The organism is Nocardia sp. bgisy134, assembly GCF_057708325.1.
This window is the reverse complement of record NZ_JBYIRW010000014.1, coordinates 1-225,669: the sequence shown is the minus strand read 5'-3', so window position 1 is coordinate 225,669 and position 225,669 is coordinate 1. Positions and strand designations below refer to the sequence as shown.

Here is a 225,669-nt window from a genome sequence, read left to right as displayed (position 1 = left end):
GGGGCGCTGTCGGGCCGATTTCGTCGACAGCTCGTCGCGCGGCCGGAGCGGACGCGGAGGTACGCCCGAGGGGCATCGGATCTTTTCCGGTTCCGCGGTCCCGCCCCCGCGTGAATCCTGGCTATTTGCTTGTGGTTTGCCCTGGTTCGAGCCTTGCACACTGAAGAATTTCCGTTCGGGCCGCGCGGTATGAATTCTGCTGGTTTCCTTGTCGAGTCAGGATCGACAGTCCGCGAGCGGGGCGAGCTGGAAGCCGGGGACGGCCGTGCATCGAATACCGATACGGCAGCGTAATTTTCGGATGGGCTGGGTGTGGTCGGTCGTCGGCACGGTGATCGCGGTGGTCGGCGTCGCGGTGTGGGCGACGCGGCCCGAAGCGGTCACGTGCGAGCCGGCAACGGATGGCGGCGTGCAGACCCTCCCGACGTGGTCGCCTGCGACCGGAGGCAGTTCCGGTGTGCCCGCGCGACATTGGCCGCCGCTGCCGCCGATGCCGGGTGAAGCGCGGTACTACTCGTCCAAGTCGACAGTCGCGTGCTCGTTCGAGGACCTCCCCGCCGACGGACTCTACGCCGGGCTGTCCACCGCGGAGTTCGGCCGGGCCGACCTGTGCGGCGGCCACCTCGACGTCCGCGGTCCGCACGGAGCGGTACGCGTGCTCGTCGCCGATCGTTGCCCGGGATGCGCTCCGGGGCAGCTGGATCTGAGCATCGCCGCGTTCGACCGGATCGCCGACCGCGCCGACGGCGTCGCGCAGATCAGCTATCGGCTGGTGCGGGATCCCGAGCCCGCCCCCGAACTCGGCTACGCGGTGAAACCGGATTCGACGAGAGGGTGGCTGTCCCTGCTGATCACCGGCACCGGCAACCCGATCCGCCAGGTCGCGCTGCGCGACGAGGCGGGCGAGCAGTGGCGCGAGCTGACGCGCGGCATGGACAACTACTGGACTCTCGTCGGGGCCGGAACGGGACCGTTCATCGCGCGGATCACCGACGCGTACGGGCACGAAGCCGAGATCATCGGGGTGACAATCGATTCCGGCGAACGTCAGACCGGCGTGCGGCTCTACTCGGCCGCCGCCGACCCCGCGCCGATCGTCGTGCCCGTCACCTCGCCGATGCGCGCCCAGAATTCGATCGCCGCCCCGTCGCTCTGCGTTCGCTAGCACGAAGCCCCGCGAACGCCACATCGCCGCGGAATTGTCCGGCCGTTGGCCTGGCCGGGTGAGAGCGAGTGAACTTCGCCGCGATCGCGGCATCGTCTGGGAGATCGGACGTCCAGCCGGTGCCGAGCCGCTCGTTTCTGGCTCGGTGCGACGATGGACGCGCGACGTGGCCGGTCCGGCCGGGGGAGTAGCCGGGAGTGCGCCCGCCGCGGCGAGATCGTGTCAGACTGGTCCGAGCCCCGTCACATCGCGAAGAGGTGATTCGGAGTGAACCGATGATCGCGTGGCGTGTCCGCCGCCCCGGCCCGATCGACGACGGGCCGATCGATCTGGTGCGCGAACCCGCGCCCGAGCCGGGCGCGGGAGAACTGCTGGTGCGCGTGCTCGCCTGCGGGGTGTGTCGCACGGATCTGCATGTGGCCGAGGCCGACCTCCCGGTGCATCGGGTCGGTGTGACGCCCGGCCACGAAGTGGTGGGTGAAGTCGTCGCGCTGGGTCCCGAGGTGACGGCGTCGGCCGGGCGGGCGTTCGCGCCGGGCGACCGGGTCGGCATCGCCTGGCTGCGCCACACCTGCGGAACCTGCCGCTACTGCCTGCGCGGCGCCGAGAACCTCTGCCCGGAGTCGCGCTACACCGGCTGGGACGCCGACGGCGGTTACGCCGAGTTCGCCACCGTCCCCGCCGATTTCGCGCACCACTTGCCCTCCGGGTACCACGACGCCGAGACCGCGCCGCTGCTGTGCGCGGGCATCATCGGCTACCGCGCGCTGCAACGCGCCTCCCTTCCCGAGGGCGGGCGGCTCGGCATCTACGGCTTCGGCGGCAGCGCGCACATCGCGGCACAGGTCGCACTGGCTCGCGGCGCCGAAGTGCACGTCATGACCCGCGATCCGGCCGCTCGCGAGCTGGCCCGCGAGCTCGGCGCCGCCTCGGTGCAGGGCGCCGCGGAACCGCCACCGGCGCCGTTGGATTCGGCGATTCTGTTCGCGCCCGTCGGCGAGCTGGTACTGCCCGCGCTGGAGGCGCTGGACCGCGGCGGCGTGCTCGCGATCGCCGGGATCCACCTGAGCGACATCCCGGCCTTGAACTATCAGCGACACCTGTTCCAGGAGCGGGAAATTCGCTCGGTCACGGCGAACACTCGCGCCGATGCGCGGGAGTTCCTGGCCCTGGCCGAAAAACACCGGATAACCGTGACGACGCAGGGGTACTCCCTGGACAGGGCGGATCGGGCGCTCGCCGACCTGGCGCACGGGCGGTTCACGGGCGCAGCGGTTCTCGTCCCGTAGCGTCCTCGCCGCGCCGGGCAACCCACTCGCACAACGATTGTGCGATGACTCGGTCTCGCTTGGATCGAGTTGCTTGACGCAACTCACTGCCGTTCTTACCTTCGCGGATATAGCCGAGTGATTGTCACTGACAACCGTCACTCGGTGTTCTCACAACGGCGTGAGTGGGTGATCATCATGGCGAACCGGAAGGTAAATCTGTTCCGAAAGAGGCCTCTGGCAAGGGCATTCGCAGTGCTATTGCTCGTAGCGGGGGTCGGAGCGGCGACAAGTCTCGGCACACCGGCGTCAGCCGACGCGTGTGCTGCAGTGGACGTGGTCGTGGCCCGAGGTACCGGGGAACCGGGGTGGTTGGGGAGTGTGGTCGGCGATCCGCTGTACGGCACACTGCTCCAAACGCTTCCGGTCGACTCCACCGCGTATGCGGTGAACTACCCGGCGGACCTGCTCGTTCCATCCTCGGTGAGCGATGGCACGCGGGACATGACCGCGCACATCATGGCCCAGGCGGCGATGTGCCCGGATCAGCGGTTCATTCTGGTCGGTTACTCGCAGGGCGCGGTCGTCACGCACGGCGTGCTCGGCACAGGCATCGTGACCGTGCTGCCCGGCATGTACGTCCTGCCGTACGAGCTGGAATCGAGGATCGCCGCGGTGCTGCTGTTCGGTGATCCGGTCCGCCTGATCGGATGGAACGTGCCGGGGCTGTACGCCTGGCGCACCGCCAACTACTGCACCGGCGGCGACCCGGTGTGCGGCGGCGGTTTCGATCCGGCGGCGCACGGCAACTACGGTTGGGCGATGTGGCCCGCCGCGGACTTCGCGGCCGCCCACGTCTGAGCACCGGCCGGGAAATCCGGGACGTCGGGGCCGGCGGCAACGTCGGCCCCGACACTTGTGTGCACGCTCGCCGCAGTGAATGTTGCTGTCCACGAACCGAATTCGGGTCATTCGGTGACGAAGTCGGCCATCATCGCCATGTCCTCGTGCTCGAGATTGTGGCAGTGCAGCATGAACGGGCCGGGATAGTCGGTGAAGCGCACCGCGACCTCGACCGCCTCCGCGGGACGCAGGTCGACGGTGTCCTTCCAGCCCGCGTCGAATCGGCCGGGTGCGCGGTTGTTGCGCCCGATCACCTGGAACGGATCGAGGTGGACGTGCACCGGGTGGTGGAAATCGGTGAGAAAACGCCAGATCTCGACCGAGCCGAGCTTCGGCCTGGCCAGCGGCTCGCCCGGTGCGTAGAGCCTGCCGTTGACGGCCCAGCCGTGTTCGCGCAGCTGAAAATGGAAGGTGCGCACCGCGACCGCCGCGCTCGGGTCCAGCGCGGCGATCCGGCTCAGCCGCTCGGGGACGGTGCTGTCGTCGCGCCGCGATGACCCGGTGAGGTCGAAGCACATGACCTCGGCGGTGCGTCCGGTCCCGAACTCGTTGCGCATCAGCACCCGCGTTCCCGGACGGTAGAGCGCGAAATCCACGACGAGGTCGACCCGTTCGCCGGGAGAGAGGTCGATCGTGTCGTGGGCGACGGGCCGTTCGAGAAGCCCGCCGTCGCTGCCGATCTGGACGAACCCGCCACCACCCGGCGGTGGCGGATCCAGCGCCAGACGATAGCGGCGGGCGTTGGAACCGTTCAACAGCCGGAACCGATAGCGCAGCGGATCGACCTCGAGGCGCGGCCACGGCGCGCCGTTGACCAGCACGACGTCGCCGAGCACACCGTTCATGTACGCATCGGTGACGCCGGGGGTGTGCAGCGCCGGATCGGCTTGCGGATAGGCGAAGGAACCGTCCTCGGCGAACGAGCGATCGGCGATCATCAGTGGAATGTCGCGGTCGCCGGTGGGCAGCCCGAGCGCGGCCTCCTCGTCGTCGGTGATCAGGTGGAACCCGGCGAGTCCGCGCCAGACCGCCGGACCGGTGAAGCCGTGCCGGTGGTCGTGATACCAGAGTGTCGCCGCGCGTTGGTCGTTCGGATAGTGATAGTCGCGCTCGCCGTGGGAGTTCGTGTACCCGGCCGCAGGTGCGCCGTGGTCGCCGTGGTGCACGCTCGTGGCCGCGGTCGCACCGTGCGGGAGGATGACGTCCATCGGGTAGCCGTCGCTGTCGGCCGGGGTGTGCCCGCCGTGCAGGTGCACGACCACCGGGTGCGGTAATTCGTTGCGGTGGCGCACCACCGACCGACGGCCGGATCGCGCCAGGATGGTCGGACCGGGAAAGCTTCCGCCGTAGGTCCAGGCCGGTGTCCGCAGACCGGGCAGGATCTCCAGATCCGTTTCGCGCTGGACGATTTCGTAGTAGTCCGCTTCCGCGTCGCTGCGCACCGGTGCGAGGACGGCGGGGACGGGCAGCGGCGCCTGGAAGGCCGGTGGCAGGGGCGCCGCGCTCGGCAGCACGCGGCCGGGTTGTCCTGGCGTGAGCAGCAGGCCGCCCCGGACGCCCGCCGCACCCAAGGTCGCCGCGACGCCGAGGCCCGCCCCGGCCGCCAGGAATCCGCGTCGGCTCATCCGGTTCACGCGCGCCACCGCCACGCCCAAGTTGTCAGCAGTGCGGTGCCGATCGACAGCCCCACGGCGAGCGGCACGTGCACGGCGAGGATCCGCTGTTCACCCAGCGGGATGAGCGCACCCGCGATGACCGTCTGCACGACACCGGTCCGGACCGGCCACGACGGGCCGGAACCCAAGCGCCACAACAGGATCGCGGCGACGGTTTGGAGCACCATGCACACCGCCACGACGCCGCCGTTGCGGCCGTGTGCCGCCAGCGCCTCGAAGTGCCCGGACAAGAACTCGCCCGCCAGCAGCGCCTGGCTCAGCACGAGCAGCGCCGCGACGGCGGTGCAGGCTCGAAACAGCGCCAGTGGCCAGAAGCGGGGCGGAGCAAGGGATTCGGTCACGAATTCTCCTACCGGAAGGATGAAGCGGGATCAGCGGGCCTGGCGCACGCCGCGCCGCCAGACCTCCGCGAGCGCGGTTGTCGCCGTGATGTCGGTGGTGGGATCTCCGTCGACCAGCAGCAGGTCGGCGCGCAGCCCCGGCGCGATCCGGCCGCGGTCGGCGAGCCCGAAATGCCGGGCGGGCAGGCTGGTCGCCGCGGCGAGGGCCTGCTCCGGCGTGAGTCCCGCCTCGGTGAGCATGCGCAGTTCGGTGTGCAGGTCGACGCCGTGCGCGGGGACGAACGGCGTGGCGTCGGTACCGGCCAGCAGCGGAACGCCCGCGCGGTGCAGTGCGCGCGCGACCCGGGTGGCGCCGTCGAGTGTTCCGGTCCGTGCGCAGTCCGGTGTCTGCGCCGACGGATCGCCGATCGCGGCGAAGTACACCAGCGTGGAGACGACGAAGACACCCTGCGCGGCGACGCGGTCGACGAGCGCGGTGTCCTCGTCCGTCCACACGTGCGCGAGCCCGTCGACTCCCGCGTCCAGTGCGATGCGCACCTCGGCGGCGGTGACGGCGTGCGCGAGGACGCGCAACCCTGCCGCGTGCGCCGCGGTGACCAGCGCCGCCGCGGTGTCCGCGCCGAGCACGGGAAGCCGCGTGCCGTGCACCGCCCCGTCGTCGACGACGATCTTCAGGTAGTCCACGCCCTCGGCGATGCGGGCGCGCACGAAATCCTCGGCCTGATCCGGGCGCTCGATGGTGTCGAACGGCGCGACATCGAGCGCGTCCATCCCGGGCGCTGTGAGCAGCTGGCTCGGATGTCCGCCTGGCGCGGTCGCGAGGGTGCCCGCGCTGCGGAAGTCGGCGACGTCGTCCCGCTCGGCGGCCAGCGCCCGCTGGGCGGGGAGGTGATTCGGCAGGCAGAACATGTCCAGTTCGGTCGTGACGCCGTGGCGCAGCGCCTCGGCCAGGTCGTCGCCGAACACGTGGGTGTGCGCGTCGATCAATCCCGGCAGCAAGGTCTTTCCCGCGCCGTCGATCTCGACGTCGGCGGTGCCGCCGTCGTAGCCGGCGATGCGGTCGTCGACGATCAGCACGGTGGCGTCGGTGCTGGTCTTCTCCCCGTCGAACAGTCGGACGTCGCGAATTACGGTGCGCATCGGTGCTCTCCTTCGTTCTCGGCGGCAGGGCGCCGCGTACGGACCTCAGGAGTCGCGGGAGAGGCGCGAGTGTGACGTTCGAGTGAGATGGATCACTCGATGGCCGCGCCGCGTCACACCCCGATGCGGCGCGGCCCTCTCATGCTCGAGACGAGCGAGCGTAGACAGGGAGATGTGATGGAACACCGGCCCGCGGGCGCCAGCGCCATGGATACCGATGCCGCGACAGAAGTGTTCGTGCGACACCGCGAGCTGCTGTTCTCGGTGGTCTACACGATGCTCGGCAGCGTCGCCGACACCGAGGACGTGCTACAGGAGACCTGGCTGTCGCTGGCGCCGCGCAATACGGCGCTGTCGGCCGAGGAGATCGCCAACCCGCGCGCCTACCTGGTGCGGGTGGCCGTGAATCAGGCGCTCGCGCGGCGCAACGCGATGATCCGGAGACGGGAAACCTATGTCGGACAATGGCTTCCGGAGCCCGTGGTGCGCGAGACCGAACCCGAGCCCGACGCCGCCGACCGCGTGGTGCGCACCGAGGCGTTCTCGATGGCGCTGCTGGTGCTCCTCGAATCGCTGACCCCGCTGGAGCGCGCGGTGTTCGTGCTGCACGAGGTGTTCGGGTACCCGCACACCGAGATCGCCGAGATCCTCGGGCGCACACCGGCGGCGGTGCGCCAGATCGCGCACCGCGCCCGCGGTCACGCGCAAGCCCGTCGTCCGCGCGGGCACGCCGATCCGAAGGCGCGGCGCCGGGTGACCGAACGGTTCGTCGAAGCGGCGATGGGCGGCGACCTCGAGGACCTGCTCGCCGTCCTCGCCCCCGACGTCACCCTGTGGACCGACGGCGGCGAGCGCGGCCCCGCGACCAGCCTGCGCCCGGTGCACGGAGCGGGCGCGGTGGCGCGGTTGTTCGCCGACGTGGCGCGCGGGCTGCGGCCCGGCTACCGGGTTCGGTACCGGGCCGTCAGCACCGATCCGTGCGCGGTGCTCTTCGACGGCGACGCCCCGCTGGCCGTCGTCGTGCTGGACGTGACCGCCGAGGACACCGTGCGCGGCATCTACTCGGTCACCAATCCGGACAAGCTGACGCACATCCGCTGAGCCGCGGCCCGGTCTACCACTGCAGGCCGGGCACCACCCGCGCGACCTTGGCCGCCGGGTTCGGCAGTGCCATCAGCGGCAGCAGCACCGGCGCGAGAAGGGTGAGCGGGCCGCGCCCCGAGCTGTCCTCCGCGGCACCGGGGGAAACCGGGACCTCGGTCGAGACGCCCTGTGCCGCATGCGATTCGCCGAACATGCGGAAGCCCTGATGCATGATCGTGCGCTTCACCGAAGGCATCAGCAGATCGACCGCCTGGGCGAAGGTGCCGACCGGGGTGTCGATGCGGTGCGGCCGGTCCTCCAGCGCCCGCACCACGATGGCCGCGGCCCGGTCGGGATCCGGCACCGGCAGCGAGCGGTACAGGTCGGTCGGCGCGATCATCGGGGTGCGCACGAGCGGCATCCGCACCGAGGTGAAGGTGATGCCCGCGTCCCGGTTCTCGACGGCGGCGATCTCGCTGAAGTTGTCCAGCGCCGACTTGCTGGCCACGTAGGCGGCGAAGCGCGGGACCTTGGTCTGCACCGCGATGGAGGAGATGTTGACGATGTGACCGAAACGCCGCGCCCGCATCGACGGCAGCAGGCCGAGGATGAGCCGCACCGCGCCGAAGTAGTTCACCGCCATGGTCCGCTCGAAATCGTGCATCCGGTCGGTGGAGTTCGCCACCGCACGGCGGATCGAGCGGCCCGCGTTGTTCACCAGGTAGTCGACGTGGCCGTGGTCGGCGAGCACCGCGCTCACCAGGCCGTCGACGGCCTCGGGGTCGGTGATGTCGCACGGATAGGTATGCGCCGCCCCGCCTTCCGCGCGCACCGACTCGGCCGCGGCGAGCAGGTCGGCGCGGCCGCGCGCCACCATGAGCACGGTGGCGCCGCGCCGTGCCACGGCGTGCGCGGTGGCCAGGCCGATGCCGGAGGAGGCTCCGGTGATGAGCACGATCCGTCCGGACAGCGGGTCGCCGCTGTCGGCCGGGCGGTCCCGGTTCGGATCCAGGTTCGCGCGCCAGTACTGCCACAGCCGCGCGGCGTAGCTCTCGAACGACGGCACCGACAAGCCGCTGCCGCGCAACTGGGCCTGCGTGGAGTCCGAGACGAACTCCGAGGAGAAGGACGTGTGCGGCGCGACCTCCGGGGGAATTCCCAACTGCGCCAACAGGAAATCGCGGACCGCGGGCACGCCGGGCAGCTGCGCGAGACCGTGCAGCGCCAGCCCGCTGCCCGGCACGGGGCCGATGCCTGCGGGTGCGCCCGCCGCCGCGGCGAGTGCGCCGTACACGGCGTCGAACGGCTGCGGCCGCGGGTTCACCAGGTGGAAGGTGCGGCCGTCGAGGCCGGACTTGCGCACCAGCTCCACCATGGCCGCCGCGACGTAGTCGACCGGGACGATGTTGGTGGCGCCCAGGTCGGGCAGCGGCATCGGCAGGTCGGACGGCAGGGCCGCGAGCTTGGCGATGGCGGAGAAGAAGTAGTACGGGCCGTCGATCTTGTCCATCTCGCCGGTGCGGGAGTCGCCGACCACGATCGCCGGTCGATACACCCGCCAGCGCACCCCGCGCGACTCGCGAACCAGCTGTTCAGCGACGAATTTGGTGCGGTGGTACGGGGAGGTCAGGTTCTGGCCGAGGTCGAAATCCTCCTCGAAGAACTTGCCCTTGTGGTCGCCGGCGACCGCGACCGAGGACACGTGGTGCAGCACCGCGTCGAGCTCTCGAGCCAGCGCGATCACCGAGCGGGTGCCCGCCACGTTGGCGGCGTGCGCGGTGTGTTCGTCGGCGGTCATGTCGTAGACCGCGCCCAGATGGATCACGTGATCGGCCTTCGGCGCCTGATCACGCAGGCCGAGCCGCTCGGCGGTGAGATCGCCGACCAGGGCGAAGACGCGTTCGCCGCCGTGCCAGCCCTCGGCCAATTCCGTGAACTTGGCTAACGATTCGGCGCGGACGAGCACGTGGATGATCGCTTCGGGATCGGTATCCAGCAGCCCTTGCACGACCCGTCGACCCAGAAATCCGGTTCCGCCCGTCACGATGTACGAGACCATCGTCCCTCCTGCTGTTCACTCGAACCTGTTGTCGCGCACCATTGATCCGGCATGCGGCGGTGAATGCGGAGTCAACGAATCGGCCCCCGGTGACAGCGGTCGGGCCGAAAGTAGGAACACCTTCGTCCTGACTTATAGGAAACTGTAATCGGTTCAGCGTCGGCGGGGCAAGCTGATCGGCGTCGACCGCCGTGTGGGAATGCTCACCGTCACCCCAGGTCAAACGGTATGTGTTACAGGTCTTTCTAGTTACCCGGTGTGGCGGTTCCTTTCGGGCAACCGTCCGGCTCACTTGGTCAATTGACCAGAATGCTCGCGACGGCGTCGGCTATCCGAGCGCGGAACGCCGCCGGGGCGAATGTGGTGGCGTGCGCGCGAATTTCGGCGGGATCGTAGGCGGCCGGGTCGAAATCCGTCATGGCCGCGGCGAGGGCGGCGGTCACCGCGCCGTCGGGACCCGGTTCGACGTAGCCGCCCGTGACGCCGGGCCGGACGGTGTCCAGCGCGCCGCCGAGTCCGACGGCGAGCACGGGCGCGCCGCAGGCCATCGCCTCGACCGGGATGATGCCGAAATCCTCGATGCCGGGCATGAGCAGCGCGCGGCAACGCCGGTACATGTCCTGCAAGACCTCGTCCGAGACCGGGCCGAGGAAGGTGGTCTCGGGCCCCGCGAGCGTGTCGAGGTGTGCGCGGAAGCGTCCGCCGCCGACGATCACCAGGCGGCAGCCCGCCCGCCGTGCGGCGCGGATCGCCAGGTCGGGCCGCTTGTACGGCACGAGCCTGCCCGCGAAGAGGAAGAAGTCCTCGCGCGCCACCGCGGGATCGGGGGTGAAGCGGTGGATGTCCACCGGCGGATTGATCACCGTGGCGGGCCGCCCCCACCACTCGCGGACGCGGTCGGCGACGGCATGCGAGTTGGCGATGACGTGCGTCAGGCGCGGCGCGGCGCGCGTCTCACACCGGCGGGCCAGCGCGCCGAGAGCCGTGAGAGCGAACCGGCCCGCGGGCCCGCCCGCCTCCTGGGCGCGGAAGCCGGGCTCCCAGGCCCAGCGAGCCGGGCTGTGCACATAGGCGATGGTCGGCGCCTCGGTCGCGAACGCGGCCTGGGTGGCGAAGGCGTGGTGGCTGATGACGACGGCGTCGAACCGTCCGTCGAGCGGCAGGCCGCGCAGTGCGCGCGGCGCCAGCGGCAACAGCGGGGCGTGCGAGCGCCGCCCGGTGGCCGCGTGGACGCGGCTGAGCCAGGTGTCGTGCACGCGGCTCAGCGGCGGACGGATGCCCTCCGGATCGACGATCGGGGCGAAAACCTCGGAGCCGGGCCAGGTTTCGTGCAGCTCGGCGACCACCGCCTCGGAGCCGCCGTATTCGGTGAAGCGTTCGTGGACGATCGCGATGCGCGGTGCGGTGACGGTTCGCGGCGCGGGAGGCTCGGTCACGCGCCCGCCTGCCCGGTGTCGATCCGGCGCGGTTCGGCGTGTTTGCGCAGTGCGGGGGCGACGGGCCTGCCGTGCAGCAGTCCGTCGACGCTGCCCTGCTCGATCGCCTTGCGATAGACGATCGCCGCCTCACGGCAGGCCGAGATCGTCTGCGCCACCTCGTCTTCGGTGTGCGCCGCGGAGGTGACGAAGGACTGGCCCAGTACACCGCGCTCGAGCAGTTCCTGGAGGAACAGCGTGCGGAAGGCCTGCGACGGCTCGCCGTCGGCGTCGCGGGTGGCGAAGATCAGGCACGAGGGCCTGCCGAGCACCTCGAGGTGTTCGGCGATGCCGAGTTCGGCGGCGACGGCGTTCACCCCGTCGGCGAGCAGCCGCCCCGCGTGTTCCATACGGGCGACGGGATCGCCGGTCGCGTACTCGCGCACCACCGCGCGGAAGGCCGCCAGCGACGACGATTCCGGGCCGTGCGTGGTGGAGAGCAGGAACACCCGCTCCCGGTCGGTGCGCAGGCCGCCCAGCTCCATCAGCTCGCGCCTGCCCGCCAGTGCGGAGATGGGAAAACCGTTGCCCATGGCCTTGCCCCAGCAGGACAGGTCGGGCCGCACGCCGTACACCGCCTGCGCGCCGCCCGCCGACCAGCGGAATCCGGTGATCATCTCGTCGAAGACGAGCAGGGTGCGGTGCCGGTCGCAGAGTTCGCGCACGCCTTCCAGGAAGCCGGGGTCCGGTTCGGCGAGGGCGGTGGCCGCCTCCATCACCACCGCGGCGACGGCCTCGGTCTCCAGGACCGCGGCGAGCGAGGGGAGATCGTTGTAGCGGAACCGCATCGTCTCGGCCACCGCGGCGGCGGGAATGCCGCTGGCCATCGGCGTGGTGCCGATGAACCAGTCGTCCACCGAGAAGAACGGCTGGTCGCAGACCGCGATCACGGTGCGCCCCGTGACGGCGCGAGCCAGCCGGACGGCCGCGGTGGTGGCATCGGAGCCGTTCTTGGCGAACTTCACCATGTCGGCGCCCGGGACCAGATCCAGGAAGTCCTGTGCGGCAAGCAGTTCCAGCTCGGTGGGACGGCTGAAGCTGACGCCGTCGGCGATCGCGGCCGCCACCGCGTCCAGCACCGGACGGTAGCCGTGGCCGAGGGTGACCGAGCGCAGGCCCATGCCGTATTCGATGTAGCAGTTGCCGTCGGCGTCCCAGACCCGGCAGCCGCTGCCGCGCACCAGGATCGGCGCCATGGACTCCGGGTACTGGTCGGGGCCGCGTGCGTAGGTGTGCGCGCCGCCCGGCACCAGGTCGTGCAGGCGCGCCTGGAGTTCGTTGCTGCGCGTGAACCCGCGATGTCGCGGGGCCGGTTCCTCAGCCGTGCGGTGCTCCATACCGATCTCCTGGCTTCCCCGTGCGATCGCGCGCACAGTGAAAGTGGTTGCGCGCGAAGGATTCTGCGCACAACTCTACGTCCGGGGCGACGCCGTGTCGTCCGGAACCGTGACCGCCCACAGATCGTGGTCGGCGCGGCGGCCGGTGGCCCCGACGAACCGGCTCATCCTGCCCTCCCGCACCATGCCGATCCGGGCGGCGACGGCCGCTGCGTCGCGGTCCTGCGGTTCGATCGCGGTGGCGATGCGGCACAGCCCCAGCGCGTCGAAGGCGTAGGCGACGAGCAGCCGAGTGGCGGCGGTGCGCACCCGGTCCGTGTCGCCGCCGAGCGCGGGATCGGTCCAGACGAACATGCGCGCGTTGCGATCGAACATGTCCAGATCGAACAGGCGGCACTCGCCCGCGTAGGCGCCGTCCACTTCGATGGCGAGCACCAGGCCCGCCGTCGAACGCAGCCCGGGTCTGGACCGCAGCACCTCGCGGAGCCAGTGCCCCCGGGTGTGCGCGTCCGCCCACGTCGAATGCGGCGCTTCGGCATTCGGGTCCAGTGCCGCCCTGGCCCGCAGCCGGGCCGCACGCCACTGCCGGCCGTCCGCGAGCCGCCGCTTGCGCAGGACGACGCGCGGCTGGTCCCGGTCGCTGAGCGGCGGCACGCGCGGGGCGCGCAGCGGATCCATCAGGTGCAGCACGCGTCCCGCGTAATGCCGTGCCGCGGCGGCGATCACGGTGCCCGTGTCGATGGGTGGGCCGGTGCGCTCGGCGGTCGGCGGCAGGGGCCTCGGCGCCGAACGGTCGGCGCGGTGCCCGCGCACCCAGGCGGCGGCGAAGCCACCCGGCGGGACCATGGCGGCGGTGAGCGCCCACAGTTCGTGATCGCGCCGGGCGCCCCCTGCGTCGAAGTAGCGGGTCATCATGGCCTCGCGCTGGAACCCGAGCCGGACGGCTCCGCTCGCGGTCGCGACGTTGGCGGGTGAGATCGGTGCGGTGATGCGCTGCAATCCGACCGGCCCGAAACCGAAGTCGAGCACCATCGCCACCGCCAGACCGCCGATGCCGTGCCGGGCCACCTCCGAGTCCACCCAGACGCCGAGTTCCGCACTGCCCGTTCCGGTGTCGATCGAGATCAGCTCGACCTGTCCGGCGAAACGGCCGTCCACCTCGATCACCATCGCCACCCGCCGCCCGGCGCGCGACTCCTCGCGTACCGCCAGGCATTCGCGCACCCACAGTCTCGCGGTGTGCCGTTCGTGCCACTCCAGCGGGGAGCTCGACCAGAACGGTTCGATCTGGCTCCGATCGCGCAACCGGATCCGGCGCCACTGCCCGTGATCGGCGATCCGGGGCGGGCGGAGCACCACTGTGGCGCCGTGCAGGACCACCGGACCGAGCCGGATGCGCGACAGCGATGGCTGCTTGTCGGACACGGGATCACTCCTTGGGTCGCTGGCGGCCGAGGGACTTCGTCCGTAGCGCGCCGTCGGTGGCCACCGACAATCGCCAATAGCCGCCCGCGGCGTCCTTGAGCACGACGCCCGCGTCGGGATGGTCGGACAGCCACGCGCCGTTGGAGAGCACCGCCGAGCGGACGGTCCCGTCACTGGTCTGCGCCTGGAAGATGTCGGCGTCGCTGCGGCCTGCCCGGCCGACGAGGGTGCCGTCGAATCGGGGCGTGTGCAGGCTGTCGCGGCTGATCACGGTCCAGCCGTCCGGGAAAAGCCCAGGCTCGAGATCGTCGGAGGCGCTGGAGATCAGGTTCACCGCGGTGCCTTCGGGACAGCCGGTGCGATCCACCCGCACCTCGATGGGATGCCTGTCGAGATCCTTGTCGAACTGCACGTTGGCCAGGTAGGGCTGGCGGCAGTAGGCCAGCTCGAGACAGACCTCACGCGCCGCGACCTTGCAGTTGACCATGCCGAACTGCGCGGGCCCGCCGCGCTCACGCCGCCCGATCGCCAGCGCGGTGGCGGCGCCCTCGAACCAGACATTGGTCAGCCACCAGTCGTTGGCCGCGCCGTCGACATCGATGTGCCGCGCGGTGGTGCGCGGATCGCTGTCGGAGACGAATTCGACGTTGCTGAGCGCGAGTCCGGCGTTGTGATCGTTGCCGGTGCCGAGCACACTCACGTAGTTGCTGGTCAGCTTGGAGGAGGTGACGTAGTTCTGGATGCACGACGTGACGATGCCGAAACCGAAATTGTTGATGTCGCAGTTGACGAAGGAGGTGCCGCCGGTGTTGTCCTCGAGCACCACGCCGCGCTGCTCGAGAAAACGCGGGTGGTTGCCGCTGAGATGGTTGCCGCGGATCACCACCGAGTCGAACGAGCAGCGAAAGCACTCGGACAGCTCGACGGCGGTCGCGCGCGGCCCGGAGACGTAGATGCCCAGCCGCGCGAACCGGACCCGATTGCGTTGGCGCAGCGAGATCAGCGTGGTGTCGGTCTCGCACACGATCAGCGAGACGTCGCCGCCGTCGCCGAGGACGGTGGCGTAGTCCGCCATCGGCGGCCAGGCCGTCACCCGGTAGCGGCCCGCGGGCAGATAGAGGACCAGCGGCATGCCTTGCACCGCGGCCGCGGCGGCGATGGCCGCGGTGTCGTCGGCCACCCCGTCGCCGATCGCGCCGAAATCGCGCACGTTGCGCGCCGCGGGCGCGTCGGTGACGTGCGGGGAACGGAATCCGATGCCGGGCGTCTCAGGATCGGCGCAGGCCGCGACGAGCGGCACCGACACCGCGGCGCCCAGCGACGCGGCAAGTAATCGTCGTCGGCCGAGGCCGTCGTCGGTCATCTCCGCAGCCTTCCCACGAGCCGCTGCAAGCGGTTGCCCGGCCTGCTGTACGCTACCGCGCCGGTGAGCCGCTCGGAGCCGAATGTGGCGAGCGCGCCACGCAATTGGGGTGCCGTGGTCGCGCCGAGTTCGACCACGCCGAGCGTCCGCTCGCACAGCGGCGCCACCGTGATGGCGTCCGCGGCCGCGGCGACCGGGGCGGTCTGCACGACGACGTGCTCGAAATCCGCGCGCAGCTCGGCCAGCACGCCCGCGAACCGTTCGGACGCGAGCAGATCCGCTGTTTGCAGGTCGGTGTCGCCGAGGGGGAGCACGGTGAGGCCCGTCTCCGGCCATCCGGTCAGCGCCTCGGCGGCGGGCGCGCCCCGCAGCACAGCGGCCAGCCCCTGCCCATGTCCGGTCGCGAATCGCTCCGATCCGCCACGGCCGGAGGTGTCGGCGTCGACGAGCACCACCGAGCGTCCGGTGTCGGCGAACGATTTCGCCAGTGCCAGTGCGACTTCCGGTTCGGAACGGGGGGAAAGGCTGGTCACTTGGATGGCGTGCGTGTGCCCTTCGCGCAGCAGCCGGGTGCGCATCCTGCGCGTCTCGTCGGCCGCGCCGGGCCTGCCCTCGTCGATGATGCCGAAGATCGGCACCGGCAGCAGCGCCTCGAGATCGTTGGACGTGCGCAGCGTGCGGTCGGTGCGATCGCGCAGGAACGCGGCGAGCGCGCCGAGCGCGAGCCCGGCCAGCAGACCCAGCGCCAGAACGCGCCCGGACTGCGGTCCGGAGGGTGACGTGGGCAGCTCCGCCCGGTCCACCACCGCGACGCGGGCGGCGGGCGCGGCGTCGCGTTCGATGGTCTCCAATTCGTCGATGAGCCTGCGGAAGTGCGCGACGACGGTGTTGGTGAGATCGCGCGCCCGCTGGGCGTTGCCGTCGCTGACCGAGATGACGATGAGGGTGGTGGCGGGCGGCGAGGTGGCGGTGATCTTGCCGCGCAGTTCGTCGGCGGACATGTCGATGCTCAGATCGTCGATGACCCGTTCCGCCACCGTGACGCTGGTCGCCAGGTCCAGGTACGACCGCACCCGCTGCTGAGCCGCCAACCCGCCCTGATAGGAGTCGTTCACCGAGGTGCCGGTCGCCATCGACACGTACATGCTGCTGGAGGCCGAATAGGTGGTCGGCTGGCCGCGCAGATAGACCGCCGACGCCGCGAGGCACACCAGTGCCACCCCGGCGATGACGAGCCAGCGTCGGCGCGCGATCCGCCAGTATTCGGTCAATCCCATTGCCAGGAACCTCTTTTCCCTACGCTACGACGGGTGAAACGACGACCTGCGGTGGCGCGTGCCGGGTGCGGCGCCGCACCTCGGTGACCACCGCGTGGATGAACCAGGCCAGCACGGCGGCCTGCAGAAACTTGCCGAGGTTCTCCATGCTGCCGAGGATTCCGCGTTCGAACAGCGCGGAGGAGCCGGTGATCGCGAGGCCGAGCACCACGACGGGAAACAGCCGCGAGGACAGCGCCCGCGCCCAGGCGAGCAGCAGCGCGAAGGTGAACAGCGCGCAGACGAGTACGCCCGTGTAGCCGCCGAGCACATAGCCCTCGTTGAGATTTCCCTCGGCCAGCGAGACCGAGACCTTGCTCATGTCGACCGAGGCGCCGCGCACGTCCTGCGCCCACGCGGTGCCGGACTGGAACTTCTGGGTGCCGAGCAGTTGGGCGGGCACGAGACTGAGGACCGCGTTGTTCAGTACCTCGCCCGGCGTCAGCCAGTAGCCGGGACCGTGCAGGTAGGCGTCGGTGGCGGCCTCGAGCAGGTCGAACCGGCGCAGGATGCTCAGAAAGGGACGCATGCCCGTCGGGTAGTCCGAATCGATCAGCGCCGCTTCGGCTTTGGCGAGCTCGGTGGTCTTGAACGATTGCAGCCAGCCGAACCCGCCGATGCCGAGCACACCGATCCCGGCGACGCCGAACGCCTTGGCCCGCGTCCACCCGGAGAGGGCGAAGCGGATCGCGACGGCCATCGCCGCGCCCATGATCGGCGTCTTCGATTCCACCACCGCGGTCCAGGCCAGCTCCCCGGCCAGCAGCGCGCCGACGACGAGGGCGGCGGTCTCGGGTCGCGCCGGGCGCGCGAAGACGATGAGACCGAGCGACGCCACCGTGGCGAGGATCGAGACGAAACTCAGGATCGGGTTGGCGCTGGTGACATCGCCTGCGTTGCCGACCGCGCCGGTGGCCACCGCGGCGGCGCGACCGAGCAGGCCGAGCGCGTACATGGTGACCAGCGTGGGTATCAGATCCGGGTCGCCTGCCAAGGCGGGCGCGGCAGGCGGACGGTTGCGGGCCCACACCGCGTAGGCCACCACCAGCGCGGCGTACACCCACAGTCCGAACACGACGTGGTCGAGAACGAGAGCGATGCCGCGGTCGTAGCCGAGCTCGGCCAGTCGCGGGTCGGGCACGTTGTCGCCGTAGTGCGGTTGCGGCCGCACCGCGAGCAACACCAGCGGCCGCGCGATGTAGGACAGCGACCAGAACGCCGCCTGGGCGATCACGAAAACCCGCACCACACCGGGAATCCACGCGGCCGCGACGACCAGGGTGAGCAGCGCCCCCGCGACGGCGGCGAGTTCGGCGACCGGATTCATGCCCGAGCCTCGCTGGCGCTCGGCTCCGGCATGCCTCCGGCGGGCTGGCACATTGTTCGCTCGCTGCGCTCGCTCATACCTGAGCCTCCAGCGCGGCGAGGATCTCCCGCGCCCGGTCGACGTAGCGGTGGCCGCCTTCGACGATCCTGCGGTGCCCGGCGTCGGCGACGGCGGCGGCCCGCTCCGGGTTGGCCGCGCACCAGTCGAGGATCTCGTGCAGTTCGGCGGTGTCGGTGAACAGGAAGCACTCGGCCGTGTCGCGCAGCAGTTCGGCGTGCTCGTCGGTGCGCTCGCCGACGAAGAGCCCGCCCGCCGCGGGCACTTCGAAGGTGCGGCAGGTGTGGGTGTCGCGGTTGTCGGAGTTGAGCAGCACCAGGTTGGCGGTGACCGTGGCGATCACCGCCGAATAGTGTTGCCCGTATACCGGTCCCGCCACCACCGCCCCCGTCGACCGCAATTCGGGCACTCGTCGCCAGCCCGGTCCGCGAATCAACATGCGCTCGCCGTACTTTCGCGCCAATGCGACGAGGTCGGCGCGGCGGTCCGGACGGCACACGCCGACGAAACCGGCCAGGAATTCACGTCGGCCGCGCCGCGCCGCGCGGTGATGCCAGGCCGGGTCGTAGGCGCTGCGCACGAAAGCGACCGCGCGGGCGCCGCGCTCGTGCAGCTCGGCGACGTTGTGCCGCTTGGTGGTCACCACCAGATCCCAGTCCGGTTCGTGCGCCAGGTAATCGGGGGTGATGTTCTCCGGATTGGCGACGTCGTCGGGGCTGTAGTGCACGCGGCGGGCCGCGGGTGTGGCCAGCAGCCGCCGCTGGTCCAGGTGCACCGACTTGAACGCGAACAGCAGATCCGGGCGGAAAGCCGCTGCCGCGCTGTCGATCTCGGTGTGCAGCCGCTCGACGGCCCAGGGCGCGCGCCGCCGCGCCGCCTTGGCGTAGAGCCACGGCGGGGACAGCCGCGCGGGCAGCGTCACGGGCGTGGAGTCGACGACGAGCACCTCGTGCCCGGCTTGGCGGAAGCCGTCGGCCAGTGAGCGGGCATTGCTGCCGATCCAATCGTCGCCGACATAGAGGATCCTCAAGCGCCGCCCTCCTCGCGCATCATCACCACGGCCGGATCGGAGCTCGCCGCCGGGGTTCGCTCGCGCACGATCAGCCTGCGCACGCGCGCGAGATACCAGGCGGCAACGGTGCATTCGACGACCACCGAGCCGTACACCAGCGTCCACACCGAGTGTGTGCGGAACGCGATGGCCAGCGCCGCGGCGGCCACACAGGTGCCGAGCACCGCGCCGATCAGCACGCCGGTGGTGTCCTGCCGCACCGGAAGCACTGCGGTGGTGACGAACGAGGTGACCGTGGTGGCGGGCAATATCAGCACCTCGACGCGCAACAGCCCGATGGCTCCGGTGAACTTGTCGCCGAACACGAGGTGGACGAGCACGGGCGCGGCCAGCCACACCGCCGCGGCCGCCACCGTCGCCACGCACACTGCCGCCGCGAGCGCTTGCAGCGCGTGCCGCCAGAAGCGGTGGTCGGCGCTGCGGCGGGCCATGCGCGGCAGCAGCGCGAAGCCGATGGGGTCGAGCATCGATTGGATCGCCCGCACCAGCCGATCGCCCGCGGAGTACAGCCCGAGCGCCGCCGCGTCGAGCACCGCGGCGTAGACCGCCGGCGCGCCCTGACCGTACGACGTGATCAGCAACCGCGAGGTGAGTACCGGTGCGCCGGTGCGCAGTACGGACCGCACCAGTCGCGGCCGCGCGGGCCTGCCGTAGGTGCGCAGCGCGTCCCACCAGGTCAGCGTCACGGTCGGTACCGAGGACACGAGCAGGCAGAGCAGCGCGACGTACGCGTGCGGCAGCCGGGGCAGCAGCACCACGAGCAGAATCAGATACCCGATCCGGCCCACCGCCTGATACGCGGTCGAGGTGCCGAACCGGCCCTGCCCGATCAGCAGCCAGTCCTCCGATGTCGACGAGAATCCGCCGGCGACAAGGCCGAGCAGGATCATGTCCGCCTGTTCCGGAACGCCGACCGCCAGGCCGGCGGCCAGCACGGCGCCGAGCACCGCGAGGCCGGTGGCGCGGATGGCGAGGTAGTCGCCGCGCAGCTGGTTGACGTAGCCGCGCCGGTCCTCGCGGTCTTCGGCGGTGTCGTGCACCCGCGCGGCGAGAAACGACGTGATGCCGAGGTCCACCAGCAGCGAGCCGAGGTAATAGGCGGCCATGCCGATCGCGAGCAGGCCGAGTCCGTGCGTGCCGAGTACGCGCGCGATGAGCGGCACCGTCACCACCGTGATGACGTACTGGCCGTACTTGCCGAAGCTGACGTACCCGATATCGCGCAGCACCGCGAGCAACCCCTGCGAGCGGTGCGCGCCGCCGCCGGACGGCCCGCGCGCCTCGTCGTCCCTGCGATGCGCGCCGCCCGCACCCGCGTGGTCCGCGGCATACCGCGCCTCAGACATGGGCGGCGCCCCGGCGCTGGACGATCCGGCCGAGGAAGGCGGCGACGGATCGGGCGGTGACGGCGACGTCGAAATCCGCGGCGCGCCCGCGCCCCGCCGCGGCCAGGCGCGTGCGCAGGTCCGGATCGCCGATGAGGGTGTCGAGCGCGGCGGTGAGCGCCGATTCGTCCCCGCCGGGCACCAGCAGACCGTCGGCGCCCGTGCGCACGATCTCTTCGGGACCGCCGGGGCCGGAGGCGATCACGGCGCAGCCCGCGTGCATGCCTTCGACGACGACCTGACCGAACGGTTCGGGCAGCACCGAGCAGTGCACCAGGATGTCGGCGTCGCACAGGTACGGGCTCGGGTCGTCGACGTGACCGGTGCGGGTCACGGGGAGCGCGAGATCCGCTGCGAGCCGGTCCAATTCGGTGGCGAAGGGTTCCTCGTCGAAGAAGGCGCCGCCGATCAGCAGCACCCGGCGCGGCCGGATCCTCGTCGCGGCCACCGCGCGCAACAGCACGTCCTGTCCCTTCCACGGGGCGAGCCGCCCCAATACGGCGACCACCGTCTCGGCGGGGTCGCGCTGGGCGGCGCGGTCCGGTGCGGCACCGAGTTCGACTCCGGGATAGGCGACTTCGGCCGGGCGCCGGCCGGTGCGCAGCGTGGCCAGCGTGGTTCGGCTGTTGGCCAGAAAGCCCTGTGCCACAGCCCGCCCGAGCAGGCCGACGACGAGCGCGGGCAGCCGCCCGAAGTAGTCGGCCGCGATCCGGTCGTGCACCTGCCAGACCAGGGGTATGCCCGCGCGCCGGGCCGCCACCGCGCCCATCGCCAGCGCCTTGGTGCTCTCGGCGACCAGCACGTCGGCCTGCCCGATCGCCGGGTGCGCGCCGAGGGTCCAGCCCAGGCGCAGCAGCGCGAGCGCGCCCGCCAGCAGCCGCAGCGGCCCGGACCCGATCGTCATGGCGCGGCTGTCGAACGCGCCGCGGACCACGCGCGCGTCGACGTCGCGCGCCCGCGTCCGCTCGACCATCGGACCGTCCTCCGTGTAGATCACGGCGACCTCGACGAGCCGCTCGGCGCGCAGCGCGGACACCAGTCGCAGGGTGGCCAGTTCGGCGCCGGAGGGAACCGCCGTGTGCGCGAGGAACACCGCCCGGATCGTCATGTGATCGTCCGGTACATCGCCACGTGGCGCTGCGCGGTGACGTCCCACGAGAAGGTTTCCGCATGCGCACGGCAGCGCTCGGGGGTCGGCACCGCGCCGTGCAGCGCGGCGGTGATGCGCGCGCCCAGCTCGTCGGCCGCGCCGGCCGGGACGATCAGCGAAGGATCGAGCCCGCGAACCGAATCCGGAAGCCCGCCGCAGTCGGTGACGATCGGCGCCCGGCCCGCGGCGAGGGACTCCAGCGCGATCAGTCCGAAACCCTCGAGCGCGGTGGTCGGCACGACCGTGAGCGCGGCCTGTTCGTACAGTTCGGCGAGCCGCTCGTCGGCCACGTGCCCGGCGAACACGATGGAGTCGCCGAGGCCCGCCCCGGCGGCCATGGTGCGCAATTCCCTTTCCGCCGTGCCGGTTCCGACGATCACCAGGCGCGCGTCCGGACGCTCGGCCACCACACCGGGCCAGCAGCGCAGCAGCGTATCGATGCCCATGCGGCGTTCCAGCCTGCGCACGCACAGGACGGTGCGGGTCGGCGCGTCCGCGGGCGGCGGGGCGGCACGGAAACGGGACAGGTCGACCCCCGGCGGGATCACCGCGATCCGCTCCTCGGGTATCCGGTAGTCCGCGCCGAGCACCTCGCGAAAATGGTTGGACAGCACCACGAATCGGTCCGCGCCCGCGTAACGCAGTCGTTCGATCAGGTACTTCGCCTTGGCCGCGAGCTCACGCTGCCCGGTGAGCCTGCTCTCCGCCGCCCAAGGGCCGTGGAAATGCACCACCAGCGGCAGCCGCCCCTTCCCGCCGATCGCGGCGGGCCCGTAGAGGCAGAAGTGACGATCCAGCACGGCGGCGCGACGCAGCGCTGCTCGATCCAGGAACGCGACGCGGGCCCGCCGGGCGGTGGAGCCCCCTGTCGCGCCCCAGGATCGGGCTCCGGGCGGATCGTCGTCACCGGTCGCGCCCCAGGCCGCCGCCGACACCGCGACCTCCGGTCTGCGGGCGAGCGCGTGGAACAGCTCGGTGAAGTATCGGTTGAGTCCACCCGGCTCCGCGGTGAACCATTCGGACCCGGTCATGTGCACACGCAGTGACCCCGTCCCTGCCGTCACACGGCCCCCTACTCCCTGCACCGGTCGCGCGCATCGCCCGGCCGAACTCGCTTCCCGCGCAACAGTCTAGGACACGGAGGCGTACTCGGCGTGGCATCGCGAACGCTGGCCGTGGCGGGTGGCGTGGGGTAGATTGCACAGCGAGTTCGTGCTCGGCACGAGCCGACCCGCGGGGGACCAGCGGGAGGACTGACACAGTGGGGATCGGTAGTTCTGTGCCCGAGCGAGTCACCCTTGCCGAGCGCGATATTCGCGTGCTCGTGGAGAACGGTGAGTACTGGCTGCGCAATCGCGGTGACATCGCCATGATGGTCACCACCGTCGAACGGTTGCGCGCTCGCTGGCCGCACGCGCGCATCGGGGTGCTCACTCACCAGCCCGCGGTGCTGCGCGCGCTGCTTCCCGAGGCGGAACCCATCAGCGGACCCGACTGGTCCTGGGGTTCCAGCGGCTGGATGGGCCGGGTATCCCGCACGGCCGCAACGAAATTGATCGGACCTGCCGCGCTGCGCTGGCGTGCGGCCACCGACGGACCCAAGGACCGGGTCCGCGCGCTGCGCGCCGAGGCCGCGACCGCCGTCGCCGAGCCCGAAGCGCCCGAGCCGCGGGCGGAGGTCCCCGCGGCGGTGGCCGAGGCCTCGCTGGTGCTCGCCCTCGGCGGCGGGTACATGACCGACGTCGACAAGTACCAGGCGCACCGCACCCTCGATCTCCTGGAAAAGGCGCGTTCCCAAGGCATTCCGACCGCGCTCGTCGGCCAGGGTCTAGGCCCGCTACGCGATCGGGGCCTGCTCGATCGCGCCGCCGAGGTGCTGCCGGGAGTGGACTTCGTCGCGCTGCGCGAGCGCAGGCGCGGACCGGAACTGCTGGCGCGGCTCGGCGTCGCGCCGGAACAGACGATGGTCACCGGCGACGACGCGGTGGAATTCGGTTACCGGCTGCGCGACGCCCGCATCGGCGCCGACCTCGGCCTGTGCCTGCGGGTCGCGGAGTACGCGCCGGTCGGCGCGGAGGCGCGGGAGACGCTGGGCCGGGTGGTCCGTGACCGCGCCGCGGCGCTGGACGCGGGACTGATGCCGCTGATCATTTCCGAGTACGCCTCCGAGGACCGCCGCTCGACGCTGCCGCTGCTGACGGGTGCGGTCCGGCGCAGGTCGCCGGTCGGACGCGGCGGCAGCCCGCAGGACGTGGCCAGGCAGGTCGCCCGCTGCCGCGTGCTGGTGACCAGCGCCTACCACCTGGCGGTTTTCGCGCTGTCTCAAGGCATTCCGGCGGTCGGCATCACCGCCTCGGAGTATTACGACGACAAATTCCACGGTCTGGCCGGCATGTTCGGCGCCGGACTGCGGGTGGTGCACTTGGACGACCCCGACCTGGACACGGCGCTGCGCGAGGCCATCGACGAGCAGTGGGCAGCCGCTCCCGAGCTGCGTGATCCGTTGCAGCAGAAGGCCGTCGAGCAGATCGAAGCAAGCAGGGCGGGCCTGGAGCGGGTGTTCAGGCTGGTGGAGAACGGCCCGGTCGCCCGGGTCGACGGCTAGGGGGCTGACATGGCATCGCTGTCGGTGTGTGTTCCGGCGTACAACTCGGGGCGGACGCTGGCCGCCACGCTGGATTCGGTACTCGCACAGGACGAGGACTTCGAACTGGTCGTGCTGGACAACGCCAGCACCGACGACACGGGGGAGGTGGCGCGCTCCGTCGACGATCCCCGGGTGCGGGTGCTGTGCAACGACACCGTGCTACCGATCGGCCGGAACTGGGACAAGGTCATCACCGCCTCGACCGGCACGCTGGTCAAGGTCGTCTGCGCCGACGACGTGCTGCGGCCCGGCGCGCTGGCCGCGCAGCTGGCGGTGATGGCGGACCGCTCGATCGCCATCTCGTCGAGCCGGTTCGAGGTGATCGACGAAGCGGGGGCGGTCATGGAGTCCGGGCTCGGCCTCGCGGGACTGCTCGGCAGGCAGACCCCGCGCGTGCTGGCGCGCACCATCGTGCGACGCGGGCCCGCCGACTTCGGACCGACCGCGGCGGCGATGTTCTACCGCGAGCACTACGACAAGGTCGGCGGACTGCGCGGCGATCTGGTGTTTCCGATGGACGTCGATCTGTTCGCCAGGGTCGGTTCGTTCGGCGCGTTCTTCGGGATGACGGAGATCCTTGCCGCCTGGCGCAATTCGTCGTTCAACCTGTGCAGCCGGTCCTCGACGGTGAGCAAGCTGACGGAGATGTACCGCTTCCACCACCGGATCGCGCAGGACTATCCCGAACTGGTGCACCGCGGGGACGTGCTGGCCGGGGACACCAGGCTGGCGAAGGCGGCGCTGCACCGGCTGCGCGTGCGGACGCTGGCGACCGTGCGGAACCGCCCGGATCTGCTGGTCTGATCCGGGCGGCCTGCGGCGGGCTCAGATAGTCCAGAGCCTGCCGTAGGTGATCACCGTGTCGCCGTTCGCGCCGACGATCATCACGAACGGGCGAATGTTGGTCGGCCCGACAACGCCGGTGACGGTGCCGTGGAAGCCCGACATGCGAATGAAGCCCGACGTGCCGGAGATCTCGCCGCTCGCGCATTCGATCGTCTGGATACCCGGCCCGAAACCGACCTCCAGCTGGAGACCGAGCCGAGGGATCAAGCCGTCGATCTTGAGCAACGCGCCGTCACCGCCGCCGAGATCGACGCCGAGGCCCGGTGTCGAATACTCGAAGCGGATCTTGCCGTTCAGCGTGGCGGGAAACCCGACCTGATAGCCGATGGTGATCCGGCCCTTCCAGTCCTCGGCGTGCGGACCGGAGACCTTGAAAGCCGCCTCCCCGTGGTGGAACCACTCCCTGGTGAGCGGGTTGCCGTCCAGCGGGGGTACGAAATCGATGCGGGTGTCGGCCTGGATGGCTTCCACCGCGCGGTCCTGGCGGTCCACGACGGTATTGCTGCTGTCGATTACCGCCGCGGCGGAACCGTTCCCGAAGACCAGCCCGGCCGCCAGGACGGAGGCGAGCGCGACGGCGCGGACGCCCCGACGAGGAGGCAGGTTGAGGTTGATCATCAAAGTCCTTCGCTGCGTGAATACTTGTCATACGGAATGAACGCGGCCCTGCGACAACGAATCACGTTGGGGCGCGGGTAACGATCGCTGTCCCGGTGCCTCCTTCCCGCGGTCCGGACGGCCCGTCGACCACCCAGCGGCCGTCGAGTTCCGGGTAGGCCGCGCGCACCTCGGCCAGCAGATCGGGCAGCGTCAGGAGCACGAGATCCGGTCGCGCCGTGACGAGTTCGCGCGGGGAGACGATCGGGATGTCGGTTCCCGGCATCCGCCGCCCCTGCTTGGCGGGGGAGGCGTCGGCCACCCCGGCGATCAGGCCGCGGTGCGCCCCGGCCAGGCTGAACAGGGCGACCGCCCGCGACGCGGCGCCGTATCCGTAGACGCGAAATCCGCGCTCGGCCCGGTCCTCCAGCCATCGGCGCAACGCGCTCGCGTGCCGGTCGACAGTGCGCTGGAGCGCGGGCAGCGCGCCCGGATCGACGTGGGGCGCTTCGCTGTCGAGCACGGTGCGGACCGAATCGTGCGGTGCCGCCGCGCCGTGCACCGCGCGCAGCAGCATGGTCCCGCCGTAGAGGTCGAAGGTCCAGGCGTGCGTCGCGCTCATGCCGACCTCGTGCAGCAGTCCCCGCAGCGCGGTCAGCGAGTAGTAGGCGAAGTGCCCGTGGCGCAACGCGTTCCATTGGCAGGCCGACACGATGGTGGCCAGCGAGTGGTACTGGACAAGCAGTGCGCCGTGCGGCGCGGTCGCGGCCGCGCGCCGCCGGAACGCGGCCCGCTGATCGGGCTCGTGCATGATCCCGAAGCAGTCCAGCACCATGTCTGCCGGGGCCACGGTCTCGGTGAAGCCGCGCGCGGCGAGCAGCGGTAGCCAGGTGCCGCCGTGCGGGCTGCCGAATTCGCGCGCGGTGTGTCCGGTCAGCAGCCCGGCCGCCGCCACCGCGGCGACCGCGTCGGCCGCCTGATCGCGCAGCGCCCGCGGCTCCACGCCCCTCGGTTCCGCGGTGACGGTGTCGTCCTCGGCGAGCTGGGCGAGTCCGCACGCGGCGCAGTAGTCCATGCGCAGCGGATGTCCGGCCTCGTCGGGATCGATCGGGCTCTGCGCACTCGGAAAATGGTCGGCCGCAGGAACTTTCCCGAGATCGAGTATCGGGCGCAGCGCCGCACTCGCGCAGCCGCGGCAGAGATTCCCCGGCTCGGAACTCATGCCGGATTCCCCTCTCTCATGGCACGATGACCCCGTGCGTATCGAGCAGACCGAGCTCGCCGACGTCCTGCTGCTCGTTCCGCAGCCGTTCCACGACGCTCGGGGCTTCTTCACCCGGACCTTCGACGCCGAGGCCTTCGACGAGCGGCTCGGCGCGCCGGGCGCCGCGGCCGCGTTCGTCCAGGACTCTCAATCCCGTTCCGCGCGCGGCGTGATTCGCGGCATGCACGGCCGCTCCGGGCGCGGCGAGGCCAAGCTGGTCCGCTGCGCGCACGGCGCGGTGCACGACGTGCTCGTCGACATCCGGCCCAGCTCGCCCACCTTCGGCGCGCAGCAGGCATTTCGGCTGGACGACAAGGACTTCCACCACCTGTACGTGCCGCCGGGCTTCCTGCACGGATTCCAGGCCCTCACCGCGACGGCCGACGTCTGCTACCGCATCGATCGGCCGCACGACCCGGCCGAGGACATCGGCGTCGCCTACGACGACCCCGACCTCGGCATCGCCTGGCCCCTCGCGGTGACCGAGGTCTCGGCGCGCGACGCGGCAGCGAGCAGCTGGGAACAGCTGCTGCGCGCCGTCTGGCAGCGTCCCGCGGCGCGCTGAGCCGACGACCCTGCGGCGCGTCCGATCAAGTCTGCGCGGCGGCCGCTGTCCCGATCCGGCGCAGCGAGGCGTCGAGCACCCCGGAGTCGCACAGCTTGCGCAGGTGCGGCAGTCGCGTGAAACGGTGGAAGAAGTCGGCACTGGTCAGCCCCCTCGCGGTGTACTCGCGGTACAGCTCGGTCGCGCCCGCGGGCACGGTCCACTCGGCGCGAAATCCGATGGCATCGCGCGCGGCGGAGAAATCGACGCGATAGGAGCGCGGATCGGCGCCGTTCTCCCCGGTGACGAGCAGCCGGGAGCCGGGCACAGCGGCTACCACGGCCTCGGCGATCTCGGCGACCGTCAGATTGTTCTCCTCGGTGCCGATGTTGAACGCGCGCGTGTGGATCGCGTCGATCGGCGCGGTGAGGCAGGTCGCGAACGCGGCGGCGATGTCACGCGCGTGCACCAGCGGCCGCCACGGCGTGCCGTCGGAGAGCACCTTCACCTCGCCGGTGAGCACGGCGTAGCCGACGAGATTGTTCAGCACGATGTCGGCCCGAAGTCGCGGCGAGAAGCCGAAAGCCGTGGCATTGCGCAGGAATACGGGCGAGAAGCCGGAGTCGGCGAGCGCCGCGACATCGTCCTCGACGCGCACCTTGCTCTCCGCGTACGGGGTGATCGGGCGCAGCGGGGCGTCCTCGGTCACGAGGTCCTCGCCCGCGGCGCCGTACACCGAGCAGGTCGAGGCGTACAGGAACCGGCGCACGCCTGCCGCTTTCGCCAACCGGGCCAGCCGCACCGACGCGTGATGGTTGATGTCGTAGGTGATCTCGGGCGCCAGCGCGCCCAGCGGATCGTTGGACAGGGCCGCCAGATGCACCACCGCGTCGAATCCGGTCAGCTGCTCGGCCGACACGTCACGCAGGTCGACCGACGAGCCCGGCGGATCACCCGGCAGCGCGCCGAGCACGCAGTCGGCGAAGAACCCGGAGTCCAGTCCGGCCACGTCGTGGCCCGCGGCGCGTAGCACCGTCGCCATGACGGTGCCGAGATAACCCTGGTGTCCGGTGAGCAGTACCCGCATGTTCAGTTGCCTCCCAGCTCGACGACGGCCTTGTCCAATACGAATGCCTCCGCGTGCCCGCTGCGGCTCTGTACGCCGCGCAGCCGGGACAGGCCGGTGAACGCGGCCTCGTCGAACCAGTCGCGCCCGGTCTGGGAGGGGTAGTGCTTGTGCAGCAGCCGCGCCTTCTCCTCGGCGAGATCGACGGCGACCGGCTGGAAGACGGTGGGGCGGGGCGTATCGGTCTCCCACTTGAGGATCTCGTAGCCGAGCACCAGGTGGTCGCGGAACTCGGTGGGCGTCAGCTCCGCGAGCAGCCGGTGATCCTGGTGGGCGTCGCCGCGCTGCGGCGCGAACACCAGATCCGGCGCACAGCCAGCGCGAAAGTCCGCCAGCGCGTTCTTGATTCGGTCCCAGTGCGCGGGCGCGCGACCGTCCGGGATGTCGAGGACGGTGAGCGCGAGCGCCGCGCCGGGACAGAAATCGGCGAGCGCGGCGCGCTCCTCGGCCTCGCGTTCGGTGCCGCCGCCGGACAGGACCAGCGCGCGCACCCGCAGGCCGGGACGGCGGCGCGCGAGGGTGAGCAGCGTGGCGCCCATGCCGATCGCGATGTCGTCGCAGTGCGCGCCGAGCACCGCGATTTCGGCGACGGGCGCGACGATCAGAGGGATCACGCGGGTTCCCAGACCATCCACGGCCGCACGCCCGCGCGGTAGCCCGCGTCGAGTTCGGCGCGCTCCTTGAACGTGTCGGCGGGCTTCCAGAACCCGAGGTGCCGGTACCCGAACAGCCTGCCCTGCCCGGCCAGCGCGCCGCAGGCGTCGGCCACCAGGTCGCCGTCGGGTGGCAGCAGGTCGAACACCTCCTGGGTGAGCACGAAGTACCCGCCGTTCTCCCACAGCGGCATCCTCGCGACCGGCATGATGTCCTTGACCTCGCCGGTCGGGGTGAGATCGACGCAGTGGAACGAGGATTGGGGCGGCACGACCATCATGGAGGCCGCCGCGCCGGAGGCGGTGAACCTGGCGATCATCTCGTCCAGCGGCGCGTCGGTCAGCACGTCGGCGTAGTTCGCCAGGAACACCTCGTCCTCGCCGATGTACTGCCGTACGCGTCGCAGCCGCTCGCCGATGGCCGATTCCACGCCGGTGTCCACGAAGGTGATGGACCAGTCGCTGATATCGCTGCGCAGCAACTCCACGCGGCCCTCGCGGATGACGAAGTCGTTGGAGACCGACTCCTCGTAGGTGAGGAAGAAGTTCTTGATGTGCTCGGCGCCGTAGCCGAGGCACAGGATGAACTCCTTGTGGCCGAAGTGCGCGTAGTAGCGCATCACGTGCCAGAGCAGCGGTCGCGGACCGACCAGCTGCATCGGCTTGGGGATCATGTCGTCGGAGCCGTCGCGCATCCGCATCCCGTAGCCGCCGCAGAACAGCACAACTTTCATCGCGCGTGCCTCCCCGTGAAGTGTTCGAAGTCGTTGTCGGTGGACGCCGCGGCGGTGGACGGGTCCGCGTCGTCGTCTGGGGTCGCGCTGGTGAGGTCGGCGCGATGCACGGTCGGCAGCGGGTAGACGAGCTCGCCGCCCCAGTCGGCGACGTGGCGCAATTGCGCGGTCAGCTCGGTCTCCAGATTCCATGGCAGCACCAGCACCACATCCGGCCGGTCGGCATCGATACGTTCGGTCGGGTGGATCGGGATGCGCGTGCCGGGCGTGAAACGGCCGTGCTTGTAGGGATTTCGGTCGACGGTGTACTCGAGCAGATCGGGGCGGATGCCGCAGTAGTTGAGCAGGGTGTTGCCCTTGCCCGGCGCACCGTAGCCGACCACCCTTTTGCCTTCGGCGCGCCGGGCGAGCAGATAGCGCAACAGCTCCTGACGCACATGCGCGGCGCGCGGGGCCAGATCCCGGTAGCCGTCGGGGTCGTGCAGCCCGGCCGCGGCTTCGTCGCGCAGCACCGCGGCGACGCGTTCACCGGGCGCGCCTGCCGCCGCCTCGGGCCGAGCCCACAGTCTGATCGAACCACCATGTGTGGCAAGCAGTTCCACGTCGACGACGGTGAGCCCAGCTGTGGCGAGTGCGCGTTGGGCCGACAACACGGTGTAGTACTGGAAGTGCTCGTGATAGATGGTGTCGAACTGCCCGAGCCGCACCAGGTTCGCCGCGTGGTGTACCTCGATCGTCAGCCAGCCGTCGTCGGCCATCAGCTCGCGCAGCGCACGGGTGAAGCCGCGCAGGTCGGGCACGTGCGCGTAGACGTTGTTGGCGACGACCAGGTTCGCAGGGCCGTGCACCGCGCGCACCTTCGCCGCCGAATCCTCGTCCAGGAACTGGGTTTCGGTCGGCACGCCCAGTGCGCGGGCAGCCGCGCCGACGTTCACCGACGGTTCGATGCCGAGGCAGCGGATGCCCGCGGCGACCACGTGCCTGAGCAGATAGCCGTCGTTGCTCGCGGCCTCCACGACGAAGGATTCGGGTCCGAGGCCGAGCCGTTCGACGGCGTGCGAAACGAATCTTTCAGCGTGCCGCACCCAACTTTCGGAATACGAAGCGAAATAAGCGTATTCGGTGAATGTGTCCTCGGGCGTGATCAAGGCCGGAATCTGCAGGAGCAGACAGTCCTCGCACAACCGCAGATGGAGCGGATAGGCGGGTTCGGGCAGATCTAGTTCGTCCACCGCGAGGAATTTCTCGCACGGCGGTGTCGCGCCGAGGTCGAGCACGCTCGAAAGGCGCGCGGAATCACACAGACGACAACGCATGCAGACCCACCTTCTGCTGAGAGATCGGATCGCCCGGCAGGCGGCCGGCACGCCTCAGGCGGCGAGGCGATCCAGTGAGACGTTACAACCAACTGCCCCCGTATGGCTGATGAAATCGACTGTGAGATAGCGGTTTACGGACACGTCTCTCGGCGTGTCGTGGGCGGGCATCGAGTCCGCTATCGGGGGTTGACGCGATCGGCCCCCCGGTCGCCGTTTCGATTCGAAAGCAACTCGAGTGCGCTACCTGCCGTAATATTCCGATCGGGCCGGATTTCCGATTCGGGGGCGAAACCGACCGGAAGTTCGTCGGCTATTCTCTGGAATACAGTGTGACCCTTGGCATTCGATATGTGCGCCGTTTCGAGTTCTGTAACAATCTGCTGTTGGCCGTCGAATGACCGAACACCCCGGGACGGCCGATGCGGGACTGCGGGGGACCGATCGACAGGGATCGGGAGCAACGAATTCTCTCCCAGGGGGAGGTGTGTGTTCCATGAGCTACGAGCTCACGGGCAGCGACGATCTCGATATATCCGGACCGTCGCACATCCCGCCGCGTTCCGAGCGGGAACGCTGGCAAGCCGACTACGTGAAGCACTTGGCCGCAACGGATCTGCTAGTGATAGCGGGCGCGGTCGGTCTGGCGCAGGTGATCAGGTTCGGCGGGCCCGCGGCGCCGCCGCTGGCCTGGCGATTGTCCTACGAGATCGGCTATACGGTCGTTTCCGTGGCGCTCGCGGCGACCTGGGCGCTGTTCCTCGCCGCCGGGAACACCCGCTCGCCGCAGGTGGTCGGCTCGGGAACCGAGGAATACCGGCGGCTGGTCTCGGCAACGCTGCGCCTGTTCGGCGCCGTGGCCATCGTCTCGCTGATCGTCCAGATCGATTTCGCGCGTGGCTATTTGGCGATCGCACTGCCGCTCGGGCTGCTCGGACTGATGTCCAGCAGGCTGGGCTGGCGCTGGCACACCCGCGTCAGGCGCCGCGATCGCGCGGAGTGCTTGACCTCGGTGCTCGTGGTCGGCGCCCCGGAGGCTGCGCAGGCGATGGCGAGCGCGTTCTCCCGAGACCCGGATTCGGGCTATCGCGTGGTGGGCGTGTGCATTCCGGACGGGGTCGCCACGACGGGGCGCTACTCGCTGCGGGCATCCGGCCGCAGCTTCTCCGTCGTCGGCGACGATCGCTCGGTGCTGGAGGCGGTGCGCCGCAGCGGTGCGGACACCGTCGCGGTCACCGCGACGGACTACCTGGGTCCGGTCGAATTGCGCAGGATGGCATGGGAACTCGATCCGCTCGGCGTCGAGCTGATCGTCGCGCCCGGCGTGGTCGACATCTCCGGTACCCGGCTGACGAACCGGCTCGTCGCGGGAATGCCGATGCTGCACATCGCCAAACCGCAGTACGACCGGGCCAAGTCGACCGGAAAGGCGGTCTTCGACGCGTGTTTCGCGGCGGGCGTGCTGCTGGCGATCGCGCCGGTGTTGCTGGCCATCGCCCTGGCGGTCAAACTGACCAGCCCCGGGCCGGTGTTCTACCTCTCGGAGCGGATCGGGCGCGGCGGCAAGCCTTTTCGGATGATCAAGTTCCGCAGCATGTACCAGGACGCGGAGCGCACCGTGTCCGCGCTGATCGAGGCCAACGGCGGCAACCCGGTGTTCTTCAAGATGAGGGACGATCCGCGGGTGACGCCGGTCGGGCGGGTGATCAGGAAGTTGAGTCTGGACGAGCTGCCGCAGTTCCTCAACGTGCTGCGCGGTGAGATGAGCGTCGTCGGCCCGCGTCCGCAGGTGCAGCGCGAGGTCGACAGCTATGACGGCGAGATGCGGCGCAGGCTGCTGGTCAAGCCGGGCATCACCGGGCTCTGGCAGGTGAGCGGCCGATCGGATCTCTCGCTGGAAGACTCGGTGCGGCTGGATCTTTCCTACGTGGAGAACTGGTCGATGGTGCTCGACCTCTTGCTCATCGCCAAGACCATCGGCGCGGTCGCTCGCGGCGAGGGCGCCTACTGACCGTCAGGACGGGCGGCGCGCCGGGAACTCCGCGGCGAGTTCGGCGAAGATCGCGGAGTTGTAGTCGAAGGCGCGCTGGCATTCCTCGAGCACCCGCCTGCGCTCGAGCTCGTCCACCGCCAGGTCGTCGAGCAGGGCCCGGTATTCGCGTTTGAAGGCGGCCGGATTGGCGATGCCGTCGAAGACGTAGAAGCGGACCCCGTCGCCGCGGCGCGGCAGGTCCCACAGCTTCTCGGCGGTGCCCCGGATCACCTGACCGCCGGACAGGTCGCCGAGATAGCGGGTGTAATGGTGGGCGACGTACCCGGCGGGCCAGTCGCGCGAGCACTCCTCGATGCGCTCGGCGTAGGCGACGGTGGCGGGCAGCGCCCGCAGCTGGGCGCGCCAGTCCGGGCCGAGCAGGGCGACGAGGTCGCGCTCGAGTTCGGCGGTCCTGGCCAGCTCCGGCTTGATGAAGGGGCCCGCGACGCTGTCGTCGGCCAGTTCGGGCCAGCGCTGCTCCAGTGCGCGGTAGATGAACCACAGCTGGCCGGTGTAGCGGTGGTAGGAGTCGATGCCGAGCGCGCCGCCGAGCATGTCGCTGATGAACGAGGAGTTCTCCGCCTCCGCGTGCTGACGCGCGGTGGCGGACTGGATGCGTGCCGAGAAAGGTACTGCTTCCGACATTCCGAACCACCTCACCGTCGCCTGCGGCAGCCCACTTGTTTGGCTACCCTAACTAACCGCACAGACCATACCGGTTCGCCGGTTTCGCCGCACCCGAGTCGCGGCAGGGTATCAGTGTGCGGGATTCGCGCGCCGCCTGCGCCGGACGATGGGTCGTCGGAGCGAACCGAAACGGCTGAGAATCCGCGGACGGCGCAGCGAGCGGTCGCACCATTCGCCGAGCGTCACACCCGCGGCCAGCGCGCAGCCGATGCCGAATGCGGCGAGCAGCTGATCGAAGCCGAGCAACGGTTCGTCGCTGAGCATGGCGTAGAGCCCGCGATACACGCTGAGACCCGGCAGCAGCGGCGTGATGCCCGCGACCGCGACGACGAGCGGCGGCGTCAGCGCGCGGCGGGCCATCAGACCACCGGCCATGCCGACCAGGGTGGCGGCCACCCCGGAGGAGATCACCGGACCGAATCCGGCGTGCTGGACGAGCAGATAGCTGATCGCGCCCGCCGCGCCGCCGAACGCCGCGGCGGCCAGCGCGCGTTTCTCGGCGTAGCAGGCGAGCGCGAAGGCCAGCGCCGCGATCGCGCCCGCGGCGATCTTGACCGGCAGATCGGTGATGTCGCGACCCGAGGTCATATCGATGGACGGCACGGTGGCGCCGACCACCTGCGCCAGACGCAGCGCCAGCGCGATGCCCGCGACGATGCCGCCGGTCATCATCACCACCTCGAGCAGCCGCGCGGTCGCGGTGATCGGCGCCCCGGTGATGGCGTCCTGCACCGAACCCACCAATTGCAGACCACTGAGCAGCACGGTGATGCCCGCCGCGATGATCAGCGTGGGATCCGCGTGGAAGCCGAGCGGTTCGGCGAGGGTGGACAGCACGATGGCAGGGACCGCGGCGATGAGTCCGCCCATCATGTGCTGGAAGAAGAACGGCAACCCGTAGCGGTTCAGCACCCGGTTCGTCCGGTCGATCGCCGCGGTGGTGGCAAAGCTGAGCGCCGCGACGACGATGCCCGCGCCGAGCAGCGCGGCGATGGCGGCGGCGAGCAGCGACCAGCCGAACGTCGCGGTCCAGCGGTGGTACGGGTGTGGTGCGGAGGTGATGGCGTCGAGGGACGCGCGCGCGTCCTCGGGCGCGACCACCTGGGTGCGGATGCGCCGGGTGAGCCGGTCCACCGCGGCCAGCCGGGTGAAGTCGAGCGCGCGATACTGCACGACGCGCATCGTGCTCGCGGGCGGCAGCAGCGGGCCGCGGTCGGCCCAGATGCGGATCGAGTCGTAGGTGACGTCGACATCGCAGCGGGCCAGGCCGTAGGTGGCCGCGATGAAACGCACCTGGGTGGTGGTGTCCATGACGCCGGTGCCCGACGCGAGCACCACCTCTCCGGCGCGTACGGCGAGATCGAGCACCTCGGCCACCCTCGCGTCGTCGGTGAGGTCGATTGGTTGCAGGGGAGTGGGCGCGGCCACGATGGTGTCGGCGGTGGCCTGCCGGTCGGCCACCAGCAGCCCGACGGCCTCGCTGACACCGGGCAGATGCGGGGCCCGGCGTGGCCACACCCTGTTGCGCCAGCCGGGGTGATCGGCTCGCGGATTCGTGTTGTCTCCTCCCGGCGGCGCGTCAAGACCCATGCCCGCGACCATAGTTGTCGCGGTGCGGGTCCGGCATCCGCGCCTGTCAGCACGCGTGCGCGGGGCGCAAGACCATGGTGCGGCGCGGTGAAAGGTGGTAGAACTTGTTCTAATTTCTGGCGATGGGAGTGCGTGCGATGCGGTACGGGATCGTGTTGTTCACCAGTGACCGGGGCATTACGCCCGCCGACGCCGCCGCGGCAGCCGAGCGGGCCGGCTTCGATTCGTTCTATGTCCCCGAACACACGCACATTCCGGTGGTGCGCGCGGCGGCGCATCCGCGCACCGGCGACGCCAGCCTGCCCGACGACCGCTACCTGCGCACGCTCGATCCCTGGGTCGCGCTGGGCACGGCCGCGGCGGTGACCGAACGGATCACGCTCTCGACCGCGGTGGCGCTGCCCGCCGAACACCACCCGATCACCTTGGCCAAGGCCATCGCCTCGCTGGACCACCTGTCCGGCGGACGGGTCAGCCTCGGCGTCGGATTCGGTTGGAACACCGACGAACTCGCCCACCACGGGGTGCCCGCCAACAAGCGGCGCACGGTGTTGCGCGAACACCTGGACGCGATGCGCGCGATCTGGAGCGAGGAGGAGGCGAGCTTCTCCGGCGAGTTCGTGAGCTTCGGTCCGAGCTGGTCATGGCCGAAGCCGACGCAGAAGCGCATCCCCGTGCTGCTCGGCGCGGCGGGCGGGGAGAAGTCGTTCGCCTGGCTCGCCAAGAACGCCGACGGGTGGATCACGACACCCACCGAGGAAGGCCTCGGCGAGAAGATCGAACTGCTGCACCGGATCTGGCGCGAACACGGACGTACCGAGACCCCGGAGATCGTCGCGCTGGCGGGGCGGCACGATGCCGCGCAATTGGCGCAGTGGGCCGAACTCGGCGTGACGGAGGCGGTTTTCGGTCTGCCGGACCGCGACGCCGAGGAGGTCCGCGCTTATCTCGAGCGGCTGGCGGGCAAACTGGGGCTCACCGGGATCGACCGGCGCTGAGACGCGTGCACCGCCGCCCGCGAACGAGCGGCGGCGCACGGTGTCGGGTCAGCGCAGGTCACGGCGGCGGTAGGCCGCGATGCCGACGGTGAGCAGGACGGCGGCGGTGCCCAGCAACCACAGGATCGGCGTCGCCTCGAACGTCGCGCCCGGAAGCTTCGGCGGGTGCACGAACGGCACCAGGTCGACCATCCACTGCGGCAGCCCGTTCAGCGAGCCGACGAAGAAGAGCACGACCATGCCGCTCAGCACGCCCCAGGCGACCGGCGTGTAGCGCGGCGCGAGCCCGAAGAGCGCGATCGTGATGCCGGTGACCACCCAGACCGCGGGTACCTGCACGGCCGCGGCGGCCAGCGATTCCGGCAGCTTCTCGCCGAGATCACCGGTGGTGAGACCGTAGACGACACCGATCGCGAGCCCGGCGGTGAGCAGCGCCAGCGCGGGGCCGGCCAGCGCGAAAGCGATGTGGCTCAACGCGTATCGGGTCCGGCCGACCGCGGCCGCCAGCGTGGCCTCGGCCCGCTGGCTGGCCTCCTCGTCGTGCAGGCGCAACGCCGCGGAGATCGAGAACGCGGACGCCGCGGCGGCCAGCATGGCGAGCGCGTACGCGATGAACGACTCCTCCAGGCTCTCCGAACCACCCATGCGGGTGACCAGATCGGTGATGGTGCCGCTGTCGTCGAGCATGTCGCTGACGCTGTTCACCGCGCCGCCGATCAGCAGACCGTAGAGGCCGAAGCCCACCGTCCAGACCAGCAGCGTGCCGCGCTGTAGACGCCAGGCCAGCGCGACGGGGCCGGAGAGTCGCGGCGCCGCGGCGGCGGGGCCTGGCCGTTCGGCGAGCAGACCGGAGCCGGTGTCGCGCGAGGCGAGCAGGGCGTAGGCGGCGCCGGTCGCCAGCACGGCGGCCGTGGCGAGCGGAAGCAGCACCCACCACCGTTCGTCGGCGTAGGGGCGGATCTGCAGGCACCAGCCGATCGGCGAGAACCAGGAGAGTACGCCGTTGCCCGCGTCGCCGACCGCGCGCAGCGCGAAGGCAGCGCCCAGTGTCCCGAACGCGACGCCGCGCGCGACCCGCGCACCGGCGCTCACCTGGGCGGCGACCGCGGCGATCGCGGCCCACACGATGCCCGACGCGGCAAGCGCCGCGCCGAACGCCAGCGAACCCGCCGCGGGCAGGTCGGCGGCGTAGAGCGAAGCGGCGCAGGAGATTCCGGCGATCAGCGCGCCGCCGAAGGTCAGCGTGAGCGCCGCCGTGAGCCCCGCGAAGCGGCCGATGCTGGTGGCGCCGACCAGTTCCGCGCGACCGGTCTCCTCCTCGACCCTGGTGTGCCTGATGACGGTCAGGATGGTCGCGATCGCGATCATCGTGTACATCGCGCCGGCCTTCCAAGTGCCGATCGAGCCCAGCTCGGTGCTGAACACCGGCCCGTACATGGCGACAAGGGCCGGGCTGTCGGCGGTGGTCCGGGCGAAATCGTCCAGCTGAGTCTGGGTGGTGTACAGGTCCTTGATGCTGACCACCTGGAAGGCGGGCATCAACCCGATCAGCAGCGACCAGAGCGGCAGCACGATCCGGTCGCGACGCAGATACAGCCGCAGCAACTGCCAGGTGCCCGCGAAATCGGCGGATTCGCCGAAAAGCGGTGCGGCAGAGGCGCGGTGGACGGCGGTGGGCCCACCCGTCACCCGGCCGCCACCCCTCAACGAATCGCTCCGCGATGCTGTCATGCTCGCACCTTCTCCCCGTGGGTCGTCGCGGTGTCGCCCGCCTGGCCGTCGACGTGGTAGTGCCGCATGAACAGTTCCTCGAGCGTGGGCGGCGCGCTGGTGAGGCTCCGCACACCCGCGTCGCCGAGTACCCGGATGAGCTCGCCGAGGTGCTCGCTGTCGACCTGGCAGCGCAGCGTCGACCCGTCGCGCTCGATGTCCTCGACGCCGCCGATCCGGCTGAGATCGCCTGGGTCGCCGAGCAATTCGGCAGTGATAGCGGTGCGCGAGAGATGGCGCATATCGGACAGCGAGCCGGTCTCCACGGTCCGCCCTGCCCGGATGATGGTCACCCGATCGCAGAGCACCTCCACCTCGGACAGGATGTGGCTGGACAGCAGCACCGTCGTGCCACGCTGCTGCGCTTCGTGCACGCACTCGCGAAAGACTTGTTCCATCAACGGATCCAGGCCGGAGGTCGGCTCGTCGAGCAGCAGCAGCCGCACGTCGGAGGCGAGCGCGGAGATCAGCGCGACCTTCTGCCGGTTGCCCTTGGAGTATGTGCGCGCCTTCTTGCGCGGGTCGAGATCGAAGCGCTCGATCAGCTCGGCGCGACGTTCGGCGTTGATGCCGCCGCGCATCCTGGCGAGCAGGTCGATGGTCTCGCCACCGGACAGCGACGGCCACAGCGTGACATCGCCCGGCACGTAGGCCAATTCGCGGTGCAGGCCGACCGCGTCGGTCCACGGGTCGCGGCCGAACAGCCTGGCGTGACCCGAGGTGGCGCGCAGGATGCCGAGCAGGACCCGGATGGTGGTCGACTTGCCCGCGCCGTTGGGGCCTAGAAAGCCGTGGATTTCGCCCTCACTGACCGTGAGGTTCAGCCCATCGAGGGCTTTGACGTGGCCGAAGGTCTTACGCAGATCCTCGGCTTCGATGACCTCGGACATCAGTGCTCCTTCATGACAGTGTCCATCAGGGTGGTGTCGATGAGCAGGCCCTGGGTGTAGAACTCGAGGGCCGGTGGGGTGAGTTCTTCGGTGATCGCGCGGATCGCCCTGCGGAAATCGATCTTTTCGTCGTCGCGGCGATGCAGTTGCACCCACAGCAGGATGGCGCCGACATTGAGCATCATCAGATATCGGGCGCGGGCCTTGTGGTCGCGGCTCGGCTTCACGGTCCCCGCGTCGACGGCCTGCTGCATGTAGACCTCGGCGTCGGCGACCATGTGCTCGAACAGCGACTCGGCCATCGGTCCGCCTGCTTGCAGGCTGCGCACCATGTAGGCGACGAGCGGGCCGTAGATCTCGATCTCGGCCAGGGCGGCGAGCATGCCCGACGCGGCGTTGGGTGCCGTGATCGCCTTGACCTTCTCGTCCCGGATCAGCTCCAGCACCCGGTCGTCGCACACGGCGCGCAGACCGTCTTTGGAACCGAAGTGGTGGTTGACGAGTCCGGGGGAGACGCCTGCCGCGGCCGCGATGGCACGAACCCCGACCTGGAATCCGTGCTCGCCGAAGACTTCGATCGCGGCGTCTCTGATACGGGCCGCCGTGGTCAGATCCGCGGAGGATCCTTGCGATACGGGCTGTTGCTTGAACACATGTTCAGTATATTAAACGTGTGTTCAATCGGGGGCAAGAGTTTTGCCTCGATTCCGCGTGGTACGTGGCGACTATGGTCGAAGTCATGGCTACCGGCAGCAGCTCTACGACGGCAGAACACCTTCGTGCGGCACTCGATGGACCATGGGGGTCGGTCCGCGAGGAGGCCCGAACCCAATTGACCGGGCAGGAATTCACCGGCGACCCCTACCTCGACTACAAGGCGGCCAGGGCCCGCGTGCTGGACCAGATGCGGGTGATCGCGACCCTCGGCTACGCCGAGCGCGGATTCCGCAGGGAGAACGGCGGAACCGGCGAACCGGGCGCGGCCGTCACCGGATTGGAGATGCTCGCCTACGCCGACCTGTCGCTGTGGGTCAAGGCGGGCGTGCAGTGGGGCCTGTTCGGCGGGGCGGTGGAGAACCTCGGCACCGAACGGCACCGTGAGTACATCCGCAGGCTGATCTCGCTGGACCTGCTCGGCTGCTTCGCGATGACCGAATCCGGGCACGGCAGCGACGTCGCCAACATCGAGACCACCGCCACCTACGATCCCGGCACCCAGGAATTCGTGGTGCACAGCCCGACGCCGTCGGCGCGCAAGGACTACATCGGCGGCGCCGCCGAGCACGCCAGGATGGCCGCGGTCTTCGCCCAGCTCATCACCAACGGTGAGAACCAGGGCGTGCACTGCCTGCTGGTGCCGATCCGCGACGACCAGGGCGCCGACCTGCCCGGCGTCACCACCTCCGACGACGGGCTCAAGGGCGGCCTGCTCGGCGTCGACAACGGCCGCATCACCTTCGATCACGTCCGCGTCCCGCGCGAGAACCTGCTCAACCGCTACGCCGACGTGGCGCCCGACGGGACCTACAGCTCGGAGATCGACAACCCGAGCAGGCGCTTCTTCACCACCCTCGGCACGCTGGTGCGCGGGCGGGTCAGCGTGGGCGGCGCGGCGGCCGCGGGAGCGCGCGTGGCGCTGAGCATCGCGCTGCGGTACGCGCTGAAGCGCAGGCAGTTCGCCGATCCGGACAGCGGCGAGGAGACGGTGCTGCTCGACTACCGCAGCCACCAGCGCAGGCTGCTGCCGCTGCTGGCGAAGTCCTACGCCTACGCCTTCGCGCAGAACGACCTGGTTCGCCGCATGCACCTGGTGCAGACCGGCCAGGATCTGGAGCCGAACGCGCAGCGCGCGCTGGAGAAGCGCGCGGCGGGCCTGAAGGTCGCCCAGACCAGGCACGCCACCCGCGCCATCCAGGAATGTCGCGAAGCGTGCGGCGGCGCAGGGTATCTCACCGAGAACCGGCTCGTGACGCTCAAGGGCGACACCGACGTGTTCACCACGTTCGAGGGCGACAACATCGTTCTGACCCAACTGGTCGCCAAGGAACTGCTGACCGCCTACGCCGACGAGATCCGCGATCTGGACGCGCTCGGCTGGGTGCGTTTCGCCGCCACCATGGCCGGTGACGTGGTGCGCAAGCGCTCCGGTGTGCGTCAGCTCATCCAGACGCTGCGCGACCGCGGCGACGACGGAGTCGACGAGGGCGACCTGTCCCGGCGCTCGGTGCAGCTGCAACTGTTCGCCGACCGCGAGGACTACCTGGTCCGCACCGCGGCGCACCGGCTGCGCGCGCGGGCCGAGGAGACCGGTCCCTTCGAGGCGTTCAACAACGCCCAGGACCACATCCTGGCCGCGGGCGCCGCGCACATCGACCGGCTGGTGCTGGAAGCCTTCATCGAAGGCATCGGCGACATCGAGGACCCGGACGCCAAGGCGCTCGCCGACGACGTGTGCGACCTGTTCGTCTACACCATGCTCGAGGAGAACTCGGCCTGGTTCATCATGCACCGGTTCATGTCGGTCGAGCGCGCGAAGGCGGTGCGCCGCGGGGTGAACGAGCTGGTGGACCGGCTGCGCCCGCACGCGCTGACGCTGGTGGAGGCGATGGGCGTGCCGGAGACGATGTTGCGCGCCGCCATGCTCGACGACGCGAGCGTCTACGAGCGGAGCTGATCAGGGGCGGTGCGCGCCGAGCGATCAGCCCGGCCCGTAGGTGAGGATCGCGGTGACGACGAACCACAGCACCCAGGCGATGGCCACCACCATGCCGACCGTGAGCACCGCCCGCATGAGCGCGCGGCCCATGTCGATGTCGCCGCGCTCGGTCGGGTACAGCTTCCACGGGCTGTACCACGGAGCCTTGACGATCGGCCCTCGCGCGTCGCGCTCCAGCTGGGCCAGCTCTTCGGCGTACGCCTCGGCCTGGGCCTGCTGCGGGCCGCCGTGCCACAGCGTGATGTCGACGGGGCCGATGAAGCCCTCGTTGATCAGCTCCTGCGGTGCGGGTAGATAGGGGAGGATGCCGAGACCGCGGAAGGCGACCGCGACGTCGTTGGCGGTCCACAGGTGCTTCTCGCTCTCGGCGAGCGTGTCGAAGTAGTGCCGCAGCCTGCTGGGGTCGTTGCCGAGGATGACGTCGAAACTCGGGTCGCTCCACGCCTGTTGGATCTGCAGCTCGGCTCCGCGCAGCGGGACCACCAGCGCCACGCCGTGCACCGCGCGCTGCCCGAGGCCGCGGGCGGACAGCCAGTCCTGCAGCGCGAAGGTGTGATCGCGGGACTTCTCCAGCGGCGTGCGCTTGTCCCTGCTCTCCATCGCGGCGGGTTCACCGTTGATCGTCCACGGCCCGTTCAGCGGGATCTCCAGCACGCCGTCCTGGCGGGCGACGAGCGCCTCGGCCTCGATCACCACGCAGCTGGTCGGCGTCCAGACGACCGCGTCGAACTGGTGCAGCTTGTCCTTGTGGAACAGGCTGCAATTGATGGTGGCCACGCCGTGCGGGCTCACCGGGTCCTTCCACGTGCGCAGCCAATCGATCAGTGCCCGTTCGGCATTCGTGCCAGCCGGGTTCTGTACTCGTACGAGCATTCGCGACCGCCCTTCACGTCGTCACGCGACAGTGGACAGGATACGAGCAATGGCGCGCGGCGCGCCGCGCCAACACCGACACGCGGCGTGTTGGAAGCCGGCGGCACCGGTCATTCGGGAACCTCGGCGGCGAGTTTCCCAGCCTGGACCGCACGTTCGAGCTCGGCGTGGTCGGCCTCGGTGCGATCGGCGTAGCGCACCGCGAAATTCGCGACGGCCTCGTCGAAGCTCTCGTCACCGTCCAGATACCCGGAGAGCAGACGGGGATCGAGCGATCGCGAATGCGCGCGGGCCAGCAGCGCGCCCGCCAGCCTGCCGTAGTCGTCGAGATCGTCCGCGGGCAGCGCGGCCGGGTCGATGCTGCCCTTGAAGTTGCGGAACTGCCGGACGATGAAAGGCAGCTCGCGCCCGCCGAGTGCGAGCGTCGTCCAGCCGAGCAGCATGTCGGAGTCGGACTGAACCAGCCTGGCGCCCTGCACGATTCGCTCGCCCTCGTGGCGCACCGGCGGTACGGGCAGGTACGGCGCGAGCGCGGAGGGAATGGACTGCTTGAGCTGCAGCACCAGCACCTCGCCGTCGTTGCCGTGCAGCAGCGCGACATAGCTGTGCAGCCCGACGCTTCCGGTGCCGACGATACGAAAAGCGACGTCCGACACCGCGAATCGGGCCAGCAGGTTGCGTCGCGACTCGCCGAGGGTATCGCCGTAGCGTTGCAATCCGTCGATGACGGCCTGCTCCACGGCGTCCTCGACCGGGGTGAGAACCGGTGGGTCGCTGACGAATCGGTGCTTGCTGACATCGGTCACGTGGTCGTCGAGATGCCTGGTCCACTTGGCGGCGACCTTGGCGCTGTTGTTCTTGCGCGCCTTCTTGGCCGCCTTCTTGAAGTCGTCGAGCAGGTCGTCGGCCTTGGCCCTGCTGATCACGGATTCGTCGGGCAGGGCGGTCCACGACTCCATGAAAGGCTGCTCCGCGAGCGTGTCGACGGCGATCCGGTAGCTGCGGGCGGCGTCGCGCGCGGCCCTGCGGCAGTCGTCCTCGTCGGCGCCCGACTCGCGCCCGGCCAGCACCAGGCTGGCGGCGAGGCGCTCCAGATCCCACTCCCACGGCCCGGCGATGGTCTCGTCGAAATCATTGATGTCCATGATGATTTCGCCGCGCGAGGTGCCGTAGAGGCCGAAGTTCGCGGCGTGCGCGTCACCGCACAGCTGCGCGTCGAGACCGCTGACCGGTCCATCGGCCAGATCGGCGGCCATCAGTCCGGCCGCGCCGCGGTAGAACGTGAACGGACCGGACATCATGCGCCCCACCCGCAGCGGCACCAGGTGCGGGAGCCGGTCCGCGTGTGCGGCGCGCAGGAATTCGAGCACCTCCGGCCGCCGCGTGCCGGTGACCTCGCGGTCGCGCGCGGTCACCGGGACACGCTCGCGCAGGGCGCGCCCACGCTCGCGCATCTCCTCGGCGGGGACGTAGGAACGCAGATCAACACCACTGTCCGACACGAGGGATCACGCTAGCCTGCCGCCGTCGATTCCCGCGCATCGTGCGGACGCCGAGACCGCGCGGCTCAGGTCGCAGGCACGGGGGGATCGACCGGCGCGATCGGCAGGCGCAGCGCGCCCGGCGCCGCGGCGGGGACGGTGGGCCCGACGGGCGCCACCGGATCGATGCGCCGGTAGTGCTCGCCGAGCGCGGGGCGTGGATCGTCCTGGCCCTTGTTCGGCCAGAAGGCCATGGCTCGCTCGGCCTGGGCGGTGATGGTCAGCGAGGGATTCACGCCGAGATTCGCGGTGACCGCCGACCCGTCCGCGACGTGCAGGCCGGGATGCCCGAACACCCGCTGATACGGGTCGACCACGCCGGTCTCGGCGCTCTCGCCGATCACGCAGCCGCCGATGTAGTGCGCGGTGGCCGGGATGTCGAAGACGTCCATGATCAGGCCGTGGGTGTCACCGTCGACCTTCTCCGCGAAGCGGCGGCCGACGTCGTGCGCGAGCGGGATCCAGGTCGGGTTCGGCTCGCCCGTGCCCTGCCTCGTCTTCAGCTGCCCGCGCTTGCGGAACGAGGTGAGCGAGTTGTCCAGCGACTGCATCACCAGCAGGATCACCGACTTCTCCGACGCGTGCCTGGCGTTCAGGCTGCGCAGGAACACCGCAGGGTGTAACAGGATCGCCAGCAGGAACCGCAGGAACCGGAACGCGCCGCCGTCCACGATCGGCACCGACATAGGGAACAGCGCGTTCTGTCCCTTGCCGTAATGGCAGACCTCGATGTGCGTGTCGGCCTCCGGATGGATGGAGGAGGTGATCGCGATGCCCTCGGCGAAATCGCGCCGCGTCCGGCTCACCACATTGAGGATTGCCTCGGAGTTGCTGCGGGTCAGCTCGCCGAGCCTGGGCGAGAGCGCGGGCAGCACCCGCTCGTCGTGCATCCGGTGCAGCAGCTTCTGGGTTCCCAGCGCGGCGCCCGCGAATACCACCTGCTCGGCGGTGAACGTCCTGTGCTGTTTGCGGATCCAGCGGTCCGAGCGCTCGGTCTCCACTGCGTAGCCACCGCTGGACAGCGGGCGCACCACGGTGGCCGTGGTCAGCGGATGCACCTCGGCGCCCGCCTGTTCGGCCAGGTAGAGATAGTTGGTGGGGGTGGTGTTCTTGGCGTTGTGCGGGCAGCCGGTGAAGCACCGTGCGCAGTGCACGCAGCCGCGGCGGCGCGGGCCGGCGCCGCCGAAGTACGGGTCGTCGACCTCGGTGCCGGGATCGGACTCGTTGAAGAAGACTCCGACGTTCGTCGCGTGGAAGGTATCGCCGACCCCGAGGTCGTCGGCGATCTCCCTGATCACGGTGTCGGCGGGCGTCATGCGCGGGTTGGGCGCGACGCCGAGCATCCGTTTGGCCTGGTCGTAGTAGGGCGCCAGCTCGGCCTTCCAGTCGGTGATGTGCGCCCACTGCTTGTCGGTGTAGAAGCTCGGCAGCGGCTCGTAGAGGGTGTTGCCGTAGATGAGTGAGCCGCCGCCCACTCCGGCGCCGGAGAACACCGCGCATTTGCCCAGAATGCTGATCCGCTGCGGACCGGTCAGGCCGAGGCGCGGTGCCCAAAGGGATTTGCGCACGTTCCAATTCGTGCTGGGCAGGTCGTCGGCCGTCCAGCGCCGCCCGGCCTCGAGCACGCCCACCCGGTAGCCCTTCTCGGTCAGCCGCAGGGCGCTCACGCTGCCGCCGAACCCGGAACCGATCACTACCACGTCGTAGTCGAATGCGGGCATGACATCCTCTCCTCATCTATCGATGATGAGATGGTTTCATATTCATTCTTTCAGGGTGGGCGATGTGGCGTAAACCCACGGCGAGCCCGGATGGCGACGCCAGGGGCTCGTGCGGTAAGCACAGGCGTGTGACAACGGAATCGGGGACCACCGAACCCGGCGAGCGCGCCGACACCGGCGGTGGCGTGTTCGACGACCGCATCCTCACCGTCCCGAACGTGCTGAGCGTGCTGCGGCTGATCGGCGTGCCGGTGTTCCTGTGGCTGCTGCTCGTCGAGGAGGCCGATGGCTGGGCCTTCGCGCTGCTTGTCGCCAGCGGCGTGACCGATTTCCTGGACGGCAAGCTGGCCAGGCTGCTGGATCAGGGGTCCCGTCTGGGCGCGCTGCTCGACCCGTTCGTGGACCGGCTCTTCCTGGTGACCACCTTGCTGGCCTTCGTGATCCGCGGCCTGCTGCCGTGGTGGGTCGCGCTGCTGCTCGTCGGCCGCGATCTGATGCTGACCTTCACGCTCTCGGTCTACAAACGGCGGGATCTGGACCCGCCCGAGGTCATCTATCTGGGCAAGGCCGCCACCTTCGCGCTCATGTCCGCGCTGCCATGGTTGCTTGCCGGACAGATGGATTGGGCACTCGCCGGTTTCGGCCGGGCCTTCGGCGGGGCCTTCCTGGTCTGGGGCACGGCGGTGTATCTCTGGACCGGCGTGCTCTACGCGGGCAAGGCCATTGCGGTGGCGCGAGCGATACCGGCTGTGGGGCACCGTCGCCCATAACCGATAAGGTTGCGTGCAACGTTCACTACGAAAGGACGCCCAGTGCCCCTAACCCCCGAGGATCTGCGGTACACCGAAGAGCACGAGTGGGTGCGCCGGGTCGCCCCGAATCGGGTGCGGGTCGGCATCACCGATTACGCGCAGTCGCAGCTCGGTGATGTCGTGTTCGTGCAGCTGCCGGACGCGGACCGGGCGGCGAGCGCGGGCGAGGGCATCGCGGAGGTCGAGTCCACCAAGAGCGTCTCGGACATCTACGCCCCGCTGGCCGCGAAAGTCGTTGCGGTGAACGAAGAACTGACCTCCGCGCCGGAGACGCTGAACACCGACCCGTATGGTGCGGGCTGGCTGTTCGAGCTCGAGGTGGAGGACGCCGCCGGGCTCGATGTCACGCTGGGTGAACTGCTGGATGCGGCAGGTTATCAAGGAGTTATCGGGGGCTGACGCGGCCTTCCTAGTTCTCCCTGCACGGGCACGCCCCGGCAGGGTACGGTCAAAGCCAACAGATGTACCGGCATCCGCTGCCGGTGTTCTAGCGACACGACCGGTCGTGTCGGCGAAGCATCACCTGCTTGCATGGATAATCAGGTTCGAGGAGGAGAGAAACGGTGAGCGAGAACAAAGACCCGGGTTACCAGGAGACCGCGGCCGAGACGACGTCGGTCTTCCGCGCGGATTTCCTGAGCGAGGTCGACGCGTCGCGCTCCGGTGAGCAGACCGGTGAGCAGCCGGTCCAAGGGGTCGAGGGCCTGCCGGTCGGCGCAGCCCTCTTGGTCGTCAAGCGCGGGCCGAACGCGGGATCGCGGTTCCTCCTGGATCAGCCGACCACTTCGGCGGGGCGTCACCCCGACAGTGACATCTTTCTCGACGACGTCACGGTCAGCCGTCGGCACGCCGAGTTCCGGCAGGACGACGACACGTTCCAGGTGGTGGACGTGGGCAGCCTGAACGGCACCTACGTGAACCGGGAGCCGGTGGACTCCTCGGAGCTGCAGAACGGCGACGAGGTCCAGATCGGCAAGTTCCGGCTCGTGTTCCTGACCGGACCGCGCGCCGCCGTGAACGAGCCGTCAGCGGGTGCGGGCAGTCTATGAGCACGACGGCGCCGATGTGTGTGAAAGGCACGGCGCTGTGACGGGCGCGGCGCAGTGGGCGCGCGGAGGGATGTCGATCGGCTCCGTTCTCGACCTACTGCGACCCGACTTCCCGGACATCACCATCTCGAAGATCAGGTTCCTCGAGTCCGAGGGCCTGATCCGGCCGGAGCGCACGCCCTCCGGCTACCGCAGGTTCTCGGTCGCGGACTGCGAACGGCTCAGGTTCGTGCTGACCGCGCAGCGCGATCAGTACCTGCCGCTGAAGGTGATCAAGGAGCAACTGGAAGCGATCGACAGCGGAGCGGCCACGCTCGGCGTGCGGGAAGCTCGCGCGCGGGCGCACTCCGGCCGTCCCGGCGGTGCGGAATCGGGCCCGATCACGGGCGCCGATTCCGGCTCCGCCGCCGCGCAGGTCGGCCGTGTCCCGCGGACGGCCGCGCCGCGCAGGCTGGGCGTGGTGCCCGGCGAGGTCTCGCCGGACGAGTTGCGCTTCGATCACGAAATCCGGCTCACCCGAGCGGATCTGCTGGAGCAGGCCGAGATCGATGAGCGGTTCCTCAACGATCTGATCCGGGCCAACCTGATCACCCCTGGCGCCGCCGGATTCTTCGACGGCGAGGCGGTCACGTTGGCCAGAACCGCCCGCGCCATGGCCGAATTCGGCCTGGAGGCACGGCATCTGCGCGCCTTCAAACTGGCCGCGGACCGGGAGGCCGCGCTGTTGGCGCAGATCGCCGCGCCGATCGCCAAGAGCCGCGACGCGGGCGCGCGGGCAAGGGCCGAGGAAACTGTGCGCGAACTCGCGGCACTCTCGCTGACGCTGCACACCTGCCTGGTGAAAGCCTCGGTACGCAACTCTCTCGGAAGCTGACTTCCGCTCCTGTGTTCCACCCCGGCAACACGCCGATTTCGGCTGTGCACACCGATCGCAGCACCGCCATGGGTTCGCCTAGACTCGTGGTACGGCGTGCTCTGCAGCGGTCAGGTCGGGCGGCCGGCGAATATGGGAGGCAGTGCTATGAGCGAGCGAATCATGTCACAGCGTGCTTCGCGCATGCCGGAGCCGAGGGTTAGCGAGGCGCGGGCATGAGTGAAATGCGCGTGATCGGCATCCGCGTCGAGCAGCCACAGAACCAGCCCGTGCTGTTGCTGCGCGAGGTGTCGGGGGACAGGTACCTTCCGATCTGGATCGGGCAGGCCGAGGCGACGGCCATTGTGCTGGAGCAGGAGGGGGTGACGCCCATCCGCCCGCTGACCCACGATCTGATCAAGATCTTGATCACCGAGCTCGGGCACACTCTCAAGGAAGTCCGGATCGTGGATCTGCAAGAGGGCACCTTCTACGCGGATCTGGTCTTCGACAACGAGCTACGCATCTCGGCGCGGCCGTCCGACTCGGTGGCCATCGCGTTGCGCGTGGGTTGCCCGATTCACGCCGAGGAAGCGGTCCTCGAGGAAGCGGGATTGGTGATGCCCGACGAACGCGAGGACGAAGTGGAGAAGTTCAAGGAGTTCCTCGAGTCGGTGTCGCCGGACGACTTCAAGGCCACCGACAGCTGAGGATTCCGAAAATCTTCTAGACCTCAACTACAGCTACAGACTTTTACCGCGCGTCGCGTTTGGTCCGACGATGCCGCTCCCGAGACAATCAACGGGAGTAATCTCGATAGTTGGGCCACGTCCGGAATGACGGGTTGTTGGTCATCACGGAGCCGGGCCATCGATGAGGCTAGGCGTCTGCGGAGCAAGGGAGTGGTCAGTGGCAGAGCAATCGCAGGATGTGCGGCGGCCGGACGTCCGTCCGACCGAGGGCTCAACCGAGGGCTCAGAGGTGCAGCCCGGCCTGTTCCCGGATGACTCCGTACCCGACGAGCTCGTCGGTTACCGTGTGCCGAGCGCGTGCCAGGTCGCTGGAATCACCTACCGTCAGCTCGACTACTGGGCCAGGACCGGACTCGTCGTGCCCTCCATCCGGGGCGCGGCGGGCTCGGGTAGTCAGCGGCTGTACTCGTTCAAGGACATCCTGGTCCTCAAGATCGTGAAGCGGCTGCTGGACGCGGGGATCTCGCTGCAGAACATCCGCATCGCCGTCGATCATCTGCGCAGCAGGGGCGTCCAGGATCTGGCGGGCATCACCCTGTTCTCCGACGGCACCTCGGTGTACGAGTGCACTTCGCCCGAGGAGGTCGTCGATTTACTGCAGGGCGGGCAGGGTGTCTTCGGTATCGCCGTGAGCGGCGCCATGCGCGAGCTGACCGGCGCTATCGCGAACTTCCCCGCGGAGCGCGCGAGCACCGCGACCGAGCGTCCGGAGGACGAGCTGGCGTTCCGGCGCAAGGCGCGGATGAACAGGGCCACCGGCTGACACCGAGCGGCATCAGGCCACCGTCACCCGCGCGGGACGGTGGCCTTTCGCTGTCCGCCGCGGCGGAGTGACGAGGGCGACACCCGGGCGGAGGCATCGTTTCGCGGCGCGCCGACATAAACTGACGGTGCGTCGCCGCCGTGCGGGAGAGTTCCGGTCTCGAACAGACCGGGCGCCGAAGGAGCAGCACCTCCCCGTCAATCTCTCAGGCAACAGGGACCGTACGGGCTTCGGCGCCTCTGGAAAGCGGTGGTCTGCGCGTGCGCAGGGCCGCCCGCCCATGGGGAAAGGGAATGGCTTCGACCGGGCCGCCCGAATCTCTCAGGCACCACGACAGAGGGGGAGGGCTGGTACCCCGTCGACACCGCGTCTACCCATCGACACGGCTCGACCCGCCCGACCTTGGAGCTGCTGCCGTGACTCGATCATTCGCCGACCGTCATATCGGACCCGACCGGGACGAACTCGCCCTGATCCTGCCCGTCGTCGGCGTCGATTCGCTGGACGACCTCGCTACCGTCGCGCTGCCCGCCAGCATCCTCGACGACTCCGCCGCAGGCGCGCTGGCCGAGCTGCCGCCCGCGGCCACCGAACACGAGGTGCTCACCGAGCTGGCCGCCCTCGCGCACGCCAACACCGTGGCCACCTCGATGATCGGCCTCGGCTACTACGACACCCTCACCCCGCCCGTGCTGGTGCGGAATCTGCTGGAGAACCCGGCCTGGTACACCGCCTACACGCCTTACCAGCCGGAGATCAGCCAGGGTCGCCTGGAGGCGCTGCTCAACTTCCAGACCATGGTCTCGGATCTGACCGGGATGGAAGTGGCCAACGCGTCCATGCTGGACGAGGCCACCGCGGCCGCCGAGGCCATGACGCTGCTGCGCAGGGCGGGCCGGTCGAAGTCGGCGCGGCTGCTCGTCGACGCGGACCTGTTCCCGCAGACCCGCACCATCCTGGAGACCAGGGCCGAGCCGCTCGGCATCGAGATCGTCGAGGCGGACCTGTCCACCGGGGCGCTGCCGGAGGGCGCGTTCTTCGGCGTGGTGCTGCAGGCGCCGGGCGCGTCCGGCCGGATCGTCGACTGGACGACCGTGATCGCGGCCGCGCACGAGCGCGGCGCGCTGGTCGCGGTGGGCGCCGACCTGCTCGCGGCGACGCTGATCACCCCGCCCGGCGAGCAGGGCGCCGACGTCTGTTTCGGCACCACCCAGCGCTTCGGCGTGCCGCTCGGCTTCGGTGGTCCGCACGCCGGGTATCTGGCGGTGCGCAACCAGTACGCGCGGCAGCTGCCGGGCAGGCTGGTCGGCGTCTCGGTGGACGCCGACGGCGATCTCGCCTACCGGCTCGCGCTGCAGACCCGTGAGCAGCACATCCGTCGCGAGAAGGCGACCTCGAACATCTGCACTGCCCAGGTGCTGCTGGCCATCGTGGCCGCGATGTACGCGAGCTACCACGGCGCCGACGGTCTGCGGGCGATCGCGCGGCGGGTGCACGGGCACGCGGCGGCGATCGCGGCGGGGCTGGACGGCGCTGTCGTGCACGACACCTTCTTCGACACCGTGCTGGCGCACGTGCCGGGCGGCGCGGAAGCCGTTGTGGCCAAGGCGAAGTCGCGCGGCATCAACCTGTGGCTGGTCGACGCCGATCACGTGGCCATCGCCTGCGACGAGGCCACCACCTCGGCGCACGTCGCGGCCGTGCTCGAATCCTTCGGCACCGCACGGTCGCTGGACACCGACGCCGCCGTCGCGCCCGCCTCCGCCATCGAGACGCGTACCTCCGAATTCCTCACCCACCCCGCGTTCACCAGCTACCACACCGAGACCGCGATGCTGCGCTACCTGCGGAGGCTGTCCGACAAGGACATCGCCTTGGACCGCAGCATGATTCCGCTCGGCTCGTGCACCATGAAGCTCAACGCGACCGCGGAGATGGAGCCCATCACCTGGCCCGGTTTCGCCAGGGTGCACCCCTACGCCCCGGTCGACGACGCCCCCGGCCTGCTGAAGGTCGTCGCAGACCTGGAGACCTGGCTCTGCGAGATCACTGGCTACGACTCGGTGAGCCTGCAGCCGAACGCGGGCAGCCAGGGCGAGTACGCCGGTCTGCTGGCCATCCGCCGCTATCACCTGGACCGCGGCGACACGCACCGCGACACCTGCCTGATCCCGTCCAGCGCGCACGGCACCAACGCCGCCTCGGCGGCCATGGTCGGCATGCGCGTGGAACTGGTCAAGTGCCGCGACAATGGTGACGTCGATCTGGACGACCTGCGCGCCAAGATCGCCGACCACGCCGACCGGCTGGCCTGCATCATGATCACCTACCCGTCCACGCACGGCGTGTACGAGCACGAGGTGGCCGAGCTGTGCGCGCTGGTGCACGACGCGGGTGGCCAGGTCTACGTGGACGGCGCGAACCTGAACGCGCTCGTCGGTCTGGCCCGGCCTGGCCGGTTCGGCGGCGATGTCAGCCACCTGAACCTGCACAAGACCTTCTGCATCCCGCATGGCGGCGGCGGTCCCGGCGTCGGCCCGGTGGCGGTGCGCTCGCATCTGGCGAAGTACCTGCCGGGCGACCCGCTGGAACGCGGTTCGCACGCGGTATCAGCCGCGAAGTACGGCTCGGCCTCGATCCTGCCGATCACCTGGGCCTACATCCGGATGATGGGCGCCGACGGCCTGCGTCGCGCCACGCTCTCGGCCATCGCCTCGGCCAACTACCTGGCGCGCAGGCTGGACGAGTACTTCCCGGTGCTCTACACCGGTGAGAACGGCATGGTCGCCCACGAGTGCATCCTCGATCTGCGCGAGATCAGCAAGCGGACCGGCGTCACCGTCGACGATGTGGCGAAGCGCTTGGCGGACTACGGTTTCCACGCGCCGACCATGAGCTTCCCGGTCGCCGGCACGCTGATGGTCGAGCCGACCGAGAGTGAAAACCTCGCCGAGCTGGACGATTTCATCGAGGCGATGATCTCCATTCGCAAAGAGATCGATCAGGTCGGCGCGGGTGTCTGGCCGGTGCAGGACAATCCGCTGCGCGGTGCGCCGCACACCGCGGCCAGCCTGGTCGGGGACTGGGATCATCCGTACAGCCGCGAAATCGCCGTCTACCCACGGGGTCTCGCGCACGCCAGGGCCAAGGTGTGGCCGCCGGTGCGGCGCATCGACGGCGCGTACGGCGACCGCAACCTGGTGTGCTCCTGCCCGCCGCTGGACGCCTACGCCGACTGACGTACAGCCAGGCCGCCGCACTCGAGGATCGTTCCGCGGTGCGGCGGCCTTTCGCGTATTCGGAAGCGTTCAGAGCGCGTGGGCGCGGGCGGCGGCGAGGGCCGCGTCGGCGGCATGGCGGGCGTCCTCCGCCGTCACCGGTTCGCGAGAGATGAACAGCCGGTAGAAGATCGGCGCGACCGCGAAGCGGACGACCTGCTCCGCGTCGACCTCGGGGTCGAGTTCGCCGCGGCGCACGGCCCGGCGCACGATCTCGGCCGACTGTCGATGGCGTGCCTGATAGAAGTCGTGCAGCGCGGTCGCCGCGGCCGGATTCTGCATGGCGGCGGCGATGAACGCGGCGGCGACCGGGCCCGCCTCTGGATCGGCGAAGCCGGTGCGGACGAGTTCGGTCAGCGCGCGCAGATCTTCGGCGAGCGTGCCGGTGTCGGGCATGGGCCACGGCTCGTCGGCGGCCAAGTCGAGCGCGTCGGCGATCAGTCCTTCTGGGCTGCCCCAGCGGCGGTAGACCGTGGTCTTGTGCACCCCTGATCGCTGGGCGACGGCGTCCACGCTGAGGCCCTGGTAACCGTGCTCGGCGAGTTCCTCCAGGGTGGCCGCGCGCACCGCGTCGCGTACCCGCGCGCTGCGGCCGCCGGGACGTTTCCGAGTCTCCAAAGACAACTCCTGTTGCGTTAGTGCGGACGGCTTGCTAAGTTAAAGCTACACAAGTAGCGATTGGAGTGCATCTGACCACCCAACTGACCCTTCGGGGTGTTGCGAAGTCCTACGGCGACCGTCGTGTGCTCGACGGAGTCACGTTCTCGATCCGGCCCGGCGAACGGGTGGGGATCGTCGGTGAGAACGGTTCGGGCAAGTCGACCTTGCTGCGCGTCATGACCGGAGCCGAACCCGCCGACGAGGGCGTCGTGACCATCACCGCGGCAGGCGGCCGCGGCTATCTCGCGCAGACACTGACCGGCGAGACCGTCGCCGACGCCATCGATCTGGCGCTTGCCGACCTGCGCGACCTGGAGCGGCGCATGCACGAAGCCGCCGCCGCGCAGGACATGGACGCCTACGGCGACCTGCTCACCGCCTTCGAAGCCAGGGACGGCTACGACGCCGATGCCAGGGTCGACAAGGCCATGCACGGCCTCGGCCTCGCGGGCATCGGTCGCGAGCGCGCCGTGGCGAGCCTCTCCGGCGGGGAGCAGGCGCGGCTCGGGCTGGCCTGCCTGCTGGCGGCGTCCCCGGAGATCCTGCTGCTCGACGAGCCGACCAACCATCTCGACGACGCCGCCCTGACCTGGCTGGAAGACCGTCTTCGCGCCCATCGCGGCACCGTCGTGGTGGTCTCGCACGACCGGGTCTTCCTGGACCGGGTCGTGACCGCGATCATCGAGGTCGAGCACGGCGGCGTCACGCGATTCGGCGGCGGCTACACCGGTTTCCTCGCCGCCAAGGCGGCGGCGCGGCAGCGCTGGGAGCAGGAGTACGCGCAGTGGCGGGACGAGATCCGGCGGCTCGAGGAGTTCTCCGCGACCACCGCGCACCGGGTCGCGGCGGGCCGGGTCATGAAGGACAACAACAAGATGGCCTACGACCGCAACGCGGGACGGGTGCAGAGTTCGATCTCCTCGCGGGTGCGCCAGACCGCCGAACGGTTGCGCAGATTGACCGACGATCCGGTGCCTGCGCCACCGAAGCCGCTGCGCTTGCGCGGCAGATTCGGTGCGGCACAGGCGAAGTCGTTCGCGATCGGCGAGCTCACCCTCGGCCCGCGCGACCGGCTGCTCATCGACGGACCCAACGGCTCGGGCAAGTCGACGCTGCTGGACCGGATATACGGCAGCACCCAGGGCCGGGTCGGCTACCTGCGCCAAGAAGTCGCGTTCGATTCGGCGCAGACGGTCGCGCAGGCCTACGGCCACGGCCGGGATGCGCTGGTGGCGACAGGTCTGTTCCACCGGAGCGCGCTGGACGTGCCCGTCGCTGCGCTGTCGGAAGGGCAGCGACGCAGGCTCGCGCTGGCCAGGGTCCTCGCGGGCGAGCACGATTTGCTGCTGCTCGACGAGCCGACCAACCACCTGTCACTGGCGTTGGTGGAAGAACTGGAGCAGGCGCTCGGTGAGTATCCGGGCGCGGTGGTCGTGGTCAGTCACGACCGCGCGTTGCGCCGCCGGTTCCAGGGAGAACAGAAGGGAGTGCACGAATTTGCCTGAGATCCGCACGACGATCGAGGCGCCGGGTGCGCCGTACGGTGTGACCGTCGACAAGGCGGGCGCGCTGTGGTTCACGATGGCCGCGCAGGGTGCGATCGGCCTATGGACGGGCGAGCGGGTCGAGACCGTCGACCTCGACCCGGCCGACGGGCAGCCGACCGTGATCGTCACCGGTCCCGACGACGCGGTGTGGTTCACCGAGTTCCGCGGCAACCGCATCGGCCGGATCGGCGCGGACGGCGCGCTGTCGTTCATCGCCGCCGACGCGCCGTACGGTCTGTGCGCCGGACCGGACGGCGCGCTGTGGTGCACCGAACTCCAAACAGGCCATATCGGGCGGCTGGCCGAGGACGGCTCGATCGTCCGCTACCCGGTCGACGGCATGCCCTCGATGATCACCGCGGGGCCCGACGGTGCGCTCTGGTTCACCTTGAATCAGGCCAACGCGATCGGCCGCGTCACCTCGAACGGTGCGATCACCACGTATCCGCTGCCGACCGAGCAGGCGAACCCAGTCGGCATGGCCGCGGGCCCGGACGGCGCGCTGTGGTTCGTCGAGATCGGCGCGGGACAGATCGGCCGCATCACGGTCGACGGCACCATCGAGGAGTTCCCGCTGCCGGATCGCGGTGCGCGTCCGCACGCGATCATCGCGGGACCCGATGGGGCGCTGTGGTTCACGCAATGGGGGAGCTCCCGGCTCGGGCGGATCACCACCGCCGGGGAGATCAGCGAACTCGACCTGCCCGGCGCGGAACCGCACGGTCTGGCGCTCGGCCCCGACGGCGCGATCTGGGTCGCGATGGAGTCGGGCGCGCTCGTCTGTGTCGAACCGGACGGACGGGAATAGTCATCCGGCCTGGCGCGCGCTCTCATCGAAAGGCTGCGCCACAAGGGAGGGGCACTACGACCGGGGAGATCGGCGTACTCGATCTGCTCGGCGCCGGACCGCATGCGCCGATGCGGACCATTCGGCCATGGCGTCCGGCGCGCTCGTCCAAGTCGGAACGGACCGAGCCCTACGGGGTGGTCAGGGCTTGGACCACCGCGCTGCCGAAGCTCAGATCGTTCGACGTGGCCAGTCGGACGTAGCTGCCGCCGGTGCGCTGGGCGGCGGTCTGCAGCGTCTCGGTGCCGCTGCCGCCGATCACGATGACATCGACGCGCACCGGGCGGTCCGGATCGGCGGCCGCCGCTATATCGGCGAGCAGCTGCGCGCCAGTCAGCGCGGAGTCGTCGTCAGGGCCGTCGGTGATCAGCAGCACCGAGTTGGTCCGGCCCTCGGCGTAGCCGGCCACCGCGCTGCGGTAGGCGGCGAGCAGCGCGGGGTAGGCCTGATCGGTCTTGGTCTCGGTGGCGCGGACGGCGGTCAGCGCGGCATCGATCGTCGCGCGCTGGCCGTCGGCGAGCGCGCCCGTGCGAGCCTGCACCCGGTACGGGTTGACGCCGTCGAGGCTCTTGCCGAAGGTCCAGACGCCGAGGCCGAAGTCCGGCGGCATGACGTTCATGGTGGAGCGCAGCGCGCCGAGCGCGTTCGCCAGCCGGGTGCTCGTGCCCTCGGCCGTCGACATGGACGACGAGACATCGAGCAACACCGTGGACTGCACACCGAGCACCGGGTGCGCGAGGGTGGCCCGCACCTTGTCCAGCGCGGCGCGGGACGCGCCGGGACCGGTCGGCGGCGGCACCGCGGTGAACCCCGCGGTGGTGAAGAACGGCGACTGTTCGGGGTTGCGCAGATAGTCGACGAAGAGTCCGGCGATCAGGTTCTGCGTCTGATCCACCCACGGCCCGGACATGAGCGCGGCGGGGTGATCGGCCACCGGCGCGGTGCCCACGGGCCGGAAGACGGCGACGCCGGGACGCCCCGCTATTTGCTGCTCGGTAGCGACTACCGCGTGGATGGCGGACTTCGCGCCCTGAGCCGGATCGGCGACCGCGGCGAGGGCGGTGGCGGTATCCGCGGCCTCCGGCGCTCCGGACGCCAAACCGGAGATCGCCGCGACCGCCTGGCCGGACTGCGCGCCGGCATCGGACAGCGGCTCCTCACCGGCTATGGCGGACCCGACCGCGACAGCGGCGGCCACCCTGGCATCGCCCGGGGGCAGCGCAAGCCGCAATCCACCCCAGCCGGGCAGGCCGATCTCGTCGAGCGAACCCTGTTGCAGGCGAGGCAGATCGCCCCACGCGATCCGCGCGCTCTCCAGTGCGGCGCGCACTTGCTCGGGCACGCCGAGCGCGACCGGGGTGCCCGCGATCGGACTCGGTTCGCCCGCAACGAGTCCCGGCACGCGCATGGTCTCGACGGCGCGCGAGGAATCCGGAATCCACAGCGCGGGTTGCGGTCCCAGCGCCGGGTTCCATTGGCCGCCCGCGCGGAATGCCTCGGCGATCTCGGCCGAGGGCCGAGCGGTCACTGTGACGCGCGCGCAGTGATCGCGCACCTGCGGCTCGGTCGCGTTGTACTTGTCGGCGATGGCGCGCACCGGCGCCTCGAGGTCGGGATCGACGGTGACGAACAGCGTCGCGGGTCCCTCGACGCAGTCGGCGGCCGCCGCGTTGTCCCGGTCCGCGGCCCGGTCACTGAACTGGAACCAGGCGAAAACCGCGGCCCCGAGTAACAGCAGAGCGACCACCGCAATAACCGGACCTTTGCTGATACCTCGAGATCTGGTCCCGCTGCGATGAGTGCCCACGGCGGATCAGTGTATGGTCACCGCCAGTTCGCCCGCCCGGCGAGTCCACCAGTTCGGCGGGCGACGCACGCGAGCCGCCGACGCTGTCGTACGTCGGCGGCTCGCGGCGGTCATTCGCGGATCATCCGCCCGCGGTCGAACTCGTGCCCACCCCACACGCCGGACTGGCCGGTCTCCGCGGCGAAATCGGCGCAGGCCACTCGGATGGGGCAGCTCGCGCAGATGGCCCGCGCGTAGTCGAAGTCCTGGGACGGGTAGGGGAACCAGGCTTCGTGATTCGGGTCACCACGGCACGCGGCCCGGTGCCACCCTCGGGTGTCCGAGAGCGGCAGCAGGTCGGCGAGCGTCGACTCGGTCCCGGTCGGTGCTGTTCGGACGGTCATTGATCCTTACTCCTCTCTCGGTTCTCAGGCGCTCGCCAGTTGCTTCCAGATCTGGCGCTGCCGTTTGGCCAGGTGATCGGGCGCCTTCGGCTCCCACAGCAGTCGCATGCCCGCCTCTTCGGGCGTGCGGTCGGCCTTGAGCGTGTTGCACGGGGCGCAGGCCGCGATCAGGTTGCTCCAGGTGTTGGGCCCGCCGCGGCTGCGCGGCCGGATGTGGTCGACGGTGCGGGCCCACCCGGCGCAGTAGCCGCACCGCTGCGCGTCGCGTCGCAGCACGCCCGCCAGGGTGGCGCGACTCTCGTCGTGCACCCGGGTGGTGTGCTCGATGTACACGTAGCGCAGCAAGCGGATGGTCTCCGGCAGCGCGATCTCCATATGCCGCGACCGGACCGGGAAGTACGGCTCCCTGTCGGCGACAGATTCGGCGGCGCCGCTGATCAGCAGCACCACGGCGCGTTCGGCGGCGACCTCGTCGAGCGCATCGTAGGAGGCGTTGAGGACGAGGACGCCCGTGTGTATCCAGTTGTCGGCGGTCACCGCCGCCGGATCGGCGGCACGGCGGAACATCATGGGGATCACCATGTTTCGTGGAGGAAGTGGAAGATTCGGCGGAGCGCGGCGCGGCGCTCTCGATGCGGGAACCGGTGGGGTCAGCGACCGGCCGGGAGGTGGCCTGCCGCGCCGCCGTCGCCGCGCGACGGCTGTTCGTTCTCGACGATCGAGAACCGCTGTACGGCTTTGCTGTTCGCCGAATACCCGATCATCGGATGCACGGGCCACCTCCTCCTTCCAGGTACTCGTCGGATCGCCCCGCCGATCGGGGCGATCATCGTGGAATCACATGGTGGCACAGGGAACCCGCGTTTGTCGGGTCATTTTTTTCGGGCGGTGCGAGCCTTCAGACCGCGTGCAACGCGGCCGCGCCGAAGGACACGTCGAACCGGTCGCACCAGATCGAGACGCTGGTCAGGACGGTGAGATCGACATCGGCCGGTATGGCGTAATTCTGGCTGCCCCTGTTGCCTTTGAGCTGGCCGAGATCGGTGTGGCGACCGTCGTCGAAGACGCCCCAGCCCGCCCTGCCTTCCAGCACCGGTGCGTCGGTGAGCCAGACGTGCAGGTCGGGTCCGTCGGAGGTGTCCAGATCCGCCAGGCGCAACACCCGGCTGCCGTCGGCCAGCTGGAGGACGCTGACGGTGCCCGACGTGCCGTGCTCATGGGAGATGAAGGTGCCCGTGGCAAGTGCGCGCGGCGGCTGCGACCCCGGGTCGATCTGGGGCATGCTGCCGGGTGGCGCGACCACGGTAGGGGCCGCCTCGTCGACGGTGGTGTCCGTGACGAGCCGCCATGGCTCGAAGAAGGCGAGCGCCGCGCCGAGCACGAGCACGATCAGGACCGTGAGCACCCAGGTGAGCGGGGAGCGGGCGATCGCGCGCATCGACGCCATGACTGTCCTTCCTGTCGTGCGGGCGCGGCATGGCGCCCTGCTTCCATCTCGAGAACGCAGCCGAATCGCGCCCCTGTTCATCATCACCGAACAGGGGCGCGTCGTTGACCGGTTTCACCCGAGCGGAGTGTGTCCGAGCAGAACGTGTCCGCTGAACAGGGTCTGCTTGGCCCGCGGCAGCGGATGGAACAGGCAGCCGTGCACGTCGCGGTAGCGCATCTCCAGCTCGCTGCTGCGCGAGTAGCCGACGCCGCCGACCGTCTCGATGGCCAGTCGCACGGTCTCGATCACCGCGTCCGCCGCGACGGTTTTGCGGCTGAGGGTGCGCGCCGCGTAGGCGTCGGTGTTGGCGAACCCGAGGTTCTCCGAGCCGGCGAACATGGCCTCCACCAGATCGGCCGCGGTGGTGTGGGCATTGGACAGCTCACCGGCCAGCTGCACGATGTGCGGATCGCCGCGCCCGGCCACCAGATCGAGCGCGGTGCGCACCGCGCCGTCGGCGATGCCGAGGTACGCGGCGAGGACCAGCGGCATCGCCGCGCCGATCACCACGTTCAGCAGCGGCGGCCAGACCTCGGCGGGCCGGATCAGGGAGATGGCGGCATCCGGCACGAACACGCCGTCCAGCACCACCGTGTGCGAGCCGGTCGCACGCAAACCCAAAGTGTCCCAGGTCTTCTCGATGTTCACCCCGGGCGCCTGCATCGGTATCGCGCAGTGCAGCACCTGCGGGCCTTCCGGTCCGTCCTCGTAGCGCACGCTGGTGACGAGCACGGTGCCGACCTCGCAGCCGCTGGCGGGCGCCTTGCGGGCGTGCACCAGATAGCCGCCGTCGACCCGCTCGGCGCGGCCGTTGGAGCCCACCCAGTCCGAGGCGCCGGTGCTGACCAGCAGCGCGCCGTCGACCACCTTCTGGAACAGCGCGGTGGCGTCGGCGCCGTGCTTGTGCCGCCACACCTGGGTGGCGACCAGGTGCGCGTGCATGGCGAACGCCACCGCGGTGGACGGATCGTGGCGGCCGAGCTCGCGCAATATCTCGCCCATGTCGCGGTGCGTGGCGCCTCCGCCGCCGTGCTCGGTGGGCACCAAGGCGGCCGAGAGGCCCGCGCTGCGCAACAGGTCGAAGGCGGCCACGGAGATCTCGCCGGTGCGGTCGCGGTCGGCGACCTCGGCGCGCAGGGTCTCGCCGATCGAACGGGTGCGCTCGATCCAGTCGGCGGTCGTCATGACATCGGGGGTAGCGGTAGTGGTCATGTTTCGAAGCTACGAAGCCACGCGATAACCGAATAGTGCAGAAAGTGGACTGACCCGGTCCACGAGAAGGACCACGGAATCGCGAGGTGCGGCGTGACGACAACGACGGCGGGCTACGGCCAGTACTGCCCGATAGCTCGGGCCCTCGACCTGATCGGTGAGCGATGGTCGCTGCTCATCCTGCGCGACCTGCTGCTCGGCAGCACCCGCTTCAACGACCTCGCCCGCGGCCTGCCCGGGCTGTCGCGCACCCTGCTCACCAAGCGGCTGCGCCAGTTCGAGCGCGCGGGCCTGATCGAGAAGATCGGCGGCCGGTATCTGATGACCGAGGCGGGACGCGACCTGGAGCCGATCCTGTTCGGCCTCGGCGCCTGGGGCGCGCGCTGGACCTTCGGCGAACCCGACCCGGACGAACTCGACGCCGACCTGCTCGTCTGGTGGATGCACACCCGCCTGGACACCTCCTCGTTCCCCGGGGTCCGGCAGGTGCTCGCGGTGCGGTTCGACGACGATCCGCGCCGCTACTGGATCGTTGTCGAACGCGGGGCGCCCTCGGTGTGCTTCACCGATCCCGGCTATCCGGTCGATGTCACCATTCGCTCCGACGTCAGCTCGCTCTACCAGGTGTGGCTCGGCCGCATCCCGGTCTTGCACGCGCTGCGCACCGGTCGGCTCGAATTCACCGGCCCGACGGTGCTGACCCGCCGGATGCCTGCCGTCCTGCAACTGAGCCCCGTTGCGCCGTACTCGGATTCGCGCGCCGAATTGTCCTCGATGTCGGCCTGAACGGGGAGCGCGGTGGGCTAGGGATTCCGCGCGATATCGACGCGGATGGAATCGCTGTCCTTGATGACGAACACCCGATCCTGCTTGGCTTTCCACTGCTGCGGGAGCAGGTAATAGCGGTCCGAGGTGCGGATGAGCAGCCACAGTCCGCTGTAGACGTATCGGTATTTCTCGTTGGGCGCGGTCATCTCGCCGACCTGGGTGCCCGCGCCTTCGATGCCGAGACGGTCGACGCTGAACACGACGATGGCGGGGCGGTCGATGAAATGCGCTGCTTCCTGGTGCAGAGCGTCGTCCGTGCCTTTGCGCTCCGCGAAGGCGGCGGCGGCCCAGACGTAGCCGATCATGGCGACCGCGACGAGCGCGATTGTTCTGACCTGCATCACCGTCCGGCTCGGCCGCCGGATGCCGAGCGCGGCCGGGTACCGCCACAGCAGCCAGGTCGCATAGCCGATCATCGCCGCGCCCGCGATCAGCAAGAACGGAGCCTCTTCCGCGAGCGGGCCGGCGAACCGTGTCGGTATCGAGGTGAGTACGGCGACCGCGGCGACGAACAGCGTGCCCGCCGCGGCGGACAAGCGGACGTACCACCGCAGGGTGGTGCGCGGACGTCCACTTTTGAGGGCGTGCCAGACCGGCAGCTTCCGGACGGCGAGCAAGGCGAGGATCCAGAACAGGGTGGACAGCAGCGGCAGGAACATCGCTCCGACGCTGAACAGGACGTAGTCCTGTGTCGTGAATCCGAGCGTTCCTGCGGATACGCCGAAGTGTCCGAAGAAAGCCCGGCTGTACGCCCAGCCGAAGTAATAGAGCACGCCGGTGACGAATGCCACCTGCGAGGCGATGGCGCCGAGCAGGGGAAGCAGCGCGAAGGCGCGCGCGTCGCTCGCCGCGGTCACTGGGTTGGCTGGGGTATGAGCGTGGTAGGGGGCGCGACCTTATCGGTCGTCTTTCCTGGGGGAGACGGCTGGACCGTCGTCGGTGGTCCGACGGTGGGGACGGTCGTCGTCGGTCGAACGATGGGTGGGGCGGTGTTCGGAATCAGGCCCGTCGACGCGGTCGCGGGCGGCGTCGGCGCGGGAACGGTCGTGACTGTCTGTTCGGGGGAGACGGCCGTCGTCCGCGACGTGGTCGTGTCACGGTCTCCGGTGTCCTCGTCCGCACACCCGCTCGCGCCGAGAGCCAGCGCCAGCAGCGCCACAGCGATGCCATATCCGGTACGCACGATCGGAAATCCCCTCGTCGTCCGACCCACAACCTGCTCCGAAATTGTGGCACGGCACCCGACCCGTCCGGGACCGTTCGCCAAGATCGAATCCCGCCGGGACCACGACACGACGGTCCCGGCGGGCCGTCCGGCTACAGGTTGCCGACCACGTGCTCCAGTCGCCGCGCGACCAGTTCCCGCGCCTGCTCACGCAGGGCGGGCCGGTACCCGCTCGGGTAGACGGGATCGCCGGGGGCGTAGTTCTTCAGCACTTCCTTGGCGAGGGTGATCTTGTGGACCTCGGTGGGCCCGTCGGCGATCGCCATGACCTCGGCGTAGTTCATCATGTCGACGAACGGCAGGTCCTCGCTGACGCCGATGGCGCCGTGCAGGTGCAGCGCGCGCTGGGCGATGTCGTGCATGACCTTGGGCATGGCCACCTTGATGGCGGCGATGTCCTTGCGCACCTTCAGATAGTCCTGTTCCTTGTCGATGCGCCAGGCGGTGCGCAGCACCAGCAGCCGGAACTGTTCCATCTCGATCCAGCTGTCGGCGATGCGCTCCTGGGTCATCTGCAAGCCGCCGAGCGGACCCTTGCGCATCTGCCGTGACACCGCGCGCTCGCACATCATGTCGAAAGCCTTGCGCACCAACGCGACCGTGCGCATGGCGTGATGCACCCGGCCGCCGCCGAGGCGGGTCTGGGCGACGATGAAACCCTGGCCCTCGGCGCCGAGCAGGTGGTCGGCGGGGACTCGCACGTCGGTGAAGCGCAGATGGCCCTCGTGCTCGCTGAAGCCGTGCACGTGGAAGTTCTTGACGATCTCGAGGCCGGGCGCGTCCGCGGGCACGATGAACATCGACATGCCCTGGTACGGGCTGACGTCCGGGTTGGTGACGACCATGACGATGTGGAAGCTCGCGAACTGCGCGTTGGAGTTGAACCACTTCTCGCCGTTGATCACCCAGTGGTCGCCGTCGCGCACCGCGCGGGTACGGAAGAGCGTCGGGTCCGAGCCACCAGTGGGTTCGGTCATCACGTAACAGGAGCCGATCTCACCGGCCAGCAGCGGCTCCAGGTACTTCGCCTTCTGCTCCGGGGTGCCGTAGTGCGCCAGGATCTCGGCGTTACCGGAATCCGGTGCCTGGCAACCGAATACCGACGGTGCCCAGACCGAGGTGCCGAGCACCTCGTTGAGCAGCGCCAGCTTCATCTGACCGTAGCCCTGGCCGCCGAGTTCGGGGCCGAGGTGGCAGGCCCACAGGCCCTGTTCCTTCACCTTCTCCTTGAGCGGCCGCATCAGCGCCATGGCTTCGGTGTTGCTGCGGTCGTAGGGATTCGGGTAGAGCAGGTCGAGCGGCTCCACCTCGGTGCGGACGAACTCGGCGGCCCAGTCCAGCTTGTGCTGGAACTCCGGGTCGGTTTCGAAATCCCAAGCCATGATCAGCCTTTCGTGTTGTGATCGGTGACGACACCGTCCAGGACGGTGGTGGCGAGCAGTTCCGCGATCTCGCCGGGGGAGCGGCCGCCGTGCGGGCGATACCAGAAGGTCACCATGTTCAGCATGCCGAGCACGCTGTTGGTGATCACGTGGTCGGCGGTGCGCAGCAGGCCCGCGGAGTATCCCGCGTCGAGCACCTGCTGCCAGTGCGACTGAATCCGGTCGCGCAGCTCCTGAAGCTGCGCGCCCCGCTCACCGGTCAGCGCGCTCACATCGCGCAACTGGATGGCGACCTCGCGGCGGTGTTCGACGATCAGTTCGACGTGACTGTGCATCAGCTCGCGCAGCTTGGTGATCGGGTCGTCGTCGCCGCCCGTGATGCGCTCGGCCTCGGCGAGCATGAGCTGGGTGTAGTCGCGCAGGATCTGCCAGAGCAGCTCCTCCTTGGACCCGATGTGGTAGTACAGCGCCCCGCGTTGCACATCGGCGCGGTCGCCGATCTCGGCGACGCCCGTCCCGTGAAAACCCTTCTCCGCGAACAGTTCCACGGCGGCGCGAACGATGCGATCGCGTGTGTCGCCGGCCGTCGATTCCGAGGCGGGCGGGCGTCCGCGACGACGCGTGAGGCCGCTCATCGCCACGGATCCAGGATGGTCTTGCAGACCTTGTCGGCGCGGTCGGCGAACATGCGGTAGGCGGCGGGCCCCTCCGACATCGGCAACCGGTGCGAGACCACCGCTTCCGGGCGCAGTCTGCCCGCGGCGGTGAGTTTCAGCAGCGCCGGCAGTTCGTACTGGACCGAGCACAGCCCGATGTGGAACTCGAGTTCCTTGACCTGCGCGAGCGGCAGGTGGAACGGGTAGGCCCGATTCTGGCTGACACCGACGACGCTGACCCGCCCGCGGTGCCCGACCACGCTCGTCGCCAGTGCGATGGTCGCGTCGGCGCCGACCGCCTCGAGCGCGACATCGGCTCCGCCGCCGAGCATCTCGCGCACGGCCTGCTTCGGATCATCGGATTCGACCGGTTCCGCGCCCAGCTCGGCCGCCCTGGCGCGCCGGTCCGAGACCAGGTCGATGCCGAGCACCCGGGCGGCGCCCATGGCGAAGGCGGACTGCACCGCCATCAATCCGACCGGGCCCAATCCGATCACCACCACGGTGTCGCCCGGCGCGACGCGCGCCCGCCGGGCGGCGTACCAGGCGGTGGGGGCGTTGTCGGTCAACACGATCGCCGCTTCGTCGCCGATCGCGTCGGGCAGCCGCACCAGATTCCCCGTGGCGTGCGGTACCGCGAGCAGCTGCGCCTGCGCCCCCGGCAGCGAACCGCCGAGCCCGTAGCAGGCGTCGACCGGAAGCGGCTGCCGCTCGCACGCCGCGACGATGCCCGCCCGGCAGCGCCCGCAGCGGTCGCAGCCCGCCGAAGCGGGTACGAGCACCCGGTCGCCGACCGCGAGACCGTGCGCCTCGGGGCCGAGCTCCACGATCTCGCCGACCGCCTCGTGGCCGACGCCGTAGCCGGTGCCGGGCGTGAATCCGTGGCCCGCGTAGATGTGCAGGTCGCTGCCGCAGATTCCGGCCGCGGTGACTCGCACGATCGCCCCGTCCCGGCCGGGCAGCGTCGGGTCGTCGGTCTCGCCGAACGAGATCGCGTGCGGCCCGGCGTAGGTGAGTGCTTTCACAGGTGTGTCCCTTCGATGGTGAGCGTGTGCGCTGTGTCGGTCATCGCCAGCCGCCGTCGAGCGCGAGGGTGGCCCCGGTGCAGAAGGACGACGCGTCGGTGGCGAAGTACAGTGCGGCGCCGACGATTTCGTTCGGCCTGCCGACCCGGCCCAAGGCGTTGTGCTCGGTGAGCGCGGCGCGCAGCTCGTCGGGCCAGGCCTTGGCGATGTCGGTCTCGAACGGTCCGCACTGGATCGCGTTCACCCGCACCTTCGGCCCGTAGGTCTGCGCCAGACCCGCGGTGAGCGCGTTGAGTCCGGCCTTGGCCGCCGCATAGGGCACTGCGAGCGGTTCCGGCCGCGCGGCCTCGATGGAGGAGATGTTGACGATGCTGCCGCCCTCGCCCGCCGCCATCCTGGTCGCGACGAGCGCGGAGAGCCGGAACGGGCCCTTGAGGTTGACGCCGATGATCTTGTCGAACATCGCCTCGCTCACCTGGTCGAGGCTGGGATACAGCAGGGACATGCCCGCGTTGTTCACCAGCACGTCGACCCGGCCGAACTCCGCGTAGGCGGACTCGACGAGCGCGTCGCACCGGTCCCACTCGCTGACGTTGCAGGCGACCGGGAGCGCCCGGCGGCCGTGCGCGTTCTGCACCTCGTCGGCCAGCGCGACGCAGCCCTCCAGTCGACGGCCCGCGATGACGACGTCTGCTCCCGCGGCGGCGAAGGCGAGCACCATCTCCCGGCCCAGACCCCGGCTGCCGCCGGTGACCAGAACGACCTTGTCGGTGAGCGACATGGGCGCCCCTCTCGCAGCTGAAATGTTCCGATCAGTACATTAATTGCGGTGAGCGTTAGGATCAAGGGGTTGTTCGGCCGACCGCCGACACCGCGTGACGCGCCGATCGATCGACCCCGATCCACGGCGTGGCGAAATATCGCGAGCAGCCCTGGCGTTCACCCGACGCACTCGGCGTGCGCTGGCCCTCCGCAGGGAATGGGCCTACCGGCGGGTAACCTAAAACCCGTCTTTTCCACCCGGCTTTCTCAGAAGTGAGGCAGTAGATGACAGAGCGGATTCAGGTCGGCGGGCTCCAGGTGGCCAGCGTTCTCCACGAGTTCGTCGAGAACGAGGCGCTTCCCGGTACCGGCGTAGATTCCGCCGCGTTCTGGGCGGGCGCCGAGCAGGTGATCAACGACCTCGCTCCGCGCAACCGCGCCCTGCTGGCCGAGCGCGACGCGATCCAGGGCAAGCTCGACGCCTGGCACGCGGAGCACCCCGGCGCGAACTACGACAAGGCCGCCTACAAGAGCTACCTGACCGACATCGGCTACCTGCGCCCCGAGCCTGCCGACTTCCAGATCGAGACCGAGAACGTGGACGCGGAGATCGCGGTCACCGCCGGTCCGCAGCTGGTGGTCCCGGTCATGAACGCGCGCTTCGCGATCAACGCCGCCAACGCCCGCTGGGGCTCGCTCTACGATGCGCTCTACGGCACCGACGCCATCTCCGAGGCGAACGGCGCGGAGAAGGGCACCGGCTACAACAAGGTGCGCGGCGACAAGGTCATCGAGTGGGCGCGCAACTTCCTCGACGACTCCGTCACCCTGATCACCGGTTCGCACATCGGCTCCACCTCCTACAAGATCGTCGACGGCGAGCTGGAGGTCGGTCTCGAGGACGGCACCGAGATCGGTCTGGCCGACCCCTCGCAGCTGGTCGGCTACCTCGGTGACCCGGCTTCGCCGAGCTCGGTGCTGTTGAAGCACAACGGCCTGCACATCGAGATCCAGATCGACCCGAGCTCGCCCATCGGCAGCACCGACACCGCGGGCGTCAAGGACGTCGTGCTGGAGTCCGCGGTCACCACGATCATGGACTTCGAGGACTCGGTCGCCGCGGTCGACGCCGAGGACAAGGTCCTCTGCTACCACAACTGGCTCGGCCTGATGAAGGGCACGCTCGCCGAGAAGGTCACCAAGGGCGACAAGACCTTCACCCGCACCATGAACCCGGACCGCGTCTACACCGCGCTGGACGGTTCCGAGCTGGCGCTGCACGGCCGTTCGCTGCTGTTCGTACGCAACGTCGGCCACCTGATGACCTCCGACGCCATCCTCGACGCCGAGGGCAACGAGGTGCCCGAGGGCATCATGGACGGCCTGATCACCTCGCTGATCGCCAAGCACTCGCTCAACGGCGACACCGAGCTGAAGAACAGCCGCACCGGCTCGGTCTACATCGTGAAGCCGAAGATGCACGGCCCCGACGAGGTCGCCTTCGCCAACGAGCTGTTCGGCCGCGTCGAGGACGTCATCGGCCTGGACCGCAACACCCTCAAGGTCGGCATCATGGACGAGGAGCGCCGCACCACGGTGAACCTCAAGGCCTGCATCCAGGCGGCCAAGGAGCGGGTCGTGTTCATCAACACCGGCTTCCTCGACCGCACCGGCGACGAGATCCACACCTCCATGGAGGCCGGGCCGATGGTCCGCAAGGCCGACATGAAGGCCCAGCAGTGGATCCTGTCCTACGAGGACTGGAACGTCGACACCGGCCTGACCGCGGGCCTGCCCGGCAAGGCGCAGATCGGCAAGGGCATGTGGGCCATGCCGGACCTGATGGCCGACATGCTGGTTCAGAAGATCGGCCACCCGAAGGCGGGCGCCAACACCGCGTGGGTGCCCTCGCCGACCGCCGCCACCCTGCACGCCACCCACTACCACCTGGTGGACGTGTTCAAGCGGCAGGCCGAGATCGCCAAGGGCGGTCGCCGCGCCACCGTCGACCAGATCCTGGAGATCCCCGTGGCCGCCGAGCCCACCTGGACCGCCGAGGAGAAGCAGCAGGAGCTCGACAACAACTCGCAGTCCATCCTCGGCTACGTGGTGCGCTGGATCGACCAGGGCGTCGGCTGCTCCAAGGTGCCCGACATCAAGGACGTCGGGCTCATGGAAGACCGCGCGACCCTGCGCATCTCGAGCCAGCTGATGGCGAACTGGCTGCGCCACGGCATCGTCACCGCCGACGAGGTGGTGGCCAGCCTGGAGCGGATGGCCCCGGTCGTCGACCGCCAGAACGCGGGCGACCCGAACTACCGCGCGATGGCCGCGGACTTCGCGGGCAGCATCGCCTTCCAGGCCGCCAAGGAACTGATCCTGGAGGGCACCAAGCAGCCCAACGGCTACACCGAGCCCATCCTGCACCGCCGCCGCCGCGAGGCCAAGGCGCTGGCTTGCGTGTAATACGCTGAGCGACGAACGAATCCCCCGGTCGACCGAGTCGGCCGGGGGATTCGTGCGTTACAGAGCCGGTGCGAGAGCCTTGCTTCGGGCAGCACCGAGCGGTCGGGCTCGCCCGAGCGCTGACGACAACCGGCCGGTCGATGACGTCGACGAGTTCGTCCATAATTGCGAACGGCTGTCGAGGACGGCGAACATCGACCCCACCCGGCTGTATCGGAACCTCGACTCTCCTGCGTTGGACACAGCCGAGTGACGAATTCCCCCGATTCACAGCCTCGCGGCGGGGGCGCCGCGGCGCCGTGGGCGCAGCTGGTACAGGCGGTACCAGGCCAGTGCCAGGAAGACGATGCCCAGGACAGCGACGATTCCCATGTCGGCGAACCACGTTCCGAGGGAATGTTTCCACAGCGGGTCGGCGGCGCCGTCATGCGGTGAGAGGGTGTCGAGGTCGAGCGTGGCTGCTCCCGCGGCGAACCCCCACCGAGACGGCGATATGTAGGACAGTTGTTCCAGGAAGAATGTGCCGGGGAGCCGCACCAGCCCGCCAGTGAGCACCAGTTGCGCCATCGACAGCACGATCAGCAGCGGCAGCGTCTTCTCCGAGGTGTTCACCGAGACCGAGACCAGCAAGCCCAGCGCCAGCGACGTGATACCGAGCAGCGCCATCGCCAGGATCAGCTCCACCTCGACCGAGGTGAACAGCCCTGTGGGCGGCATATCCACGCCAATGGTGCCGATCAAGACCAACACCACCGCCTGAATGGTGGTGATCACCCCCAGCACCAGCATTTTCGACATCAGATAGACGCCCGCCGACAGGCCTGCCGCGCGTTCTCTTCGGTAGATCGTCTGCTCCTTGACGATCTCGCGAATCGAGTTGCCGGTGCCGACGAAGCATGCGGCGAACGCCAAGATCATGAGCTTGGTCGGTGCGTCGATGTTGGTTCCCGGCTCCCCGGCGAACCCCTGGCCCGGCGGCACCGCGGCGATCAAGCCACCCAGCAGCACGGGCATCACGCCGAGCAGCGCCAGATAACTTCGGTCCGAGGCGATGACCGCCAGGTATCGACGGCACAACGTACTGAGCTGACTGAGCTTGGACTGCGGCGCGGGCGGCGGCACCGGTGGGCGCACCTGCGCCGGGCCGATCTCGTCGGTCAGTCCGACCGCCACGTACTGCTGGAAATACGACGACTCCCGGAACTCGCCGGCCCAGTCGCGGTCGGCCTCGCGATCGAATGCCTGGAACACCTCGGCCCAGGTGCGCTGCCCGAAGTGCCGCAACCCCTGCGCGGGTGGACCGTAGTAGGCCAGCTTGCCGCCGGGCACCAGGACCAGCAGGCGGTCGCAGGAATCGAGATTGGCCACGCTGTGCGTCACCACGATGACGGTCCGCCCGTCGTGCGCGAGTTCGGACAGCATTTCCATGACCGTTTTGTCCAGGCCCGGGTCGAGGCCGGAGGTCGGTTCGTCGAGGAACAACAGCGACGGCTTGGTCAGCAACTCCAGCGCGACGTTCACGCGTTTGCGCTGTCCGCCCGAGAGCCTGTCGATGCGGGTCTCGGCATGTTGCGCCAAGCCGAGTTCCTCGAGGACCTCGTCGACCCGCTGCTCGCGCTCCTCCTTACGCGTGTCGCCGGGGAAGCGCAGTTCGGCCGCGTAGAGCAGCGCGCGCCGGGTCTGCAGCTGGTTGTGCAGGATGTCCTCCTGAGGGACCAGCCCGATTCGATGCCGGAGCTCGTCGTAATTGGTGTACAGGTCGCGTCCGTCGTAGCGGACCGTCCCCTCGGTCGCAGGCCGCAACCCGGTGATCGCGCCGAGCAGCGTCGACTTACCCGCCCCAGAAGGCCCGATGACGCCGACGAGCGAGCGATGCGGGATGGGGAAGCCCACCCCGTCCATGATCACCTTGCCCTCCGGCGTCCGCACGATGAGGTTCTGCACCGAGACCGACACGTCACCGGTGTCGACGAACTCGCGCAGTTCGTCGCCGACCAGCCGGAACGTGGTGTGTCCCATGCCGATCGAATCGGCTTCGACAAGCTCGGCGATCTCGACCCTGGCGCCGTTGACGTAGGTGCCGTTGTGGCTGTCGAGGTCGACGATCCGGTACTTGCCTTCGCCGATCACCTGCAGCTCGGCGTGGTGACGCGAGACCATGAGGTCGGGCACGACGATGTCGTTGTCGGCAGCGCGGCCGATCCGAAGCGAGCCCGACGTGATCTGGACTACCGCGCTGGGGTGGGCCGCCGGAGGTGCCGATCGCGAGACTCGCCGGGGCAGGCCCGGTTCGAACTTCGTGACGGTTGGTTCGTCGTGGAGCCGGTAGCCGGGATCGGGGACGACCATCGTGTCGCCACCACCATCGCCATCGGATTCGTGAGCGGGTGGCGCTTCCACCGAGCAGGTCAGCTGCTCCCCATCCTTGGCGTGGCCCAGCTGGAACGTCTCGTCTCGGTCGATCACCATTCGCTCGACGCGGTGACCGTCGAAAAAGGTGCCGTTGAGGCTGCCCGCGTCCTCTATTTCCCAACCGTCCGAGCCCCGCTCCAGAACGGCGTGCAACGAAGATACGCGCGGATCGGTCACAACAATGTCGGCCGTCGGATCGCGACCGACATTGTATGCGCCTCCGGCGCGCAGCCGATAGACGCGTTCCCTCGTCTGCACCACCAGAACGGGTGCGTCGGGGAATTCGATGGAGGACTGGTCATCCGCCATGAAGGGAGTATACGACGGACCCGCAGGGCCGCCGCAAGAGTCGATCGACCCGTGATCTCGCGGCCGCCGGTCTCGTGCGCCCGTACTCGCCGACCGATCAAAGACGTGTTTACCAGCGCAAATAGGCCCCCATCGTGCAACGGCAAGCGCGTCAGGACCGGTGGAACCCGGCGGTCGGCGCCTCGACAGGGCCGCTCTGCCGCGGTCGGGCGAAATGCGTCTTCGCTGTTCGAATTCGATCACGGCGAAACGGCTTCGTCGTCGACCCCGCGGTCCGATGTACTCCATTCGGCGGTGCAAGCGAACTTCTCATATTCGGCGTGACGCGATGGCATTTGTGCAGATGATTCATGTGTAAGAATTCGACCATTTCGGAGCGCTCGGGTACTGCTCGAGCGCGCATCCCCTGACGAGCCATGAGGCGAAGCGAATGCGAGCGACAGTTCACGAGAAGTTCGGACCCCCGGACGTGCTGTCCCTTCGCGAGGTCGATCGACCAGTACCGGGACGGGGTGATGTCCTGATCGAGGTGCATGCCACGACGGTGACCGCGGCCGAGATTCTGATGCGGCGGGGACGACCACTGTGGGGCCGGGTCGTCCTGGGACTGAGCCGCCCACGCAGGAAGCTCCGGATACCGGGGTTGGAACTGTCCGGAGAGATCGTGGCCGTCGGCGCGGACGTCGAACGATTCGTGCCGGGCGACCAGGTATTCGGATTCACCGGCTTCGGCGCCGGGGCATGCGCGGAGTACAAATGCATGCCGGAAACGGCATCCTTGGAACTCAAACCGGCCAACACGACCTACGAGCAGGCCGCCGCCGCGGTCGACGGTGCGACGACGGCGTTGTACTTCCTTCGCGATATCGCGCGCGTCCGAATGGGGCAGCACGTTCTGATCAACGGTGCATCGGGAAGCATCGGGACCTATGCGGTGCAGCTGGCGAAGCGCTTCGGCGCCGAAGTCACCGCGGTCTGCAGCGCCAAGAACGCGGAGCTGGTCGCGTCGTTGGGCGCCGACCACGTGATCGACTATGCCACAGATGATTTCACGACGCGGCGCAACACCTACGACGTCATCTTCGACACGGTGACCGCGAGCTCGTTCGGACGATGCCGAGACGCCTTGACGCGCACCGGCTGCTACGTCCCGACAACCCGACTGCGGAACTGGGTGCTCGCCGGATGGACCGCGTTGCGTGGCGGCCGGAAGGTACGGCCTGGCATGTCGATCGAGAAGCGCGCTGCTCTGGCCTTCGTCAAAGAGCTCATCGAAGACGAACAGCTGCGCATCGTCATCGACCGCAACTATCGGTGGGATCAGGTCGTCGAAGCTCACCGATACGTCGAGACCGGGCACAAACGCGGCAACGTCACGATCTCGATCACCGCCGAGACCTGACGCAGATCTGTCGCAGGTGTGGTCACCAAACGACGGTGACGGTGGTGTCGGCTGCGCATTTCGATGGTGATCGCCCCCCGGCACTCGCCGTGCAGCTCTGGTGGACGGCGCGGTGGCGAATTGCCGGTGGATTCGGCATATTCGAGCTGCGGCGCAAGCGGAAACCCCACACGCTCAACGAACCGGCGAGACTCAGGTAGAGGAAGTGGGCGACGTAGACCAACGAGCCGTAGTCGCGTGACCAGCTCCGCACCCTCAGCAGCGCGGCGATCCCCGCGCCGATCAGCAGGACGCCCAGAACGAGCGCGGGTGCTCCGAGCGGGGCGATATCGTCCTTGCAGCCGCGCGAATTCGGCGCGGGGAAGTTTCCGTCGCCCTTCTTTTCCTGGCGGAGATCGGTGGCGGCAGGCGTATTCGATTGCGGGGGAAATGATTTCGTCGGATTCGACACGATCAACTCTTTCCGGATCCTTCGACATCGAACAGCGGATTGTCCCGACCGACCGGATCGTCGAAGCGCCAGTCGCTTGCGGCGGGCGCGCGAGCGGAGCGGCCGGGGGCGATGGTCATCGACTCGTGGCCGAGCGCGCCCTGTTCGGCGACAGTCCGCGGCTGCTCGGCCAGGCTCAGCGCCGTGCGGGTCCACGACGTATCGGGCAGCGTGCGCCAGCCGACGCCGATCTCGGAAGTCGCAGGCAGCAGATCCAGGGGAGTCGCGAGCTCGTCGGCGATCTCGATTGTCGTCGTCATTTCTTTCCTCCGTACGCGGCGGATGCCCGGCGCCCGGGTTGCGTGGCGGCGGTCACGGATGGCGGGCCTTCGAGTCGTGGCTGCGTTGTCGATGGCCATCGGATCGGCAGAGGGCGTGGGCTCCTTCGCCGACGCCTACGATCAGAGTCGATGCCGGAACGGTAGACCTGCGCGCAGCTCGCGCCATAGTCTCGAGGCAACGAAGTCCATGCGGATGTTTGTCACCGGCGACAGCGCTATGCCGGGTCCCGGCGCAATGCCGCCGCCCCGTACCACTGGCACGCCAGCAACGCCATCTCGACCTCGAGCCGGTCCTCGTCCATCGGTCGACCCCGTCGCGCCACCGCTCGCGCTACCCGGTATTTCACGGAATTGGAGTGCAGGTTCAACTCCGCGGCAGCCGCCTTGTAGCTCGATCCGGTGCGCAGGAACACCCGCAAGGTCTCCCGTAACCGCTCGTCGTTGTCGTTGTCGGCGGCCAGATCGCCGAGTACGTCGCTCACCCATTCCCGCGCTTCCGCGATGTCGCCGCACAGCAGGGCCGCGGCCGACAGTCCCGGATCGGTCGCGGAGAACACCGCCGGATGGTCCGTGCCGCGTGCGAGCGCGACCGCGCGCGCGGCCTGAGCGTGTCGATGTGACCGGCGGAAACCCGCGACCCCGGCGCCGGGCGTGCCGATCGCGAAGCAGGGAACGTCCGCCCGGTCGCGTGCGAACCTGCGGACGGTGCCGACCAGGTCGGCGGGAAGCGATCGGTAGGGCAGCCAGGCCCAGGCGCTGACCCGATCGGCGGCGGCGAACAGCGGACGCGCCTCGGTGTTCGCCGCTTCGGCCAGCTCCTGCACAAACCGCCGCATCCGGGGGAGCTCGTCACCGTCGGTGCTCAGCTCCGGGTACCACAACACCAGCGCGAGGTGATGCCAGCGCAGCGGATAGCGGATCGACACGGTCGCCGCGTCGATATCGATGGCGCTCATCCCGGTCAGCACTTCGCGGACCTCCAGAGCACGGAGGCTGTTCTGGCTCTCCAGCCACTGTTCCCGCTCACCCTGGTAGGCGGCGACGACCTGCAGGGTGATCGCGTCGATGTAATCGAGCAGCGTCGTGGTGATGGTCTCCAGGACGTCGAGGCGCTGCTGCGCCGCGATGTCGGCGGCGCGCACCTCCGCGAAGACCAGTTCGCTCATCCGGCGCTGCCCGACCCAGTAGGAGCGAATCAAGGCGTTGACCGGAACATCGTGCTGGGCAAGGCGTTTGGCGTACTCGATCGCGGCGGTGGGCGCCTGGACGCGCGCGACCGGAATATCGTGGCGCAGCGCATGCACCAGTGTTTCGACATTGGCTTCCACGCTGGCGCCGAGCAGCCCCAGAGAATGCGTGTCGTCGCGCAGCTCGGCTATTTCTTTCTCGAGTTCGCGCCGGATGGTCGCGCCGATTTCGGTCACCCGCTCGTTCATCCGGGCGGCGACCCGAACAAGAGGGTGACCGAGCTCGACTGCGCCATCGCGACGAGAAGTCGTCACCCGATCATTCTATGTATCTCGCTCCGGCGCGACGCGGTCGTCCCGGAGGAGGTGATGGCCACCGGCACCGGCCGGTCGTCGTGAGTCATGCTCGCGCCCCCTCGCTGACCGGCTGTTCACTCGGCGGAGTGGGGTCGGCCGGTTCCGGCGGGGTGAAGGTGAACTGCCGCGGCAGCAGGAACGGCGTGCCGAGGAGCAGAACCCCCGCCAGAGCGATCGCTGGACGTGGCCCGGTGAGTTGCGCCAGCAGACCCCACAGCACGGTGACCACGGCGATGCCGAGGCTGGTGGTGATCGACCACGCGGCCAGCACCCGGGCGTGGCGACCGGTATCGGTGTTGTTCAACCGATGAGCGGCCAAGACAGGGTTGAAGATGCTCGCGCAGAGGATCAGCCCGAACTCGGTGACCATCACGAGCACAAGCCCGGTCAGGCCTGGCTGGATGAACGCCAGCCCGAGTGGCCAGCAGGCACGTAGCGTGCCGAAGACCCGCAACACCGTCCGTTCGCCACAGCGGGAAGCGATATGGCGGGCGAGTCGTGACCCGATCAGGCCACCGACACACGGAACAGCGAATGCCAGACCGTACTGCCAGACCGGGAACCGAAGGTGGGAGAGCATCAGCACCGACAACAGCGGCTCGGTAGCCATGATCAGCCCGTTGACCGATACCGTGTTGAAGAAGAATCCCCGCAACGTGCGGTGGGCGAGGATGTATCGCCAGCCCTCCACGATGTCGCTCCATCGGCGCGTCGCGGTCTTGCGCGGATTCGGGGGCTGCTCGGGTTGTCTGATCGCGGTGATGCCGAGCGCCGAGAGGAGGTAGCTCGTCGCATCGATGACGAGCGTGGTCACCGGCCCCAGCACCCCGATGGCCGCGCCGCCCACGGGCGGTCCGATGATCGTGGCCGACCAGGTGGTGGACTCGAAACGACTGGTGGCCACCAGAATTCCGTCGGCGGCAACGATGGTCCTGAGGTACGCGCCGCTGGCGGCCGCGAACGCGATTTTCGCCGCCGCGGCGACGATGGCGACCACCAAGAGCTGCGCGAAGGACAACACGCCCAGCCAGTAGGCGAGTGGTATGGATGCCAGCGCCGCGAATCGAATGACATCCGTGGCGATCATGATCGGCCGCTTGGCGCGAAACTCCATCCACGGCCCGAGCGGGACCGCAAGCAGCGCCCCGATCGCGAGCCCGGCCGACGACAAGGCCGCCACTTCCGCCGAGCCTGCGTGCAGGACCGTGATGGCAACGACGGAGAAGGCTCCGAACCCGAGCCCGGTCCCGTAGGCGCTGACCGCGTAGGCGGCCCACAACCACCCGAAGGCCTCGCCCAGTTTCGCCTTCCGCCCGATATACGGCACTCGCTTCGCTCCGCTTCACACCTCGTGCGACAACGCTTTGTTGCCAGGGAGATCGAAGCCGGTCGATGGGCGCTGCCACCAACAACAGAGCGAGCGGCGAGCCACAACTCGTCGTTGTGGGAGTAGGTTCTCCCGTCGTGGATCTCGATGCGGTTCGTACTTTCGTCGCTGTTGCCGAGACCGGCCAGTTCCAAGCCGCTGCCGACGATCTGGGGATCACCCAGCAGGGAGCCTCGAGGCGAGTGGCGAGCCTGGAGCGGGAGCTCGGCGTACAGCTCTTCGCGCGGACCGCCCGGGGTGCGCGGCTCACTGTCGACGGGCAAGCGGTGCTGTCTCATGCGCGTGCGCTTCTCCGCGCTGCCGAACGCGTCACAGCGGCCGTGACGCCGGGGCGAAGGGCTCTTCGGATCGACGTCGTCGGCCGCAGGATCGCGCCCTCCAACGTTCTTTACGCCTTCTACCAGCAGCATCCCGACATCGAGCTCGATGTCGTCACCCTGACCCACGCCGATGCGGCATCGGCGCTGGCCGAGATCGATGCGGGCACTCTCGACGCCACCTTCAGATCCCTACGAGGCCTTGACCTTCCGCACGGACTGCGGTCCTCGCGAGTGATCGACGACCGGCACGAGCTGCTGGTCGGCCCGCGACATCCGTTGGCGAACGCCGAGACCGTGACCTTGGCCGAGCTCACCGATCACCGCATCTGGATGCCCGGCATGTCCGACCCCGAGCCGGTCGGCTACTACCACGATCTGGCGACGGCGTTCGGGCTCACCATCGACACGATCGGGCCGAGCTTCGGCGTCGAACCGCTCCTAGCCGAAATCGCCGAGTCGGCCCAGCTCGCCACCTTCGTCGGCGAAGGCTCCCGATACCTCTGGCCGGAAAGCTATGGCCTGCGCCGAATCCCCGTCGTCGACCCGACCCCGGTCTATCCGCTCTCCGTGATCTGGCGAGCGGACAATCCGCACCCCGTCCTCGCGCACTTCCTCGAGTACCTTCAGGCCGGGTACCGGACGACATCCACCGAGGACGTATGGATCCCGGACTGGGTGCGGCCAGGATGAGGATTTCCAGGACTGCGAAAAGCCGAGCCCGAGAACGGGGCTCGGCATCCGAGGTCGCTTTCAGCTGATCAGCTGGACGGTGTCCTCGCCACGGTCGATCGCCGAGGCGTCGGTGGGGTCGCCGGAGGTGACGTGCAGGCGCCGTGACGAGTGAAGGGTTCGGCGAGCTGAGCCAGGTAGCCGACGGGATAGTCGGGTTTGGCGGCCATCCCGAGGTCGGCGCTGCTGAATTGGCGGGAGGGGTCGTAGGTGTGGGTGCGCAGCAGGTGATCCCAGATGAGCGTGAACAACCCGAAATTGACGTCGCCGATGCCCGCCCATTTCAAGTGGTGGAAGCGGTGGCCTTCGTTGAGCGCCAAGACGTATTTCAACGGGCCGACGCGGTAGTCGGCGTTGGAGTGCTGGAGCAGCAGCTGCACCGCGACCGCCAGGGACAACGCCGACGCGACCGGCACCGGGATCCCGGCCAGCAACAGCGGGGTGACGCCCGCGGTCATCTCGAGGGTTTGGTGCAGAGGGTGTTTCATCAGGCCATTGAGACCGTAGAAACGAGTGACGCTGTGGTGCACCGCGTGAAACCGCCACAACACCCCGACCTTGTGACTGGCGTAGTGCGTCAGAGTGATCCCGAGGTCGGCGACCAGAATCGCGATCAGCACCTGAACGGCGAACGGCCAACTGGTAGGCCAGATCCCGTCACCGGGGACGAGCGCGGCCAGGGCCGGGATGGCGGCGACACTGGCGAGGATGAGCGTTTCGTTGACGAAGGTATGCGCGGTATCGCGTCCGACGTCACCGTGGGAGCTGTTCCAGGCGCTCCGATACGGCAGCAGGCGTTCGGCGGCGAACGACAACGCGATAGCGGTGACCAGCAGAGCAAGCAGCCAGGCCTTGTTGGCTCCGCTTGCGGCCAAGGCGATTCCAGTGCCGTTGATACCCAGCAGCAGGAGCGGTGCGTAGCCGTAGCGGATGAGGGGTCGAGCGATTGTGGACATGTACTCAGCCTCGCCGCCGCATCCCGGTGGAGACTTGTAGAAATCAGCTGAGCTGCGTGGCGGGTGGAGCTCGCCAGCCGGTCGCGACCAGAGCTTCGGTGGGGGTGATGCCGAACAGGTCGCGGCACGTCTTGGTCAAGTGAGCGCTGTCGGTGAAACCCGCGGCGTGCGCGGCCTCGGTCAGCGACCCGCCCGCGCGCACGGTGCCGACCGCGAGATGCAGTCGAGTCCAACGTCGCCACGCCGCGTACGGCAGCCCCACATGCTCGGTGAACAGATGCGACAGTCGACTCGGCGACATCGCCACGGCGGCAGCGAGATCGCCCAACGACGGTGGCCCGCCTGCGGACGCCGCGGCCACCCGCAGCGCCTCGGCCACCACCGGGTGCGGGGACCTGGGCGACGGCCGTATCGCCGAGTTCTGCTGCGGCGCAACCACTGTGGTGCGCGGGTTCGCCGCGGTGATCCAGCTGGTGACGCGATCGGCAGGCAGGCCGCGGAGCCGAGCGAGGGCGGCGCGGCCGACGCCGCTACCGGAGTCGAGGTAGGCGATGAAACCCTTGGTGGCCGGGGCGGCGCGCACTTCGTGACGCACCCCTGGCGGGATGATCGCCAGCTCGGCGGCCGCGGTGCGCCCGGCGGCGTCGACCAAGGTCGCCTCGCCCGCGGTGACGAGCAAAACTTGCACGGCGGCATGGGAATGGGCCGCGGTGTCGCCGATGTCGCCGCTGAAGGCCATCAGGCCGGGGGTGAACACGACCCCGCCGAGCCAGCGCGGCATCGTCGCGGTCATCGAAGATCTGACGCAGCGTCCGTCGCGCCGACGATGCGCAGGGCCATGTCGGCGTAGCCGTCGGCGATGTCGTCGGGGCTCCAGTCGCCCCCGTCGCGGTACCAGCGGGCGATGTCGATCCCCAGCGACAGCAGCGCGACACTGGCCATGCGCGGGTCGGGTGTGTCGAAGACGCCTGCCGCGACACCGCGCTCGACGAGCTCGCGAATCTCCTTGTCGATCTGCTGGCGAATGCCGCGGATCTCGGCATGGTGCTCGGGCGTGAGTGCCGCCAATTCGTAGTTCACGATCCGGGCGCCGGTGCGTCCGCGGGCATGGTGGACGGCGAAGTCGTGAATCACATTGTGCAGCGCGGTGGTTGGGTCGCTGGACGAGTCGACCGCCTTCGTCACCAGGTCCAGCGTCTCCTCGTGACCTGACCGCGAGATCAAGTACAGGAGCTCTTCCTTGGACTTGTGATGCACATACACCGCGGCCGGGCTCATTCCCGCTGCTGCGGCGATGTCGCGCGTGGTGGTGCCGTTGAAGCCCTTCTCGGCGAACGCGGCGATGGCCGCATCCAGTAGCCGAGCGCGAGTCGCATCGCCGCGGGGTTCGGTCGTATCGGTCATTTCGGGCTCATTATCGCGTCTCGATTCCGCATGTCACCGAGGAGGTGGTGTGAGGTGGCTAACGCAGTCCATCGGCAACCTCCTATTGACGGTCGCCTCCGGCTCCTGCACTCTTGCTGCTAAGCAAGCGCTTATTTATCTAAGGAGTCTAGATGCCGGAAGCCGTGATCGTCGCCGCCGCTCGCTCTCCCATCGGCCGGGCAGGCAAGGGGTCGCTCAAGGAGATGCGTCCCGATGACCTGACTGTCCAGATGGTTCGCGCGGCGCTGGCTCAGGTACCCGCGCTCGACCCCGCCGAAGTCGAGGACCTCGTGCTCGGCTGCGGCCAGCCGGCCGGGGAGTCGGGCTTCAACATGGCCCGGGTCGTCGCGGTGCTGGCCGGTCTCGACGGGGTCCCCGGCACGACTGTCAACCGGTACTGTTCCTCGAGCCTGCAGAGCACCCGAATGGCGCTGCACGCCATCAAGGCCGGTGAGGGCGACGTCTTCATCTCGGCCGGTGTCGAGACCGTGAGCCGCTTCGCCAAGGGCAATGCCGATGGTCTGCCGGATACCGAGAATCCGCTCTTCGCCGAGGCCGTGGCCCGCACGGCGAAGCGCGCTGCCGGTGGTTCGACCTGGGCCGACCCGCGCGCCGAAGGACTGCTGCCCGACGTGTACATCGCGATGGGGCAGACCGCGGAGAACGTCGCGCAGCTCACCGGCATCACTCGTGCGGAGCAGGACGCCTTCGGTGTGCGGTCGCAGAATCTGGCGGAGAAGGCGATCGCCGATGGCTTCTGGGCTCGCGACATCACGCCGGTGACGTTGCCCGACGGCACGGTTGTCAGCGCGGACGACGGTCCCCGTGCGGGAGTCACGCTGGAGGCGGTGTCGGCGCTGAAGCCGGTGTTCCGCCCCGACGGCACCGTCACCGCGGGCAACTGCTGTGCACTCAACGACGGCGCGGCCGCGCTGGTGATCATGTCCGACACCAAGGCCGCGCAGCTGGGAATCACGCCGCTGGCCCGGATCGTCAGCACCGGTGTCTCCGGGCTCTCGCCCGAAATCATGGGCCTCGGTCCGATCGAAGCGTCCAAGCAAGCGCTCCGCCGAGCTGGCCTCACCATCGACGACATCGACCTGGTGGAAATCAACGAGGCCTTTGCGGTGCAGGTGATCGGCTCGGCCCGTGAACTCGGCATCCCCGAGGACAAGCTCAACATCAACGGCGGCGCGATCGCGGTGGGTCATCCGTTCGGGATGACCGGCGCTCGGATCACCAGCACGTTGATCAACTCGCTGCGGTTCCACGACAAGCAGTTCGGGCTGGAGACCATGTGTGTCGGCGGCGGTCAGGGGATGGCCATGGTTCTGGAGCGTCTGTCGTGACCGGCAACCCCGTGACCGCCACCACCACCGCGATCGTCACCGGAGCGGCCCGGGGCATCGGCGCCGCCGTCGCCCGCCGCCTGGCCGCGGACGGCTTGGCCGTCGCCGTGGTCGACCTCGACGAGGCCGCAGGCAAGCCAGTGGTCGAGGAGATCGAGGCCGCCGGAGGCCGGGCGATCGCGATCGGCGCCGATGTGTCGGACGAGGCTGCCGTGCAGACCACGGTCGACCGGGTCGCCGCCGAACTCGGCGCTCCCACTGTGCTGGTCAACAACGCCGGTGTCCTCCGCGACAACCTGATCTTCCGGATGACCGCCGACGACTGGGACACGGTGATGAACGTGCATCTGCGCGGCTCGTTCCTGATGAGCCGGGCAGTCCAGAAGCACATGACCCAAGCCGGATTCGGCCGCATCGTCAACCTGTCCAGTACCTCGGCACTGGGCAACCGCGGCCAGGCCAACTACGCGGCGGCGAAGGCCGGCCTGCAGGGTTTCACCAAGACCCTGGCCTTGGAGCTCGGCAAGTTCGGCGTCACCGCCAACGCGATCGCGCCCGGCTTCATCGAGACCGAGATGACGGCCGCGACCGCGGCACGTGTCGGGATCCCGTTCGAGGACTTCAAAGCCGGTGCGGCGGCTCAGATCCCGGTGGCACGGACCGGCGTGCCGGACGACATCGCGCACGCCGTGTCGTTCTTCGTCAGCGAGGGCGCCGGATTCGTCTCCGGACAGGTGCTCTACATAGCGGGAGGGCCGAAGGCGTGAGGGTCTTCCAGGGCGTCGCCGAACTCGAGCGCGAGGGCGGCGACAAGCTGGTGTGCGTCTCGTTCGTGGTGGCGTGATGGGAACCGCGACGGAACTCCCCGGGCTCGACTTCGGGCGCTTCACGCCATGGCTGCGTGCGGCCGTTCCCGGCGTCGGCTCGGAGCTCACCGGCCGAGTGATCGCCGGAGGGAAGAGCAATCTGACCTATGAGGTGACCGACGGCGCCACGACGTGGATCGTCCGTCGTCCGCCGCTGGGGCATGTGCTGGCAACGGCCCATGACATGGCGCGGGAGTACCGGGTGATGGCGGCCCTCGAGCAGACTGCCGTCCCGGTGCCCGCCATGTACGCGATGTGCCGTGACGAGGACGTCCTCGGCGCACCGTTCTACGTGATGGAGCGAGTCGAGGGCCGGCCGTACCGCTACGCCACCGAGCTGACGGAGCTGGGACCTGAACGGACCCGGGCGATCTCGACCGGTCTCGTCGACACCCTTGCCGCACTGCACGCGGTCGATCCGGCGGCGGTCGGGCTGGCGGATTTCGGTCGGCCGGAAGGTTTCCTGGCGCGTCAGGTGGGCCGGTGGAAGAAGCAACTGGATGCGTCTCACACGCGCGACCTGCCCGCGGCTGTCGAACTCCACTCGCGTCTTGCCGCCCTTGTCCCGCCGGAGTCCGCCGCAGGCATCGTGCACGGCGACTTCCGGCTGGACAATGTGCTGACCGATGACGACGACCGCCCCGCGGCAGTCATCGACTGGGAGATGGCCACGCTCGGCGACCCGCTGACCGACTTGGCGTTGATGCTCGTCTACGGGCGTCTGGCCGCCGAACTCGACAGCAGCGCGACGGTGGCGGATGCCTCCGTTGCGCCCGGCTTCTTGACCGAGGCCGAGATCATCGCCCGGTACTCCGCGGGTAGTGACCGCGATATGTCCGACTTCGGGTTCTACCTCGGACTCGCGGCATTCAAACTCGCGGCGATCCTCGAGGGAGTGCACTACCGCTATCTGCACAACCAGACCGTGGGCGAGGGCTTCGCCGGCCTCGGCTCCGCGATCCATCCCCTGCTCGAAACCGGCCTCACCGCACTGAAGGAGCATCGCTGATGGACTTCGCCTACGACGCCCGTACCGAGGTACCGAGAACCTCGCGCACGCAGCGGGAGGCGCGATGACGCTCGACGATCTGAGGCGCAGAGTCGAAGAGTTCCTCGCCGACCACGATCCCGCCACGACCGAGCGACTGGATTTCCTCCGCGCTCGCTACGACGCCGGCCTGGCCTGGGTGTATTTCCCGGAAGGCCACGGTGGGCTCGATCTGCCCCATGCGTGGCAGCTCGAGGTGGACAGGATGCTCGAGCAGGCGGGAGCGCCTGACAACAACCCCATGGCCAACTCCATCGGCCTCGGCATGGCAGCGCCGACGATCCTCGCCTACGGGACAGCGGAACAGAAGCGCCGTTTCCTGCGGCCACTGTGGACCGGCGAGGAGATCTGGTGCCAGCTCTTCAGTGAGCCTGGCGCCGGCTCCGATCTGGCCAACGTCAGCACCCGCGCGGTGCGCGACGGCGAGGGCTGGGTTGTCAACGGACAGAAGGTCTGGACCTCCGGCGCGCACCTGGCGCAGTTCGCCATCCTGCTCGCCCGCACCGACGCGGGAGTGCCCAAACACCGTGGCATGACGTACTTCCTGTGCGACATGACCGATCCGGGTGTCGAGGTGCGGCCACTGCGCCAGATCACCGGGGAGGCCGAATTCAACGAGGTGTTCCTCACCGACGTCCGCATCCCCGACGCTCAGCGACTCGGCGGAGAAGGCGACGGGTGGAAGGTGGCCAACGCGACGCTCAACACCGAGCGGGTCGCGATCGGCGGCAAAGCCAGCGCCCGCGAGTCCGGGATCATCGGTGTGGTCGCGCAGACCTGGCGTACGCATCCCGAACGGCGCACCGCCGAGCTGCACGACCGGCTGCTGCGGCTGTGGGTCGATGCCGAGGTCGGTCGCCTCGCCGCCGTGCGGCTGCGGCAGAAATTGGCCAGGGGGCAGGCCGGCCCGGAGGGCGCGGCGATGAAGCTCACCTTCGCCCGGGTCGCCCAGCAGCTCTCCGGACTGGAACTGGAGATTCTCGGCGAGGACGGTTTGCGTTACTCGGAGTGGACCCTCGTGCGGCCGGGCCGGGTCGACTTCAACGGCCGTGACGCCGGCTACCGATACCTGCGTGCCAAGGGCAATTCCATCGAAGGCGGTACCTCCGAGATCCTGCGCAACATCGTCTCCGAGCGAGTTCTCGGGCTGCCTCCCGAGCCTCGAACGGACAAGGACCGTCCCTGGAAGGAGGTCGCCCGATGACCGACCTGGATCTGCTCTACACCGATATCGAGGACGACCTGCGCAACGCTGTCCGTGCAGTTCTCGACTCCCACTGCGACTCGGCCGAGGTGACCGCGCTCTACGACGGCGACCGGTCGCCGGTCGCCAGCCTGTGGAAGCAGATCGCCGTCGATCTCGGTCTGGCCGGTCTGCTCGTGCCCGAGGAGCGCGGTGGGGCGGGGGCTTCGGCCCGCGAGGCCGCGGTCGTCCTCGAAGAGCTCGGGCGCTTCGTCGCGCCGGTGCCCTTCCTGACCAGCGCGGTGGTTGCCACCACCGTCCTGCTCGGCACCGACAGCTCGCTGCTCGGCGGACTCGCGGCAGGGGAGCGCACCGCCGCGCTCGTGCTCCCGTTCTCCACGGCTCCGCACGGGAAGCTACGCACGGTGGCTCTGGGGGCCGACGGCCGGCTCAGCGGAACCATCACCAGTGTCGCCGGAGCGTTGGAAGCCGATGTCCTGCTGGTTCCGGCCGCCGGCCCCCATGGCATTGCCGTCTATGCGGTCTCGGCCGAGGAAGCCGACATCGCTCCGGTGATCTCGCTCGACATGACCAGGCAGCTCGCCGACGTCACAGTGGACGGCGTCCGTGGCGAGTTGGTCGTCGCCGACGGCGAACCGGCGATCCGCCGGGGTCTCGCGGCAGGCGCCGCCCTGCTCGCCTCCGAGCAATACGGCATCGCCCGTTGGTGCCTCGACGAGACCGTGGCCTACCTGAAGGAGCGGCGCCAGTTCGGTCGCGTCGTCGGCGGCTTCCAAGCGCTCAAGCACCGGCTCGCCGATCTCTACACGGAGGTCGAGTCCGCCAACGCCGCCGCGCGATACGCCGCCGCCACGCTCGCCGCGGCAGACAGCGACGCACCTGTTGCCGCGAGTGTGGCGCAAGCGTTCTGCAGCGACGCGGCAGTGCACGCGGCTGAAGAGGCGATCCAGCTGCACGGCGGTATGGGGATGACCTGGGAGCACCCTGCGCATCTGTACCTCAAGCGAGCGAAAGCCGACCAACTCGCCTTCGGCACCGGTGGCGATCACCGATCGCGCCTGGCCGAACTGGTCGCGGTACCGGGGCCGCACTCTCTTTCTTCACCTGCACACGACGGGAGCTGACAAGGTGATCATCGGTGTTCTGCGGGAAGCTCGCCCGCGCGAAACACGCGTGTCTGCGACGCCGGAGACCGTCGCTCGGCTGATCGGGCTCGGATACGACGTAGTCGTCGACGCCGGCGCCGGAGCAGCGGCGTCCTTCTCCGACGACGCATACGTCGAGGCGGGGGCCTCCATCGGGAACGCCCGCGGCGCCGACATCGTCCTCGGTGTCAATGCGCCCGCGACCTACCAGCTCGACGAGATGAACCGTGGCGCCACGGTGATCGGCATCCTGTCGGCCGCACTCGATCCGGAGCTCGTCGAAGACCTCGGCAAGCGGCCGATCACCGCACTGGCGATGGAGGCTGTGCCGCGGATCTCACGTGCGCAATCGATGGACGTCCTGTCGTCGATGGCCAACATCGCGGGCTACCGCGCGGTCGTGGAGGCTGCCCACGCCTTCGGCCGGTTCTTCACCGGACAGGTCACCGCCGCCGGGAAGGTGCCGCCGGCCAAGGTTCTCGTGGTCGGCGCAGGTGTGGCCGGCCTGGCGGCGATCGGCGCGGCAGGCAGCCTGGGTGCGGTGGTCCGCGCGACCGACCCGCGGCCGGAGGTCGCCGACCAGGTCAAATCCTTGGGCGGGGAGTACCTTTCGATCGAGTCCGCAGAGGCGGAAGTGTCGAGCACCGGCTACGCCAAGGAAATGAGCGACGACTACAAGGCCCGCGAGACGCAGCTGTACGCCGACCAGTGCACGGACGTGGACATCATCATCACCACCGCGCTGATCCCGGGCCGTCCAGCGCCGCGGATCATCACCGCGGACATGGTCGCGTCGATGCGGCCGGGCAGCGTGATCGTCGACATGGCGGCACAGAACGGCGGCAACGTCGAAGGCACCGTCAAGGACCAGGCGATCGTGACGGACAACGGCGTCACGATCATCGGGTTCACGGACCTGGCCGGGCGACTGCCCGCTCAGGCGTCCCAGCTGTACGGCACCAATCTGGTGAATCTGCTCGCGTTGCTGACGCCGGCGAAAGACGGGCAGCTCGTCCTGGATTTCGACGACGTGATCCAGCGGTCCATCACCGTCGTTCGTGACGGTGAAATCACCTGGCCGCCACCGCCGGTGTCGGTCTCCGCCAAGCCCGCCGTCACCGAGCCCACCGCACAGATCGAGGCGGCGCCGACGAAGCAGCCGATGTCGGCAGGCCGCCGACTGGGTATCGCTCTGGTCGCTGCGGCGGCGCTGTTCGGCTTGGTCGCGATTTCCCCGGCAGCGCTGCAGGGACATCTGACCGTATTCGCCTTGGCGATCGTGATCGGCTACTACGTGATCGGCCATGTGCACCACGCGCTGCACACCCCGCTGATGTCGGTCACCAACGCGATCTCCGGAATCATCGTGGTCGGCGCGCTGCTCCAGATCGGGCACGGCGATCGGTGGATCACGGTGATGTCCTGCGCGGCGATCTTGCTCGCAAGCATCAATGTCTTCGGCGGCTTCGCGGTGACCCGCCGCATGCTCGCCATGTTCTCCCGCAGCTGAGCCTGCCCACGAAGTCGGAATGGATCCCCATGATTTCCGTTGAGACCGTTGCCACCTCGGCCTATATCGTCGCAGCGTTGCTGTTCATCCTGGCGCTGGCCGGATTGGCCAAACACGAGACGGCCAAGGCAGGCAACACCTTCGGCATCGTCGGCATGGCGGTGGCACTGACAGCGACCGTTGTGCTCGCGATCAGCCGAGATATCGAGCCGGTGGGCCTGGTTCTGCTGGTCGGCGCCACGGCGCTGGGCGCAGTGATCGGTCTGTGGCGCGCCCGGATCGTCGAGATGACCGGGATGCCCGAACTGATCGCCCTGCTGCACTCCTTCGTGGGTCTGGCCGCGGTCCTGGTCGGCTGGAACGGCTACCTTCACATCGAGCGCCATCCACAGGGCGCCGATGCCGATCTCCTTCGCGTCGACGGGCTTCTGGGCATCCACTCGGCCGAAGTCGCGATCGGCGTGTTCATCGGCGCGGTGACGTTCACCGGCTCGATCGTGGCGAATCTCAAGCTCTCGGCACGAATGAAGTCCAATCCGATGATGCTGCCGGGCAAGAACATTCTGAATGTCGGTGCGCTGGTGCTGTTCGCCGCGCTTGTCGTGTGGTTCGTCATCGAGCCACAGCTGTGGACGCTCGTCGCGATCACCGTGCTCGCACTGCTGCTCGGCTGGCATCTGGTCGCCTCGATCGGCGGTGGCGACATGCCGGTCGTGGTGTCGATGTTGAACAGCTACTCCGGCTGGGCGGCCGCCGCGTCCGGCTTTCTGCTCGGCAACGACCTGCTCATCATCACCGGCGCCCTGGTCGGCTCGTCGGGTGCCTACCTGTCCTACATCATGTGCAAGGCGATGAACCGGTCCTTCCTCTCGGTGATCGCAGGCGGCTTCGGCATCGCGGCGGGCCCGGCAGGCGACACCGACTACGGCGAGCACCGTGAGATCACCGCAGGGGGTGTCGCGAAACTGCTTGCCGAGGCCGGCTCCGTGGTCATCACCCCCGGCTACGGTATGGCTGTTGCCCAAGCCCAGTACGGCGTCGCCGAACTCACCCGCAAGCTGCGCGAGCGCGACGTGAACGTGCGTTTCGGTGTTCATCCCGTTGCGGGCCGTCTTCCTGGCCACATGAACGTACTGCTGGCCGAGGCGAAGGTGCCCTACGAGATCGTCCTGGAGATGGACGAGATCAACGACGACTTCGACGACACCGATGTCGTGCTGGTCATCGGGGCCAACGACACCGTCAACCCGGCCGCGTCGGAGGACCCGCAGAGCCCGATCGCCGGTATGCCCGTCCTCACGGTCTGGAAGGCCGACAATGTCGTCGTGTTCAAGCGATCGATGGCCGCAGGTTACGCCGGTGTTCAGAATCCGCTGTTCTTCCGGGAGAACTCCGCGATGATCTTCGGCGATGCGAAGGACCGGGTCGAGGACATCTTGAAGGCGCTGTGAGCCTTCGAAAGGCGCTGTAAGACAACGCAGATGCCTCCGATATAGCCTGAGATGATCAGCAGCCTGCGCAACCGATCGGCATCGGACACGATGCCGATCGGTTGTTGCCGACCAGTCTGGTCGGGGGTTCAGCGGCCACCGAGTTGTGTCTCGAGGTCCTTTGTCATGCGGGTGCGTTGCGCAGAGCATCTCGGTCGATACCGCGCTCGAGGATCTTGCCGGTGGGGCCTTTCGGGAGCTCGTCGACGAACCGGATGATGCGCGGAATCTTGTACGCGGACAACCGCGCCCTGCTCCATGCGGAGATCTCGTCCACGGTGACCACGGTCCCGGGCCGCACGGCGACGAGTGCGGCGACCTCTTCGCCGTAGTGATCATCGGGAACGCCGACGACGGCGGCCTCGACGATATCGGGGTGCTCGTACAGAACCTCCTCCACCTCGCCGGCGTAGACGTTGTAGCCGCCGCGGATGATCAGGTCTTTCAGTTGCGCGGGTAAGTTTCGGCGCGGCTGCAAGTCTCGCGCTCAGCCTGTTCGCCACCAGCACGGCCGAGGCCGATACTTTCGTTCCGCTGCCCGGTGGGAAGTGGTGAAGACGCTTTCCGACGGCACCGTGGTGACGGTGCGGCTCGTCGGTGAGTCGGCCGATATCAATCCTTCCCGGGGTTCCACTCCCGTGCACCGCAATGCTTGGGTGTCGGCCACCGCCCAGGTCGAGCTCACAGGCACCGGCGCGGAAGCCGGTGGTCTCATCGTTCCCGGGTACGTCGTGGGTTGTCAGGTCGATATCGCCGGTGGCGGCGCAGGCGGTGGCGTGGAAGGCGCCTCCGATTGGGAGGGCAACGCGAGCGTCGGCGCGAGCGCGAGCGGTGAGCTTTTCGCTCGGCCCGGGGCAGGCGAAGTCGTTCTACATCCTCGACCGAGAGAAGGCCGACGACTTCGGCGCCGAAGATCGCAAGGTCTACAACGTGTTCTCCGGCGGAAACGGGTCGGTGTCCTGGGCGGATCAGACGATCGGCCTGACCGGTTGTGGTGGTTACGCGCAGGCGCGTGCTTTCGTCAGCGTCGAGATCGTGACCGAGAGCGTCACCAGCTGGGTGACGCTGTGGGGTCAGCCCTTCGGTCTCGGGTGACGACGCTCTTGGGGTGAGTAACAGGGATCGGCCGGGCCCGCGGCGGAAGGCCGCGCGCCCAGCCGCATCTTCGAACGTTCACTCGTTGCGACTTGGTCGAATTCTGTGGCGCAGGTCACATTTCGCTCGTTCGAAACGCTGTCATATCTTGAGTGTGTAAAGTTTTTGAATGTGTCCAGAAAACCTGACTTCGAGCGCATGCTGCGCGACGCCTCGCTTCGGGTCACCATGCAGCGCCTCGCGGTGCTGCGAGTGGTGCACGACCATCCGCACTCGGACACGGACTCGATTCTCCTCCGGGTGCGCGAAAACGTCGGTGCCGTTTCGCATCAGGCCGTCTACGACGTCCTGCGGGCGCTGACCGCAGCGGATCTGCTGCGGCGCATCCAGCCGATGGGTTCGGTCGCCCGGTACGAGACCCGGGTCGGCGACAACCACCACCACCTGGTCTGTCGCGGTTGCGGAGTGGTCGTCGACGTCGACTGCGCGATCGGCGAGGCGCCCTGCCTCGACGCGTCCGACGCCCACGGCTTCGTCCTGGACGAGGCGGAGGTCATCTACTGGGGCCGCTGCCCCGCATGTTCGACGGCCGATGGCCGTACCGCCTGAACGAGTACAGCCTGCTCACCCCATATCCCCGAAAGGACCGGCATGTCTGTAGAACACCCGCCCATCGGTGAGGCCAACACCGAACCCACCGCAAGCGGCTGCCCCGTCACCGGACGTCTGCGGCACCCGCTGCAAGGCGGCGGAAACCACGAATGGTGGCCCAACCAGCTCAACCTGAAGGTGCTGGCGCAGAACACCGTGGAAGGCAACCCGCTCGACTCGGGCTTCGACTACAAGGCCGCCTTCTCCGCACTGGATCTGGCGGCGGTCAAGAGCGATATCGCCGACCTCCTGACCTCGTCGCAGGACTGGTGGCCCGCCGATTTCGGCAACTACGGCCCTTTGATGATCCGCATGGCCTGGCACAGCGCGGGCACCTACCGCATCCACGACGGCCGCGGCGGCGCGGGCAGCGGACAGCAGCGCTTCGCTCCGCTCAACAGCTGGCCCGACAACGGCAACCTCGACAAGGCCCGCCGCCTGCTGTGGCCGGTCAAGAAGAAGTACGGCCAGGCCATCTCCTGGGCCGACCTGTTCATCCTGACAGGCAATGTCGCCCTCGAGTCGATGGGATTCGAGACCTTCGGCTTCGCGGGCGGCCGCGAGGACGTGTGGGCGCCCGAGGAAGATGTGTACTGGGGCCCGGAAGCCGAATGGCTCGGTGGCAACCAGCGATACAGCGGCGCGCGTGAGCTCGAGCAGCCCCTCGGTGCGGTCCAGATGGGCCTGATCTACGTCAATCCCGAAGGCCCCAACGGCGAGCCGGACCCCATCAAGGCCGCGGTCGACATCAAGGACACCTTCGGCCGGATGGCGATGAACCACGAGGAGACCGTCGCGCTCATCGCGGGCGGCCACACCTTCGGCAAGGCCCACGGCGCGGGCGACGCGAGCCTGGTCGGCGCGGAGCCCGAAGCCGGCACGATCGAACAGCAGGGCCTGGGCTGGAAGAGCTCCTTCGGCTCCGGTAAGGGCGCCGACGCGATCACCAGCGGCCTCGAGGTCACCTGGACCACCAAGCCGACCCAGTGGACCAACGACTTCTTCGAGATCCTCTTCGGCTACGAGTGGGAGCTCACCAAGAGCCCCGCGGGCGCGCACCAGTGGGTCGCCAAGGACGCCGAGGCGATCATCCCCGACGCCTTCGACTCGTCGAAGAAGCGTCTGCCCACCATGCTCACCACTGACCTGTCGCTGCGCTTCGACCCCGAATTCGAGGTCATCTCGCGCCGGTTCAAGGACAACCCGGCCGAGTTCGCCGATGCCTTCGCCCGCGCCTGGTTCAAGCTGACCCACCGCGACATGGGCCCGGTGGCCCGCTACCTCGGTCCCGAGGTACCCGCCGAGCAACTGCTGTGGCAGGACCCGATCCCGGCCGTCGATCACGACCTCGTCGACGCCGCCGACATCACCGACCTCAAGAGCCGGATCCTGGCCACGGGCGTGCCGATCGCGCAGCTGGTCAAGACCGCGTGGGCCGCGGCCTCCTCGTTCCGCGGCAGCGACAAGCGCGGCGGCGCCAACGGCGGCCGCATCCGTCTGCAGCCGCAGCTCGGCTGGGAGGTCAACGAGCCCGACGAGCTGATCCGGGTCATCCGCGCGCTGGAGAGCGTCCAGGAGCAGTTCAATTCGGCGCAGACCGGAACCAAGAAGGTGTCCTTCGCCGATCTGGTCGTGCTCGGCGGTGTCGCGGCGGTCGAGCGGGCCGCCGCGAACGCCGGTGTCGAGATCGAGGTGCCGTTCACCCCGGGCCGCACCGACGCGACCCAGGAGTGGACCGACACCGAGTCTTTCGCCGCGCTCGAGCCGAAGGCCGACGGGTTCCGCAACTACCTCGGCAAGGCGCCGCAGCTTCCTGCGGAGTACCTGCTGGTCGACAAGGCGAACCTGCTGACGCTGACCGCCCCGGAGATGACGGTCCTGGTCGGCGGCCTGCGCGTCCTCGATGCCAACTACCAGCAGTCCCCGCTGGGAGTCTTCACCGACGCACCGGAGTCGCTGACCAACGACTTCTTCGTGAACCTGCTGGACATGGGCGTGAGCTGGGAGCCGAGCCCCGCCGACGACGGCACGTACGTCGGCAAGGACACCGCCACCGGCCAGACCAAGTGGACGGGCAGCCGCGTCGACCTGCTCTTCGGGTCGAACTCGGTACTGCGCTCGCTGGCCGAGGTGTACGCCACCGACGACGCGAAAGCGAAGTTCGTGCGCGACTTCGTCGCCGCGTGGGACAAGGTCATGAACCTGGACCGGTTCGACCTGGCCTGACATCGCACCGGTTGCCCCGCAGATTCCCGGGATCTGCGGGGCAACTGTGCGTCCCCCACTCGAGCTCGCGGCTGTTCGAACGACTACCGGGACGCCGATTCGCCACCACATGTGGTTGAGCGGCGAACCTGCTCGCCGCGAATCGGCTGCGGTCTCGCTCGGGCCGTCCTTCCGGGTCGCTATGTGGTGATACGCGACGGCGGCGGAAGGATGGGATTGGCGCCCCACGCCAGGTTCAGCGATTGCAGTAGATACTTCTTCAGCTGACGGTTCCTTTGATTGTCCGACCGTCGCGGGCTGAGCGCATCGCTCACCATGTGCAGGAACCGCTGACGGCTGACGCCGAAATTCAAGAACACTTCCTCGGTGGTGGCGCCGCCGAACGGGGCCCATCGGATCGCGAAAACGACTACCGACTTCGAATGCGGATCGAACGACTTGCCGGTCTCGAGAGTGTGGCATTGGTGCAACGCGGTGCGAACCCATGAGGCGTTATGGCCAACCTTTGCGTGCGGTTGGTCAGGCGAGCGCATGCTTCTCCGATCGGGCGCCGATGCGGTCATGGGACCTGCGTTGGTCCCCGGAGCTTCGGGAATCGGCATCGACGGTGAAGACCGGGAACCTGTCCTCCCAGGGGCACGGCTGGAATTGCACACGCACCGGGCGACTCGCGAGCGCCGGGACTTCTCCCTCGATGGAGGTGTAGACCCACGGCCCCTCTTCGAGTTCGACTATGGCGATCGTCAGCGGCATCAGTCCGCCAGGCACTCCGGTGGCGGCGCGTTCCACCACGCGCCAGGACACGATCGACCCGGCGCCCGACGATGGCACCCACTCGAGACTGTCGGCCGCGCAGAACGAGCAGTCGGCGGTCAGCGGCGCGAACAGCTTCTCGCAGCGCGTACACCGGCGGATCATCAATGTGTCCGCCACGCGCGGTCCGTTGGCGTCGCCGACGCTGCCGGTGTTCTCCGGATCAGGTGAGTACATGGCGACCTCCGCGAAATGGTGCTGACGGTTTCTCCAGCGTCTTCTGCGCGGGGGTGTTTTCGCGACGGTCGATCGGCCCGGGGCATACCTATTTTTGGCGGGTCAGTGTTTATAGCGCGTCCCGTGTGGAGTGCTCGGCGTCGTCGGCTCCGCGGGTATCCGCTTGCCTGGCTCCGACGCAGCGGCGCGGATTCGGGGGCCGTGCCACGTCCTCGACCTGCGGAAACTTGCGATCATCGGCGAAGACATCATGCGCCGCGCCAGTGTGACGTAGATCTCAATTGCGATTTCGATTTGAGTTCGAATTCACGCAACGAGGGCGAGGCGGATTCCCAGCGGATCGACTCGAGGACGGAGATGGTCGTGGCAGGCAACCCCGAGAGCGTGGACGCGGTCGTCGTGGGCGCCGGACTGTCCGGCTTGACGGCCGCACTCCGACGGTTCCACACTGCCGATCTGGCCCGCAACGAGGTCAGGCGTCTGCCTTGCCGTCTTCCGAGTGGGTCGCGAGGTACGCGGTGACGAGGCGACTCGCTTCCGCGATGGTGGTCTCGTCGCCGGTGCGGGCGCGGCGGAATGCTACGTCGACGAGTCGGCTGCCTGCCTCGAAGGCGAGTTGCACGGCAAGCAGTGGGGTGTCGGCGAGGAGGACTCCCTCCCGGATCCGCAAGCGCCAGAGCTCCTCCGCCTCGGCGTCGTCGAAGGCCTGGGTCGGCGCCACGGTCGATCGTCCGGCCGAAGCATGGCGTACCTACTGTCCACCGGACAGGCATGTCGCGGCACCCGCGTTCGCGGTGTAGACCTGGTTGGGCGAGGGTTGACCTTGACCGTGCGTCAGGGTTGGAGGCTTGTCGCATGACGAACAACAGCACTCCCTCGGCTCGGCTCGCTCCGCCGGTCGGTGGGTTCCAGGAAGTCGAAGGCCGCCGCATGTTCGTGCATCGGTTGGGCAGCGGCGGACCTGCCGTCGTGTTCCTGCCGGGCGCGAGCGCGGTCGGTCTGGACTATCTCGGTGTCCAGCAACAGGTTTCGCAATTCACGACCGCGGTGGTGTACGACCGCGGCGGCACCGGCTACAGCGACCCCCTCCCGTTGCCGCGGACTGCCGCCGCGGTCGCCACGGAACTGCGCGAGCTGCTGCGCGCCCAGCACATCCCCGCCCCATACGTTCTCGCGCCACACTCTCTCGGCGGCTTCTACGCGCATCGGTTCGCGCAGCTGTACCCGCGGGACGTGGCCGGACTGGTCTGGTTGGACGGCCTGCACCGCGACTGGGACGACTTCATGCCGCCCGCGATGCAGCTGGCCGCGGCCGAGCAGATGGGGCCTGATCTGGAACAACTCGAACAGCTGCGCCCGGCCCTGCGCGAAATGCGCGCCGAGTTGCTCGCGGATTACCCGGAGCACATCCGGCACTCGCTGATCGATGCCAAGGAAAGTGACGAATGGATCCGGGTCGGCATCGCCGAGCGCAGCAATGTGACCGGACTGGCCACCGAGCTGCGGGCGGGGCCGAACCTTCCCGATGTTCCGGTGATCGCGCTCAGCGTGCTGGGCACCGACCCCGCCCAGCAGGCGGAGGCGCGGCAGTTGATGCATGACGGCAGGAGGCGAATGGACGCGGCGCTGGTGAGCGCGGTCTCGCACGGGGAACAACGCATTCTCTCCGACACCGTGCACCATCGGCTCTGCTTCGACCGCCCCGATGCCGTGGTCCAGGCGATCCGCGACGTCGTCGACCGGGCGACTCGCCGCTGAGCTCACCCGCACTGCCGGCCCCTAGACTCGACGCGATCATGTTCGGCGTAGACCCGAGGAGGACGGTGCTCACGATCGGCCAACTCGCCGCGACCGCAGGCGTGACAGTGCGCACCGTTCGCCACTACCACCACGTCGGCCTGTTGCCCGAGCCCGAGCGCGATGCCTCCGGCTACCGCCGCTACAGCGCCCAAGCGGCGGTGGATCTCATCCGGATCAGAACCCTCGCCGACGCCGGTGTTCCGCTGGCCCGAATCGACGCGCTGCTGCACGCGCAGCCCACCGAATTCGCCACGGCCATCACCGATATCGACGCCGAATTGCAGCGCAAGATCGACCAGCTCACCGAATACCGCGGCCGGATCTCCGAATTGGCAAGCGGCGAAGGGCTTGTCCTGCCGCCCGAGGTGGTCGCCATCCTGAACCGCATGCGCGGTCTCGGGATCAGCGAACAGCGGGTACGACTCGAGCGCGACTCCTGGATCCTGCGGCAAGCACTCGACCCGAACTCGATGCCCCAGCGGATCCGCGACAAGAACGCCGACTTCGACGACCCCGAGACGACGCGCCTGTATCTCGCGGTCGATCACTCCGTCGACTGGGACCCGCACGATCCCCGCCTGAACCAGCTCATCGACGACCTCGACGCCTGGGAGATCGAACACGAACAACACACCGGCCTGCCGACGACCCGAAAGCTGATCTCTTCCAGGATCTCCGAGGCCTCACCGGCCTGGCAACGCATCGTCAACGCGCTCGCCCACCGTGCCGAACAGCGCCGGACACGACACCTGAACCCGGCACAGGAGTAGGTACCGGGCGAGACCGGTTCGGGTGGCACGGCACTGTTGCCGATGGCCGGGCGAGGTTCCACGCACACACCAGCCAGCTCATACGACATCGAAATTCGCCAGCGCTGTTATCGAATTCAGCACAGAATCTCGGTTTGTGTCCGTATTCTCCTGGCGCCCGCAGCTGGCGTCCGAACGTGTCGGAGGTCGCCCGTGGAGTGGGTGAAGCCCTTCTTCGACACCGCGTCGGGTTGGTGGGGCCGTCCGCAGATGCGGGAGTCGGACCAGCGGGCGCTGGACCAGTTCGGACGTTGCTACACCCCCGCGGATCTTCTGCTGTTGCTCGAAGGCACCGGCCTCGCCGCCGAGCGCATAGAAAATCGACGGCCAGGAAATCCTAATCGATCAACGACATTCAGCGACTCACCCGCTATGGGATGCCTGGGAATACCGGGTCGTACTACGCCACGACACCAGCCCTGGTTAGAGTCGCGCATCCACAACGTCGAGAAACTCGGCGATCTCGTCGTCGAAGCTGGTGTCGCCACGGAGATACTCGACGCTGAGTAGTGTCAGGTCCTGGCCGACCTCCGTCGGCACGGCGAAGTCGGCCATGAATTGGTCGAAGTCCACCAGGTCCTCGGCGCAGCGCGTCACAGCGCGTAGATAAAAGGACACCGCGACCTGCGCACCCACCGGATGATCCGTGCGGCGGCCCTGGTCGTCGTTGGTTTGGCAGGCTTCCCGAACCACTTCTTGATCTTCGGACCGCACAGCCCTTTCATCGCCTCGATCATCGCGATGATCGAGGTCTCCGTGGGCAAGATCGTTACCTGCTTGAGGACTGCCCGGCGACGGAGCCGATACGAAGATTACTCTGACACAGGTGAATTAGGGTCCCACCGAGATTTTCGAGTGTGGAATGTGATTGTTCGGCCCTCGTCTGTGGTCACTGGCCCGCCGGGGTCGGGGAAGCCGAGTTGGGTAGTTAGTTCGCGGGCGTGCAGGTCGACTGTGGACTCGAGCAGATCGGCCAGCATCGCGGTTGCCTCGCGAGCGCGCACCTGGGCGGTGATCGAAATGATCAGGGCCAGTGGGGCCGCGGGCCACCATCGGAACGTCAACACCGCGTAGAGCAACGCCCAACCCATGAGACGGGCAGATGCTGTGTAGGCGTCGCGTGCTCCGTTCAGTTCGGTTCGGGTCGTTTCGGGGACGATCAGCCAGAGCCTCGGCCAGATCGCGTCGAGATCGAGGCCGTAGACGCGGTCGATGCGGAGGCGACTGGCCAGCAGCCGGTCGCCGATCCAGGTCGGCCGGTCGGCTTCGAAGGGGCTGATGCGATCGGCTCGGCTGATGGCGGCGCGGATCTGGTCGGCGTTGGAAAATGGCTCGTCGGCATCTCGTTTGGCCTGTTGGGACCGATTTCGTCGCCATCTGGTCAGCCACACTGCTGGCGGGCGTTGCCCCGGCATGGTCCAGACGAAGGAGACCGCGCGTCCCAGCGTCGCCGCGGCAAGCCCGAGGGCGACAGAGCCGAGCAGAGTAGCGACGATGATGAGGATGCTTCCGCCGACCGACCGTAGGGTGGGATCCTGTGCCCACCTGACGATCTGATCATTCAATCGGCGCATATCCAGCGCGTGCCCCCAACCCAGCGTGTACGCGATCGCGACGGTGGCCAGGTAGAGGAGCCCGGGGAAGGCCAGGAGAACAGCCCATCGCTCGGCCAGTCGTTTGGCCACCTCGGTGAGGAATCCGTTCATGGCGCAAGTTGTTCCGGCTGCAAGGGCTCTCCGCTGGCATTGCAGGTGGGAGTGTGTTGGCCGGGGCGAACTCGTCCGCGTCCGGCGCAGGCAGCACGAGGACAGACCCATATCTGCGCCGAGTGGCCACGGGCGGCACCAGGCAGGAAGCCGAAGCCACGCTGCGTGGTTGGGTACAGGCCGTGTCCGGTGGCTGCGAGCACGATCGCTTGCAGAGCATCGAGATCGGCTTCGAGCGTCGGCTCGATGGTGCCGGATTCCAAGGCTGTGCGCGCACGCATGTATATCTCCAACTGACCGGCGTCACGCGCCAGTGACTCCAAACTCGGGTCCGCCAGTTGAAGGCAGAAGGCCGAGATCTTGACTCTGATGTCGACCCCCACCGGCCCTCCGATTCGCCCGATCCGATGGCACCAGTATCGTCGACCGGTCTGGCTTGCGCTGCGCGAATCGCGCTCGCGCAGTATCAGTTACAGCTCATGCGCCGGTGTGGAGGTATGCGGCCCACTTCGAGGCAGCCATCGGTGAACGATCACGGGCGGTGCGTACAACTCGATGTAGCGCCCTGGCGGCGTGATCAGCATTCAATCGACCGGCCTCACCAGTGGACAAGGCGCGGTAGAAGGATTCGGCCACCGCCACGGAGTACTCGTCCGAGATCGCCCAGAATGCCCCGATGACATGGGGGAATCCGGCGAGTTGGAAGGCGCCGGCCAAATGTATCGATTCGTCGAGGAGCTTCAGATTGCTGTTGAGCGCGGTGTCGCATGCGGACAGATAGGCCAGCCGGGCCTTGGCGAGTCTGGTTCCCGCCAGGCTGCCGACTGTGAGCAGCTGCTCTTGGTGGTCGTGGAGCAGCAGGCCGCTCTGTGACGGATCGTCGGGGCTGCTGAAGCCGTGGCAGATGAAGTGGGTGTATGCAGAGTCCGTCAAGTGCTGGAGGACTGTCGATACCGTCGGGGTCCGATCCTGGTGATCGGCGGGCTCGTTCGATTCGAACAGGGTGATCGGCAGCGGTAGCAACTGCTCTATCTTGGCTGCCTCGTCGAGCGCCGAGGGGAGATCGCCGTCGAGGGTGCCTGGCGTGCTCGGCATGGCCACGATCAGTGACTGGTCGGAGTTCGTGCCAGGTTTCACCATCCGGCGGGCGTAGCCGAGCGCGCGAATCGTCGGAATGTAGGACGAGACAGCCCGATCCAGGACCGTGCGATTGTCACCTTCGCCATGATGTCCTGCAGCGTGCATGGGTAGGAGACCGAGCAGCCCGCTCAGTGCCCACCAGAGACGGGGAAGCGGTTCGCCGGCGGACGTCAGATCCAGCGCATTCATGATCGGCTCGGCGGCGACATCCCACAGCCATGCGAGCACCTCGTGTAGCCGTGCTTCTGCAGTGCGCCGGACCGTGATCGACGACTCGGCCTCCAGCGAATCAGCCAGAGCCGTATGGAAGGCACGTACCTGCTCGAAGACCGCCTCCAGTGTGAGAGCGGGCAATTCGAGTGAGTGAATACCGTGACCGGTCAGCAGTATGGCGTCGCTGCGGTATCTGCTCACATTGATCGTCACTACCGAGCCGTGATCTGCCTCGCGGATCAGTTGTGCAGCAGTCGGAGGAAGCCCGAACGAGCCGAAGCGTGGTAGTCCGCGAATCTGGTTGAGCAGCAGAGCGAAATCGGACGCTAGCGACTCGCGGTACTCCGCGGGCGCGGTCGGGTCGGCGGGTGTGTCCAGCGCGTCCCGCATCTCCTCGAACCGGGCAGCCAAAGTTGGGTGCCGCGCGCAGTTCGGTGATGTCGCTGCGCGTCTCGAGGGTCTGGCTGAGTAGTACACCCCGGCCGGCCTCCAGCGTCTCCAGGGCTCGGCTGGCCCTTTCGTGGGCGGGACGGGAGGTGTCGGCGAGCAGCAGCGCGGCCGCATCCGAGGCCACGAAGGTGAATTCCGCCATCTGCTGTTGCTGATGGGCGCGCTTCAATCGACGCGGTGCGACGTCAGTCAGGAGACTTACCGCGGTGGCCAAAAGTTCTGCGGCGCGGGCGGGTTCGTGCACAGCAAGGAGATCGGCTCCAGTGTGGGCCACCTGAATACGCACCCAAGTACCCGCGGAGGGTTCCGCGACGGCCCGCTCGAGTGCGGTCATCGCAGCCGCAGCGTCGTCGGGATTACCGAATTGCTGGAACCGGGCGTGAAGAGCAGTGGCATAGGTATTGAGTTCTGCGGTGAGGTTGTAGTGGCCGAGTGGAGTGCCGTCCACTGCGGTGCTGGCGGCGGTGACCGCTTCGTCGATGTCCTTACGGTGGTGCGACTCCTGGAATTGTTTGGTCAGGGTGCTGCACAGCAGATTCAGTACAGCTGCGCGCTCGGCGCTGTCCTCGGGCACCAGGTCGACAGCCTCGCGCGCGGTACGCACAGCGGCGTCCAGGTCGGCGCGATTGTGTGCCACTTGATATCGCTTCAGGAGCACATTCCCGAGGCTCAATAGATATCCCGCGCGCTCGAAATGATCGTCGGGTGTGGTGGCGACCGCCTCCCGGTGCCGAAGGATCGCGGCATCCGCGTCGGCCAGATCGCGCAGTCGTTCGAATCGGATCTCGAAGAGATTTCCCAGATGGTTGAGGAAGCGTGATCGTTCCGGATGGTCTTCGGGCACTTCGGCCAAGGCGTCGGCGCCAGCGGCCAGCGCCGCATCCAAATCCTCGGGATTGCCCAGGTGCTTGAACCGGTCGCCGAGGGCTTGTCCCAGACTGCTCAGAATCCCAGGTCTGTCCCGGTCGGCGACCGAATGCAGAGCTTCCCGATAGCCGCGGATCGAGTCGTCGAGGTCGGCGATCTCGCCTGTGACCGTGAACCGCGACACGAGTGCCGTGGCGAGATTGTGCAGTATCTGTCCCTTCAAGAATCCGGTGTCAAGGGTCACCGCCTCGACGAGATATCGAATCGCTTCGTCCAGGTCGGATCGGACAGCCAACCGTCGATGCCGCACTCTGAGAGCTGTTCCGAGGCTGTTGAGAACATTCGGTCGCGCGGGATGGCCAATGGGTGCAAGGGTTTCGGCTTGTCGGTGGATTCGAATCGCACGATCGAGGTCGGGGACTGTGCCCAAGTGCTCGAACCGCGCTGTGAGGATCGTGCCCAGATTGGCCAGCTCCTCGACCGGTGGGAAGTTGTCGTCGGGGAGGCTGTCGAGCCGAGAATCGAGCAGATCGATGCTGGCGTTCAGGTCGTCCAGTGCGCCCAGGCGTTCGTAACGGTGCCAGAGCGCGATGGACAAACCAATGCTCGCGTGCGACAACGGATCCGGGTCCAGCGCGAAGGCGTCTCGAAAGGCTCGCACCGCGGTGTCGATGTCATCGATCTCGCCGCGGTTCAGAAAGCGATCGGTCCGCGCTTCACCTATATTGCAGAGAGTCTGGAACTGTCCGGAGTCGGCGCTCGCGGCGGCCTCGTCGAACAGTGCGATGGCCCTATCGAGATCTCCTGGAGCGTCGATCCGGCTAGCACGCGTCGCGAGCGCGGCTCCGAGATCGTTGAGCAGGGCGCTTCTGCCCGCGGCACGGGGGTTCGGGGCGGAATTCGCCATCACGGTACTCAGCAGGTCGATCGCTTCATCGAGGTCGGCGCTGCTCCCGGAGATCATGGACCGGCGATTCAGCGCGGCACCCAGATTCCCCAACTGACGGTATCGGTCCGGATCACCAGGATCTGTTCGATCGATCCGCTCCCGCCGGAACTCGATAGCCGCGTCCAGATCTCGTTCGTCGCCGAGCAGGACGAACCGTGCGTCGAGCGCGTCCACCAGGTTGGGAACGACCCTGGCGCGATACGGATCGTCGAGCGGGAGGACTGTCTCGGCCTCGTGCAGGGATTCGATGGCGAGCTCCAGATCGGCCGGCGATCCAGTTAGCTCGAATTTGTCGTGGAGTGCCACGCCGAGGTTGTTGCGGATGAAGGCGCGCTGCGGATCGTCCGGGGAGAGTGTCGAGATCGCCTCCTCGAACAGCGTGCGCGCACGAAGGAAGTCTTCCTCGGATCCGGTCCGCTTTGATCGTGTCAGCATCAGGCCACCCATGCTGTTCAGCCGCGCAGCTCGGTTTGGGTGATCGATCGGCGTCGCGCTCAGGATGCGTTCCCAAAGTTCGACCGCCTCAGTGAAATCGGAGGAATCAGCGGCCGACCCGATGACCGACTCGAGGAACGCGAGTGCCTCACCCTCGACCTGATCGGCCAGGATCGGAAGCAGTTGCTCGGGCAGATCGACTGCGCCCCATACGAAACAGTGGGCGAACGCCCAAATCGCGTTGACGAGATCGTGCTGAAGCCCACCGTCGGGATGCTGGAACCGCTGCCAGTGCAGAGTACCGAGCAGCCCCCACTCCTCAGTTGTGCCGCCCTCGCTCCGAAGGATCTCGGCGTATCGAAGCCCGTCGACGACGGTGCCTACATCGAGATATCCGATCGCGCCTTGTGGGCCGTAATCGATACGGCGCCTGATGGTTTCGGCAAGAGAATCCCGCTCGGCCACCTGAACCCCCTAGCCTTTGACCAAGGATAGCTGGACGGCGGAGTCGTTGATGGGGTTACGCCGGTGGTCCATAGGGGCGCGTGGGGCTATCGGCCGAGCGGTCAGGAGCAGCTCGGGTTTCCGTATTGCGCGGCGCTCAGGATCAGGAGGTAGCCGGACGCGATGATCACGATCCCAGCGCTGAGCACTGCGATGGGGAGCGGGCCTACCCTTCGGAGGTTGAGCCACAAGTAGGTGAGCGCGAGCGCGCCGAGCAGGAGCATGACAATCGCGCCGGTGGTTTGGATTGTGTCGATCAGGGTGTAGTCGCGATCGCGTTGTTCACGAGAGCCATGGACCCCTACGTCGCAGAAGTCGCCGTTTGCGGGGGTGATGAGGTAGCCGGCCAGGAAGATGGTGGGGCCGAGGAGGACTGAGCCGAGGATATAGAGAAGCGCCGCGGGGATTGGGCGGATCTTGATCATGACGACTCACGATAGTTCGCGGTCGTGGGGGCTCCGTGGGTGTTGTGTGGAGGTGCTGTGGGGCGGGTGGTCCAGGTCGCGTCATCCGATCCTTCGACTAGATCCGAACTGGCCCCGCGCAAACGATTACCTCGGCACCGCCATAGAGCCTGGCCTCGGTCGGAACGGACCGAACCGCACCAGCAAGCCGAGCCGCGGCCGTGGTCGGTCAGCGAACGGCCGTGCTTCACCCCGCGCCGACGGCGGCAGTTCCGTCGGAGATGGATCCGATCAGCCTGCGCCCCGATGGCGCGGCGTGACCGATTAGGGCACCTGGGGTCGTTGGTATCACGCGCCACTGCGCATGAGGTGAGCGGAGGCAGGCGCCGGTTTGGTGGCCGAAACCGACGGTATGGGTGGAGAATCGGCACCGGCCGGGTAGAGCGCTGTCGCGACCCGGGGAAGGGGGCGGGTTCCCGCACGTTGGCACACTGTTGGCACACTGGCAGTGCTCGCCGCTCAGCATGGAGTGGGAAAACTACTTCTGACCTGGCTCGACGGAACCGGGTCGGCGAGCATTTACAAATGTGAGAGGTAAGGAAAGTATGGGAAGCACCGTTCTCGACATTGTCGCCCTGATCACCAACCGCGCCGCGGCCTTCTGGAACTGGCTGGCCACCGGCTCGGCGGGTTTTCCTCCGCTGTGATTCGGCGCTGATCGAGTTCGATAACCCCTGGCCCCCGCGGCCGGGGGTTTTCCTTTTCGCGCGCGGTGTCGACTACCGGTCGCGCGGCTCGATCCAGAGTGCTTCGGAGATCGCGCACAGTTCGCCCGCCGCGGTCGAGAGGGCGATGCCCACGGTGTATTTGCGGCCGTCCTGCTCGATCGGCCAGGCGTGGGCGATGTGTGGTTCGCCCGCGCGGATGGGCCGCAGCAGCGTCGCGGTGAGGGCGGCGGTGACCGCGCCGCGGCGCATGCCGGACAGCAGGAATCCCGCATGGCCGCCGGGGCAGTCGAGCGCGGCCCACACGTTCTCGGTGGTGACGCTGCCGTCCGCCGCGCCCAGCGCCGGGTCTGGGACCCACGCGGCGGCAACGAGATCACGGCCGGGCAGCACCCAGGGGAACAAGCGCAGGCCTCGGCCTGGGGCGCACGCCGCGCCGCAGCCGTAGCAGTTGGTGACGGGGCGTTCGCCCGACGCGAGGACGCCCGCCGTGAGGGCCTCGGTGTCGGCCCAGCTCGGCGCGGGCGGAATGTCGAGCGACAGCGTCGCCGCGCCGATCTCGGCGAGGACCTTCCCCTCCGCGTCGGTGAGGGAGGTGCCGTTCACGGCGGTGCGCGTCAGCGCGAGTGGTGTGCCGACCGGCACCTTGGCGCGGAAGTCGACCCGCGCGGTGGGAGCGGAGCAGCGAGTCGCGAGGACGCCGGCGACGAACCCGCCGAAGGCGACGTCCGGATAGCCTTGGACGTGCTCGGGAACAGTGATCTCGTCCACCTGAATCATCTACCGCACCAAACCCTCTCCCGGCCCTATCGGCACCGACGATACCGGCGGGTCCGAACGGCGCCGACGGCGGCCGCGCGATCACTGCGGAAGCAGCTCACCCCCGAGCTGGGTCAGCAGCAGGCTCATCACGCCGACCTCTTGGCCCTGGGACTGCACCATCGATCGCGCCGTCTCTTTGACCGGCCCGCCGTCGAGCTGCCGATCGGCGGCCATGGCCATCGTGATCCCGCCCTGGTGATGGCGAATCATGAGTTGCAGGAACAGGATCTCGGCCTCACGGCCCCGCGCCGTGGCCAGTGCGTCGAGTTCGGATGTGCTCGCCGTCCCCAGCATCGGCGCGTCCGATGGGTACGTCGAATGCTGATGCGCCGCAGTGGTATTCGTCATCCACGTCATCGGTCGCGACGACAGGGGTGACGCGTCGGCCAAGCGCAACCAGCCCAGCATGGTGCCGATCTCGATCCGTTGGGTGTCGGCCAGCTGCTCGGCGACGCGGCGGACGGTTGGCCCCGCATCCGGATCGAGGCGCTGGGTCATCAGCAGCGCCTGCTGGTGATGGGCCGTCATGTCCTGGGCGAAACCGATCTCGACGATGTCGAGTACCGGTGCGGCGGTGTGTTTCTCGGGCAATGCCAGGGGCCGCAGCGCCGCCCCGATCGCCAGCAGGAGCAGGGCGACCGAGGCGAACGCGGCGATCCGCGCCCCGCGCGGCACTCTCACGAGCCGACGATCGAACGCTGGTCGGCGGGCGGGGTGTACACCACGTCGTCCAGCCGCAGCACCATGAACCCGTTGTCCGAGCACGCGACGTAGAGCTCGTTGCCGCGCCATTCCGGCGGGGAGAAACACCAGTCGGTGGAGACGTCGCCGAAGGCGAGCCGTCCGGTGCGCGGGGTGAGCGCGTCGGCCGGGTTGAACTGTCCCTCCAGCACCGCGCGCGCCGCGGGCGGTGCGCTCATCAGCGGAACGCCGATGATCGAGGACAGCGCGTGCGGGGAGTTCCAGAGCTCGAGATTGCGTCCGGTGCGCGCGGGCGGGTTGAAGTAGGCGATCTCGCGGACCGCGAACGGATCGCGCACGTCGAAGACCCTGATGCCGGAGGAGGTCCAGCCGCAGGCGAGCGCCGTGGGATCGTCCTGCCGGTCGGCGGCGCAGTAGTGCGATTCGTAGGAGAAGGCCGAACCGCCCATCGAAGAGCCGATATTGGCGTCGATGTGCTGGGGCAGGTTGATCTCGAGCTTCAGCTTGTTGGCCACCTTCGGTGCGCTGTCGTTCGCGACGTCGATGAGTTTCACCCCGCCGGAACCGCCTTCGTCGACAGTGAACAGGTACGGCTTGCCGTCGTAGCTGACGGGGATGCTGTGCTGGGTCGCCCAGCCGTCGGTCCAGAAGGTGCGGCCGAGGTGGTGCACCTGCGGGTTCGGGTCGCGGCGCTGCACGGCGCTGATGTCGAGCACGGTGAAACCGCCGAGCGCGGACAGGTACATGCGATTGCCGTCGGGGCTGATGCCGAAGCCGTGGGCCTCGATGCCGGTGAGGCCCTGCCAGACGACGCGCGGACTCGCCGGATCGGTGAGGTCGACCGCGCTGACGAAACCGGGGGCGATGCCGGATGCCCAGTAGGTTCGGCCGTCGGGGGAGAAGCCGCCCTCGTGGGTCGTGATCGGCAGGGGCATCAGCAGATTGGTGCCGGGGCCCGGGTTGAGCAGGCGCGGGTGCGCACAGTCGGAGATGTCGTAGACGGACAGGTAGCCTACGCCGGTGCCGACCGGGACGCCGGTTCCTACCAGCAGTTTTCGCTCGGCGTTGACCTTCAGGCTCTCCCACGTGCCCGCGAGCATGGCGGGTTCGGCGAGGGTGACCGTGGGGCGCGGGTTGGCCGGATCCGAGACGTCGAGCACCTGGACGCCGCGGCCCTCGCCGATCAGGTCGCCGGGAAAGAACGAGCCCATGTAGGCGCAGTGGTCGAAGCTGGCGGATATGATACTCGCTCCGCGCCCGGCGAATTGGCCGATCATCGACATGTTGCACCGGTAGCCCTGCGTGCTGCGTCCGCTGTCGCGATCGGCAGCGGGCACGTCGCCCTGGAGACCGGGTTCCGGCATCGAGCCCGGTCCGCAATCCGCGCGTGGCACCGATTTGCGCCCGACATCCAGGAATTCCTGGACGGCGGTGGCGATATCGGATTGCAGATCGGCCGAGGCGCTGCCGGGCACCATCATCGCGGTGATCACCGCAGCGGTGAGCAGTGCGACCGGTCTGATGCGGCGCAATCGTGACAGAGAGTGCATCGTTGCGATCCCCCACTTCCTTGTTCGCGGTCATAGCGCGTCGCTGACTGGGACAGTGACACGATCTGACTGAATGGTAGTAATGGGGAGTAACTTGCGGAACGGGTTCTGGAGAAATCCCAAATGTTCGGTTTGTTGCTTGCGTTTTCCCGCTGCTCGGGGTGTGGCTGATCTCAGCGGTTTTCCGTCCGCGTCGACGAGTGCTCGTACGCGGCTGTCGACGGGGTTGGCGCTGGTCCCGCCGGTGCTCTTGGTGAAGAATTGCGCTGTATGGCAGCTGCACGACAGACCCCGGGCTGCCGTGGCTGGGAGCGTTGATTGTTACCGACAGTCTCGTCTACTGGGACAGCTCTCGATGTTAAGGGGGCTACCGACTTTGTCGTCGGAGGGAAGTGGAGTGGTGCCTCTCTTGTGCGGTGAGACAAGCCCGCAGCCGTCGGTCGTGGGTCTGCGTTGTGGCTGACGCGAATTGGTAGTGTCGGGATCGACCGAGGCGAGCGGCAGGCAAGACAGGCGGCTCGGGTCGTGGCTCGGGGAGGGACAAAAGTGCGGGGCTGGTTGCTGAGCGCGGGGATTCGGTGGCGGGGTTGGTCGCGGCGGCGCCGCGCCACGGTAGCCGCGGGGCTGGTGCTTGCGATGCTGCTGCTTCCGGTGGGAGCGGCCGCGGTCGCACTGCGATTCGAGTTCGCCGGTGAACCCAGCGCGGACGCGCGCACCAGAGGGCGGGACGCGGTGTGGCTCGGCCACGCCTGGGTCGACAGCCGAAAAACCGACACCGACGTGGCTGGATTGGTGACCACGTTGGCCGCCACCGGCATCAAGGACCTTTACGTGCACACCGGCCCGCTCGAGCACAACGGCAGTCTGCGCGGCGAATTACACCCGCGGGCACAGTGGTTCGTCGATGCGGTACATCGTGCACTGCCCGGGATACGGGTGCAGTCCTGGCTCGGCGACGTCGTCGCCCCCGAATTCGACGGTCTGCATCTGGACGAAGCCGCCGTCCGCGACCGCATCACCGCCTCCGCCACCAGGGTTGTCGACCTCGGTTTCGACGGTGTCCACCTCGATCTGGAGCCGGTGCGGTCGGGCACGTCCGGCTACCTGACATTGCTGGACCAGGTGCGCGCCGTCACCGCGAGCCGAGGCGCACCGCTGTCGGTGTCGGCTCCGCAGATCGACCCACTGCCGGGGCTGCACTCGGTCGGAATCACTGTGTTCGATCACGGAAAGTGGTGGTCGCAAGGGTATTTCGCCGACGTGGCGCGCCGCGTAGATCAGATAGCGCTGATGTCGTATGACACCTCTATGCCGTGGGGTTCCCTGTATGGCGGGTACGTCGCTCAGCAGACCGCGCTCGCGCTCGAGGTCACCCCGGCGAGTGTCGACCTGCTGATGGGGCTGCCCGCTTTCTGGGCGGACGATCCAGGGCATCACGGCGCGGCGGAGACGGTTGCCAACGCGGTGCGCGCAATCCGATTGGCATTGAGCCGAAATGACTCTCGGCGACCGGCCTTCGGTGTGGCGCTGTACGTCGATTTCGCTGCGACACCGGAAGATTGGGCCATCTACCGCCGCGAGTGGTGCGCCCCTCTGCGGTAACAGCATGGGCCCCGCGATCTACGAAGCGTTCCGGGCAAGCCTTCGCCGCTGGGCGGTGGTGAGGCGATCGGGCCGTGCGGCCACATAGAAGGCGCCGGACTTGTTGCCGCGCACTGCGACCGGGTCCGCGAGGTCGGGGTGGCGGTCGGCTTCGTGCAGCGCCGAAGTCACTTGGTCGAGGGGCCGATCCAGCGCGACGGCAAGGTGCTCTGGGGTGAGCGGCGTGCCCGCGTGCACGAGCGCGGCGATGAGGGTGAGCGCGTGCTGGCACGATCCGATCGGCGTGTTCACCGATCTGCTCCGGGCCGAATTCGACTGACCCCGGGGATACGGGCGGGGGCCGGTCGCGGGGCCCGTAGTCATCGGCGTCCGCACCTGTTTGGGACGATGATCTCGTGTCGCAATCGGTGAACGCGCGGACCGGCAAGCATGCGCCGGCATTGACGGCCCGCGGGGAGCGGACCCGCACGAAACTGATCGAGGCCGCCGAGTTGGTCTTCGCGCGGCTCGGGTTCGTGGAAACGCGGGTCGCCGATGTCGTCACCGAGGCCGGCGTCGCGCACGGGACCTTCTACGTCTACTTCGACTCCAAGGAAGCGATCTTTCAGGCGGTGGTGCTGAATCTCATCGCCGACATGCGCCAGAAGGTGCGCTCACGGCTGGGCACCGAGCCCCGCACGGCCGTCGAGGCGATCGAAGCGGCGGTGCGCGCCTACGTGCTCGCGTTCCGCGATCATGCCCGCCTGATGCTCATGTGGGGTGAGGTCGCCGGGCTCAACCCCGAGATCGACGAACTGCTCCAAGCCGAGATCGCACTGTTCATCGACCGGGCCACACAGATGATCACCCGGCTGCAGGAAAGCCGTCTCGCCGCAGTCGATATCGACGCCGCCTACGCGGCGACGGCGCTGTGCGGCATGGTCCGCGAGTTCTGTGCCCAGTGGGCCAAGACCGACGCCGAGATCGACACCGACGCGGCCGCGGCCACCCTGTCCACGCTGTGGGTGCGTGGCATCGGCCTGGTCCACGGCGCGCCGCCGGTGTGAACGAGGCGCGCGATCACCGACGAGATTCGCCTCGCAGCGATTCGCGGTCGATGGATCGCTTGAGGATCTTGCCCGTCGCGCCCTTCGGAAGGGCGTCGGTGAACTTCACGATCCGCGGAATCTTGTAGGCGGACAAGCGTTCCCGGGTCCAGCTATCGATGCCGTCGGCGTCCAACGGTGAATCGGGGACAGTGACGATGACCGCGGCGACCTCCTCGCCGTAATGCGGATCGGGCACGCCGACCACGGCGGCTTCGATCACGTCGGGATGTTGGTAGAGGACCTCCTCCACTTCACCCGGATACACGTTGTAGCCGCCGCGAATGATCAGGTCCTTGACGCGGTCGACGATGCGCAGATCGCCGTCTTCATCGAATTCGCCCAGATCTCCGGTGCGGAACCAGCCGTCGGGGGAGAGCGCCTCGGCGGTGGCCTCTGGCCTGCCCCAGTAGCCCTTCATCACGGTGTCGCCCTGAATGAACACCTCGCCGATGTGGCCGGGCGGACATGCGTTCCCCTCCGGGTCTCGGACCTCGACGCGGAGCCGGGGGACGGCACGACCGGTGTAGCCGATCTTCGCGCCGCGGTCGAGATCGTTGAAGGTGCCGAACGCGGTGGTCTCGGTGAGCCCGTACCCCTCGAGGATCGTGCAGCCGAAGGTCTTCTCGAACTGGCGCGCGATCTCGCCGGGCAAGGACGCGCCCCCGGAGATGGCGACCCGCAACTGCCGGAAATCGTCCGGGTCCGCGGCCTCGGCCGCATGCAGCATGGCATTCCACATGGTCGGCACGCCGGCCATGATGGTCAGTCGATCACGACGCAGCATCCCGAGCATCGCGACCGGATCGAACCGGCCGAGCAACGACAGCGATCCACCGCCGGTGAAGCAGGGCATCATCACCGCGGACTGCCCGAACACGTGGAACAGGGGTAGCCCGGTCCCGGTGCGATCGGCCGCTGTCCCGCGACTGGAGGCCACGCCGATCTCGCCGCCCGCCAAGAGGTTTCCGACGGTGAGCTGGGCGCCCTTGGGGCGGCCTGTGGTCCCCGAGGTGTAGAGGATGGCCGCGGTCTCCTCCGCGTCGCGGTCTACACACGGGCCGGCAGGCGCGGCCACGCGCGCACCGTCCGTCAGAGACCAGAACGGTATGCCGATGCTCTCCGCGGCTTCCGCGACGGCCGGGCCGAGACCGTGCCAGCCGATGGCCAGCGAACATCCCGCATCGGTGAGGACGTATTCGACTTCGGCGCGGGTCGACATCGTGTTCACCGGCACGACAACGCATCCCGCTGCCTGGATCCCCAAATACGCCACAACGAACTCCGGCACCGATGGCGCGGCGAGCAGGGCTCGATCGCCCGCGCGCAGGCCCGCGGCCGTGAGCGCGCCCGCGTACCGCGCACTCAGCGAATACAGCTGCCGGTAGCTCCATTCGCCTCGCTCGGATCGGAGCGCGACGGCGTCGGGAGTGGCTACGGCGTGACGGCGGACGGGGTCGACGACATTGACCATCGGCGGATCCTTCGAGACGAACTGTGCGGGGACCGCGGTCAGCGTATATGAAACTGACGTCAAGATTATGTTTTCTGCGGAACTGGCCCCAATGATGTCGATGAGCTGGCGTTTTGCGGCGAAAGGGGGATGGATTGCGCCTACCGGCCGTTCGGAATGCGGTGGTATCGGCGGCTCTGCTCGGCGGCGCGGGAAGGCGTCAGGTTCTATGTGGGCGGCCGTAGGCGCTGCTTGACAAGTGTGATTGACATTACTTTCTCGCTGCTCCACACTGGGCGCACTCACATGAATCTGACGTCAAGTTTGTTTTCTGCGTGTCTGTGAGTGATCCACCCCAGCTCGAGGAGTATGCGCATGACCGCACCGCCACTGGAACCGGTAGGCCCCGCCACCGAAAAGGCATCGACACCAGAACAGGAAAGAAGTCGCGGGCATCGCAGACTCCTTGCCGCAGGACTCGTCGGCAGCTCGATCGAGTGGTACGACTTCTTCCTGTACGGAACAGCCGCCGCACTGGTCTTTCCGAAGGTGTTCTTCCCGGACAGCTCGGCGCTGATGGGCACATTGCTCTCGTTCAGCACCTTCTGGGCGGGATTCGTGGCTCGCCCGCTCGGCGGCGTGCTGGCCGGACACTTCGGCGACAAGTACGGCCGCAAGCCCGCCGTGGTCGTCTGCCTGCTCGCGATGGGATTCGCGACCTTCCTCATCGGCTGTCTGCCCGGTGCGCACTCCATCGGCGTCGCCGCACCGATACTGCTGGTCGCGATGCGCTTCGTGCAGGGTATGGCATGTGGCGGGCAGTGGGGTGGGATCGTGCTGCTGCTCACCGAATCCGCGAGTCCGAAAAAGCGAGGATTCGCAGGGACTTTCGGGCAGATGGGTGTCCCGCTCGGCGTGGTCCTCGGAAACCTGGTGTTCCTCGTCGCGACCTCGGCCCTGTCGAACGAGGCGTTTCTGAGCTGGGGTTGGCGGGTGCCGTTCCTCTGTAGCGCGCTGCTGTTCCCTGTCGTGCTCTACATCCAGACCAAGGTCGAGGACACGCCCGAATTCCATGCGCTGCAACAGGAAGTAGCGAGCAAACGTGCCGAGCAGGTCGTCGCCGCACCGCTGTCGGAGGCGCTTCGGATGCACTGGCGCAAGATCCTGCTCGGCTGCGGTCTGCTCGCCGCCACCAACGCCTCCTTCTACATCAGCATCGCGGGCGTGCTCAGCTACGGGACCCGGGAGCTCGGCATGAAGCGCAACGACATACTGACCATATCGCTGGTAGCCTCCCTGATCGGTTGCGCGGTGATCCTGTGGTCGGGCGCCAGATCGGACCGGGTCGGACGTCGGCCGATGATTCTCTTCGGCGGTATCGGTCTGGTGATCTGGGCCTTCCCGTACTTCTGGCTGGTCGATACCGCGAAACTTCCGCTGTTCGCTGTCGCCATCACGGTGGGCACGATCCTCCAATCGATGACCTACGGTCCGCTGGCCGCTTTCATGGGCGAACTGTTCGAGCCCCGGTTGCGTTACTCGGGTGCGTCACTGGCGTATCAGCTGGCCGCGATCACCATCAGCGGCGGAACCCCGTTCATCATGACCGCGCTGATCGCGAATACCGGTACCACTGTGCTCGTTTCGGTGTATCTCGCGCTGATGGGGCTGGTCACCGTCTTCAGTGCCTGGGTGCTGAGGGAGACCAATCCCGCCGAGGTGCGTGCGTCGGCAACCGCTGTGCCCGGCGAACATCTCTACACCTGAACCGGATTCAGCGGCACCGGTCTCCGGACCGGTGCCGCTTGGGTTTCCCGCCGGGGTTGGTTCTTCACCCCCCGGCGGGTCACCAGGTTCTCGGTGATGCTTCGACCCCGGGCCTACGGGTGGGTCACCTCGGTGGCCTGGAGGTTGCGCAGGGTGCCGTCACCGGCCTCGTGCTGTGACGGGTAGAGCAGCTGCACGGCCACGGGCAGGGGCGTGCCTGGCTCGACGGTGTGGGTGTCGTCCGGTGTAGCGATGACGACGGATCCGTCGGTGCCGTCCTTGATCACCTTGTACCACTGCGTCTGCTGGGGATTGATGCGGGTTCGCGGCGGTACGTCGAAGCGGATCTCCCACCACACCACCCGCTGCTCATGGGCGGCCAGGGTGAGCTTGTAGCTGATGACCCACCCCTTCGCGTCCTCGGGCCACGTCTGGGCCCATTGCCCGACGATCTCGGGGGTGACGGTGACGGGCGGCCGCTCGACGTCGGTGGTGACCGAGCCGGAGTGCTGCTTGGCGGTATTGGCGCGCGACGGCGACGTGATCATGCTGGTGCAGGTGAGCCGGCCCTCGAACTGCGGGTCGATGGTGCCGGACAGGGTGACGGTCGCCTTGCTGCCTTTGGGCAGGTCGATCGGCAGGTACAAGCCGTCCCGGACCGAACCGGTGCCGCAGACGGCCCCGTTCTCGGGTCGGCAGGTCAGCTCCAAGTCGGTCAGTTCGGTCGGAATCGCGCCCTCCAACACGGCGTCAGGGGTGTCGTTGGGGCCGAGATTCTGCACGCCGATGGTGTAGGAGATCCGATGTCCCGACTTCGCCGTCTCCGGGCCGGTCATCTCCAGCGGCATGTCCGCGGGCAGGGTCACCGTCAGGTTCCTGATCCGGTGGGACGCGGTCGCGGCACCCGTTCCGGCCGCCAGCCCCAGCTTGAAGGTCTCGGGCACAGGCGCCTTACCGTTGGTGCTGGCGAGATCGAAGTTGTCGATCAGCAGGGTGCCGTTCGGGTTGGCTTTGTCCGCGTGCCGTACGGTCAGCCGGCCGCCGATGATGGAGATCTGGATGTGCGCACCGCGCTCCCACGCCGCGCGGAATCCGCCCGGCACCTGCACGCCGGTCAGCCAGCGGAACCCCTCCCGCAGACTGCCGGGTCCGCGGACCCCGGCGGTGTTGGGCCGTTGCGCGCCGCCTCCCGTACCGGCGAGCGGCGTGGCGAAGTTCCCGTAATTGTCGAAGCCGACGCCCACGAACCCGGCTGTGACTCCCGGCGCGACGATTTGTTCCTGCGACGCTTTCGTGAAGGAGTAGCCGAGTGCGGCGCCGATGCCGCCGGGTTGCGTCGTGTGCTCGCCGTCGATCACGTAGACGCTGAAGCCGTCACCGAGCATGGATCCTCCCTCGCAGGAGTAATCGAAGTCGATGGTGACGCCGAGCTTGGACGAGAACGCCTGATCGAGGAACGCCGTCCCGGCCTGGGAATTGGCGTTGGGGGTGAGCTCCAGGCTGCCGCCGTTCAGCCGAGCGCTGCCGAGCAGCTGCCAGTGCGGGTTGGTCACGGCGTCCTGGGTGAACGATTCGACGATCGGGAATTGCGCCTGCTGAATGGTGACTGGTGCGAACGTCGTCATAGTCGAATCCTCCTCGGGCTGGATGTGCCATGAGATGAGAGATTGCGCCATGTAGATCTGACCAGTACTCCACAATAAAGATAGCGCATTCGATCTCGCCGGAACTGTGGTTCTCGCCAGAACGGCTGTCCTGGTCAGAAGCGCAAAGTGGGCTGGAATGCAACGTGATTCGTTACGTGACCGGGCACGATTCACTCGCCTGGTCGTCCGGCCTGTCGCCCCGCTTCGTCCTTTGACGGGGTATCCGCTGGCGTCGTCGTGCCGGGCCCGGAGCCGCCGACAGTGCATGCGGTCCCAATGCCTGGGTGCGGAATACCCTTGGGTACCAATAAGACGTGCGTAGTCGGCATTGGTCGGAAATTTACCGTGACAGTTCCCGGTATTCAGGAAACTATCGACTTCGTCGAACGAGGGAAGCGGAGCGCCGCCTTCTTGTGCGCCGGGACGAGCCCGCCGCAGTGGCCGACGACGCTCCTTGCAACCGAAGAGGTTTCGCCTAGAGGAGTTTGCCCGGGATAGCGGCGACCAGCCCGCCGTCGATGATCAGGTCCTGGCCGTTGATGTAGGACGCCTCTTCAGAGGCCAGGAACGCTACGGCGTCGGCGACGTCCTCGGCGGTTCCGATGCGCCCGGCGACCACCTCGCCGACGACGGCGACCCGCGCCTCGGCGGACACTTCGGCGTCGAACATCGGGGTCTCGATGTAGCCGGGGCTCACCGAGTTGACGCGGATTCGCCGGGGGCCCAGCTCCGCGGCGAGAGTGTGCGCCAGGTTGTGCACCGCTGCCTTGGTCGCCGCGTAGAGCGAGCCGCCCGGCATGCCTCGATGCAGCGTCCACGAGGCGTTGACGACGATCGCCGCGCCGTCGGGCAGCAGTGGCAGCGTCTTCTGGATGGTGAAGAACACGCCTTTGAAGTTGATATCGACCACGCGGTCGAATTCGGCCTCGGTGATCTCGGCGTACGGCCCGAACGAGGCGACGCCCGCGTTGGCGAAGACCACGTCAAGGCGTCCGAAGCGCTCCCGGATCGCGTCGGTCAGCGCGTCGAGATCGGTGAGGCTGGACGCGTCACCGGGGATCGCGAGGACACGGTCACCGTCGCCCAGCTCCGCGACGGCGTCATCGAGGCGGCTCTTGTCCCGTCCGGTGATCACGACCGTGGCGCCCTCGGCGAGCAGCCGCCGGGCGGTGGCCAGCCCCATACCGCTGGAGCCGCCGGTGACGAGCGCGATCTTGTCCTGGTAACGGGAGGTGCCGAACGATCGGGAAGTGCTGTGTGTCATGGCATTCAGCCTGCCGAGTGCGGCGCGCGGCAAACAGTGCGTGGTCAACCTGGGTCCGGCAACACCACCCTGGCGGTCAGGCCGAGGTGGCCACCGGGATACGCAGGAGCTGAGCGACTCGCTGTTCGGTCGTGGTGCCCGGCCGCGGGTTGTACAGCTCGAGGTAGCGGTCGGGGCGGTCGGCGACGATCAGGGTGGTCGTATCGAAGTACAGGTCGCCCGCCTCGGGATGGCGCACCGCCTTCACGCCTTGACCCGGGACGCCGACATCGTGGCGCGCCCACAGCTCGGCGAATTCGGGGCTCGCGGCGGTGAGTTCGTCCACCACGCGGCTGAATTCGGGATCGCCGGGCGCGCGGGCGGCATCGGCGCGGAAGGCCGCGACGATCACGGGCGCGGTGGTCGCCCACGGGTCGTGCATGCCGCGGTAGCGGGCGTTGGTGAAGAACGAGACGAGGCAGTTGCGGTCGGTGTCGCCGTAGCCGAAGACGGAGCGCGTCACGTCGTTGATCGCGAGCAGGTTCCAGTAGGGGTCGCGCAGGATCGCCGGGCGCGGTGTCCACGCGTCGACCAGCTGCCGAAGCTCCGGCGAGACCTCGGTGTCGCGTGTGCCACCGGCGGTCGGTGGATTGAGACCGGCCAGCACGTAGAGGTGCGCGCGCTCGGGTTCGGTGAGGCGTAGCGCGCGCCCGACCGCGTCGAGCACCTCGGCCGACACCTTGATATCGCGTCCTTGCTCGAGCCACGTGTACCAGGAGACGCCGACCCCCGCCAGCAGGGCGACCTCTTCTCTGCGCAGCCCCGGCGTCCGCCGCTTTCCTGCGGTGACCAGGCCGACGTCATCGGGGGTGAGCCGGGCGCGGCGGGTGCGCAGGAAGTCGCGGAGCTGCTCGCGGCGCAGAGTCGCCGCCGCCGGGGATTCGCTGGGCATATGCCACGGTAACAATTCGAGGCAAAGGTGACGCATGCCGCTGGACTCGACCGGCAGGGTCCGACCTCGACATGCTTTGCCGTGCGACGGCTTATCCGACGGCGTGCTCAGCGCCTGCTTCGAGCAGCTTCTCGCAGGTGGCGAGCAAGGTGGCGCGCAGCGTCGCGGCCCGCTCGGCTAGTTCGGCCTGTCGGCGGACGTATTCCGCACGGCCGGAGGGGGTTTCGATGGGAATCGGAGTGTAGCCGTATGCGCCGAGATCATAGGGGCTGGCGCGCATGTCGAGTTCACGGGCGGCGCATGCCAATTCGAAAGACTCCAGAACCAGCTCGGAGGAGACCAGCGGGACGAGCTTGAAGCTCCATTTGTAGAGATCCATATTGGCGTGCAGACAGCCGGGCTGCTCCCTGGCCACCTGGTCGGCGCGGGCGAGCGGCTGGGCGTTGCGGCCGACGGCCTCCGGGGTGAAGAAGCGGAAAGCGTCGAAGTGGGTGCAGCGCAACGACATCGCCTCGACCACGGCGTCGGTGCCCGCCGAGCCGAGACGCAGCGGCACCTGTCGATGGCGGACGTCGTCGGTGCGGTACACCATGGCCCACTCGTGCAGTCCGAAGCAGGACAGCTGCGCGGGGCGGGACGCAGTGGCGCGCAACAGGTTCGCAACGAATTCGATGGTGTCGCGGCGGCGGGCGAGGTATACGGGATCCGCCGCGAACACCGGCCCGCGATCGGTCGCGGGTGCGCCGGACCACTCGGGAGTGCCGGTCTGACGGGGCCGCGCGTCCCGGTGGTAGCCCCGCGCCCCCTCGTACTCGCGCGCACCGGCCAACCCGACGCCGAACCCGGGATGCCACCGGCGCAACTGCGCGGGCTTGTTGCCGTAGTAGGTGAACAGGAAATCGATCACCGGATGCGTGGAACCGGCGGCCCGCCGCTCCAGATACGGCCCGACGAGCTCGTCCAGCCGCGCCCGGTACGCGGCGGCGCGCGCACGCCAATCGTCCTCCGCCAAAACGCTTTCGAGCATCACGCCGACTCCCGGACGTCACCGACCAGTCGGCGGGCCACACAGGGGAAGGCGATTCGGGCGGGCAGCTGTCCGCCCGAATCGCGCGTGAACCGGCCCGCGTGCCCGTGCGGGCGACGCAGGCTGCGCGGCAGCCGATCGTCGTCCGCTCGGTGGCCCAACGGAGTGCGTGGCGCGAAGCCGGACCGCGCCACCGTGCCACACGGCGCGATACCGCGACGGAACACGATGGCGCGGAATATCATTCGGCGATCCGGTGGGTGGTGTCGCGGACCGTGCCGACGAACTCCTCGACCAGGTCCTCCAGCGCGACGATGCCCACGGTGTTGCCGCGAGCGTCGACGACGCGGCCCAGGTGGCTGCTGGTGCGGCGCAAGCGGGCCAGCGCCTCGAACAGTGTGGTGGCCGCGCCGACGGTCGGGAGCGGACGGATGTCGGTGCGCGGAATCGGGGTGCTCGGGCCCGCGGCGTCGTCGGCGACCTTGTCCAGCACGTCCTTGACGTGCAGGTAGCCGACCAGCGAACCGTCGTCGGCGCGCACCGGGTAGCGGGAGAAGCCGGTCTCCGTGACCGCGGTCTCGACATCGCCGAGCGTTGTTCCGTTGCCGCGCAACGGCACCGAGCGCGTCGTGGCCAGCGGCACCATCACATCGGCGACGATCTGATCCGAGGTGCCCAGCGCCTGGGTGAGGCGTCGGTGCTCCTCCTCGTCGAGCAGACCCTCCGAACGGGATTCGCCGATCATCTCGGCGAGCTCCACGCTGGAGACCGTGGCCTCCAACTCGTCCTTGGGCTCGATGCGCAGCAGCCGCAGCGACAGGTTGGCCGCCAGGTTGTAGATCGCGATCAGCGGACGGGCTATCCGCAACCACATCAGGTGCATCGGAACCAGCAGCAGCGCACTGCGTTCCGGCCCGGCCAGCGCGATGTTCTTCGGGATCATCTCGCCGAAGAGAATGTGCAGGATCACCACGATGGTCAGCGCGACCGCGAAGGCCACCGGGTGCAACAGCTGATCGGGCAGGCCGAGCAGCTCGAACGGCCCCTCCAGCAGGTGCGCCACGGCGGGCTCGCCGACGCGACCGAGCAGGATCGAACAGATCGTGATGCCGAGCTGCGCGGCGGCGAGCATCATCGACAGGTTCTCACCGGCCCGGATGACGGTGGTGGCGTTGCGCTTACCCTGGGCGGCCAGCGCCTCGAGGCGGTCGCGCCGCGCGGAGATCAGCGCGAACTCGGCGCCGACGAAGAAGGCGTTGCCCGCCAGCAGCACCACCGTGAGCAGGACAGCGAACAGATCACCCATGGCTGTGCTCCTGCGACGGGTGGGCGATCAGCGCCTCCGGTGTGACGGGAATCAGGCGGACCCGGTCGATGCGGCGGCCGTCCATGCGTTCGACCCTGGCGATCCAGCCACCGTCGCCGTTTTCGTACGGGTGGCGGTTGCCTGCCGTGGAATTGGGCAGCACCACCTCGTCGCCGACCACGGGAATGCGGCCGAGGCCGGTCAGCACCAGACCGCCGAGGGTTTCGTATTCACCCTCCGGCGCGTCGTAGCCGGTGGCGCGCGAGACCTCGTCGATGCGCAGCAGGCCCGAGCAGTCCCAGCCGTCGGAGACCCGGCGCACGTCGCGCTCCTCCTCGTCGTGCTCGTCGCGCACGTCGCCGAGGATCTCCTCGATCAGGTCTTCCATGGTGACCAGGCCCGCGGTGCCGCCGTACTCGTCGACGACCAGCGCGACCTGCATACCGTCGGCGCGCACGCGTTCGAGCACCTCGTCACCGTCCAGACTGGCGGGCACCACCGGAACGGGGCGGGCCAGCAGTTGCAGCGGGATGGTGCGGCGCACGTTCGCGGGATGGGTGAACGCCTGCTTGACGTGCACCACGCCGAGGGTGTTGTCGAGATCGCCGTCGATCACCGGGAACCGGGAGTAGCCGGTGCGGCTGGCGGCGGCGATCAGATCGGCGATGGTGTCGGACTTGTCCAGCGACTCCACCTTCACCCGCGGCGTCATCAACTCCTCGGCGCTGCGCTCGCCGAACTGCAGCGACCGGTCCATCACCAAGGCGGTGCGCTGGTCGAGCGCGCCGCGCTGCGCCGAGGTGCGCACCAGCGAGCCGAGTTCCTGCGGCGAGCGCGCCGAGCGCAATTCCTCCGCGGGTTCCACGCCGAGGCGGCGCACCACCCAGTTCGCGCTGCTGTTCAGGAAGTGGATCATCCACTTGAACACCACCGAGAAGGCGATCATCGGGCCCGCGGTCATGCGCGCGGTCGCCATCGGCTTGGCGATGGCGATGTTCTTGGGCACCAGCTCGCCGTAGATCATCGACAGCGAGGTGGCCAGCACCAGAGCCAGCGCCAGCGAGACGCCGCCGGCCGCGCTCGAGTTCATGCCGACCGCGGTGAACACCGGCGCCAGCAGGCGGGCGAGCACCGGCTCGGCGATGTAGCCCGTGATCAGCGTGGTGATGGTGATGCCGAGCTGGGCGCCCGAGAGTTGGAACGAGAGCGTGCGGTGCGCCTGACGCACCATCCGCGAGCGCACGTCACCGGTGCGGGCGTGCGCCTCGACGGTGCTGCGTTCCAGGGCGGTGAGCGAGAATTCGGCCGCGACGAACAGCGCGGTGCCTGCGGTGAGGGCGACGAACCCGACCAGGCTGAGAATGGTGAGGACGGTGGACACGATCAACACCGCCCGCGGAGCGCGGTACTACGGGACACGCGGGGAGAAGCTGGTTCGGGCTGGCTTGCTGCGAGAAGGAGAGCGCCGGGTTTGTCACCCGGCTCGGTAGAGGAGCCCTCCTGTGCGGCGCCCTCGGACGCGGGTGACAACTTGTTCCTTTCGGCATGCGGAAATCGTGGTGCCGGGCGGCCCGGCAACCACCATGTTACCGGCCGACGCGGTGGATCGCGTCGCCCGGTCTGCGTCCTGTTCGCGTGTCGGTGCTCACCATCCGCTGGGCAGCGGACGCCCTTCCGCGAAGCCCGCCGCGGACTGCACGCCGAGCACGGCCTTGTCGTGGAAATCGGTGAGCGTGCGGGCGCCCGCGTAGGTGCAGGCGCTGCGCACACCGGAGCAGATGTGGTCGATCAGGTCCTCGACGCCGGGGCGTTCCGGGTCGAGTCGCATGCGCGAGCTGGAGATGCCCTCCTCGAACAGCGCCTTGCGGGCCCGGTCGAAGCCGCTGTCGGTGGCGGTGCGCGCGGCGACGGCGCGCTTGGAGGCCATGCCGAAGCTCTCCTTGTAGGCGTTGCCGTCGCGGTCCACCCGCAGGTCGCCGGGCGACTCGTAGGTGCCTGCGAACCAGGAGCCGATCATCACGTTGGACGCGCCCGCGGCCAGCGCGAGCGCCACGTCACGCGGATGCCGGACGCCGCCGTCGGCCCAGATGTGCACGCCGAGTTCCTTTGCGGCCGTAGCGCATTCGGCCACCGCGGAGAACTGCGGGCGACCGACGCCGGTCATCATCCTCGTGGTGCACATGGCGCCGGGGCCGACGCCGACCTTGATGATGTCCGCGCCCGCCGCGGCCAGATCGCGGGTGCCCGCGGCGGAGACCACGTTGCCCGCCACCAGCGGCACGCCGAGGCCGAGATCGGCGACGGCGCGCAGCGTTTCGAGCATCTTCTCCTGGTGACCGTGCGCGGTGTCGATGACGAGCAGGTCGGCGCCCGAGTCGACCAGCGCCTTGGCCTTCGCGGCCACGTCGCCGTTGATGCCGACCGCGGCCGCCACGCGCAACTTGCCATTGCCGTCGATGTTCGGCTGGTAGATGCCCGTGCGAATGGCGCCGGTGCGGGTCATCACGCCGGCCAGCGAGCCGTCCTCGGCGGTGAGCACGGCAAGGTGCGCGTGCTCGGCCTCGAGCAGGTCGAACAGCTCGCGCGGGGAGGTGCTGGCAGGCGCCTGGACGAAATCGGTGACGGCTACCTCGCGCAGACGGGCGAAGCGGTCGACGTCGGTGCACGCGCCCTCGGTGACCACGCCGACCGGCCTGCCCGCGTCGACCACCACCAGTGCGCCGTGCGCGCGCTTGTGCATCAGCGCCACGGCCTCGGAGACCGACCGATCCGGGTCGAGCGTGACCGGGGTGTCGGCGGTGAGCGAGCGGCTCTTGACGAAGGCGATGGTGTCGGCGGCCGCGGTGATCGGCAGATCCTGCGGCAGGACCACGACGCCGCCGCGCCGGGCGACGGTCTCGGCCATGCGGCGGCCCGCGACGGCGGTCATGTTCGCCACGACGATGGGAATGGTGGTGCCGGAACCGTCGACGGTCGACAGATCCACATCGAAACGGGACGCGACGTCGGTCCGGTTCGGGACGAGGAAGATGTCGTCGTAGGTGAGGTCGTACGGCGGCTGGTGTCCAGGGAGAAACTGCACTTGACCAATACTAACCGGGACTCACGACTCGCGCGGCAATTCTCCGGCGCACCGGCTGGGGCGGTCCCATCGAGCGGGACCGGGCGTTTGCGCGTGGCGTAACAGTGCGTGCCCGAACGCGATCGGCGGGCGCAGTGGGTTCGCTGGGAGCTGCTCAGTGGCGGGCCGGTGAATGGCGAATCCGAAGGGGGCGGTGCAACTCGGCACTGTGCCGGAATGGTGTCAGCGCCGGAGTGGTGTCAGCATGAGGGATTGGACGTACGTCTGCCCGGCGTATCGATGGAACAGTATGTGCCTCAACACATTCAGCTACAGGGTTGCGACCGGACGCTCCTGTGGCGAAGCGGATGCGGTCGATCAAGCGGCGGCCTGTGCGCGCGACAGTTGAATCGCTGTCACGCACATGACGAGCACAGCGAACGCGGTGATCACAATCCCGAAACCGTTGGTGCGCAACTGTTCGTCGAGAACCGTCAGGCCGAGAAACGCGGCCGCCAGCGGTTCGGCGATCGTGACGGCGGGCAGCGAGGCGGTGAGCGAACCGGCTTGGAAGGCGCGCTGCTGGAAGTAGACACCGATCAAGCCCGCGGCGACCAGCGCCCACGTTTGCCAACTGCCGACGACGTGGCCGAGCCCGTGCTCGAACAGATCCGTGACGTAGGAGGTCAGCGCGGCGGCCAGCCCGAACAGCGCGCCGCCCGCGGCGCCGAACAACAGGGCGCGGAGTCCGCCGTCGGCCGCACCGAGCGCCAGCGCGACCGCGCCGCCGACGGCGCCGAGCAGAATCCCCAGCGGGACGATCCAATCGCCCAGCGGCGCGTTCGAATCCCCTTCGGAAGGATTGCCGACCACGAGAAAGCAGGCCAGCGCCGCGACGAGCGCCAGTGCGGCAGCCCAGTTGCGCGCCCCGACCCGGCGACCGGTGAGCCGCGCCGAAAGCGGCAGCGCGAACACCAGCGCACTCACCAGAATCGGCTGCACCAGCAGCACCGCCCCCAGCGCGAGCGCCACGACCTGCATCGCGTACCCGCCCGCGTCTCCGCCGACCCCTGCCCACCACCGCGGACTGCGCAGCAGCGTCCCCACCAGCGAGTGCTCCTCCGGCACCGCCGAGGCGGCCCGATGCTGTGCCACCGCGGCCACCGCGAACAACAGCGCGGCCACGAGCGCGCAAACCACGGCCCAGAACGGATGATGCACCACTCCAGTTTGCCCCGCATTAGCCAACTCGCGGATCCGCCCACTCCACCCGGGCGCGTCGCCGTTGCATCCCGGGCGTGTCGCGCCCCGTCTCCAACCTCGCGCCCCGTCCACACCCTTCGCAGACCTCAGAACCCATGCGAGTCGTACCAAACATTCACTGGCGCGAATCCCCGCTGCCACATGTCTTTCGTACGCCTCACGCTGTCGGTGTCTATGTGAGGCGTGCGGAAGGAGTGTGAGGACGCGTTGGCGGTGTGCGGAAGGCGCCTGGGCGTGGCGCGCGGATCAGTTGGCCCGTCGGCGACGCCCGCCGGTGGCGTGGTGGTGGCCCGTGGTGTCTCGCGCTTCGACGGAGCGGCGTCCGGCGCGGGTGCGGGGGACCGGGGTCGAGCCGTCGGCGCGGGGCGCGCCGCGGTCGGGGGCTTCGTTGCGGCGTCGGCCGGTGTGTGCGGTCGATGTGCCGTCCGTGGTCGATCGGCGTGCGGGTTCGGTTGTGGTGCGGCGGTTTTCGGTCGAGCGCGCGCCTGCGGCGTGATTCGCGCGCCCTGCCGCGGGAGTGGTCGAACGGTTGCCGCGGGACCGCCGTCCCGGCCCGCGTGGGGCGGGAGTTTCTCCGGAGGACGTCGCCTCGGCGGCGGATCGGCGCGCGGTCGAGCTCACTTCGGCGCGGGTGCGACGCCCGTCGGACTTCGCTTCTGTCGCGGCGTGGCGCTCGGTGGATCTCGCCTCGGCACCGACGTATCGCCCGTCGGACGTCGCCTCGGCTGCGGCGCGACGCCTACCGGTCTTCGCCTCGGTGCCGGCGCGGCGCGAGGTGGACTTCGCCTTGGCCTCGGTGCGACGCCCATCGCCCCCGGCCCCCTCGACCTTCGCTGCGGCAGCGCCGGGCAAAGTGACAGGAATTCCCGACGGCCGACGCGCGCCGGTGATCGCCGCCAGCCGCTTGTCGCCCGGCGTGATCTCGACGCCCTCGATGTCGACCCCTGCCTTGCGGGTCATCTTCTCCACGTCGGTGCGCTCGGCGTCGGTGACCAAGGTGACGACGACGCCGTCCTCGCCCGCGCGCGCGGTGCGGCCCGCTCGGTGCAGGTAGGCCTTGGGTTCGGCGGGCGGGTCGACGTGCACGACGAGGGAGATGCCGTCCACGTGGATGCCGCGGGCGGCGACGTCGGTGGTGACGAGTACGGGCACGCTGCCGTCGGCGAAGGCCGCCAGCGTCCTGGTCCGGTTGTTCTGCGCTTTACCGCCGTGCAGCGCGCCCGCAGCGACGCCGGAGGCGCGCAGCTGTTTGGCGAGCCGGTCGGCGCCGTGCTTGGTGCGCACGAACAGGATGGTGAGCCCGTCGCGGGACGCGATCTCGGCGACCACGGCGCGCTTGTCGGCCTTGTGCACGTACAGCAGGTGGTGCGACATGGTGGTGACCGCGGCCGACGGCGGCGCGGTGGAATGCGTGACGGGGGAGCGCAGGTAGCGCTTGACCAGCTTGTCCACCTCACCGTCCAAGGTGGCCGAGAACAGCAGTCGCTGACCGTCCTTGGGTGTCCGGTCGAGCAGCTTGGTGACCTGCGGCAGGAAGCCCATGTCGGCCATGTGGTCGGCTTCGTCCAGCGCGGTGATCACCACCTCGGACAGGTCGGCCGAGCCCTGCAGGATCAGATCCTGCAACCGGCCGGGGGTGGCGATGAGCAGGTCGACTCCGCGGGCCAGCCGGTCGGCCTGCCGCTTGATCGGCGCGCCGCCCACCACCGAGGCGATGCGCAGGCCGAGGGCGAGCGCGGGTTCGTCGAGTGCGCGTTCGATCTGCGCGGCCAGCTCCCTGGTGGGTACCAGCACCAATCCGCGCGGACGGCCGGGCTTGGCGGCGCCGCCCGCGAGGCGGGCCAGCATGGGTAGTCCGAACGCCAGCGTCTTGCCGGAACCGGTGGGGCCGCGGCCGAGCACGTCCTTGCCCGCGAGGGTGTCCGGGACCGTCGCGGCCTGGATGGGGAAGGGCGCCTCGATGCCGTCGCGGCGCAGAGCCTGGACGAGCGGAACGGGCAGGCCCAGGTCAGCGAAGGTGACGCTGGGCGCCGCGGCGGCGGGCGAGGGAGTCAAAGGGTTGACGGCCTTTCGTGTGTCGACGTGCGCGCGCGTGATCGGCGCGCGAACGGGCGTGGTGGTGGACGGCGACGTCCCGAAGTGAGATGCAGTAGGGGCGACCGGTGTGACGCCGGATCGGCGAGGTCAGTGGTTGAACAACCGACTGAGTTCGACCAGCCAGGGTACCGCGACGGCCAAGGTGGGAACCACGAGGATGGCGACCGACCCCAGATAGGCGACCGACGCCACGCGGAGATCACCGATCCGGCCGCTCAGCCGCTGGATGCGAATCAGCGTGGTCGGTCCGCCCGCGGCCAGCGCACCCTGCGGCGCGGTCGACTTCGCGCAGGCAACCAGCGCCCGCGCGAGCGGCTTGGGTCCGGTGATCTTGACCGCGGAATCGTCGGCGAGCAACTCGATGAGCAGCTTCACCGAGCCGAGCGCGGCCTTGCTGCGCACCACCCGGGGAAAGGCCTCGTGCACGGCCGTGAACGCCTCGAGCACCAGATCGTGCCTGGCCCGCAGGTGCGAGCGCTCGTGACTGACGATGGCGGTGACCTCGGAATGGTCCAGGTTGGTGAGCGTGCCCGCACTGAGCACGACCCGCTGGCGCAGGCCAGGCAGGCAGTAGGCGATCGGTTCGGTGGCGGCGAGCACGCGGATGTCGTGCGCGCGCCGGTGCGGGCCGCTCTGGTCGAGCAGGTCGACCAGCATGCGGTGCCTGGCCCGCCGCCTGCGGGTGTGCACCCCGACGCGGATCACCGAGAAGATCAGTCGCGCGCCGATCAGCAGGGTCAGCGCGAAGACGGTGACGTAGGCGAGCCACAGGGGCAGACCGAGGGCATCGATCTCCCTGGTGGGGGAGGTGGTCGGGCGTCCGTCGGGTCCGGGCACCAGCAGCTCGGCGGCGATGGCGAGCCCGGATCCGAAGGCGCTGAGCACGGCCGCGAGCGCGATGGCCTGCCACAGCACGAGCGCGGCGCGCGGTGTCCGGTACGGCCAGGTCGCACGGCTGAGCAGCGCAGGGGCGGGCCCCGCGAGAAGCAAGGCGAGACCGGCGAAGACCGGCGCGGTTGCGTTCATCGACTCAGCTCACTGCGTTGTGGGGACCGGCGCGCTCACGGCATTGTGAGGGCCGGGGGCCGAACGGCCATCCCCGATACTACTTGGGCGGTGGTTGATTGCCTTCGGATGCTTCGAGCTTAGCGAGTGCCTCGCGCAGCGCATCCGCTTCGTCGCGACCGACCTGCTCCACGAAATGCACGAGCGCGGCGGCGCGGCTACCGGCCGCGTCGGCCTGTTGCAGCGCGTCGACCATGAGCGAGGCGACCAATTCGTCCCGGGTGTGCACGGGCGCGTACCGATGCGCGCGATCGTCGCGCCGCTGGACCACCAGATTCTTCTTGGCGAGTCGCTGCAACACGGTCATGACCGTGGTGTACGCGAGTTCGCGGCGCGCGGCCAGCGCTTCGTGCACTTGCCGGACGGTTTGCGGTTCGTCGCTCGACCACAACTGGTCCATGACCGCTTTCTCGAGTTCACCGAGTCCTGCCATCCCCCAAGTTTACGGACACAACGACAAGGATGCGTACTACACCCCGTCGTAACTGTCCGGTTGCTATGTGGTATTGGTCATACCTCGCGAACCGGATGAATTATTCCGCCGATGCGCCGGGCAGCACGTGCCGGGTACCGATCGGCACGATCATCGGCCTGCCGGACACCGGGTCCTCGAGCACGGACGCGTCCAGCCCGAAGACCTCTTTCAGCAGCGCGGCGGTGACGATGTCGGCCGGACTGCCCTGCGCGACGATCCGTCCGGCGCGCATGACGATCAGCTGATCGCTGTATCGAATGGCCAGGTTCAGATCGTGCAGCACCATCACCACGGTGCGGCCGAGATCGTCGTGCAGCCGGTCGACCAGATCGAGGACCTCGAGCGAATGCGCGAGGTCGAGGTAGGTCGTCGGCTCGTCGAGCAACAGGATGTCGGTGCCCTGCGCCAGCGCCATGGAAATCCAGGCGCGCTGACGCTGGCCGCCGGAGAGCTCGTCGAGCGCGCGGTCGGCAAGATCGGCGATGCCGGTTTGCTCGAGCGCGGTCATCACCTCGGCCTCGTCGGCCGCGGACCACTGCCGGATCCAGGACTGGTGCGGATGACGGCCGCGCGCGACCAGGTCGGCGACGGTCAGGCCCTCCGGCGCGACCGGCGTCTGCGGCAGCATGCCGACCACGCGCGCGACTTCCTTGGTCTTCATCGACGAGATGGCCTTGCCGTCCAACAGGATTCGCCCGGTCCGCGGCCGCAGCAGGCGGCCGAGCGAGCGCAGCAGGGTGGACTTGCCGCAGCCGTTGGGGCCGATGACGGTGGTGATCACGCCGGGCGTGATGTCCAGGGTGAGGCCGTCGACGATGACGCGGTCGCCATAGCCGAGGCTGATGCCCTCGGCGGCCAGCTGGTGCGCGGCGGCGGTGGTGGTGACGGTCATGACAGGGTCGCCTTCCGATTCATACGCACGAGCAGGTACAGCAGGAACGGTCCGCCGAATCCGGCGGTCACGATGCCGACGGGCAGGTCCACCGGGAACAGCGTCCGCGCGGCCGCGTCCGCTCCGACCACCAGGATGGCACCGATCAACGCCGAGCCGATCAATGGTTCCCCCGGCGTGCGCAGCAGTCGCCGCGCGACCTGCGGCCCGGCCAGCGCGACGAACGCGATCGGACCGGCGGCCGCGGTCGCCACGGAGGCGGCCACCACCGAGGCGCCGATCAGGATGGCCTGCTGGGTCTGGATGCGCACGCCGAGCACCCTGGTGGTCTCGGTGCCGAGTCGCAGCGCGGCGAGGGTGCGCGCCGAACCCACCGCGACCAGCGCGACGATCGCCAGCGCCAGCGCCGCGGGGACGAGCTGGTCACGGTCCGCGCCGTTGAGCGATCCGGTCAGCCACAGCTGGGCGCGGGCGGCGTCCTGCCAGGTCCCGCGGGTGAGCACCCAGTTGATACCAGCCATGAGCAGCGCGTTGACGCCGATGCCGATGAGCACCAGCCGCAGGCCGGTCGCACCGAATTCGCCGGTGGCGGTGCGACCGAGCGCCAGGACGTAGATCGCCGCGGCGGTGAGCAGTCCGCCGAGCAGCGCGGCCAGCGGCGCGCCGAAGGTGGCCGCGAAGCCCGTCGTGGCGCCGCCGGAGGCGACGAGCACCGACACCGCGCCCAGGCTCGCTCCGGTGGTGATACCGAGCATGTCCGGGCTGGCCAGTGGGTTGTGCAGGATCGATTGGGTGATCGCGCCCGCGAGTCCGAGCGCCGCGCCGACGACGAGCGCGGTGAGCGCGCGCGGCAGCCGCGAGTCGAGCACGATGTAGCGCTGCGATCGGCTCCCGCCGCCGGAGAGCACGTCGAGGACCCGGCCGATCGGAATGTGCGTGTCGCCCACGGCGATGTCCACGCAGAACAGCGCGAACGCGAGCGCGGCGAGCACGAGCACGATCGCGACCATGGCCGGTCGCAACACCAGCGACACCGGGCCGAGTCGCAGGGCGGGGCGCACCCGGCGCAGTCCGGCCGAATCCGGCGGTCGGACGGCGGTTTTCACGTCGACGTTCACCGCGTCCTCCTGGCGGGCGCGAAGGCGGAGGAGCCGAGTCTCACAGGTTCACCAGCTTTCGACGGCGCACGAGCGCGATGAAGAACGGGGCGCCGACGGCGGCCAGCATCACGCCGGCCTGGAGTTCGCCCGGCCGCGCGACGAGCCTGCCCGCGGTGTCGGTGACGAGCAACAGCAGCGCGCCGATGCCCCCCGAATACGGCACCAGCCAGCGGAAATCGGGCCCGGTGACCATCCGCGCCAGGTGCGGGACGATGAGGCCGAGGAAGGCGATCGGTCCCACGGCGGCGGTCGCGGCGCCGCACAGCAGCACCACCGCGGTGAGTCCGAGGGCGCGGCTGCGGCCGATGTGCACGCCGAGCCCGCGCGCCACCTCGTCGCCGAGGGTGAGCAGGTTGAGTCCGGGCGCGGCCGCGACGGCGAGTACGAGCCCGGCCGCCAGGAACGGCAGCACCTGCCAGAACACCTCGGCGTCGCGCCCAGCGACCGCGCCGACCACCCAGAATCGATAGGTGTCCAGGGCCGCGGGGTCCAGCAGCACAATGGCATTCGTCATCGCCTGGAGCAACGCGGTGAGCGCCGCGCCCGCGAGCACCAGGCTGAGCGGGCTGGCCTTGCCGCTGCCGAGTGAGGAGAACCCGAAGACGGCGAGTCCGGTCAGCAGCGCTCCGGCGAAGGCGAACCAGATGTACTGCTCGGGCATGGTGAAGCCGAACAGGTACATGCTCAGCGCGGCGAGAAACGCGGCGCCGGAATTGAGTCCGAGCAGGCCGGCGTCGGCGAGCGGGTTGCGGGTGTAGCCCTGGATCAGCGCACCGGTGATGCCGAGCGCCATCCCGGTGACCACCGCGAGCGCCGTGCGCGGCAGCCGCAGCGACCGCACGATCTGCTCCTCGACGGTCTGCGCCGGGCAGCTGAACGGTCCGCCCTGGCAGGCCAGCGCATCGCGCACGGCGTCGTAGACGGTGCCGGGCGCGAGCGACCGGGAACCGAGCGCGACGCTGGCCACCGCGGCGAGCGCGAGCAGCGCGAACAAGAGGACGAGACCGGTCAGGCGACGCCGCCTCACGGTGCCAAGGGGTGTCACAGCGACGAACTGCTCCTGACTCGATGTGGTGCCGACTTCACGTAGCCCTGGGCTTGCCAGGTTGGGTAAGCCTAACCTATCTTCCGAACTCGACTTCTATGAGGAGCCGACCCCGAGGAGGTTCGATGCTCGAGCCATTGACAACCCGCCAGGCCCGCGACGCCGAGGCGGCGTTCGGTCGCGCCTGTGCCCGGCTGCGGGCGTTGCAGCCGGAGCACCCGCGAGTGTATGCCGTTGCCGCGATGGCCGATCAGGGCAAACGCCGGTGGTGGAAGCTGTCGGAAGGCTTGCGCGAGGGCCGGATCGAGCTGATGTACCGGCGCCACGCCGCCGAGATGATCAGCGCCGACACCGCGGCCGAGGTGGTCGCGACCGCGCTCATCCACGCGGTGATCGGCCGGGTGGCCGCGCTGCTCGTCGCCGAGGGCAAGGCTTGGGATCCCGGCCTGGAAAACCTGTGGGTGCACCACGACAACGACGGCGGCATCGACTGGGCGGGCTTGGAGGACACCACGATTCGGGTGATCGACGGCGAACGCTCGGCCGGGCGGCCGGGTGTCGTGACGCTGCCCTGCGAACGCGCCATGTTCGTCTGGCTGGCCCACCGCTGCGAGCCCTCGCTGACGCTGATCCAGCAGGGACTCGCCAGGTGCTCCGGGCTCAGCGCGCGCCGATTCTGGTCGCTGGTGGGCGAATCCCTCGTCGGCGCGTCGACCTATGTGCCCGCTCTGGCCCGCACCGACGCCGAGGACGGCGCCCGCCGCGGCCAGGGTCTGCTGCTCGCGCTGGAGGAACGCGGGCTGCCGGTCCGGCGCACCGCCTGTCTGGTCCGCTGAGTCCACCGCCGTTCGCCGCGCGTCCGTTTCGTCGTCACCTGCGCCGGGTACGTTGCGCGCTGGTGAACCGCGGCCGATGCCGACGCGGCGCGACGGTGTCCGGGAAAGGCCGATTGTCAGCGCGAGGAGGGGCGAGGCGAAGGCATGAGTGAACGCGGTGAGCGAATCATGTGCCTGCGGGCTGTGCGCATGCCGGAGCCGAGCGCCGGTGAGGCGAAAGCATGAGCACGCAGCTGATGATCGTGGAGGACGACGACCGGGTGCGGACCGCCTTGCGGCTGGCGATGGAGGACGAGGGCTATGACGTCGCCGAGGCCGAAGCCGCGGAATCGGCGCTGGATCACCTGCGCGACAACGGCGCACCGGACGTGATGATCATCGACCTGATGCTCGGCGGCATGGACGGCTTCACCTGCATCAGGGAGATCCGGCGCGACCACCAGGTGCCCATCATCGTGGTGAGCGCCCGCGACGACACCCACGACGTAGTGGCCGCGCTGGAGGCGGGCGCGGACGATTTCGTCACCAAGCCGTTCGAGGTCAAGGAGATCACCGCCCGGATGCGGGCGCTGCGGCGGCGCGCGGGCCTGACCGCCGAACGTGATGCGCCGCAAGACATTCTGCTGGACGCCGCGCGCCGCGTTGTGCTCTCGCCGCGGCGCGGCATCGCCCGGTGCGGCGGGGACGACCTGCGTCTCACGCTGACCGAGTTCCGGCTGCTCTGTGAGCTGGCCGAGAACCCGGGTTTCGTGCTGAGCCGCGCCGTGTTGCTCGACCGGGTCTGGGACCGCGGCTTCTTCGGCGACGAGCGGATCGTCGACGTGCACATGCGGCGGCTGCGCACCAAGATCGAGTGCGATCCTTCCGACCCTCGCCTGATCGTCACCGTGCGCGGCCTCGGCTATCGCCTCGATGTCCAGGAGTGATCGCCGCTGCGCGCCGATCCCGCTGCGGAGTCTGCGCGGGCGCGTCGTCTTCGCTTTCGCGTCGAGCGCGAGCCTGGTGGCCTTGATCCTGGTGGCGGCGGTGTTCCTGATCGGGCGCGATTACATGGAATCCCAGCGCGTCCGCGCGGTGGAACGGGGCGCGGAGGCGCACGCCGAAATGCTCGGCGTACTGCTCGACGAACCGGGCGCGACCGGCGCCGCCGCGCTCGGCGCGCTGAACCCGCCCGCCGACACGGTGCTGCTGTTGCGGTGGAATTCCGAATGGTTCAGCAGCGACCCGGATTTCGACGCCGACCCCGCGGTGGTGCTGCCCCGGGGGCACGGCAGGCGCGGTCCCGGTCCCACCGAACGCGTCACCCTGGACGGGCGGTCGTACCTGCGCACCGGGGTGGCGCTCGGCGAGAAGGGCGGCGTGCTCTACGAATTCGCGCCGCTGGCCGAACTCGAGGCCACCCTGCGCATGCTGCGCAACGTGCTGATCATCTGCGGGCTCGCCGCGGTCGCGATCGGCGCGGGGCTGGGGGTGTGGGCCAGCAGGCACGCGCTGAAGCCGCTGCGCCAGGTGGCCGGGACCGCGGCGCGCCTCGCCGCGGGCGAGCACGAGATCCGGCTGCCGCGCTCGCGGGACCGGGATCTGTCGACCACAGTGGACGCGTTCAACGCCATGGTCGACGCACTGCAGCAGCGCATCGAACGGGAACGCAGGCTGGTCTCCGACATCGGCCACGAGCTGCGCACCCCGCTCACCACGCTGACCACCGGCGTCGCCGTGCTGACCAGGAACGCCGAGGAGCTGCCCGAGCGGTCGCGCCAGGCCCTGGGCCTGGTGAACGCCGAACTCGACCACCTGCGGCGGCTGCTCGAGGATCTGCTCGCGCTGGCCAGGGCGGAGGCGGGCATTCATCGCTCGGACCTGGAGCCGCTCTCGCTCACGGAGTTGCTGACCAACACCCTGGCGGCGCGCGCCTACGACAGCGCGCTGCTGGACGTCGAGGACGACGTCGTCGTCGAAGGCCGCAAGATCGAGCTGGAGCGCGCGGTGGCGAATCTGCTGGAGAACGCGGACCGGCACGGCGAGGGTGTCGTCGCGGTGCGCGTCGGGAAGGAGGGCCTGCGCGCCGTGCTCACCGTCGACGACGCGGGTCCCGGTGTGCCGGAAGCGGACCGCGCGCGCATCTTCGAGCGCTTCGCGACCGTCCGCACCGGTCGGCGTTCGACGGCGGGCACCGGCATCGGGCTCGCCCTCGTCGCCGAGACTGTGGCCGCGCACCGCGGCAGTATCGCCTGCCTGGAACGACCGGGGGGCGGCGCCCGTTTCGTCGTGTGGCTGCCCGCGGCGGCGATCACGAATTCGTCATGAGATCGCACGGCGGCCGAACGAACGAGCGGGGCCCGGCGTGACGACGCCGGGCCCCGGTGGTGCCGATCGTGGATCAGCCGATGCTGAAAGGCCGGCCCCACAGCGTGATCACCGACATGACGTTGGTGGTCTCGACCTTCACCTTGACGAACGAGCGCGCCTGCGCGTAGCCGCCGCAGCCGGTCAGGCCGATGGTCTCGTCCGCCCAGGTGACGCTGCCGGTGGTGCCCTTGAACTTGTTGCGCCGCTCGTGCGACTCGTTGCCGAAGTCGTCGGCCTCCTCGATGTCGAGGACATAGAACGACTTGGCCTGGCCGGGGCCGAGCGAGAGCTCGCCGCCGCTCTCGGCGCCGACGTTCCCCTCCACCTGGTCGCCGCTCCAGTCGAGCTCGCCGGTGACGCCGCCCTCGACGCCGCCGCCGTCGATGTTGACCTGGCAGCCGACGACGTAGCCCGGGTAGATCTTGCCGCCCTTGGCATTCGAGCCGGACAGCTCGACCTGCGCGCTGGCCGACACCCAGGTGTTGCGATGCACCGGGGTCGAGCCGAGGGACGGGCTGATGGTGGCGGATTCGCCGACCAAGCGCACCGTGACGACGGTGCCGTCGGACAGGGTCTTGGTGATCTGGCCGCCCGGCAGCGGCACGAAGGTGTCGGCGTGTGCGGCGCCGGTGGAGAACAGGCCCATCGCGAGAGTGGCTGCGGCCCCGAGGCCCGCCGCTCGTGCGATGCTCTTGCGATCGATCATTGTGGTGTTGCCCCTCCGGGGTCGAAGTCGCTTCAGCGCGAGAGTGTTTCGTGGACCACTGCCGGAATCAGCCGATGCTGAACGGCATCCCGTAGAGGGTGGTCTTGGAGTAGTGGTCGCCGACGATCTCGACGACGGTGTAGGCGCGCGCCTGGGCGTAGCCCGCGCAGCCCTGGATCTCGATCTCCACGTCCTGGTACTCGACCGAGTAGACGCCCGGCTTCAGGATGTCCTTGTAGTCGATCTGCACGAACTTCACCTGGCCGGGACCGAGCTCGAGGCCGATCGATCCGCCGAGGCTGCCGCCGCTGAGATCGATGCCGCCGGAGAGGCCCGCGCTGATCGCGTCGTCGCCGATGGCCACCTGGCAGCCGACGATGTAGCCGGTGTTCAGCTGCGAGGCGCCGTGCGTCGAGGAGTTGTTGCTGCCCGGTCCGTTGGCGGGACCGTTGTTGGGGCCGACCTTGCCCTCCGGGGTGACCGTGACGTCCGCGGTGACGGTGCCCGAGACCCAGGCGACCCGGCCCGCGCCGTTGGCGGCCAGCGAGGGCGAGATCACCGCGCGCTCACCGATCCTGGCGATCGTGACGCCCGGCCCGACCCGCTCGCCGTTCGGCAGTGGCACGAAGGTGTCCGCGTCGGCGGCGCCGGTGGACAGCAGGCCCATGGCAACGGCCGCGGCGGCGCCGACGCCGGCGACACGGCCGACGCCGCGCAGACCGCTGGAGCGATTCATGCTCATACTTCCCCTCATCAGATCTCGGACGGTGCGCCTCGGCGTTCGAGGCGTCACCGCCTCCGCGAGGTGCACCCGAGCTTGTCGAGTCGCGTTGTCCGACCGATGAACCGGCGTCGCCCGCGCCGATGAACGTTCCCCGGCGGTCGCGTGTCCAGTTCTTTGCGATCGTGTGTCGACGGCCGACACGAAGTCGACATGTGCTGTGACAGAAGGAAGTTCGCGACGACGGCGGTGAGATCGACGGCGCGGGAAAGAAAGAGCGACGGGCCCCACGTGGTGACGTGGAGCCCGTCGCGGCAGTGGATCGGGGTCACCGCAGCCCTCGGGACTCGCTCGATCCTGACGCCGTCCTAAGTATAGGTCAGGCTTACCTAACTTGGCAACACGCTGTTTCCCGGCCGTGTGTCATGTGACATTTTTCGCCCTCGGCGACCCTGGCGTGTCGAATCAGCGCGGTCCTACGCTGTCGCTCCGACACGAGTCGCGAGATCCCCTGACCCAAAGGGATATTCGTCGCAAACCGTACAGACCGGCGCGTCGACCACCGCCGAGTACCGATCCGTCCGGACGCGTGTCGGGATCGTGTGTGTCGATGTCGAGGAGCTGTACCCGCTGTGTTCGTTCACCGTTCGTTCCGGTCGCGCTCGCTGGCCGCGCTGTTCACCGCGACCGCCTTGCTGGCCGCGCTCTCCTGTAGCGCCGAACAGCCCGGGTTGCGCAGTCATGTCGAGAGCCCGTCCCCGCACGTCCCCGCGCACTGGGACTACGACGCGGAGGGGCCCGATCACTGGGCCGACCTGGACCACGACTTCCTGACCTGTCGCAGCGGCCACGAGCAGTCGCCGGTCGACCTGTCCGGGTCCGCCCGGATCGATCCCGCCGACCACATCGACGTCGACTACCGGCCGATATCGGGGGTCCGGCTGATCAACAACGGTCATACCGTCCAGGCCGAGCTCCCCGCGGGCAGCGGCAACCGCATCCTCGTCGCGGGCCAGCCCTACGATCTGCTCCAGTTCCACTTCCATCTGCCCAGCGAGCACACCGTCGACGGCCACGGCGCGGCGATGGAACTGCACCTGGTGCACAAGAACGCCGCGGGCCGGATCGCCGTGCTCGGCGTGCTGATGGAGGCGGGTGCGGGCGCGTCGGTGTTCGGGCCGATCCTCGCCGCCGCACCGAAGAGTTCGGATGCCGCCGTCGATTTCGGCGGCCCGCTGGATCCGTCGGCGTTCCTGCCCGCCATCCGGGATCAGTTCCGCTACAACGGTTCGCTCACCACGCCGCCGTGCAGCGAGGGCGTGTCGTGGACGGTGCTGAGCACGCCGGTGACGGTCGCGCCGGGCGAGGTCGAGCTCTACCGCGGGCTGTTCGCGCACAGCAACCGGCCGACCCAGCCGCTGAACGGCCGGACCATCACGCTGGCCGGGAACTGAACCCGCTGCGCCCGGCGGTTTCGTGTGGTGTAAAGCTGGGGGTCATGACGCAACAGGAGACCGGGGCCGTACGTTCGCTGGCCGATGTCACGCCGGAGATGATGAACGAGCTCAGCGAGGGCACCTTCGCGGACCTGATCGGCCTGCGCTACACCGAGCTCAGCGGGGAGCGGGTGCGCGGCGAGTGGGTCGTCAAGCCGCACCTCTACCAGCCGGCGGGCATCCAGAACGGCGGCGTGTACTGCACCGTCATCGAGACGCTCGCCAGCATTGGCGGCGGCTTCTGGTACGGCGAGCGCGGCACCGTCGTCGGCGTGAACAACAACACCGACTTCCTGCGCGCCGTGCGCGAGGGCATCCTCTACGGTGAGGCGACCCCGGTCCACCAGGGCCGCACCCAGCAGCTGTGGCAGGTCGTGATCACCGACGAGCAGCGGCGGGTGGTGGCCCGCGGCCAGGTGCGTCTGCAGAACCTGCCCAAGCGCGACTGAGCCCGCGCCGTCGAGCGGCGACGCGGGATCGGGCGTGCCAGAATGGCCCTCACCCGTCCACCGACCGGTGAGGAGCCCCGATGCGACTGTCGCCGCACGAGCAGGAGCGCCTGTTGCTGAGCTACGCCGCCGAGCTGGCCAGGCGCAGGCAGGCACGCGGGCTCAAACTCAACCACCCCGAGGCGGTCGCCCTCATCACCGATCACGTGCTCGAGGGCGCGCGCGACGGCAGGACCGTCGCCGAGCTGATGTCGTCCGGGCGCACCGTGCTCGGACGCGACGATGTGATGACCGGCGTGCCGGAGATGATCCACGACGTGCAGGTGGAGGCGACCTTCCCGGACGGCACCAAGCTCGTCACCGTCCACCACCCGATCGCCTAGGCGGCCCGCGTGATTCCTGGCGAATACTTCTGCGCCGAGGGCGAGATCGAGCTGAACGCGGGCCGCGACCGCATCACGCTCGACGTGGTGAACACCGGCGACCGGCCCGTGCAGGTTGGCAGTCACGTGCACTTCCCGCAGGCCAACGCCGCGCTCGACTTCGACCGCGTCGTCGCGTACGGGCGGCGGCTGGACATCCCCGCCGGCACCGCCGTGCGTTTCGAACCTGGCCTCGGCCAACGGGTTTCGCTGGTTCCGCTGGGCGGGACCCGCGAGGTACACGGCATCGGCCTGACGCCGCCGGGACGGCTGAACGAACCGTCGAACACCGAGGGGGCGCGATGACCGCGCTGAGCAGGGCCCGCTACGCCGAACTGTTCGGACCGACGGTGGGCGACCGAATCCGCTTGGCGGACACCGATCTGATCGTCGAGATCACCGAAGACCGCTGCGGCGGACCGGGTCTCGCGGGCGACGAGGCCGTGTTCGGCGGCGGCAAGGTGCTGCGCGAATCCATGGGCCAGTCCCGCGCGACCCGCGCCGAGGGCGCGCCGGACACCGTGATCACCGGCGCGGTGATCATCGATCACTGGGGAATCATCAAGGCCGACATCGGCATTCGCGACGGACGCATCTGCGGCATCGGCAAGGCGGGCAACCCCGACACCATGCCGGGCGTGCACCGGGACCTGGTGGTCGGCCCGTCCACCGAGATCATCGCGGGCAACGGCCGGATCCTCACCGCGGGCGCCATCGACTGCCACGTGCACTTCATCTGCCCGCAGCTGATGGACGAAGCGCTCGGCGGCGGCATCACCACGCTCGTCGGCGGCGGCACCGGGCCCGCCGAGGGGTCCAAGGCGACCACCGTCACCCCTGGCGCCTGGCATCTGGCCCGCATGCTGGAGGCCACCGATCACTGGCCGCTGAACATCGCGCTGCTCGGCAAGGGCAACACCGTCAGCGAAGAAGCCATGTGGGAGCAATTGCGCGCGGGCGCAGCGGGTTTCAAGCTGCATGAGGACTGGGGCTCGACACCGGCGGCGATCGACGCCTGCCTGCGGGTCGCGGATGCCTCCGGCGTGCAGGTGGCGCTGCACTCGGACACCTTGAACGAGGTCGGCTTCGTCGAGGACACCCTCGCCGCCATCGCCGGGCGCGGTATCCACGCCTATCACACCGAGGGAGCGGGCGGCGGGCACGCGCCGGACATCATCACCGTCGCCTCGCATTCCAACGTGCTGCCGAGTTCGACCAACCCGACCCGTCCGCACACCGTCAACACCCTCGACGAGCACCTGGACATGCTCATGGTGTGCCACCACCTGAGCCCGGCCATTCCTGAGGATCTGGCCTTCGCGGAGAGCCGGATTCGCCCGTCCACCATCGCCGCCGAGGACCTGCTGCACGATCTCGGCGCCATCTCCATGATCGGCAGCGACTCGCAGGCGATGGGACGGATCGGCGAGGTGGTGCTGCGCACCTGGCAGACCGCGCACGTCATGAAGCGCCGTCGCGGGTCGCTGCCCGGCGACGGCGCCGCCGACAACGCCAGGGTGCGCCGCTACGTCGCCAAGTACACGATCTGTCCCGCGGTCGCACACGGCATGGACCACGAGATCGGCTCGGTCGAGGTCGGCAAGCTCGCCGATCTGGTGCTGTGGGACCCGGCGTTCTTCGGCGTACGCCCGCACGCCGTGCTCAAGGGCGGCGCGATCGCCTGGGCGGCGATGGGCGACGCGAATGCCTCCATCCCGACCCCGCAACCGGTGCTGCCCCGCCCGATGTTCGGCGCGGCCGCGCCCGTCGCCGCGGCCACCTCGCTGCACTTCGTCTCCGAGCAGGCCGTCGCATCCGGTCTGGCGGATCGCCTGGCGGTGCGCCGAAAGCTGGTGCCCGTCAAGGATGTTCGCCAGCTGACCAAGTCCGACATGCCGCTCAACGACGCGATGCCGCACATCGAGGTGGACCCGGACACCTTCACCGTCCGCATCGACGGAGAGGTCTGGGCCGAGCAGCCCGCGACGGAACTGCCCATGGCCCAGCGGTATTTCCTCTTCTGACCGGTCTCAGGCGCCGAACGACATGATCGCGAAGGCGGCCCCGGCCGGATCGGCGAGCGCGGCGACGCGCGAGGGACCCGGCATGTCCTGCGGCTCGGCGAGCAGCTTGCCGCCCAGTTCCGCGGCGCGAGCGACCACGGCGTCGACGTCGGCGACGCGGAGGGTCATCGACCAGAAGGGTGCGGGCTCGCCGGGCTGGGCGTGGTGCGCCCCGCCGAATTCGTGCCCGCCCGCACCGGGAGAGACTGCCTGGTACGGGTTTTCGGCCGCCGTCTCCCAGGCGGCGTTGGTGTACTTCCAGCCGAGCACCTCGGCGTAATGCGCCATCGCGTCGGCGGGCGCGCCCGGCGCGGAATACTCCACCCAGCACGGACCGTTGATCGCGCCCCAGTTCTGGGTACCGGGATGGGTGATCAGCTGCGCGATCGCATAGGTCGCGCCGGCCGGATCGGTGAGCACCGCGAAGGTCAACTGCCCGAAGACGTCCATGGGTTCGCAGAAGACGGCCGCGCCCGCGTCCCGCGCGGCCGCGACGGTGGCCGCCGCGTCGGACACCGCGAAATACAGCGTCCAGGCCGACGGAACGGTGCTGCCGTCCGGCGTTGTCGCCGATGCGATGCCCGCCACCTGGGCGTCACCCTGGCGCAGCAGCGTGTAGTGGCCGGCCTCGGGGCCCAGATCCTCGGCGGTCCAGTCGAACAGGGCGGTGTAGAACTCGGCGGCGGCCGGGATATCCGGGGTCGTGACATCGAACCAGCAGGGGGCGCCGGTGGCGAATGCAGCGTGCATGGTGATCTCCTCGACGTGTCGTTGTCGTACACCGATACCGACGGCGTTCGGCCGGGAAAATCATCGCGCCCCGTGGCGGCCGCGTCACGTCCGGCTGGGTAAGGTGCTGCGAACGAACGGTCCGGGTGATCTCTCCGACGCCCGGGCGACCGAACTGTCACTGCGTGGAAGGGGACGCGAGTGCTGGGCAACGACCCGAGCCAGGCCGCCGACGAATTGGCTCGGTGGGCCGAGAATCTGCAACGTACGGCGCAGAAATATCAGGACCTGCAAGGCAGAATGGTGGCATTGTCGGTCACCGAGAGCTCGGCCGACAACCGGATCAGCGTGACGGTCGACGCCAACGGCGTCACCACCGGCATCACCCTCGCCGCGGCCACCCGCGGCATGGACCCCGCCGCCGTCGCCGCCGAGCTCATGGCCTGCACCCGCCGCGCCCAGGCCCGCCTGCGCAACCAGGTCACCGATCTCGTCCACGACATGGTCGGCGACGACGGTGCGGGCCAGGCCATCGTCGGCCAGTACGCCGAGCGCTTCCCCGATCCCGGACCCGCCGCGCCGCCGGCCCACGCGGAGCCGGTGTATACGCCGCCCGCCGCCTACGCCCCACCGCCAGCGCCCGCTCAGCCGTCCCAGCCACCCCATGGCAGCCGAAAGCCCGACCGCGATCAGACATTCACGCCGGACGAACCGGACGAGGACGACCTGTACTACCGCCGCAAGTCCTGGCTGGAGTGAGCCCGACGGAATTCTGTCGGAACCGAATGTGCCGTGACCGCGTCATAGTCAGTGGGCCGCCGCCTGCGGCAGGCACGGAAACGGCAACTGGAGGGACGTAGATGGGCAATCCCGGTGATATCGCGGTCGATCCCGGCGGGATGCGTGACCACGCCGCGAAGGTGGACGCCGTGCTCGAAGGGCTTTCGATGGCGCGGGAGGCGGCCGAGTATCTCGCGCACGCCGACGACGGCTACGGCACGCTGGTCGGCCCCTACGCGCGATCGATCCTGAACCCGTTGCACGACCGCATCACCGAGCGCCTGCGCGTCGTGACCGAGGACGCCGAAGAACTGCCGCCGAAGCTGCGGTTCGCCGCGGACTCGTTCCAGAACCTGGACGAGGGCCGCAAGAACGAGACGGACCGGCAGCGCGAGCAGATCGAAGAGAAGGTGTAGGGGATGGGTTTCGACGACAGCAAGGCGCCGGAAGGGAACGAACTACTCGCGGAGGGGGTCGACCACCGCAACGAGTACTACCAGGAGGATGTTCCGTTCCTGCGCAACGTCGGCCTGCCCATCGGGCAGGGAGAGGACAAGGACGCGAACGCCGGTGTCTTCGCGGGTACCCCGGTCGGTGATCTATTCGAGGGCGGTCACAAGGTCTTCGCCGGATCGACTGGCGAGAACGGCAATACCTTCGCGGGCGTCATGCAGATTTGGGCGGGCGCGAGCGCGGTGGCGGATGCGACCAAGATCGGGCAGGACATCGCCAAGGGCATCACACTGGCGAAGTTCGATCCCTTCAATTACGTCGGCTCGATGTTGATGGGCTGGATGCTCGAACACGTCGAGCCGATGCGGAAGACGCTGGATTCGCTGGCGGGCAATCCGGAGATGGTCACGGCCTACTCCGAATCCTGGTCCGCCACATCGGCGAAACTCGCCTCGGTCGCCGCCGACTGGAAGCAGCAGGTCACCGCGGACACGGACGGATGGGTCGGCGCCGTCGCCGACGCCTACCGGACAAAGGCCGACGCGGTGATCGCCCAGATCGCCGTGCAGGCCGCGCTCGCCGACCTGCTGAGCCGGGTGAACGAGAAGATGTCGAAGGTGGTGGAGGGCGTGCGCGGCATCATCACCGAGATCCTCAACTCCCTCGCGGGCATGCTGGTCGAGATCGCCGCGATTCTCATCGCTTCCGGGGGCACGGCCTCACCGGCGCTGATCGCCCGCGCCGTGTTCGGCATCTCCACCGCCACCATGACGGTCTCCCAGATGGTGTTGAAGATGGCCCAATCCCTCATCGGTCTCGGCGCGCTGCTGCGCAACCTGGTGCAGATGGTCGTGGGCGTCGTCGGAATCGAGAACGAGCTGGCCGAGGCGGGGGTGTAGCCGAAGCTCCGGTCAGCCCTGAAATCCGGAAGCGCGCACCGCCGCCACGACGAGGTCGGCAACGCCGCGCATGCCCGTCAGGGTCGGGTGGTAGGGGGCCAGGGTCTCGGTGGCCACGAGCGGATCGAACCAGCGGACGCCCTCGGGCGCGCACATGTCGTGGCCGGCGGACGGGGTACGGGTGTCGATATAGGTGGCCCCGTATTCGGCCGCGGCACTGGCGACTACGGAGTTCAACCGGTCGAACGCGCGCTGCACGACGGCGGCGTCTTCGAGGCGAAGGCCGATCAACGCGGGGCAGCCCCCGTCGCGGACATACAGCGGCCAGCCGTCCACGAAGATCTTCGCGTTCGGTGCGAGCGACGTGATCCGTTGTAGCGCAGCCGAATACGCGGCAGAGATTCCGTCGATCGCGGGATCCCACGCCGGGTCGGCGCACGCGCCGCCACGGAGCCCGGCCAAGTGGCAGGCGACGACGAACCTGGTCATCTCGGTGTCGTTCGCGCCGATGTGTACGGTCACCAGCCGGGTGTTCGGGCCGAGTCCATCGAATTGCGGTGCGATGCCGGGCCTTTGGCCGGTGGTCAGGTCCGGGATGCGGGCTCCGCTGCAGGTGCGGTCATCGAGCCGGAGACCGAGGTCGGCTGCGACCAGTTTGGGCGTGTTCGCGGTGGAGCGGACGCACGGGAACGGAGCGCTCGGGTCGAACCGCTGCACGCCCGTGGTCGCCGCGCCGGAATCGCCGAGCGCCACGTACTCGGCGCCGCCGTCGGCGGGCGCGGCCGATGCCGGGGCGTGCATCGTCGCCGCAAAGAGGGTCAGCAGGCCCGCGGCGACGGCGGTGGCGCGCAAGCGGTTCCGGACGGTGGTCATGGTCGGTGGTGCTCCGGGTCGGTTGTGTCGGGTCGGTCGATCTCGGCGAAAGTGAGACGCGCTGGTCTCTGTTTGTAATCAGACTCTAATATGGCCTGGACCTCGGACGACCGCTTTTCGGAAACTTCGGGTGGCAGACTTCAGGCATGACGACTTCCGACTGGGCCGACGTGGACGCCTACCTCGTGGACAATCTGGTGCGAGATCCCGATACCACCGCCGCGCTGGCGGCGAACGCGGCGGCGGGACTGCCCGCGATCGATGTGTCTGCGGCGCAAGGGAAATTCCTGTCGTTGCTGGCCCGGTCGACGGGAGCGCAGCGGGTGCTCGAGATCGGCACGCTCGGCGGGTTCAGCACGATCTGGCTGGCCAGGGCGGTGGGGAAGTCGGGCCGCGTGATCACCCTCGAATACGAGCCGCGGCATGCGGAGGTAGCGCGCGCGAACGTCGACGAGGCGGGCGTGGGCGACCGGGTGGACATCCGGGTGGGCGCGGCGCTGGACAGCCTGCCGGTGCTCGAGGCCGAGGAGTCCGAGCCGTTCGATCTGGTGTTCATCGACGCCGACAAGGTGAACAACTCGAACTATGTGCGCTGGGCGCTGCGGTTGACCCGGCCCGGATCGGTGATCATCGTCGACAACGTGGTGCGCGGGGGAGCGGTGGCGGACGACGCATCGGACGATCCTATGGTGCGGGCGAGCCGGGAGTTGGTCGAAATGCTCGCGGCCGAGCCGCGTGTGGACGCGACGGTGCTGCAGACCGTCGGCGCGAAGGGATGGGACGGCTTCGCCTACGCGGTCGTGAACGAGTAGCCGCTCAGTAGTTCGTCGAGGTGAGGCGCCATGCCTCGCGCCCGGCAATGTCGAGCACCAGCGCGGCGATGTTCCACGCGTCGTCCTCGCCGCGGTGGTGGCGACCTTCCAGCGGCAGTCCCGCGATCCGCAACGCCCCCGCCATGCCCTGCCGCCGCTGAAGCCCGTAGGCCTCCGAGAACACGAGCTTGGCGTTGGTGTGCCGTTGCCCGAAGGGATACGCGACGCCGGTCATGGCGCACTGGCTCGCGAACTGCTTGCGGTCGTAGTCGCCCCAACTGGCCCACGCTCGCTCCCCGGCATCGTGTTCCGCGGCGAGGGTTCGGCAGGCCTCGGCGAACGAGACGCCGGTATCGACCTCGGCCTGGGTGAGTCCGGTGAGTTCGGTGCAGAACTCGCTGACCGAGGAGCGCTCGGGCTGAACCAGAATGCGGTGCTTGCCGATTCGCTCCCCCGCCGCCAGATCGACCACGGTCAGGCCGATCTCGATGATCTCGCTCACCGCACCCGCCGGAGCGGGACCCGACCAGCACGTCGCCTCGATGTCGACGACGTTGAGCAGCCCCGCGTTTTCACCCATTCCGCGACAGTAGGCCGCCCGGCCGAACGGCTCCACCGAATTTCCGGGTGGCTCCGTAGTCGGTGCCTCATTGGGGTAGTGGTGTTGCCGGAGAATGGATTTCGAGGTCACCGGGTCTCGGCGGCGTCGACGAACCGCTCCAAACCGTCGAGCAGACGGTCCAGCCCGAATTCGAAGGCGCGGTCGGGATCGTAGGCGGCGCCGTACTCGGCGCCCGCCGCGCTGCCCACGCGGACGGCGGTGGGGAATCGGGCGGGATCGAGCACCTGGGCGAGCGCGGGCTCGTAGGCGTCCCACCACTGCCGGTCGGTGCGGCCTGTCTCGGATTCGGCCCGTGCGGCGTCGACGGCGGTGCGAGCCGCGCCGCGCACGTAGTCGTTGACGAGGGTGACGACGAGATCCATCTCGGTATCGGACAGGCCGAGGTCGTCGATGGAGCGGAGCTCGTAGTCGTATTTGGCGGTCAGCTGCGGCCCGGGGATGGGCCTGCTCGCCGCGATCTGCAGCAGCCAGGGGTGGGCCAGGTACATCGTCCGATTCGCGCGGGCGATGGTCTCGAGCCGCGCTCGCCAGCCGGAGGGCGAGCCGTCGGGCATCGGGTAGTCGCGGTAGACGCGGTCGGCGATGAGGTCGAGCAGTTCAGCCTTGCTCGGGACGTACCCGTACAGCGACATCGCGGTGACGCCGAGGTCGTCGGCGACGCGGCGCAGCGTGACCGCGGCCAGTCCCTCCAGATCGGCGATCCGGATCGCCGTCTTCGCGATGTCGTCGACGGTCAGCTTGGGTTTCGGGCCACGCTTCGAGCGCGGCGCGAGCCCCCACAGCAGCTCGATCGTGCGCTGGGGATCCCCGCTTCCGCTGTAGTCCATGCCGACATCATCTCCGATCGGGCCGGAGGCTCACGTCTCGACCCTTGCAAACTCTCTACAACGTATCCTATTCTTGAATAACTTACGTTGTATAGAGTTTGGAGCTGGGATGGGCGACGTGATCGTCTGCGACCAGGTGCTCAAACGTTATGGGGGCACCGCGGCGCTGGACGGATTCGATCTGGCGGTACCGGAAGGGATGGTGTACGGGCTGCTCGGGCCGAACGGAGCGGGCAAGACGACCGCGGTGCGGATTCTGACCACGCTCGCGCGGCCGGATTCGGGAAGGGTCGAGGTGGCGGGCCTCGACGTCGTGGGCAACGCGGCGCAAGTGCGGCACCGGATCGGGTTGATCGGTCAGCGGGCGGCGGTGGACGAGATGTTGTCGGGGCGGCAGAACCTCGAAATGTTCGGCCGTCTTTACCATCTCGGAGCCGCCGGCGCCCGGCGTCGCGCCGAGGAGTTGCTGGAGTGGTTCGGATTGGATAGAACCGGTGGCAAGCCGGTCGAACAGTATTCCGGCGGAATGCGGCGGCGGCTGGATCTGGCCGTCGGCTTCCTCGTTGCCCCCGCGGTGCTGTTTCTCGACGAGCCCACCACCGGACTCGACCCGCACAACCGCAACCTGGTGTGGGAAGCGGTTCGCGCTCTGGTCGCCGCCGGGACGACCGTTTTGCTGACCACGCAATATCTCGAGGAGGCCGACCAGCTCGCGGCCCGGATCTCGGTGATGAACCGGGGGCACGTGATCGCTTCCGGCAGCCCGCGAGAGCTGAAGTCCCTGATGGGCGGCGACCGGATCGACGTCGTCACCCGCGACCGCCGCGACCTCGACGCGGCGGCGGATCTGGTGCGCACGCGGTTGCGCACCGCACCGATCGTCGACCCCGATACCCGCCGGATCAGCGCCCCGGCCGTCGACGCGATCGCCGACCTCACCGATATCGCCCAGGCCTTGCGCGCGGCGGCTGTTCCGGTCGAGGACCTAGCCGTGCGCCGTCCCACTCTCGACGAAGTGTTCCTGCATCTGACCACCGAGGAGTCCCGAGCATGACGATCTCCACCGCGCAGTTCACCCGGTCGATCGCGCCGTCTCGACTGGGCACGCTGGGCCTGGTACTCACCGACGTGGGCACGATCACCCGCCGCGCGCTCGTGCGCTGGCGCCGCAAGCCCAGCGTGGTCGTCACCAACACGTTGCTCTTCCCGATCATGATCGTCCTCATGTTCGGGTACCTGCTGGGCGGCGCGATGACCGTGCCGGGCGGCGACTACCGCGAATTCCTGCTGCCGGGCATGTTCGCCATGACCATGGTGTTCGGCATCGGCGCCACCATGGTCGCGGTCAGCTCCGACACCGCGCGCGGCATCACCGACCGGTTCCTGTCCATGCCCGTGTCGTCGGCCGCCGTCGTACTCGGCCGCGCCTGCGCCGACATGCTCGAGTCGGCGGCGACGCTCGCCGTGCTCATCGGCTGCGGTCTTGCCGTCGGATGGCACCCGCACCGCGGACTCGCCGACGCCGCCGCGGCCGTCGGGCTGTTACTGCTGCTGCGGTTCGCGTTCCTATGGGTCGGCGTCTACCTCGGACTGCTGTGCTACGCCAATCCTGAAGCCGTCACCGCGGTCCGTACCCTCGAATTCCCTCTCGGTTTCCTCGCCAACCCGTTCGTCGCCATCGCCACGATGCCCGCCTGGCTCGGCCCCATCGCCGCGTGGAATCCGTTGTCGTCCACCACCACCGCCGCGCGTGAACTCTTCGGCAATCCCACCGGCGGCGACCACACCTGGATCGCGGAGCACGCGATTCTCATGGCCGTCGTCTGGCCGCTGGTGCTGATCGCGGTCTTTCTGCCATTGTCCATCCATCGTTACCGGCGCCTGAGCAGATGAGCGCGGCGGTCAGGGGATCAGCACGACTTTGCCCATGGTGGCGCGGGTTTCGATGGCGCGGTGGGCGCCTGCGGCGTCGGCCAGCTCGAAGCGGTGCACCGCGGGGTGTAGCCGTCCGGAGGCCGCCTCCGCCATGGCGCGGTCCTCCAGGACGCGGATGTCGCCGCCGACCGGCCGCAGCATCGGCGGCCCGAGCACGACCTGCGAGGTGATGCCCCGTTCGGCGAGCCCGTCGTCGGTGAAGGTCAGGGCCGCACCGTCGTTCGGTCCCGTCCCGGCGAAACCGTAGACCAGGTGGCTGCCGCCTTTGGCGAGGAGATCGACGGCGGCCCTTGCGGTTTCGCCGCCGACGGCGTCGAAGACCAGGGTCGCGCCGCGATCGCCGAGACGGGCGCGCACCCGGTCGGGCCAGTCGGGCAGCAGGTAGTCGACGGCGATGTCGGCGCCGTTGGCGGTCACCCTGGCGACCTTCTTCGGTCCGCCCGCGAGTCCGATCACCGTGGCGCCGTGGGTTTTCAGATACTGCACCAGCAGGGTTCCGATACCGCCCGCGGCGGCCGTCACCACCGCGACGGTCTCCGGCCCGACGTCGGCGAACTGCAGAATGCCCATCGTCGTGCGCCCCGTGCCGACCATCGCGACCGCCTCGGCCGGATCCAGATTCGCCGGGATCTCGTGCAGCCGAGCGACATCCGCGACCGCCAGTTCGGCGTAGCCGCCGGGCGCCGTGCCGAGATGGGCGACCACCCGCTTCCCGATCCAGCCCGGGTCGACGTCCGCGCCGACGAGATCCACCACGCCCGCGACCTCCCGGCCGGGCACGGTCGGCAACTCCGGCAGCGGATACGGTCCCGGCATGCCGCCGCGCAGCGCGGTGTCGACGACGTGCACCCCGGCCGCGGCGACCGCGATGCGGACCTGACCCTGCCCGGGCTCTGGATCGGAAACGGTGTCGTAGCAGAGGTTTTCGGCGGGCCCGAAGGCGTGCAGTCGGATCGCGTGCATGGTGATCACCCTGCAACCTCGAGTGGGGTTGGGGTCAAGTCGTGCGGTGGCGAACCCGGACGGCGAACCCGTCGCACAGGGCCTCGAGTCCGAGGAAGAGCAGGTCCTCGGACGTCAGATCGCTGACCCCGGCGCCCTGTAATTCGGCGAGTGCGGCGGGGACCGGCGTGCTCGGGGCGCCCTCCAGTAGCGCGCGCAGTCCGTTGTCGCCGTCGGTGTCGATGCCCTTGCGCGTCATCAGCGCCGAGCTGATCTGCGGCAGCGTAGCGCCCGAGATGTAGTTCCACACCGAGAACGCCATCTGCAACGCCTCGCGCGCGGAGACGTCCATTTCCCGGAAGCCCTCGACCAGCCAGGCCAGGCACGCCATGCTGTGCGGGCCGAAGCTGTAGCGGGGCATGGCGAAGGTGAGGATGACCCACGGGTGCCGCTGGTAGAGGTCCCAGTCGATCTCGGCGGCGATGCGGACCCGGTCGCGCCAGGTCCAGCCCTGCCCCTCCGCGGTCGGGTAGGGATGCCGGCGGGTCACCTCGTCGGTCATCGCCGCGAGGAGCTCGTCCTTGTTCGCGATGTGCCGGTACAGCGACATCGCGCCGACGCCCATCCGGTCGGCGATGCGGCGCATGGACAGCGCGTCGAGCCCCTCGTCGTCGGCGAGCGCGATCGCGGTGTCGACGATGGCGGCGCGGTGCAGCTTCGGCTCGGTCATCCCATGACTCACTTTCGGTTCCGGGCCCGGGTGCGTACACTGTACCCGGACTCATGCGTACGGCGTACGCGACACGGGAGAGGAAATCGGGATGACAGACGTGGAGACAGTGCGGCCTGCCGAAGGGCCGGGGTCCGTCGCTGTCGGCTCACGGCGCGCCTGGCTGGGGCTCGGGGTGCTGTTGTTGCCGGTGCTGCTGGTGTCGATGGACATCTCGGTGCTGTTCCTGGCCATGCCGACGCTCACCGTCGACCTCGACCCGTCGGCTGCCCAGCAGCTGTGGATTCTCGACATCTACGGCTTCCTCATCGCGGGCCTGCTGATCACCATGGGCAACCTCGGCGACCGGATCGGGCGGCGCAACATCCTGCTGGCAGGCGCCACCGTGTTCGGCATCGCCTCGGTGCTCGCCGCGTTCGCGCCCACCGCGGGCGTGCTGATCGCGGCCAGGGCGCTGATGGGCGTCGGCGGCGCGACGCTGCTGCCGTCCAGCCTCGCGCTGATCTCCAGTCTCTTCCCCGACGCGCGCGAGCGGGCTGCCGCGATCGGCGTGTGGACGGCGTTCTTCGCGGGCGGGTCCGCGGTCGGTCCGATCATCGGCGGGCTGCTGCTGCACCACTTCTGGTGGGGATCGGTCTTCCTGATCAACCTGCCGGTGCTGCTGATCCTGTTGGCGTTCGGGCCGTTCCTCCTGCCGGAGCATCGCGCGGGGGTGCTCGGCCCGCTGGATCTGCCGAGCGTGGCGCTGTCCATCGGCGGCATCCTTCCGGTGGTCTACGCGATCAAGCACGCCGCCGCGGAGGGGATCGACCCGGAGGCGATCGTCATCGGCCTGATCGGCGTCGCGGTGCTGTTCGTCTTCGTGCGCAGGCAGCGCACACTGGCCGAGCCGCTGCTCGACCTGCGGCTGTTCGGCTGCGCGCAGTTCTCCGTCGCCATCGGCTCCAGCCTGGTCGGCATGATGTCGCTGGCCGCGCTGAGCTATCTGACCAGCATCTACCTGCAATCGGTCACCGGTCGCGACCCGCTCGCCGCGGCGCTGCTCGGCATTCCGATGGCGGTCGCGGTGTTCATCTGCTCGATGAGCGGCGCGCGCGTCGGGCAGCGGATCGGCGTGCGCGCCACCTTCGTGCTAGCCCTGCTCGCTTCCGCGCTGGGCAACCTGATGCTGCTCGGGGTCGGCGTGGACGGCGGGATCGGCTGGTACCTGGCGGGTTCGACCATCGCGGGCATCGGGTACGGCATGGCGTTCACCCTGGTGTCGGATGTCGCGGTGTCGTCGGTGCCGCCGGAGCGCGCGGGCTCGGCGGTCGGGATCTCGGAGACCAGCTTCGAACTCGGCAACGCGCTCGGGCTGGCGCTGCTCGGGTCGCTCGCCGCGCTGGTCTTCCGTTCCGGCGGCGACTACGCCTCGACGCTGGGCGAGACGATCCAGGACGCCGACGACGCCGTGACGCACAGCGCGCAGGCGTCGTTCGTCGACGGCATGCACGTCGCGACCACCGTCGGCGCCGGTCTGCTCGTGCTGATGGCGATCGTCGCCTGGGTGGCGACCCGGCGCCCCGCCCGCGCCGGATAGGTCAGCGGCCGAACACGGTGGTCAGTATCTCTGCTGCCCATCGGTTGACGGGCGTGACGACGTTGTCGTGCACCCAGCGCAGCGGTCGCACGACCGTCGCCACCCACACGGCGACCGCCACGTGCAGAACAGGCCGCAACACGGTGCGGTAGACGTAACGGCACGGCGCCACGACCAGCACCCCGACGAGCACGGTGGCCACCATCCAGGCGTAGGTCAGCACCGCCCGCAGCAGCAGCCACAGGGGACGCAGCACCCAGCGCCACAGCTGCACCAGCGGCCAGACCACGAACCACTTGCCCAGCCAGTAGACCGCCGCGAGCAGCAGGGCGAGCAGCGGCTCCAGCACCGCGCGCCACAACCAGGCCAGCGTGGGTCGCAGCACGGTGCGCCAGAGCCAGCGCTCGACGGCCTGGCGCAGCGGTCGCAGGACGTAGTCGAGCAGCAGCGCGAGGACGGGCGTCAGCACCAAGCTCCACAGCACGTGCTGGAGCAGCCAGCCCCACAGAAAGTCCTTGACGAACAACCAGATCGGACGAATCACCCAATACCAGACGAACCGGGCGATGGGCGCGAGCAGCCGGGTGGCGAAGTACCAGAGTGCGGCCGCGAGCACGCGTCCGAGCAGACGCAGGCCCTCCCAGATCAGCCGAACGGGGACGAGCACCACGATGGCGATGATCCGGGCGATCCAGGCCCCGAGGCCGACCGGACGGGAAGGTTGCGACGACATCGTCGAATCCTCTCGTATCGGCCGCCCGCCGCGCCGCCGTGTTTCTACGCCAGGAACCGGGTAGAAACCCCCAGCGCGCCATACATTGGTGGGGTGTCCGAGACTCAGCCCACCGGAACCGGGCGTCCGCTCGCCGAGCGGGTGGCCGTCAAGCTCCTGTACCCGACCTCGCGACCCTCCGAAAAAGACCTGCGCGCCGCGGTGTCCGGACGGAACGTGCTGGTGACAGGCGCGTCGCACGGGATAGGCAAGGCCAGCGCGCGCAAACTCGCCGCGGCGGGCGCGACGGTGCTGCTGGTCGCCCGGTCCGCGGGCGAACTCGAGCGGCTGACCGCCGAGATCGCCGCCGCGGGCGGCGTCGCCCACGCCTATCCGACCGACATGACCGATATGGACGCGGTAGATCGTCTGGCGAGCGAGCTGCTCGCCGCGCACGGCCACATCGATGTTCTGATCAACAACGCGGGCAAGTCGATTCGCCGGCCGATCGCCGAATCCTACGACCGCTTCCACGATTTCACCCGGACCATCGACGTGAACTACCTCGGTCCGGTCCGCCTGCTGCTGACCCTGTTGCCCGCCATGCGATCGCGCGGCAGCGGGCACATCGTCAACATGTCCACCTGGGGCGTGCTCATGCCGCCCGCCCCGCGGTGGGCCGCCTACGGCGCGTCGAAGGCGGCCTTCGACGTGTGGCTGCGCAGTGTCGCCGCCGAGATCGCCGTCGACGGCCTGACCACCACGTCGATCTATATGCCGCTCGTGCACACCAGGATGAGCGCGCCCACCGACTTCAGCCGGGTGCCCGGCCTCACCGTCGACGAGGCCTCCGATCTCGTCTGTCACGCCGTCACCGCCAAACCGGCCGATATCGCCCCCTGGTGGTCGGCGCCCATCCAGGCCTGGACCGACCTCACCCGACGGCAGGCCCGGCGTTTCTGGGCCCGTGCCTACCGCCGCGGCGAGGCCTGAAATGCTCGGCCGGACGTAGCCGGAATCCCGCGCACGGCGGGAACGAAGGCGAAGGTACGCCTAGGATCGAGCGATGGTGGAAGCGGGTGCGACGAGTCCGGCGACACTGTTCGCGCTGGCGGACTCGCGCCTGCCGATCGGTGGGCACGTGCACTCCGGCGGTGTGGAGGAGGCCGTCGCCTCGGGATTGGTGCGCGATGTCGCGTCCGTCGAGGCGTACCTGCGACGTCGTGTGCGTACCTCGGGTCTGGTCGCGGCCTCGCTGGCCGCGGCCGTGTGCGCGGGGGATCTCGACCCGCACCGCGCGGACGCCGAGGCCGACGCGCGAACGCCCGCACCGGCGGCACGGGCGGCCTCGCGCGCACAGGGCCGCGGACTGCTGCGCTTGGCAAAAAATGTTTGGCCACACCATGATTGGGCAGAGCTAGCGGCTCGCCCGCACTTGTCGACGGTGTTCGGTGCGGTGGGACGCGCCTGCGCGATCACCCCGCGCGAGACGGCCGACGTCGTCGTGTACACCACCCTCACCGGCGCCGCCACCGCCGCCCAGCGGTTGCTGGCGCTGGATCCCGCCGCCGTCGCCGCGTGCACCGTCCGGCTGGCCGAGCTCTGCGACCGCACCGCGGCCGAAGCCGCAGGCGGTCTCGCCGCGCTGTCGGATCCGCTGCAAGACGTGCTTGCCGAGCGGCACCGGCGCCGCGACATGCCGCTGTTCGCCAGCTGACACGTTTTCGAGAGAGGAGAGGCCGCATGCCACCGCACCTGATCGATGGTGAACCGCACGATCATTCGCACGATCGGCCGAAACGGGAGCGCACACCGGGGGAGCCGCTGCGCATCGGCATCGGCGGTCCGGTGGGCTCGGGCAAGACCGCGCTGGTCGCGGCGCTGTGCAGGCAACTGCGCGAGGAACTGTCGCTGGCCGTGCTGACCAACGACATCTACACCACCGAGGACGCGGACTTCCTGCGCCGCCACGCGGTGCTGCCGGACGAGCGGATCAGCGCCGTGCAGACCGGCGGCTGCCCGCACACCGCGATCCGCGACGACATCACCGCCAACCTGGACGCGATCGACGACCTGATCGCGGCCAACCCGCCGCTGGATCTGATCCTGGTGGAATCCGGCGGTGACAACCTCACCGCGACGTTCTCCTCCGGCCTGATCGACGTGCAGATCTTCGTCGTCGACGTGGCGGGCGGCGACAAGGTGCCGCGTAAGGGCGGCCCCGGCGTCACCTTCTCGGATCTGCTGGTGGTCAACAAGACCGACCTGGCCCCGCTGGTCGGCGCCGATCTCGGGGTGATGGAGCGTGACGCGGCCAAGGTGCGCGAGGGCAGGCCGACGGCGATGCTCTCGCTGATGGAAGACCCCGCGGCCGCTCCGGTGCTGGCGTGGGTGCGCGAACAGCTCGCCGCGGCCGCCGTAGTCCACTGAACCGTTGCGCACCGAACTGAGCATCGTCGCCAGGGCGGGCACGCTCCCGGAGATCCACGCGTCGGGCGGCTTGGCCGCCCGCCGGACCGGTCCGCACACCGTGCACCTGATCGGAACAGCCGCCACCCCCCTCGGCGGCGACGAAATCGACATCTCGGTCGCGGTCGGTCCTGGCGCCCGGCTCGCGCTGCGGTCGGTGGCGGCGACCATCGCGCTCCCCGGCGCCGCCACGCGAGTGTCGGTCGCGCGCTGGCGTTTCGAGATCGCGGACGGCGGTGAACTGGACGCGGAGACCGAGCCGACGATCGTGGCGGGCGGCGCCGACCACCGCGCGGTCACCACCGTGCTGCTCGCGGCGGGCGCCCGCCTGCGGCTGCGCGAACGCGTGCAGATCGGGCGTGCGGACGAGGATCGAGGCGCGTGGCGCGGTGATCTGATCGCCGATCTCGCGGATCTGCCGCTGCTGCGCCATCGTCTGGAACTCGGGGCGCACACCGCCGGCGACGACGCGCTCGCGGCACCGCGTGCACTCGACAGCGAGCTCGTCTACCCCGACGATCGGCCCGTCGAAACCTTCGGGCTGACCGCGGCGCGACTGCCGCTCGCCGCGGGCGGAAGTCTGTTCACCGCCGTGGGGCCGCGGCTGAGCGCGAGCCCGCGAACACCCGGCGGCACAGCGGTTTCGGTGCCGGCCGGTGGTCAGCCGCCCGGCTGAGGTGCGGCAGCCGCGACTTCCCGTCGACGTCGAAAGGGCGGGGCCTCGACACAAGTGTCGAAACCCCGCCCTGCGCTCTGCCTTCCGGCACAACCTTTCCCGCCGGAAGCGCGTACCGCGCGTTCAGTCGCCCAGAACCCGTGCGGGGGCGATGAAGCCGCTGGCCGCGCCGACCGCCGCACCGGCGGCCGCACCCACGATGGCCGCGGGGACGGTGACCGCAGCGGCCCCTGCCGCGGCGCCCAGCATCGGTCCCGCGACGAGGCCGATCGGCAGGAAGATCAGACCGGCTACCAGACCCACCGTCGCGCCCATCATCCCCGAACTGATCGCGATCGGCACCGCCGAGGCGGCGCCCGACACGGCGCCCATGGCCGCGGTGCCGAGGGTCTGCGCGGCGATGCGGTCGGACCGGCTGCGCTCCATGCCGACCGAGTCGAGGAACGTCGCGATATTCGCCTCGGCCACGGCGGCATTGTCGTTGATCTGGATCGCCTGGTCGTGGGTGATCCAGTCGGGGGTAGGCACCGTGACGTCACCGAAGCGGAACTGCCCCGGCGGCGGCGCGATCGGCGGTACCGGGTCCACCGCGACCGGCGGGTGCAGGACACCGACCGGTGCGAGGTAGCTCTGGTCCGGCGCGGGCCGCGCCCACTGCAGCGAACTGTGGACATCGTCCGGAATGTCGAGGCCCTCGTACGGAACGATGTTGGGCGCGTCGGCCGCGGGCCACTGCTTCGCCTGCTCGGGGTGGGAGACCGTATTCGACTGTGCGGGCTCGGCATTGGCGACCCCGGTGCCGACGAGCGCCAGCACCAGCGGAACCGCGCCCGCCGCGACCATCGAGCCCACCTTCTGCCGCTGCGGGTTGAGAGCTCTGTGCTTGCCTGTGCCCATACTCACCTTTCGTCGTGGATGAGATTGCTCGACGTCCCACATTCGGACCCGAGCGCCACACGGATTGGTGGAAATCCGCAGCACGACAAGTGAGTCGCGGCCGGTTGACTTCGCCGACGCGCGAAAGCTCGCCACCCGATCGAGCGGGTGGCGAGGAGAGGAGTTGCGGAAAGTCAGGAGACCGCTCGGTCGGTCACCGTTTTCCCCGGCGCGCGGCCGTCGCTCGCGGGCGGCGCGCCGAGGGCGGCCGCGAGCTCGTCGGCCTCCTCCTGATCCTCGTTGACCTGTTCCAAGGCGAGCCGCGCGAACACCCACTGCTCGGTGGCGGCCATCTGTCCGCGGGTGCGCCCGAGGAAGGTGACGAACCACTGGATCACCGTGATGATCCGGCTGCGGTAGCCGACCAGGTAGTACAGGTGCAGCGCCAGCCAGGCCAGCCAGGCGATGAACCCGCCGAACTCCAGCTTGCCGACCTGGCAGACGGCACTGAACCGCGACACGGTGGCCATGCTGCCCTTGTTGAAGTACTTGAACGGCTTACGTTCCTCGGGCGACTCGCCCTCGAGTCCGGCCTTGATCTGCTTGGCGGCGTAGGTCGCGCCCTGGATCGCGCCCTGCGCCTGGCCGGGCACGCCGGGCACGGACATCAGGTCGCCGACGACGAAGACGTTGGGGTGGCCCTTGATGGTGAGGTCGGGCTCCACGATGACGCGCCCGGCCCGGTCCACCTCGGTGCCCTCGGAGCGCTCGGCGAGCATCTTGCCCAGCGGGCTCGCCTGCACGCCCGCCGACCAGACCTTGCACGAGGATTCGATCCTGCGGATCGTGCCGTCGGAGTCCTTGACCGTGACGCCGTGCGCGTCGATGTCGGTGACCATGGCGTTGAGCTGGATCTCCACGCCCATCTTCTCGAGTCTGCGCTGGGCCTTGCCGCCCAGCTTGGGACCCATCGGGCCGAGCACCGAGCCCGCGCCCTCGATCAGGATGACTCTGGCGTCGCGCGGATCGATGTTGTGGAAGGTGCCCTCGAGCGTGCGATCGGCGAGTTCGGCGATCTGCCCGGCCAATTCGACGCCCGTCGGTCCCGCGCCGATCACGACGAAGGTGAGCAGCCGGTCGCGCAGTTCCTGGGTGGTCGCCAGCTCCGCGCCCTCGAACGCGCCGAGGATGCGGCCGCGCAGCTCCAGCGCGTCGTCGATGGTCTTCATGCCGGGGGCGTAGGTGGCGAACCGGTCGTTGCCGAAGTACGACTGCTGCGCGCCGGTGGCGACGATCAGGCTGTCGAAGGGGGTGACCGTGTCCTGGTTCAGCAGCCGCGAGGTGACGGTCTTCTCGGCTAGGTCGATGTCGGTCACATCGCCGAGTAGCACCTGGGCGTTGCGCTGCTTGCGCAGCACCAGCCGGGTGGCGGGCGCGATCTCGCCGACCGAGAGGATGCCGGTGGCGACCTGGTAGAGCAGGGGCTGGAACAGATGGGTCGAGGTCTTGGAGATCAGGGTGATGTCCACGTCGGCGCGCTTGAGGTGCTTGGTGCCGAACAGGCCGCCGAAGCCCGAGCCGATCACCACCACCCTGTGGCGACGGTTCTCCACAGACTGAGTGCTCATCGTCCTGCTCCTCGACAATCGGGGGGCTGATTCCCCCGCGAACGGTTATCGACAAGCTCCAACCGTAGTCGGCCCGTCCTGGACCGTCACGACGAGATCCCCGTTCCGGGCGTGTTGAAGTGCGGAACCTCACGGTCGGCGGGGTGGAGTAGTGAAAACCACCGCCGCGGATCCACCTGAACGATTGTGAAGAAGAGAATACGATAGATGCTGTCGTTCAGGGAGGTGTGCGATGGTCGCCGAAGACCGGGTCGCAGTCCGAAAGCGCAGCGTGCACGCCGTATCGGAGAACGCCTATCTCATCGATGTCCCGCAGACGAGCGTCATCGATCGAATGCTGCGCAGGCTGCCCGAACGTCACCGCGTGCTGGCCGCTCCGCCGCGCGGCCGCGCGACCGTCCCGGTGCGCGGCGATATCGGGCTGCCCTATCTCGGTCGCGCCCTGCACTACATGCGCTGGGGTCCGGCCGAGATGATGGAGCGGCACCGCCGCTACGGACCGGTTGCGCTGAACACCTCGCTCGGCATCGACCGCGTGCTGGTGTCCGGACCGGAGGCGCTCGACGAGGTGCTCGGCAAGCGACGCCGGGACTTCGGGCAGGGCTGGGACTATTTCATCGGTCCGTTCTTCCGGCGCGGGCTGCTGCTGCTCGAATTCGACGAGCACATGTTCCACCGCCGGATCATGCAGCAGGCTTTCACCAGGGACCGCCTCGCGGCGCACCTGGCCACGCTGACACCGATCGCGCGAGCCGCCGTCGCGCGCTGGGTGCCGCAGGGACGGAACGGCGCGACGGTACGGCTGTACCCGACGATCAAGGAGCTGACCCTCGAGATCGCGGGGGAGACCTTCATGGCGGTCGACGTCGGGCCGCGGCGGCGCGAACTCGTCGACGCCTTCGTCGACTGCACACACGCCGGCCTGTCGATCGTGCGCCATCCGATCCCGGGCGGGCACTGGCGCGCGGGTCTGCGCGGCAGGCAGGTGCTGGAGCGGTACTTCACCGAGATGCTGCCCGCCAAACGCCGCTCACAGGACCCCGACTTCTTCTCCGGTCTGTGCCACGCGCGCAGCGAGGACGGCGAGGTGTTCACCGACGCCGACGTGGTGAACCACATGATCTTCCTGATCATGGCCGCCCACGACACCACGACGACCACCGCCACCGCGGTCGCCTACTACCTGGGCAAACATCCGGAATGGCAGCGCAGGGTGCGCGACGAGGTGCTCGCGGCCGACGCCGAAACCGGCGACGCCGCAACGACCATCGCGGATCTGGACCGCCTTGCCGAGCTCGACCTCGTGGTCAGGGAGTCGCTGCGGCTGATGCCGCCGGTGCCCGGCCTGGTGCGCCGTGCCGTGCGCGACACGGAGATCCTCGGTCACTACATTCCCGCGGGCACCGCCGTCGACCTGGCCTACCAGGTCAACCACCTGCTGCCCGAGCTGTGGACGCGGCCGGAGGTGTTCGATCCGCTGCGATTCGCCGAACCGCGCCGCGAGGACCACTCGCACCGGCTGGCCTGGCTGCCCTTCGGCGCGGGCGCGCACAAGTGCATCGGCATGCACTTCGGCACCTTCGAGGTGAAGACCCTGATCGCGGCCATGGTGCGCGAATACGAGTGGGAGATCCCCGGCGACTATCGAATGCCGTGGGGATTCACCACGATTCCGTTCCCGCGCGACGGCGCCCCCATGCTGCTGCGCCGTCGGCGGTAGGACCGGTCAGCGACCGGCGAGCAGCATCTCCGCGACCTTGGTGTCGGTCTCGGCGCCCTCGGTGTACCCGCCCGCGTCGCCCAGCGAGCTCATGATCGCCAGGGTGTACCGCTCGTTGGGGCCCGCGAAGCCGACCGAGTTGACCACCCAGCCGCCCTGCTCGGCCGACCAGCCGTTCTTGAGTCCGGGCCGCATGCGGGCGCCCGCTCCCCAGACGCCCCAGTGCTGGTTGTAGTCGACCGAGCGCATCCGGTCGAGCAGGTAGTTGCGGTCGTCGGGGTGCATCGCGGTGAGCACGTTGTCCATCAGCCGGTCGAGGTCGGCGGCGGTGCACTTCTGGAACGACCAGTCGGGGAAGAGCGCGGTGTTGGTGGGCTGGGGGACGAGCGAGACCATGCCGTTGGCGCGGAATGCGTTGTTGTAGGCCATCCGGTCGACGCCCGCGTACTTGTTCCAGAGCAGGTCGGCGGCGGCGTCGTTGGAGGTGGCGAGCATCGCCTCGAGCAGGCCGCGGTCTTCCGGCGGGAGCGCGATGGCGCCGACGCGGGCCCGGTTCAGCAGGTCGGCGGCGATCGCGAGCTTGATGGTGGAGGCGGTCCACACGGAGTTCTCCGCGTGCTCGTTGGCGTACACCCCGCCGGTCACCCGGTCGCGGACGACATAACCCGTGACGCCGGGCCGCGTCTTCAGGTAGGCGTCGACCGCGGCGATCCGGCTGCTCATATCGCAGTCGAAGCCGGCGAGGCAACCGGGCGCGGCGTAGGCGCTCGGCGCCGCGGCGCCAGGGAGGAAAGTGGGCGCGGTCGGGATCAGGATCGCCGCTGCGGCCAGGACACAGGCGGATGCGGCCACGCGGGGAACTGTCCGGGTGGGGGCCATGGGGTAACGCACGAGGGACCACGATCGCACATCCGCGCCGAGGACGCACGTCTTGAGCTCGGCAGCCCGGTGTGTTACAGCGACCGTTGTGCGCTTGTACCGCAGCGGGTTTCGCTGAACCGCGAGTCAGCGGAAGGCGGCGCGAAGTTCTTCGACGGTGCGTCCGTTGAGCCGGTAGCAGTGCTCGAACGCCTCGGCGTGGCGGTCGCGAGGCCAGCTGTGCAGGACGACGGTGCGGCCGAAGTGGCGCGAGTTGACCAGTTCCCATCGGTCACCGACACGGCGGACCGTGAACCCGCCTCTCGGCAGCAGGGGAATCACCATCGCATTCATGAATGCGAACCAGCCTTTCGATGCAGCTCTCCCGTTCCTCCCCGGCTGAGAACTGTTGCACACGGGTCCGACCGGTTCGCCGTGACATGGCCGAGTATTCCGTTCCCGTGTGGCTCAATTCACTCTCGACCGGGCGGGGCGGCGCGGTTGCGCGCAGGTCGCTGGCGTATAAACGTGCAATGCCGCTGCACATCCACCGGGCCGAGCGCGCCGACGCCCTGGCGGACGCGCTCGCCGAGCTGTTGGCGACGCCGCAGCCGGACCCGTTCGCGGCGGAGATCGTCGCCGTGCCCGCCAAAGGCGTGGAGCGCTGGCTGACCCAGCGGCTGTCCGCGGTGCTCGGCGTCTCGGCAGGCGGCCGGGACGGCGTCGCGGCGAACATCCGATTCCCGTCCCCTTCGGCGCTGGTCGCCGAGGCGCTCGCGGCGAGCACCGGGATCGCGCAGGACGACGATCCGTGGTCGCCGCAGCGCACCGTGTGGACGCTGCTGCGGGTGATCGACGCCGCGCTCGGCGAGCCGTGGTGCGCGGTGCTCGCGCGTCATCTCGGCGGCGCCGACCCCGCGGGCCGCGATCACCGGGTCGGCAGGCGCTACGCCACCGCGGCGCACCTGTCCGGGCTGTTCGACGGGTACGGCGCACAGCGTCCCGCCCTGATCACCGAGTGGGCGGCGGGCGCCGACACCGATGGTGCCGGCCGCCGGGTGCCCGACGATCTGCTGTGGCAGCCGACGCTGTGGCGGCGGCTGCGCGCCGAGATCGGCGCGCCGAGCCCCGCCGAACGGCTGGACGCGGCCTGCGCGCTGCTGCGCGCCGAACCCGATCTCGTCGAACTGCCGCAACGACTTTCACTGTTCGGGGTGACCCGGTTGCCCGCCGATCAGCTGGCCGTCCTCGACGCGTTGGGTCACGCCAGGGACGTGCACCTGTGGCTGGCGCACCCGAGCCCGGTCATGTGGTCGGAGATCGCGCGGTTGTCGCCCACGGTCTCGCGTGCGGACGACGCGTCAGGGCGGTCGATGCGTCATCCGCTGCTCGCGGGTCTGGCGCGGGATGTGCGCGAGTTGCAGCAGCGATTGTCCGGGCCTGCCGCGGCCGGGTCGGATACGCATCTCTCGGCGCCGCCGCGTGGTGCGCGGGTGGTCGCGGCCGGAGCGGAGCCGGTGCCCGAGTCCGAACGGGCGGGTCGGTCGAACGACGTTGCGCCGGTGAGTGGCTCGGCGCCATGGGAGCGCGGAGCGCCGCGGGCGGCGACCTCGCTGCTGGCCGCGGTGCAGGCGGGCATTCGCGACGACGCGTGGCCGCCCGCCGAACTCGTCCCGGCCGACGACAGCGTGCGGGTACACGCCTGCCACGGACCGGCCAGGCAGGTGGAGGTCCTGCGCGAATGCCTGCTCGGCCTGTTCGCGGCCGATCCCACGCTGGAACCGCGCGACGTGCTGATCATGTGCCCCGAGGTGGAGGCGTACGCGCCGCTGGTGCGCGCCGCCTTCGGCTCCCGCGCGGGGTCGGGGGAGACCACGCAGGAAGCGGCGCATCCCGCGCACCTGCTGCGGGTCCGGCTCGCCGACCGCGGCCGCGGCGTGACCAATCCGCTGCTCGCGGTGATCGAGGTGCTGCTGGAGATGGCCGACGGGCGCGTCACCGTCACCCAGGTGCTCGATCTCGCCGCGTCCGAAACCGTCCGTCGCCGTTGCGGATTCGATGACGACGCGATCGAACGGCTGCGTGGGTGGGCGGCGGAATCCGGCGCACGATGGGCCATCGGGCAGCGGCAGCGCCAGGCGTTCGGGCTGGCCGATTTCGCGCAGAACACGCTGAACGGCGCGGTCGACCGGATCCTGCTCGGAGTCACCGCCGACGAATCCGCCGACGACTGGCTCGATCTCGCGCTGCCGCTGGACGACGTGGACAGCAACGACGTCGATCTGGCAGGACGCTTCGCGGAGTTCGTCGATCGGCTCGCGGTGTGCCTGCGCGATCTGCGTGGGCCGCGCCCCGCGCGTGAATGGGCCGCCGTGCTCGGCCGCTCGCTCGACCTGCTCACCGACGTCCCCGACAGTCAGGCGTGGGTGCGCACCGAGGCGCGCAGAGAGATCGCCGCGGCCACCGACCACGCGGGTGAGGTGCCGCTGCGCCTGGCCGATCTGGCGGTGCTGCTGTCGAGCAGGCTCGCCGCCCAGCCCACCCGCGCCAACTTCCGCACCGGAGAGCTCACCGTCTGCACCATGGTTCCGATGCGGTCGGTGCCGCACCGCGTCGTGGTGCTGCTCGGCCTCGACGACGACGTGTTCCCGCGCGCGGCCGTAGTGGACGGCGACGACGTGCTCGCCCGCAATCCGGTGCTCGGCGAACGAGATCCGCGCAGCGAGGACCGGCAGCTGCTGCTGGACGCCGTACTGGCGGCGGGTGAGAAGCTGCTGCTGTTCCACACCGGCGCCGACCCGGTCAGCGGCGCGCACCGGCCGCCCGCGATTCCGGTCGCCGAACTGCTCGACGCGCTGCGCGCCCATGTCGGCGCGGCGGGAATGGACGCGGTGCTCACCCGGCACCCGCTGCAAGGCTTCGACCGCCGCAACTTCCACGCCGAGCGCCCGTTCAGCTTCGACACGGTCGCGCTGGCGGGTGCGCTGGCGGCCGGGCGCCCGCCCGCGCCGCGCCCCGCGTTCCTGCCGCAACCGCTGCCCACGCCGGAACCGTCGGACGTCGCGCTGGCCGATCTGATGTCCTTCGCCGAACACCCGGTGCGCGCCTTCCTGTGGCAGCGGCTCGGTCTGCGGGTCCCCGAGCACGAGGAGGACATCGCCGACCGGCTGCCCATCGAACTCGACGGCCTCGCCAAATGGGAACTGGGCGAACGGATGCTCACCGCGCGGCTCACCGGCGCGGACGCGAACGCGCTGCGCGCCGCGGAATGGCGGCGCGGCACCCTGCCGCCGTTCGGGCTCGGCGGCGCGGTGCTCGACGAGGTCGAGCACACCGTCGACAAGCTGGTGCGCGCCTCGCTGCCGGACTACGAGGGTCAGGCCAGGGCCGTCGACGTGGCCATCGATCTAGGCAACGGTCGCAGGCTCACCGGCACGGTGCCCGAGGTGCGCGGAGAAACTCTGGTGCGTACCACGTTTTCGCGCCTCGCGCCGAAACACCGCATCGCCGCGTGGGTCGCGCTGCTCGCGCTGGCGGCGACCGAGGACCGTTCCTGGCGTGCGGTGACCACCGGACGCGGTCAATTCGGCCGTCCCGCATGGCGATCCGTGCTCACCGCGCCGGATGCCCCTGCCGCCGTGGCGATCCTGCGCGAACTGGTGCGGCTGCGAGACGCGGGCCTGTGCGAACCGCTCCCGATCGCGCCGACCGCGACCGCGGCCTACGCCGAGCGACGGTTCCGCGGAGCCTCCGCGGACGAAGCCTTCGCCGCGGCCGAACGCGAATTCAACGGCGGACCCAACGGCCCCGGCGCATTCGGGGATCACACCGATCGTCACCTGCGCTACGTGTGGGGCTCGGCGCCGCGGCTGGAACACCTGATGGACACGCCCGCTCCGGCGGGAGAGCCGGGGGAGACCACCCGGTTCGGCGTGCTGGCGCGTCGCCTGTGGGCGCCGCTGCTCGGCGCGGAAGGCCAGGGGCAGCCGTGATCACGGTGTCGTCCCACGGTTTTCGCGTGCGTCCCGGCGTGTCTGCCGGGCTTCCGGCGCAGGCGTGGTGCGATTTCCCCGGGCGACCGTGCGACGCCCGGATCGACGATGCGCGGAGGCAGGACGAAAGGCGGTGCGTGGCATGACAGTTCAAGACACCGTCCGGGCCCCGGCGACGGAGGCGATCGCGTCGTTCGACCCGTACGGTCCGCTGCCCACCGGCACGACGGTGCTGGAAGCCAGTGCGGGCACCGGGAAGACTCACGCCATCGTCGGGCTCGCGGTGCGCTACGTGGCCGAAGCGGGCGTCGACATCGCCCAGCTGCTGCTGGTGACCTTCAGCCGGGCCGCGACGCAAGAGCTGCGCGAACGCGCCCGCGATCGGTTCGTGGCGGTGGCGGCGGCGCTGGCCGATCCGGTGGCGGCGCAGGCGCATTCGGACGACCTGGTCCGGCACCTGGCCGACGCCGACGCCGCACAGGTCGGGCGAAGGCGGGCCAGACTGCTCGCCGCGCTGTCGGATTTCGACGCGGGCACCATCGCCACCACGCACAGCTTCTGCCAGCGCATGCTCGACGAACTCGGGCTGGCCGGCGAACACGATCCGGGCGCCCGCCTGGTCGAATCGGTCGACGAGCTGGTCGGCACGGTCGCCGACGATCTCTATCTGCACCGCTACGCGCGCGACACGCCACCGTTCTCGCTGAAGGAGGCGCACACCCTCGCGCTGGCGGCGGTCCGCGACCGGCACGCCCGCCTCGCCCCCCGCGCGGACGGGCCCGCGGGCGAGCGGGTGGCCTTCGCCGAGGCCGTGCGCGCCGAGACCGAGCGCCGCAAACGCCTTGCGGGACTGCGTGATTTCGACGACCTGCTGGTGCTGCTGCACGACGTGCTCGCCGATCCCGACCACGGCCCCGTCGCCTGCGCGCGCATCCGCGAGCGCTACCGGGTGGCGCTCGTAGACGAATTCCAGGACACCGACCCGCTCCAGTGGGACATCCTGCGCCGCTGCTTCCATGACGGCGAGACGACACTCGTGCTGGTCGGGGATCCCAAGCAAGCCATCTACGCCTTCCGTGGCGCGGAGGTGCTCAGTTACCTGGACGCCGCCGGGCACGCCGACCGCCGCAGCGAGCTCACCACCAACTGGCGCAGCGACGCGGGACTGCTGGCCGCGCTGGAACGCGTCCAGGGCGGCGCGGCGCTCGGGCATCCCGAGATCGCGGTCTATCCGGTCGCCGCGACGCGCCCGTGGTCGCGGCTGACCGGGCCCGCCGAACTCGTCACCCCGATGCGGGTGCGGTGCCTGCCGCGCACCGGTGCGGGCCCGCTGAACAAGTCGGGGTTCCCGTCCGTCGGCCGCCAGCGCGCGAAGGTCGCCGCCGACCTCGCCGCCGACATCGTGGGTCTGCTCGAATCCGGTGTGCGGGTGACCGTTCCGGCGCCGAAGGCGCGAACGGAACGCGATCGGGCGCGAGAAGACGCGCCGGACGACGAGATCGACGGTGTCGTCCGTCGTCCGGTCGGTCCCGGCGACATCGCCGTGCTCGTCCGCACGCGGTCGCAGATCGACGTGGTGCGCGCGGCGCTGGACCGGGCGGGCGTCGCCTCCGTGCTGGCGGGTGGCACCAGTGTCTTCGGCACGCCGAGCGCCACCGACTGGTTGTGGGTGCTGCGGGCGCTGGAACAGCCGCACCGCTCCGACCGCGTCCGCCTTGCCGCGTGCACGCCGATCCTGGGCTGCACCGCCGCCGACATCGACAGCGGCGGAGCCGATCTCGTCGGACGGGTGAGCGCGCAGCTGCGTGAGGCGGCACGGCTGTTCGCCCGCGCCGGCTTCGCGGCCGTCTTCGAAAAGCTCTCCGCCGAGGCGAGTCTCGCGCCGCGGCTGCTCTCGATCGAGAACGGCGAACGCAGGCTCACCGACCTGCGGCACATCGCCCAGCTGCTGGACCAGGTCGCGCTGACCGAGGGGCTCGGCCTGACCGCGTTGACCCGCTGGCTGGCCGACCAGGTGCGCGACCCCGCCGCGAGCGTCGTCGCCGACCGCTCCCGCAGGCTCGACCGCGACGCGGCGGCCGTGCAGATCGCCACCGTGCACGCCAGCAAGGGACTCGAATTCCCCATCGTGTACCTGCCTTTCGCGTGGGACAGCGCCAAGAACCCGTACCCGGCCACGCTGTTGTTCCACGACGACGACGGCGCGCGCGTGCTCGACGTGGGCGGACAGGACGCCGGGGGCTACGCCGAGCGCAAGCTGCGCAGCGAAGCCGAGGAGGCAGGCGAGGAGCTGCGGCTGCTCTACGTCGCGCTGACCCGCGCCATGTGCCAGATCGTGGCCTGGTGGGCGCCCGCCATCACCACCGCGGCGGCGCCGCTGCACCGCATGATCCTCGGCAGGCCCGACGGCGGCGAGACGGTGCCAGGGCGGGCCGCGGTGCCCGCCGACCAGCAGGCGGTGCCGATGCTGGCGGCATGGGCGGCCGCGGCGCCCGAGGCGATTTCGGTGACCGCGGTCGCATCGGCCGAGGATATCGAGCCGCGCCGGGCGCGCACCGAACCGGTCACTGGCGACCTCGCGGTGGCCCGCTTCGACCGGGCCATGGACCAGCACTGGCGGCGCACCTCCTACTCCGCGCTCACCGCGGGCGCGCACGAGACGGTGGTGGACGCCGAGCTGGAGGACGAACGCGGGCCGGAGGACGAGCCGTCCGCGCCGCCGCCCGCCGCCGAAGAACCGGTCACCGCGGCCGCGCCGTCGCTGATGAACGCCCTGCCCTACGGCGCCGAGTTCGGCACGCTGGTGCACGGCGTGCTCGAGCAGATCGACACCGACGGCGCGGATCTCGACACCGAGGTGCACGCCCGCTGTCGCACCGCGGTCGAGGAGTCGATGGCCGAGATCGATCCCGCCGTGCTCGGCGTCGCGCTGCTCGCGGTTCTCCGTACTCCGCTCGGAATCGGTTGTCTGGCAGACATTTCCCGTCGCGATCAACTCGCCGAACTGGAATTCGAACTGCCGCTGGCGGGTGGCGACGCTCCGGCCGCGGGCGCGGCGACCCTCCGCGGCATCGCGGAACTGCTGCGCGCGCACCTGCCGGCCGATGACGACCTGGCCTCCTACGCCGCCCTGCTCGCGGGGTTGGACGACGTCCAGCTGCGCGGCTACCTCACCGGCAGCATCGACGCCGTGCTCCGCGTCACCGATCCCTCCGGCACACCGCGTTTCGTCGTCGTCGACTACAAGACCAACCGCCTCGGCACGGGCGACCTCACCGTCGATCACTACACCAGGGAGCGCATGACCGCAGAGATGTTGCGCTCGCACTATCCGTTGCAGGCGTTGCTGTATTCCGTCGCGCTGCACCGCTACCTGCGCTGGCGGCTGCCCGGCTACGACCCGGCCCGGCACCTCGGCGGCTGCCGGTATCTGTTCGTGCGCGGCATGGTCGGCCCCGAAACACCGCCCGGCCGAGGTGTTTTCGAGTGGACGCCACCGGCAGGACTCGTCACCGCGCTGTCGGATCTGCTCGCGGGCGACACGGATCCGCTCGCCGGCGAAACGGGGGAGGCCCGATGACGTCGATTCAGTTGGCGCAGCGCGGCACCGGCCTGCTGCGGGTCTTCAACGAGGCCGGGGTGTTGTCCGCGGCGGACGTGCACGTCGCGGTGCGGCTCGGCAGGCTCGGGCGCGAGGATTCGGAGGAGGTGCTGTTCGCGGCGGCACTGGCTGTGCGGGCGGTGCGCTCGGGCTCGGTCTGCCTGGAGCTGAACCGGATGCGCGAGATCGGCGTCGACGCGGACGAGGACTGGGACGCGGGGGCAGGCGTCGATCCGGCGACCCTGCCGTGGCCGGACATCGACGCGGTGACGGCGGCGCTGCGGGTCAGCCCGCTGGTCTGCGGCGGATCGGCCGGACCACTGCGCCCGCTGCGGCTCGTACCGCCCGAGCGTGGCGACGACTCCGGCTCCCTGCTCTACCTGGACCGCTACTACCAGCAGGAACAGACCATCCGGCGGGTGCTCACCGAACGCGCGGCCACCCACCCCAAGATCGATGTCGCGGTGGTGCGCCGGGAACTGGACCGGCTCTTCGACAGCCCGCTCGGCGAGGGACCCGACCGCCAGCGCATCGCCGCCGCGCTGGCCGCCGCGCACTGGACCACCGTGGTGGCAGGCGGCCCCGGCACCGGCAAGACGCACACCATCGCCCGGGTGCTCGCGCTGCTCGAGGCGCACCGCAGGGCGAATCCCAAAGCGGCCGCCCTGCGCATCGCCCTCGCCGCGCCGACGGGCAAGGCGGCCGCGCGACTACAGGAGGCGGTGCGCGAGCAGGCGGCCGATCTCGGTCTTCCCGAGCTGACGGCCGCTACCCTGCACCGGCTGCTCGGCTGGCAGCGCGGCCGCCGGACCCGGTTCAAGTACCACGAGTTCAACCGTCTGCCCTACGACGTGATCGTGGTCGACGAGACCTCCATGGTGTCGCTCACCATGATGAGCAGCCTGCTTGCCGCGTTGCGTCCCGACACGCGCCTGGTCCTGGTGGGCGACCCGGACCAGCTCGCCTCGGTGGACGCGGGCGCCGTGCTCGCCGATCTGGTCGCCGGACCTGTTGCCGGCGAACCGAATCCGGTGCTGGACGAGATCATCGGCGCGGGTTCGGCTGCGCCGGAACACGATACGGAGGCGCTTACGCCCTTGGAGCGAACGAGGCTGCGCGGCGGCATCGTCCGGCTCACCAGGGGGCGGCGTTTCGGCGGGCGGATCGCCGACCTGGCCGTCGCGGTGCGGGCGGGGGACGCCGACGCGGCCTTGGAGCTGCTGCGCGCGGGCGGGCAGGAGCTGTCGCTGTGCGCGCCGGAGGACACGGCCCCGGTGCGCGGGGATGTGGTTCGGGCGGCGCGCGCCGTCACCGATTCGGCGCTGGACGGCGATGCGGCAGGCGCCCTGCTCGCGTTGGAGTCGCACCGGCTGCTCTGCGCGCACCGGCAGGGTCCGTTCGGCGTGGAGCGCTGGGATCGGATGGCCGCGGACTGGGCGGCTGCCTCCGGCGCGGGGCCCGACACGCATTACGCGGCCTGGTATCCGGGGCAGCCGCTGCTGGTCACCGCCAACGATCACGAGGCCCGTATCTACAACGGCGACACCGGCGTCATCGTCCGGTTGCCGGACGGGTCGCTGCGCGCCGCGCTCCAGCGCGGCAGCGAACCGTATCTGGTGCATCCCACCCAGTTCCCCGCGGTGGTCACGGTGTTCGCCATGACCATCCACCGCAGCCAGGGCAGTCAGTACGACACCGTCTCGGTGGTGTTGCCCGAACCCGAATCCACGCTGCTCACCAGGGAATTGCTCTACACCGCCATCACCAGGGCGCGCAAGCACGTGCGCATCATCGGCACCGACGAGGCCATCCGCGCGGCCGTGGCGCGCCGGGTGCTGCGCGCCAGCGGGCTCTCCCGGCGCGAGACTCGCTGACCGGCGCTGTGCCCCGAAAGGCACTGTCTGGCAACGGCTGGGGTCAGCTGATCGTGAAGAGCTCGGCGGCGTTGCGGTAGCAGACCTGCCGCAGCCAGTCCGCGCCGAGGTCGAGGCGCTCCAAGGCATGAATGGCGTGGCCGTAGCTGTAGGGGATGTTCGGGAAGTCGCTGCCGAACAGGATGCGCTCGCCGAACTCGCGCAACCGTCCGTGCTCGGTGACGGGGAACGGCGAGTCGGCCTCGCTGAAATCGGTCCACACCATGGTGGTGTCGAGGTAGACGCCCGCGTGCCGCTGCGCGAGGTCGAGGAATTCCGAGTACTCCGGCGTGCCCATGTGGGCGACGATCAGCCGTAGTCGCGGAAACCGTTGCAGGAGTTCGGCGATCGGCTCGGGCCCGGTGAATCGACCCGGAGCGGGACCGGAGCCGCAGTGAATCAGCGCCGGGACCCCGGCGTCCTCGAGCAGTCCCCAGACCGGGGTGAGCAGCGGGTCGCCGGGCGGGAAATCGCCGACCTGGATGTGCACCTTGAAGACGCGCGCGCCGCGGTCGAGTGCGGTCGCGACGTAGTCGGCCGCACCGGGTTCGGGGTAGAAGGTGGCGGTGTGCAGGCAGTCGGGGGTGCGGGCGGCGAACTCGGCGGTCCAGTCGTTCAACCACGCGGCCATCTCCGGCTTGTGCGGGTACACCAGCGCGGTGAACGCGCGAACACCGAAGTCGCGCAACGTCTTCAGTCGCACCTGCTCGTCCTCGCGGTACGCGATCGGCCAGCTGCGGCCGGTCAGCGGGCCCACCGAGTCGAAGTACGACCACACCTTGCTCAGCACCTTTTCCGGCATGAAATGGGTGTGCACGTCGACGATTCCGGGCAGGTCGAGCCGCGCGCGGAAATCGGCCAGGTAAGCGTTGTCGTCGTCGATCACCGTGAGTCCTTCGTCGGCCGGAGCGGAGCGGAGCGAGCGTGCGTCATGCGCTGCTGTCACCGGGATAGAGGTTCCTCGCGAAATCGCCGACGCGAGCGACGAGCCGTTCGAAGAACAGCTCGGGATCGGTGCCGACGACGATGTCCGCGTTGGGTTCGCGCCCCCACATGCCCGCCCAGTCGGCCACCGTCGTCGCGCGCGTCAGCGTGCCGGTCAGCTCCACGTCGACCGTCGCGGGCTTGGTCCTGGCCAGGGCCGGGTCGAGGGCGACGGCGGCGGCGAAGGGGTCGTGCATGTGCGCGAGATAGCCCTGGTCGTAGGCGCGGTGGAACTCGAAGTAGAACCGCACGGCGTCGGATACATGGCGCACAACGGGATTCGAGGCCGCGGACCGCGCGCCGGGAGCGTCGTCCTCGGACACCGCCTCGGCGGGGTGACTGAGCGCGCGCTCGGCCAGCAGCGCCAGGTGTTTCGGATGCATCTCGATGGTCTCGGTGATGTCGAGCGCGCACACCAGCGGACGGCGATCCGGCGGTGCGGCGGAGAAGGCGTCGAACACCTCCTTGGCGGATTCGGGATCGACGTGCACGTTCCACTCGTTGGTGGGCGTGGTGTTGCCGGGATGGTTGAACGCGCCGCCCATGATCACCAACCGGCGCAGCAGCCGTGGCAGTTCGGGTTCGACGCGCAGCGCCAGCGCGAGGTTGGTCAGCGGACCGGTGCACAGGCCGACGATCTCGCCGGGATGTTCGCGCGCCAGCGCCACCCACATCTGCGCGGCCGTCCGGTCCGAACACGTGCGCCTGCTCTCGGGCAGGTCGGCGTAGCCGATGCCCTGCGGGCCGTGCGTGTCCTCGGTGGTGCGCAACGGGATGGCGAGCGGTTCGGCCGCGCCGAGGGCGACCTCGATCTCGGGCGCCCGGCACACATCCAGCCACGCGAGATTGTTGGCGGCGACCTGGTCGGCGGGCACATTGCCCGCGGTGGCCGCGATACCGAGGATCTGGGCCTCGGGGGAGGCGAGCAGGTACAGCAGTGCCAGCGAATCGTCGATTCCGGTGTCGACGTCCACGATCATTTTCTGCCGCACGACTCGACACTAATCGACGCTGTGGGACGCGGTCCGGCGGAGTCCCGAGCATCGCTGAGCGAAAGCGGAGCTACGTCTGGTGGAAGCTTCCGGACATGTCCTTCTGGAGTCCCGCACGGGGCTGGAGCGAAAGCGGAGTTACGCCGAATGGGCGAGGCCGGGGCGTCCAGAGTTCTCGCATGCCGGAACGACGCGCGGAGGTACGGTGCGGACCGCTGAAGTGTTAGTACATACGTCTTGTACAAACGTCTGAGACGTGCGATAGCCTGAAGCGCATGGGAAACCGTGAAGACCTCTTGGCCGGAGCGCGCAAGGCGATCATGGAACGCGGCGTCGCCAAGACCACCGCGCGCGACATCGCGAACGCGGCGGGGGTCAGCCTGGCCGCCATCGGCTACCACTTCGGTTCGAAGGACAGGTTGATCACCGAGGCGTTGGCCGAAGCGCTCGGCACCGGCATCGGCGACAGCATGGCCGAGCTGATCGAGGAGACCGAGGGGCGTCCGATGCCGGAAGCCTTCGCGTCGATGATCGACGGCCTGCCCGCCGTCTTCGCCGCCAACCGCGAAGGCATGCTGGCCAGCATGGAGAACCTGCTGCGCGTGGCCCGCTCGCCGGAGTCGCAGCGGTACATGGCCGACAGCATCCGGCACGCGACCACCGACCTCGCCACGAACCTGCGCGCAACCCACCCCCGGTTGACCCAGCAGCAGGCCGAAGCGATCGCCGGACTCTATTTCGCACTGACGCAGGGCTTCTCGGTGCTCTGGATGATCAGCGCGGAGGGCGCCCTCCCGAATGGGGACACCCTCTCGACCGCGTTCGCGGCGCTCGCCGGTTCGCCCGAGACCACCGGCTGACGACGGGGTCAGTCCTCGTGGGTCAGCGGGCCCGCCGGGATCTCGCGCAGCTTGCGCACCGAGACCAGCGCGATGGCGAGTGCGGCGACACCGGCGATGCCCGCGGTGATGTGCACGCCGTGCAGGAATGCCTCGCGTGCCGCCGCGAGCACGGATTCGCCCAGGGCCGTTGGCACTTGGGTCGAGACCTGCACCGCCGCGCCCAAGGTGTCGCGGACCGACCCCGCGTCGGCGTCGGAGAGCCCGGCGGGCAGCGACGACGACAGATCGCCGCGGTAGATCGCGATGCTGATGCTGCCCAGGATCGAGATGCCCAGCGCCCCGCCGAATTCCGCGCCGGTCTCGGACACGCCGGAGGCCGCGCCCGCCTGTTCGGGCGGTGCGGCGCCGACGATGAGCTCGGTGGTGATGCCGAACACCGGAGCCAGCCCGAGCGAGGAGATCACCGAGGCGGCCAGCGCCAGACCGTAGCCTCCGGAGGCGCTGAGCTGAGTCATCATCAGCAGTCCGATACCGGCCGCGGCGAGCCCGCCGCCGATCAGGTAGGCGGGCCGCACCACCTGGACCAGCCGCGGCGCCAGCTGCGATCCGACGATGAAACCGACGCCGGACGGCACCATCACCAGACCGGTCCGCAGCGGCGACATCCCGAGCACCAGCTGGAAGTACTGCGCGACGAACAGGAAATACCCGAAGGCGACGAAGATGCCGACCATGTTGATCAGCAAGGCGATACGGAACCTGCTCAACCGGAACAGCCGCAGGTCGAGCATCGGGTCGGCGCCGGTGAGCTGACGCCGCACGAACAGCACGCCGAGCGCAGCTCCGCCGACGAGGCCGGCGAGCGCCGCCACCCCGACACCGTCCTGGGCGATCTTTTTCATGCCGAACACGACGGCGATCATGGTCGCCACGCAGAGCGCCGCGCTGAGCGGATCGAGGCGGCCCGCCTCGGGATCGCGAAACTCGGGCAGCACCTTCGGGCCGAGCGCCAGTAGCAGCACCATGACGGGAACGGCGAGCAAGAACACCGATCCCCACCAGAAGTTCTCCAGCAGCACGCCGCCGAAGATCGGCCCGACCGCGCCGCCCGCCGAGAACGCGCCGACCCACACGCCCACCGCGACCGAACGCTGCCGGGGATCGCGGAACATGTTGAAGATCAACGACAGCGTCGACGGCGCCAGCGTGGCGCCCGCGATGCCGAGCAGGGCGCGACAGACGATCAGCGCTTCCGCGGTCGGCGCGAACGCCGCCGCCACGGACACCACCGTGAACAGCGCCGCGCCGATCATCAGCATGCGCCGCCGACCGATCCGGTCGCCGAGGGTGCCCATGGTGATCAGCAGACCGGCCACCATGAAGCCGTAGACGTCGATGATCCAGAGCAGCTGAGAGCTGGTCGGGTGCAGGTCGGCGCTGATCATCGGCACCGCGAGGTGTAGCACCGTGAGGTCCATCGCGTAGACCAGGCAGGCGAGCGCGAGGACCCCGAGGCCGACCCATTCGGTCCGTCCGGCGAGCGCCGCGACGTCTCTGTGCACGCTCTGGTCGACGGTGTCCACGGTGCGGGTTCCTTCCGGCGTGCCGATGTCGATTGCTGTCATGTGAGTGCAGACGACCTGCGAATACACATTTCATCGCCCCCGCGCCGACGAGCGCAACGGATTTTCCGGTGGCCGCCGGAGCGCGAATAATTCGGTGGCGCCGGATCGCGACCGCGCCCTACAGTTCTCCGCGTTGGGCAATCCGAAGGGGCGGGCCGGAGTCGGTCGGTTATCCACTTCGAATGGAGCGGTTGCGGGTTCGAATCCCGCCGGCAGCGCATGTTGCCGTAGCTCAATCCGGTAGAGCGCTTACGTCGGTCGGCACACCACGACCGCCCCGCTGGATTGCCAGGACGCGAAGAACGGGCCGGAGTCGGTCGGTTATCGGTTTCCCAGGTTCGACTCCTGCCACGCTCCCCACGGAGCGTTGGTCCGGTCGGCACACCACGACCGTTCTTCGCGTTCCGTCGAACGGGGGACGCGGGCCGAAAGCCCGTCGGTCATCTTTCGGGTAGATCATCCCGGTGGGCGTTCGTCACGTCCGCTTCCCCCGTTCCCGACAAGCCCCGACCGGGGCCGGAAACGAGGAAGACATGGACGTGCTGGCTGGGATCACCACCCGCGCCACGCCGCAGGCGGAGCGGGCGGACGCGCGACAGGCGCGCAACAACGCGGGCGGCTTCGCCTTCGAGGTCACCCCCGAGGTACGGCTGCGCCGGTTCCTGACACTGGGCACCGAGGGCGGTACCTACTACGTGCGCGCCGAAGACCTGACCAAGGACAACGCCGAGGTCGTCCTGGATTTCGCGCGTCATCGCACCGCCGAGCTCGTCGCCGAGATCGTCGCGATCTCCACGGCGGGCCGCGCGCCCAAGCAGAATCCCGCGCTGTTCGCGCTCGCCGCCGCGGCCTCCCTCGGCGATGCCGACGGTCGCCGGACCGCGCTGGACGCGCTGCCGCTGGTGGCGCGCACCGGCACGCACCTGTTCCTGTTCGCGCGCTACGTCGAGCAGTTCCGTGGCTGGGGCCGCGGTCTGCGCCGCGCCGTCGCGCACTGGTATGTCGAGAAGTCCGTCGACGATCTCGCCTTCCAGGTGGTGAAGTACCGCCAGCGGGAGGGGTGGACGCACCGCGACCTGCTGCGTCTCGCGCACCCGGACACCGCCGAGCCGGACCGCAAGAACCTGTTCGACTGGATCTGCGGTCGCGAGGCGTCGCTGGACGGGTTGCGGCTGATCGAGGGCTACCACCGAGCGCAGGCCGCGCCGGTGCGCGAGCTCCCCGATCTGGTGCGCGCGTACCGGCTGTCCTGGGAGATGCTGCCCGATGCCGCGCTCGACGCGCCCGCGGTGTGGGAGGCGCTGCTGGACAACGGGATTCCGCAGACGGCACTGATGCGCCAGCTGCCGCGGCTGACCCGGCTCGGGTTGCTCGCCCCGCTGGGTGAGCGAACCGCGGCGGTGGCGCGCCAGCTCGCCGACCCGGCGCGACTGCGGAAGTCTCGGGTGCATCCGGTCAACGTCCTCGTCGCGTTGCGCACCTACGCCGCGGGTCGATCCGCACGCGGCGACGGCCGGTGGGAGCCCGCCGCGCCGATCGTGGACGCGCTGGACTCCGCGTTCTACGCGGCGTTCGAGGCGGTGCCGCCGACCGGCAAGCGCCACCTGCTCGCCCTCGACGTGTCCGGCTCCATGGCCGTGACGATCGGTGGCACGCCGCTGTCGGCGCGGGAGGCGAGCGCCGCCTTGGCGCTGGTGACCGCGAGTACCGAGACGGCGCATTCGATCGTCGGTTTCACCGCCAGGAGCGGCGCGTGGTCGAGCGACGCGGAGCTGACGCCGTTGGCGATCGGTCCGCGCCAGCGGCTGGACGACGCGGTGCGCGCCGTGTCCGGCCTGCCGTTCGGCGGCACCGACTGCTCGCTGCCCATGACGTACGCGCTGCGGCACGGTCTCGAGGTGGACGTGTTCTCGGTGTACACCGATTCCGAGACCTGGGCGGGCCGCATCCACCCGCACCAGGCCCTGCAGCGGTACCGCCGTGAAGTCAACCCGCACGCGAAGCTGGTCGTGGTCGGCATGACGGCGGCGAAGTTCAGCATCGCGGACCCGTCCGACGCCGGGATGCTCGACATCGCCGGCTTCGATTCCGCGGTCCCGGCGCTGCTGGCCGACTTCGCCCGCGACGCCTGACGCGACCCCTACCGGGTACGCACCGGCCAGGCGGGCGCACTGGCCCCGTATTGCGGTGCGGGCCAGGCGTAATCCGGGTACTCGGCCAGGGCGGGCGTGGCCGTCACCAGGCCGCCGTGGTGGACGGTCATCTCCGGGTTGGGGGCCGCGGCGGGGCCGTGGCTCAGGCCGCGGTCGGGGTTGACGAGCAGCCAGGACGCCGTGCGCGCCAACGAGACCCGCACGTCACGGCCGATTCCGTCGTAGGTGCGCGCGGCGAGGGCGTCGATCACGCCCGCCGCGAGCAGATAGCCCGAGGCGTGGTCGAGTGCCTGGGCGGGCAGCGCGCCGGGCACCGACGGCGCGCCCTCCAGGATGGAGATGCCGGTGGCGGACTGCACGATGCTGTCGAAGCCCCGGCGGCTGCCCCAGGGACCGGACTCGCCCCAGGCGCTGACCCGGCCGTGCACCAGGCCGGGACGCACGGCGGTGGTCAGCCCGGCGTGCTCCAGCGCGCCGGGGCGGTATCCCGTGACGAGCACGTCGGCGGAGGCGAGCAGGTCGTGGAAGACGGCCGAGTGAGTGCGCAGGTCGACCATCGCGGAGTGCTTGCCCTGGCAGGTGTCGGCGTACTGCCACGGAATCTCGGGCAGCCACGGCGGGTCCACCCGCAGCACCTCCGCGCCGAGCAGCGCCAGCGTCCTGGTCGCGACCGGGCCCGCGATCACCCGGGTCATGTCGAGCACACGCACCCCGCGCAACGGCTGGAACGGGGTCGCCTCGGAACGGAAAGGCGCGCCCGCGCGGTCTTGCCGCGGATCCATGGCGACCAGCGGGCCGGACGCGGCGGCCGCCGCCTGCGGCGTGGCGGCCCACTCCTCCTCGGTGCGCACCTGGACCGCGATCGCGCCCGCCAGGGCGGCGTTGTCCTCGATATCGGACGCGCGGCTCATAGCGATGTGGGCGACCGCCAGGTCGAGTGGCGCGTCCTCCGGTAGGCCGAGCGCGGCGAGCAGACGGGTTCGGTGATGCGGATAGTTGGCGTGAGTGCGCACCCAACCGTCGAAAGTGGGGAAGAATCCGGAGAGATCGGCGAACACAGGCACCTGACGGCCGTCCGCGCGCAGCAGGCGGTCGCTCGAGAACGCGGCGGTGATCCGTTCCGGGTCGATCCGATGCGGCACGGGAGCGAGTCCGTGCGCGTCGCGCAACCGGTTGGCCGCGGCCGCCACCGTGGCCACCGAACCCGCCGCAAGCGCCCAGACCGGCAGTGTCGCAGCAAGATTGCTGCCAGGATCGGGGGAGTGGGTAATGCCGGAAACGGGGACACCGATTCCGGCTTCGTACTCGTGGACCAGCCGTGTGTGCGCGTTCACCAGATCGAGACTAGCCGCACCGGCGGAGAAGGAGACCGACGTGGACGAGACGATCACCGCCACCGATTGGCTGCGAGTCCTGCGGACCGACCCGGCGCCGCGCCACTACCTGGTGTGTTTCCCGCCCGGCGGCGGTTCGGCGGCGGCCTACCGTGAGCTTGCCCTCGAATTCGGTTCCGGCGTGGCGGTACTGGCCGTCCAGTATCCAGGACGGCAGGACCGTCTCGGCGAAGCGGCGGTCCCGGATCTGCACGCACTCGCCGAGCGGATTGCCGGAGAATTGCTGGGACGCGGTCCTTGGTCCGGTCTCGCGCTGTTCGGGCACAGCATGGGCGCCACCCTGGCCTACGAGACGGCCCGCAGGCTGGAGGCCCGAGGGCAGGAGCTCGCCGCCCTGTTCGTCTCGGGCCGTCCCGCACCGTCTTTCGTCGAACACCGTCGCCTGCACCTGGAATCCGACGAGGCGCTCATCGCGGATCTGGAGCGCCTCGCCGCCGATCCCGCGCCGATCGCACTGCTGCGCACCGAGCCCGGCCTCGCCGATCTGGTGCTGCCCGCGGTGCGCAGCGACTACCAAGCCGTGGAAACCTATCGGCACCGGCACGGCGAGCCGCTCGCGTGCGACCTCGCCGCGCTGGTCAGCACCGACGACCCGACCACCACACCCGAGCAGGCCGACGGATGGCGGGCGTTCACCTCGGGCGCGTTCGCCCGCGAGACGTTTCCCGGCGGCCACTTCTACCTCGACGAACACGTCGGCGCGGTATCGGATTTCGTAGCTCGGCAGCTGGACGATCCCGCACGTCGCGCCGAATAGGGCGCGGTGGCGGGTGCGCTCAGCCCAGGTACTCCGACTCGAGGACGAGATCGCGCAGCAGGGACTGGTATTCGACGTGGGTGCGATGCTCCACGGTGCGCCAGGTCCTGCCCTCCTGCGCACGCATGTAGCGCAGGTAGCGCGGCGCTCCCGGCATCTTCACGTTGTCGGCGACCACGAGGGAGCCCGGGTGTAGCCAGTTCACGGTGAGCAGCGCGAGCAGGTCGGGCAGATACGCGGTCTTCAAGTGATCCAGGAAGACGAAATCGACCGCGCTCGCGGCGAATCCGTGGTCGACGGCGAGCCTGCGCATGGTCGTCCCGCCGTCGCCGATCTTGCCGACCACCACCTCGACCCGGTCGGCGAGCCCGGCGTGCGCGATCACGTCGGTCGCGATCGCGGCGTTGGCGGCGCTGACCTCCACCGACACCAGCCGTCCCCGCTGCGGCAGCAGGCGTCCCGTTCGCACCGCGCTGTATCCGCAGTAGGCGCCCAGTTCCAGCGCGAGCAGTGGCCTCGCGCGCCGAACCGCGGCGTCGAGCAGCAGACCCTTCTCGTCGCCGACGTTCATCAGGAAGCTGCGGGTGCGCGCGAAGTCATCGATGGCGGCGAGCACACTGTCGGGATCGCCCGGTGTCGCGGTGCTCAGCACGTGCTGTCGCACGGCTTCCTCGCGGCCGTCGCCCACCTGTCCGGTGCGCAGCACGGATTGGCCGCCGAGCGCGAAGCGGATCATCGACCAGCGCAGGAACGGCGCTTTGTCGCGCAGCAGCACGCTGATTCCGGTTCGACGCGATCCAGTCTCGTCCGCCATGCGCCCTCCAGATCGTGGTAGCTGTGTCACCACCGATTCTGCTCGCCAGGCAGCGCGGGCGGCGGAGGCTCACCAGGGCGAGGGCTGATAGTCCTTGAGGAAGCAGCCGTAGAGGTCGACACCGTCCTCGCCCTGCACGATCGGGTCGTAGACGCGGGCGGCGCCGTCGACCAGGTCGAGCGGGGCGTGGAAGCCTTCCTCGGCGAGGCGGATCTTGGTGTAGTGCGGGCGCTCGTCGGTGATCCAGCCGGTGTCGACGGCGCTCATCAGGATCGAGTCGGACTCGAACATCTCCTTGGCGCTGGTGCGGGTCAGCATGTTCAGCGCCGCCTTGGCCATATTGGTGTGCGGGTGTCCCGGTCCCTTGTACCCGCGGCCGAACTGACCCTCCATGGCGGAGACGTTCACGATGTACTTGCGGCGGGCGGGCGCGGCGGCCATGGCCGGACGCAGCCGCGACACCAGGATGAACGGCGCCACCGAATTGCACAGCTGGACTTCGAGCAGTTCGGTCGGATCGACCTCGGCGACCGTCTGCACCCAGCTGTTGGTGTGCGCGAGATCTGGCACCAGCCCGCCCGCGTCGATCGCCACGCCGCGCGAAATCCGTTCGGGGGTGGCCGATCCCGCGACCAGCGCGAGCTCCGCGACATCTGCTGCGGTGAGCGTCGGCGCGAGCGAGGCGGTCAGCGCGGTCGGATGCGCCTGCATGGTCTTGCCGAAGGTCACCACGTCGGGCAGTGCGCCGGCGGGCAGCGGACCGGACTCGGCCTCCACCAGCGCGCTGTACGCGCCGGGGGAGCGGCGCACGGTCTGCGCCGCGTTGTTGATCAGGATGTCCAGCGGGCCCTGCGCGGCGATGTCGTCGGCGAGGGCCACCACCTGCGCGGGGTCGCGCAGGTCGATGCCGACGATGCGCAGCCGGTGCAGCCAATCAGCGCTGTCGTCCATGGCGGCGAAACGGCGAATGGCGTCGTTGGGGAAGCGGGTCGTGATGGTGGTGTGCGCGCCGTCGCGCAGCAGCCGCAGCGCGATGTACATGCCGATCTTGGCGCGGCCGCCGGTGAGCAGCGCGCGACGGCCCGAGAGATCGGCGCGCGCGTCGCGCTTGGCGTGGCTGCTCGCGGCGCAGTCCGGGCACAGCTGGTGGTAGAAGGCGTCGACGCGGGTGTAGCGCTGCTTGCAGATGTAACAGGGTCGCGGGCGGAGCAGGGTGCCCGCGCTGGCGCCCTTGGTCGTCGAGGTCAGCGGAATGCCCGCGGTCTCGTCATCGATGCGATTCGGTGAGCCCGTGGCGGTGGCCGCGACGACCGCGCGGTCCGCGGTGGCGATCTTGTCGCGGGCCTCGACGCGGCGGCGCTGCTTGAGCTTCTTGAACATGTGCCCGACCGCGCGCTGCACGAGCAGCGAATCGGGGTGGTCCTTCTCCAGCTGTCCGGCCTGGTCGAGTACCCGAAGACAGGTGGCGAGCTCGTCGGGATCGATACTGCTGTCGGCCATCGGGGGTGTGGAGGTCCTTCGTGAGCTGGGCAATCGAAGTCACCATTGTCGCAAACCCTCGCGTCCGGTCGCGGTCCGGCCGTGTCTTGTTCACCCGCGTCGGTCGTGGCCACGGCGAAACAGACGCTCGACCGAGTGCTGTTTGCCGGTGAGGACAGGGGGTAGTTGCCTGTGTGATCGATTGATCATGCAGGTCCGCGGTGTCTTGCCGATCGCTCTTTCGGCCGGTCGCCGCAATCGTCCCGCAGTGAGGATCGAGGAGGAGACCATGAGCAGTCTGCTGGATTCGGTACTCGGCAACATCGTCTACGACCGTGACGGGGACAAGGTCGGCAAGGTCAAGCGGATCTACGTGGACAACGCCAGCGGCTTCCCGACCTGGGTGGCCATCTCCACGGGGTTGTTCGGTCACGACGCGCTGGTGCCGCTGGCAGGCGCCGAGCACCGGCGCGAGCGCGCGACGCTACAGGTGCGGGTCGGCAAGGACCAGGTCAAGTCCGCGCCGTACCTCGACGACGACGGCAATATCAGCCAGCGCAGCGAACGAGAGTTGTTCGAGCACTACGACATCGACCCGGCCCTCTCGGCGTGGAAGACCTACGGCAGGCCCTATGGCGAGCACCCGGTGAACGCCCGGGCGACGACCGCCGAGTGGGCCGCCGACAGCGGCGGCCGGACCGACGACGAGCTGATTCGTTCCGAGGAACGGTTGACCATCGGCGCCGATCCCGACGCGGCGGGCGCCGCGCGCGGCCGCAGATACGTCGACGACGAGCCGACGGTGGCGATGGCGACCGGGCGCGACGCATCGGTGCCCGCGGAACCGATGCAGCTGAAGATCGATGACATCGTCGAAGAACGGACCGGGTCCGACAGGGTGCGGACGGAACGGGTCGACGGTATCGACGAGACCCGCGGACCGGATCGCTGGTGACCGGCTCGCCGGTGTCGTCGAGGGGCGAAGCGCATCCTTGGCGGCACCGGCGGCCGCCGCTCACGAAAGGGACAGCCGATGGAGAACGCCCCCGATCAGGCCCGCACCGCTTTCGACGCGGTGCTCGCCGCGGCGGACTATCCCGTCTGGGTGGTCACCACGGCGGCGGGCGGAACCCGCGCGGGGTGCCTGCGCATCGACGCGGTCGCCGATCTTCCCCCGGGGCCACGAGGCCTGAAGCCCTCGCGGGTGTCGTGTCAGCCTCGAGGCAGGCTGCTGTCGGCCGCGGCCAGGTCTTCGACGAAATTGCCGAGCGCCTCGGCGACCAGCAGCGGATCGGTGCTCGGGAGCCAGTGGTCGGCGGGGACCGAGCAGCGCCACAGCCGGTCCACCCAGCGGGCACTGCCGTAGTAGAGGAACGGCGGGACCAGCACGTCGGTGGTGTCGACCACCATTTGCACCGGCACCGCGGTCGACCGAGGACGCGGACACAGCAGCCGGGGCGCCAGGTTGGCGTGCGCGATGCGCGCGCCGGCGAGCAGATCCGTGCGCCAGGTCGGCGCGATGGGCGCGTGCGCCGCGGGGATGCCGCCGAGCCGTTCGATGAGCCAGGTGCGGACGCGGGGCGGATAGGCGATCCGCAGCGCGGCCGTGCGCGCCGAGCCCGCGCCGTGCCGCCAGAACTTGCGATCGGCCGCCAGTCGCCCCATCCGGTGCGGCCGCACGGCGAGCTCGCGCAGCTGGACGCCGAGGTGATCGAGATTCGGTCCGGAGATGGCGGTGAAGGAGGCGATCCTGCTGTTGGCGCGCGGGTCACACACGGCCTCCCAGCCCTGGATCGCGCCCCACCCGTGCCCGCAGACGTGCGCGGGCCGGTTCGGGCTGACCGCGTCCAGCACGGCGAAGAGATCGTCGGCCAACTTGTCCAGCCGGAAAGCGCTCGCGCTGGAGCATGTTTCGCTGTCGCCGTGGCCGCGGGCATCGTACGCGATCACCCGGAAATCGTCGGCGAGCAGCGCGGCGACCTCGCGCCACACCCGATGGGTGTCGCTGAGTCCGTGCACCAGGACCAGCGGGACGCCGCGGGGGTGGCCCCATTCGAAGACCGCGAGGTCACCGTCGGCGCCGCGGACCCGGCGCTCTCGTCGCGGGAGATGGGTCCCGCGCGGTCCGATGCTGTCGAACGATTCGGTCATGTGCTCGCCTCGGTCACTGTCCATCGCTTCCAGGGGTACGGAGCCCTGAACGTACTGCCGGTACGTTCCACGATACTGACAGCGCGGAGACCCCCAATCAATGGTGAGCGACGTGACGGCGGTATGAGCTGGGTCACCGCTTGGCGGCGAGAAGGGCTGAGCGAACGGCAGGCGTACCGACGGTACGAGTAGGCTGCGCACGTGGCCCGCACACACGGCAGAACCGTGAGGACGACGATCACCCGCGAGGAGATCGTCGACGCGGCCGTGCGCGTCATCGATCGCGACGGGCCCCGGCCGAGCATGGACGACATCGCCAAGGAAGCGGGCATCACCAAGCCGCGCCTGTACCGCCGGTTCGCCGACAAATCCGATCTGTACACCGAGATCGGTGACCGGATGGCCAGATCCGCCGCGGCCGCCGCGGGCAACGACGTCACCCTGGTGCTGCAACCGCCGCGCGTCGCGCTGCGCCGCGTGCTCACCGGATACGCCGACAGTATTCTCCAGCACCCCAACGTGTTTCGGTTTCTCGGTCAGGCGCAGGTGAGTCAGCGCGCCGACGGATCGGTGCTGCAGTTCGACCTCGGTCGCGCAGCGGCGGATCGCTTCACCCGGCAGGCCCGCGAGATCGCCGAATCCGTCTCGATCGACCCCGCCGGAGTCGACTACCTGGCCCGCGCCGTCGTCGGCTCGGTCGTTGCCGTCACCGACCTGTGGCTGGGCGAATCCGGACGCCCCGATCCGTCCGGCACCACCGAATTCGTCGACCGAACCGCCGAATTCGTCTGGGGCCTGATCGACCGATTCCTCCGCACCCAAGGCATAGTCGCCGACCCGGACGCCCCGATCTTCACGACCCTGGCCACCGTGAACTCCGCACGCCCCGCGAGCTGACCCTGGCCAAGCTCTTCTCCTTACCCGGGGCGAACTCGCGCCCATGTTGTTGACAAGCCGCCAATAGTGCTGGAATCTGGTGGCGGTGGATCGGCATCGGGGCCGGTCCGTGGTGAGCAAAGGATCGGGACCATGGCACGGGCCGCGTGGAGTGACGACGAGGTGGAGGCCGTTCGCGACCTCGCACGGACGTTCTTCGAGAAGGAAGTCGTTCCGCACGAGGAGAAGTTCGTCGCGCAGGGGCACCCCGACCGGAATCTGTACAACCGGGCGGGTGATCTCGGTCTGCTGTGCACTGCGATCCCGGCCGAATACGGCGGTGGCGGTGGCACATTCGCGCACGAGGCGGCGATCATCGAGGAGCAGGCCTTCGCGGGCGACGGCTCGCTCGGCATGGCGGTGCACAGCTCGATCATCGCGCCGTACCTCATGGAATTCGGGTCCGAGGAGCTCAAGCGGCGGGTGCTGCCCAAGGCGGCCGGCGGCGAGATGGTGCTGTCCATCGGCATGACCGAACCGAGCACCGGCTCGGACCTGCAGAACATCAAGACCCGCGCAGTGCGCGAAGGCGACGAGTACGTCATCACCGGCTCGAAGATCTTCATCACCAACGGCTGGCTCTGCGACGGCATCATCATCGCCGCGAAGACCGATCCGTCGAAGGGCGCGGCGGGCGTCTCGCTGATCTTCGCCGAGGTCGGCGACGACACCCCCGGATTCACTCGGGGCCGCATCCTGAACAAGATCGGCGGCAAGGCCCAGGACACGGCCGAACTGTTCTTCGACGGCCTGCGGGTGCCCGCGTCCAACCTGCTCGGCGAAGCCGAGGGGCAGGGCTTCTACCAGATGATGCAGCTGCTGGCCCAGGAGCGACTGGTCACCGCCATCCTCGCGACCGCCATGATGGAGAAGGCCGTCGAACTGACCGTCGACTACACCAAGGGGCGCGAGGCGTTCGGCAAGCCGCTGTTCGCGATGCAGAACACCAAGTTCGAGCTCGCCGAATGCGCGACGCTGGCCAAGGTCTGCCGCACCTTCCTCGACGACGCGATCGTCAAGCATCTGCGTGGCGAGCTCGACATACCGACCGCGGCCATGTCGAAATACTGGATCACCGACCAACTCGGTATCGTTGTCGATCGCTGCCTGCAACTGTTCGGCGGCTACGGCTACATGACGGAGTATCCGATTTCCCAGCTCTACACCGGCGCCCGCGTCCTGCGCATCCTCGCGGGCAGCAACGAAGTGATGAAGGATCTCATTGCGCGGTCTCTCTGAAACCCGAAGCGGTGAGGCCTCCGCGGCGGTGTCGAACGGCGCCGCCGACGGGTCGCCGCGCCGACGCAGGCTCGAACCCGACGAGCGGCGCGCACAGATCCTCGCCTGCGCGATCGACATGTTCGGCGAGCGGCCCTATGCCGCGGTGTCCACCGCGGAGCTCGCGCAGCGCGCCGGGGTGGCCCGCGGACTGATCAACCACTACTTCGGCAACAAGCGGGATTTGTATCTCGCCGTGGTGCGCCGGATGGTGACCCTGCCCAAGCTCGAAACCATGGTCGTGCCCGCGGGCACCGATCGCGAGCGCGTCGAGGCCAGTGTGCGCTGGCTGCTGGACACCATCGGCGAGCATGGCAGCACCTGGGTCAAGGTCACCAGCCACGAAGGCGTCGGCGACGACCCCGAGGTGCAGCAGATACTCGACGAGGCCGACGACGCCGCCGCCGAGCGCACGCTGGTGATGGTCGGGCTGGCCGATTCGGCGCACAGTACGGAACTGCGGGCGATAGTGCGGGCCTACGGCGGGCTGGTGAAGGTCGCGGGACGCGAGTGGATCACCCGCGGCAATCTCACCCGCGAACAGGTGCACGAACTGCTCGCCGACATGCTGTTCACCCTGGTCACCGAGACGATGCCGAAGGTCGACAACTGGCGCTGAGCGCGGCCGAAGCGGTCGGCATAAGCGGCACGGACGATGCCCGATCTGCCTGAATTCCTCGTTCAGGCCGGGCATTTGGCCGGAGGAAAATTATTGAAAATTTCCTGTTCCTGTTTTCACATTTGGTAGCCGGAAGTAAGCTGATCTAGACGCCTTCCCCGCGGTGAACCAGGGTGGGCCGTCGCGACCATCGTCGCGGCGTCTCCATTCGTTTGCTCGATGCCGCGGCGGGCTGTTACCTGATGATTCGGCACCGGCCAGTTGCCGGTCGGCGTGCCGACCTGGCCGCGGGGGCATCTAGCCGCCCCGTCCGCCATCGGCAGACCTGGATTACCGGAGACGGTCGTCAGCGACAACGACCCAGCGACTCCTCGGCATGCGCTCACGGGGACATCCCCCGGCGACCGGCAGATCACGCCTGCCCACCAGGGCTCGGCACGATAACCCGTCGGCAGAACTGCTCCGGGCTATCGGCGAGGCGCCCCCGGCCCACTACCCAGCGGCTGTCCGGGCGTTCGTGAACTATTCGATCGAATCAAGGGATTGCACAATGTCCAGCACAATCATCAAAACCGCGGCTGCTACCGCGTTAGCTCTCCCGCTGTGCTTCCTCGCAGCTCCCGCGGCCTCGGCGAGTCCGGCTCCCGCGCAAGCGACCCCGGTCTCCGCCGCTGCCACGCCCGCCGGGTCCGTCATCCTCTGTGTGCCCCTCGGCAGCGTCGTTTTCTGCATCTGAGATCTTCGAACTCGCCGTGTGTCGGGGAGCCTGGGCCGGCTGACGCGGTCGGCTCAGGCGTCGGGCCTGCGCGCGGCACTGTAGTGCACCGGGCGGAGGCCGCCGGGTGCGTGGCCGCGCCTGCCGTAGCGCAGTTCGATCACTTCCTGTCTCCGGTGCTCGACCAGCAGCGCGCCGACCCCTAGACACCACAGCAGCGCCGTGGCGATCGCGCCGAGTTGCGTCCAGCCGGGATAGCCGTAACCGGCCGCGGTCAACGTGCACGCCATCGCGACGACGCCCAGGGCGCACAGCACAATTCCGGGCATGTTGTAGTTATCGCCGAGCATGTCGCCCGCTTGGGCGTGCCAGAGTCGCTTGTCCTTGCTCGGTGAATCGGTAGGTCCTGGCATCGGTCCCTCCTGAAGTGAACCAGCGCATTATCAGCGATATCACCGCTAGCTCAGCATGAACCTCCTGCGCCGCGGGTGCGAGCGTTGTGCCGAGTTCGTTATTCCGAATCGATCGGACAATTCGGTCTTATTACGGCAATTCGTCCGTATTCTGTCTGCGTATCGGGCGGGGCCGGACAGCCCGGGTTCCTGCGCGAGAGTTTTGACGCGAGAGGGAGCTGGATGGCACGCACGCAACAGTGGCAGGAACGCGAGCGCTGGCCGGAGGCTTGGCCGGACGAGCGGGATCCGGAGGATCCGTTCCCGCACGAGTCCCGGCCGATCGTCAATCCCTACGCGGTTGTCGCGCTGGTGGCCGCATTGCTCGCGCTGTTCCCCGTCGCGATCGTCTTCGGGTTCATCGCCTTCAGTCATCCGCGCGGCCGCGTGATGGCCTGTTTCGCGTTGTTGCTCGGCGCCGCCGAGGTGGCGGCGGTGGCGGGGTTCTTCGTGCTGTCGGGAAACATGTTGCCCGACACCATGTCCCGGGCCACTCAGGCGACCACGACGACCACCGCCCAGGTGACCACGGTGGCCACGGTGGCCACCACGTCGGCGTCGACCGCAGTTGCCCCACCTCCGCCGCCACCTGCGACCACCACCCAGCCGGCGGCGCGCAAGGGCGGGGCCTGCACCGCAACCCAAGCCGGTCTGATCGGGGCCGCGGCCGACGGCGGAACGCTGCTATGCCTAGCCAACGCCGCAGCGGAAAGCGGCTACCAGTGGTCGGGCCCCTACAACGTCGGCACCGGCATCTACGAAGCGGGCTCGAAATGCGACTCCTCGGTCGCCAAGACCGGGCGCACGTCGGAGGGCCGCGCCCTGGTATGCGAGACCCAGGGGCGCGGCGGGGCCTGGGTGCTCTGGACGGAATAGCCGCGCCGGGCCCTCAGTCCGGTTTCTTCGCCCGGCTGGGTTGGACGCGCGGCGGCTCGTTGGGCATCTTCGGATACTGCGGCGGCCACGGTGCGTCCATCAGGCCTGCGGCCATGTCGCGGTCGGACATCTCGAGCAGCGGTTCGATGGACTGCGGCGCTCGGTCGGCCCAGGGATCGCCGCGCTCGGCGAGCCGGGCGGGCACGGTCGCGATGGTCAGCTCGTCCGGCGCGACGGTGGCCAGATCGTCCCAGGAGATCGGCGTCGACACCTGCGCGCCCACCTTCGGGCGCACGCACCACGCGCCGAACACCGTTTTGTGCGGTGCGTTCTGGTTGAAGTCGACGAACACCCGGTGGCCGCGTTCCTCTTTCCACCACTGCGCGGTGATCAGATCGGGGTGTCTGCGCTCGAGCTCTCTGGCCAGTGCGACCGAGGCCGCGCGCACTTGGTAGCCGTCCCATTTCTCCTGGAGCGCGACGTAGATGTGCAGGCCGCGCGATCCGGAGGTCTTGATCCGGCACTCGATGCCGAGTTCGGTGAACAGGTCCCTGGTGAGCACCGCGGCATGCTTCAGGTCATCGAAGGTGATGCCGGGGGAGGGATCGAGGTCGATGCGCAGTTCGTCGGCGATGCGCAGATCGGCGACGTGATTGGGCCAGACGTGGAAGCCGAGGCAGCCCTGGTTCACCGCCCACAGCACGTGTGCGAGATCGTGGGCGACCAGCGCGTCGCTGGTGGTGCCGTTGGGAGTGGACACCTCGACGGTGTGCAGCCAGTCGGGCGCGGATTTGGGCACCCGCTTCTGGAACCACGACTTGCCCGACGCTCCGTCCGGGTAGCGCTCCAGCAGCAGCGGCCGGTCCCGCACCACGCCGAGGAACGGCTCGGCCACCGCCTGGTAGTAGCGCACCAGGTCGAGCTTGGTCTCGCCGCGCTTGGTGAAGTAGACCTTGTCGGGATTGCTGATGGTGACGGTTCTGCCGTCGACCTCGATGTCCACCGACGCGCTCATCGGGACGCCTCGGCCTCGGCGAAGATGGCGCCGAGCTCGGCGGGCGCCACCTCGTCCAGCTGGGCGTAGGTACACGAATCCGGTGTGCGATCCGATCGGAACCGCACCAGCCTGCCGCCGTGGCGCAGCCGGCCGGACTGCACGTGCTCGTAGCGGACCTCGGCGACCAGCTCCGGCCGCAGCGCCTCCCAAGACAGGTCCTTGCCCCCGGTCCAGCGGCTCACCCCGCCCGGCATCTTGCCCTCCGCCTTGGCCTGCGCGGCGGCATCGGCCCACTCCCGCCACGGATGGTTCGCCAAGGCGTTGTCTCGCAACGGTTTCAGCTCCTCGACGAGGGCTTTGCGCTTGGCCGCGGTGAAACTGCTCGCCACCCCGACGTGGTGCAGCTGGCCTTCGTCGTCGAACAGCCCGAGCAGCAGCGAGCCGACGCCCTCGCCGTCCTTGTGCCAGCGGAATCCCGCGACCACGCAGTCGGCGGTGCGTTCGTGTTTGACCTTCAGCATCACCCGCTTGTCCTGCTGGTAGGGCTGGGCGTCGGCTTTGACCATGACCCCGTCGAAACCGGCGCCCTCGAACCGGGTGAACCAGTCCTCGGCCACGTCCGGATCGCGGGTGAGCGGGGTCAGGTGGACGCGGGCGAGCGCGGTGTCGAGGATCGTCTCCAGCAGCCGCCTGCGTTCGGCGAACGGTTCGCCGGTGAGATCCTTGTCGCCGAGGGCGAGCAGGTCGAAGGCGACGAAACTGGCCGGGGTCTCCACGGCCAGCTTGTTCACCCGGGACGCGGCCGGGTGCAGCCGGTTCTGCAAGGTGTCGAAATCCAGGCCGTGCTCGGTGACCACCACGATCTCGCCGTCCACCACGCACTTGTCGGGCAGCGCCTGCTTCAGCAGTTCGGCGACCTCGGGAAAATACCTGGTCAACGGGCGGTCGTTGCGGGAACCGAGCTCGACCTCGTCGCCGTCGCGGAACACCACGCAACGGAATCCGTCCCATTTGGGCTCGTAGCTCAGCCCCGGCTCGCGCGGTACGGACGGCGCGGTCTTGGCCAGCATCGGCCGGACGGGTGGCATCACCGGTAGGTCCACACGTTCCTCCTCGGGTCTGGTCCTTCACCCGTGTCGACGTCGTGGCCGACGCGAATTCATCGGTGCGGAGCGGGTCGTCCCGGTCGATCGTAGAGCTCGGGTACGACAAGGAGGCGGACTTCGCGGTCCGGGCGTGCGCTGTTCACCGGCAATTCCCCGGCTGGGACCGCCAGCTGGGCGTTGTCGGCGCGGAGGAGCGTGTGGTTACCGCCGGGCGCCGGGTCAGTCCAACCAGCCGTGCTGATCGGCGAAGGCGGTGAGGCGGTCGCGGATGGTGAGGATCTCGCCCGCGGTGAGCGCGGGGCTGGCGTCCAGCAATAGTTCGGTGATCAGGCGCTTGTGCTCGGCGGCGGTGAGCTGGCCGGTCGACGACCTGTCCTTCTTGTGGCGGGGCGCTGCGGCGGACGCCCCGCCGACCGCGCTGAGGTTGACCGCCTTGGGACCCCGGTCGCCCTCGGTGACATCGAATTCGAAGACCCGGCCCTGGCGCAGTTCGTCCTCGTCCAGTCCGATGTCGTTCACGTGCACGAACACATCCGGTCCACCGTCTTCCGGTCGAATGAACCCGAACCCCCGAGAGCTGTCGAACGACACCAATTTCCCGATGGACACCAACACCCGCTCCTCGCCGCCGTCGCTACCCGGCCACTTTAGCTCCCATTATCCGCTTCGTTGTTCGAAAGCGCCTTTTGCAGAGAGTTGAACACGGTGAGTCCCTGGCCGACCATTCCATTCACCAATTCGCCGACGCCGTCCGGTCCGTTGAGCACGGTGAGATTGGCGTTGGCCAGCCCGTTCGAGGCCTGTTTGACGATTTCCGGCAGCTGTTCGATGAGCAGCTGATCGAGCGCGATCCGGTTGTTGGAGGCCGCCGCCTCGGCCTGGATCCTGGTGCGATCGGCTTCCGCCTCGGCCAGGATGCGCACCCGATCCGCCTCGGCCTGAGCGGGTTTCACCACCTCGGCCTGCAACTGCTGCTCGCGCAGGTGTGCCTCCTTGCGCGCCTGCTCGGCCTGTGCGGTGAGCACCTCCTGCATCGCGATGGCCTCCGCCAGCGGACCCGCCTGTGCGGCCTCGGCGTTGGCCTTGTCGATATCGCGCTGGTACTGGGCCTTCAGGATGGCGGTCTCGCGCTGGTATTCGGCCTGCCTGCGCAGCGATTCCTGTTCGGCCTCCGCGGCCCGTTGCGCGGCCTGCGCCTGGGCGATCTGCGCGTCGCGCTGCACCGCGGCATTGTGCGGCGCGGCCAGCGCGTTGATGTAGCCCAGATTGCCGTCGTCGATGGACTGGATCTGGAAGGAATCCACCCACAGCCCGATATTGCTCATCTCCACCTTCGAGGCGACCAGTACCTCGTCGGCCAGCTTCTGGCGTTCCCTGATGATCTCCTCGACCGTCATGGAGCCGACGATCGAGCGCAGGTGACCGGAGAAGATCCGGCCGGTCAGGACCGACATCTCCCGTTCCTGCTCGGAAAGGAAGCGCTGCGCGGCGTTCACGATCGACTGGGTGTCGTTGGCGACCTTGAACGCGATCACCGCCCGCACATCCAGCTGGATGGCCTGCTTGGTGACGCAGCGTTCCTTGATCTCCGCCTCGAACATGGCCAGCGACAAATAGCTGACCTTGCGGAACATAGGAACCACCCAGGCGCCGCGGCCGATGATCACCTTGAACGGCGCGTTGTCCTTGCTCGTGGCGCCGCTGACCAGCATCGCCTCGTCCGGGTCTGGTACGTGGTAGCCCAGCACGTCTGTCTCCCTTGCTCTTTCAGTGTTCCTGCTGCTCCGATATCAGCGGGATCCAGGGAACGACGTCGACGATGCGTCCGGGATGCGCCTCGACGATCAGCACGGTAGCGCCCGTCCCGATCGGCTCCGCGGCCCGCGCGATATACAACTCCGTCCCCCCGCGTATCGCGACCAGCACCTCTCCCAATGTCCCGGCGCCGCGGATCGGCGTGGTGATCGTTCCCGTCAATCCACGCACGGGATCGGTCATGCCTCCACTCCTGCCCTCGACACCAGAACACGTCAGCCTACGTGTGCCAGGCCACTTTTCGGTAGCGACTTTCGAAACGCCGGGTGCGTCGCGAGTGACGACGAACGAATAATTCGCTGGAACGACCTTGTGTCGAATACAGGCCCGTTCGACAATGGAGTATGGCCACTAGCACGCGGCGATATCGCTCCACCCTGCGTCAGGCCAAGGCAGGCGAGACCAGGGCGGCGGTGCTCGCCGCCGCCGCCGAATTGTTCGTGGCCCGCGGGTGGGCGGGCACATCGATGCGCGACATCGCCGCACGCGCGGGCTGCGCCGTGGAGACGGTGTACAGCAGCGTCGGCAACAAGCGCGAGATCCTGAAAGTGGTGCTCGACGTGGCCGTTGTCGGGGACGACGAGCCGGTGCCCCTGCTGGAGCGGCCGGAATTCCACGCCATCGCGGCCGGTCTCGTCCGCGAGCGCGCCGCCAAGCTGGCCAACCTGCTCGAGACCGTGAACCGGAGATCGGCCGCACTGCACCGCGTGCTGGTGCAGGCCGCGGCCGTCGACGCGGAATTGGCGGCACTCGCGGCCCGCGACCGCGCGGATCGCTCGACGTCGATGCGGGCGGGGCTCGAGGCGGTGACGGGCAGGCCCGTCACCGACGCCGAGGCAGCCTCGCTGCACGCCGTCCTCGGCGGCGAGGTCTACCTCGCGCTCACCGAGGAGTCCGCGTGGACACCCGCCACATACCGAAACTGGGCGGCCGACACCGTGATTCGGCTGCTCGACCTCGCCGAGGAGTAATCCATATGACCAACTCCGCAGACCTGGAACGACCCGCCGACACCCGCGCGATGGGAGTCGCGCACTCGGCGCTGCGCCGTGACCTGCTCCGGGCCAGGAACGCGCTGAGCGCCTGGCCCTACCCGTTCGACGAACAACGCGTCGCGATCGCGGAGCATCTGCTCTGGATCATGCGCTTCCTGCGCCATCTCCACGAATCCGAGGACGAACACCTCTACCCGCTGGTCCGCGACCACGACCCGGCGGCGGTGCAGCTGCTCGATCGGATGAACGCCGACCACCGCGCCCTCGTGCCCGCCATGGATCGGCTGGTCGACGCCGCGGTGGCCTACCGGGCCGCCGGTGAGGCTCGCGCACATGTTCTCGCGGCGCTCGACGAGCTGGAGGCCGTACTGCTCCCGCACCTGGAACGCGAAGAGCGCCAGATGATGCCGGTGGTCTCGACCGCGATCACCGAGGGCGAATGGCGGCACTGGGCCGACGAGCACAACCTCAAACCGCTCGGCCCGATCGAGCGGTTCGACGAGGGGCTGTTCCTCGTGGACGGCGCCTCGCCCGACGACACCGCCGCGATCGGCGAGATGGTTCCCGCGGTGCCGCGCTGGCTGATGCTGCACGTCATGATCAGGCGGTATCGCAGGGCCGCGTTCCGGCGCTGGCACACCGCCGAATTCTCCCCGCTGCGCGTGCCGTTGGGCGGCAGGAACGAAGTGTTCTGCGCCGCGCCGCCGGACGCGGTGTGGGCGGTGCTCGCCGACGTCACCCGCGTCGGCGAATGGAGCCACGAATGCCGCGGCGCCGAGTGGCTCGGCGGCAGCACCCGCGCCGAGGTCGGCGCTCGCTTCCGCGGCAGCAGCAAGTCGGGTCTCTGGCGCTGGCGGCGGCTGTGCACCTGCACGGTCGCCGACAAGCCGCGGGAGCTGGTGTGGGTCACCGACGGCGCCTTGGGCGACAACTCCGAATGGCGCTTCCGGCTGCGCCCTACTCCCGACGGGACGTGTATCGAGCAGACGTTCCGAGTGCTCTCGCTCCCGGTCTGGCTCGATCGGGTGATCTACCGGTTCGTCCCCGCCCACCGCGACCGTTCCCGCGCGCTTCGAGGCGATCTCGAGCGGCTCGCCCAGCTCGTCGAGCGCGAGTCGTCCTGACCGGTCGGGCTCGCGCGTCGCCCGGCGGGCAGCCACGGACGTGCGCGAGTTACGGGTTCATCCGGTACGCGCCCGCATGACCGAGCACCTCCGCGTACACGCGGTCGGCGCGCCCGGCGTCGGAGATCGGCTTGCGCAACGAGCCGAGGGCCCATTCCTGTTGCGCCACAGTGGAAGATGCCTTGGCAAAGACCCCGAGGGCGTAGGCCGAGAAGTCGCGGACCAACAACTCGAAGATGGCGTCGACGAGGTCGTCGGGCGTGCCCGCGATCGCGGCCTGCTCCAGGATCAGCTGGCCGTAGGGCAGCAACGTGAACAACTCACCGACGGCCAGCTGATAGTCCAGGTCCGTCAGCTGCGCGTCGGTCGCGGGGGCCTGTACCGGGAATTGGACGAACCGCTCGGCCTGCTCCAGGAACAGCGCGACATTCGGGAGGTGGCGATAGCCGGCGAACGCGGGCCGCCAGTCCGCGAAACGCACCTTGCCGAGCCCGGCCGCGCCGGGCTGGCGGAACAGCGCCTCGTCGTCGCCCGCGTCGCGGCGCACCGGCACCGGCGGCAAGTCGGCGGCGTTGTAGAGGAAACTCGGCAGGAATTTCAGTGTGAGCGCCATGTTCACGTGCGCGGTGCCCTCCAGGCGGGGCATGGAGTCGATGGTGCCGCGCGCCACCGCGAAGTAGGTGTTCTTCTCGAAACCCTTGGCGGAGATGACATCCGAGAGTTCGCGGAAGACGCGCTCGCCCTCGCGCGTCACCTTCATCTTGCCGATCGAGTTGAACATGACGAAACGCCGGTCCTCCGGGGTCGATTCGCGCATGTAGTCGATGGTTCGTTCGTGATAGAGCTTCATGGCGGTGATGCGAATGTAGTTGTCGGACAGTATCTGTCGCACCTGACCGAAGTCGGTGACCGGATGTCCGAACAAGATCTTCCCCGCGGCCTGGTCGACGGTCTCGTAGAAGCAGTGCTGCACGATGCCGAGGGTGACCATGCCGATGTTGAACTTGCCGCAGTTCACCGCGGCCAGCGCGACGTCGAAGGCCTTGCGGCCGGTGTGCAGTACGTCGTCGGCGGTGACCGGGTAATCCGCCAGATCGTAGGCGCTGACGTAGTTCTGGCCGTGAATGACGTTCTTGACCAGGGTGTAGCGGGGGTGGCTGCTGTCGGCGAGGAACCAGACGTACGCGTCCGGGCCCTCGATGTCGGTGCGGCGGCCGATGGTCGGCACCAGTCGCGCGACGTTGCCGTTGCCGATGTAGTACTTGCCGCCGTTGGCGGTGAATCCGCCCGCGCCGTCGGGGGTGAGCAGCATGTCGGTGGAGTAGATGTCGGCGCCGTGGTCCTTTTCGGACAGGCCGAAGGCGACGATGCCGCCGCGATCGAGTTCCTCGGCGGCGCGGGCGTGCGCCTTGTCGTTGCCGCTCTGCCAGATGGTGGCCAGGCCGAGGGTCGACACGCCCCACGCGTACCAGTACTGCGCGCCGTAGAAGCCGGTGATCTCGTTGAACTTGGAGATGAAGGCGGTGTCCCAGCGCTTGTCCGGATCGCCGCCCGCGTGCGCCTTCGGGGTGGCCATGTAGGCGATGATTCTCGACTTCCGCAAGAAGACCATCCAGTCGTCGTACCACTCGCCGCGGTGCGCGTCGGCGGTGAGCGCCTGTTTGCCCTTGCTCTCGAAGAAGCCGACGAGCGAGGTCAGCAATCGCTGGGTCATCGGGTCGAACTCCGCGAAGGTGTCGGTCTTCGGATTGAACAGGGTCATGGCGACGGTGCCTTTCATCTGATGGCAGGTGCCATCAATTTAGAAGTGATGGCACCTGCCGTCAAATGCTCGTCCCGAAACGAGGTCGCGGACGACAACGGCCCGCGCGCCTCGGGGAGGCGGCGGGCCGTGGGGATTCCGGGATCAGGCGGGGTAGATCGAGCGGTACGCCGTGAGGGTCGCGACGCAGTGCTCCACGATCTGCTCGCGGGTCGCGCGCAACGAACCGTTCAGCCACGCGGAGAACATGCCCGCATTGCCGCTGGCCATGCTGACCGCGGCCAGTCTGCGCCGGACCGGGTCCGCGATGTGGGCGAACAGGTGGTCCTGGATCAGCCGGGTGAAGGCGGGCATCACGGCGATGGTGGTCTGGCCGAGGCCGGTGCTGGAGTACGGCTCGACCAGGAACAGGCGCGACTTGCGGGGATCTTCCAGCACCTTGTCGACGAGGATCTCCGAGAGCGCCCGGTCCCTGGACGCGTCGTCGGCCGAGGTGAACGCGGTCATCGGCTCCAGGAACTCGTCGGCGATCTGCCGGTAGAGCACGTCGAGCAGTTCGTCGCGGCTGCTGAAACTCTCGTAGAAGTACCGGTCGGTGAGGTTGGCGCGGCGGCACACCGCGCGCATGGTGACGCCCGCGGCCCCCGCCTCGCCGATCAGATCCAGGGCGGCCTCCAGCAGCGCGGAGCGCCGCGCCTCCCGGCGTTCGGTGAGCGTCGTCCCGCCCCAGATGCGGGGACCGGCGTCCTCTGATTCCTGGCCTGTCTGCACCGATTCACAGTAATGCCTGCCGGGCATCGGCCGTTCAGGCCCCGCTTTCCAGCGCCATCCCGGCGTCGCGCCAGGACACGATGCCGCCGTCCAAGCTCACCGCGTCGTATCCCGCGCGCCGTGCGAGCGCGGCGAAACGCAGCGAGATCTCACCGACCGGGCACACGAACACCACCGGTCGCGAGCGCGGGAACGGGACGCCGTGGGTGAGCATGTCCTCGAGTTGATCGTCGCGGATGTTCACCGCGCCGGGCACGTGGCCGATCCGGTAGGCCATCGCGCCGCGGGTGTCGACGATGGTGGGCCGTCCGGTGCGATCCAGTTCCGCGACCTCGGCGGGCGTCAGCCGGGGCGTCGCGGCGAGTTCGGCGGCGGTCGGCTCGCTTCGGCGATCCGGCCTGCCGAACAACTCGGGCCTGCGCTTCTGCAGATACGAGAGATAGGGTTCGAGGCGATCGCAGACGATGATCACCGCGACCACAGGGTCGTTCGCGTCGCGCTCCGAAAGATCCAGCGCGCCCAAAGTTTCCAACGCGGCGGCGTAGGCGGCGCCGCTGGTCGGCCCCGCCAGCACGCCGTATCCGGTGGCCAGTCGCAGCGTCGCGTCGACGGCGTCGCCCGAGGCGACGCTGACGATGCGGTCGTAGAAATCGGGCTGGAACAGCCCCACGTCCCACATCTCCGTCTCCGAGCGGATACCGGGGATGAAGTCCGAGCGCTCGGAAACCACCGCGACCGTGCGCAATTCGGGATTGTGCTTGCGCAGATAGGTCGCGGCGCCGCGGGTGGACCCGGTGGTGCCGAGCCCGCCGACCAGATAGTCCACCCGGTCGATGCCCTCGGCCGCCAGGTCCTCGTGGATCTCCCGTCCGGTCCCGAGGCAGTGCGCCTCGACGTTCTTCTCGTTGGTGTACTGCGAGGGATGGTGATAGACGCCGGGCTCTTTCGCCATGGTCGACTCGATCACGGAGTACACGTCGTTCGGCGTGGTCGGGTCCGGACACTCGGAAAGCCCGGGTAGCTCGACGATGTCGGTGCCGAGCAGCCGCAGCAGATCGCGGACCTCGGCCACCTTGATCCGGTTGGTCACCGCCCGCAGTCCGACGCCCGAGAGCGCCCCCAGCACGCGCAGCGCCTTGGCGGTGTTGCCACTGGACGCCTCGATCAAGGTCTGTCCCGCGGCGGTGATGCCATCGAGTTCGTCGCGGATCATGCCCCAGGCGACGCGGTCCTTGACCGAGCCGAAGGGGTTGTGCGACTCCAGTTTCGCGTACAGCTCGACGTGCGCGAGCCCGTGCACCGCGGGGTCGAGGCGCAGCAGCGGCGTGTTGCCGATCAGTTCGGTGATGTGGCCGTAGAGCATCAGGGCGCCTCGGTTTCGCGCGGCACCGGCGTCCGGCGCGGTGCTCGGGGCGGAGTCCGCCGGGCGGGCGCCGGACCCACCGGGATATGGGGCTCGTAGTCGACGTCGCGGCTCACCTGGAAACTGCCCGCGCGGTGGGCCACGGCCAGTTTCGGGGGCGGCGCCTGCATCGAGGCGGAGGCCGCCGACAGGTCCATGTGGTAGGCGGCGGTGTTCGGGAACACGACCAGATCCCCGGACCTGGGACGCTGCGGAAGCGAGACCTTGTGATTGGTGACGAGGTCGCGCTCGAGGCACAGCCGTCCGGCGAAATACACACCCACCGGCCCGGTTTCGTGCACCGGCCGCAGCGCGGGCGCGGTGTCGGCCGCCGAACGCAACGGGGTGAGCGCGCCCTCGTCGTACCGCTCGCTCATCGGGCCCGAGTCGTGCGCGGCGCTCGGCAGGACGATCGGGTCGACCATCACCTCCTGGTCGGCCGGGGTCACCGCGTCGCGGCTGAGGTCGACGTGCACCAGCAGGGTGCCGTCGCCGAGTTCCTTGACGAACTCGACCCGCGCCACCGTCACGCCCGCATGGTCGACGAGGGCCTTGCCCGGCTCGAGCCAGAGCTCGAGCAGATTGTCCGCGGCGACCTGGGCGACCGTGCGCCCGCCGTGCCGCTCCAGGGGTGCGGTGAGCAGGTCGCCGAGCATCCGGGTGGCCGGAATCGTGTTGGCGTACTTGTGGAACACCGGCGTGCCGTGCACCGCCGCGTCATCGATGTGATAGCCGAAGGTATTGTCGCCCCAGCTCATCGGATCGCCACGGCCGAGCAGCGCCTCGCGCAACGCGCGAACGTAGCCGTCGAACCGATCGGCGTCGGCGGTGAAGACCTGGCGCAGACCGCCGCCGAGGTCGAGCACGCGGGGTGAAAGCCCGCGCGCGTACGCCCGTTCGATCAAGGTCAGGCAGGCGTCGAACGCGCGCACCCGTTCGGCGTTCTCGCCGGAATCGATGTGAAAGGCGAAGCCGAGGAAGGAAATCCGGCCGCGATGGGCGCTGAGCAGATCCAACGCGTGGTCGACGTGCTCGAGCGGAACCCCGAAACGGCTCAGCGGCGAGCCGGGGAAGCCGGAGACACGCAGCAGCACCGGCACGGTGGCGCGCTCACCGGCGAGCTCGGCGATGCGGCGCAACTCCCAGAGGTTGTCCACGTTGATGGTCGCGCCGCACTCGATCAGCGTGCGCAGGAACGCCTCGCCCTTCGGTCCGGTCACCTCGATTCGCATCGGCCCGAACCCGGCGCCGATCGCGCTGGCCAGCTCCTGCGGCGAGGCCACATCGATGGCGATGCCCGCGTGCTCAGCGGTGCGGACGAAGGCACGTGACTGATTGGCCTTGTGGGCGTAGCAGATTCGATACCCGGTCCGCTCCCGATCGAGGACCGCGCGCAACTGCTTCAAGTTCTGGGCGAAGACCTGGGGGAAGACCAGATGCACGGGCGAGCCGAACCGGATCAGTGTCTCGTCCAGGGCGTCGCGGGTGTCGAGGAAGGCGCGAACCAGCGGGTGGATCTTCGCGGGTAGCGCCGGTAGCGGCGCCGTCATACCGCGGATTCCGAAGGCTGGGAGGCGATTTCGGCGTGGGCTGGCTCGGGCCGCTCCGCGACGGGGTTGTAACCGCCGTCGCGGATCGCCTCGAACGCGCGCGCCCGGTTGCGCGGGCTGCGGAACTCGGCGGTCACCCGCTTGGTGATCAGATCGACCTCGGCGACGACCAGGCCCATCGACTCCAGAATGCCGGTGATGGTGCGAACACAGTGCTTGCAGTTCATGTCCGGTACATAGAAGGTCCGGTCGTCGGCCGTCGCGGGATCGTCGGCGGTGCGTTCGTCGAGCGTCGCGGCGACCTCGACAGGGCGGCAACCCCTCACGATCTCGGCGAACACCTCGACGAACCGGTCGACCACCATGGGCAGCAAGCTGTAGTGCACGCCGTCGAGCTGATGCGGCATCGCGGCCAGGCAGGCGGGGCGGGTGCCCGGCGGCAGCAGCGCGTACTGGCGGGAGATGAGGTCGAGATCCTCGTGGTACTTGGCGATGGCATCGGCGACGCTCAGGCCCTCGCCGGTGGTCGCGCGGCGCATCACCGTGTGCGCGTCGGCGATGGTGGCGTCCTTCATGGCACGCAGCGTGGCCACCGCGTCGGCGGTGTAGCGCACGGTGCCGTCGGGCTGGGTGGCCAGGGTCACCGGGATCATTCCGCGCCGGTAGGTGGAGGCCTGCAATTCCCAGAACCAGCGCGTCGCGATCGCCGCGAAGAGCCCGGAATCCCGCATGCCCCTGGCGAATTCGACCGCATCGCGGTAGGGCGTCTGGCGGGCGAGCAGGGCGTGCTGGGCCAGTGCGCGGCCGGTCGCCTCGATGCCGACGCGGAAGATCTCGAGCGGGTCGTGGTCGGTGGTGGTGCCCTCGAGCACGGCGCGGTCGCGGGGGCCGAGTCGCTCCGCGCGGCGCACCAGCCCGGTGTCGGCGCGCAGCGCGTGCCACAGCGCCAGGACGGTCTCGCGCACCGCGATCGGCACCAGGGGCCCCAGGCCGTCGGAGCGGAAGTGCCCGGTGTTGGGGATCCCATCGCTGTCGGTCCACGCGATGCGGTGGGTCGCGCTGGTCACCTGCCGTGGGTGGCACGGCCGCATGAAACGCTCCAGGTACAGCCGCTGCGAATAGGTCAGATGGCTGCCTTCCTCGGGAACCAAAGCGGCACAAGTGAATTCGGAATGGCGGGGACCGGTCGGCACCGGCACGTCGTCGAACAGCTCCGGCTGGGCGAGTCCGGCGATGACCCGGGACGCCGCCCTCCGGTCGTAGCGCGGGGTGTCGGTCTTCACGTGACCTCCTCGGCGATCGTGGTGACGCAGGCGGTGAACCGGTCGATCTCGTCGAGGGTGTTGTAGACGTGCGTGCTGACCCGCACCGAGTCCAGGTCGTCGGCACCGGGGTCGGCCGCGGGGGTGCAGTGCAGGCCGGTGCGCACCAGGAAACCCAGCTGGCCGAGCACGAAACCCACGTCGGCCGTGGTGATTCCGGCGAGACGGAACGAGACGATGCCGTATCCGACGGCGCAGGGCGCGTAGGCGGGACCGGGGAGGAATTCGAGTCCGGGCACCGCGCGCAGCCCGTCGAGGAGCCGCAGGGTGAGCTCGCGATTGTGCGCGGCGATGGCCTCGAGGCCGAAGGATTCGAGCACGTCGAGCGCGCTGCCGAGGGCCAGGATACCCGGGATGTTGTGGGTGCCGCCCTCGAGCAGCTCCGGCATCACGCCGCCGACCAGCCCCGCTTCGGTGAGCCGCACCCCCGAATTGCCGCCGGGCAGGAAAGGCAGCAGCCGATCGTGAATCCGTCTGCGGCAGTAGAGGATTCCCGTGCCCGGCGCGCCGAACATCTTGTGCGCGGCGAAGACCGCGAAATCGGCGCCGAGCTCGGTCACGTCCACCGGGAGGTGACCGCCGCTCTGACTACAGTCGAAGCACAGCAGCACCGACGGATCGATGCGCCCTCGCAGTTCCTCCAGCGTCGTCACCGCGCCGAAGACGTGGTGCAGGTGACTGGTGACGATCAGCCGGGTGCGCGGCGTGACCTTGGCGAGGATGTCGGCGGTGTCGGCTTCGCCGAGTTCGGTCGTCCGATAGGGGATCAGCTCCACGCGGCGGCCGAACCGAGCCAGCAGGCCGCGCAGATGGTGCCACGGGTGCACCGCGGAGGCGTGATCGCGCGGGTTGTAGAGGATCTCGTCGCCGTCGGCGAGCTCGGCGAGCCCCCAGGACAGTGCGACGGCGTTGAGCGCGGCGGTCGCGCCGCCGGTGAAGACCACCTCGTCGGCATGCCGGGCGCCGAGGAACGCGGCCGTGCGGGCGCGCACATCCGAGATCCGCGCGGTCAGTTCGGTCGCCCACGGGTAGGTGCCGCGACCGGCATTGGCGGTGCGCGAGGAGTGGTAGCGGTGGATGGCCTCGACGACGGGCAGCGGCTTCTGCGTGGTGGCCGCGCTGTCCAGGTAGACCTCGCTCGCTTCGGCGAGCGCGGGGAACAGCGCGCGTACCTTGGCGGAGAGGGGCGGGGGCGAAGCGGGAATCCGGTGGCCGGCGGAGTGTCCGCGCGCGGCAGGGAAGCGGGTGAAATGCGAGCCTGGCGCGGGTGACCGCAACGTGACGCTCCCTTCACGCCGATGCCATGGACACCATTCAACGATACGCACATTTCGTACGGTGATCGAAGGTTTCAGGTGGGCAACGTGTTTCACGCGCTAGCCTGGAGCCCATGCCGTTGAGCCAAGATGAGCGTCAACAGTTTCTCGCGCAGCCGCACATCGCGGCGTTGGCCGTCACGACGGGCCAGGATCGCGGTCCGCTGAACGTGCCGATCTGGTACCAGTACTCGCCGGGCGCCGAGGTGTGGGTGCTGACCGGCCCGGAGTCCGAGAAGATGCGGTACATCCGGCAGACCGGCCGCTTCAGCCTGATGGTGCAGCGCCTGGAGCCCACGGTGCGCTACGTCAGTGTGGAGGGGCCGGTCACCCGGATCACGCCGATGACCGACGAGCTGCACCGCGAGATGGTCGCCCGCTACCTGCCGCCGGACAAGGTCGATGGTTATCTGCGGGCGGCAGAGGCGTACGGCGAGCAGGTCGCGGTGTACATGCGACCCGAGCGCTGGTTGTCCGCCGACCTCGGCGACCTCTCGGCGCTGTAGCGCCGTTCGCTCAGTACCGGCCCTGGAGATAGTCGACCAGGTGCTGGCGTTCGGTCGCGAGCTCCGAGATCGCGCTCTTGACCACGTCGCCGATGCTGACGATGCCGATCAACATGTCGTCGCGCACCACCGGCAGGTGCCGGATCCGGTGGTCGGTCATGATCCGGCGCAGGCTGTCGACGTGATCGTCGGGGACACAGGTGCGGACTTCGACGGTCATGATGTCCGCGACCGGCGTGTCGAGCAGGTCCGCGCCGAGCTCGTGCAAGCGACGCACCACATCGCGCTCGGAGACGATGCCCGCGATTCGCATCCCGTCGGGGGAGACGACCACCGCGCCGATATTGTGCTCGGCCAGCGTGGCCAGCAGACTGCGCACCGTCGTGTCGGGCGGCACCGTGGCGACTTCGCTACCTTTCCTGCGCAAGATCTCCGCGATTCGCATACTTTTCACCATCCAGACTCACGGGGTTCCAGGATCGCAAGTTCGGGACCGTGTGACCAGCACGAATCCGCATCGTTGCGCGGTCGTGCCACAACAGGCGTACTGCGGGCCGTCGGCGTCGCGCCGCTGGAGGCGTTTCGCGGCCCGTGCCGAAGCCGCGCGACTACAAGCGCCGCGCCACGCTGCGGTCGAGATCCCTGGCCAGCAGGGCGATGGCCGCCTGCGAGATGCCCGCCGAGGTGGCCAGGTCGATCGTGGTCAGCTGCGCGATGCGGCGCAGCCGGTAGTCGACGGTGTTCGGGTGCACGTACAGCTGGCGCGCGGTGAGCTGCCGGTTCATGTCGTTGCCCAGGTAGGCGCGCATGGTGTCGAACAGTTCGGGGTGCGCGTCGAGCGGGTCGAGGATGGTGGCGATCCGGCGGGCGGCGGGTCCGCCGCGGGTGAGCTGGTACTCCACCGCCAGATCGGACATCTGGTAGAGCCCGGCGGAGCGGCCGCCGACCCGGACCAGATTCAGCAGCTCGTGGGCCTGCTCGGCGGAATCCGGGATCCGATCGGTGTCGCCGACGATCACCGTGGCGGTGAGCGGGACCTCGGCCCCGGCGGAGAGAGTGTCGAGGAGTTCGGGAGTGAGCTCGGGGATGTCCTCGCCCACGGGGATGAGCAGTGTGCCGCCCTTGGTGGAGAGCAGGGCCAGCACACGCGAGCGGAAGACGGTGGCCAGCTCGGACTGTAGTCGGCGTAGTTTGCGGCGCGCGGCCACCTGCGCGTCGATCCGCGGATCGCGCTCGTCCGGATGCTCCGGCACCGAGAGCGCCACCACCTGATACGACTCCGCGATCGGGATACCCGCCTGCCTGGCCAGCGCGGAACTGCCGCGCCCGCTCAGCAGCGCGGAGGCCAGGGTCTGCGCGGCGGTCTGATGCTCGCGGGCGACGAGATGCTGCTCGTCCACGTAGGCGTCGGAGACCGCGGCCGTGATGACCTCGAGCAGTTCCAGCACCAGATCGGTCGCGACGATCACCTCGTCCACGTCGTCGGCCTTGGCGCTCTCGGTGATCAAGCCGAACGCGATGCGCAGGCCTTCGTGATAGGCGCGCAGGATGGTGCCGAGCGGCACCGCTTCGCGCGCCCACTGGGCGGCGGCCTCCCTGACCTCGCCGAGCTGGTCGTCGTCGGGCACGGTCCTGCGATCGAACATCTCGGCGGCCAGGGTGAGGCAGAATCGCGTCACCTTGGTGACGTCGCCGCGCATCTGCTCACCGGGCAGCGTGCGGCACGGGGCGACACAGGTGGCGAAGTAGCCGACCATCCGCGACGCCACCCCGTCGGTGTTCTGCAGCGGTACCGACGCCGGCTGGCCGCCGATTTCGAGCGCCGTGGTGGACGGGTCGGCGGACAGGTCCAGCGCGGTGAAGGTCATTCGTAGTGCTCCAGTGCCACATCGGACGTCATAGAACAGCGCCCGAATTGTTGCATCACTATACGAAACGGTTATCGGCATGGGGAGTGTTCGATGAGATCAATTGCACCGCAGCACCGTTGTGCGAGGCCCCAGATGCAAGGCATCGGCGACGGCATCGAGGCGTGCGCGGTACGGAGTGCCACCGCCCGGCGGTCTCCCGCGCGAAGTGTCCGGGACGGTGGGAGGCGAGTCGCGCATAGCTGAACCCTCTCGCCGAGGATGGTCCGGTCGTGCCCGTCGCCGGTGCCGGTCGTCGATCGACGCGGCGGAAGTCGTTCGGGCCTTCGCGCGCTTGCCGGTGCCCGCGCTCGATCGGAGCCGGACCGAGCGCGGGCCGGAGGCGAGCCGGTCGGAAGGGGCGCCCGTTCCGGTCCCCGCCGCGGGAGCAGCGGCCTACCCGGAGCCGTCTTCCATTGCGCTGCTGCGGATCTCGCGCTCTATCGCGACGGCGGCATAGTGCTGTCCACGGGCGCGCAACTGGGCGATGCGTCGGTGCAGTGCGTCGGTGCCGTAGACGGCGGCGATATCGGCGACGCCGAGCCGGCGGGAGCGATGTAGCGGCTGATCCATGTCAAAGACCTTCGGGATGTTGCGAGGAGTCTCGTGGCAACGCTGGCACGGGCTCGGTGAAGCTCCTCTGCTTTCGGGCCGAGTGTAGGTCGGTGTTCGATACAGATGCAAGTACAGATGCGCGAACATCGCTGTGTGATAACGGTTTTGGCAACGCGTCGTGATCTTGGACGGGCTGACTGTCTCGGTCGGTGACCCGTCGGGCCCGCAAACCCGAGGCGACGGAATCCGGTAGCGGTGGTTTCGTCGCGCCCGCGGTCCTGAATCGCCGCTCCGGTCGCCGATGCGCTTGTCGTCGAAACCGTTGTTGGCCGACCAGCACGGTGGTACTGTCCAGACACATGTCCAGCTATCTGTCTCAACGGTTGTATCCGTCGCAGCCGGTCTGGATGAACCTGTTCTCGAAATCGAGGTGTGTGATGACAGCCAGGGTGTCCGGTGCGGGCGAGGGGAGAGCGCCGTGAAGATCTCCGTCGACCTCGATCTGTGCCAGGGTCACGCCGTCTGCCAGTCCGAGGCGCCCGCCGTCTTCACCGTGCCCAAGCGCGGCCACGTGGAGATCCTCGATCCCAGCCCGGATCCGGCGCAGCGCGACGCGGTCGCGAGCGCGATCCGCTACTGCCCGACCAGGGCGCTCTCCCTCACCGACGACGAGAACGACCACGCCGCGAAAGGTGCACACTGATGGCGACTTACGACCGCGCCGAGCTCGACGAGATGATCCGGCGCTGGGTCCTGGAGAACCAGCGCTGCGAGGAGAAGGGTGACTGGAAGCCCCTCGCCGAGATGTACACCATGGACGCCACCTACGGCTGGAACTACGGCCCGGCCCAGGAATTCATGGCCGTCGGGCGCGAGGAGATCCGCGATATCGCCCTCGGCCAGGAGATGACGGGTCTGGAGGGCTGGACCTATCCGTATCAGGAGTTCGTGGTCGACGACCGGTCCGGCACGGTGATCGGTTTCTGGAAGCAGGTCGCCGACGCGCAACGCCCCGACGGACGCCCGTACAGCCCGGAAGGCATCGGCGGCAGCTGGTTCCGCTACGGCGGCGACTTCCAATGGTCGTGGCAGCGCGACTTCTTCGACTTCGGCAACGTCTCGGCGTTGTTCCTGGAGATGATCACGAACAACGCGCTGACCCCCGGCATGCAGCAGCGGATCGCCCGCTCGACCTCCGGTACGCCGCTGCCGGGCTGGTACGGCGTCGGCGAAGCGCCCGCCCCGCTCTGGTGACGGCGATGAGCACGACACCGAGCCGCTACGCGCGATTCTCCCGGCAGACGCTGGCGGCGCTGGTGCCCGAACTGCTGCTGTGCGGGCACCTCATCGACCGTTCCGGAATGGCGCACTCCATCGCCGCGTTCGGCAGGACGGGCATGACGGAGGTCGCCATCGAGGAGTGGCAGCTGGCCAGCCCGGTGTACACGCGCAGGATGCAGCGGGCGCTGGGTTTCGCTGGCGACGACGTGCCGACCATCTTCAAGGGGTTGCAGCTCGACATCGGCGCGCCGCCGCAGTTCATGGATTTCCGCTTCCGCGTGGACGATCGCGATCACGGCGAGTTCTGGCTCGATCACTGCGGCGCGCTGGCCGATGTCGAGCCGATGGGCGAGGACTTCGTCGTCTCGATGTGCCACGACATCGAGGACCCGACCTTCGACGCCACCGCACTGGCGACGAATCCGCACGCGCAGGTGCGCCCCATCCACCGCCCGCCCCGCCATCCCGCGGACCGCACGCCGGTCTGCGCCTGGCGGGTCACCATCGATCCGGCGCACGAGCCGCCGCCGATACCGCGCGACGCCGGGCTCGTCGCCGATTCCGCTGCGGCCCGTACGGAGTTGGCGCCCATCGTTCCCGCGGAAGACGGGCTGTCCGACTACGCGGGACCGCTGCTGAGCGACCTGCGCTTCGCGGACTTCTCGCACTCCGCACTGGTGCGCATCGCCGAGGAGGTGTGCCTCCAGCATCATCTGCTCACCCTCGGTTTCGTGCTCGCCGTGCGGGCCAGGGCCGACGCGCCGAGCGCGGCGGCGATCGCGCGCAAGCAGTTCACCGGCATCGCCGGACTCACCGCCGACCGAATCCGCCGCTGTCTGCGGCTCGGCGACGACGCGGAGGCTCTCGCCACGGTGCTCGCGGCGCATCCGGCGCTGAATCCTCTGCCCTACACCGGCATCGCCATCGACTATGCGAACGACGCTGTCCGCCTGCGCATTCCGCGCAAAAGTGGCGCCGGGACCGACGGCGCGTGGCCCGCCATGCTCGCCCCCGACCACCTCGCCCCGCTGGACGCGCTCGCCCGCGCGGTGAACCCGCGCTGGTTCGCCGCGGCAGCCGACGCCGAGGGCGGCGTGCTGACTGTCGATTTCCGGCTCGCCGACACACCGTTTCGCGAGTGCGCCGAGGTGGCGGTGACGCGGTTCAGCACCGGCGCGCGGTTCGAGTTCGCTGACCGTGGAAAACCTTTGCCGCTCACCGTGGTGTGACGGCCGAGAGCGAGACGACACCTGATGGCCAACAATTTTGCCGACCTGTTCGAGCACGCCGTCGACGCCATGCCCGACCGGATCGCGGTACTCCAGGGCGAGCGCCGTGTGAGCTTCGCGGACCTCGACGCCAGGGCCAATCGACTGGCGCACCACCTCGCGGCATCGGGCGTCGAGGCGGGCGCCCACGTCGGTTTCCAGATGCACAACAGCGTGGAGACCATGGAGACGCTGATCGCCTGCTTCAAGCTCGCGGCCGTCCCGATCAACATCAACTACCGATACGGCCCAGCGGAACTCGCCTACATCTACGACAACGCCGATCTCGACGCGCTCGTCTACCACGCCCGCTATTCGGACGCGGTGCGGGCGGCCAGATCTCGAGTCCCGCGCGTGCGGCACGCGCTCCGCGTCGACGACGAGACGGTGCACCAGGCCGACGCCGACGCCGTACCGTACGAGAGCGCGTTGGCGGAGCATCCCGGGACGCGGCCCGCGGCGAAGCGCGGTCCCGACGACCTGTTCATGATGTATACCGGCGGCACCACCGGGCTGCCGAAGGGCGTCATGTGGCGGCAAGAGGACATGTGGCGGGTGCTCGGCGGCGGGATCGATTTCTACACAGGCGAACCCGTGGCCGACGAGTACCAGCAGTCGCGCACCGGCGCGGCAGGCGAGCCGAGCATCTGGTTCGTACTGCCGCCGCTGATCCACGCGGCCGCGATGATGCCGACCTTCACCGCGCTGTGGTCGGGCAACGCGGTGATCTTCGAGCGCCGTTTCGAACCCGCCGCGGTGTGGGCGGGCGTGGCGCGGCATCGGCCGCAGGTGCTGGTGATCACCGGAGATGCCATGGCGCGGCCGCTGATCGACGCCTACCGGCAGCGGCCCGCCGACGCGTCCTCGCTGCTGGCCATCGCCTCCGGCGCGGCGCTGCTCTCGCAGGCGGTGAAGAACACCCTACTGGAGATGTTTCCGTCGGCGATCGTGTCCGACTCCATCGGATCGTCCGAAACAGGCTTCGGTGGAATAGGTTTCGCGCAGAAGGACGACGACCCCGCGCGCGGGCCCCGGGTGCGGACCGGTCGCGGCGCGGTGGTGGTCGACGACGAGGGGCGTCCGGTGCCGCCGGGCGCCGAAGGCCGGCTGGCGAAGACCGGGGCGGTGCCGCTCGGGTACTACAAGGATCCCGAGAGGTCCGCCCGGCTGTTCGAATCCGTGGACGGCGCCCGCATCGTGGTGACCGACGACCGCGCCAGGGCCGAGGCCGACGGCTCGGTGACCCTGCTCGGGCGCGGCGACATGGTGATCAACACCGGCGGCGAGAAGGTGTTCGTCGAAGAGGTCGAAGGCGTGCTGAAGGCGCACGCGCGGATCTACGACGCGGTGGTGGTCGGCGTGCCGCACGAGCGCTGGGGCCATCAGGTCGCGGCGGTCGTCACGGTGCCGGAATCCGGCCCGATCGACTTCGGCTCGCTGGAACTGCACGTGCGGCGCCACCTGGCCGGGTACAAGGTGCCGAAACAGATCTGGGTTGCCGACGCCATCGTGCGCTCGCCCAGCGGCAAACCGGACTACCGCTGGGCCCGGGACCATGTCGCGGGTCGCGAACCCGATCACCGATCCGCGTGAACCGCATCGCCGCAGGACATTTCATCCCAGGAGGTAGACATGACCGCACCGTCGATGCCGACGGGTTTCGACTTCACCGATCCCGCGCTGTGGCAGAACCGTAGTCCCGTCGAGGAATTCGCACTGTTGCGCCGCACCGCGCCGGTGTGGTGGAACGGGCAGTCCGACGACGCCTCGGGCGGCTTCCGCGACGGGGGCTACTGGGTGGTGAGCAAACTCGCGGACGTCAAGGAGATCTCGCGGCACGCGGAGCTCTACTCCTCGCAGCGCAAAGGCGCGATCATCCGGCTGCCGGGCGACATCACTCCGGAGCAGATGGAGCTCACCGGCGCGCTGCTGGTCAACATGGACGCGCCCAAGCATTCCAAGATCCGCCGGATCGTCTCCAAAGGATTCACCCCGCGCGCGGTCGAAAGCCTGCGCGCGGCGTTGACCGAACGGGCCGAGCGCATCGTGCACGCCGCGAAGCGCACGGGCGGGGGTGATTTCGTGCAGCAGGTGGCCTGCGAGCTACCCCTGCAGGCGATCGCCGAACTGCTCGGCGTGCCGCAGGAGGATCGGCGCAAGCTCTTCGACTGGTCGAACCAGATGCTCAACTACGACGACCCCGAGTACGGCGACCCGACCGTGGCCTCGGCCGAAATCCTGGGCTACGCGTGGAACATGGCCGAGCAGCGCCGTGATCGTCCGGCGCACGACATCGTCTCCGAACTGGTGTACGCCGACGTCGACGGCGAGGCGCTGGCCTCCGACGAGTTCGGCTTCTTCGTCATCCTGCTCGCGGTGGCGGGCAACGAGACGACGCGCAACGCGATCACGCACGGCATGAAGGCCTTCGTGGATCACCCCGAGCAGTGGGAGATCTACCGCGCGCGACGCCCGCGCACCGCGCCCGACGAGATCGTCCGGTGGGCCACTCCGGTCACCGCATTCCAGCGCACCGCCACCGCGGACGTCGAGCTCGGCGGGCAGCGGATCCACGCCGGGCAGCGGCTCGGATTGTTCTACAGCTCGGCCAATTTCGACGAGGACGGCTTCGCCGACCCGTTCGTCTTCGACATCCTGCGCGATCCGAATCCGCACGTCGGCTTCGGCGGGACGGGCGCGCACTACTGCGTCGGCGCGAACCTGGCCCGGCTGGAGATCGATCTGATGTTCAACGCGATCGCCGACGCGATGCCCGCGCTGCGGCAGGTCTCGGATCCGGTGCGGTTGCGGTCGGGCTGGATCAACGGGGTCAAGAGCTGGCAGGTTCGATACGAGTGAGCCGGTGACGCTCGGACGGCCGCGGTGTGGTGCCGCGGCCGTCCGAGCATGTCCGCCGAAGTCCCGGCGCTCAATCGCCCCGCCCGCCCGCCGCACCGCGCCTGCGGTAGCGCACCCGGCAGGGCTGCTCCAGCTGCACCACCATCTTCGAATGGTCGTTGCGGTAGCTCTCCGAAGGCTGAGCCATCTCGAACTCCCAGTCCCGCAGCAGGATCGAGAAGATCGCCTTGAGCTGCATGAGCGCGAACGCGGCGCCGACGCAGCGGTGCCGCCCCGCCCCGAACGGAATCCAGGTCCAGCGATTGACGATGTCCTCCTGATTCGGATCGAGGTAGCGGCCGGGGTCGAAGGCGTCGGGGTCGGGAAAGTCCTCGGGCAGCCGGTTCGAGATGGCCGGTGTGGCTGCCACGTGATCGCCCTCGGTGATGTGGTGACCGCAGACCTCGAAATCGCCTCTGGCGACCCGCATCAGGATGATCAGCGGCGGATGCAGCCGCAGCGTCTCCTTCACTACCGCCTCCAGGCGCGGAATCCGGCGCAGCGCACCGAAACTCACCGGCGAGCCGTCGGCGTAGAGTTCGTCCAGCTCGGCGACGACGCCGTCCAGCAGCTCCGGGTGGCGCAGCAGTTCGATCACGGTCCAGGCCGCGGTGCCGGAGGTGGTGTGGTGGCCGGCGAACATCATCGAGATGAAGATGCCGGTGATCTCGCTGGCGCTGAAGCGCGGAGCGCCGTTCTCGTCGGGCACGGAGACGAGCACGTCGAGCATGTCGCGGTCGCCGCGCTCGGCGGGGGGACGGGCGGCCCGCTGGTCCATGATTCCCTGCACCAGATCGACGAGCGCGGCCCGGGCCTCGTCCCTGCGGCGGAAACTCTCGATCGGCGCGTAGGGGTCCACGTAGGCCAACGCGTCGGTGCCGCGTTCGAGTTCGTGGTACAGGTGCGCGAACCTGCCGTCCAGTTCGTTGCGGAATTTCGCGCCGATGAGGCAGGCCGAGGAAGTGTAGATGGTCAGCTCGGCGAAGAAATCGAGCAGATCGATCTCGCCCGCGTCGCCCCAGCGCGCCAGCATCCGCTCCACCTCGGCGGCGATCGTGGCCGCGTGCCCGCGCATGTGCTCGGCCCGCAGCGCCTGGTTGTGCAGCATCTCCTGACGGCGTTCCGGACTGGCGTCGAAGACCACGCCCTCGCCGAAGATCGGCTTCATGAACGGATAGGCGGCGCCCTGGTCGAGATCCTCGTCGCCGGCACGGAAGAAGAACTCGTTGGCTTCCGCCCCGGAGAGCAGGATGACCTGTTTGCCCGCGAGCTCGAAGGCGCCGATGTCGCCGCATTCGGCGCGCACCCGGCGCATCAACGCGATCGGATCGGAGCGGAACTCCTCGAGATGTCCGTGCTCGTGCTCGCCGCCGGAGACGCGCTGTGGTTTCACCAGAGTCATCGGAAATCCTTCCACAGATACCTGTCCAGACATATGCTGGACACGTGTCTGGACAGTACTACTGTCGACCGGACGCGAGCAAGGGATACGCGATCGCGTGATCACGCGCAGGGCCCTGCCGAAGGGGTGAAGAGTTGGACGCACGGCAACAGTCCTTCCGGGGGCGCTACCCGAACCTGTGGGCCACGTGGGTGACGATCCGGCTCAAACTCGCCGGGCTGGCGCTGGTTTCGACGATCGTGGCCGTGCTGTTTGTCGCCTCGGCGCTGTACACGGGTCGCTTCGAGCCGACCGCCACGGTCGTCGTCGATGCGCCGCGCACGGGCTTGGTGCTCGATCCCGACGCCGCGGTGCGCCTGCGCGGTGTCGACATCGGGCGCGTCGCGGCCGTCGAACCGCACGATGGCCGGGTGTGGCTGCGGTTGGCGCTCGACCCCGGCCTGCTGCGGATGGTCCCGGAGAACACCCTGGTCGATATCCGCTCGACGACGGTCTTCGGCGCGAAGTACGTCAACTTCGTGGCGCCCGCCCACCCGTCGTCGCGCCCGCTCGCGCCGGGGGCGCTGATTCGCGGGGAATCGGTGACGGTCGAATTCAACACGCTGTTCCAGCGACTCTCGACGCTGCTGGCGGCAATCGAACCGGCACGGCTGAACGCCACCCTCGCCGCGTTGAGCGCGGCGTTGCAGGGGCGCGGCGACACGCTCGGGGATCTGCTGGCGCGCACCGACGCCGTACTGCGAGAACTGAATCCGAGCCTGCCGCAACTCGGACTCGATATGGCCGCCACAGCCGAGGTCACCGGCCTCTACGCCGACACCGCGGGGGAGTTGCTGCGCACGGTCGGCAACGCGACCGCGACCGGCGTGACCGTCGCGGACCGGGCGGCGGACCTGGACGAGATGCTGCTCAACGTGCTGGGTCTGGCCGAGACCACCCGCGCGGTCTTCACCGAGAACGAGCAGCAGCTGGCGACGGCGGTCCGGCTGCTGCGGCCGGGCGCCGAGTTGCTGCACGACTATCGCCCTGTGCTGCGCTGCGTGATCATGGGCATCACCTCGGTCATGCCGTTGGCGAACGCGATATTCGGCGGGATGAAGCCGGGCGCGGTGTTCAACAGCAACTTCATGCTGGCCTCGGAGCCGTACAAGTACCCGGAGGATCTGCCGAAGGTCAACGCGACCGGCGGTCCGGACTGCTCCGGTATCGAACAGCGCACGCCGGGTTCGCACGCGGACTATGTCGTCACCGACATCAACGAAGGGCCGCCGTTCGTCCCGCCGACCAGCGCCCAGCTGCACACGAATCCACAGACGGTGTTCGAGATCTTCTTCGGTGGACTGCCCGGCGTGGGTCGCCGATGAGGAACGTCAGGCGTCGAGCACATGGGGCAGTCCCGCGCGGTAGCGATCGGCGTCGAGGAGCTTGGCCTGATCGAAGAGCGGCAGCGAGACCAGAGGGAAGATCGGCGTGCGCAGGCCGGGGTCGTCGGCGGCGTCCATGATCGCGTTGGCCGCGGCGCGGCCGGACTCGTTGGCGCCTTCCATGGTCGCGAGGTCGATGTGGCTGCGCACGTGGTCGCCGCCGAAGAACAGATTGGGTATGGCGCAGTGCGCCGACGGCCGATGCACGTAGGAGCCGGCGGTGTTGACCAGCAACGGTGTCGCATTGTCGATTTCGCCACCGCGCCAGCTGATTCCGGGATCGAGATGCCAGGAGTGGATGTCCTCGTCGCGCAGCCAGCCCGTCGCGGTGTTGAGCCATTCCTTCAGCTGGGCCCACACTTCCGCCGCGATCTCCGCGCGCGAGCACTCCTTGGCCGGTCGGCCGTACAGCAGACCGGGGGAGTCCCAGTCGGAGATGTCCACCGAGAGACACTCTCGCACCGAGCCGTCGCCGTAGCGTGCGGCGAAATCGCCGACCCACATGGGCGCTTGGCGCAATGCGGTGAGCGCCCACGGCGAACCGAGCGCGGCGATATGGCCCTCCGGCAGCTCGGTCGTCCTGGCGAGGTAGTACTGAATGCCGACCATCCAATCCGTCTGCAGGTGACGCATGCCCGCCAGTCGCGGGTCGGCGTCGAGGATCTGGTCGCTGAGCAGCGGCCGCGCTCGCTCGACCGGCATGGCGCAGACGTACCAGTCCGCCGTGACGGTGTCGGCCGCGCCGTTCGCGCCACGCACGGTCGCCGAGACGACGCGCCCACCGCGCAGTGCCAGCGCGCTCGCGCCCCGGTTCATGACGAAACGGACACCGAGCGAACGCAGGTAGCCGACCCAGGGATCGATCCACGCCTCGTTGGTCGGGCGGTTCAGAATACGGTCGATCCCCGCGGCGTACTGCGGAATCGCTCCGGTCGCGGCCAGCACCAACGCCTCGCCGATGGTGCCGATAGTGCGCGCCGAGCTGAGGTGCGGTTTCGCGGCGACGGTGATCCGGGTGAGCGCGCTGACCAAGTAGTCGCGGTAGGCGGGCGACTTGCCCTCGGCGCGCAGGATCTGCTCCCAGGTGATGTACTCCCATTGCCCGAAACGCCGCTGCTCGCAAGAGGTGAACCAGACCGTCATCTGCTTGGCGAAGAACGCGAGTTCGTGCGGCGGCAGCTCGGGAACGAAACCGAACGCGCTCATCAGAGTGTTCTGTAGTCGTTGCGGCGTCAGCTGGTCGATCGCGCCGAGCTCGACCGGCGTGAAAATCGGTGGGCGCCCGCGGAATCCGGCGACGGTGCCCTCCACCCGCACCAGGTTGCCCGCGACGCCGTCGTGGTTGCCGGGGAACGGAATGCGCCGCATGGTGTCGGGAAGGTTCTGGTAGCAGCCGGGGAAGAAGCGAAAGCCGTGCTCGCCGGGCAGATCGAGCCGGCCCTCCGTGCCGGTGCCCGGGACGCCCATGCTCCTGGCCTTGCCGCCGAGGAAGGCGGGTTCGTAGACGGTGACCTGGTATCCGCGCTCGGCGAGTTCGTGAGCGGCGGAGAGCCCCGCGACGCCGCCGCCGAAGATCGCGACCGTTCGCCCCGGCGCGGGCGCTCGCCGCGCTACGGGCGCGGCGGTGGCCATCGGAGCGCTCGCCAACAGGCCGGCGCCCGCCGCCAGCGCACCGCGTAGGACATCGCGACGGGTCGGGGAAATACCGGAAAACGGTCGCTGATCACGCATGTCGAACTCCTGGGACGGCGGCGGTGGCGGGCGTGATGGCCGGGTGCGCGCGGGACTGCCACCAGTCGGCGGCGGTGTCGCGGGCTTCGTGGAGGAGTTCGGTCAGCACCGGACCGACCGACGGCCAGGCCGCACGCAAGGCGCCAACGGCCAGCGCGGCGGCGAGGCCAGGGGTGAAGACGTCCTTCGGATCCTTTGTCCGGGAGAAGATCTCGGTCACCGCCCGTGCTAGCTCCGGGTCGCCGGTGGCGCGGCGGTACAGCTGAATCTCCAAGGGGCTCATGGGCGTCGCGCGAGACAACCGGTTCGTCCACTGGTAGATGCCGAGACATTCGGTGAGGCGCTGGGACTCCCAGGCGCGCAACGCCGCGTCCAGGCGCTGCGGTTCGTGCAGCACCGGGGCGGCGAGTTCGCCGAGCCGTCTGCCGTAGTGCAGCGCGTCCCGAATGCCCTGCGCCGTCACGGGATCCTTGAAATGACCGGCGTCGCCGGGCAAGGCCCACCCGGGCCCGCTGGATCCCCGGAAGTAGGAGACGAGCCCGGTCGCCGAGCGGACGCGACCCACGCGCTCGCATCCCGCGAGCCGCGCCGTCAACCCCGGAATCCGTTCGATCGCTTCCCGATAGCGTCGTTCGGCCCCGCCGGGTCCCGGACGGTCCTGGCTCGCGGGCGGTTGTACGAGGGCGAGCAGCAGCCCGTCGTCGCAGGGGAAGGCGGTGCCGAGATCGGCGCCGTCGCGCCACTGCGCGGCCACCCCGCGCCATTCGACCGCCGTGTCACGCCAGTAGGCGAAATAGCAGTCCCGCCCGCTCGGCGCGAAGAGCCGAGGGCGGGACGCACCGGCCAGCCGAGCCACCGTGCTGCGCCGTCCGTCGGCGCCGACGACGAGAGCGGCGCGCAATTCGTGCGTGCCGGACGAATCGGTGTACCGCACGCCCGCGCATCGTGTTCCTCGCCAGAGCAATTCGCCGACCCGCGCGCCATCCCGCAGCTGCGCTCCCGCGGCGACCGCGGTGGCCGCGAGCGCGGCGTCCAGGCCCGTGCGGCGCACACACAGCGCGTAGTCGACGCCGTCGACCGGCGCGAACGAGGAGCGAATGGCATGGCCCGCGCCCGCCGCGTAGGCCGTCCGCATCGGTGGCGCGCCCAACTCCGCGACACGATCGAGCGCACCGAGACGCCGCAGCTCCGCGACTCCGCCGGGCCACAGCAAGTGCGTGGAGAGCGTGTCGGAGGGAAGCCGAGTCGCTTCGAGCAGCACCACCCGCCGACCGGCCTGCGCGAACGCGGCGGCCGCCGCCGACCCGGCGCAGCGCGCGCCGACCACGACGACCTCGGTGTCCTCGACCGGGATGGCAGAAGCGCCGCTCATCATCGAACCGCCTCGGTCACTGCGTCTCGGACATGGTGTCCGATCGATGGTGCGGCTCGGCGCCTCTCGCTGTCAACGGCCGCACGGCAGAATGGAACTCATGGATCCATCCAGCGGACGACCTCGGCGACGCCGCACCGTCGCGCGACGTGCGGGCGGCGGATGCCTTCGCTGACGAGAGCCCCGAAGAACGCGCGCAAGCAGGTCGACGACCGGCGCGCGGAATTCGAGCGACGCGTCCTACGCGCCGTCGAAGAGCTGCTCGCCGACGGAACGCCTTACACCGAGATCGCGGTGCAGAAGATCGCCGCGGCGTCGGGTTCCGCGAGATCGACCTTCTACCGCTACTTTCCGGACAAGAGCCGGCTACTGATCCGCATGGCGGAGCTGGCGACCGCGGACCTGTTCGACGCGGCGGAGACGTGGTGGCGCGCCGATCACGGTGACCGCAGGGCGGGAGTGGTCGGTGCGATCGGCAGCATGATCGCGGGGTTCCGTGAACATCGCTATCTGCTGCTGGCGCTGAGTGAAGTCGCCGCCTACGACCGAGATGTGGGGCGGTACTGGAGAGGTCGGGTCGCGTCCTTCGTGGATGTGGTGCGCACTCGGCTCGAGACGGATCGCGCCGAGGGGCGAATAGATTCGTCCGTCGACCCGACCGCGACGGCGGTGGTGCTGACGGCGATGGTCGAGCGATCGATCACGGCCGCCTTCGCGGCGAATTCGGTCGTCACCGACGACGCGCTGGCGGAATCGCTGGGGCGGGCGATCTGGCTCGTCGTCTACGGTGACGCGCCGTGCGCGTGATCGGGACAGAAGAGACTGAGCCGCAACGACATTCGAGGGCAAACTATTCGTCGTCCAGGCCCGCGGACAAGTACGCCGCCGCCGCGAGCCACTGTCTGCACTGCGGGCCGTGCACCTCGTGGAACTGGAGTATCTCGCGGGCGCGGCGATAGGTGAGGCCACCGGGCTCGGCGCCGCAATCGGCGGCGGACACATCGCCCGCGGCGGGTGGTCGCAACGTCTCTACACCGGCGCCTCCGAAGAGCGCGTCCCGGTGGGGAGTTCGAAATGGCTGACTCATGTCGACCGCCCCTCGCGTCTGGCAAAGGGGAGGCGAATTGTCTGTCGACGCCGGCGCGAACTCCCTGCGCGCCTCCCCGCGTTACTCTTTGCCCGAGTTTAGGGCCGCGTACCTTACAGATGCAAGTACATCTGCACGAACGACGGCGAGGAATGGAAAACGGCGGCCGTCGACGGATGCCGACGGCCGCCGTTGTGGCGCAGCGGCTTTCCCAGGCGCGTCGCACTATTTCCTGATGCGTCAGTAATTTCGCCGACCCGGCGCGATTATCGATGACACGTCAGGATATTTCGGCGCGCCGGATATTTGCCGACTGGCCGGTATCCGCGGTGTGCGCGTCAGGGTTTGCGCGCGACGGCTCCGTATGCGGAAATGGGCCGGATCTCGCCCACCTCGGTATTCTCGGCGCGCCACTGGGTGATGGAGGTGAATCCGGGGTCGACCAACTCCAAACCGTCGAAGACGGCGCGAATCTGGGCCTGCGGGCGCGGCACGTACGGCACGCCGCCGGTGCCGGTGTAGTTCTCGCAGAGGGTCACGTACTCCTGGCTGTCGTCCGTGCCGTCCCACATCACCAGGTAGCTGCCCGACGGCACGGCGTCGAGCGCCGTGTGAACGATGCGCAGCAATTCGTCGTAGGTCTTGGCGTGGCCGAGCACGCCCATGAACATGACGGCGATCGGCTTGTTGAAATTGAGGACGTTCTGCGCGTCGGCGACGATCTGCTCCGTGTCGTGGAAGTCGCAGTCCACGTAGGTGGTGACGCCTTCCGGGGTGGTGCTGGTGAGCAGCGCCCTCGCGTGGGTCAGCACGAGCGGATCATTGTCGACGTAAACGATTTTCGCGTCGGGCGCCACGCTCTGCGCCACCTCGTGGGTGTTCTGCATGGTCGGCAGGCCGGTGCCGATGTCGAGGAACTGGCGGATGCCGACCTCGCTGGCCAGGTAGCTGACCGCGCGGATCAGGAACTGGCGCGACTGGACGGCCATCGTGGTGATGTCGGGGTCGACCTCGATGCCCGCATCACCTGCGACCCTGTCGATTTCGTAGTAGTCCTTGCCCCCCATCCAGTAGTTCCAGATTCGGGCGGAATGGGGGATGTCGGTCCGGATGAGCGGGCTCTGGTCTTCGGGCATCGCGTGTGACTCCTCGGGAACGTGCGTGCTGGCCGGATGTCCGCCGCCCTTGACCGATGTTCGGCGGCGCGCCGCGCGCGTCTTGCACCGAGGTTGTCGCGAATGGACGGTACATCCGATGTGCTCTGTGACAGTACAAGATTCGGGTGGTGTCAGCGGACTGGATCCGCCAGCTGATCACGGTCTTTCCGCGACTGACGAATCACCGGTCTCAAAGCCGACCGGTAGGTCCGAATTATTCTGCGCCGCATGGTGAACTTCGTGCTATCGTCCGGACGTGGGTGCAAATGCAAGAACGTTTGAGCGTGCATCTGCAAGCACCCAAGCGGATAGGTCCCTCACACTGGCAGTAACCGAGGAGTGGGAAATGTCGGGTACAACCACACACAAGATCACGAGCGCCTGGCGCAAGAGTTCGTACAGCGGGCCGAGCGGCGGCAACTGCGTCGAAGTAGCGGAGGTGTCCAATGGCCTGGTCGCCGTGCGTAACTCGCGCGACCCCGAGGGCGCGGTCCTCTTCTACACACGCCCCGAGATCGACGCGTTCGTTCGCGGAGCAAAGGCCGGGGAATTCGACGATTTGACTAGCTGAAAGGTAACATTGCGGTCGGTGCGGTGTGTCTCGAAACGACAAGTGTGTGACACACTGGTGGGCAACCTCGAGTATCGGAGACGAACTCCATGATCGCAGAACCCAACGACGACGGCCTCGTGCAATCGGTTGTCGCGGAGCATGGTCCGACTGTGCTCCGGATCGCCCTGGGTGGGCAGTTGCGCAAGCTACGCGAGAGTTGCAGCATCACCCGCGAGGCCGCCGGCGACGCGATTCGTGGCTCGCACGCCAAGATCAGTCGTCTCGAGTTGGGCCGCACCGGTTTCAAAGAACGCGACATCCGCGATCTCCTAACCCTTTACGGCGTAACCGATCCCGTCGAACGCGAGCGGTTCCTCGCGCTGGCCAGACAGGCGAACGAGCCCGGCTGGTGGCACCGCTACAGCGACTTGCTGCCTTCGTGGTTCGGCACCTACCTGGGGCTGGAGCAAGCGGCCAACAAGATCCGCACCTATGAGGCGCACCTTGTGCCCGGCCTGCTACAGACGCCCGAATACGCAAGGGCCGTCTTGTCTCTCGGCAACGACGACGCCGACACCGAACGACGCGTCGCCGTGCGCCAGCGCAGGCAGGAGATCCTGCACCGGACGGATCCGCCGATCGTCTGGGCGGTGATCGACGAGGCCGCGCTGCACCGTCCGGTGGGCGGGCCGCAGGTGCACCGCGAGCAGATGCAGCACCTCATCGCGCTGGCCGGCCTACCGAACGTGACCCTTCAGGTCCTGCCGTACTCGGCGGGCGAGCACGCGGCCGCGGGCAGCTCCTTCAGCATCCTGCGCTTCGCTCAGCCCGAGCTACCCGACATCGTGTACCTGGAGCACCTGACCAGCGCCCTGTACCTGGACCGCAGGCAGGATCTGGCGCTGTACCTCTCGGTGATGGACCGCTTGAGCGTGCAGGCCTTGCCGCCGCAGAAGTCGGTCGAGATGTTGGCATCGTACGCGTGACGATCGTCCGGCAGCGCTGAGGAGCGTCGCCGAAGATCATGTGGCGCCGCCGATGGTCTGCCAGTACGGCCGAAGACCTCGCGGTGTATCCGAGAAATCACCGAGTGCCGCTGGATGCGGTGCGGTGCCGTCGATAACTATCTGCCGTCGATAACTACCTGGCGCCGCTGATGCAGCTCGACGCCCTGAAGATCACGAGCGGTCTCTTTTCTGATTTTTGCCGCCTGGCTCGGGCCGAAAACGATTGACGGCGAGAAGATCCCGTTGTGGCTCGAGCGTCGTCGTCGGTCCGGACGACGCGAGAAGCGGCGAGGTCGCGCTGGGTGTCGCGCACACCGGCTCGGCGGACGGAGGTGATGTCCGGCCGTGTCCTGCCGCAGGCGAGATTCGCTGGCGCGCAGCGCTGTTCGGCCGCCGCGCGCGGTGATTAACCGGCTACTGCCTGATGAAGGTGGATGCGATGCGCCAGAACGTCGCCGGCTGCAACGCCTCGAGATCCCAGTCGTCCGCCATGGCGTGCGCCGTGGACACGATCCGATCGATGTCGAAATCGTTCCGGGTGGCCGCTCCGGTGGACTCGACGGCATCGATGACGAACGCGACTGCCGTTTCTCGTGAGTACGCGGTATTTCTGTGGCCGCTCGGGGCCGACGATGTGCTCATAGCTCTACCGTTCGCTGGCTGGTCGGCCAGTGCGGTGTCGGCGAACCCGATCCGGCCGCCTGTAAGTGGTTGGTCCATAAGAACGCCCCTGACTGTAGGCGGCAGCAAACCTCCGGCGACTTTTGCCCTCGGTTCGCCCACACGGCCTCCCCTGGTTGTCCTCTATATAGCTTTGCGGAACTGAGTTTAGGTCCGTGTGCCTTTCAGATGCAAGTACATCTGCACGATCGATTGTATTCGCGCAAAAGGTTTTTCACAGTTGTGACCAGCGCGGCCATGCGTTCCGACCGGGCGGTTCGCTGGATCGGCGCGGCAGCCTCCGGGTTCGCCCTCTTCCCAGTGTTCTTCCTCGTCAGGCCGGGTGTACGGCTGGCCAGGTCGGGCGGCGTTCGCCGCGGCGATGCGTCCCGGACCGTCCGACCGGCGCGTGCGCCTCGGCGGGGGCGCGCGGATGGCCGGACGCTCCGTGTGGCGAAGCGTCGTCATTGCGCCCCCGCGCGGCGAGGTCTCGAATGGTGAATCGGCAGCGTCGGGAAATCGTTTCGGATTCGGTGCGAAATCGCGGGTCGGCGGCGGCCGGATAAGTCGGCCGACGGAACCGTCTTGGGGATCCCGCTGGCCGAATCCGGTGCGTCACACGATAATCAGCAATCTATTGGCTACCAATATTGGCGACCGCATCGGCCGACGGCGTATCCCCGGCGACGAGGTCGAGCGTGGTGCGCACGGTGTTCGGAGCGGACAGCACGGCGGCGAGGACGGCCGCGACGTCGGCGCGGGCAATGCTGTCGCGACCGACCCGGTCCGCGCTCAGGGTGACCCGGCCGGTGCCCTCGGTATCGAGCAGCCGACCCGGGCGCACGATGGTCCAGTCCAGATCGCGGGCTCGAAGATCGTCCTCGGCTTGGGTTTTGGCATCGATGTAGGCGGCCCACACCTCGTCGGTGCCCGGCGCGGGCGGCTGACCGGCACCCATGGTGGAGATCTGCACGAAACGTCGTACTCCGGCCTGCTCCGCGGCCTCGGCGAGCAGCACCGAGCCGCCCTTGTCCACGGTGTATTTGCGGGCCGCGCCGCTGCCCTGCCCCGCGCCCGCCGCGAAGACGACGGCATCGGCCCCGGTCAGCGCTGCGGCGAGTGCGGTGCGGTCGGTTCGTTCCAGATCCAGCACGAGAGGGCGGGCTCCGGTGGCGGCGACATCCGCGGCGTGGACGGGGTTGCGAATCAGGCTGTCGACGGAGTGACCCACCGCGGCGAGCGATTCGGCGAGCAGCAGGGCGATCTTGCCGTGTCCACCGGCGATCACGATGCGCATGGGTGTCCTTTCCGGTAGCGGGTGGCGGTCGGTCAGCGTTCGGGTCCGCCCGGGTTGCACGACGCCTGCACGGTGGCCGGGTAGCCGACGGCGGGCCGCCACGGTTCGATATTCCAGCTGGGCTTGTTCGGCTGGACCAGACGCGCCCAGTCCCAGTGGCAGATGAACTGGTCGCGCATGCCGGGGGTGTCGGCGTCGGGGGACTGGGCGAGAACCTCCTGCCAGGCCCGCTCGTCCGAACCGGGATAGGTGGTGCGGCGACCGGCTTCCGAGGGGAAGACGAGCAGGCGGGCGCCGTCCACGTTCTCGGTCCACGCCACGTGGTCGACGAGGGGAATGCCCTCGTAGGGGTCGACCGTCGGCTGCGCCGCAAGGGGGGTGGCGGGTGAGGTGATCGCGATCGACGCGGTGGTCGGCGGTGCGGTCAGGCGCGCGGACGGCGTGGGCGAGCCCAGATCGGACGTCGTCGCGGTGGACGTGTTATCGCCGCCGCAACCGGCGACCGCGAGGGACAGCAGTAGCGCAACCGTCGCCCCGTGTACCACGCGCGGTCGGCGGTCGTGTGCTGTCCGCGTCCGCTGTCTCACTGTCGTTCCCTCCCGAGCGCTGTACTTGTCCGGCGTGGCCGCTGTGGGTATCCAACATGGCCGCCGTGGTGTCCGGCGTGGCGCGGACGTCCCGGTCGAGCGTAGTCGTGCGCGGCCGGACGACGTCCGTCGATGGCCCGCATGTGGCGGGGGTAGGTCGCCCTGAGCGGGACACCGAATGTGGTGTCTTGCCCCGCCGGCATCGATACGGCAATCATCGGTCGATGAATCGCGCACTGATCTTGGGGGGCGTGCTCGGGGTCGTGATCTCGGTGCTTGCGCCCGCGGGCACCGGCGCGGCGAACCCTGCCGGACTGCCCGGCTCGGTCACGGAGGTGTCCCCGTTGCCACAGGTCGTCGAAGTGGCGGACGCGGGCGCCGGGCTACGGCTTGTCTACTGGTCGCGCGGCCCGCACGGGCCGATGCAGAGCAGCGGCGCGATCTATCTGCCGCCGGGTCCGCCGCCGCCCGGCGGATGGCCGATCGTGGCCTACGCGCACGGCACGGTGGGGATCGCCGACCACTGCGCGTTCACGGTGCAGCCGCGCCGCCTCTATCTCGACACCGTCTATCCGGAGTTGCTGCGCGCCGGCTACGCCGTGGCGCTCTCCGACTACGTCGGCCTCGGCACCCCGGGCACGCACCCGTATCTGGATGGACCGTCGCAGGCGCGCAGCATGATCGACGGGGTGCGCGCCGCGCGGACTGTCGTGCCCGAGCTGAGCGACCGGTGGGCCGTGCTCGGTCAGTCCCAAGGCGGGCAGACCGCCTTGTTCACCGCGCGCATCGCCCCGGAGGACGCGCCCGAGCTCTGGTTGCGCGGCGCGGTCGCCACCGGGCCGCCGTCGAATCTGGAGAACATCGCGCCGCTGCTCGGCCCCTGGGTGCCGCGGCTTCCGCTCCGGATGACGACCGCCTATTTCGCCTCGATCCTCGTGGGGTTGCGCGAGACCGCGCCCGAAGTCGACGTGGACAGCTATCTGACTCCCGTGGGCCGGGATGTGCTCGCCCTGGTCGAGCGCGAGTGTGTCGCCGAGGCCGACGCCATGGTGCGCGATATCTCGATCGGCGAGATGCTGGCGAAGCCGCTGGCGGATCCGGCGCTGCTGGCCGCGGCGCGCTCGATGCTGCGGATACCGACCGAGGGCCACACGGTGCCACTGTTCATCGGCCAGGGTCTGACCGATCGCGACGTGCCCGCGCCCCTGAGCGCAGCCCTGGTCGCGGAGCTGACGTCGGCAGGCGCGGATCTCCAGGTGGCGGTCTATCCCGGCGACCACCTCGCTACCGCCCGCGACTCGCTGCCGGACACGATGGCCTTCCTCCATCGGGTGCTGGACAGTCCGTGAGGCACGGCGCGTCACCTCGCGTTCAGGTCCACAGCGACCGGCACGGCAACCTGCGCAGCTCGGGTCCGACCTTGCCGTCCACGGTGACGGTGAGGCCGGCGTGCAGCGCCGCGCTGGTGAATTCCCACGCCTCGGTGCTGGTCGCGGCGTACGCGAGCACGATCTCGTCCTCGGGGGTCGGGCCGTCGAAGTAGACGGTCACGCGCCGGGTCAGCGCGTCCGCGACACCCGACCAGCGATCCGCGATGCGCTGTGTGCCGTCCATGCCACCGTCTCCTTCCGGTCCGGCGCGGCCGTACGCCGGTTACTCGACGGTAGGTCCGGGACCATAGCAAAGAACATGTTCCATCCCACTGGCTGGACAAGTCACAGGCCGCGCGGCGCTTCGGTGGGGATTCTCACGAGTATGTGTGCGCGGCGGTCACAGCGTGTCGCTGCCCGAACTGTGAATTGTCAACATGTTGCGCACCGCGTCTGCCATCCCCACCGTCCGTTGATGAGGATGTTCTCCAACGTTGGACCCACTGGGGAGGCACAAGTCCATGAGGAAGGCCCTGCGTTCGATGCGCGCGCTCGGTGTCGCCGCGCTCGGAGCGATGATGGTCGTCGCCGGAGCGGGGGTGACCCACGGCGAACCGCTGTATCCGGCCCCCGATCCGGATCCGTTCTACGCCTCGCCCCCTGACCTGGCCGACAAGAAGCCCGGCGAGGTGCTGGCGGTGCGCCAGATGCCGCCGCTGCCGATCTTCCCGGACACCACCGTCACCGTGGTGCGGTTCCGTTCGACCAGCTCGCAGGGCAAGCCGATCGCGGCCACCACCACGGTGCTCACCCCGACGGCGCACCGCAAGGACGGCCCGCTGCTGTCCTTCCAGCACATCATCAACGGGCTCGGCGCCGAGTGCTCGGTGTCGCGGGTGCTCTACACCGGCGATCCGAATCTGATCGTGCGCGAGGCGCCCGGCTGGAACGTGCTGCTGCAGCGCGGCTGGAGCGTGGCCCTCCCCGATCATCTCGGCCCGCAGTTCGCCTACGGCGCGGCGAAGCTGGGCGGTCAGATCACCCTGGACGGCATCCGCGCGGTGAAGCAGGTGTCCGATCTGCAAGTGGCGCAGAGCCCTACGGCGATGGTCGGCTACTCCGGCGGCGGGATGGCCACCGCGTGGGCGGCGGCGCTGGCGCCGGAGTACGCACCGGAACTCCAGCTCGCGGGTGCCGCGATGGGCGGGGTGCCGATGAACCTGGTCAAGATGATGGAGGGCCTCGGCCTCGGTTCGCACCCGGTGTTCGGTCTGGCCTTGGCCGCGGGCCTCGGCCTGGAGCGTGAGTACCCGGAGCGGTTCCCGCTCAGCGAGCAACTCAACGACCGCGGGCTGGCCGCGCGCGACGCCATGGCCAACAGCTGCACCAACGACATCATCGCCGCGGGCGCGGGACGTGGCGCGATGGACTTCGCCAAGACGACCTCGATGATCGACAACCGCGACGCGCGAGCGGTGGTGGAGGAGAACAGCCTCGAGCTGCACGCCGGTGTGCCGCGCACGCCGGTGTTCGAATGGCATTCTCCGATCGACGGATTGGTTCCGGTCGACGCGATCGTCAACACCGACCGCAGGTGGTGCGCGGCGGGCGTGCGGGTGCAGGCCGAGCAGATCGCGGTGCCCGATCATCTCACCGCCGCCGTTCTCGGCATCCCTGCCGCACTGGGCTGGCTCGACGCCCGCTTCCGCGGCGAGTCCGCGCCGAGCAACTGCTGAGCCCGGTGGGGGGGGGGGGGGGGGGGGGGGGGGGGGGGGGGGGGAGAGA

The 225,669-nt window shown here is 69.1% G+C and carries 201 protein-coding genes, 1 tRNA gene, 3 pseudogenes and 1 riboswitch; of the genes and pseudogenes, 85 read left to right on the top strand and 120 right to left on the bottom strand.

Annotated elements, in window-relative coordinates; genetic code table 11:
* The first annotated feature begins 301 nt into the window (after positions 1–301).
* From AC3ERS_RS24545 to AC3ERS_RS24535, 3 genes are all read left to right on the top strand, one after another.
* The gene (locus AC3ERS_RS24545) at positions 302–1,165 is read left to right on the top strand and encodes an expansin EXLX1 family cellulose-binding protein (RefSeq protein ID WP_431970424.1); all 864 of its coding nucleotides are present in this window, start codon (positions 302–304) and stop codon (positions 1,163–1,165) included.
* Between the two features lie 275 nt (positions 1,166–1,440).
* The gene (locus tag AC3ERS_RS24540; RefSeq protein WP_431970422.1) at positions 1,441–2,454 is read left to right on the top strand and encodes a zinc-binding alcohol dehydrogenase family protein; all 1,014 of its coding nucleotides are present in this window, start codon (positions 1,441–1,443) and stop codon (positions 2,452–2,454) included.
* Positions 2,455–2,688: 234 nt separating this feature from the next.
* Positions 2,689–3,294, top strand: a complete 606-nt coding sequence (locus AC3ERS_RS24535) for a cutinase family protein (protein ID WP_431970421.1) — start codon at positions 2,689–2,691, stop codon at positions 3,292–3,294.
* A gap of 107 nt (positions 3,295–3,401) precedes the next feature.
* Here AC3ERS_RS24535 and AC3ERS_RS24530 read toward each other — a convergent pair whose 3' ends face one another.
* Genes AC3ERS_RS24530 through AC3ERS_RS24520 form a run of 3 tightly spaced genes read right to left on the bottom strand, consistent with a single transcriptional unit; the run spans position 3,402 to position 6,493 of the window.
* A complete protein-coding gene (locus AC3ERS_RS24530; RefSeq protein WP_431970420.1) occupies positions 3,402–4,985 on the bottom strand; it encodes a multicopper oxidase family protein in 1,584 nt (527 codons plus the stop codon).
* The gene (locus tag AC3ERS_RS24525; protein WP_431970419.1) at positions 4,967–5,353 is read right to left on the bottom strand and encodes a hypothetical protein; all 387 of its coding nucleotides are present in this window, start codon (positions 5,351–5,353) and stop codon (positions 4,967–4,969) included. The genes AC3ERS_RS24530 and AC3ERS_RS24525 overlap by 19 nt, the downstream gene beginning before the upstream one ends.
* A gap of 30 nt (positions 5,354–5,383) precedes the next feature.
* Entirely contained in the window at positions 5,384–6,493 is a 1,110-nt protein-coding gene (locus AC3ERS_RS24520) for an amidohydrolase family protein (protein ID WP_431970418.1), read from the bottom strand.
* Between the two features lie 177 nt (positions 6,494–6,670).
* On the opposite strand from AC3ERS_RS24520, the gene sigJ reads away from it, so the two are divergent.
* Positions 6,671–7,594: an RNA polymerase sigma factor SigJ gene (sigJ, locus tag AC3ERS_RS24515; RefSeq protein ID WP_431970417.1), complete on the top strand. Its 924-nt coding sequence runs from the start codon at positions 6,671–6,673 to the stop codon at positions 7,592–7,594.
* A 13-nt stretch (positions 7,595–7,607) separates the two neighbouring features.
* On the opposite strand, the gene AC3ERS_RS24510 is transcribed toward sigJ, so the two are convergent.
* The 11 genes from AC3ERS_RS24510 to AC3ERS_RS24460 form a co-directional block, all read right to left on the bottom strand.
* Positions 7,608–9,635 (bottom strand): SDR family oxidoreductase, encoded by a 2,028-nt coding sequence (locus AC3ERS_RS24510; RefSeq protein WP_431970416.1) that lies wholly within the window; start codon positions 9,633–9,635, stop codon positions 7,608–7,610.
* Between the two features lie 296 nt (positions 9,636–9,931).
* On the bottom strand, positions 9,932–11,071 hold the full coding sequence (locus AC3ERS_RS24505) for a glycosyltransferase (RefSeq protein WP_431970415.1): 1,140 nt from the start codon (positions 11,069–11,071) through the stop codon (positions 9,932–9,934).
* The gene (locus AC3ERS_RS24500; protein ID WP_431970414.1) at positions 11,068–12,447 is read right to left on the bottom strand and encodes a glutamate-1-semialdehyde 2,1-aminomutase; all 1,380 of its coding nucleotides are present in this window, start codon (positions 12,445–12,447) and stop codon (positions 11,068–11,070) included. Before AC3ERS_RS24500 ends, AC3ERS_RS24505 begins: the two co-directional genes overlap by 4 nt.
* 75 nt (positions 12,448–12,522) lie before the next feature.
* Complete coding sequence (locus tag AC3ERS_RS24495) at positions 12,523–13,872, bottom strand: GNAT family N-acetyltransferase (protein WP_431970413.1); 1,350 nt, start codon at positions 13,870–13,872, stop codon at positions 12,523–12,525.
* Positions 13,873–13,876: 4 nt separating this feature from the next.
* A complete protein-coding gene (locus AC3ERS_RS24490) occupies positions 13,877–15,235 on the bottom strand; it encodes a glycosyl hydrolase family 28-related protein (protein ID WP_431970412.1) in 1,359 nt (452 codons plus the stop codon).
* Positions 15,232–16,512, bottom strand: a complete 1,281-nt coding sequence (locus AC3ERS_RS24485; RefSeq protein ID WP_431970411.1) for a Wzz/FepE/Etk N-terminal domain-containing protein — start codon at positions 16,510–16,512, stop codon at positions 15,232–15,234. The genes AC3ERS_RS24490 and AC3ERS_RS24485 overlap by 4 nt, the downstream gene beginning before the upstream one ends.
* Before the next feature lie 19 nt (positions 16,513–16,531).
* Positions 16,532–17,878, bottom strand: a complete 1,347-nt coding sequence (locus AC3ERS_RS24480; protein WP_431970410.1) for a hypothetical protein — start codon at positions 17,876–17,878, stop codon at positions 16,532–16,534.
* A 73-nt stretch (positions 17,879–17,951) separates the two neighbouring features.
* Entirely contained in the window at positions 17,952–18,965 is a 1,014-nt protein-coding gene (locus tag AC3ERS_RS24475) for a CgeB family protein (protein ID WP_431970409.1), read from the bottom strand.
* On the bottom strand, positions 18,962–20,353 hold the full coding sequence (locus AC3ERS_RS24470; protein WP_431970408.1) for a lipopolysaccharide biosynthesis protein: 1,392 nt from the start codon (positions 20,351–20,353) through the stop codon (positions 18,962–18,964). The genes AC3ERS_RS24475 and AC3ERS_RS24470 overlap by 4 nt, the downstream gene beginning before the upstream one ends.
* A complete protein-coding gene (locus AC3ERS_RS24465; RefSeq protein ID WP_431970407.1) occupies positions 20,346–21,500 on the bottom strand; it encodes a glycosyltransferase family 4 protein in 1,155 nt (384 codons plus the stop codon). The genes AC3ERS_RS24470 and AC3ERS_RS24465 overlap by 8 nt, the downstream gene beginning before the upstream one ends.
* Positions 21,497–22,573 (bottom strand): glycosyltransferase family 4 protein, encoded by a 1,077-nt coding sequence (locus AC3ERS_RS24460; RefSeq protein WP_431970406.1) that lies wholly within the window; start codon positions 22,571–22,573, stop codon positions 21,497–21,499. Before AC3ERS_RS24460 ends, AC3ERS_RS24465 begins: the two co-directional genes overlap by 4 nt.
* A 236-nt stretch (positions 22,574–22,809) precedes the next feature.
* Here AC3ERS_RS24460 and AC3ERS_RS24455 point away from each other — a divergent pair, with 236 nt between their 5' ends.
* Together AC3ERS_RS24455 and AC3ERS_RS24450 are read left to right on the top strand one after the other, a co-directional pair.
* Positions 22,810–24,147 (top strand): polysaccharide pyruvyl transferase family protein, encoded by a 1,338-nt coding sequence (locus AC3ERS_RS24455; RefSeq protein WP_488186858.1) that lies wholly within the window; start codon positions 22,810–22,812, stop codon positions 24,145–24,147.
* 9 nt (positions 24,148–24,156) lie between these two features.
* Entirely contained in the window at positions 24,157–24,993 is an 837-nt protein-coding gene (locus AC3ERS_RS24450; RefSeq protein WP_431970404.1) for a glycosyltransferase family 2 protein, read from the top strand.
* A gap of 21 nt (positions 24,994–25,014) precedes the next feature.
* Here AC3ERS_RS24450 and AC3ERS_RS24445 read toward each other — a convergent pair whose 3' ends face one another.
* Entirely contained in the window at positions 25,015–25,653 is a 639-nt protein-coding gene (locus tag AC3ERS_RS24445; RefSeq protein ID WP_431970403.1) for an MspA family porin, read from the bottom strand.
* Positions 25,654–25,714: 61 nt separating this feature from the next.
* On the bottom strand, positions 25,715–26,854 hold the full coding sequence (locus AC3ERS_RS24440; protein WP_431970401.1) for a class I SAM-dependent methyltransferase: 1,140 nt from the start codon (positions 26,852–26,854) through the stop codon (positions 25,715–25,717).
* A 34-nt stretch (positions 26,855–26,888) separates the two neighbouring features.
* On the opposite strand from AC3ERS_RS24440, the gene rfbC reads away from it, so the two are divergent.
* On the top strand, positions 26,889–27,461 hold the full coding sequence (gene rfbC / locus AC3ERS_RS24435) for a dTDP-4-dehydrorhamnose 3,5-epimerase (RefSeq protein ID WP_431970400.1): 573 nt from the start codon (positions 26,889–26,891) through the stop codon (positions 27,459–27,461).
* A 25-nt stretch (positions 27,462–27,486) separates the two neighbouring features.
* On the opposite strand, the gene AC3ERS_RS24430 is transcribed toward rfbC, so the two are convergent.
* From AC3ERS_RS24430 to AC3ERS_RS24415, 4 genes are read right to left on the bottom strand one after another with little or no spacing between them, the layout of a single operon-like run.
* Positions 27,487–28,527: an NAD-dependent epimerase/dehydratase family protein gene (locus tag AC3ERS_RS24430; protein WP_431970399.1), complete on the bottom strand. Its 1,041-nt coding sequence runs from the start codon at positions 28,525–28,527 to the stop codon at positions 27,487–27,489.
* 2 nt (positions 28,528–28,529) lie between these two features.
* Positions 28,530–29,180, bottom strand: a complete 651-nt coding sequence (locus AC3ERS_RS24425) for a PIG-L deacetylase family protein (RefSeq protein WP_431970398.1) — start codon at positions 29,178–29,180, stop codon at positions 28,530–28,532.
* Positions 29,177–29,953, bottom strand: a complete 777-nt coding sequence (locus AC3ERS_RS24420; RefSeq protein WP_431970397.1) for a glycosyltransferase family protein — start codon at positions 29,951–29,953, stop codon at positions 29,177–29,179. The genes AC3ERS_RS24425 and AC3ERS_RS24420 overlap by 4 nt, the downstream gene beginning before the upstream one ends.
* Complete coding sequence (locus AC3ERS_RS24415) at positions 29,950–31,269, bottom strand: methyltransferase domain-containing protein (protein ID WP_431970395.1); 1,320 nt, start codon at positions 31,267–31,269, stop codon at positions 29,950–29,952. Before AC3ERS_RS24415 ends, AC3ERS_RS24420 begins: the two co-directional genes overlap by 4 nt.
* Before the next feature lie 496 nt (positions 31,270–31,765).
* On the opposite strand from AC3ERS_RS24415, the gene AC3ERS_RS24410 reads away from it, so the two are divergent.
* Positions 31,766–33,280: a sugar transferase gene (locus AC3ERS_RS24410; RefSeq protein WP_431970394.1), complete on the top strand. Its 1,515-nt coding sequence runs from the start codon at positions 31,766–31,768 to the stop codon at positions 33,278–33,280.
* A 3-nt stretch (positions 33,281–33,283) separates the two neighbouring features.
* Here AC3ERS_RS24410 and AC3ERS_RS24405 read toward each other — a convergent pair whose 3' ends face one another.
* Positions 33,284–33,946, bottom strand: a complete 663-nt coding sequence (locus AC3ERS_RS24405; protein WP_431970393.1) for a biliverdin-producing heme oxygenase — start codon at positions 33,944–33,946, stop codon at positions 33,284–33,286.
* Positions 33,947–34,057: 111 nt separating this feature from the next.
* The gene (locus AC3ERS_RS24400; RefSeq protein WP_431970435.1) at positions 34,058–35,482 is read right to left on the bottom strand and encodes a threonine/serine exporter family protein; all 1,425 of its coding nucleotides are present in this window, start codon (positions 35,480–35,482) and stop codon (positions 34,058–34,060) included.
* Between the two features lie 233 nt (positions 35,483–35,715).
* On the opposite strand from AC3ERS_RS24400, the gene AC3ERS_RS24395 reads away from it, so the two are divergent.
* Positions 35,716–36,576, top strand: coding sequence for an LLM class F420-dependent oxidoreductase (locus AC3ERS_RS24395; RefSeq protein ID WP_431970434.1), 861 nt, complete (start codon positions 35,716–35,718; stop codon positions 36,574–36,576).
* Between the two features lie 48 nt (positions 36,577–36,624).
* On the opposite strand, the gene AC3ERS_RS24390 is transcribed toward AC3ERS_RS24395, so the two are convergent.
* The 3 genes from AC3ERS_RS24390 to AC3ERS_RS24380 are packed head-to-tail and all read right to left on the bottom strand — an operon-like array spanning position 36,625 to position 39,889.
* Positions 36,625–38,307 (bottom strand): ABC transporter permease, encoded by a 1,683-nt coding sequence (locus tag AC3ERS_RS24390; RefSeq protein WP_431970392.1) that lies wholly within the window; start codon positions 38,305–38,307, stop codon positions 36,625–36,627.
* A complete protein-coding gene (locus tag AC3ERS_RS24385; RefSeq protein WP_431970391.1) occupies positions 38,304–39,236 on the bottom strand; it encodes an ABC transporter ATP-binding protein in 933 nt (310 codons plus the stop codon). Before AC3ERS_RS24385 ends, AC3ERS_RS24390 begins: the two co-directional genes overlap by 4 nt.
* Entirely contained in the window at positions 39,236–39,889 is a 654-nt protein-coding gene (locus tag AC3ERS_RS24380; protein WP_431970390.1) for a TetR/AcrR family transcriptional regulator, read from the bottom strand. Before AC3ERS_RS24380 ends, AC3ERS_RS24385 begins: the two co-directional genes overlap by 1 nt.
* Positions 39,890–39,975: 86 nt before the next feature.
* On the opposite strand from AC3ERS_RS24380, the gene AC3ERS_RS24375 reads away from it, so the two are divergent.
* Positions 39,976–41,910 carry an acyl-CoA dehydrogenase family protein gene (locus AC3ERS_RS24375; RefSeq protein ID WP_431970389.1) on the top strand — a complete coding sequence of 645 codons (1,935 nt, stop codon included), beginning with the start codon at positions 39,976–39,978 and terminating at the stop codon, positions 41,908–41,910.
* Between the two features lie 24 nt (positions 41,911–41,934).
* On the opposite strand, the gene AC3ERS_RS24370 is transcribed toward AC3ERS_RS24375, so the two are convergent.
* The 3 genes from AC3ERS_RS24370 to AC3ERS_RS24360 all read right to left on the bottom strand — a co-directional run bounded on the left by AC3ERS_RS24370 (position 41,935) and on the right by AC3ERS_RS24360 (position 46,087).
* Positions 41,935–42,825: a nuclease-related domain-containing protein gene (locus tag AC3ERS_RS24370; protein WP_431970388.1), complete on the bottom strand. Its 891-nt coding sequence runs from the start codon at positions 42,823–42,825 to the stop codon at positions 41,935–41,937.
* Between the two features lie 110 nt (positions 42,826–42,935).
* Positions 42,936–44,279 (bottom strand): DUF2252 domain-containing protein, encoded by a 1,344-nt coding sequence (locus tag AC3ERS_RS24365; RefSeq protein ID WP_431970433.1) that lies wholly within the window; start codon positions 44,277–44,279, stop codon positions 42,936–42,938.
* A 113-nt stretch (positions 44,280–44,392) separates the two neighbouring features.
* Positions 44,393–46,087, bottom strand: coding sequence for a GMC oxidoreductase (locus tag AC3ERS_RS24360; protein WP_431970387.1), 1,695 nt, complete (start codon positions 46,085–46,087; stop codon positions 44,393–44,395).
* Between the two features lie 128 nt (positions 46,088–46,215).
* Between AC3ERS_RS24360 and AC3ERS_RS24355 the strand changes: the two genes are divergently transcribed.
* From AC3ERS_RS24355 to gcvP, 7 genes are all read left to right on the top strand, one after another.
* Positions 46,216–46,857: a CDP-alcohol phosphatidyltransferase family protein gene (locus AC3ERS_RS24355; protein ID WP_431970386.1), complete on the top strand. Its 642-nt coding sequence runs from the start codon at positions 46,216–46,218 to the stop codon at positions 46,855–46,857.
* A gap of 42 nt (positions 46,858–46,899) precedes the next feature.
* Entirely contained in the window at positions 46,900–47,298 is a 399-nt protein-coding gene (gcvH, locus tag AC3ERS_RS24350) for a glycine cleavage system protein GcvH (protein WP_431970385.1), read from the top strand.
* Positions 47,299–47,462: 164 nt separating this feature from the next.
* Positions 47,463–47,948, top strand: coding sequence for an oxoglutarate dehydrogenase inhibitor Odhl (gene odhI, locus AC3ERS_RS24345; protein ID WP_431970384.1), 486 nt, complete (start codon positions 47,463–47,465; stop codon positions 47,946–47,948).
* Positions 47,949–48,018: 70 nt separating this feature from the next.
* Entirely contained in the window at positions 48,019–48,822 is an 804-nt protein-coding gene (gene ftsR, locus AC3ERS_RS24340) for a transcriptional regulator FtsR (protein ID WP_431970383.1), read from the top strand.
* Positions 48,823–49,037: 215 nt separating this feature from the next.
* Entirely contained in the window at positions 49,038–49,511 is a 474-nt protein-coding gene (locus tag AC3ERS_RS24335; protein WP_141811267.1) for a bifunctional nuclease family protein, read from the top strand.
* A gap of 220 nt (positions 49,512–49,731) precedes the next feature.
* A complete protein-coding gene (locus AC3ERS_RS24330; RefSeq protein ID WP_431970432.1) occupies positions 49,732–50,316 on the top strand; it encodes a MerR family transcriptional regulator in 585 nt (194 codons plus the stop codon).
* A gap of 133 nt (positions 50,317–50,449) precedes the next feature.
* Positions 50,450–50,548, top strand: a riboswitch (glycine riboswitch).
* A gap of 184 nt (positions 50,549–50,732) precedes the next feature.
* Positions 50,733–53,555, top strand: a complete 2,823-nt coding sequence (gcvP, locus tag AC3ERS_RS24325; RefSeq protein ID WP_431970382.1) for an aminomethyl-transferring glycine dehydrogenase — start codon at positions 50,733–50,735, stop codon at positions 53,553–53,555.
* Positions 53,556–53,624: 69 nt separating this feature from the next.
* Here gcvP and AC3ERS_RS24320 read toward each other — a convergent pair whose 3' ends face one another.
* Positions 53,625–54,212: a TetR/AcrR family transcriptional regulator gene (locus AC3ERS_RS24320; RefSeq protein ID WP_431970381.1), complete on the bottom strand. Its 588-nt coding sequence runs from the start codon at positions 54,210–54,212 to the stop codon at positions 53,625–53,627.
* 71 nt (positions 54,213–54,283) lie between these two features.
* Here AC3ERS_RS24320 and AC3ERS_RS24315 point away from each other — a divergent pair, with 71 nt between their 5' ends.
* Together AC3ERS_RS24315 and AC3ERS_RS24310 are read left to right on the top strand one after the other, a co-directional pair.
* On the top strand, positions 54,284–55,759 hold the full coding sequence (locus AC3ERS_RS24315; protein WP_431970431.1) for an ABC-F family ATP-binding cassette domain-containing protein: 1,476 nt from the start codon (positions 54,284–54,286) through the stop codon (positions 55,757–55,759).
* Positions 55,752–56,609, top strand: coding sequence for a Vgb family protein (locus AC3ERS_RS24310; RefSeq protein ID WP_431970380.1), 858 nt, complete (start codon positions 55,752–55,754; stop codon positions 56,607–56,609). Before AC3ERS_RS24315 ends, AC3ERS_RS24310 begins: the two co-directional genes overlap by 8 nt.
* A gap of 169 nt (positions 56,610–56,778) precedes the next feature.
* Here the strand turns inward: AC3ERS_RS24310 and AC3ERS_RS24305 are convergent, their stop codons facing one another.
* The 6 genes from AC3ERS_RS24305 to AC3ERS_RS24280 all read right to left on the bottom strand — a co-directional run bounded on the left by AC3ERS_RS24305 (position 56,779) and on the right by AC3ERS_RS24280 (position 61,539).
* Complete coding sequence (locus tag AC3ERS_RS24305) at positions 56,779–58,395, bottom strand: VWA domain-containing protein (protein WP_431970379.1); 1,617 nt, start codon at positions 58,393–58,395, stop codon at positions 56,779–56,781.
* A 170-nt stretch (positions 58,396–58,565) separates the two neighbouring features.
* Positions 58,566–58,838, bottom strand: coding sequence for a WhiB family transcriptional regulator (locus tag AC3ERS_RS24300; protein ID WP_431970378.1), 273 nt, complete (start codon positions 58,836–58,838; stop codon positions 58,566–58,568).
* 24 nt (positions 58,839–58,862) lie between these two features.
* Positions 58,863–59,408 carry an HNH endonuclease gene (locus tag AC3ERS_RS24295; RefSeq protein ID WP_431970377.1) on the bottom strand — a complete coding sequence of 182 codons (546 nt, stop codon included), beginning with the start codon at positions 59,406–59,408 and terminating at the stop codon, positions 58,863–58,865.
* Between the two features lie 80 nt (positions 59,409–59,488).
* Positions 59,489–59,611, bottom strand: coding sequence for a hypothetical protein (locus AC3ERS_RS24290; RefSeq protein ID WP_431970376.1), 123 nt, complete (start codon positions 59,609–59,611; stop codon positions 59,489–59,491).
* 125 nt (positions 59,612–59,736) lie between these two features.
* The gene (locus tag AC3ERS_RS24285) at positions 59,737–60,285 is read right to left on the bottom strand and encodes a DM13 domain-containing protein (RefSeq protein ID WP_431970375.1); all 549 of its coding nucleotides are present in this window, start codon (positions 60,283–60,285) and stop codon (positions 59,737–59,739) included.
* Positions 60,286–60,399: 114 nt separating this feature from the next.
* Entirely contained in the window at positions 60,400–61,539 is a 1,140-nt protein-coding gene (locus AC3ERS_RS24280; protein WP_431970374.1) for an acyl-CoA dehydrogenase family protein, read from the bottom strand.
* A 93-nt stretch (positions 61,540–61,632) separates the two neighbouring features.
* Here AC3ERS_RS24280 and AC3ERS_RS24275 point away from each other — a divergent pair, with 93 nt between their 5' ends.
* Entirely contained in the window at positions 61,633–62,325 is a 693-nt protein-coding gene (locus tag AC3ERS_RS24275; protein ID WP_431970373.1) for a winged helix-turn-helix transcriptional regulator, read from the top strand.
* 17 nt (positions 62,326–62,342) lie between these two features.
* On the opposite strand, the gene AC3ERS_RS24270 is transcribed toward AC3ERS_RS24275, so the two are convergent.
* The 5 genes from AC3ERS_RS24270 to AC3ERS_RS24250 all read right to left on the bottom strand — a co-directional run bounded on the left by AC3ERS_RS24270 (position 62,343) and on the right by AC3ERS_RS24250 (position 67,436).
* Complete coding sequence (locus tag AC3ERS_RS24270) at positions 62,343–63,224, bottom strand: hypothetical protein (RefSeq protein WP_431970372.1); 882 nt, start codon at positions 63,222–63,224, stop codon at positions 62,343–62,345.
* Between the two features lie 460 nt (positions 63,225–63,684).
* The gene (locus AC3ERS_RS24265) at positions 63,685–64,974 is read right to left on the bottom strand and encodes an acyl-CoA dehydrogenase family protein (protein ID WP_431970371.1); all 1,290 of its coding nucleotides are present in this window, start codon (positions 64,972–64,974) and stop codon (positions 63,685–63,687) included.
* Between the two features lie 2 nt (positions 64,975–64,976).
* On the bottom strand, positions 64,977–65,615 hold the full coding sequence (locus AC3ERS_RS24260; RefSeq protein WP_431970370.1) for a TetR/AcrR family transcriptional regulator: 639 nt from the start codon (positions 65,613–65,615) through the stop codon (positions 64,977–64,979).
* Positions 65,606–66,655 carry a zinc-binding dehydrogenase gene (locus tag AC3ERS_RS24255; RefSeq protein ID WP_431970369.1) on the bottom strand — a complete coding sequence of 350 codons (1,050 nt, stop codon included), beginning with the start codon at positions 66,653–66,655 and terminating at the stop codon, positions 65,606–65,608. Before AC3ERS_RS24255 ends, AC3ERS_RS24260 begins: the two co-directional genes overlap by 10 nt.
* Positions 66,656–66,695: 40 nt before the next feature.
* Complete coding sequence (locus AC3ERS_RS24250; RefSeq protein ID WP_431970368.1) at positions 66,696–67,436, bottom strand: SDR family NAD(P)-dependent oxidoreductase; 741 nt, start codon at positions 67,434–67,436, stop codon at positions 66,696–66,698.
* A gap of 266 nt (positions 67,437–67,702) precedes the next feature.
* Between AC3ERS_RS24250 and AC3ERS_RS24245 the strand changes: the two genes are divergently transcribed.
* Positions 67,703–69,883 (top strand): malate synthase G, encoded by a 2,181-nt coding sequence (locus AC3ERS_RS24245; RefSeq protein ID WP_431970367.1) that lies wholly within the window; start codon positions 67,703–67,705, stop codon positions 69,881–69,883.
* 267 nt (positions 69,884–70,150) lie between these two features.
* Here AC3ERS_RS24245 and AC3ERS_RS24240 read toward each other — a convergent pair whose 3' ends face one another.
* The gene (locus tag AC3ERS_RS24240) at positions 70,151–72,604 is read right to left on the bottom strand and encodes an FHA domain-containing protein (protein WP_431970366.1); all 2,454 of its coding nucleotides are present in this window, start codon (positions 72,602–72,604) and stop codon (positions 70,151–70,153) included.
* Between the two features lie 430 nt (positions 72,605–73,034).
* Here AC3ERS_RS24240 and AC3ERS_RS24235 point away from each other — a divergent pair, with 430 nt between their 5' ends.
* Positions 73,035–74,006, top strand: a complete 972-nt coding sequence (locus AC3ERS_RS24235; RefSeq protein ID WP_431970365.1) for an NAD(P)-dependent alcohol dehydrogenase — start codon at positions 73,035–73,037, stop codon at positions 74,004–74,006.
* Positions 74,007–74,028: 22 nt separating this feature from the next.
* Here AC3ERS_RS24235 and AC3ERS_RS24230 read toward each other — a convergent pair whose 3' ends face one another.
* From AC3ERS_RS24230 to AC3ERS_RS24215, 4 genes are all read right to left on the bottom strand, one after another.
* Positions 74,029–74,457 carry a hypothetical protein gene (locus tag AC3ERS_RS24230; RefSeq protein WP_431970364.1) on the bottom strand — a complete coding sequence of 143 codons (429 nt, stop codon included), beginning with the start codon at positions 74,455–74,457 and terminating at the stop codon, positions 74,029–74,031.
* A gap of 2 nt (positions 74,458–74,459) precedes the next feature.
* Positions 74,460–74,756, bottom strand: a complete 297-nt coding sequence (locus AC3ERS_RS24225; protein WP_431970363.1) for a hypothetical protein — start codon at positions 74,754–74,756, stop codon at positions 74,460–74,462.
* Between the two features lie 236 nt (positions 74,757–74,992).
* On the bottom strand, positions 74,993–76,279 hold the full coding sequence (locus tag AC3ERS_RS24220) for a PucR family transcriptional regulator (RefSeq protein ID WP_431970362.1): 1,287 nt from the start codon (positions 76,277–76,279) through the stop codon (positions 74,993–74,995).
* Positions 76,280–76,364: 85 nt separating this feature from the next.
* Positions 76,365–77,648: an MFS transporter gene (locus AC3ERS_RS24215; RefSeq protein ID WP_431970361.1), complete on the bottom strand. Its 1,284-nt coding sequence runs from the start codon at positions 77,646–77,648 to the stop codon at positions 76,365–76,367.
* 137 nt (positions 77,649–77,785) lie between these two features.
* Between AC3ERS_RS24215 and AC3ERS_RS24210 the strand changes: the two genes are divergently transcribed.
* Positions 77,786–78,718, top strand: coding sequence for a LysR family transcriptional regulator (locus AC3ERS_RS24210; protein ID WP_431970360.1), 933 nt, complete (start codon positions 77,786–77,788; stop codon positions 78,716–78,718).
* A gap of 68 nt (positions 78,719–78,786) precedes the next feature.
* On the opposite strand, the gene AC3ERS_RS24205 is transcribed toward AC3ERS_RS24210, so the two are convergent.
* From AC3ERS_RS24205 to AC3ERS_RS24195, 3 genes are read right to left on the bottom strand one after another with little or no spacing between them, the layout of a single operon-like run.
* The gene (locus AC3ERS_RS24205; RefSeq protein WP_431970359.1) at positions 78,787–79,713 is read right to left on the bottom strand and encodes a sterol desaturase family protein; all 927 of its coding nucleotides are present in this window, start codon (positions 79,711–79,713) and stop codon (positions 78,787–78,789) included.
* A gap of 43 nt (positions 79,714–79,756) precedes the next feature.
* Complete coding sequence (locus tag AC3ERS_RS24200) at positions 79,757–80,506, bottom strand: AraC family transcriptional regulator (RefSeq protein ID WP_431970358.1); 750 nt, start codon at positions 80,504–80,506, stop codon at positions 79,757–79,759.
* Complete coding sequence (locus AC3ERS_RS24195; RefSeq protein WP_431970357.1) at positions 80,503–81,117, bottom strand: TetR/AcrR family transcriptional regulator; 615 nt, start codon at positions 81,115–81,117, stop codon at positions 80,503–80,505. The genes AC3ERS_RS24200 and AC3ERS_RS24195 overlap by 4 nt, the downstream gene beginning before the upstream one ends.
* Positions 81,118–81,269: 152 nt before the next feature.
* Here AC3ERS_RS24195 and AC3ERS_RS24190 point away from each other — a divergent pair, with 152 nt between their 5' ends.
* From AC3ERS_RS24190 to pntB, 7 genes are all read left to right on the top strand, one after another.
* Positions 81,270–82,487, top strand: a complete 1,218-nt coding sequence (locus tag AC3ERS_RS24190) for an acetyl-CoA C-acetyltransferase (protein WP_431970356.1) — start codon at positions 81,270–81,272, stop codon at positions 82,485–82,487.
* Positions 82,484–83,254, top strand: a complete 771-nt coding sequence (fabG, locus tag AC3ERS_RS24185; protein ID WP_431970355.1) for a 3-oxoacyl-ACP reductase FabG — start codon at positions 82,484–82,486, stop codon at positions 83,252–83,254. The genes AC3ERS_RS24190 and fabG overlap by 4 nt, the downstream gene beginning before the upstream one ends.
* A 76-nt stretch (positions 83,255–83,330) precedes the next feature.
* Positions 83,331–84,362 (top strand): phosphotransferase family protein, encoded by a 1,032-nt coding sequence (locus tag AC3ERS_RS24180; RefSeq protein WP_431970354.1) that lies wholly within the window; start codon positions 83,331–83,333, stop codon positions 84,360–84,362.
* A 64-nt stretch (positions 84,363–84,426) separates the two neighbouring features.
* Complete coding sequence (locus tag AC3ERS_RS24175; protein WP_431970353.1) at positions 84,427–85,605, top strand: acyl-CoA dehydrogenase family protein; 1,179 nt, start codon at positions 84,427–84,429, stop codon at positions 85,603–85,605.
* On the top strand, positions 85,602–86,729 hold the full coding sequence (locus tag AC3ERS_RS24170) for an acyl-CoA dehydrogenase family protein (protein ID WP_431970352.1): 1,128 nt from the start codon (positions 85,602–85,604) through the stop codon (positions 86,727–86,729). Before AC3ERS_RS24175 ends, AC3ERS_RS24170 begins: the two co-directional genes overlap by 4 nt.
* Positions 86,730–86,733: 4 nt before the next feature.
* A complete protein-coding gene (locus tag AC3ERS_RS24165) occupies positions 86,734–88,260 on the top strand; it encodes a Re/Si-specific NAD(P)(+) transhydrogenase subunit alpha (RefSeq protein WP_431970351.1) in 1,527 nt (508 codons plus the stop codon).
* A 29-nt stretch (positions 88,261–88,289) separates the two neighbouring features.
* Positions 88,290–89,711, top strand: a complete 1,422-nt coding sequence (gene pntB, locus AC3ERS_RS24160) for a Re/Si-specific NAD(P)(+) transhydrogenase subunit beta (protein WP_431970350.1) — start codon at positions 88,290–88,292, stop codon at positions 89,709–89,711.
* Positions 89,712–89,874: 163 nt separating this feature from the next.
* On the opposite strand, the pseudogene AC3ERS_RS24155 reads toward pntB, so the two are convergent.
* Positions 89,875–90,201 (bottom strand): annotated as a pseudogene (locus AC3ERS_RS24155) (AMP-binding enzyme); the annotation flags it as partial.
* A 41-nt stretch (positions 90,202–90,242) separates the two neighbouring features.
* Here AC3ERS_RS24155 and AC3ERS_RS24150 point away from each other — a divergent pair.
* The 3 genes and pseudogenes from AC3ERS_RS24150 to katG all read left to right on the top strand — a co-directional run bounded on the left by AC3ERS_RS24150 (position 90,243) and on the right by katG (position 93,722).
* Positions 90,243–90,845, top strand: a pseudogene (locus AC3ERS_RS24150) (MspA family porin).
* A gap of 198 nt (positions 90,846–91,043) precedes the next feature.
* The gene (locus tag AC3ERS_RS24145; RefSeq protein ID WP_431970430.1) at positions 91,044–91,454 is read left to right on the top strand and encodes a Fur family transcriptional regulator; all 411 of its coding nucleotides are present in this window, start codon (positions 91,044–91,046) and stop codon (positions 91,452–91,454) included.
* Between the two features lie 42 nt (positions 91,455–91,496).
* Positions 91,497–93,722, top strand: a complete 2,226-nt coding sequence (gene katG / locus AC3ERS_RS24140) for a catalase/peroxidase HPI (RefSeq protein ID WP_431970349.1) — start codon at positions 91,497–91,499, stop codon at positions 93,720–93,722.
* 179 nt (positions 93,723–93,901) lie between these two features.
* On the opposite strand, the gene AC3ERS_RS24135 is transcribed toward katG, so the two are convergent.
* The 3 genes from AC3ERS_RS24135 to AC3ERS_RS24125 all read right to left on the bottom strand — a co-directional run bounded on the left by AC3ERS_RS24135 (position 93,902) and on the right by AC3ERS_RS24125 (position 95,433).
* A complete protein-coding gene (locus tag AC3ERS_RS24135) occupies positions 93,902–94,255 on the bottom strand; it encodes a hypothetical protein (protein WP_431970348.1) in 354 nt (117 codons plus the stop codon).
* Positions 94,242–94,712 carry a Zn-ribbon domain-containing OB-fold protein gene (locus AC3ERS_RS24130; RefSeq protein WP_431970347.1) on the bottom strand — a complete coding sequence of 157 codons (471 nt, stop codon included), beginning with the start codon at positions 94,710–94,712 and terminating at the stop codon, positions 94,242–94,244. Before AC3ERS_RS24130 ends, AC3ERS_RS24135 begins: the two co-directional genes overlap by 14 nt.
* 472 nt (positions 94,713–95,184) lie before the next feature.
* Positions 95,185–95,433 (bottom strand): hypothetical protein, encoded by a 249-nt coding sequence (locus AC3ERS_RS24125; RefSeq protein WP_431970346.1) that lies wholly within the window; start codon positions 95,431–95,433, stop codon positions 95,185–95,187.
* Between the two features lie 134 nt (positions 95,434–95,567).
* Here AC3ERS_RS24125 and AC3ERS_RS24120 point away from each other — a divergent pair, with 134 nt between their 5' ends.
* Entirely contained in the window at positions 95,568–96,470 is a 903-nt protein-coding gene (locus tag AC3ERS_RS24120) for an alpha/beta fold hydrolase (RefSeq protein ID WP_431970345.1), read from the top strand.
* A gap of 38 nt (positions 96,471–96,508) precedes the next feature.
* Entirely contained in the window at positions 96,509–97,282 is a 774-nt protein-coding gene (locus AC3ERS_RS24115) for a MerR family transcriptional regulator (RefSeq protein ID WP_431970344.1), read from the top strand.
* Positions 97,283–97,744: 462 nt separating this feature from the next.
* On the opposite strand, the gene AC3ERS_RS24110 is transcribed toward AC3ERS_RS24115, so the two are convergent.
* Together AC3ERS_RS24110 and AC3ERS_RS24105 are read right to left on the bottom strand one after the other, a co-directional pair.
* Positions 97,745–98,014: a hypothetical protein gene (locus tag AC3ERS_RS24110; protein WP_488186857.1), complete on the bottom strand. Its 270-nt coding sequence runs from the start codon at positions 98,012–98,014 to the stop codon at positions 97,745–97,747.
* Positions 98,015–98,133: 119 nt separating this feature from the next.
* Entirely contained in the window at positions 98,134–99,027 is an 894-nt protein-coding gene (locus AC3ERS_RS24105) for a hypothetical protein (RefSeq protein ID WP_431970342.1), read from the bottom strand.
* A 122-nt stretch (positions 99,028–99,149) separates the two neighbouring features.
* On the opposite strand from AC3ERS_RS24105, the gene AC3ERS_RS24100 reads away from it, so the two are divergent.
* Positions 99,150–99,344: a hypothetical protein gene (locus tag AC3ERS_RS24100; RefSeq protein WP_431970341.1), complete on the top strand. Its 195-nt coding sequence runs from the start codon at positions 99,150–99,152 to the stop codon at positions 99,342–99,344.
* 160 nt (positions 99,345–99,504) lie between these two features.
* On the opposite strand, the gene AC3ERS_RS24095 is transcribed toward AC3ERS_RS24100, so the two are convergent.
* The 6 genes from AC3ERS_RS24095 to AC3ERS_RS24070 all read right to left on the bottom strand — a co-directional run bounded on the left by AC3ERS_RS24095 (position 99,505) and on the right by AC3ERS_RS24070 (position 107,788).
* The gene (locus AC3ERS_RS24095) at positions 99,505–100,395 is read right to left on the bottom strand and encodes a CHAT domain-containing protein (RefSeq protein WP_431970429.1); all 891 of its coding nucleotides are present in this window, start codon (positions 100,393–100,395) and stop codon (positions 99,505–99,507) included.
* A 61-nt stretch (positions 100,396–100,456) separates the two neighbouring features.
* The gene (locus AC3ERS_RS24090; protein WP_431970340.1) at positions 100,457–103,546 is read right to left on the bottom strand and encodes a tetratricopeptide repeat protein; all 3,090 of its coding nucleotides are present in this window, start codon (positions 103,544–103,546) and stop codon (positions 100,457–100,459) included.
* A 101-nt stretch (positions 103,547–103,647) separates the two neighbouring features.
* A complete protein-coding gene (locus AC3ERS_RS24085) occupies positions 103,648–104,010 on the bottom strand; it encodes a hypothetical protein (RefSeq protein WP_431970339.1) in 363 nt (120 codons plus the stop codon).
* 758 nt (positions 104,011–104,768) lie between these two features.
* Positions 104,769–105,494: a PaaI family thioesterase gene (locus AC3ERS_RS24080; protein WP_431970338.1), complete on the bottom strand. Its 726-nt coding sequence runs from the start codon at positions 105,492–105,494 to the stop codon at positions 104,769–104,771.
* An 81-nt stretch (positions 105,495–105,575) separates the two neighbouring features.
* Positions 105,576–106,211: a DUF305 domain-containing protein gene (locus AC3ERS_RS24075; protein ID WP_431970428.1), complete on the bottom strand. Its 636-nt coding sequence runs from the start codon at positions 106,209–106,211 to the stop codon at positions 105,576–105,578.
* A 2-nt stretch (positions 106,212–106,213) separates the two neighbouring features.
* Complete coding sequence (locus AC3ERS_RS24070; RefSeq protein ID WP_431970337.1) at positions 106,214–107,788, bottom strand: LVIVD repeat-containing protein; 1,575 nt, start codon at positions 107,786–107,788, stop codon at positions 106,214–106,216.
* Between the two features lie 546 nt (positions 107,789–108,334).
* Here AC3ERS_RS24070 and AC3ERS_RS24065 point away from each other — a divergent pair.
* A complete protein-coding gene (locus tag AC3ERS_RS24065; protein WP_431970336.1) occupies positions 108,335–109,390 on the top strand; it encodes a glycoside hydrolase family 18 protein in 1,056 nt (351 codons plus the stop codon).
* Positions 109,391–109,408: 18 nt separating this feature from the next.
* Here the strand turns inward: AC3ERS_RS24065 and AC3ERS_RS24060 are convergent, their stop codons facing one another.
* On the bottom strand, positions 109,409–109,681 hold the full coding sequence (locus tag AC3ERS_RS24060; RefSeq protein WP_431970335.1) for a hypothetical protein: 273 nt from the start codon (positions 109,679–109,681) through the stop codon (positions 109,409–109,411).
* A 104-nt stretch (positions 109,682–109,785) separates the two neighbouring features.
* On the opposite strand from AC3ERS_RS24060, the gene AC3ERS_RS24055 reads away from it, so the two are divergent.
* Entirely contained in the window at positions 109,786–110,436 is a 651-nt protein-coding gene (locus AC3ERS_RS24055) for a TetR/AcrR family transcriptional regulator (RefSeq protein ID WP_431970334.1), read from the top strand.
* A gap of 13 nt (positions 110,437–110,449) precedes the next feature.
* Here AC3ERS_RS24055 and AC3ERS_RS24050 read toward each other — a convergent pair whose 3' ends face one another.
* Complete coding sequence (locus AC3ERS_RS24050; RefSeq protein ID WP_431970333.1) at positions 110,450–111,949, bottom strand: class I adenylate-forming enzyme family protein; 1,500 nt, start codon at positions 111,947–111,949, stop codon at positions 110,450–110,452.
* A gap of 354 nt (positions 111,950–112,303) precedes the next feature.
* On the opposite strand from AC3ERS_RS24050, the gene AC3ERS_RS24045 reads away from it, so the two are divergent.
* On the top strand, positions 112,304–113,695 hold the full coding sequence (locus tag AC3ERS_RS24045; RefSeq protein WP_431970332.1) for an MFS transporter: 1,392 nt from the start codon (positions 112,304–112,306) through the stop codon (positions 113,693–113,695).
* Between the two features lie 113 nt (positions 113,696–113,808).
* Here the strand turns inward: AC3ERS_RS24045 and AC3ERS_RS24040 are convergent, their stop codons facing one another.
* The 14 genes and pseudogenes from AC3ERS_RS24040 to AC3ERS_RS23975 all read right to left on the bottom strand — a co-directional run bounded on the left by AC3ERS_RS24040 (position 113,809) and on the right by AC3ERS_RS23975 (position 130,927).
* Entirely contained in the window at positions 113,809–115,320 is a 1,512-nt protein-coding gene (locus AC3ERS_RS24040; protein WP_431970331.1) for an L-type lectin family protein, read from the bottom strand.
* A 496-nt stretch (positions 115,321–115,816) separates the two neighbouring features.
* Positions 115,817–116,605 carry an SDR family NAD(P)-dependent oxidoreductase gene (locus tag AC3ERS_RS24035; RefSeq protein ID WP_431970330.1) on the bottom strand — a complete coding sequence of 263 codons (789 nt, stop codon included), beginning with the start codon at positions 116,603–116,605 and terminating at the stop codon, positions 115,817–115,819.
* Between the two features lie 76 nt (positions 116,606–116,681).
* The gene (locus AC3ERS_RS24030; RefSeq protein ID WP_431970329.1) at positions 116,682–117,536 is read right to left on the bottom strand and encodes a helix-turn-helix transcriptional regulator; all 855 of its coding nucleotides are present in this window, start codon (positions 117,534–117,536) and stop codon (positions 116,682–116,684) included.
* Between the two features lie 91 nt (positions 117,537–117,627).
* Positions 117,628–118,563 carry a 3-methyladenine DNA glycosylase gene (locus AC3ERS_RS24025; RefSeq protein WP_431970328.1) on the bottom strand — a complete coding sequence of 312 codons (936 nt, stop codon included), beginning with the start codon at positions 118,561–118,563 and terminating at the stop codon, positions 117,628–117,630.
* Positions 118,564–118,804: 241 nt separating this feature from the next.
* Positions 118,805–119,869 carry a hemolysin family protein gene (locus AC3ERS_RS24020; RefSeq protein ID WP_431970327.1) on the bottom strand — a complete coding sequence of 355 codons (1,065 nt, stop codon included), beginning with the start codon at positions 119,867–119,869 and terminating at the stop codon, positions 118,805–118,807.
* On the bottom strand, positions 119,862–121,250 hold the full coding sequence (locus AC3ERS_RS24015) for a hemolysin family protein (RefSeq protein WP_431970326.1): 1,389 nt from the start codon (positions 121,248–121,250) through the stop codon (positions 119,862–119,864). Before AC3ERS_RS24015 ends, AC3ERS_RS24020 begins: the two co-directional genes overlap by 8 nt.
* A gap of 264 nt (positions 121,251–121,514) precedes the next feature.
* The gene (locus AC3ERS_RS24010; protein ID WP_431970325.1) at positions 121,515–122,951 is read right to left on the bottom strand and encodes a GuaB1 family IMP dehydrogenase-related protein; all 1,437 of its coding nucleotides are present in this window, start codon (positions 122,949–122,951) and stop codon (positions 121,515–121,517) included.
* Positions 122,952–123,308: 357 nt separating this feature from the next.
* On the bottom strand, positions 123,309–124,151 hold the full coding sequence (locus AC3ERS_RS24005) for a DMT family transporter (protein WP_431970324.1): 843 nt from the start codon (positions 124,149–124,151) through the stop codon (positions 123,309–123,311).
* Positions 124,152–124,880: 729 nt separating this feature from the next.
* A pseudogene (locus AC3ERS_RS24000) lies at positions 124,881–126,248 on the bottom strand (DEAD/DEAH box helicase); the annotation flags it as partial.
* A 129-nt stretch (positions 126,249–126,377) separates the two neighbouring features.
* Positions 126,378–127,316 carry a M56 family metallopeptidase gene (locus tag AC3ERS_RS23995; RefSeq protein WP_431970323.1) on the bottom strand — a complete coding sequence of 313 codons (939 nt, stop codon included), beginning with the start codon at positions 127,314–127,316 and terminating at the stop codon, positions 126,378–126,380.
* A gap of 79 nt (positions 127,317–127,395) precedes the next feature.
* Positions 127,396–127,788, bottom strand: coding sequence for a BlaI/MecI/CopY family transcriptional regulator (locus AC3ERS_RS23990; RefSeq protein ID WP_067778283.1), 393 nt, complete (start codon positions 127,786–127,788; stop codon positions 127,396–127,398).
* A 100-nt stretch (positions 127,789–127,888) separates the two neighbouring features.
* On the bottom strand, positions 127,889–128,722 hold the full coding sequence (locus tag AC3ERS_RS23985) for an ABC transporter ATP-binding protein (protein ID WP_431970322.1): 834 nt from the start codon (positions 128,720–128,722) through the stop codon (positions 127,889–127,891).
* On the bottom strand, positions 128,719–129,840 hold the full coding sequence (locus AC3ERS_RS23980) for a FecCD family ABC transporter permease (protein ID WP_431970321.1): 1,122 nt from the start codon (positions 129,838–129,840) through the stop codon (positions 128,719–128,721). The genes AC3ERS_RS23985 and AC3ERS_RS23980 overlap by 4 nt, the downstream gene beginning before the upstream one ends.
* Before the next feature lie 40 nt (positions 129,841–129,880).
* A complete protein-coding gene (locus tag AC3ERS_RS23975) occupies positions 129,881–130,927 on the bottom strand; it encodes a FecCD family ABC transporter permease (protein ID WP_431970320.1) in 1,047 nt (348 codons plus the stop codon).
* A 125-nt stretch (positions 130,928–131,052) separates the two neighbouring features.
* Between AC3ERS_RS23975 and AC3ERS_RS23970 the strand changes: the two genes are divergently transcribed.
* The 3 genes from AC3ERS_RS23970 to AC3ERS_RS23960 all read left to right on the top strand — a co-directional run bounded on the left by AC3ERS_RS23970 (position 131,053) and on the right by AC3ERS_RS23960 (position 134,070).
* Complete coding sequence (locus AC3ERS_RS23970; protein WP_431970319.1) at positions 131,053–131,763, top strand: hypothetical protein; 711 nt, start codon at positions 131,053–131,055, stop codon at positions 131,761–131,763.
* A 221-nt stretch (positions 131,764–131,984) separates the two neighbouring features.
* Positions 131,985–132,689 carry a response regulator transcription factor gene (locus AC3ERS_RS23965; RefSeq protein WP_431970318.1) on the top strand — a complete coding sequence of 235 codons (705 nt, stop codon included), beginning with the start codon at positions 131,985–131,987 and terminating at the stop codon, positions 132,687–132,689.
* Positions 132,676–134,070, top strand: coding sequence for a sensor histidine kinase (locus AC3ERS_RS23960; RefSeq protein WP_431970317.1), 1,395 nt, complete (start codon positions 132,676–132,678; stop codon positions 134,068–134,070). The genes AC3ERS_RS23965 and AC3ERS_RS23960 overlap by 14 nt, the downstream gene beginning before the upstream one ends.
* Before the next feature lie 73 nt (positions 134,071–134,143).
* On the opposite strand, the gene AC3ERS_RS23955 is transcribed toward AC3ERS_RS23960, so the two are convergent.
* Both AC3ERS_RS23955 and AC3ERS_RS23950 read right to left on the bottom strand, forming a co-directional pair.
* Complete coding sequence (locus AC3ERS_RS23955) at positions 134,144–134,818, bottom strand: MspA family porin (protein WP_431970316.1); 675 nt, start codon at positions 134,816–134,818, stop codon at positions 134,144–134,146.
* 67 nt (positions 134,819–134,885) lie between these two features.
* The gene (locus AC3ERS_RS23950; protein WP_431970315.1) at positions 134,886–135,560 is read right to left on the bottom strand and encodes an MspA family porin; all 675 of its coding nucleotides are present in this window, start codon (positions 135,558–135,560) and stop codon (positions 134,886–134,888) included.
* A gap of 611 nt (positions 135,561–136,171) precedes the next feature.
* On the opposite strand from AC3ERS_RS23950, the gene AC3ERS_RS23945 reads away from it, so the two are divergent.
* The 5 genes from AC3ERS_RS23945 (at position 136,172) to AC3ERS_RS23925 (ending at position 139,930) form a co-directional block, all read left to right on the top strand.
* Positions 136,172–136,993: a carbonic anhydrase gene (locus AC3ERS_RS23945; RefSeq protein WP_431970314.1), complete on the top strand. Its 822-nt coding sequence runs from the start codon at positions 136,172–136,174 to the stop codon at positions 136,991–136,993.
* Positions 136,994–137,037: 44 nt separating this feature from the next.
* The gene (locus AC3ERS_RS23940; protein WP_431970313.1) at positions 137,038–137,484 is read left to right on the top strand and encodes a PaaI family thioesterase; all 447 of its coding nucleotides are present in this window, start codon (positions 137,038–137,040) and stop codon (positions 137,482–137,484) included.
* 80 nt (positions 137,485–137,564) lie between these two features.
* Entirely contained in the window at positions 137,565–137,867 is a 303-nt protein-coding gene (locus AC3ERS_RS23935) for an urease subunit gamma (RefSeq protein WP_431970312.1), read from the top strand.
* A gap of 9 nt (positions 137,868–137,876) precedes the next feature.
* A complete protein-coding gene (locus tag AC3ERS_RS23930; protein ID WP_431970311.1) occupies positions 137,877–138,212 on the top strand; it encodes an urease subunit beta in 336 nt (111 codons plus the stop codon).
* A complete protein-coding gene (locus AC3ERS_RS23925) occupies positions 138,209–139,930 on the top strand; it encodes an urease subunit alpha (RefSeq protein WP_431970310.1) in 1,722 nt (573 codons plus the stop codon). The genes AC3ERS_RS23930 and AC3ERS_RS23925 overlap by 4 nt, the downstream gene beginning before the upstream one ends.
* Before the next feature lie 6 nt (positions 139,931–139,936).
* Here AC3ERS_RS23925 and AC3ERS_RS23920 read toward each other — a convergent pair whose 3' ends face one another.
* Positions 139,937–140,719 (bottom strand): VOC family protein, encoded by a 783-nt coding sequence (locus tag AC3ERS_RS23920; protein ID WP_431970309.1) that lies wholly within the window; start codon positions 140,717–140,719, stop codon positions 139,937–139,939.
* Positions 140,720–140,899: 180 nt separating this feature from the next.
* On the opposite strand from AC3ERS_RS23920, the gene AC3ERS_RS23915 reads away from it, so the two are divergent.
* From AC3ERS_RS23915 to AC3ERS_RS23905, 3 genes are all read left to right on the top strand, one after another.
* Positions 140,900–141,457 (top strand): YbaB/EbfC family nucleoid-associated protein, encoded by a 558-nt coding sequence (locus AC3ERS_RS23915; protein WP_431970308.1) that lies wholly within the window; start codon positions 140,900–140,902, stop codon positions 141,455–141,457.
* Positions 141,458–141,558: 101 nt separating this feature from the next.
* Complete coding sequence (locus AC3ERS_RS23910) at positions 141,559–141,894, top strand: type VII secretion target (RefSeq protein ID WP_431970307.1); 336 nt, start codon at positions 141,559–141,561, stop codon at positions 141,892–141,894.
* Between the two features lie 3 nt (positions 141,895–141,897).
* Positions 141,898–142,830, top strand: a complete 933-nt coding sequence (locus AC3ERS_RS23905; RefSeq protein ID WP_431970306.1) for a hypothetical protein — start codon at positions 141,898–141,900, stop codon at positions 142,828–142,830.
* Between the two features lie 12 nt (positions 142,831–142,842).
* Here the strand turns inward: AC3ERS_RS23905 and AC3ERS_RS23900 are convergent, their stop codons facing one another.
* On the bottom strand, positions 142,843–143,703 hold the full coding sequence (locus AC3ERS_RS23900) for an SGNH/GDSL hydrolase family protein (RefSeq protein WP_431970305.1): 861 nt from the start codon (positions 143,701–143,703) through the stop codon (positions 142,843–142,845).
* Between the two features lie 146 nt (positions 143,704–143,849).
* On the opposite strand from AC3ERS_RS23900, the gene AC3ERS_RS23895 reads away from it, so the two are divergent.
* Positions 143,850–144,515 carry an O-methyltransferase gene (locus tag AC3ERS_RS23895; RefSeq protein WP_431970304.1) on the top strand — a complete coding sequence of 222 codons (666 nt, stop codon included), beginning with the start codon at positions 143,850–143,852 and terminating at the stop codon, positions 144,513–144,515.
* A 4-nt stretch (positions 144,516–144,519) separates the two neighbouring features.
* Here AC3ERS_RS23895 and AC3ERS_RS23890 read toward each other — a convergent pair whose 3' ends face one another.
* Together AC3ERS_RS23890 and AC3ERS_RS23885 are read right to left on the bottom strand one after the other, a co-directional pair.
* Complete coding sequence (locus AC3ERS_RS23890) at positions 144,520–145,095, bottom strand: 3'-5' exonuclease (protein ID WP_431970303.1); 576 nt, start codon at positions 145,093–145,095, stop codon at positions 144,520–144,522.
* Between the two features lie 107 nt (positions 145,096–145,202).
* On the bottom strand, positions 145,203–145,964 hold the full coding sequence (locus tag AC3ERS_RS23885) for a TetR/AcrR family transcriptional regulator (protein ID WP_431970302.1): 762 nt from the start codon (positions 145,962–145,964) through the stop codon (positions 145,203–145,205).
* 109 nt (positions 145,965–146,073) lie between these two features.
* Between AC3ERS_RS23885 and AC3ERS_RS23880 the strand changes: the two genes are divergently transcribed.
* Complete coding sequence (locus AC3ERS_RS23880; RefSeq protein ID WP_431970427.1) at positions 146,074–147,018, top strand: ATP-binding cassette domain-containing protein; 945 nt, start codon at positions 146,074–146,076, stop codon at positions 147,016–147,018.
* Complete coding sequence (locus AC3ERS_RS23875) at positions 147,015–147,857, top strand: ABC transporter permease (protein WP_431970301.1); 843 nt, start codon at positions 147,015–147,017, stop codon at positions 147,855–147,857. Before AC3ERS_RS23880 ends, AC3ERS_RS23875 begins: the two co-directional genes overlap by 4 nt.
* Before the next feature lie 9 nt (positions 147,858–147,866).
* Here AC3ERS_RS23875 and AC3ERS_RS23870 read toward each other — a convergent pair whose 3' ends face one another.
* Together AC3ERS_RS23870 and AC3ERS_RS23865 are read right to left on the bottom strand one after the other, a co-directional pair.
* The gene (locus AC3ERS_RS23870; RefSeq protein ID WP_431970300.1) at positions 147,867–148,862 is read right to left on the bottom strand and encodes a zinc-binding dehydrogenase; all 996 of its coding nucleotides are present in this window, start codon (positions 148,860–148,862) and stop codon (positions 147,867–147,869) included.
* 34 nt (positions 148,863–148,896) lie between these two features.
* The gene (locus AC3ERS_RS23865) at positions 148,897–149,571 is read right to left on the bottom strand and encodes a TetR/AcrR family transcriptional regulator (protein ID WP_431970299.1); all 675 of its coding nucleotides are present in this window, start codon (positions 149,569–149,571) and stop codon (positions 148,897–148,899) included.
* A gap of 91 nt (positions 149,572–149,662) precedes the next feature.
* On the opposite strand from AC3ERS_RS23865, the gene AC3ERS_RS23860 reads away from it, so the two are divergent.
* Positions 149,663–151,150 carry an MFS transporter gene (locus AC3ERS_RS23860; protein WP_431970298.1) on the top strand — a complete coding sequence of 496 codons (1,488 nt, stop codon included), beginning with the start codon at positions 149,663–149,665 and terminating at the stop codon, positions 151,148–151,150.
* A gap of 1 nt (position 151,151) precedes the next feature.
* On the opposite strand, the gene AC3ERS_RS23855 is transcribed toward AC3ERS_RS23860, so the two are convergent.
* Positions 151,152–151,883 carry a hypothetical protein gene (locus AC3ERS_RS23855; RefSeq protein WP_431970297.1) on the bottom strand — a complete coding sequence of 244 codons (732 nt, stop codon included), beginning with the start codon at positions 151,881–151,883 and terminating at the stop codon, positions 151,152–151,154.
* 93 nt (positions 151,884–151,976) lie between these two features.
* Between AC3ERS_RS23855 and AC3ERS_RS23850 the strand changes: the two genes are divergently transcribed.
* From AC3ERS_RS23850 to AC3ERS_RS23835, 4 genes are all read left to right on the top strand, one after another.
* On the top strand, positions 151,977–152,855 hold the full coding sequence (locus tag AC3ERS_RS23850) for an SDR family NAD(P)-dependent oxidoreductase (RefSeq protein ID WP_431970296.1): 879 nt from the start codon (positions 151,977–151,979) through the stop codon (positions 152,853–152,855).
* A gap of 73 nt (positions 152,856–152,928) precedes the next feature.
* Positions 152,929–153,579 (top strand): urease accessory protein UreF, encoded by a 651-nt coding sequence (locus AC3ERS_RS23845; protein ID WP_431970295.1) that lies wholly within the window; start codon positions 152,929–152,931, stop codon positions 153,577–153,579.
* A 26-nt stretch (positions 153,580–153,605) separates the two neighbouring features.
* On the top strand, positions 153,606–154,292 hold the full coding sequence (ureG, locus tag AC3ERS_RS23840) for an urease accessory protein UreG (RefSeq protein ID WP_431970294.1): 687 nt from the start codon (positions 153,606–153,608) through the stop codon (positions 154,290–154,292).
* A 4-nt stretch (positions 154,293–154,296) separates the two neighbouring features.
* Complete coding sequence (locus AC3ERS_RS23835; RefSeq protein WP_431970293.1) at positions 154,297–155,007, top strand: urease accessory protein UreD; 711 nt, start codon at positions 154,297–154,299, stop codon at positions 155,005–155,007.
* Positions 155,008–155,130: 123 nt separating this feature from the next.
* On the opposite strand, the gene AC3ERS_RS23830 is transcribed toward AC3ERS_RS23835, so the two are convergent.
* Positions 155,131–155,904 (bottom strand): hypothetical protein, encoded by a 774-nt coding sequence (locus AC3ERS_RS23830; protein WP_431970292.1) that lies wholly within the window; start codon positions 155,902–155,904, stop codon positions 155,131–155,133.
* A 173-nt stretch (positions 155,905–156,077) separates the two neighbouring features.
* Positions 156,078–157,511, bottom strand: a complete 1,434-nt coding sequence (locus AC3ERS_RS23825; protein ID WP_431970291.1) for an NAD(P)/FAD-dependent oxidoreductase — start codon at positions 157,509–157,511, stop codon at positions 156,078–156,080.
* Between the two features lie 232 nt (positions 157,512–157,743).
* On the opposite strand from AC3ERS_RS23825, the gene AC3ERS_RS23820 reads away from it, so the two are divergent.
* Positions 157,744–159,231, top strand: a complete 1,488-nt coding sequence (locus tag AC3ERS_RS23820) for a cytochrome P450 (RefSeq protein WP_431970290.1) — start codon at positions 157,744–157,746, stop codon at positions 159,229–159,231.
* Between the two features lie 6 nt (positions 159,232–159,237).
* Here AC3ERS_RS23820 and AC3ERS_RS23815 read toward each other — a convergent pair whose 3' ends face one another.
* Together AC3ERS_RS23815 and AC3ERS_RS23810 are read right to left on the bottom strand one after the other, a co-directional pair.
* Positions 159,238–160,083, bottom strand: coding sequence for a serine hydrolase (locus tag AC3ERS_RS23815; protein WP_431970289.1), 846 nt, complete (start codon positions 160,081–160,083; stop codon positions 159,238–159,240).
* Between the two features lie 153 nt (positions 160,084–160,236).
* A complete protein-coding gene (locus AC3ERS_RS23810; RefSeq protein ID WP_431970288.1) occupies positions 160,237–160,434 on the bottom strand; it encodes a hypothetical protein in 198 nt (65 codons plus the stop codon).
* 188 nt (positions 160,435–160,622) lie between these two features.
* Here AC3ERS_RS23810 and recC point away from each other — a divergent pair, with 188 nt between their 5' ends.
* The 3 genes from recC (at position 160,623) to recD (ending at position 169,556) form a co-directional block, all read left to right on the top strand.
* Complete coding sequence (recC, locus tag AC3ERS_RS23805) at positions 160,623–164,081, top strand: exodeoxyribonuclease V subunit gamma (RefSeq protein WP_431970287.1); 3,459 nt, start codon at positions 160,623–160,625, stop codon at positions 164,079–164,081.
* A gap of 142 nt (positions 164,082–164,223) precedes the next feature.
* Entirely contained in the window at positions 164,224–167,661 is a 3,438-nt protein-coding gene (locus AC3ERS_RS23800; protein ID WP_431970286.1) for a UvrD-helicase domain-containing protein, read from the top strand.
* The gene (gene recD / locus AC3ERS_RS23795; RefSeq protein WP_431970285.1) at positions 167,658–169,556 is read left to right on the top strand and encodes an exodeoxyribonuclease V subunit alpha; all 1,899 of its coding nucleotides are present in this window, start codon (positions 167,658–167,660) and stop codon (positions 169,554–169,556) included. Before AC3ERS_RS23800 ends, recD begins: the two co-directional genes overlap by 4 nt.
* Positions 169,557–169,599: 43 nt before the next feature.
* Here the strand turns inward: recD and AC3ERS_RS23790 are convergent, their stop codons facing one another.
* Both AC3ERS_RS23790 and AC3ERS_RS23785 read right to left on the bottom strand, forming a co-directional pair.
* Positions 169,600–170,481, bottom strand: a complete 882-nt coding sequence (locus tag AC3ERS_RS23790; RefSeq protein ID WP_431970426.1) for an amidohydrolase family protein — start codon at positions 170,479–170,481, stop codon at positions 169,600–169,602.
* Positions 170,482–170,524: 43 nt separating this feature from the next.
* Positions 170,525–171,559, bottom strand: a complete 1,035-nt coding sequence (locus AC3ERS_RS23785) for a nucleoside hydrolase (protein WP_431970425.1) — start codon at positions 171,557–171,559, stop codon at positions 170,525–170,527.
* Between the two features lie 287 nt (positions 171,560–171,846).
* Here AC3ERS_RS23785 and AC3ERS_RS23780 point away from each other — a divergent pair, with 287 nt between their 5' ends.
* Positions 171,847–172,431, top strand: a complete 585-nt coding sequence (locus tag AC3ERS_RS23780) for a TetR/AcrR family transcriptional regulator (RefSeq protein ID WP_431970284.1) — start codon at positions 171,847–171,849, stop codon at positions 172,429–172,431.
* A gap of 8 nt (positions 172,432–172,439) precedes the next feature.
* On the opposite strand, the gene AC3ERS_RS23775 is transcribed toward AC3ERS_RS23780, so the two are convergent.
* Positions 172,440–174,038, bottom strand: coding sequence for an MFS transporter (locus tag AC3ERS_RS23775; RefSeq protein ID WP_431970283.1), 1,599 nt, complete (start codon positions 174,036–174,038; stop codon positions 172,440–172,442).
* A gap of 153 nt (positions 174,039–174,191) precedes the next feature.
* Here AC3ERS_RS23775 and AC3ERS_RS23770 point away from each other — a divergent pair.
* Both AC3ERS_RS23770 and AC3ERS_RS23765 read left to right on the top strand, forming a co-directional pair.
* A tRNA-Arg gene (locus tag AC3ERS_RS23770) sits at positions 174,192–174,253 on the top strand.
* Between the two features lie 318 nt (positions 174,254–174,571).
* Complete coding sequence (locus tag AC3ERS_RS23765) at positions 174,572–176,170, top strand: TROVE domain-containing protein (RefSeq protein WP_431970282.1); 1,599 nt, start codon at positions 174,572–174,574, stop codon at positions 176,168–176,170.
* Between the two features lie 8 nt (positions 176,171–176,178).
* Here AC3ERS_RS23765 and AC3ERS_RS23760 read toward each other — a convergent pair whose 3' ends face one another.
* Complete coding sequence (locus tag AC3ERS_RS23760) at positions 176,179–177,525, bottom strand: CoA transferase (protein ID WP_431970281.1); 1,347 nt, start codon at positions 177,523–177,525, stop codon at positions 176,179–176,181.
* A 40-nt stretch (positions 177,526–177,565) separates the two neighbouring features.
* Here AC3ERS_RS23760 and AC3ERS_RS23755 point away from each other — a divergent pair, with 40 nt between their 5' ends.
* Positions 177,566–178,342 carry a thioesterase II family protein gene (locus AC3ERS_RS23755; protein ID WP_431970280.1) on the top strand — a complete coding sequence of 259 codons (777 nt, stop codon included), beginning with the start codon at positions 177,566–177,568 and terminating at the stop codon, positions 178,340–178,342.
* A gap of 19 nt (positions 178,343–178,361) precedes the next feature.
* Here AC3ERS_RS23755 and AC3ERS_RS23750 read toward each other — a convergent pair whose 3' ends face one another.
* A complete protein-coding gene (locus AC3ERS_RS23750; protein ID WP_431970279.1) occupies positions 178,362–179,156 on the bottom strand; it encodes an O-methyltransferase in 795 nt (264 codons plus the stop codon).
* Positions 179,157–179,225: 69 nt separating this feature from the next.
* Positions 179,226–180,656, bottom strand: a complete 1,431-nt coding sequence (locus AC3ERS_RS23745) for an SDR family NAD(P)-dependent oxidoreductase (RefSeq protein ID WP_431970278.1) — start codon at positions 180,654–180,656, stop codon at positions 179,226–179,228.
* A gap of 268 nt (positions 180,657–180,924) precedes the next feature.
* On the opposite strand from AC3ERS_RS23745, the gene AC3ERS_RS23740 reads away from it, so the two are divergent.
* Positions 180,925–181,590, top strand: a complete 666-nt coding sequence (locus AC3ERS_RS23740) for a PRC-barrel domain-containing protein (protein WP_431970277.1) — start codon at positions 180,925–180,927, stop codon at positions 181,588–181,590.
* A 257-nt stretch (positions 181,591–181,847) separates the two neighbouring features.
* Here AC3ERS_RS23740 and AC3ERS_RS23735 read toward each other — a convergent pair whose 3' ends face one another.
* Positions 181,848–182,786: an alpha/beta fold hydrolase gene (locus AC3ERS_RS23735; RefSeq protein WP_431970276.1), complete on the bottom strand. Its 939-nt coding sequence runs from the start codon at positions 182,784–182,786 to the stop codon at positions 181,848–181,850.
* A 225-nt stretch (positions 182,787–183,011) separates the two neighbouring features.
* Between AC3ERS_RS23735 and AC3ERS_RS23730 the strand changes: the two genes are divergently transcribed.
* From AC3ERS_RS23730 to AC3ERS_RS23720, 3 genes are all read left to right on the top strand, one after another.
* On the top strand, positions 183,012–183,683 hold the full coding sequence (locus AC3ERS_RS23730) for a TetR/AcrR family transcriptional regulator (protein WP_431970275.1): 672 nt from the start codon (positions 183,012–183,014) through the stop codon (positions 183,681–183,683).
* 132 nt (positions 183,684–183,815) lie between these two features.
* A complete protein-coding gene (locus tag AC3ERS_RS23725; RefSeq protein WP_431970273.1) occupies positions 183,816–184,961 on the top strand; it encodes an acyl-CoA dehydrogenase family protein in 1,146 nt (381 codons plus the stop codon).
* Positions 184,945–185,619 (top strand): TetR/AcrR family transcriptional regulator, encoded by a 675-nt coding sequence (locus AC3ERS_RS23720; RefSeq protein ID WP_431970272.1) that lies wholly within the window; start codon positions 184,945–184,947, stop codon positions 185,617–185,619. Before AC3ERS_RS23725 ends, AC3ERS_RS23720 begins: the two co-directional genes overlap by 17 nt.
* A gap of 789 nt (positions 185,620–186,408) precedes the next feature.
* Here AC3ERS_RS23720 and AC3ERS_RS23715 read toward each other — a convergent pair.
* Positions 186,409–186,747: a hypothetical protein gene (locus AC3ERS_RS23715; protein WP_431970271.1), complete on the bottom strand. Its 339-nt coding sequence runs from the start codon at positions 186,745–186,747 to the stop codon at positions 186,409–186,411.
* A gap of 222 nt (positions 186,748–186,969) precedes the next feature.
* Between AC3ERS_RS23715 and AC3ERS_RS23710 the strand changes: the two genes are divergently transcribed.
* Positions 186,970–187,662, top strand: a complete 693-nt coding sequence (locus tag AC3ERS_RS23710; RefSeq protein WP_431970270.1) for a hypothetical protein — start codon at positions 186,970–186,972, stop codon at positions 187,660–187,662.
* Between the two features lie 13 nt (positions 187,663–187,675).
* Here the strand turns inward: AC3ERS_RS23710 and ligD are convergent, their stop codons facing one another.
* From ligD to AC3ERS_RS23685, 5 genes are all read right to left on the bottom strand, one after another.
* Complete coding sequence (gene ligD / locus AC3ERS_RS23705) at positions 187,676–188,677, bottom strand: non-homologous end-joining DNA ligase (protein ID WP_431970269.1); 1,002 nt, start codon at positions 188,675–188,677, stop codon at positions 187,676–187,678.
* Positions 188,674–189,762: an ATP-dependent DNA ligase gene (locus tag AC3ERS_RS23700; protein WP_431970268.1), complete on the bottom strand. Its 1,089-nt coding sequence runs from the start codon at positions 189,760–189,762 to the stop codon at positions 188,674–188,676. Before AC3ERS_RS23700 ends, ligD begins: the two co-directional genes overlap by 4 nt.
* 222 nt (positions 189,763–189,984) lie before the next feature.
* Positions 189,985–190,380, bottom strand: coding sequence for a cold shock domain-containing protein (locus tag AC3ERS_RS23695; RefSeq protein WP_431970267.1), 396 nt, complete (start codon positions 190,378–190,380; stop codon positions 189,985–189,987).
* A gap of 32 nt (positions 190,381–190,412) precedes the next feature.
* The gene (locus AC3ERS_RS23690) at positions 190,413–191,513 is read right to left on the bottom strand and encodes an SPFH domain-containing protein (RefSeq protein WP_431970266.1); all 1,101 of its coding nucleotides are present in this window, start codon (positions 191,511–191,513) and stop codon (positions 190,413–190,415) included.
* 19 nt (positions 191,514–191,532) lie between these two features.
* The gene (locus AC3ERS_RS23685) at positions 191,533–191,763 is read right to left on the bottom strand and encodes a hypothetical protein (protein ID WP_068064169.1); all 231 of its coding nucleotides are present in this window, start codon (positions 191,761–191,763) and stop codon (positions 191,533–191,535) included.
* A 161-nt stretch (positions 191,764–191,924) separates the two neighbouring features.
* Between AC3ERS_RS23685 and AC3ERS_RS23680 the strand changes: the two genes are divergently transcribed.
* Positions 191,925–192,551, top strand: a complete 627-nt coding sequence (locus AC3ERS_RS23680) for a TetR/AcrR family transcriptional regulator (protein WP_431970265.1) — start codon at positions 191,925–191,927, stop codon at positions 192,549–192,551.
* A gap of 5 nt (positions 192,552–192,556) precedes the next feature.
* Positions 192,557–193,699, top strand: coding sequence for a hemerythrin domain-containing protein (locus AC3ERS_RS23675; protein WP_431970264.1), 1,143 nt, complete (start codon positions 192,557–192,559; stop codon positions 193,697–193,699).
* Positions 193,700–193,748: 49 nt separating this feature from the next.
* On the opposite strand, the gene AC3ERS_RS23670 is transcribed toward AC3ERS_RS23675, so the two are convergent.
* The 6 genes from AC3ERS_RS23670 to AC3ERS_RS23645 form a co-directional block, all read right to left on the bottom strand.
* Positions 193,749–195,479, bottom strand: a complete 1,731-nt coding sequence (locus tag AC3ERS_RS23670; protein WP_488186856.1) for an acyl-CoA dehydrogenase family protein — start codon at positions 195,477–195,479, stop codon at positions 193,749–193,751.
* A gap of 126 nt (positions 195,480–195,605) precedes the next feature.
* Positions 195,606–196,232 (bottom strand): TetR/AcrR family transcriptional regulator, encoded by a 627-nt coding sequence (locus tag AC3ERS_RS23665; protein ID WP_431970262.1) that lies wholly within the window; start codon positions 196,230–196,232, stop codon positions 195,606–195,608.
* 34 nt (positions 196,233–196,266) lie between these two features.
* Positions 196,267–197,595 carry a pyridoxal-phosphate dependent enzyme gene (locus tag AC3ERS_RS23660; RefSeq protein ID WP_431970261.1) on the bottom strand — a complete coding sequence of 443 codons (1,329 nt, stop codon included), beginning with the start codon at positions 197,593–197,595 and terminating at the stop codon, positions 196,267–196,269.
* Positions 197,595–199,184 (bottom strand): alanine racemase, encoded by a 1,590-nt coding sequence (locus AC3ERS_RS23655; protein ID WP_431970260.1) that lies wholly within the window; start codon positions 199,182–199,184, stop codon positions 197,595–197,597. Before AC3ERS_RS23655 ends, AC3ERS_RS23660 begins: the two co-directional genes overlap by 1 nt.
* Entirely contained in the window at positions 199,181–200,467 is a 1,287-nt protein-coding gene (locus tag AC3ERS_RS23650) for a heavy-metal-associated domain-containing protein (protein ID WP_431970259.1), read from the bottom strand. Before AC3ERS_RS23650 ends, AC3ERS_RS23655 begins: the two co-directional genes overlap by 4 nt.
* A complete protein-coding gene (locus tag AC3ERS_RS23645; RefSeq protein WP_431970258.1) occupies positions 200,464–201,783 on the bottom strand; it encodes an aminotransferase class V-fold PLP-dependent enzyme in 1,320 nt (439 codons plus the stop codon). Before AC3ERS_RS23645 ends, AC3ERS_RS23650 begins: the two co-directional genes overlap by 4 nt.
* Positions 201,784–201,896: 113 nt before the next feature.
* Between AC3ERS_RS23645 and AC3ERS_RS23640 the strand changes: the two genes are divergently transcribed.
* On the top strand, positions 201,897–202,328 hold the full coding sequence (locus AC3ERS_RS23640) for a pyridoxamine 5'-phosphate oxidase family protein (RefSeq protein WP_431970257.1): 432 nt from the start codon (positions 201,897–201,899) through the stop codon (positions 202,326–202,328).
* A 10-nt stretch (positions 202,329–202,338) separates the two neighbouring features.
* Here AC3ERS_RS23640 and AC3ERS_RS23635 read toward each other — a convergent pair whose 3' ends face one another.
* The 3 genes from AC3ERS_RS23635 to AC3ERS_RS23625 all read right to left on the bottom strand — a co-directional run bounded on the left by AC3ERS_RS23635 (position 202,339) and on the right by AC3ERS_RS23625 (position 204,808).
* Positions 202,339–202,773: a CBS domain-containing protein gene (locus AC3ERS_RS23635; RefSeq protein ID WP_431970256.1), complete on the bottom strand. Its 435-nt coding sequence runs from the start codon at positions 202,771–202,773 to the stop codon at positions 202,339–202,341.
* A 163-nt stretch (positions 202,774–202,936) separates the two neighbouring features.
* Positions 202,937–204,196, bottom strand: coding sequence for a PucR family transcriptional regulator (locus AC3ERS_RS23630; RefSeq protein ID WP_431970255.1), 1,260 nt, complete (start codon positions 204,194–204,196; stop codon positions 202,937–202,939).
* A 435-nt stretch (positions 204,197–204,631) separates the two neighbouring features.
* Positions 204,632–204,808, bottom strand: a complete 177-nt coding sequence (locus AC3ERS_RS23625; RefSeq protein ID WP_431970254.1) for a hypothetical protein — start codon at positions 204,806–204,808, stop codon at positions 204,632–204,634.
* A 460-nt stretch (positions 204,809–205,268) separates the two neighbouring features.
* Between AC3ERS_RS23625 and AC3ERS_RS23620 the strand changes: the two genes are divergently transcribed.
* Genes AC3ERS_RS23620 through AC3ERS_RS23600 form a run of 5 tightly spaced genes read left to right on the top strand, consistent with a single transcriptional unit; the run spans position 205,269 to position 210,198 of the window.
* Positions 205,269–205,493, top strand: coding sequence for a ferredoxin (locus tag AC3ERS_RS23620; RefSeq protein WP_431970253.1), 225 nt, complete (start codon positions 205,269–205,271; stop codon positions 205,491–205,493).
* Complete coding sequence (locus tag AC3ERS_RS23615; RefSeq protein ID WP_431970252.1) at positions 205,493–206,044, top strand: Cif family virulence factor; 552 nt, start codon at positions 205,493–205,495, stop codon at positions 206,042–206,044. The genes AC3ERS_RS23620 and AC3ERS_RS23615 overlap by 1 nt, the downstream gene beginning before the upstream one ends.
* A 5-nt stretch (positions 206,045–206,049) precedes the next feature.
* Entirely contained in the window at positions 206,050–207,300 is a 1,251-nt protein-coding gene (locus tag AC3ERS_RS23610; RefSeq protein WP_431970251.1) for a hypothetical protein, read from the top strand.
* A gap of 24 nt (positions 207,301–207,324) precedes the next feature.
* Complete coding sequence (locus AC3ERS_RS23605; protein WP_431970250.1) at positions 207,325–208,932, top strand: acyl-CoA synthetase; 1,608 nt, start codon at positions 207,325–207,327, stop codon at positions 208,930–208,932.
* 39 nt (positions 208,933–208,971) lie between these two features.
* Positions 208,972–210,198 carry a cytochrome P450 gene (locus tag AC3ERS_RS23600; protein ID WP_431970249.1) on the top strand — a complete coding sequence of 409 codons (1,227 nt, stop codon included), beginning with the start codon at positions 208,972–208,974 and terminating at the stop codon, positions 210,196–210,198.
* A gap of 70 nt (positions 210,199–210,268) precedes the next feature.
* Here the strand turns inward: AC3ERS_RS23600 and AC3ERS_RS23595 are convergent, their stop codons facing one another.
* The gene (locus AC3ERS_RS23595) at positions 210,269–211,639 is read right to left on the bottom strand and encodes a cytochrome P450 (RefSeq protein WP_431970248.1); all 1,371 of its coding nucleotides are present in this window, start codon (positions 211,637–211,639) and stop codon (positions 210,269–210,271) included.
* A gap of 134 nt (positions 211,640–211,773) precedes the next feature.
* Here AC3ERS_RS23595 and AC3ERS_RS23590 point away from each other — a divergent pair, with 134 nt between their 5' ends.
* Entirely contained in the window at positions 211,774–213,003 is a 1,230-nt protein-coding gene (locus tag AC3ERS_RS23590) for an MCE family protein (protein WP_431970247.1), read from the top strand.
* 6 nt (positions 213,004–213,009) lie between these two features.
* Here the strand turns inward: AC3ERS_RS23590 and AC3ERS_RS23585 are convergent, their stop codons facing one another.
* Both AC3ERS_RS23585 and AC3ERS_RS23580 read right to left on the bottom strand, forming a co-directional pair.
* Positions 213,010–214,794, bottom strand: coding sequence for a hydroxysqualene dehydroxylase (locus AC3ERS_RS23585; protein ID WP_431970246.1), 1,785 nt, complete (start codon positions 214,792–214,794; stop codon positions 213,010–213,012).
* Positions 214,787–216,166, bottom strand: coding sequence for an FAD-dependent oxidoreductase (locus AC3ERS_RS23580; RefSeq protein WP_431970245.1), 1,380 nt, complete (start codon positions 216,164–216,166; stop codon positions 214,787–214,789). Before AC3ERS_RS23580 ends, AC3ERS_RS23585 begins: the two co-directional genes overlap by 8 nt.
* A gap of 162 nt (positions 216,167–216,328) precedes the next feature.
* Here AC3ERS_RS23580 and AC3ERS_RS23575 point away from each other — a divergent pair, with 162 nt between their 5' ends.
* On the top strand, positions 216,329–216,973 hold the full coding sequence (locus tag AC3ERS_RS23575; protein WP_431970244.1) for a TetR/AcrR family transcriptional regulator: 645 nt from the start codon (positions 216,329–216,331) through the stop codon (positions 216,971–216,973).
* Positions 216,974–217,016: 43 nt separating this feature from the next.
* On the opposite strand, the gene AC3ERS_RS23570 is transcribed toward AC3ERS_RS23575, so the two are convergent.
* Together AC3ERS_RS23570 and AC3ERS_RS23565 are read right to left on the bottom strand one after the other, a co-directional pair.
* A complete protein-coding gene (locus AC3ERS_RS23570; RefSeq protein WP_431970243.1) occupies positions 217,017–217,253 on the bottom strand; it encodes a hypothetical protein in 237 nt (78 codons plus the stop codon).
* A 338-nt stretch (positions 217,254–217,591) separates the two neighbouring features.
* A complete protein-coding gene (locus AC3ERS_RS23565; protein ID WP_431970242.1) occupies positions 217,592–218,389 on the bottom strand; it encodes an SAM-dependent methyltransferase in 798 nt (265 codons plus the stop codon).
* Positions 218,390–218,756: 367 nt separating this feature from the next.
* Between AC3ERS_RS23565 and AC3ERS_RS23560 the strand changes: the two genes are divergently transcribed.
* Both AC3ERS_RS23560 and AC3ERS_RS23555 read left to right on the top strand, forming a co-directional pair.
* Positions 218,757–218,981, top strand: coding sequence for a DUF397 domain-containing protein (locus AC3ERS_RS23560; protein WP_431970241.1), 225 nt, complete (start codon positions 218,757–218,759; stop codon positions 218,979–218,981).
* Positions 218,982–219,070: 89 nt separating this feature from the next.
* Positions 219,071–219,949 carry a helix-turn-helix domain-containing protein gene (locus AC3ERS_RS23555; RefSeq protein WP_431970240.1) on the top strand — a complete coding sequence of 293 codons (879 nt, stop codon included), beginning with the start codon at positions 219,071–219,073 and terminating at the stop codon, positions 219,947–219,949.
* 435 nt (positions 219,950–220,384) lie between these two features.
* On the opposite strand, the gene AC3ERS_RS23550 is transcribed toward AC3ERS_RS23555, so the two are convergent.
* The 3 genes from AC3ERS_RS23550 to AC3ERS_RS23540 all read right to left on the bottom strand — a co-directional run bounded on the left by AC3ERS_RS23550 (position 220,385) and on the right by AC3ERS_RS23540 (position 222,514).
* Positions 220,385–220,612: a hypothetical protein gene (locus tag AC3ERS_RS23550; RefSeq protein WP_431970239.1), complete on the bottom strand. Its 228-nt coding sequence runs from the start codon at positions 220,610–220,612 to the stop codon at positions 220,385–220,387.
* A 652-nt stretch (positions 220,613–221,264) separates the two neighbouring features.
* Positions 221,265–221,927, bottom strand: a complete 663-nt coding sequence (locus AC3ERS_RS23545; RefSeq protein WP_431970238.1) for an NAD(P)H-binding protein — start codon at positions 221,925–221,927, stop codon at positions 221,265–221,267.
* Positions 221,928–221,959: 32 nt separating this feature from the next.
* Positions 221,960–222,514 carry a DUF2599 domain-containing protein gene (locus AC3ERS_RS23540; protein WP_431970237.1) on the bottom strand — a complete coding sequence of 185 codons (555 nt, stop codon included), beginning with the start codon at positions 222,512–222,514 and terminating at the stop codon, positions 221,960–221,962.
* A 224-nt stretch (positions 222,515–222,738) separates the two neighbouring features.
* Between AC3ERS_RS23540 and AC3ERS_RS23535 the strand changes: the two genes are divergently transcribed.
* Complete coding sequence (locus tag AC3ERS_RS23535; protein WP_431970236.1) at positions 222,739–223,863, top strand: alpha/beta hydrolase family protein; 1,125 nt, start codon at positions 222,739–222,741, stop codon at positions 223,861–223,863.
* Positions 223,864–223,885: 22 nt separating this feature from the next.
* On the opposite strand, the gene AC3ERS_RS23530 is transcribed toward AC3ERS_RS23535, so the two are convergent.
* Entirely contained in the window at positions 223,886–224,128 is a 243-nt protein-coding gene (locus tag AC3ERS_RS23530; RefSeq protein WP_431970235.1) for a hypothetical protein, read from the bottom strand.
* A 277-nt stretch (positions 224,129–224,405) separates the two neighbouring features.
* Between AC3ERS_RS23530 and AC3ERS_RS23525 the strand changes: the two genes are divergently transcribed.
* Positions 224,406–225,620, top strand: coding sequence for a lipase family protein (locus AC3ERS_RS23525; RefSeq protein WP_431970234.1), 1,215 nt, complete (start codon positions 224,406–224,408; stop codon positions 225,618–225,620).
* The last annotated feature ends 49 nt before the right edge of the window (positions 225,621–225,669 follow it).

What these genes read in the sequence shown, in the direction of transcription:
- AC3ERS_RS24040 (WP_431970331.1), bottom strand. Translation starts at nt 115,320, where the DNA reads ATGACGACGTTCGCACCAGTCACCATTCAGCAGGCGCAATTCCCGATC.
- AC3ERS_RS24250 (WP_431970368.1), bottom strand. Translation starts at nt 67,436, where the DNA reads ATGTCGCTCACCGACAAGGTCGTTCTGGTCACCGGCGGCAGCCGGGGT.
- AC3ERS_RS24280 (WP_431970374.1), bottom strand. Translation starts at nt 61,539, where the DNA reads ATGACCACTACCGCTACCCCCGATGTCATGACGACCGCCGACTGGATC.
- AC3ERS_RS24045 (WP_431970332.1), top strand. Translation starts at nt 112,304, where the DNA reads ATGACCGCACCGCCACTGGAACCGGTAGGCCCCGCCACCGAAAAGGCA.
- AC3ERS_RS24395 (WP_431970434.1), top strand. Translation starts at nt 35,716, where the DNA reads ATGCGGTACGGGATCGTGTTGTTCACCAGTGACCGGGGCATTACGCCC.
- AC3ERS_RS24465 (WP_431970407.1), bottom strand. Translation starts at nt 21,500, where the DNA reads ATGACGATCCGGGCGGTGTTCCTCGCGCACACGGCGGTTCCCTCCGGC.
- AC3ERS_RS24520 (WP_431970418.1), bottom strand. Translation starts at nt 6,493, where the DNA reads ATGCGCACCGTAATTCGCGACGTCCGACTGTTCGACGGGGAGAAGACC.
- recD (WP_431970285.1), top strand. Translation starts at nt 167,658, where the DNA reads ATGACGTCGATTCAGTTGGCGCAGCGCGGCACCGGCCTGCTGCGGGTC.
- AC3ERS_RS23820 (WP_431970290.1), top strand. Translation starts at nt 157,744, where the DNA reads ATGGTCGCCGAAGACCGGGTCGCAGTCCGAAAGCGCAGCGTGCACGCC.
- AC3ERS_RS23995 (WP_431970323.1), bottom strand. Translation starts at nt 127,316, where the DNA reads ATGAACGCAACCGCGCCGGTCTTCGCCGGTCTCGCCTTGCTTCTCGCG.
- AC3ERS_RS23570 (WP_431970243.1), bottom strand. Translation starts at nt 217,253, where the DNA reads ATGAGTCAGCCATTTCGAACTCCCCACCGGGACGCGCTCTTCGGAGGC.
- AC3ERS_RS23745 (WP_431970278.1), bottom strand. Translation starts at nt 180,656, where the DNA reads ATGGCCGACAGCAGTATCGATCCCGACGAGCTCGCCACCTGTCTTCGG.
- AC3ERS_RS24235 (WP_431970365.1), top strand. Translation starts at nt 73,035, where the DNA reads ATGCGAGCGACAGTTCACGAGAAGTTCGGACCCCCGGACGTGCTGTCC.
- AC3ERS_RS24205 (WP_431970359.1), bottom strand. Translation starts at nt 79,713, where the DNA reads ATGTCCACAATCGCTCGACCCCTCATCCGCTACGGCTACGCACCGCTC.
- AC3ERS_RS24190 (WP_431970356.1), top strand. Translation starts at nt 81,270, where the DNA reads ATGCCGGAAGCCGTGATCGTCGCCGCCGCTCGCTCTCCCATCGGCCGG.
- AC3ERS_RS23970 (WP_431970319.1), top strand. Translation starts at nt 131,053, where the DNA reads ATGCTCGAGCCATTGACAACCCGCCAGGCCCGCGACGCCGAGGCGGCG.
- AC3ERS_RS24070 (WP_431970337.1), bottom strand. Translation starts at nt 107,788, where the DNA reads ATGCACTCTCTGTCACGATTGCGCCGCATCAGACCGGTCGCACTGCTC.
- AC3ERS_RS23780 (WP_431970284.1), top strand. Translation starts at nt 171,847, where the DNA reads ATGGGAAACCGTGAAGACCTCTTGGCCGGAGCGCGCAAGGCGATCATG.
- AC3ERS_RS24295 (WP_431970377.1), bottom strand. Translation starts at nt 59,408, where the DNA reads ATGATGTTCCGCCGTGCCGCCGATCCGGCGGCGGTGACCGCCGACAAC.
- AC3ERS_RS24410 (WP_431970394.1), top strand. Translation starts at nt 31,766, where the DNA reads ATGAGCTACGAGCTCACGGGCAGCGACGATCTCGATATATCCGGACCG.
- AC3ERS_RS24490 (WP_431970412.1), bottom strand. Translation starts at nt 15,235, where the DNA reads ATGACCGACGACGGCCTCGGCCGACGACGATTACTTGCCGCGTCGCTG.
- AC3ERS_RS24105 (WP_431970342.1), bottom strand. Translation starts at nt 99,027, where the DNA reads ATGAACGGATTCCTCACCGAGGTGGCCAAACGACTGGCCGAGCGATGG.
- AC3ERS_RS23955 (WP_431970316.1), bottom strand. Translation starts at nt 134,818, where the DNA reads ATGATCGATCGCAAGAGCATCGCACGAGCGGCGGGCCTCGGGGCCGCA.
- AC3ERS_RS23950 (WP_431970315.1), bottom strand. Translation starts at nt 135,560, where the DNA reads ATGAGCATGAATCGCTCCAGCGGTCTGCGCGGCGTCGGCCGTGTCGCC.
- AC3ERS_RS23685 (WP_068064169.1), bottom strand. Translation starts at nt 191,763, where the DNA reads ATGACCGATCCCGTGCGTGGATTGACGGGAACGATCACCACGCCGATC.
- AC3ERS_RS23680 (WP_431970265.1), top strand. Translation starts at nt 191,925, where the DNA reads ATGGCCACTAGCACGCGGCGATATCGCTCCACCCTGCGTCAGGCCAAG.
- AC3ERS_RS24545 (WP_431970424.1), top strand. Translation starts at nt 302, where the DNA reads ATGGGCTGGGTGTGGTCGGTCGTCGGCACGGTGATCGCGGTGGTCGGC.
- AC3ERS_RS24510 (WP_431970416.1), bottom strand. Translation starts at nt 9,635, where the DNA reads ATGGTCTCGTACATCGTGACGGGCGGAACCGGATTTCTGGGTCGACGG.
- AC3ERS_RS23865 (WP_431970299.1), bottom strand. Translation starts at nt 149,571, where the DNA reads ATGACCGAGCCGAAGCTGCACCGCGCCGCCATCGTCGACACCGCGATC.
- AC3ERS_RS23785 (WP_431970425.1), bottom strand. Translation starts at nt 171,559, where the DNA reads ATGATCGTGGACGTCGACACCGGAATCGACGATTCGCTGGCACTGCTG.
- AC3ERS_RS23910 (WP_431970307.1), top strand. Translation starts at nt 141,559, where the DNA reads ATGGGCAATCCCGGTGATATCGCGGTCGATCCCGGCGGGATGCGTGAC.
- AC3ERS_RS23825 (WP_431970291.1), bottom strand. Translation starts at nt 157,511, where the DNA reads ATGAGCACTCAGTCTGTGGAGAACCGTCGCCACAGGGTGGTGGTGATC.
- AC3ERS_RS24500 (WP_431970414.1), bottom strand. Translation starts at nt 12,447, where the DNA reads ATGGAGCACCGCACGGCTGAGGAACCGGCCCCGCGACATCGCGGGTTC.
- AC3ERS_RS23900 (WP_431970305.1), bottom strand. Translation starts at nt 143,703, where the DNA reads ATGACCACCGTCCGGAACCGCTTGCGCGCCACCGCCGTCGCCGCGGGC.
- AC3ERS_RS23560 (WP_431970241.1), top strand. Translation starts at nt 218,757, where the DNA reads ATGTCGGGTACAACCACACACAAGATCACGAGCGCCTGGCGCAAGAGT.
- AC3ERS_RS23775 (WP_431970283.1), bottom strand. Translation starts at nt 174,038, where the DNA reads ATGACAGCAATCGACATCGGCACGCCGGAAGGAACCCGCACCGTGGAC.
- AC3ERS_RS23725 (WP_431970273.1), top strand. Translation starts at nt 183,816, where the DNA reads ATGGCACGGGCCGCGTGGAGTGACGACGAGGTGGAGGCCGTTCGCGAC.
- AC3ERS_RS24300 (WP_431970378.1), bottom strand. Translation starts at nt 58,838, where the DNA reads ATGACCGTCCGAACAGCACCGACCGGGACCGAGTCGACGCTCGCCGAC.
- AC3ERS_RS23880 (WP_431970427.1), top strand. Translation starts at nt 146,074, where the DNA reads ATGGGCGACGTGATCGTCTGCGACCAGGTGCTCAAACGTTATGGGGGC.
- katG (WP_431970349.1), top strand. Translation starts at nt 91,497, where the DNA reads ATGTCTGTAGAACACCCGCCCATCGGTGAGGCCAACACCGAACCCACC.
- AC3ERS_RS23920 (WP_431970309.1), bottom strand. Translation starts at nt 140,719, where the DNA reads ATGCACGCTGCATTCGCCACCGGCGCCCCCTGCTGGTTCGATGTCACG.
- AC3ERS_RS23830 (WP_431970292.1), bottom strand. Translation starts at nt 155,904, where the DNA reads ATGGGCACAGGCAAGCACAGAGCTCTCAACCCGCAGCGGCAGAAGGTG.
- AC3ERS_RS24130 (WP_431970347.1), bottom strand. Translation starts at nt 94,712, where the DNA reads ATGTACTCACCTGATCCGGAGAACACCGGCAGCGTCGGCGACGCCAAC.
- ligD (WP_431970269.1), bottom strand. Translation starts at nt 188,677, where the DNA reads ATGAGCGCGTCGGTGGACATCGAGGTCGACGGCAGAACCGTCACCATC.
- AC3ERS_RS23870 (WP_431970300.1), bottom strand. Translation starts at nt 148,862, where the DNA reads ATGCACGCGATCCGACTGCACGCCTTCGGGCCCGCCGAAAACCTCTGC.
- AC3ERS_RS23660 (WP_431970261.1), bottom strand. Translation starts at nt 197,595, where the DNA reads ATGCTCTACGGCCACATCACCGAACTGATCGGCAACACGCCGCTGCTG.
- AC3ERS_RS24225 (WP_431970363.1), bottom strand. Translation starts at nt 74,756, where the DNA reads ATGACGACGACAATCGAGATCGCCGACGAGCTCGCGACTCCCCTGGAT.
- AC3ERS_RS23895 (WP_431970304.1), top strand. Translation starts at nt 143,850, where the DNA reads ATGACGACTTCCGACTGGGCCGACGTGGACGCCTACCTCGTGGACAAT.
- recC (WP_431970287.1), top strand. Translation starts at nt 160,623, where the DNA reads ATGCCGCTGCACATCCACCGGGCCGAGCGCGCCGACGCCCTGGCGGAC.
- AC3ERS_RS24480 (WP_431970410.1), bottom strand. Translation starts at nt 17,878, where the DNA reads ATGAATCCGGTCGCCGAACTCGCCGCCGTCGCGGGGGCGCTGCTCACC.
- AC3ERS_RS24265 (WP_431970371.1), bottom strand. Translation starts at nt 64,974, where the DNA reads ATGGCTTGGGATTTCGAAACCGACCCGGAGTTCCAGCACAAGCTGGAC.
- AC3ERS_RS23985 (WP_431970322.1), bottom strand. Translation starts at nt 128,722, where the DNA reads ATGACCGTCACCACCACCGCCGCCGCGCACCAGCTGGCCGCCGAGGGC.
- AC3ERS_RS24175 (WP_431970353.1), top strand. Translation starts at nt 84,427, where the DNA reads ATGACGCTCGACGATCTGAGGCGCAGAGTCGAAGAGTTCCTCGCCGAC.
- AC3ERS_RS24365 (WP_431970433.1), bottom strand. Translation starts at nt 44,279, where the DNA reads ATGCGCGAGCGTGGGCGCGCCCTGCGCGAGCGTGTCCCGGTGACCGCG.
- AC3ERS_RS24540 (WP_431970422.1), top strand. Translation starts at nt 1,441, where the DNA reads ATGATCGCGTGGCGTGTCCGCCGCCCCGGCCCGATCGACGACGGGCCG.
- AC3ERS_RS23530 (WP_431970235.1), bottom strand. Translation starts at nt 224,128, where the DNA reads ATGGACGGCACACAGCGCATCGCGGATCGCTGGTCGGGTGTCGCGGAC.
- AC3ERS_RS23625 (WP_431970254.1), bottom strand. Translation starts at nt 204,808, where the DNA reads ATGGATCAGCCGCTACATCGCTCCCGCCGGCTCGGCGTCGCCGATATC.
- AC3ERS_RS23960 (WP_431970317.1), top strand. Translation starts at nt 132,676, where the DNA reads ATGTCCAGGAGTGATCGCCGCTGCGCGCCGATCCCGCTGCGGAGTCTG.
- AC3ERS_RS23595 (WP_431970248.1), bottom strand. Translation starts at nt 211,639, where the DNA reads ATGACTCTGGTGAAACCACAGCGCGTCTCCGGCGGCGAGCACGAGCAC.
- AC3ERS_RS23545 (WP_431970238.1), bottom strand. Translation starts at nt 221,927, where the DNA reads ATGCGCATCGTGATCGCCGGTGGACACGGCAAGATCGCCCTGCTGCTC.
- AC3ERS_RS23990 (WP_067778283.1), bottom strand. Translation starts at nt 127,788, where the DNA reads ATGGCAGGACTCGGTGAACTCGAGAAAGCGGTCATGGACCAGTTGTGG.
- AC3ERS_RS23550 (WP_431970239.1), bottom strand. Translation starts at nt 220,612, where the DNA reads ATGAGCACATCGTCGGCCCCGAGCGGCCACAGAAATACCGCGTACTCA.
- AC3ERS_RS24085 (WP_431970339.1), bottom strand. Translation starts at nt 104,010, where the DNA reads ATGATCAAGATCCGCCCAATCCCCGCGGCGCTTCTCTATATCCTCGGC.
- AC3ERS_RS24390 (WP_431970392.1), bottom strand. Translation starts at nt 38,307, where the DNA reads ATGACAGCATCGCGGAGCGATTCGTTGAGGGGTGGCGGCCGGGTGACG.
- AC3ERS_RS23810 (WP_431970288.1), bottom strand. Translation starts at nt 160,434, where the DNA reads ATGGTGATTCCCCTGCTGCCGAGAGGCGGGTTCACGGTCCGCCGTGTC.
- AC3ERS_RS23675 (WP_431970264.1), top strand. Translation starts at nt 192,557, where the DNA reads ATGACCAACTCCGCAGACCTGGAACGACCCGCCGACACCCGCGCGATG.
- AC3ERS_RS24385 (WP_431970391.1), bottom strand. Translation starts at nt 39,236, where the DNA reads ATGTCCGAGGTCATCGAAGCCGAGGATCTGCGTAAGACCTTCGGCCAC.
- AC3ERS_RS23535 (WP_431970236.1), top strand. Translation starts at nt 222,739, where the DNA reads ATGAATCGCGCACTGATCTTGGGGGGCGTGCTCGGGGTCGTGATCTCG.
- AC3ERS_RS24135 (WP_431970348.1), bottom strand. Translation starts at nt 94,255, where the DNA reads ATGCGCTCGCCTGACCAACCGCACGCAAAGGTTGGCCATAACGCCTCA.
- AC3ERS_RS24180 (WP_431970354.1), top strand. Translation starts at nt 83,331, where the DNA reads ATGGGAACCGCGACGGAACTCCCCGGGCTCGACTTCGGGCGCTTCACG.
- AC3ERS_RS23615 (WP_431970252.1), top strand. Translation starts at nt 205,493, where the DNA reads ATGGCGACTTACGACCGCGCCGAGCTCGACGAGATGATCCGGCGCTGG.
- AC3ERS_RS23630 (WP_431970255.1), bottom strand. Translation starts at nt 204,196, where the DNA reads ATGACCTTCACCGCGCTGGACCTGTCCGCCGACCCGTCCACCACGGCG.
- AC3ERS_RS23740 (WP_431970277.1), top strand. Translation starts at nt 180,925, where the DNA reads ATGAGCAGTCTGCTGGATTCGGTACTCGGCAACATCGTCTACGACCGT.
- AC3ERS_RS23905 (WP_431970306.1), top strand. Translation starts at nt 141,898, where the DNA reads ATGGGTTTCGACGACAGCAAGGCGCCGGAAGGGAACGAACTACTCGCG.
- AC3ERS_RS24440 (WP_431970401.1), bottom strand. Translation starts at nt 26,854, where the DNA reads ATGAGTTCCGAGCCGGGGAATCTCTGCCGCGGCTGCGCGAGTGCGGCG.
- AC3ERS_RS23875 (WP_431970301.1), top strand. Translation starts at nt 147,015, where the DNA reads ATGACGATCTCCACCGCGCAGTTCACCCGGTCGATCGCGCCGTCTCGA.
- pntB (WP_431970350.1), top strand. Translation starts at nt 88,290, where the DNA reads ATGATTTCCGTTGAGACCGTTGCCACCTCGGCCTATATCGTCGCAGCG.
- AC3ERS_RS23610 (WP_431970251.1), top strand. Translation starts at nt 206,050, where the DNA reads ATGAGCACGACACCGAGCCGCTACGCGCGATTCTCCCGGCAGACGCTG.
- AC3ERS_RS23670 (WP_488186856.1), bottom strand. Translation starts at nt 195,479, where the DNA reads ATGAAAGGCACCGTCGCCATGACCCTGTTCAATCCGAAGACCGACACC.
- AC3ERS_RS24375 (WP_431970389.1), top strand. Translation starts at nt 39,976, where the DNA reads ATGGCTACCGGCAGCAGCTCTACGACGGCAGAACACCTTCGTGCGGCA.
- AC3ERS_RS23800 (WP_431970286.1), top strand. Translation starts at nt 164,224, where the DNA reads ATGACAGTTCAAGACACCGTCCGGGCCCCGGCGACGGAGGCGATCGCG.
- AC3ERS_RS24020 (WP_431970327.1), bottom strand. Translation starts at nt 119,869, where the DNA reads ATGGGTGATCTGTTCGCTGTCCTGCTCACGGTGGTGCTGCTGGCGGGC.
- AC3ERS_RS24080 (WP_431970338.1), bottom strand. Translation starts at nt 105,494, where the DNA reads ATGATTCAGGTGGACGAGATCACTGTTCCCGAGCACGTCCAAGGCTAT.
- AC3ERS_RS24370 (WP_431970388.1), bottom strand. Translation starts at nt 42,825, where the DNA reads ATGCTCGTACGAGTACAGAACCCGGCTGGCACGAATGCCGAACGGGCA.
- AC3ERS_RS24430 (WP_431970399.1), bottom strand. Translation starts at nt 28,527, where the DNA reads ATGCGGGTACTGCTCACCGGACACCAGGGTTATCTCGGCACCGTCATG.
- AC3ERS_RS23735 (WP_431970276.1), bottom strand. Translation starts at nt 182,786, where the DNA reads ATGACCGAATCGTTCGACAGCATCGGACCGCGCGGGACCCATCTCCCG.
- AC3ERS_RS23710 (WP_431970270.1), top strand. Translation starts at nt 186,970, where the DNA reads ATGGCACGCACGCAACAGTGGCAGGAACGCGAGCGCTGGCCGGAGGCT.
- AC3ERS_RS24025 (WP_431970328.1), bottom strand. Translation starts at nt 118,563, where the DNA reads ATGCTCGAAAGCGTTTTGGCGGAGGACGATTGGCGTGCGCGCGCCGCC.
- AC3ERS_RS24335 (WP_141811267.1), top strand. Translation starts at nt 49,038, where the DNA reads ATGAGTGAAATGCGCGTGATCGGCATCCGCGTCGAGCAGCCACAGAAC.
- AC3ERS_RS24245 (WP_431970367.1), top strand. Translation starts at nt 67,703, where the DNA reads ATGACAGAGCGGATTCAGGTCGGCGGGCTCCAGGTGGCCAGCGTTCTC.
- AC3ERS_RS23635 (WP_431970256.1), bottom strand. Translation starts at nt 202,773, where the DNA reads ATGCGAATCGCGGAGATCTTGCGCAGGAAAGGTAGCGAAGTCGCCACG.
- AC3ERS_RS24030 (WP_431970329.1), bottom strand. Translation starts at nt 117,536, where the DNA reads ATGCCCAGCGAATCCCCGGCGGCGGCGACTCTGCGCCGCGAGCAGCTC.
- AC3ERS_RS24405 (WP_431970393.1), bottom strand. Translation starts at nt 33,946, where the DNA reads ATGTCGGAAGCAGTACCTTTCTCGGCACGCATCCAGTCCGCCACCGCG.
- AC3ERS_RS23860 (WP_431970298.1), top strand. Translation starts at nt 149,663, where the DNA reads ATGACAGACGTGGAGACAGTGCGGCCTGCCGAAGGGCCGGGGTCCGTC.
- AC3ERS_RS24170 (WP_431970352.1), top strand. Translation starts at nt 85,602, where the DNA reads ATGACCGACCTGGATCTGCTCTACACCGATATCGAGGACGACCTGCGC.
- ftsR (WP_431970383.1), top strand. Translation starts at nt 48,019, where the DNA reads ATGTCGATCGGCTCCGTTCTCGACCTACTGCGACCCGACTTCCCGGAC.
- AC3ERS_RS23855 (WP_431970297.1), bottom strand. Translation starts at nt 151,883, where the DNA reads ATGTCGTCGCAACCTTCCCGTCCGGTCGGCCTCGGGGCCTGGATCGCC.
- AC3ERS_RS23935 (WP_431970312.1), top strand. Translation starts at nt 137,565, where the DNA reads ATGCGACTGTCGCCGCACGAGCAGGAGCGCCTGTTGCTGAGCTACGCC.
- AC3ERS_RS24195 (WP_431970357.1), bottom strand. Translation starts at nt 81,117, where the DNA reads ATGACCGATACGACCGAACCCCGCGGCGATGCGACTCGCGCTCGGCTA.
- AC3ERS_RS23925 (WP_431970310.1), top strand. Translation starts at nt 138,209, where the DNA reads ATGACCGCGCTGAGCAGGGCCCGCTACGCCGAACTGTTCGGACCGACG.
- AC3ERS_RS23565 (WP_431970242.1), bottom strand. Translation starts at nt 218,389, where the DNA reads ATGCCCGAAGACCAGAGCCCGCTCATCCGGACCGACATCCCCCATTCC.
- AC3ERS_RS23525 (WP_431970234.1), top strand. Translation starts at nt 224,406, where the DNA reads ATGAGGAAGGCCCTGCGTTCGATGCGCGCGCTCGGTGTCGCCGCGCTC.
- AC3ERS_RS24240 (WP_431970366.1), bottom strand. Translation starts at nt 72,604, where the DNA reads ATGGCGGATGACCAGTCCTCCATCGAATTCCCCGACGCACCCGTTCTG.
- AC3ERS_RS23965 (WP_431970318.1), top strand. Translation starts at nt 131,985, where the DNA reads ATGAGCACGCAGCTGATGATCGTGGAGGACGACGACCGGGTGCGGACC.
- AC3ERS_RS24470 (WP_431970408.1), bottom strand. Translation starts at nt 20,353, where the DNA reads ATGTCTGAGGCGCGGTATGCCGCGGACCACGCGGGTGCGGGCGGCGCG.
- AC3ERS_RS24285 (WP_431970375.1), bottom strand. Translation starts at nt 60,285, where the DNA reads ATGGCGTCGATGCGCGCGATCGCCCGCTCCCCGCTCACCTGGGTGCTC.
- AC3ERS_RS24145 (WP_431970430.1), top strand. Translation starts at nt 91,044, where the DNA reads ATGCTGCGCGACGCCTCGCTTCGGGTCACCATGCAGCGCCTCGCGGTG.
- AC3ERS_RS24485 (WP_431970411.1), bottom strand. Translation starts at nt 16,512, where the DNA reads ATGGGATTGACCGAATACTGGCGGATCGCGCGCCGACGCTGGCTCGTC.
- AC3ERS_RS23715 (WP_431970271.1), bottom strand. Translation starts at nt 186,747, where the DNA reads ATGCCAGGACCTACCGATTCACCGAGCAAGGACAAGCGACTCTGGCAC.
- AC3ERS_RS24035 (WP_431970330.1), bottom strand. Translation starts at nt 116,605, where the DNA reads ATGACACACAGCACTTCCCGATCGTTCGGCACCTCCCGTTACCAGGAC.
- AC3ERS_RS24450 (WP_431970404.1), top strand. Translation starts at nt 24,157, where the DNA reads ATGGCATCGCTGTCGGTGTGTGTTCCGGCGTACAACTCGGGGCGGACG.
- AC3ERS_RS24420 (WP_431970397.1), bottom strand. Translation starts at nt 29,953, where the DNA reads ATGAAAGTTGTGCTGTTCTGCGGCGGCTACGGGATGCGGATGCGCGAC.
- AC3ERS_RS24445 (WP_431970403.1), bottom strand. Translation starts at nt 25,653, where the DNA reads ATGATCAACCTCAACCTGCCTCCTCGTCGGGGCGTCCGCGCCGTCGCG.
- AC3ERS_RS23940 (WP_431970313.1), top strand. Translation starts at nt 137,038, where the DNA reads ATGACGCAACAGGAGACCGGGGCCGTACGTTCGCTGGCCGATGTCACG.
- AC3ERS_RS23890 (WP_431970303.1), bottom strand. Translation starts at nt 145,095, where the DNA reads ATGGGTGAAAACGCGGGGCTGCTCAACGTCGTCGACATCGAGGCGACG.
- AC3ERS_RS23765 (WP_431970282.1), top strand. Translation starts at nt 174,572, where the DNA reads ATGGACGTGCTGGCTGGGATCACCACCCGCGCCACGCCGCAGGCGGAG.
- AC3ERS_RS24120 (WP_431970345.1), top strand. Translation starts at nt 95,568, where the DNA reads ATGACGAACAACAGCACTCCCTCGGCTCGGCTCGCTCCGCCGGTCGGT.
- AC3ERS_RS23640 (WP_431970257.1), top strand. Translation starts at nt 201,897, where the DNA reads ATGCCGTTGAGCCAAGATGAGCGTCAACAGTTTCTCGCGCAGCCGCAC.
- AC3ERS_RS23600 (WP_431970249.1), top strand. Translation starts at nt 208,972, where the DNA reads ATGACCGCACCGTCGATGCCGACGGGTTTCGACTTCACCGATCCCGCG.
- ureG (WP_431970294.1), top strand. Translation starts at nt 153,606, where the DNA reads ATGCCACCGCACCTGATCGATGGTGAACCGCACGATCATTCGCACGAT.
- AC3ERS_RS23750 (WP_431970279.1), bottom strand. Translation starts at nt 179,156, where the DNA reads ATGGCGGACGAGACTGGATCGCGTCGAACCGGAATCAGCGTGCTGCTG.
- AC3ERS_RS24460 (WP_431970406.1), bottom strand. Translation starts at nt 22,573, where the DNA reads ATGACCGGGTCCGAATGGTTCACCGCGGAGCCGGGTGGACTCAACCGA.
- AC3ERS_RS23555 (WP_431970240.1), top strand. Translation starts at nt 219,071, where the DNA reads ATGATCGCAGAACCCAACGACGACGGCCTCGTGCAATCGGTTGTCGCG.
- AC3ERS_RS24415 (WP_431970395.1), bottom strand. Translation starts at nt 31,269, where the DNA reads ATGCGTTGTCGTCTGTGTGATTCCGCGCGCCTTTCGAGCGTGCTCGAC.
- AC3ERS_RS23655 (WP_431970260.1), bottom strand. Translation starts at nt 199,184, where the DNA reads ATGACGGCGCCGCTACCGGCGCTACCCGCGAAGATCCACCCGCTGGTT.
- AC3ERS_RS24115 (WP_431970344.1), top strand. Translation starts at nt 96,509, where the DNA reads ATGTTCGGCGTAGACCCGAGGAGGACGGTGCTCACGATCGGCCAACTC.
- sigJ (WP_431970417.1), top strand. Translation starts at nt 6,671, where the DNA reads ATGGAACACCGGCCCGCGGGCGCCAGCGCCATGGATACCGATGCCGCG.
- AC3ERS_RS24360 (WP_431970387.1), bottom strand. Translation starts at nt 46,087, where the DNA reads ATGCCCGCATTCGACTACGACGTGGTAGTGATCGGTTCCGGGTTCGGC.
- AC3ERS_RS23585 (WP_431970246.1), bottom strand. Translation starts at nt 214,794, where the DNA reads ATGCGTGATCAGCGACCGTTTTCCGGTATTTCCCCGACCCGTCGCGAT.
- AC3ERS_RS23605 (WP_431970250.1), top strand. Translation starts at nt 207,325, where the DNA reads ATGGCCAACAATTTTGCCGACCTGTTCGAGCACGCCGTCGACGCCATG.
- AC3ERS_RS23845 (WP_431970295.1), top strand. Translation starts at nt 152,929, where the DNA reads ATGGTGGAAGCGGGTGCGACGAGTCCGGCGACACTGTTCGCGCTGGCG.
- AC3ERS_RS23885 (WP_431970302.1), bottom strand. Translation starts at nt 145,964, where the DNA reads ATGGACTACAGCGGAAGCGGGGATCCCCAGCGCACGATCGAGCTGCTG.
- AC3ERS_RS24200 (WP_431970358.1), bottom strand. Translation starts at nt 80,506, where the DNA reads ATGACCGCGACGATGCCGCGCTGGCTCGGCGGGGTCGTGTTCACCCCC.
- AC3ERS_RS23575 (WP_431970244.1), top strand. Translation starts at nt 216,329, where the DNA reads ATGCCTTCGCTGACGAGAGCCCCGAAGAACGCGCGCAAGCAGGTCGAC.
- AC3ERS_RS24050 (WP_431970333.1), bottom strand. Translation starts at nt 111,949, where the DNA reads ATGGTCAATGTCGTCGACCCCGTCCGCCGTCACGCCGTAGCCACTCCC.
- AC3ERS_RS23580 (WP_431970245.1), bottom strand. Translation starts at nt 216,166, where the DNA reads ATGAGCGGCGCTTCTGCCATCCCGGTCGAGGACACCGAGGTCGTCGTG.